The sequence below is a fragment of the Williamsia sp. z34 genome, from assembly GCF_059553395.1.
Window position 1 is genome coordinate 1 of the sequence record NZ_JCANWW010000011.1, and the last position, 182500, is coordinate 182500.

Below are 182500 nucleotides of genomic sequence, written 5' to 3' on the forward strand. Positions count from 1 at the left end.
CCCTCCGTGTCAGCCTCAAGGTGAGTCACCGCACCGAGAGGAAGCCCGATGCTCGCCTTCACCACCGATGAGAAACGAGAGTTCGTCCTCGATTACCTCCAACAGCGCCACGGCAGCAAGACCGCCTGGCTGCAGGACAAACCGTTCAGCCTCCGACAGTTAGCACGCTGGCGCAGCGCCTATCTCCACGGCGACCTTGACCGCGACCTCGTACCTCGCAAGACTCGAGGAATGACCAGCCACCCTGCTCGACTTGAGGATCTGGAAAAACTCCTGACCCAACAACAACGCGAACACGACGCGCAACTGGCCGAACTCCACGAGGAAAACTCCTCCTTACGAGCGGCCAACGACGCGTTGGGAAAAGCTATCGGGCTCATGCACAAGTGGAGCGAGCACACGCCCGACGACACCCCCACTCCACCCGAGCCACCCAGTTCCTGACCTCCGAAAACATGCTGGTCACCCTACTTGCACAGCTACCCGGGATGAGCCAACGCAAAGCCCTTGCCGTACTGAATATTTCACGGTCAACCTGGCAATACCGCCAACGCCCCCGAAACCGGGTGAGCAACCCGATCTCACACCCCCAACGCCACCAACCACACGCACTGAATCTGACCGAGATCACCACGATCGAGGAGCACGTACTACGGGCCTGGACGCGCGGCGACTCCGTCGACCAGGCCTACGCCACCGCCTGGGACCAGGGCATAACAGTCGGCTCACGCCGCACCTGGTGGCGCTACGCCGCAGCCTTGGAACAATCACAGCGACCAGTCAAAACCCACCGCACCAAAACCGGGCCCCGCGAAAAACCCGTACTGCTGGCCACCGGACCGAACCAAATCTGGTCCTGGGATATCACCGACTTCAAAGCCCCTTACCGCGGACAAGCATTCAAGGTGTACTCAATCATCGACATCTTCTCCCGCAAGATCATCGCCAACCGCGTCGAAAACCGTGAACTCGACTACATGGCAGTGGAAATGTTCGAAACCGCATTCACCACAGAAGGAACCAAACCCCAATGGGTACACGCAGATTCAGGATCAGCGATGCGCTCCGATGCCATGAAAACCATGCTCGGCAACAACAAGATCAACGAATCGCACTCACGTCCCAGCGTCTCTAACGACAACCCGTACTCCGAGTCAGAGTTCCGAACCCTCAAACACCGCAAACATTTCCCCGGCATCTTCGAAACCCTCAACGACGCCCGCAACTACGTCACCACCTACACCGACTGGTACAACAACCACCACCGCCACAGCGGCATCAGCCTCTACACACCCAACGACGTCCACGACGGATCCTGGCGAGAAACCCACCGCCGCCGGCAACAAGCACTCGACGCCTACTACACCGAACACCCAGACCGATTCCGCCAACCACCAACCGCCCCACCCGCCCCGAACTGGTCAGGAATCAACTCCACCGGACCCCAACCCGCCACAAAATGACTCCACACAGGTTGACATCTACCGGCCTCATGCAATTTCGGCACGTTCGGCGGTGATTAGGGCACGCTCGGCGGTGATTTCGGCACGCTCGGCGGTTACCAGACCCCGGGGGGACGGAATTGCACACTCACGCGAGGGCCGACGCCGGTGGTCTTCGGTACGGCGTGCTGCCAGGTGCGCTGGCAGCTGCCGCCCATCACCAGCAGGTCGCCGTGGCCGAGTGTGAACTTCAGGGACGCGCCGCCGCCGACGGGCCGCAACAACAGCGCGCGGGGGGAGCCCAGCGAGAGGATCGCGACCATGGTGTCCTCTGACTTGCCTCGGCCGATGGTGTCACCGTGCCAGGCGACGCTGTCGTTGCCGCTGCGGTACAGACACAGGCCGGCCGAGGCGAATCCCTCCGGCAACTCTGCGCGGTAATGGTCGGTGAGGGTGTCGCGGCACGTGCCGAGCATCGGGTGTGGTCCGTTTCCGGCGTCGGGGTACTGGCAGACCAGGCGGGGGACATCGAGGACGCGGTCATACATCTGCCGCCGTTCGGCGCGCCACCGCACGTCGGTGTGCAGGCAATCGAAGAGGTCGTCGGCGCCGCTGACCCAGGCCGGACGCAGATCGACCCAGGCGCCGTCCGCGAGTTCTCGCCGGATCACGTTTCCGGATAGCGGGTTCAGGGTGGGGGTGGAGGTGTCGCTCAGGTCCTCGAACAGCGACACCTGTCGTCCGGGGCTCATGGGTCGACTCTACCGCGATTAGAACATATGTACGACAAAATTCCGTATCCGGTATGCTGGAACGCAGTTTATTTACGAACCCATTACCATCTGCGTCTGTCAGGCGCGGTGGAATCGACCCGCATAACCGCAGAAAGAGCCATGGCCAGCGCACCGCGCACAGATAGACCCCTCGCCATTGACCGTACGGCCGAAGCGGGGTCGACTCCGCGTTGACGCTCGTGTCCATCGCTCTCGGCATCCTCGTTGTACTTCTCATCTCCGCGCTCACCGGCTATTTCGTTGCCCAAGAGTTCGCATACATGTCCGTGGACCGCTCGCGACTCAAGGCGCGTGCGGAGGCCGGCGACAGCGGCGCGGCCCGCGCGCTCGCCGTCACGCGGCGCACATCGTTCATGCTCTCCGGAGCACAGCTCGGCATCACCGTCACCGGCCTGCTCGTCGGTTACGTCGCCGAACCCCTCATCGGCGAGGGCGTCGGTGAACTGCTCGGTGGCGTGGGCATCCCGACCGCTGTCGGTATCGCGATCGGTGCGATCATCGCCGTCGCCTTCTCGACGCTGGTGCAGATGCTGTTCGGTGAACTGTTCCCGAAGAACCTCGCCATTGCCCGCCCGGAACCGGTCGCACGGTGGCTGGCCATATCGACCACGTGGTACCTCCGCTTGTTCGGTTGGCTGATCTGGCTGTTCGACCAATCGTCGAACCTGCTTCTGCGCGCTTTGCGGATCGAGCCGGTGCACGACGTCGAACACTCGGCGACCGCACGCGACCTCGAACACATCGTCGCGAACTCCCGCGATGCCGGCGAATTGCCTGCCGAGTTGTCGACGTTGCTCGACCGGATTCTCGACTTCCCGACGCGGACAGCCGAACACGCGATGATCCCGCGGTCCCGGGTCGGCACGGTGCACGCAGACCTGCCCGTGTCCGACGTGGTGGAACTGATGGGTACCGGCCATACCCGGTACCCGGTGATCGGTGAGACCTCGGACGACCTGTTGGGTGTGATCCACCTGCACGATCTGCTCGAGGACTCGACAACCGGCACCGCCCTGACGCGTTCACGCCCGGCCGTGGTCGTGCCGACCACGCTGCCGTTACCGCAGGTCCTGGCCCACCTGACCGAAGAATCCGATGCGATGGCACTGGTCGTCGACGAATACGGTGGATTCTCCGGGGTCATCACCGTCGAGGACATCGCCGAAGAACTGGTCGGTGAGATCGCCGACGAGCACGACCCCGAGGGTGGGGCGATCGTGGCGGGCAATGCCCAGGACGGTTGGACGATGCCCGGTGACCTGCACGTGGACGAGGTGGAGCGGATCGTCGGGTACAGCCTGCCCGAAGGTGATTTCGAGACACTGGCAGGCGCGGTTGTCGCGCAATATGCCGGACTTCCCGAGGTCGGTGAACGGATCGAGATCGAGCTGCAGCCCGACCCGGCCGACCTGGTCAATGACGAGGATGCGCCGGTACGCAAACTGATCGCCGAAGTGACATCGATCGAATCGCATGTGCCCGCAACACTCTTCGTGACGTTGACGGTGACGAAGGGAGTCGACGATGAGTAACCCCTGGGTCATCGTGGCCATCACGGTGGCGCTGATCGCCGCGTCGGCATTTTTTGTCGCGGTGGAGTTCGCGCTGATCGCCGCCCGACGGCATCGGCTCGAGGACGCGGCACCGGACAGTCGGGCGGCGCGGGCAGCGTTGCGCAGCGCGTCCGAACTGTCGGTCCTGCTGGCCGGCTCACAGCTGGGCATCACCGTCTGCACCCTGGCGTTGGGTGCGGTGACCAAACCGGCTGTGCACCATTGGCTCACCCCGATGTTCGACAGCTGGGGCGCCCCGCTGTGGCTCGCCGATGTGCTGGGCTTCGTTCTCGCCCTGGTCATCGTGACCTTCCTGCATCTCGTGGTGGGGGAGATGGCCCCGAAATCGTGGGCGATCGCGCATCCCGAGAAGTCCGCGACCATGCTGGCGTTGCCGATGCGCGGATTCATGTGGCTCACGCGGCCGCTGCTGCTCACCCTCAACAGGATGGCGAACTGGCTGCTGGTCAAGGTCGGTGTGACGCCGGTGGATCAGGTTGACACCGGACAGGATTCGGACGCGCTGAGGCACCTGGTGGAGCATTCGGCGACTGTCGGCACGCTCGACGAGCGGTACCACGGCCAACTGGCGGTGGCACTGGAACTCGAGAATCTGACCGTCGGCGAGTTGGTGAACCGGGGCGTGGCACCGAGTTCCATCGACGTCGACGCCACCGCTGCCGACATCCGGGCGGCCGGATACACGTCCGGACACCTGCGGTTGCTGGTCAGCGGCAATGCCGGAATCGAAGGCGTGGTGCACGTTCGGGACAGCCTGACCGTGCCGCCGACCACCACGGCCGGCGAGTTGATGCGTCCGGTGCTGACGCTGGCCGCGGCAACGCCGGTCTACGAGGCGCTGCAGACCATGCGGGAAACCCGCGGGCATCTGGCCGTGGTGACCGACGGGGCGCAGGCCTGTGGCCTGTTGACCATGAACGATGTGGTCCAGAAACTGCTGCCGACGTCAGGTGTCACCGCCGGGGCCTGACCTACGGAGCCGTCACGAGCAGGGTGCGGCCGAGGCCGGCGCGAGATTCGATCGTCGTGTGGGCCGCCGCGGCATCGGCGAGCGGAAAGGTCTGTCCGACATAGACCTTCAGTTCACCGTCCGCGGCCATCCGCACCGCTCGGTGTGGCAACCCTTGCCAGTCGAGGGACGGATTCATGGTGAGTTGACGCAGCGGCGTCGCGGTCACATCGGTCGTGGTGTTCTGGACGTCTGCGAACGTTCCTGCCGCCGAACCGTATCCAAGAAACCGTCCGCCGGGCCGCAAGGTGGCTGCGGCGATGGCGCCGAGCGATCCGCCGACCCCGTCGAACACCACGTCGACGCCGTCTCCGCCGGTGACTTCGCGGACCTGCTCCGGCCAGCTGTCGGAGTCGTAACGTACCGCGGCTGTTGCGCCGAGGGCAGTGGACAATTGTGCTTTTGACGCACTGCTCACACCGGCGATCACCTCTGCACCCGCGTTCCTGGACAGCTGGGTCAACAGGGTTCCCAGTCCGCCGGCCGCGCCGGTGATCAGTACCCGATCGCCGGGAGTGACCCCGGCGGTGTCAAATGCCGCCAGGGCTGTGCGCCCGTCATGAACCAGGGCGGTGGCGTCCTCGATGGCGAGCTCGTCGGGGATCGGTACGACCAGATCGGCGCGGGCGAGCGTGAACTCGGCATAACCGCCGATCGGTAGACCACCGACAACTCCGCTCGCGGCGGTCTTGCTGATCACCCGTCGGCCGAGCAACGATCGGTCCCGGTCGTCTGCCACCTCGACGATGGTGCCGCCGACCCCGCCGCCTGGTGTGTAGGGGAGCGGCATCTTGAAGTGGTCGGTACTCCATCCGCTGCGAAGGCGGGCATCGAGGAACATCACATCCGCGGCAGCGACCTCGATCAGGACTTGCCCGGTTGTGGGGGAGGGGACCGGTGCGTGGCCGAGGTGAAGCACCTGTGGGTCACCGAACTCCCGAACTTCGATTGCGCGCATCGTCGTTCGGCCGGTCGTATCGGTTGGGTCCATGTATCGGACCGTAGAACTTCAAGCGCGCATGAAGTCAACCGCGTGGGGCGCCGCGGCCTGTGTGTCAGCCTTCAGGCCAGGGCGCGCAACCGCTCTGCAGCCTGCTCGATCACGTTGTCGCGCTTGGCAAAAGCAAACCTCACCAGGTGGCTCCACTGGTCCTGATGGTCGACGAAGGCGCTGACCGGTACCGCCGCGACGCCGATCCGTTCGGGTAGGTCGCGGCAGAAGGCGGCGCCGTCGTGATAGCCCAGCGGCCGGGGATCGGCACAGACGAAGTAGGTGCCCTCGCTGCGGTGCACCTCGAAACCGACATCGGTCAGTGCACCGGTGATGAGGTCGCGGCTGCGCTGCAGGCGGGCCGCGGACCGGCGAACCCACTCCATCTCGGTGTTCAGTGCGCAGGCCACGGCCGGCTGGAACGGTCCGCTGCCGACGTAACTCATGAACTGTTTGGCGGTGCGGGCGGCGGCGACGAGCTCGGCCGGACCACTGATCCAGCCGACCTTCCAACCGGTGCAGTTGAACGTCTTACCGGCCGAGCTGACCCGCAGCGTCCGCTCCCTCATCCCCGGCAGCGTGGCCAGCGGTGTGTGGGTCCGGTTGTCGAACACAAGGTGCTCGTAGACCTCGTCGGTCAGCGCCACGACGTCGTTGTCGATGCAGGCGTCGGCGATGGCCTGCAGGTCATCGTCGGAAAGGACCGTGCCGGTGGGGTTGTGCGGTGAGTTGATGATCACCAGCGCGGTGTCGGCGGTGATCGCGCGGTGCAGTGCGTCACGGTCGAGGGTGAAGCCGTCGCCGTCGGGAACCAGTGGGACGGTGACGCGGTTGGCCCCGGCCATCGCGGTGGCGGCGGCATAACAGTCGTAATACGGCTCGATCATCACCACGTCGGCACCTGGTTCGACCAGACCGACAACCGCACCGGTGATCGCCTCGGTGGCGCCGACCGTGATCAGGACCTCGCTGTCGGGATCGTAGTGCAGGCCATAGTGGTCGAGCTGGTGCCGGGCGACCGCCGCCCGCAGCGCCGGGATCCCGGCGCCGGGTGGGTATTGGTTGTGCCCGGTCGCGATCGCGTCCTGGGCGACCATGAGCATGGTTTCCGGGCCGTCGGTGTCCGGGAAACCCTGCCCGAGATTGATGGCATCGTGCTGGGCGGCCAACTGGGACATCTCGGCGAAGATGGTCGACGAGAAGGGTTGTAGCCGCTTGACGGTCCGCATCTGTGGTGGCCTCCTGGGACGAAAGTTGCTCGCGTTCTCCAACGCTACTCCGGGCGCACCGCCGGAGATCCGCTCCACCTCCGTCCCGCCCTCGTCAGCGGTTAGGCTCAGATCCTCAGCATTTTCGGTCATCGGAAGGTGTCGCGTGTCAGATCGAGGTCCCTATCCCGGCGCGCCGGGAGCCAGTGGTCCGGGTGGGAACGACCCCTACGGCGAGCAGAATCCCGATGGCCGGCAATACCCACCGCCGGCACCGGGCCATGGTCCCGCGCCCGGCCCGGCCTATCCGCCGCCCGCGTTCCCCGGTCAGCCGTACCCGCTGCCCGGTCCGGCCGATCCGCAGTTCGGTCAGCAGTATCCGCAGCAGCCCGGTGCCGGGCAGTACGGCGCGGTCCCGCAATACGGCGCGGTCCCGCAATACGGCGGGAGTCCGTACGGCAATCACCAGCCACCGCCGCCTCGTAAGAAGCGCACGGTGTGGGTGGTGCTCGCCGTGGTGGCCGCTGTTCTGGTCGCCGGGGCCATCGCGGTGGTGGCGCTGGCAGCTGTCCTCGCCGACGACATCGATGACGTCCGGGCCGGCGACTGTGTGACCGTGACCGGCGCCAACTCGGACGCCGACTTCGACATCATCGACTGCGGCACCACATCGCCGCTGAACTTCATCGTCGCCGAGAAGCTCGATTCGCGCACCGAATCATGTGGTGGAGAGCAGTATTCGGAACTGACGCAGACCGGTGAGGACGAAACGAAACTCTGCCTGGTGCCCAACTTTCAGGAAGGCAACTGCTACGAGGTCCCCGTCGCCTCACTGACCGGGATGAAAGAGGTGCCCTGTGAGGTCGGGAGCAGCCAGATCAACACGGTGGTCAAGGTGCTCGCCAGGGTCGACTCGACCACCGTCCCCGGGTGTGCCGGCGCGATAACGTTCGACCGGCCCAAGCCGCTCGGATTCTGCTTGGGCAGTCCTGCCGGGTGATCAGCCGATGGCCGGGCCGAGCAGGTCGTCGGCGTCGGTGATCCGGTAGGCGTAACCCTGCTCGGCGAGGAAGCGCTGCCGGTGGGCCGCATAATCGGCGTCGACGGTGTCGCGGGAGACCACGGAGTAGAAATGGGCCTGTCCGCCATCGGCTTTCGGCCGTAGCAGGCGACCGAGGCGCTGGGCCTCTTCCTGCCGGGACCCGAATGTTCCCGAGACCTGGACGGCGACGGAGGCCTCGGGCAGGTCGATGGAGAAGTTGGCCACCTTCGAGACAACCAGCGTCTGGATCTCACCGGTGCGGAACCTGGCGAACAGTTCCTCGCGCTCCTTGTTCTTGGTCGATCCCTTGATGACCGGGGCGTCGAGCGCCTCGCCGAGTTCGTCGAGCTGGTCGAGGTAGGCGCCGATGATCAGGGTCTGGGAGCCCTTGTGCTGCTCCAGAATCGACTTCACGACGTTGATCTTGGTGTGCGCGGTGGAGCAGAGCTTGTACTTCTCTTCGGGTTCGGCCACCGCGTACTCGAGGCGTTCGTTGTCGGTCAGGGTCACCCGCACCTCGATGCATTCGGCAGGTGCGATCCAGCCCTGTGCCTCGATGTCTTTCCACGGTGCGTCGTAGCGCTTGGGGCCGATCAGGCTGAACACATCGCCTTCGCGGCCGTCCTCGCGGACGAGCGTGGCGGTCAGGCCGAGCCGGCGGCGTGACTGCAGATCGGCGGTCATCCGGAACACCGGAGCGGGCAGCAGGTGGACCTCGTCATAGATGATCAGGCCCCAGTCCCGGGAATCGAAGAGATCGAGGTTGCGGTATTCGCCCTTCGATTTGCGGGTCATCACCTGATAGGTCGCGATGGTGACCGGCCGGATCTCTTTGCGTTCGCCGGAGTACTCGCCGATCTCTTCCTCGGTGAGCGAGGTCCGCGCGATCAGCTCGCGCTTCCACTGCCGTCCGGCGACGGTGTTGGTGACCATGATCAGTGTGGTCGCCTGAGCCTTGGCCATGGCGGCTGCGCCGACCATCGTCTTGCCGGCGCCACACGGCAGGACCACCACTCCGGAACCACCGGCCCAGAACGAATCGGCAGCCAACTGCTGGTAGTCGCGCAGCTCCCAGCCGCTCTCGTCGAGTGAAATGGCGTGGGCCTCGCCGTCGACGTATCCGGCGAGGTCTTCGGCCGGCCAGCCGACCTTGAGCAATACCTGCTTGAGCCGTCCGCGCTCGGACGGATGCACGATGACGGTGTCGTCGTCGACGCGTTCGCCGAGCATGGGAGCGATCTTCTTGTTGCGCATGATCTCGACGAGGACCGCGCGATCGAAGCTCACCAGGGTCAGTCCGTGGACCGGGCTCTTGACCAGTTGCAGCCGTCCGAAGCGCCCCATGGTGTCGACGACATCCATGAGCAGGGGCTGCGGCACGGCGTAGCGCGAGAAGCTGACCAGCGCATCCACCACCTGTTCGGCGTCGTGGCCGGCCGCCCGGGCGTTCCACAGCGCCAGCGGTGTCACCCGGTAGGTGTGCACGTGTTCGGGGGCGCGCTCGAGCTCTGCGAACGGCGCGATGGCGGCGCGCGCTTCGGCAGCTCGGGGATGGTCGACCTCGAGAAGCAGGGTCTTGTCGGATTGCACGATCAGGGGTCCGTCGGTCACAAGGATCCATTGTCCTGGGAAGTGCGTGTTTGTGCCACGTAGGGGTGACGTGGCTCTCTCTGCGGGGTCGGCGGTCAGTCGACCATTTCGACCGTGGTGATGCGGTGCAGGGAGAACCGGTGCTCCTCGTCGTTGCCGGGTTCGGTGGCGATCACCTGGCCGGCACCGATCAACCGGGGGACCACCACATGACGGCTGGCGAAGCCCTCCGCGTTGACGTAGCCGAGGCGGACGGTGCTCTTCGAGTTCAGTGCCTTCTGCAGCAGGGTGGCGGCCGGCAGGCCGCCGCCGGTCACCGACGAACCGCCCTTGCCCGGCCGGACCAGCGTTGCCGAGTTGGCCGCATCCTGCGAGCGCATGTGGGAGACCACGGCGCCGAGTCGATCCCGGCTGGGCAACGACAGCGACGGTTTGCGCGAACCCTGACGTTCGCGCGGCGTCGGAAGCCGAGCCCCCCGGAACCGCAGGTCCACGAGTTCACCCGTCGCGTCCTCACCGGCCGGGGCGAACCCCGCGGCCCGAAGTTGATCGAGCACGCCGATCAAAGGTTCGGACGTCACCGCGACGGTCGGGGCCAGCGCACGCAGCGAGAGCTCCTCGGCGACCGGCGAGCTGAGCACCGCGGCCAGTGTGGTCGGATCCTCACATCGGATGAACGTGCTGGCGACACCGACGCGCAGCTGTCCGTGTTTGCGTGCGACGTCATCGATCAGATAGGAGATCGACTGCGGCACCGGAGTTTTCGAATGGGAGGTGAAGAAGGTGATCAACTCGGTGCCGGTGCGCCCGGCGTCGAGTGCGCGGCGGACGGACGCTTCGGAGACCCGGTACACCGATGCGGCGCCGCCGGATTCGAGATCCGCGACGAGACTGAGGTCGGCGATGAGCTCGGGTGTCAGTGGTCCGGGTGCGGTGATCGTCTGATCCGCCTGGGCCAGGAAGAAGTCGATCGGCGCCGGAATGGACCGCGCCATCGCGGCGAGCGTCTGCGACTCGATGTCCTCGGCCGTGCCGGCAGCGACGATCTCCCGGCCCGCGGACGTCAGCGCGCCGTGGGCGACCAGACCCAAGGCCTGTGCCTCCGAGAGAGTCTCGGCGATCGTCGTCTGTGACAACCGACGTATCCAGCGAGGATGACGCCAGGTGATCTGTCGCGCGACCGATGTGGGATCGACCGCGGCACCCGGTTTCGCCTCGGCCAGCGCTTGGAGGATCAGCATCCGTTCGGCACGGGCGGCACCCTCCGCGATCGAGCCGACCAGCGCGCCGATGATCGTGCCCTCGGGCGTCCGGTCGCCAATCTGCCACGGGCGACGGTGTAGGTCGATCCACGCCGACGCAATCGAGAACCAGCGCCGTTCGGTGCTCTGGTGCATCCAGCTGTCGGCGGATGTCGTTGGTGCCCAAGACGGTTCCAGGCCGTCGGACATGTCGGGCTCTGGGAATCCGGAATCGATCAGTCGCAGCCCGGCCAGCACCTCGAGCACCAACCCCATGCGCTTTTCGTCCACGCCGACCACCTTGGTCAGGCGGCGGATCTCGCGGACGCCCATCCCGCCGGCCCGCAGGACCGTGGCGGGCTGTGCACCGAGAGCCTCCAGCACGTCCGTGCTGTGCCGCAAGAATTCCATGGCTTCACCCGCGGCGGCCGCGTCGACCTCGCCGAGACCGATCTTGCGTCCGCCGCCGCCGGTCAGTTCCGGTGGGCGCAGACTCTTGGGTTCGGCCGGATCCTCGCCGCGCAACAGCTGCCCGACCACCACCGGCAGTTCGACGGTCTGGTCGTCCACCACCACGAGCAGGTCCTGGTGGACCAGTTGTGGGACCGGCCGGTCGGAGTCGGGGCCGAGTGCGGCGTCCCGGGTGCGACCGAGGCCGGGGCCGGTGGACAGCGTGGTCAACAGTTCGCGTTCGCGCTCACCGACGGCATCGATCTTCTTCCGGATCTCCTCGAGGTCCAGCAGGTTGATCGGCGCGGTCGCCAGCGGCGAGCGCCAGGGCCACGCGGCCGGCATATGCGGTCCGGTCTGCAGGGCTTCGGGCGGACCCCAGATCAGCGCCAACGCGATGAGTGAATCGATGCGGGCGTTGATCGCGGCCGGATCCGCACGATCCGCGAGGGCTTCGACGATGGCGGTGGCGGCGACGGGTCCGCCGCCGGATTCCCGTCGCAATGTACTCAGGGTTTCGAGGACGGCCACTGCGAGCAGGTCCAGATCTTCGCCGGATCGATTGATCGAGGCCGCCGACAACGCGCGTTGGGCGAGGATCGCAACACCCGGCGGAGGTGGGCTTGCCAGGTCGGGCCGCGCCTGCAACAGATCAAGCAGTTGTTCGTCGCTGCGCGAGGCGAGGTCGTCGGCCAGGCTGATTGGCTGGTCGGGGCTCATCCAGTAGATGATATGCGCGCCGCTCATGGCACAATGACCGCCGTGGCTGAAAAGAAGAAGTATGTGGACAATGGTTGGCCCGAGGTCGCCGACGGCGAGCACGCTGTCAGCGAATTCACGTCGGATCGTTCCGGATCGCTGTCACCGTTCGGCGACATCACCTTTCCGCTGGATCCGAGCGATCTTCCATACCTCCATCCCCGCACCACGGTCAATCGCTGATCGGTGGATCCCTCATCGGATTCGGGGCGCCTGACTCATCTCGATGAGTCCGGGGCAGCGAAGATGGTCGATGTCGGAGGCAAGCCCGCCACCACCCGAAAGGCTGTGGCCACGGGCACTTTTGTGACCACCGCCGAAGTGATCGGGTTGCTGTCGTCGGGCGGGCTGCCCAAGGGCGATGCGTTGGCGACGGCCCGGATCGCCGGGATCATGGCGGCCAAGAAGACCCCGGAACTGATCCCGCTCTGTCACCAGGTCGCGCTCAGTTCCGTCGGCGTCGACTTCGAACTCGGCCAGAGCACCATCGGGGTGCGCGCCACAGCCGTCACCACCGATCGCACCGGCGTCGAGATGGAAGCGCTGACCGCTGTTGCCGTCACCGGCCTGACCCTGCACGACATGGTCAAAGGGGTCGACCCCCGCGCACAGATGACCGACATCGGTCTTGCCGAGAAGACCGGTGGCAAGAAAGGTCATTGGAAGCGCGACGATGACTGAGTCCGGTTCACCGGGAGATGATCACGCCACGCCGCGTACCGCGGCGATCGTGGTGGCCTCCACCCGGGCTGCGACCGGCGTGTACCCGGACCGTTGCGGGCCGATCATCGCCGCGTGGCTCGGCGAGCGCGGTTATGCGGTCGGACAGCCACAGGTCGTCCCGGATGGTGACCCGGTGGGCGACGCCCTGCGCGGCGCTGTTGCCGCCGGTGTCGCCCTCATCATCACCACCGGGGGAACCGGGCTCACCCCCACCGACCACACACCGGAACAGACCGCAGCCGTGATCGACCGCGCCATACCCGGTCTGGCCGACGCCATTCGGCGCAGCGGTCTGCCGAAGGTGCCCACCGCGGTCCTCTCGCGTGGCATCGTCGGTACTGCCGGGCGCACACTGATCGTCAACCTCCCGGGCTCGAGCGGAGGCGTGCGGGACGGACTCGAGGTTCTCGAGCCGGTTCTGCACCATGCGATCGACCAGATCAACGGAGGTGATCACTGATGGCAGCTGTGGTGGCGCTGGCCGCCGTGACCACCGAGCCGTTGTCGACCGCCGTGCACGAACAACTCGCCGGTGATGCCGCCGACGGCACAGCCGGGGCCATCGTGAGTTTTGTTGGTGCAGTGCGCAATCATGACGGCGGCCGGGACGTGACGGCGCTGAACTACAGTGCCCATCCGACCGCCGCCGACGTGGTGGCAAAGGTCGTCGCCGAGGTCGCCGCCGCCGCGGAAGGTGTCCGGGCCGTTGCGGTGTCGCATCGGGTCGGCAACCTCGCCATCGGCGACGCCGCACTGGTGGTCGCTGTGGCCGCCGATCATCGGCAGGCAGCGTTTGCCACGTGCGCGCTGCTGGTCGACGAGGTCAAAGCCCAGCTGCCGGTGTGGAAACACCAGATCTTCGCCGACGGCACCGACGAGTGGGTCGGTTCGGCCTGAGGGTCCTCGGGCTTTTCCGATACCCCGGAATATGACAATCGGCGCGACGGTGAGATATTCACCGCCGCGCCGATCATTTGTCTCTGTTGGCTACTTCGCGGCAGCTTCCACGATCTTCGGGGTCATCTGATCGACGGCCCATTCGAGGCTGTTCGCCGACGGGAACGCCAGGGCGGCCGGGACGGAGTCGGTCTTCGGGATCGTCACCACGGCACCACGTTTGACGGCGGGCAGGTTGTTCCACAGCTGCTGATCGCTGAGCAGGCTCATCTGGTCCGAGGTGTCCGGGAACACGATCAGCACATCGGAGTCGAGCTTCTCCAGGCTTTCGTAGCTGACCTGGGTCCGGCCGTTGGTGCACGGGACACTCTGCGCGTAGTCGGACAGCACCATGCCGAACTCCTTCATGACGCGGCCCAGGTTGTCGTCGGACGAGCACAGGATGTAGACGTCGGATGCGGACGGCGTGATGAGGACGTTGAACGTCTTGCCCTTGAGCTGTGGGTTGGCCGCTGCGGCGTCGGCGAGCGTCGAATCCGCCGAGGCGATGACCTCTTCACCTTTGGCCTCCAGGCCAAGGGCTTTCGCGACCTTACGGGTCGAGTCCTGCCAGGAATCGCCGTTCGCCTGGGTCGTGTACGACACGATCGGTGCGACGTCCACCAGGGCGGCATTCGTCTGATCGACCAGCCCGTAGAACGCGGTGCCCACCATGACGTCGGGTTCGAGGGCCAGAATCGCTTCGAGAGTGGACGACTGGGCGGTGCTCAGATCCAACTTGGGTGTCCCGGCCGGATACTTGCCCTGCGCCCAGGGGAACAGTCCGGTGCCGTTGGTCGTCGAGTCGGTCTGTGCACTGGTGGGTATGGCGATCGGGGTCACGCCGAGTGAGAGCACGATGTCTGCGTCGGTCGGACTCAGCGCCAGGACCCGCTCGGGCTTCGATTCGATGGTGACATCACCGAACGCACCGCCCACGGTGACCGGGAAGCCCGATGCGGACTCCGAGGAGGCTGCGGTTGCCGTGGCCTTCCTGGCATCGTTCGTCTGGTTGCCATCGCTGTCGGACCCGCAGGCCGCCAACAGCGGAAGGAGTATCGTACCCGCGGCGACAACGCCGATCAGGCGGCTACGCCACTGCGTGTTCTCAAACCGTCGCTCCGACGCCATTCTTGTTTTCCTGTCGCTCAACGTGTTTCCATGAATACCTTAAGGAAGGCTCACCTTACCACTGGCGAATTCGGTGGCGAATACGTCCGTAGCGGCCGCAACACCACCGCTCCGCAGAGTGCGATGACGAGCAGGATGCCGCTGTAGACGGTGACCGCGCTCGATGCCGCCATGAAGCCGCCGACGGCACCGGCCAGCAGGGCGCCGACCGACATGCCTGCGACTTCCTGTGCGGCCCACAGGCTGTTGACGCGGCCGAGCAGCCGGGCCGGGGTATTGGTCTGGATGAGGTTGTAACGCAGTACTTCCTGGATGGTTGTCACCGCGCCGACCGCGATCAGCAGAGGTGCGGCGATCAGGACGGTGGAGGCGGGGCCGACCGCGCCCTGGAGGACAAACCCGATGACCAGTGCAATCAGCAGCACCCAACCGGGCCTGCGCAGGTAGGACAGCCAACCGCTGGTGAACGACGCGATCACCGCGCCGATCGCACCGGCGGCGTAGAGCAGTCCGGTGGTCCGTGGATCCCCGGAGAATTGCTCGTCGACAAATGCCGGGATCAACGAGAGCAGTCCGCCGCCGAGCATCGCGATCACACCGACCGCGATGACACCGCCGACCAGGCGGTCACGGCGCAGGAACTGCACGGCGGATTCGCCGGCGGGGGCAGCTGTGCCCTCGACGGGTTCCGGCGGTTCGTGAGTCGGCGCCGGAAGGCGGGGGAGCCCGGACAAGATGATGATCGTGATCACCGTGCCGATGGTGGTGATCCAGTAGTTCCACGACACCGACCAGGTCGCCACGATGAGACCGGCCAACAGCGGGGACAGCACCGCGCCGAGCCGGACCGTCAGGGCGTTGAGGGCGCCGACTCCGATCATCTGGTCGGACGGGATCAGGCTGGGGATCACCGACAGCAATGCGGCAACGCTGATCGATCCGAATGCCCCGTTGAGCACCGCCAGCACCGCGATCGCGGTGACCGACGGCGACGGGAGGATCGCGTTGATGCCGAGCCCGACGAATGTCAGGCCCGCGATGGACCGGGAGAGCAGGATCAGGGTTCGGCGATCGAATCGGTCGGCGAGTACACCGCCCGCGAGCATGCCGCCGATCGTGGCGAGGCCGCTCAGCGCTGACACCAGGCCGACCACGAACGTCGATCCGCTGAGGTCGTATGTCTGGATCGGCACGGACACCGTCAGCATCCCGATCCCGAGCAAGGAGATCGTCCGTGCGATGAAGATCCGACGGAAGTTCACGCTCTCCCGCAGTGGTCGAAGATCGAGGAAGACCCGGCGTTTGCCGGTCGTTCGTTCCGCAGTCACAGATCAGTACCTCTCGGGTGGCACGCACCGAAAACGCCGAGTCGGTGGTCCAGTGGTCATCGATGAATCATGTTTGGCTACCCTAAGGCGATCAGATCGTATCGCAGTGGTCCGTGCCACAACCCAATCGAAGGGGCCGCGCAGTCGTGAGCACCGAACGACATGTCCATCCGCGGCGGACCTCGCTACCGATCGTGTTGCGACATCTGCACGTTGTCCGGGTGGCCGATGTGACCCCGCACATGCGGCGTGTGACCCTCGGCGGTGAACAGCTCGGTGCGTTCACCGCAGGCGGCTACGACCTCACGCCGTTCGCGACGCACAATCCGGACGACTACGTGAAGCTCTTCTTCTCGGACCCGGAGTCGAACGTGCTGACACTTCCCGAGCAGGACGACGGTCACCTCGACTGGCCGAAGCGTCCGGCGCCGACCTCGCGGTCGTACACGGTTCGCAGCTTCGACGCGGCCGCCGGCGAGCTGGACATCGACTTCGTGCTGCACGGTCACGGCGTTGCCGGTGAGTGGGCCCGCACGGTGCGTCCGGGCGACAGTATTCATCTCGCGGGACCGAAGGTGACCACCACACCGCCGGTGGGCGCGCCCTGGTGGATCTTGGCCGGCGACGAAACCGCGTTGCCGGCGATTGCGCACTATCTCGATGCCCCGCCGGCCGGTACACCGGTTCACGCGTTCGCCGTGGTCCCCGATGCTGCCGATGAGCAGTCCGACATCGACGGGATCACCTGGTTGAGACGCCGCGACGACGTCACCGACGGTCAACAGCTGGCCGCGGCCATCAACTCTCTGGTGCTTCCCGGCGGTGAGGGCTGGATGTGGATTGCCGGCGAGGCCGGGACCGTCCGCGAGCTCCGCGCAGTGGCGAAGTCGCTGGGTGTCGGCAAGACGATGCTCGACGCGAGCGGTTACTGGCGCCGGCCGGTCACCGGCGGAGTTCTCGAGCGGGTCCGCACGCTGCGAGCCCAGGCGACGGAAACCCTGGTGTCCCGACTGTAAGCAGGGGCGAACCAGATCCCGATTGACTGCATATGCCATGGTCAGGCTAACCTAAGATCCGGTTGTCCTCTCGGGAAAGAGAAGTAGCATCGTGCAGTTCCGTCAGCAGGTTCTGCGCACGTCCAGTGCTTCGGAGAACGTCCTCCTGGCGCAGGCGCTCGCTCCGGGGAATCCAACGTTTGTCGTTGGGCAGTTCTTGTGGATGAGCGGCCCGCTCGAGGTCGAGCGGTTGGTGCGCGCAACGGATTCCACATTTGCCGTCCTCGACGTGGCGACGGCCCGGTTCACGGTTGATGCCGATGGTGCGGTGATGACCCTCGGCCATCGGGCGCCCCCCACCGAGGTCGTGGATCTCACCGCGGAGCAGTCACCGGAATCGGCCGCACGGGACTGGGCGCGGCGTCGGCATTCGGTGGCCATCGATCCGGCGACGCAGCCCTGCGTGCGGGCGACCGTACTCATCCTGGGCACGCACACCCACGTTCTTCACCTGGCCGCCCATCACGCGGCGCTCGACGCCTTCGGTATCGCGCTCCTGATGCGTAGGGTCTCCGCAGCGTACGACGGCGCCGAACCGCTCGTGACCTCCATCGGCGACGTGGTCGATGACGACGCGCGGTATCGCGCGAGCGAGCAGTTCGACACCGATCGAGAGTTCTGGGCGCAGGAAGTGGCCGGGTCGGATCCGGCTCCCTCGCTTGCGCATCCGGATGCCGGTCCGGCCGCGATTGCGGCATCGGTGCGAACCGAGCGGGTCATGGTGGCGCCGCAGACGGTCGATGCAATGAACAGTTCGGGCTCGGGCGCTGGCACCTGGATCGACGCACTGGCGGCAGGTGCTGCCGGTTTCGTGGCCCGCGTGACGAATCGCGAGGACGTGATCCTGGGATTCCCGATGATGGCGCGGATGGGCACGCCCGCGACCCGGGTGCCGACGACGTCGGTGAATGTTGTTCCGCTGCGGATACATACCACTCGTGCAAGCACCGCCGGCGACGTCATGGAGTCGTTTGCGCAGACCAGGTCGCGGATCGGTGCACATGCCAGATACCGCGGAGAGGACATCGCGCGGACGGTGAGGTCGGGCGGATCCTCGCCGATCGTCGGGCCGTCCATCAACATCAAACCGTTCGGTGACCGGATCCGCTTTGCCGGACTGGACGCATCGGTGGAATCCCTTGCCCGCGGCCCGGTGACCGATCTGAGCATCACCGCGCAACGCATCGAACGGACCGGTGCGGTGGAGTTGTGTATCGACGCCGACACCGAGCGGTACACCGAATCCGAACTCGCGGCGGTGGGTGCGCGTCTGGTCGCGTTCATCGACCGATTCTTCGCGCCCGGACCGCAGGGCCGTCTCGGCCGGATCCCGGTCCCGACGCCGAGTGAGGTCGATGCGCTGCCCACCACCGGGCGCAAAGTCACGTTCGATCCGAATGACGCTGTACTGCAACTGATCCGACGCGCCGCGCAGCGCACGCCGGATGGCATCGCGATCATCTCGGGTGACGATGTGATGCGCTACGGCGAGCTGGTGCAGGCCACCGACCGCTTGGCCGATCGCCTGCGGGAGCAGGGCGTCGGTCCCGGTGACACGGTTGCCATCCTGTTGCCCCGGACGCCGACGCTTGTTGTCGCCCTGCTGGCGACATCGGCCGCGGGTGCGGCATACGTCCCGCTCGATCCGCGCTTCCCGGCCGACCGGGTGGAATACATGCTCGGGCACAGTGATCCGCGGACCATCCTCACCACGACGGACTGCGCGGAGGTCCTGTCCGGTCGGCAGCTTGCGCGCACGCTCATCCTCGATGCGACGCGCGGCGAGGTTCGCCCGGATCCGGCCGGGTCCGGGCGACGGTCGGGTACCCCCCGGACACCCGATTCGGTGGCCTACGTGATCTATACGTCGGGTTCCACCGGATTGCCCAAAGGGGTTGCCATCAGTGACCGGGCGATGGCAAACCTGGTCCGCGACATGAGTGATCGATTCGGATTCGGCCCGCATACCGTCATGCTGGCGGTCACCACGATCTCGTTCGACATCGCGGTGCTCGAATTGTTCTCACCCCTGATCTCGGGTGGTTCGGTGGTACTGGCGGGCAACGCCGAGATCCAGGATCCGCAGGCCCTCGCGGATCGGATCCGTTCGGGCGGTGTGAATGTCATGCAGGCGACGCCTGCGCTGTGGGCCGGGTTGCTCACGCTCGGTCCGGCTCTGAACCTGCATGGCGTCGATGTTCTGGTGGGCGGCGAACCGTTGCCCGAATCGGTTGCCGAAGAACTCGGTGCCGGCGCCAGAACGGTCTGGAACATGTACGGCCCCACGGAGACGACTGTGTGGTCGACGGTGGCCGCGGTGAGCTCCGGCGCCGACATCACCATCGGCAGGCCTATCGCCAATACCCGCTCCTACGTCCTGGACAGAGCGCTGCAACCGGTCCCGGTGGGCGCGATCGGGGAGCTCTATCTCGCCGGTGACGGTGTCGCAACGGGGTACTTCGGGCAGGTCGATCTGACGGCGGCCCGATTCGTTGCCGATCCGTATCAGCAGGGATGCCGGATGTACCGCACCGGTGATCTCGCACGATGGGGGGCCGATGGTCGGCTCGCCTGTCTCGGACGCACCGATGATCAGGTCAAGGTCCGTGGATTCCGGGTCGAGCTCGGTGATGTGGAAACCGCGGTTGCCGCGATGGCCGGTGTGGATCGATGTGTCGCCAGGGTGATTCCGGGCGCCACCGGCGGGCAGTTGGTGGCGTACATCCGCGTGGTTGACGGCGCGACGGTCGACCGGGCGAAGATACGCGATGACCTGCGACTGACACTGCCCGAATACATGATCCCGGCAGCGGTACTCGAAGTGACCGGGTTCCCGCAGACGCCCAACGGCAAGCTCGATCGTAAGGCGTTGCCTGCACCGGACTTCTCGTCGATGGTCACCGATTCCAGAGAACCCGAGAACGAAATCGAGTCAGCACTGTGTGCTGTCTTCGCACAGGTACTCGGTGTTGCGCAGGTGGGCGTCGAGGATGATTTCTTCGGCCTCGGTGGTGACAGCATCACCGCGGTCCGGGTGGTCGGCGCGGCTGCCCGGGTGGGATTGAAGCTGACGGCGGCACACGTGTTCGAATCGAGAACCGTTGCGGTACTGGCACCGCTGGCCACACCGGTGACGCCTCCGACGCCGGTATCGGCTCCTCCGCAGGCCCACCCGCGGCAGCGGGTGGCACCTGACACTGCAGTGTTCACCGGGCTCTCGCAAGAAGAGCTCGACGAGTTCGAAGGCGAAGGCAACCTACTGTGACGACCGGCTCGCGACCCGCTACATCGTCCACGCTCGAAAATGTGGTGCCGCTGACTCCGTTGCAGGAATCGTTGGTGTATCAATCCACCAACGCGATCGGGACCGACCCGTATTCGATGGTCCTGTCGGTGCCGTTGCAGGGCGTGGTCGAGGCGCAGCGGCTGCGGTCGGCGATCACGGCGGTGATCGATCGACATCCCGGTCTGCGCACCGGCTTTGCCCGCCGCAAGACCGGTGAGCCCGTGGGCCTGGTCCGGTCGTCCACCGGGTTCGCATGGCAGGAGTACGACGACTCCGGCCTGCCCGGCCCCGAGCAGATCGCACATCTCGCTTCGATCGTCGCCGCCGAACGTTCACATCGGTTCGACCTCACCACGCCACCACTGGTGCGTGCGACGCTGGTGCGCTCGGCCCCGCAACAGTGCACCCTGGTGCTGACCGTGCACCACCTGATCGTGGACGGGTGGTCGCTGTATCTGTTGCTCGCTGAGATATTGCGTTCTTACGCAGGAGATCTCACCGAGCCGCCCGCCGGCGCCAGGGCCTATTGGAGCTTTCTCGAGTGGCTCGCCGCCGACCGGCAGGCCGATGGTCGACGACTTGAACAGTTCTGGCTGCCCGAGTTGGCCGGTCTGGCCGGTGGCACCCTGCTGACGGGGTCGAGATCCCCTCGCAAGCGTTCGGAGCTGCCCACCGAGTTCGAGGTGTCGGTGGCTCCGGACGTGGTCTCCCGACTGCGGGAATCGCTCGGCCCGGCGGGCCTGACCCTCAACACCGCGTTGTCAGTCGTATGGGCGACGGTCCTCGGCAAGCATCTCGGACGCACGGATGTGGTGTTCGGCGCGACGGTCTCGGGACGTCCGCCGGAGATCTCCGGCATCGAGTCGGCCATCGGAACATTCGTCGACACCGTGCCCGTGCGGGTTCGGTTGTCACCGTCGGAGAGTCTGGTCGCCAACGCAATGGCGTTGCAGCGACGGCAGATCGCGCTGATGCCCGCGATGCACGTCGGTCTGGGTGTGCTGCAACGCGCCGCTGGGGTGGGGGACCTCTTCGACACCATGCTGGTGGTCGAGAACTTCATGATCGACTCTGCGGACATCGACACGGCGCAACGCAGTGCCGGCCTCGACATGGGGGAGCCGGTGATCGCGGACGCCACCGAGTTCCCGCTGTCCCTCACCGTGGTTCCGTCACCGTCGTCCGGGATCCGGATCCTCGTCAAATTCTCGCCGGACCGGGTCGGCGAGCAGGTGGTCCGGTCGTTGGTCGACCGGATGTGCCTGGGGCTGAGCCTGTTCGCGGACTCACCCGAGCGGTCCCTGGGGAGCATCGATCTCACGCCGCCGGCAGAGCGCGACCGACTCGGGGCATGGTCGGCCCTGACCCCGGCCGGCGCGGTGAGGTCGGTGCCGGAGCAGATCCGAACGCGCGCGGCGGCCGACCCGGACGCGACCGCGGTGGTGACCGGCTCGGCGAGGATCACCTATGCCGAGCTCCTGGCCCGCGTCGACGACTTCGCCGGCGAGTTCGCCACGCGCGGAATGGGCTGCGAGAGTGTCATTGCGATCGCGGTGCCGCGTGGCATCGACGCGGTGGCCTCGATGCTGGCCGCACTCGAGGTCGGTGCGGCATATCTGCCCATCGACCCGGAGTACCCGGCCGAGCGAATCTCCTACATGATCTCGGACGCGGTGCCCACCCTGATGGTCACCGACGACCCGCGGGTTGCGGCGGTGGCGCACTGTCCGGTGATGGATCCGGCGACCATCGAACCCGGCCGCAGGCGCACCACGCGGACGGCCGATCCGTACCTCCAGTCCGCCATCGCGTACGTCGTCTACACCTCCGGTTCGACCGGGACCCCCAAGGCGGTGCTGGGCACCGCAGGTGCGCTGGCCCACCGGATCGCGTGGGCGGCAAGGGAATGGTCGTTGCCGACCGCCGACGTCCGGCTTGCGAAGAGTTCGTTCGGCTTCATCGACGGTTCGACGGAACTACTCGGTGCACTGGCCGCCGGCGCCCAGGTGGTCATCGCCGATGCCGAACAGGCCAAGGATCCGCACGCGCTGGGACGGCTCGTCGCGGAACACGCGGTGAGCCAGTTGACCGCGATCCCGGGACTGGCCACGACCCTGGCGGACACCACTGCGGTGCCGTCGGTGCGCCGGTGGATCCTGAGCGGTGAACCTCTCACCGCCGAGGCGGTGGCCCGGATCAGCCGTGCCACACCCGCTGCGCAGGTGATCAACTCCTACGGCTCGTCCGAGGTCGCCGGTGACGTGACCACAGCGGTGGTCGCTCCGGGCGACCGGGTTCTGGTCGGCGATCCATTGCCCGGCAACGGGATCGCTCTGCTCGACCTCTTCTTGCAGCCGGTCGCACCGGGTGCCGTCGGCGACGTCTACGTACGTGGCGCCCAGTTGGCGCGCGGTTACCGCGGACGGCCGGGCGCCACCGCGCAGGCGTTTGTGGCGGACCCGGCCGGTCACGGGACCAGGCTCTACCGCACCGGTGATCTGGGCCGACTCGACGACAGCGGCCGATTGGAACTGCTCGGCCGCAGCGACAGTCAGGTGACGATCCGGGGACACCGGGTGGAACTGGCCGAGGTCGAGGCCGTCCTGGCGGCGCTCCCCGAGGTCCGGTCGGGTGCTGCCGCGGTCCGTGCAGATGTGCACGGTGACAACGTGCTCGTCGGTTACGTCGTACCCGAACATGCCGGTGTGACCGCGCAGACATTGCGCCAGGCGATGTCCCGGCAGTTGCCCGGACATCTGATCCCCACCGCGTGGACCCTGGTGGAGGACCTTCCCGTCCTCCCGAACGGCAAGCTCGATCGTGCGCGACTGCCGGCACCGGTGGTCGCCGGCGAGCGTGGTGGACGCAGTGAACCGCGCACCCCGGCGCAGGCACAGTTGTGCACGCTGTTCGCCGAGGTCCTGGGTGTCTCGCTGATCGGTCCCGAAGACAACTTCTTCGATCTCGGCGGGCATTCCCTGTCGGCCACGCGGTTGATCACCCGGGTGCGTGCGGCGCTCGGTGCCGGGCTCACCGTCGCGGACATCTTCGAGCGACCCACACCGGCAGAACTGGCCGAACTCATCGAGTCGGGTGCCGGTCCGGACACCGAACCCCTGGTGGCGCAGGCCCGAACCACGCCGCTGCCGTTGTCGTTTGCGCAGCAGCGTCTTCGGTTCCTGCACCGATTCGAAGAATCCCGTCCGGCCTATACCCTGCGGTTCGCCGTACGCCTGAGCGGTCACCTCGACCGGGACGCACTGCGGCGGGCGCTGGCCGCGGTGGTGGACCGGCATGAGGCACTGCGAACAATCTTCCCGGAAGACGTCGAGACCGGCCAGGCCGCGCAAGTGATCCTCCCGACAGGTACCGAGGTGGCCTGGAACGAGAGTTCTTGTCGCGACAGTGATCTCGCGGGCACGCTGCAGTACCTCGGTGAACAGACCTTTGATCTGACCACGGAACTGCCGATCCGCGCCGAGCTGATCGACGTCGGCCCGCAGTGCAGTGTGCTGGTGCTGCTGGTCCATCACATCGCCGCAGACGAGTGGTCGGCGACTGCATTGATGAGTGATCTGGCCCGGGCCTATCAGGGTGAATCACTGCCGGCGCTGCCGGTGCAGTACGCGGACTACGCGCTGTGGCAACGTCGCGTCCTCGGGGACCCGGACCAGCCGACCGCCCTCACCCGCAGGCAACTCGACCATTGGCGGGACCGCCTGGCCGGGATACCCGTTGAGCTGCCGTTGCCCTACGACCGGGCGCGTCCGGCGTATTCGAGCCACCGCGGCGACACGGTCGAGTTCAACATGGGCGCCGCGGAACTCGCTGCCCTGCGGCAAATTGCCCGGGCGACCGGATCATCGATGTTCATGGTGGTACACGCGGCGACGGCCATCGCGCTGTCGGCGTCGGGTGCCGGCACCGACATCGTGGTCGGAACGCCGGTCGCCGGCCGTACCGACAACGCTCTCGATGAACTGGTCGGGTTCTTCGTCAACACGCTGGTGCTGCGCACCGACCTCGGCGGCGATCCGACGCTGGCCGAGGTGATCTCGACCGTTCGCACGACCGATCTCGAAGCGTTTGTGCATCAGGATGTCCCGTTCGAGCGGATCGTCGACGATCTTGATCCGGAGCGGTCGCCGGCGCGTCAACCGCTGTTCCAGACCCTGGTGCAGTACCGCAATGCGATTGTCGCCCCCAACTTCCGCGGTGTGGTCGGTGAGCCGGTCTTCGCTGGTTCCCGGACCGCGAAGTTCGATCTGACCTGCGAATTCCGGGAAGCGGCGGAAGGCCGCGGATTGACCGGAACATTCGAGTACGCAACCGATCTCTACGATCGATCGACCGTGGCGGCGATGGCCGAACGAGTGCGGGCCGTGCTCACGGCCATGGCCGAAGATCTGACCACCCGGGTGTCCGCGTTGCGGTTGATCACCGCCACCGAAGAACAGTTGGTGCTCGCCGCCGCAGAGCCCGGGCCGCGCCCGGCGTCGACGCTGACGGATGTGTTCGCCCAGGCGGTGCGTCAACATCCGGGATCGGTTGCGGTGCAGGATGCGATCACGACCCTGACCTACGCCGAGCTGGAGCAACGATCACGAGCGCTGGCGTCGACACTGCGGGCCGCCGGAACCGGCCGGGGCGCCTTGGTGGCGCTGATGGTCCCGCGCACAACGGATCTGGTGGTGGCCGTACTCGCCACCCTGCGCGCGGGGGCCGCGTACGTCCCCATCGATCCCGAGTACCCGGCCGACCGGATCCGGATGATCATCGACGACTGTGCCCCGACCGTGGTCGTGGTCGGCGGTGGCGTCGTGCCACCGAGCGACCTGCCGCCGCAGGCGACCGTGGTGGACCTTCAGATCGCCTGGCAGGGAGTGGATCCTGATGTACCCCTGTCGCCGGTGGGGCTGACCGGGCAGGATCCGGCCTACGTGATCTACACGTCGGGCAGTACCGGCCGGCCCAAGGGCGTGAGCGTGTCCCACAGCAATGTGTGTGCCCTGCTCGGCGCCACCGTCGATCGGTTCGAGTTCGGGCCGGAGGACGTGTGGTCGCTCTTCCACTCGTACGCGTTCGACTTCTCGGTGTGGGAGCTGTGGGGGGCCCTTGCCCATGGGGGCCGGATCCAGGTGCTCGGTCGAGACGAGGCCCGATCACCGCGGGCACTCCTCGAGACGATCAACAGTGCCGGCGTGACCGTGCTGAACCAGACCCCGACCGCCTTCCGGCAGTTCGACGCGGTCGATGCCGAGTCCCCCGGTCTGGCCGATTCATTGCGGTACATCATCTTCGGCGGCGAAGCCCTCGAACTCCCGGCGCTGTCCGGGTGGTTCGCACGGCACCGCGAGACCACCGGTGAACGGCCGGCCGGCCCGGCGCTGATCAACATGTACGGCATTACCGAGACTACCGTCCACGCGAGTTGGCTCCGGATCACGGAGGGCGACACCCGGGTACCGTCGAGTCTGATCGGCGTCCCCCTGGCCGGATTCCGGGCGCGCGTGCTCGACCACCTGCTGCGCCCGGTCGGGGTGGGCGTGAGCGGTGAGCTGTATCTGTCGGGTCCACAGGTCACGGCTGGATATCTGCGGCGCGCCGGACTGAGCAGCGTCCGCTTCGTCGCCGACCCGTGGGGCGGCGAAGGGGAGCGGATGTACCGCTCGGGAGATGTGATCCGGTGGACCGCCCAGGGAAAGCTCGACTACGTGGGGCGCGCCGATCAGCAGGTCAAGATCCGCGGATTCCGCATCGAGCTCGGTGAGATCGGGGCAGCGATCCGCGATGTCGAAGGCATTCGCGATGCGGTCGTGATCGACCGTGAGGGCCCCTCGGGTGCAACCATTCTGGTGGGTTACGTCCTGGCTGCGAGCAATCCTGAATCGTCTGATCAGGAGTCTCCCGATCTGACTCTGCGTGACCGCGTCTCGAGTGAGCTCAGCGACCGGTTGCCCGACTACATGGTCCCGTCGGCGCTGGTGTTCATGGCGGACTTCCCCATGACGCCACACGGCAAGCTCGATCGCGGCGCGCTTCCCGACCCGGACTTCACCACGAGCGTCACCTCGCGGGAACCGGAGACGGACAACGAACGGATTTTGTGTGAGGTGTTTGCCGAAACGCTTGGCCTCGAACTGGTTTCGGTCGACGACGACTTCTTCGCGTTCGGCGGGGACAGCATCGTGTCGATCCAGTTGGTGAACCGGGCGCAACGCCGCGGTCTGACCCTGGCGACCCGGGACATCTTCACCCACCGAACCGTGGCGGCACTCGCGGCAGTGGCGACGACCGAGTCGCAGGACCACTCCGGCGCCGATGCCTCGGTTGGTCCGGTTGCCCTGCTGCCCATCATGTCCCGCCTGCGTGAGCTCGGTGGTTCGAGTATCCACATCAACCAGTCGATGGTGGTGCAGGTTCCGGCCTCCGCCGATGGTGAGGTCATCCGCGCGATCGTGTCGGCCCTGGTCGATCACCATGACGCGCTGCGTCTGCAGCTCACCGACATCGCCGGCATCCTCTGGTCGCTCGAGATCAGGCCACGGGGTGCGGTGGCCGGCGCCGACTGTGTCGAGGTGGTGCAGATGTCCGACGACGCCGACCTGGCCGATGTGGTGGCCCGCGCGTCCGCGGCCGCCCGCGATCGTCTCGATCCGATCGCCGGCCAGATGCTGGCCGCGGTCTACCTCGACCGACCCGGCGCGCCGGGCCGACTGATTCTCGTCATCCACCACCTGGCCGTCGACGGCGTGTCCCGCCGGATCATCCTGGAGGATCTGGAGCAGGCGTGGTCGGACGTGCAGGCCGGCCGGCCGATCGACCTGTTGCCTGCACGAACCGCATTGAGCGAGTTCGCGAACCGGGTATCGGCTGCGGCACTCGACTCCGGCCGCCAGCGTGAGCTCTCTCATTGGCAGAGCGTGCTGGCGCCCGGTGGCGAGCTGGTCTCCGGTTCGGTGGCCGGGACGGTGGGCGAGCAACACACGATCGAGATCGAACTCGATACCGAGACCAGCGGCGCGTTGCTCACCTCTGTGCCGGCGCGATCCGGATTCGAGGTGACCGCGATCCTGCTCGGTGCGGTCCGGGCGGTTCTCGGTGACGCCGGCCGCGACCTGATCGTCGACGTCGAACGTCACGGCCGCGAAGATCCGGATTCGGGCCCGTCGGTGGAGCTGACCCGAACACTCGGCTGGTTCACCGCGATGGCGCCGGTCCGGTTGCCCGCCTTCACCTCTGTTGACGACGCGGTGGAACAGACGGCGGCAGCGCTGGCCGCAGTACCGGGATCCGGTCTCGGATACGGAATGCTCCGATACCTCGATCCGCAGACCAGTGCGATTCTGTCCGAAATCGGCAGTGCACAGGTGCTGTTCAACTACCTGGGGCGCATCCCGGTCGGGAAAGGTGGCGATTGGCTGCCCTCGGTGGAGTCGCCGGCACTCGACACCCCGCCCGATGCAGATCTCGGTGTGCCGTACGCCTTGGAGATCGAGATCGTTTGCATCGATGGTCCTGATGGCCCGGTGCTCCGTGGCAGGTTCACATATCTGCCGGGAGTCCTGCACGGGGACGAAGTGATGAAGCTGGCGCAGCGATGGATGTCGGTCAGCGGGCAATTGGCGGATCCCGCCACGTATTCGGTGGAGGTAGCACGGTGACCGGCGTCAAAGAGTCTTACGACAACGTGGACGAGATCGCAGCGCAGGGTCCGGTGACGCTGCCGGCCACGGCCGCTCAGCGGGACGTCTTCCTCGGCGCGCAGACCGCGCCGAACGCGGCCATGTACAACATCGGGCTCTACGGCGAGGTCACCTCGGGTCCGCTCGACATCGGTCGCCTCACCACCGCGATCGGCAGTGTGGTCGCCAAAGCCCCCACGCTGCATGTGCGATTTGCGATGCGCTCCGATGGGGAACTCCGGCAAGTGGTGACACCGCCGGCGAACACCGTCCCCGACGTCGTCGATCTGCGCGCCGATGCAGATCCGCGCGGCGCCGCGATGACGTGGATGCGGGCCGAACTCGATCAGCCCTGCGACGTCACCGCCGATCGGTTGTTCGGGACCGCCGTCCTGCTGTTGTCGGACACCGTGACGATCTGGTTTCTGCGTGCACACCACATCGTCTGCGACGGCGTCGGATTGATGCAGCTCGCCCTGTCGGTGCGCCGCGCCTACCCGGCGCCCGACGAGTTCGACCCGGGTCCGCGGTGGTCGATCGAGGGTTACGTCAAGGCAGATCAGGACTATCGGGACTCGGACCTGTTCGCGGCAGATCGGGACTACTGGGTCGGCCAGATGGCCGATCTGCCGCCCGCGCCCCGTCTGCTGAAACGCGTTCTGCCACCGGCCCAAGGGATCGAGCACGTGGCGGTGGTCCTCGACACCGAACGCACAAAGGTCCTACAGGACCTGGGCAAGGCTCACGGACTGTCGTTGGCTCAGGTCCTGATCGGTGCGCTCGCCGCATTCACACATCGCCAGACCGGACTGTCCGACATCGTGTTCGCGCTCCCGACCACGGCGCGCGGGGTCAGTGAACTGCGAACCGTTCCGGGCATGGTCTCGAGCGTCTCGCCGTTGCGAGTGGCCGTCGACGGTCGCGATGGGCTCGTGGACATCGCCCGCAGAGTTGCCGATCGGCTCGCCGATATGTTGAAGCACAGCCGTTTTCGTGGTGAAGACCTCGGCCGCGAATTGCGGACCCTCGATCCGGGCTATCGCATGTTCGGCGCCGGTATCAACGTGATGTCGGCGTCGTCGAACGCCACCGTGGGTGGTCTGCCCGCCGAGTTCGTCCCGCTGGCAGCCGGTCCGGCAGGCGACGTCGAGTTCTTTGCCATGATCCAGCGCAGCACCGAACCGATCCGTATCGGGCTGCGGGGTGTTGCCGACGCCGAAGACGACGTGATCGAGGTCGCGCGCGAACTCGAAGCATTTTTCGACGAACTGTTCGTCGACCCGACCGCCAGGGTGCAGGCGCTGGGGTCGAACGCGGTATCGGCGACCGTCGGCGAACCGCAAGCGGTGCCGCTGCTCCCGTCGCTGCACCGGGCCCGGCAGCAACCGGAGACGGTCGCGGCAGTGCGGACCCGGATGGTTGGGTTGCCTACCGGATCCACCGCCGAGATGGTCCGCGACGCGGCGCATGCGCTGGTGAGCGCCCATCAGATCCTGCACAGCCGGCTGTCCGAACCCGCTGCCGGACTGTGGTCTCTGGAACCGGTCGATCCCGAACTCGCCGAATCGGTAGACGCGGTCGACGTCCGGGCCGGTCGGATCCTTGCCGCACAGTGGCGGCCAGATGAGTCGGCCGCCTGCCTGACGGTGGCCGCCCTGTTCGTCGATACCGAATCATTGGCCGTACTGGCGGCCGAACTGGAACAGGCGGTCCGCGACGCCCTGGCCGGGCGGACCATCCGAATCGACCCGCCGGCAACACCTATCGCAGCGCTGGCCCAGGAACTCACGGCCCGCTCGCGCTCGCCCCAACTGCTCGCCGAACTGCCCCGCTGGCTCGGGGTCCTGGCCACCGGTGGGCGGGTCACGGCCGTGGTCACCGGCGGGGCCGATCCCGGTCGGTCGGCGGACGCCGGATTCGACGCCGAATCACCGGTGTCCGCACCGGCGGAGCTGGCGGCGGAAGAACTCACCGCGGTGCTGTCCGCTGCGGCAGCGTTGACGATGTCGCGTTGGGATGCCGCCCGTGGCGTCGACCGGACCGAGATCGTCTTCGAGGTCGGCCAGGACATCGGCCACAGGACCCCGTTCGGTCTGGACCTGTCCGGGACCGTCGGACCGCGGCGGTCGGTGGCGCCCATCCGGCTGTCGACCGGATCCGGTACCGAACAGGATCCGGCGCAGCTCATCGAGACGGCTCGCGAATTCTGGTCCGACGCAGCCGATCTGCGGTTCGAGGTCCTCCGGTACCTGCAGCCACAGGCAGGCGCCGCGCTCGCGGCCCTACCACCGGTCGACCTGCGGGTCGAACGACTCGACGTCGATGAACCGATGCCGCCGGCGACCGCGATCCGGCTGACCCTGCGGCACGGCACCCACGGATGGTCGGCGCGCGTGCAGGCACGACACTCGGTCGCAGGTGAGTCCGAGCTGGAGCGGCTTGCGACGATCTGGTCGCAGACATTGACGGCTCTGTTGCCCGCAGCCGCCGCGCGGACGTCGCGCTACCTGGTGCGGGTGACCCCCGAGCAGGACGAAACCCTCATCGCCCTGGCCGGAGAACGCATCTCCGATGTGTGGCCACTGTCGCCGTTGCAGGAGGGCTTGTTCTATCAGGCCCAGGTGGACAGCGACAACGACATCTACACCGCCCAGTTCTGGCTGGACGTGGATCATCGGCTGGATGCGGACCGGTTGCGGGTGGCCGCCACCGAGCTGATGAACCGCAACCCCGCGATCCGTGCCGGATTCACCGTCGACGGGTTCGATGCACCGGTCCAGTTCGTGGTCGACGACCTCGAACCGACGCTGGCCGAAGTCGATCTGTCGGGCTACCCGGCTGCCGACCGGGACACGATGCTCGAAGCGGAACTGGCCCGGGACCGGCGTACCCCGTTCCGGCTCGATGCACCGCCACTGTGGCGGATGACGCTGATCCATCTCGACGCCGGACATGACCGGCTGGTGATCAATCGTCAGTTCATGCTGTGGGACGGATGGTCCGGTGGGCCGTTTGTGTCGCAGTTGCTGGCACTCTATGCGGCAGCGGATTTCGGCACGGTGGACGCTCCACGCTCCACGTTCGGAGACTACTTGGCGTGGCTGGGTGACCAGGATCAGCAGGCCGCCCACGATGCGTGGGCGCAGATCCTCTCCGGTGTCGACGAACCGTCGCTGCTCGTGCCGCGCGCGATCGGTACGGCAACAGTCGCGCCGACGCGCATCGAACGAACCCTCGGAGCCGAGCTGTCCGCGGAGTTGCGAGGGGCCTCGCGTGCTGCCGGGGTGACGCTCAACGCGGCGCTCAATTCGGCTCTGGCCCTGGTGCTCTCCCGTCATCTCGGACGCGCGGAGGTGATCTTCGGATCCACGGTCTCCGGACGCCCGACCGAGGTTCCGGGCGTCGATGAGGTGATCGGTCTGTTCCTCAACACCATTCCGGTCAGAGTGTGCCTGCGACCAGGGGAGACGCTGACCGAACTCGCGCGCCGGGTTCAGACCGACCGGATCGATTCGATGGCATACGACCATCTCGGACTGGCCGGAATCCACCGGGCCGCCGGGGTCTCGACGCTGTTCGATGTCCTGTACGTGCTGCAGAACTTCCGCACCGAGGCCGAAGAGGCCGAACAATCCCGGCGGCACGGACTACTCGGCGAGGGAAGCCTCGATCACACGCACTATCCGGTCACCGTCGTGGTGACACCGAGCGAGGACATCCGCTTCCGGATCGAATACCGGGCGGACCTGATCTCAGGCGACCTCGCCGCCACGATGGCCGACGAGTTCCGTGCTGTCCTGGCCACATTCGTCGACGCCCCGACCACTGTCGCCGCGGCGGCGCTGCCCAGCGCACCGGCGGTGGCCGCCGAGTCCGGTGACGACCTCCCCGACATCACGATCTCCGAGATGCTCGCCGAACGTGCCGCAGCGATCCCGACCGACACCGCGTTGGTGTTCGGTGACGAGCGGGTGACCTACGCGGAACTCGACGCCCGCATCAACCGGGTTGCCAGGTTGCTGCTGCGCCGGGGCGCGGGTCCGGAGACGATCGTCGCCATCGCGCTGCCCCGCAGCATCGACACGGTGGTCGCATTGTTCGCGGTACTGCGTTGCGGCGCAGCATATCTACCGTTGGAACTCGATCATCCGGACGACCGACTCACGACCATCCTGGACCAGGGCGATCCGATGGCGGTACTCACCGTGGCGGGCACGGCACCCAGACTCGGTGCGCGTCACAATCTGCTGGTCCTCGACGACGCCGAGATCAGTGAGCAGGTCGAGGCGCTGTCCGAATCAGCGTTGAGCGACGACGAACTCGGGATCTTCGCGCCCGGAACGCCCGGACGCCTTCGACATCCGGCCTACGTCATCTTCACCTCGGGCTCGACGGGTCTGCCCAAGGGCGTATCGACACCGTACCTGGGGTTGACGAACATGCAGCTCAACCACCGCGGTGCGATCTTCGACCCGACGGTGGCCGCCGTTGCCGAATCCGGCCGGAGCGCACGACTGCGCATCGCGCACACCGTGTCCTTCGCCTTCGACATGTCGTGGGAAGAGTTGCTGTGGCTTGTCGAAGGCCATGAGGTGCATGTCTGCGACGAAGAGCTCCGCCGTGATGCCGCCGGGTTGGTGGATTACTGCCGCCGGCATCTCATCGACGTTGTCAACGTCACCCCGACCTATGCCCATCATCTCTTCGAGGCCGGACTTCTCGCGGGACCGGAGGAGGTCACCTCGCCTCACCCCGGGCATCGTCCACCGCTGGTCCTGCTCGGCGGTGAAGCAGTTCCCGAGAACATTTGGCAGCAGCTGCGTGACACCCCGAATGTGCTGGGGTACAACCTGTACGGGCCAACCGAGTACACCATCAACACACTGGGCGCGGGCACCGACGAATGTGACAAGCCCACCGTCGGACATCCGATCAGCCGGACGCGGGCCCACCTTCTCGATCCCTGGCTCCGCCCGGTCCCACAAGGCGTGGTCGGGGAGTTGTACATCAGCGGTGCGGGTCTGGCACGCGGATACCTGAACCGGACCGCATTGACCGCGGAGCGCTTTGTCGCCGACCCGTTCGTGGCGGCCGGAGCGCGGATGTACCGCACCGGAGACCTGATGCGATGGCGGGCCGACGGGAACCTGGAGTTCCTGGGCCGTACCGATGATCAGGTGAAGATCCGCGGCTACCGGGTCGAGGTCGGCGAGATCGAAGCGGTCCTCGACTCCCACCACGACATCGTGCGGGCCGCCGTGATCGCGGCCCCTGATCCGTCACTGCCCGGCACCAAACGCCTCGTGGCGTACGTGGTGCCCGCGGCGACCTTCGACGGTGACCTGGCCGCGCTGCGCACCCACCTGGGTGGATTGCTGCCCGATTACATGGTCCCGGCGTTGTTCTCGGTGGTGGACAGCCTGCCGATGACGGTCAACGGCAAGCTGGACATCGCCGCGCTGCCCGAGCCGGAACTGGCGATCGGTGGCGTGCGACGTGCACCGCGAACCGATATCGAACGTGCATTGTGTGAGGCTTTCGCCTCGATCCTCGACGTCGACGAGGTCGGTGTCGACGACGACTTCTTCTCACTCGGTGGCCATTCGATGTCGGCGATGCAGTTGGTCGGCCGGGTGGAGGTCGATGGACGCAAACTTGCGATCCGTGACCTGTTCGAGGCGCGGACACCGGCGGCCCTGGCCACTCGCCTGCAGGGTGCAGACGGTCTGGCCGATCCGCAGACCTCATCGTTGATCGCCGTCGCGAACACGCCTCGGCCCGAACTGATTCCGCTGTCTGCCGCCCAAGAACGTCTGTGGCTCCTGAATTCACTCGACGGCGACGATCTCTCGTACCACTACGCGCACGTCGCGCGTATCGGCGGCGTTGTCGACGAGAATGCCCTGCGTGCAGCTCTTCTCGATGTGCTGGAACGCCATGAGGCCTTGCGCACGGTGGTGCGGGTCGTGCACGGACAACCGACTCAGTACGTCGGCACGGCCGCCGATGCGTTGGCATTCGATGTTCTCGAGATGCAAGGGGCCGATGATGCCGCGATCCGCAGCACCGTCGCAGAGCATCTGACCCGCCGTTTCGATCTGGAACGTGGACCGGTTCTGCGGACCCTGCTGGTCCGGGTGGGGGAGGCCGGCGAACACTCGGTGGTCGCGCTGGCCCTGCACCACATGGTCACCGACGAGTGGTCGGATCGCCCGCTGCTTACCGACCTGACGATCGCGTACCTGGCCCGGTTGTCCGGCACCGCACCGGAATTCGCCGACCTGCCGGTGCAGTACGCCGACTACACCCGCTGGCAACTCGAGCGGCTGGGATCGGTGTCGGATCCCGACTCCCGCGCGGCTCGTCAATTGGAGTACTGGAAGCAGGCCCTGGCCGGTCTGCCCGACGAGATCGAACTCCCACGCGATCGGCGTCGTCCGGCGGTGCCGACAGGTGCCGGCGACATGGTCACCGCAGAGGTCGGACGCGAGGTCCGGGACGCGCTGCTGGCGGTCGGACACCAGGTCAACGCCAGCATGTTCATGGTCACCCAGGCGGCGGTGGCCGCGCTGCTGAGTCGTCTCGGCGCCGGGACCGATCTGGCCTTCGGTTCGCCGATCTCCGGACGCAATGATCCGGCTCTGGCCGACCTGGTGGGGTTCTTCGTCTCGACACAGGTGCTGCGGATGGACGTCTCGGGCAACCCGACGTTCACCGACCTGCTGGAGCGGACACGAGAGGTCGATCTGGCCGCCTTCGAGAACCAGGATCTGCCGTTCCAGCAGATCGTCGAAGCGCTCGGGCCACCGCGCGTGGCCGGCCGCAACCCGCTCTTCCAAGTGATGGTCAGCTACCTGCAGATCGGTGGTGCCAATCCCGATTTCCTGGGTATGCCAACCGAATTCGAGAACCTGCAGGCACAGCATGCGAAGTTCGACCTCGCGTTCACGTTTGTCGACACAGACACCTCGATGACCATTGGTGTGGAGTACTCCACCGAGCAGTTCAACCGCTCCACCGTCGAAGGATTCGCCCGTCGTCTGACCGGCGTCCTGCGTGAGGTCGCCGCGCGTCCGAGCGCGCGGATCGGCGACCTCACGGTGATCGATGCCACGGACAACGAGGTCCTGGCCGTACTCCGCGGTGCTCGGGTTCCGGCATCGTCGACGTTGGCGGACCTGCTGGTCGCCCGTCCGGCGCGGCCGCAGCCGGCTCTGCTGACCCCGGGTGGCGGTTCGGTGTCGCACGGCGACTTCCGCAGTGCCGTCGCGCGTTTGGCCAGACATCTCATCGCCACGGGCGTCGGTCCGGAGTCGGTTGTCGCCGTGGCGGTTCCGCGCTCGGAAGAGCTGTTGCGGGCGATCCACGCCGTCGTCATGGCCGGCGCGGCCTACTTGCCGCTCGATGTGGACTATCCGGTGGATCGGCTGCAGTACATGGTCGATGCCGCGAACCCGGTGGTGGCGCTCACCGTTGCCGATTGGGCAGGCAATCTGCCCGCCGGCGTCCCGGCCATCGTTCTCGATGATCCGCTGGTGGCCGAAGTACTTTCCGAGCTGTCGGGTGAACCGTTGACCGACGCCGAGCGCACCGGGGCGTTGTTGCCAGAACACCCCGCCTACGTGCTGTTCACGTCGGGATCGACCGGTCGACCGAAGGGTGTTGTGGTCTCGCACCGGTCGATCGTCAACCGACTGGTGTGGATGCAGAGTGTCTACGGGGTCGGGGCCGGTGACCGGGTTCTGCACAAGACTCCGATCAGCTTCGATGTCTCGGTGTGGGAGCTGTTCTGGCCGTTGGCGTATGGTGCCACCCTGGTGATCGCCCAACCGGACGGACATCGCGATCCGGCGTATTTGGTCGAGTTGATCGACCGGCAACGGATCCGGTATGTACATTTCGTCCCGTCGATGCTCGAGGTCTTCCTGGCATCGCCGGCGTTGACGCAGGTTCCCGATCTGGCCGAACGCGGGCTCGAGGCGATCATCGCCAGTGGGGAGGCGCTGCGGGCGGACGTCGCGCAGACGCTTCGCAACCGACTGCCGGGTGTCCGGCTGGACAACCTCTACGGTCCCACCGAAGCGGCGGTGGACGTCAGCGCGGCGATCGGTGTGGGTGATGGAACATTCGAGGACCCGGACGCCGTGAGTGCGGCGTTGTCGCTGGGCGGACCGGTCTGGGGCACCGACCTGTTCGTGCTCGACGAGTTCCTCCAGCAGGTGCCCGTCGGTGTGATCGGTGAACTGTATCTCGGTGGCGTCCAGCTGGCCCGCGGCTACCACGCCGACCCGCGACGTACGGCGGAACGTTTTGTGGCACACCCGTTTGTCAGCGGTGAGCGCCTGTATCGGACCGGTGACCTGGTCTGTGTACGCCGTGACCGCGAGGGCCGGGTCGGACTCGATTATCGGGGCCGCTCCGACCAGCAGGTCAAACTGCGGGGCCTTCGTATCGAACTCGGTGAGATCGAGACGGCGATACTCGACGCCGGAGCAGTGGTGGCCGCTGCGGCCGCGGTGCATGCCGATGACCTGGTGGGTTATTACGTGCTCGACCAGGAGTCGACGGAACATCCGGACGCCGCGACGATCCGCAACATCATCGCATCCCGATTGCCCGGCTACATGGTGCCGACGCAACTGATCGAACTCGACACTCTTCCGTTGGGTCCGAGCGGCAAACTCGACCGGCGGTCACTGCCGGCCCCGACTCGCGCGGCCGGCAGCTCACGCGCTCCCGAGGGTGAGCTCGAGATGACGGTCGCCGAGGTCTTCGGTGACGTGCTGGGCCGCGACCCGGCGCAGGGACCAGTCGGGGCAGAAGACGACTTCTTCGCTCTGGGTGGGCACTCGCTGCTGGCGATCCGGGTGTCCAACGCACTGGGCGAGAAGTTGGGCGTCTCGGTCGGGATGCGAGATCTCTTCGAGAATCCCACGATCGCCCAACTGGCCGACCATCTGAGGAGCGGTCGGCCAGTACCGGCGCGCGCGCAACTGGTGGCCCGCGCCCGTCCCGATCGGCTCCCGTTGTCGCCGGGGCAGGCCCAGATGTGGACGATGTACGCCGTCGGCGGGGCCGATCCCACCTACAACGTGCCGGTGTTCTGGTCTCACCCCGATCCGATCGACGAAAGTGTGCTGGCGCAAGCTCTTGCCGATGTCGCTGTGCGGCACGAGGTTCTGCGCACCGTGTACCCGGAGGTGGACGGGCAGCCGGTCCAGGTCATCACCCCGGCCACCGCGGTGACGGTGCCGGTCGAGTCGGTTGCGGTCGGCGAGGCCGATGTGGTCGCAGCGGTGGTGTCGGCGGTGTCATACGCCTTCGAGCTCGATCGTGAGGTGCCGCTGCGGGCAACCGTGTTCAAGACCGGTGCCGGGGCGAATCTGGTGCTGTTGTTGCTGCACCACATCGCGACCGACGAGTGGTCGGCGGCGCCGCTGCAGCGGGACCTGACGCAGGCCTACCGGGCGCGCTGCGCCGGCGTGGCGCCGGACTGGACCCCGCTTCCGCTGCAGTACGCCGATTATGTGCTGTGGCAACGGGAGGTGCTGGGCGATCCGGGTGACGAACATTCCAGGAGCGCAGTTGCGTTGGAGTACTGGCGCAAGCGGCTGGCCGGGCTTCCGGAAGAGTTGGCGTTGCCCTACGACCATGCACGACCGGACCGGATGAGCAATCGCGGCGGTACGGTCGTCCGTCGGATCGATGCGCAGATCACCCGTGCGCTCCGAGAGCTCGGTGCGCAGACCGGCGCCAGCATGTTCATGATCATGCAGACCGCGGTCGTGGCGATGCTGCATCGCATGGGTGCCGGTACCGACATCGCGATCGGATCGCCGATCTCGGGGCGTAGCGACTCGCGCCTGGACGACATGGTCGGTTATTTCCTGAACACCGTTGTCCTGCGCGCGGATGTGTCCGGGCAACCGACGTTCACCGAGTTGCTCGAACGGGTGCGGGAAACCGATCTGGCGGCGTTCGATCACCACGATGTCCCGTTCGAGCAGGTTGTCGAGGCGGTCGCGCCGAATCGTTCTCCGGCCATCCATCCGCTGTTCCAGGTGATGATCGTCTATCTGACCGGCACGCTGCCGGATGCATCGTCACCGGATGCAGCGGCGCCGGAACAGCTTTCCGGCAACGGTACGGCGAAGTTCGAGCTCTCCTTCGATTTCACCGAGGATCAGGCGACCGGCGTCGTCGGCTGCGCGTTGCAGTACAGCAGTGACCTGTTCGAGCGGTCCACGGTCGAAGCGCTGGCCGATCGACTGATAGCGGTGTTGCGCACGGTTGCCGAGCGCACCGATGTTCCGCTGCGCGAGATCGATGTCCTCTCGGCCGCGGAATCGGCCAACGTGGCGGCCTGGTCGACGGGTGATCAAGTGGACCTGCCGCCGGGCACGATCAACGACCTGCTGGTCGACGCGGCGCACCGGCATCCCGCAGCCGAGGCAGTGGTGTTCGGCGACCAGAGTTTGAATTATGCGCAGTTCGACATGCAGGCGAACGCGTTGAGCCGGCTGCTCCTGCACCGGGGTGTGCGGCCGGGAGACCGGGTTGCGGTGGCGTTGCCACGCAGTCTGGATCTGCCCGCGGTACTGACCGCGATCATGCGGATCGGCGCCGCCTACGTGCCGATCGATTCGGACCATCCGGTCGACCGCGTCGACTACATCCGGGAAAACAGTGCGGTGGCACTGACAATCGCCGATTCGACGACGGTATCGGCACTTGGTGATGCCGCCGATGTGGTGTTACTCGACGACGCCGCACTGCGCGCCGAACTGGCAGAACTGCCGACGCAACCGGTCACCGATGGCGAACGGGGCCGGGCGATCCTGCTCGGCGACGCCGCCTACACGATCTACACCTCGGGCTCGACCGGACGCCCGAAAGGCGTGGTCATCGATCATCGGGGCCTGGTCAACTTCCTGATCTGGAAGCAACGGGCCACCGGAATCGACGCGAGCGACCGGATCCTGCAGAAGACCCCCTTCTCGTTCGACGCCTCGGTGTGGGAGTTCTTCGTCCCCCTGATGATCGGCGGCACGGTCGTGATGGCCGAGCCGGGTGGACATCGGGACCCGCAGTACCTTCTCGACGAGATCGAGCGGGCACAGTTGACAACGGTCGAGTTCGTGCCGTCGATGCTCAATGCCCTACTGCAGTACGACTTCCCGAAAGAGACCACCGCATCGGTGCGGCGGGTGTTCTGCGGTGGTGAGGCATTGTCTGCGGCAACCGCGGCGCAGGCACTGGCCCGGTTCGATGCAGATCTGTACAACCTGTACGGACCCACCGAGACCACCGTCGGTATCACCGGCGAACTGGTGACCGAGCAGGTCGTCGCCGGGGGACAGGCGTCGGGTGCGGGTCTGTCGATCGGGAGCCCGGCCTTCAACTCGACGGCGCGAGTGCTCGACGACTCGCTGCGGCCGGTGGCCGTGGGCGTGGTCGGAGAGCTGTACCTCGGTGGCCCTCAGGTGGCGCTGGGCTATCACGGTCAACCGGGCCTGACCGCACACCGCTTTGTGGCCGATCCCTTCGGCGCGGTCGGTGAACGGCTCTACCGCACAGGCGATCTCGTCCGGTGGACCGAGCCCGGTTCCATCCAGTACCTGGGCCGGATCGATGATCAGGTCAAGATTCGGGGATTCCGGGTCGAGACCGAAGAGATCCGGTTTGTGCTGGAATCGCACCCGGACGTGCGAACAGCGGCAGTTGTCGTGCGTAGACGTGGGTCCCTCGCTGAGCCCTACCTGGCCGCGTACGTCACCCGAACCGCTGCCGGGTCGGATGTGGTGGTCGACGACGGGCTCATCGCCCGGCTTCGGGGCTTCCTCGTGGAGCGCCTTCCCGACTACATGGTGCCTGTGGCGTTTGCCGAACTCGACGAATTGCCGGTGACCGTCAACGGCAAGTTCGATGCCAGTGGCCTGCCGGAACCGGTGCTGTTCGCGGCGGTCGATCATCGGGACCCGCAGACGGCCACCGAGATTCTTGTTGCCGAAGTGCTGCGAGAGGTCTTGGAGATCGATCGGGATGTGGCGGTTTCGTCGAACGACGATTTCTTCGGTCTCGGTGGCCACTCGTTGTCGGCGATAAGGTTTGCCAATGCCCTGCGCAGCAGGACCGGACTACCGGTGGCCCTGCGGACCATCTTCGACCGGCGGACCGTCACCGGGATCGCTGCGGCGATCGACGCGGGTGATGACAGTGGGCAATCCCATCCGATCGCGGTGGAACTCGCACCGTCGGCACGGGGCCGCTACGTCTTCTGCGTGCATGCCATCTCCGGGGTCGGGACCGTGTATTCGACTGTGGTGCCGCATCTGCCGGACGGCTACGGGCTGATCGCGCTGCAGGATCCGGCCCATGGTGGATCGTCAGAGGACTTCGAGACCTTCGACGAGCTGGTGACGACCTACACCGAGGTGATCCGCGAGCATCAGCCCGAGGGTCCCTATGAGCTGCTGGGCTTTTCGTACGGCGGACACATCGCCTTCGGGATCGCCCGGGAGTTGGAGACTGCCGGTGCCACCGTCAGCGGCCTGACCATCCTCGACACCCCACCGGTTACCGCTGACACGGTGAACATCGCCCCGGATCCCGATGAGCTCGAGCGCGAGGTGCTCCAGATCTTCGCGCACTATGCCGCACTGGCTGCCGCGGACGTCGATGCGGTATCCGGGCTGCCCTGGGATCAGGCCCGTGACCAGATCGCCTCCCGGAGTGCAGAATCGGGGGGACCGATGGCGGATTACAGTCTCGACGACGCCCGCGCGTTCATGGCTTCGTATGCGCGCTGCCTGCGGCTGATGAAGCAGTCGCCGACACATGGCGAGGTCGCGGTGCCGATCGATCTGGTGCTGGGTTATCTGCACTTCGAGACCCAGGATGCGACCCGCGAACTCTGGCAGGAGCATTGCCGCAGCGTTGTGCGGTCCTCGCGCGTACCGGCGATGCACGATGACATGCTGAACCCGGATGTGGTGGGGCAGTGGTATCCCGGCCTGGTCCGCTCCCCAAACAGTATGGATTAGGGCGCCTTTCGGCCCGCGGATGAGGATCTGCGGGCCGTCTGGCGGGCACCACGGGGCGGTTGGTGGCCGTTGCGGGGCGCAATTTCGTGTCCGGATCAGGAGACTAACATCGAAGAGTCGTTGGTGATGGGTGTTCTCGATGCCCACGAAGAGAGGTGAACCCACATGTCGGTGCCAGGTGTCGGCGGTAAGACGGTCCTGATCACCGGCGCGGCCGGTGGTATCGGAACCGCAACCGCCCGAGCGTTTGCCGAGGCCGGAGCCGATGTGGTTCTCACGGATATCGGTCCGGCACCGATCGAACCGCCGTGGGATGCGGCAATGCACTACGTCCAGGCCGATGTCACGGACCCGGATGCCGTTGCGGGCGTCTTCGACCATGCCCAGCGGCTTCATGGTCAGGTCGATGCGGTGGTCCACGCGGCCGGCGTGCTCACCACCGGTCCGGTGTCGGAATTGACTGATTCCGAATGGGATCGGGTCTTGACCGTCAACGCGACCGGCACGATGGTCGTGACCCGGGCCGCGTCCCGCGTTCTACGTGGCCCGGCCTCGATCACGGTGGTCTCCTCCAACGCCGGGGCAACGCCCCGTGCAGGTATGGCGGCCTACGCGGCTTCCAAGGCTGCGGCGACCGCATTCGTCCGGTCCCTCGGGCTGGAGTTGGCGCCGCTGGGCATTCGCTGCAACGTCATCTCGCCGGGCTCGACCGACACCGCGATGCTCCGGGGGATGTGGGATGCACCCGATGGCTCGGCGGCAACCATCGCAGGCTCGCCGGAGAGTTTCCGGTTGGGTATCCCGCTCGGCCGTCTTGCGGATCCGGTCGAGATCGCCGGGTGCGCAGTATTTCTCGCCTCCGACGCGGCCCGGCACATCACCCTGCACGACCTGCGGGTCGACGGTGGGGCCACCCTCGACCAGTGAGCTGCAGGGTGCGGGCTGGTGCATTCAAGTTAAGTGTGCCTACACTAAGTTATGGCCAGTGTTTCGTGACCACGTGTGGAAAGGTGGAGGACCGTCTGTGGCAATTCCGGCGATTGATCCGTATGAACTGCCGAGTGCATCGGTGATTCCGGAGAACAAGGCGCCCTGGGTGCTGGCGCCGGAGCGCGCGGCTCTCCTCATTCACGATATGCAGAACTACTTCATCGACGCCTTTGACGTCGATGCCGAACCGATGGCCACAGTCATGCCCAACATCGCGGCGATCAGGCAATGGTGTGCGCGGCTGCAGATCCCGGTGATCTTCACCATGCAACCGGGTGACCAGCACCCGTCCCGCCGGGGCCTGTTGGCCGATCTGTGGGGACCGGGGCTGACCGTCGGCCGCGACACCGAGGTGGTGTCCGAGCTGGCACCGCTGAGCAGCGACATCCAGGTGACGAAGTGGCGCTACTCCGCGTTTCAGCGCACGGACCTGCGTGAGCTGCTCTCGCATCACGGTCGAGACCAGTTGTTGGTCACCGGCGTCTACGCGCACATGGGGTGCATGCTGTCCGCCGCCGAGGCCTTCATGACCGACATCCAGCCGTTTTTCATCGCCGACGCCACCGCCGACTTCAGCCGGGATGAACACGAGATGGCGTTGTCCTATGCAGCAAAGCGCTGCGCCGTGGTCACCACCACCGACGATGTGATCGGCGTCCTGCGCCATGCCGCCGCAGCCTGAGTCCGGCGAGAGGGTCTCGGAGCCACTGGAGTTGGACGGAGTCGTCCCGTATCCGCCGCAGGTGGCACAGGACTACCGTGACCGCGGGTTCTGGACGGGCGAAACCCACTGGGACATGCTGGAATCCACGGTTGCTCGCAGTGCAGGCGTCGTTGCCGTGCGCGACGAACGCAGAGCCGTGACGTACGGCGAGTTGCGGGACAACGCACTCTCGCACGCCGACACCCTGTCTGCGATGGGGATCGGGCGCGGGGACCGGGTGGTTGTCCATTTCCCCAACGTCGTCGAGTTCGTCGAGATCACCTTTGCATTGTTTGCACTCGGCGCCGTGCCGATCTTTGCGCTTCCCGCACACCGCGGCAGCGAGATCCGGTACTTCATCGAATTCGCCGAGGCCGCAGCGTACGTGACGGTCGACAAGGCGGCCGGATTCGATTACGGACGCCTTGCCGGTGACTTGAAGAGCGAGTTCGGCGACCTGCAGACGGTGGTGCTGCCACTCGGTGCGAAGAATCCGGCAGTCGGTGACCGCGGTCCACACCGGTGCGCTGCGTTGCCCTCGGATCTGGCTTTTCTTCAATTGTCCGGCGGGACCACCGGGCGTCCGAAGCTGATCCCACGCACACACGACGATTACCTCTATTCGGTGCGCGAGAGCAACCGTATCTGTGGCGTCACCTCGGACACGGTGCTGCTGGTGGTGCTGCCGGTGTCGCACAACTTCACGATGAGTTCGCCGGGCATACTCGGTGCGTTCCATGCCGGGGCCACGGTGATCCTGGCCCCGAACCCCAGCCCGGACACCGCATTCGAGCTGATCGAGCGGCACCGGGTCACCATGGTCTCCCTGGTTCCGCCGGTGGCACTGGCCTGGATGAACTCGTCGCTGCGGGAAACCCGTGACCTGTCGAGTCTGCAGACGATCCAGGTCGGTGGGGCCAAGTTCAGCCAAAGCGCGGCCGAGCGAATCGAGACCGACCTCGGCGCCCGCCTGCAACAGGTGTTCGGAATGGCCGAGGGATTGGTCAACTACACGCGCCTCGATGACGACATCACCACCGTGACCACCACCCAGGGCCGTCCGATCTCGGAGGCCGACGAGGTCCGGGTTGTCGACGACAATGACCTCGACCTGCCGCGAGGGCAGGCCGGGCACCTGCTGACCCGGGGGCCATACACGATCCGCGGCTATTTCCGGGCAGCCGAACACAACGCAAGATCTTTTACCGCCGACGGCTTCTACCGCACCGGAGACATCGTCACCCAAGATGAGCGCGGCTATCTCACGGTCGTGGGCCGGGCGAAGGATCAGATCAATCGCGGGGGCGAGAAGATCGCACCCGAAGAGGTCGAGAACCATCTCCTGGCACACGAGTGGGTCCACGACGTCTCGGTTGTCGGCATCCCCGACGACCATCTCGGCGAGCGCAGCAAAGCGTACGTGGTGCTGCGTGCCGAATATGCCTCCACGCCACCGACTTCGCTCGCGTTCAGGAAGTTTCTGCGAGAGCGTGACCTGGCGGCCTACAAGATCCCCGACGTTGTCGAGTTCGTGACCGAGTTCCCGCGCACCTCGGTGGGCAAGATCTCGAAGAACGATCAACGGACACCGCGTCCGGAGTCGGTGCATTGAAACGCCGGGCACCGAGAAGTGCACTGACAGACATGGACAGGGGAGAGTGAAGTGAGCGGTTCCACCGTGCTGTCGAGGCAGCGCATCGTCTCGGATATCGCCGAACTGCTCGATGTGGCACCGGAAGAGCTGACCGAAGACACGAATCTGCTTGATGCCGGACTGGATTCGATCCGGTTGATGTCGCTGGTCGAGAAGTGGCGCACAGCAGGCTCTCCCGGTGCCGATTTCGTGAACCTGGCCTCCGACCCGGTGGTCGGTGTGTGGCTCGACGCCGTGTCCGTCGACGATGAACACGGGTCGGCCCCGAGCTGATGAGCTCGATCAATCAAAAGCAATGCGGTTGGGCGGGTGTGGTTGCAGATCAGCCGACCACGGGCCTGACCGCCGAGGAAGGAATGACAATGGCCATCGGCGATGGTTCTCCCGCGGACGTGGTGGGTGTGGGCTTCGGTCCGTCGAACCTCGCGTTGGCGATCGCGATCGAGGAGCACAACCGATCGGTTGACCCGGATCGCCGGATCGTGGCGCGGTTTGTGGAGAAGCAATCACGCTTCGGCTGGCACCGGGGAATGTTGTTGCCCGGCACGACGATGCAGATCTCATTCCTCAAAGACCTGGTCACGCAGCGTGATCCCTGCAGTGAGTACTCGTTTCTCAACTACCTGACGCAGCAGGGCCGGTTGTCGCACTTCATCAATCATCAGAGCTTCTTCCCGACCCGGGTCGAGTTCAGCGACTATCTGACCTGGGCGGCCGACAAGGTCGACGCCGATGTGGCCTACGGTGCGCAGGTCAGTGGTGTGGATTGGGACGGCGAGTTCTTCGAGGTCAAGGTCGCCGGTCGGCCTTCGGTCCGGGGCCGCAATCTTGTTGTCGCAGCGGGTCTGACGGCGAGCCTGCCCGCCGGCATCCAGCCGAGCCCGCGGGTTTTCCACAATCATCGGCTCCTCGATCATCTGGCGGTGTTGCCCGAACAGCAACACCACCGGTTTGTCGTGGTCGGAGCCGGGCAGAGTGCAGCGGAGGTCACCGCGTACCTCCACGACACATATCCGGGGTCCGAGGTTCACGCGGTCTTCGGGAAGTACGGGTACACCCCGGCCGACGACAGCCCATACGCCAACCGGATCTTCGATCCCGAAGCGGTGGTGGACTTCCATCAGGCCTCGCCCGACCTACGTCAGCAGTTGCTCGACTACCACCGCGGCACCAACTATTCGGCGGTCGATCTGCCGTTGATCGAGGAACTGTACCGGCGCGAATACCAGGAGCGGGTCAGCGGCAATCGTCGTCTATTCGTCCGGGGTGCCTCCGAGATCAGCAAGGTCCTCGACTCCGGCTCCGGGGTGGCGGTGCGGATCTGTCATCGGCCGAGTCAGGCGATCGAGGAGATCGATTGCGACGCAATCATCTTCTCGACCGGCTTCCGTCCGACGGGACTTGTCGAGTTGCTGGGCCCGCTGGGCGAGGAATGCGAGTCCGACGACCTTGGCCGGCCGGTGGTGGCCCGGGACTACCGGGTGGTGACCAGCGATCGGGTCGGCGGTGCGATCTATCTGCAGGGCAATACCGAGCACACGCATGGACTGACGTCGTCGTTGTTGTCGAACCTCGCGGTGCGGTCCGGTGAACTCGTCACGTCGCTGGCCGGGGCCGGGGTCCCGAGCCTGATCTAGTTCCCGAGCCGCCGGGTCCGCTCGGACCGGCCGAGGAATGCGCATGGAACAGTCATGACTAAGGTGAGCGTAACCAATTGTGACGTAGGTAATCCATGTGCGGAGAGGGTCGTGAGGGCGGCGGCGAAATGAAGGCAGAACACAACATCGGCCGGTTACCCCGGTGAATCCCCGTTCGGGTGCAATGTCGCGGTCTGACCTACCCAAAAGCAGCGAAGCCGCCGGCGGGTCGGGTGTGGAGAAGAAGCGGCCAGACGGACTGGCCGCGACCAACACGCGTCGGATGCTTGGCTGGTTTGCCGCCGTCACCGTGCTGGCCCTGGTGTGTCTGCTCAGCATCGCGATCGGTTCCCGGGACATCCCCCTGGGAACCGTTTGGCAAGCGCTGTTCTCGCCGGAGAACTCCAACGAGCACATCGTGATCCGTGAACTGCGCATCCCGCGAACGATCCTCGGACTGGTCGTCGGGATGGCGCTCGGGGTCTCGGGTGCACTCATCCAGGCGACCACCCGGAACCCGCTGGCCGACACCGGCATCCTCGGTATCAACGCAGGTGCCGCGTTTTCGGTGGCACTGGCGGTCAGCGTTTTCGGTCTGAGCAGCCTCATGTCGAACGTGTGGTTCGCCTTCATCGGCGTGATCGTCGTGATGGTGGTCGTCTACGTCGTGGGATCTTCCGGGCGCGGGGGTGCCACACCGATTCGGCTGACGCTGGCCGGCGTCGCGGTCGGAGCTGTGTTCCAGGGCATCACCACCGGGATGATCCTGCTCGATCCCGCTGCCTTCGACCAGATGCGCAACTGGATCGCCGGATCCATCTCCGGGCGCGGCCTCGATGTCACCTATTCGATTCTCCCGTTTGTCGCGATCGGGCTGATCATGTCCATGAGCGTGGCCCGATCGCTGAACGCGGTGGCACTCGGCGACGATCTCGCCCGGTCCCTGGGCGCCAACATCGTGCGGACGCGGGTCATCGGTTTCGCTGCGGTGACCCTGCTGTGTGGTGCTGCGACCGCGGCGGCCGGACCGATCGGATTCGTCGGGCTGATGGTGCCTCACGTGGCACGCTGGATCGTCGGACCCGATCAACGCTGGATACTTGCGTACACCCTGGTCGGCGGCCCGATTTTGATCCTGCTGTCCGACGTCATCGGACGTCTGGTGATCCGGCCGGGGGAGATGCCGGTCGGTATCGTCACCGCATTCGTCGGCGCTCCGGTGCTGATCTTCCTGGTGCGACGCACGAAGGTGAGCGGGCTGTGAGCATCGATGTCCGCAAAACACCGACCGCGAGGGTGAGCACCTCGAAGATCGACTTCGGCCGGCGCCTCGTGATTCTGCGGGTCCCCGGCACCGGTCTGTCCGGGAGGGTCGACATACGTGCCGTCGCGGTGGTTGCGGTCCTGACCGCTCTGGCACTGGTGGCGGCCGTGATCGCGCTCGGTACCGGCGACTATCCGGTCGCGCCGGGCCGTGTTCTCAACGCCATCTTCTCGGACGGCACCAGGCTCGAAGAGTTGGTGGTGATGAAGTGGCGGATGCCCCGGGTCCTGCTGGCCCTGGTTCTCGGTGCGGCGCTGGGCATCAGCGGCGCGATCTTCCAATCGATCACCCACAACCCGCTCGGCAGCCCAGACATCATCGGATTCAACACCGGCGCCTACAGCGGCGCCCTGGTGGTCCTGCTCCTGGTCGGTGGCATGGGCTACTACGGCACCGCGGCCGGCGCCCTCGTGGGCGGTGTGGTCACCGCGCTGCTCGTGTATGTCCTTGCCTTCAAACGCGGGGTCCAGGGGTTCCGGCTGATCATCGTCGGAATCGCGATCAGCGCGATCCTGCAATCGGTGAACACCTGGCTGATCCTCAAGGCGGATCTGGAGGAAGCGATGTCGGCCGCGACGTGGGGTGCCGGGTCGCTCAACGGGCTCGGCTGGAATCAGGCCGCACCGGTGTTCGTCATCCTCGGGGTTCTGATCCTGCCGACCGTCTGGGCGGCGTATCGGATGCCGGTCCTGGGCATGGGCGACGATGCCGCCAAGGCCTTGGGGATCCGGACCGAACGGACGAGACTGGGCCTGATCGTGCTGGGGGTTTCGCTGACCGCGGTGGCGACCGCCGCCGCGGGTCCGATCGCCTTTGTCTCCCTGGCGGCGCCGCAACTGGCCCGTCGCCTCACCCGTACCGCCGGAGTGGCGCTGGTGCCGGCGGCCGCGATGGGCGCGCTGCTGCTGATCGTCAGCGACCTGATCGCGCAGCGGGCCTTCGCGCCGAACCAACTTCCGGTGGGAGTTGTCACCGTGTCGGTGGGCGGGCTCTATCTGGTGTGGTTGCTCGCCAGGGAAGCCCGACGACAATGACCCCCTCGATGAGGAGTGAGATGGACAAGGTTGACATGGTGCAGGCCGATGGCGAGGCGGCGGTGGCGACATCCAACCGGCTACAGGCCCGCGACATCACCATCGGCTACGACAAGCGGGTCATCAGTGAATCGCTGAGCGTCCAGATCCCGGACGGCGCGTTCACCGTGATCGTCGGGCCGAATGCCTGTGGCAAATCGACGTTGCTGCGGGCCCTGTCCCGCCTGCTGACGCCGACCAGCGGGTCGGTGTTGTTGGACGGCAAGGCGATCAACTCGTATCCGGCCAAAGAAGTGGCCCGCAAGCTCGGACTACTGCCGCAGGCGTCCATCGCCCCCGATGGCATCCGGGTCGCCGACCTGGTGGCCCGTGGCCGGTATCCGCACCAGAAGCTGATCCGGCAGTGGTCGAACGACGACGAAACCGCCGTTGTCGATGCGATGGAGGCCACCGGCGTCACCGACCTGTCCGGACGCCTGGTCGACGAACTCTCCGGCGGGCAGCGACAGCGGGTCTGGGTCGCGATGGTGCTCGCCCAGCAAACACCGCTGATGCTGCTCGATGAACCGACGACGTTCCTCGACATCGCCTATCAGATCGACCTTCTCGAACTGTGCAGCGACCTCAACCGCAATCAGGGACACACCCTCGTCGCGGTCTTGCACGACCTGAACCATGCCTGCCGGTACGCCGATCACATCATCGTGATGAAGGACGGCCGGATCGTCGCCGAAGGGCGGCCAACCGAGATCGTCACCGCGGAACTCGTCCATGACGTGTTCGGGCTGCCCTGCCGGATCATCGATGACCCCGAGTCACATACGCCGCTGATCATTCCGCTGGTCAGGCGCTGACTGCCGCTGTATCCCGATCCGGCCACGATCTCGAAGGCGGTGTTCGGATGAACACGGTGTTCCCCGCACCCACCGTCGGCGGAGGCTACGGGGAGGTGGGGGTGATGTCGGCGGTGAGTGAGATCTCGACCGGCGCCCCGCCGGGCAGGGCGTAGACGCCGACGGCACTGCGGGCGGGTAATCCGCTCGGACCAAACCGCTCGACCAAGACCTCGGTGGCGCCGTCGGCGACCCGGGACAGGTCGGTGAAATCAGGTGCGCAAGCGATGTAGACGACCATTTCCACGCACCGGAAGTCAGCGGTGTCTCCGATCTCGGAGGACACTGCAGCCAGCGCATTGTCGACCGCGATCGCGGCGGCCTCGCGGGCGGCGGTCAATCCGACGTCCGCGCCCACCCGGCCGGTGACCACCAGGATGCCGTCTCGACGCGGCGTCATGCCTGCGGTCCGGATCGTGTTGCCGGAGCGGGTCGCCGCCACGTACAGCCCCTGGGGGCGGGGAGCGTCAGCCGACACCGAGCGCCACCCCCTCTTGCCGCGGATCGCTACCGCCGCTGAGGATCCCACGCGGATCGAGTGAGATGATCTGGGCACTTCCGTCGGCTCCCATCGGCGGCAGCACCGTCACCCGATGCCCGGCTCGGGAGAGTTGTTCCCGGACACCGGCCTCGATGGACCCCTCGACCCGAAGTTCCGGCGGCGCGCCGATGACGTCGGCGTCGGAACCCGGATAGACGGTGAACCGCGGGGCCTCGACGGATTCCTGCGGATCGAGTCCGTGGTCGAGCAGGTGGGACAGCAACTGCATGTTCCACTGCACCTGTCCGTCGCCGCCGGGGGTGTTGCCGACATGCAGGAGTTCACCGGATGCGCCGGTGACCACCCAGGCGTTGAGGGTGTGCAGTGGTTTGCGCCGGGGCGCCACCTCGTTCGGGTGCCCGTCGATCAGGTAGGCGCCGCGGCCGAGCCGATTGTTGAGCACGATGCCGGTGCCGGGCACGGTCATCTTCGCGCCGAAGGTGAAGGCGAGCGAGTGGATGAAGCTCACCGCCCGGCCGTCGGAGTCGACCGTCACGAAGGACGTGGTGTCACCGTCGCCGACGGCGAACTGCTGCGCGGGCGCCGCCATCCGAGACCGTCCGGCAGAGATATTGTCCGGGTGCAGGATTCGCGTCACCGCGTCGTTGTCCGATGCGCTCCAACGGAACCGGTCCTCGAACGCGATCCGCGCCGCGTTCGCGAACTGATCGATTGCGGCCGCGCTGAGCAGCGGCGAGGAACCGATGTCGCAGCACAATGCTGCCTGCTGCAGGACCATCCACCCGGGTGTGGGAAGTGGCGTCTGGTGGATCGTCGCCCCGGAGTATTCGCCGGAGATGGCCGCTTCCGGATGTACGTCCCAACCCTGCGCCCACTCGTCGCCGGAAAACGGCGCGCCACTTCGCTGCAGAGCACTGACACACCGCTGAGCCAGGTTGCCCCGATAAAACGCTTCCGGGTCGGCGGCAAGCTCCCGGATGGTCTGGGCGAGATCGGGCTGAGGTAGTCGTGTACCCACCAGTGGTACCTGCCCGGCGTCGAGGAACCGGCTGCCCAGGTCCCGGTCGCGCCCGATTGCGCCCAGTGCGGTGTGGACGTCGTTGCGGGTCTTGGCCGAACAGGGGAGTCCGCCGGCGGCCAGGACTGCCGCGGGTTCCCACAGTTCGGCGAGACTGCGGGTGGCGCCGTGTCGGTGCAGGGCGGTCAGCGCCGCGGGTGCGCCCGGCACGGAGACGGCGAGGGCTCCGTCGAGGGGGATGGCGCTCAGACCCCGTTCGCGATAGAACTCCGGGGTACCCCCGTCCGGACCGAAACCGCTTCCACCGATCGTCCACACCCGGCCGTCGGGTTCTCGGACGACGGCGAATGCATCACCGCCGATGCCACATTGGCCGGGGAGCGTCAACCAGGTGACCGCGGCCATCGCGAGCGCGGCATCGATCGCATTGCCACCGTCGGCGAGGACTGCGGCGCCGGCCTGGCTGGCCAGGGGATGACTCGACGAGACCATGGCGCCGGTCGCGAGGGTGGGAGGCCGGAGCGACCTGGTGGTCATGACTTGCGGAGCTTGCGCCGGCGGGGCCCCTCCGGGGGCTCGGTCGGATCGATACCGACGAAGATCTCCCCGTCACGTTCCTCGACGGGATAGGTCTTGATCGGCTCGGTCGCCGGTGGGCAGAGGGGTTCACCGGTCTCGAGGTCGAATGCGCTTCCGTGGCAGGAGCAACCGATGCCGTCCTGGACGAGCTTTCCCGACGACAGCAGGCAGTCGAGGTGTGAACAGTAATTGGATGTGGCGTAGGCCTTGCCGTCCAGTCGCGACACGGCCACCTCGTACTCGTCGGCGTAGAACCGGCGCACGATGCCCTCGGGCACCTGCCCCGAGCGGGCGACTCTCTTGAACTCCAAGGTTTCCTCCAGTAGGTGAGACCGCGAGGGGTCAGGGGGTGGGGTTGAGATAAACGGTCTTTTCCGACTGGTAGAACTGCATGAGCGTGGGCCCGGCCTGTTCCTTGAACGTCTGGGTGCTCGAGTTCTTGTACCCACCGAAGGGTGCGTTCATCGCCATGCCGGTTGTCGGCTGGTTGATCTTGACCAGACCGGTGCGTGAGCGGTTGGCGAAACTGTTGGCGTGGGCCAGGTTCTGCGTGACGATCGATGCGCTCAGACCGAAGTCCGTGTTGTTGGCCAGCGTGATGGCCTCCTCGAACGAGCTCACCCGGTGGAAGGCCAGCAGCGGACCGAAGACTTCCTCGGACGCGATGCGCATGTCCGGGGTGGCTGTGAAAACAGCTGGGCGGACGAAGAATCCGCGGCGCAGATGGTCGTCGGTACAGCGGGTGCCACCGGATACGAGCCGGGCACCCTCGTCCGTGCCGATTTGGACGTAGTGCAGGAACTTGGTCAGCTGTGCCTCGCTGGCGAGAGGTCCCATGGCGACACCGGGTGCGGTGCCGGCACCGACGACGAGGTTCTCGGTCAATCCGACGACCCGCTCCAGGAGAGCGTCGTGGATGGTGGTGTCGGCGATCACCCGACTGGTGCCGGTGCAGGCCTGGCCCGACAGGCCGAAAGCGCCTTTGACGATGAGGGCCGCGGCCTTGTCCAGGTCCGCATCGGCCAGCACCACCACCGGGTTCTTGCCGCCCATCTCGAGTTGCACCCGCCGGGCGGGCCCGACCTCACGGTGGATCGCCCGGCCCACGTCGGTGGACCCGGTGAAGGTCACCGCATCTACCCGTTCGTCGGCAACGACTGCGGCGCCTGCCTTTCCGTCACCCTGGATGAGGGCGATCGCCTGCGGCGGCAGGCCCGCGTCGAGCAGGGCCTCGACCAGGCGCTGTCCCATCAGCGGAGTCAGTTCAGAGGGCTTGAACAAGACCGCGTTTCCTGCGGCCAGGGCGGGCCCGATCTTGCGGGAGGGGATGTTGAGCGGAAAGTTCCAGGGTGTGATGGCGCCGATGACCCCGAACGGTTCCCGGACCGTGTAGACCAGACCATCACCCGGGGACGGGTAGGTGGTGCCGGTCGCACGTGTCGCCTCACCGGCGTAGAAACGGAAGTTCATCGGTGTGCGGCTCACCTCCATCCGGGCTTCCGCGGCGGTCTTGCCCTCCTCCCGGATCAATTCGGCGACCAGTGAGTCGGCGCGCTGCTCCAACAGCACCGCGGCGGCCTCCAGGATCGCCGCCCGGCGTTCAGGAGGGCTCTGCGACCACTCGGCGAAACCGGCGACCAGGCCGTCGACGGCGCCGGCCACATCATCGGCGTCGGAATAGGGGAACGATCCGATCACATCGTCCGGATCCGCCGGATTGTGGCGTTCGAATCGGGTTCCGGATGCTGACGGAATCCATTGCCCCGCCACGAAATTCATACCCTCGATACTCATGCTCAACTGACCACCTGTTCGCCGATTTCCCAAAGGTCCGCGTCCTCGTCGGCAAGGACCCGACGATCGACGCGCTGTCCGATCAATTCCCGTGCGGCCATGATGTCCTCGCCACGATCGATCGCGAAAGCCGCCCGCAGGATGCCCTCCTGAAGATAGAAGGCTGCGAACTCTCCGCCGTCACGATCCCCGCGGAAGACGAGATCGGTGGCGCCGCGGGTGTTTCCGGCCAACTGGATGTTCATCCCGTACTGATCGGACCAGAACCAGTGCGGATCGTCGGCTGCCGTATCCCGGCCCACGATCGCGTTGGCCACGACGCCGGCCTGCCGGTTCGCGTTGTCGAAATGCTCGACGCGGACCGGGCCCGTCTCGGACATGCGGCAGGCGACGTCGCCGGCGGCGTAGATGTTGGGGATACCGGTCCGACCGGATTCGTCCACGACGATGCCGCCGGTCGTGAGCAGTCCGCTCGCGGCCGCGGCCTCGACGTTCGGTTCGATTCCGATCCCGACCACGACGGCGTCCGCTTCGACGATACGACCATCGGACAGGATGATCCGGACGCCGGCATCGGAGGTCGTCACCTCGCGTACCAGCGCCGCGGTGTGGATCTCGACGCCGCGTTCGCGGTGCAGGCCGGTGCAGTATTCGGCGATCTCCGAGCCCAGGGCGCCGGCCAGGGGTGTGGTTCCACGTTCGAGCACCGTGACCGAGACGCCGAGACCGATTGCGGTCGAGGCGATCTCGAGGCCGATGAAACCGCCGCCGATGATGGCGAGGCGGCTGCCCGGAGTCAATCGCTGCGCCAACGCCATCGAATCATCGAGCGTCCGGAGGTGGTGGACGAGGTCGGGTCGGGTGCCGGTGGTCTCGAGGGTGCGGGGACGTCCACCGGTCGCGAACACCACGGCATCGACGTCCAGGAGTTCTCCGGTATCGAGTTCGATGCTGCGATCGGAAGGATTCACCCGCCGTACTGTTGTCCCGGTCCTCAGTTCGATCATGTTCTCCGAGAGCCACTTCGGGGTCAGCAGCGCAAGTGAATCGGCTGACTCACGGCCCGAGAGGAATTCCTTGGACAGTGGCGGGCGTTGGTAGGGCGCATGCTGTTCGGCGCCGAGCAGGACGATGCGTCCGTCGAATCCGCGCCGGCGCAACGTCCGGGCGACGACGGCGGCGACTTGACCTGCGCCCACGGTCGCAACGGTGGTCGTCATGATGGCTCATCCTCACGGGAGTCGTTGTGGCCGCGTCGGATGCGCGGCATCGGATCGAGATAGACGGTGTCGTTGTGGACCGCGACACCGTAGGTGGGCTGGCAGAGGTCCTGGTCTTCCTCATAGCCGGATTCCAGGTCGAAACGCCATTGATGTCCGGGACAGATCACTCTCCCGTGGAGCAGCGTGCCCTTGATCAGCGAGCGGTCCTGGTGGACGCAGAGGTCGGCAAAGGCGTAGATCTTCTCGCCCGTACTGAAGAGGGCGATGCCGACACCGTCGACCTCGACGAGCAGTTTTCGGCGTCGTGTGACTTCCTTCGTGGTCGCCACCGCCACCCAGTGCTGGGGCGGCGCAGTGGACGGGGATGCGTCGTCGAGCATGGGGGGTCTTCCGTTCTCCCGAAGAGGGTCGAGTCCGTGGTGGTGATCCGGCCCGCGGATCGTCACGCGGGCCGGTCCACAGTTCAGGCGGCAGATCAGGCCGAGGTGAGCTCCAGGTCCGGCGCGACATAGGTGTCGTACAGGCCCTTGGTGTAGGAGAAGCGCATCTCCGCGCCCCACCGCACCAGCTGCAGGCAGCGCTGCTGCAACTGCGGGGTGTCCGCGCAGTCGAGGACGATCTGGTAACCGCGTTCGCCGTGCACCACGTCCGAGGTGATGTGGAGGTCGAAGAACTCGATCTCGTCCTCGGTGAAGCCGTACACCTCACGCAGCGGGATGATCTGCTTCTTGTAGATGCTGGGCACCTGCGACTCCAGTCCGACCACCAGTGCGGCCGTCGCGACGACGAAGTTCTCGCGGGAGGACACCGCGTAGCACCACGACTGCAGGCCACGGGTGATGGCACTCATGTTGCTGGGATCCTCGATGCGTTCTTTGGTGGTGCCACAGGCTTCACCGAACTTGATGAGGAGGTCCGTGTGCCGGATGTCGGCCAGTTCTTCCTCGTACATGTTCTGCAGGGTGAAGTCTTTGGCATCGGTGTAGTGATCGGGGGTGTTGGCGTAGATGTTCGCGAGGTAGTCGGAGAAGGGGCCGACGTAGTGGTAGTGGTTCTCGGCCCACCGGGCGAAGTGGTGCTTTTCGAGCTTGCCCTCCGCCCAGGCCTTGCTGAAGGAGGCGTTCTTGGCCTCACGGCCCTTGATCGCACCTTCCAGCGCGGTGCGGAACTCGTCGCGTCCGAGCAATTCGGTCATGGTATTTCCTCTCGAGGATGTTCGATTCGTGTGCGGGCGCAATCGCGGGCAGCTCCATTGCGGCCGTTGATGAAGCGAAAACCGGTGTTTTGCACCTGGATTCGGTGCTGTTGACGCTATCGGCGACGATCGCGCCCGGCCAGGTTCACAGTGGCCGGATCCGGCCGGTGATCACGGTCGATGTGCACAGTCAGTGCGCGGCGACCGAGGTCAGCGACGTGAACTCGGCCAGCATCGCGGCGCCGACGGCCTTGTCCTGTTCACCGTTGCCGCCACTGATCCCGACGGCGCCGACGATCTGACCGTCATAGATCAGGGGAAAGCCGCCGACGAAGATGGCGAACTTCCCGGGCAGCATGTGGCTGATGCCGAAGGCCTCGTTGCCGGGAAGTGCCGGGCCGTTCGGCGGCTCGTTGAACAGATGGGTCGCCCGTTCGTGACCGGCCGCGGTGAATGCCTTGGCGATGGCGATGTCCACGCCGGTCAGTCGGGCACCGGGAAGGCGGTGCAGGGCAATGACATTTGCGCTCTCGTCGCATACACACAGTGTCTGCTTGACGCCGATCTCGTCGGCCTTCGCGCGGCCGGCGATGAGAAGCGGCAGCGCGTCGTCGAGGGTGATCCGGTGTATTTGATGCATGGGGTCGCTCTCTTCGAGGGGTCCACCGAACATGACGGTGGATATCGGGTGCCGGTGTCCGATCGTGGCGGTCGCCAGCGGGACATCTCATTTCTAACAGCGCCCGAGCGTGAACGACGTGGTGAAAGTGGCTTAGGATCAATGCAATATGTGGGCATTGTGCACATCGCTTGAGTGCGAGTGACCCCGATAATGGGTGGATGCAGTGTGTCCGGCAACCGTCGGCATCACATCCCCTGTGGAAGAAGGCAAACCGTCATGGAACCCAGCCCTCGACTCACCGGCCGCGGCCTCCTGGATGAAACGCTCATGGCCGGTGCAACGGTGGTTTCCGGAACAGGTTGCTTGGATCGTCCGCTGACGTGGGCACTGCCGTTCAGCGAGGTCATGGGACGCTACGACAACCTCGACGCGGTTGCGGTGTATGCCCGCCCGGAAGCGATCGCGGGCAATCCACAGGCATTGACCGCGCTGGCCGCGCGCGGTGCTGCGGCCTTGATCATCGACGGCTCGATCCCGGCGGCGGTCGCCGCCATGGACCTGCCGGAGGACATGGCTGTGGTCGAACTGTCGTTCCCGATCGGTTTTGCCGACCTGAATCGTCTTCTGGCAGAACGGTCCCTGAATCAAGAAGTGCACGTCATGCGGTACTCGTCCCACGTGCACAGCACGCTCGCCGGGCTGCTGCACCGAGGTGCCGGGATGGCGATCCTGATCCGAGAGGTCTCGGCGCTCGCCCAGTGTCCGGCGCTCGCGCTCGATGCCCGCGGCACCGTTGTCGCCCAACACGGTATGGCCGGGGAAGAAACCGCCTCAGTGTATGAACGACTGCGAAATAGTTTGGTGGACAGACAGGGTCGTACTTCTGGCCGGTCCGCACACGGCGCCACCACCTGCGTCGTCGAACTCGACGACGAGGAGTCCAGGTATACCTGTACCGCGAGTTCCATCATGCTCGGCAAATGGTTCGAGGGCTGGGTTGTCGTGCTGGCCGGTGGACCGTCGTCCCCTGGCCCGCACGATCTTGCTCAGCATGCGGTGGTCACAGCACAGGCGACCGCGATAGTCGGGTCAGAGATGTTGCGGCAACGCAGCGTCGATGAAGCCGAGGAACGTGCACGTGGCGATTTCGTACAGGCACTTGTACACGGCAGTTTTGCAAGCGAACACGACCTGCAGACACGTGCGGACTACCACGATGTCGACCTCACATCGACGTTCGGTGTCTTCGTGGTGCCGGTGCCCGCGCCGAAGATGAACTCGTCCGATTCCGACCGGAGCGGGAGTCTGGTGAAGATCGCGCGTCACGTCGCGGGAGTGCTCCCGGATCCGGCGGTCCGCTCGTACGTCACGGTGATCGGTGATGTGCTGGTGGTGGTTCGGACATTGAAGTCCCGCGACGACCGGGAGATCGAAGTCGAGATGGCCGACTACGCGGAGGCAATGGCTTTCGATGCTCAACGTCGCGGCGGACGCACCACCCGGGTGGCACACGGCGCGTCGGCCCTGGGTGTCGATCAGATCCGGGAGAGCTATCGGCAGGCACGGGTCGCGCTGGGGATCGGTCAGCGATTGCAGATGACCGGGTCGATCGCGTATCGCGACCTGCGTGGTTTCGGGGTCCTCGAACTGGTCTCCGGCACCGATCGTGGCCGACAACTCGTCCGAGATGTGTTGGGGCCGTTGCGTCCGGGCTCGGACCTCTACGACACTCTCGTCGCTTATCTCCGCGTCGGGGGTAACGTGAACGCTGCCGCGCGGGACCTGAATGTCCACCGGAACACGATGCTGTCCAAGCTGGACCGGATCACCAAGGCCCTGCGAATCGATGTCCGGGTGCCGGAGAACCAGTTCACGGTCTGGTTGGCCATCCGGCTGGAGTTGCTCGAACAAATCCACCACGCGGTGGACGGCGAGATCAATTACCGCTGAACTTCTTGGGCGGTTCGACCCTGACGCCTTCCGGATCGTGTCCGAGGAAGGTGGCACCGAGACCGGTCGCTGCCACGATCGCACACACCCCGAAGAGTGCCGGATACGACCAGCTGTCGATCGCGATGGCGACCCACGCGGCGCCGAGTGCCGAGCCACCGAACCGGATGAGGTTGAACAGGCCCAGTCCGGTGCCCTGCGCGCCGGCGGGGGATCGCGTCGACCCTGCGGCAGCCGGTGTCTGGACCATCGCGATCCCGATACCTGTGGTGACCAGTGCCCCGACCATGGTCCACCGGTTGCCGTCAGATACCGAGACCACCAACACCATCGCGACCTGGGCGAGAATCAGCACACACAAGCCGGCCCTCATCATCCGGCGGGCGCCGAGTGAGTCGGACGTGCGCCCGACCACCGGCCCGAGCAGGGCCATTGCCGTCGGCAGGGCGAACAGGATCAGGCCGGCGGCGGCCGTGGACTCACCGTGGTCGTTGAGATAGAGCGGCACGGCCAGCAGAGCTGAACCCAGACAGAACATTTGGGCGCACGCTGCGACGGCGCTACGGACAAACCGGGATTCGGCGGCCAACCGGACGTCCACGAAGGGTGCCGCGGTCCGGCGCGCGTGCCAGATGAACCAACCCAGCAGGGCGCCGGCCACACCGATCAGTCCGAGTACGACGGCCACGTGTACACGTGGCTGTGGCACCAGGGTCAGACCCAGAACCAAGACTCCGGCCCCCAGCGTCAACGCGACGGCACCGGTCACATCCAGGCGCATGACACGTCCCGGATAGGCGGGAATCCAACGCATCGTGCCTGCAAATCCGATGAGCGCCACCGGGATCAGCGGGACGAAAACCCAACGCCAGCCCCATGTCCCGGCGATCAGGCCGCCCATCGACGGGCCGACAGCCTGTCCGATCCCGTTCACGCTCGCCCAGGCGCCGACTGCCCTGGCCCGCCGCTGCGGGCCGAACAACCAGGCGATCAAGCCCATTACGGCGGGCGCGAACGCGGCGGCTGCGACACCACCGAGTGACCGCCACGCGATCAGCGCGGCCAGGCTCGGCGCGGTGGCAGCACCGGCGGAGCAGACTGCAGTGGCCAGCAGCGCGCCGCAGTACACCCGGCGCCTGCCGAAACGGTCTCCGACGTACCCGGCGAGCGGCATCGTCGCGGCAAAGGTGAGCAAGAAGCCCACGGCGACGAGAACCCCGTCTTCGAGAGGTGCATGGAAGTCGGAAAGTATCTCGGCGAGTGGAACATTGACGATGTTGTTGCTGACCGTACCGACCAGTGTCCCGGCAAGCAGTGCCGAGAGCGCCAACGGGGTACCGGCGTCGTCGGCGTTTCCCGTCTTGGCCGGGTCGGCAGTGGTGGTCATCGGTTCCTCGTCCCCGTTCCCGGGCCGGGATGACCGGCTCCGCCTCCCACCATCTCACCGCGTCCGGCGGTGAGCACCACCGCGAAAGCTCGATTGTGCACAGGGTTTCCGGTGAACCCTATGCATACTGCACCGCTCGACGGTCTTCTCGGACGGCGAGATGACCGATGATCGCGGCGGCGAACATCAGGGCCGCGGCCAGTGCCATCGGGACCGCCACGTGGAGGTGGAGCAGCAGTGCCCCGGCCACGGCACCGAGGAAGATCGTGAGGATGGCGGCGAGCCGCCGGTTCGCGAGACTGTGCTTGCTGCCCGGCATGAACGACTCACCGGCGAGCTGGGTGAGGGTGGAGGTCACGACCACCGTCGTCATGTCGGTCACCGCGAGTTTCCGGGCGACGGCCGCCTGGGTGCCCATCACCGCAGCCGTGGTTGCGGCGACGGCAATCTGGACGGGTTCGGCGTGTGGATCGAGCAGGACCAGAGCCAGCGCGCAACCGGCGAGCGCGCCACCGCCGGCGACCAGCAGGCCGGTGGTGCGACGCAGGTGCCAGGTCTTCTCGTGACCCCGCAGGAGTAGGCCGGCCACATAGGCACCCATCATGAACGCGCACACCGCGAACAACGGTCCCAGGATCGGTAGTCCGTCGGCTCCGGCCAATCCCATACCGAGGATGACGATGTTGCCGGTCATGTTGCCGGTGAACACCCGATCCAGGGCGAGATAGCCGACCGCGTCGACGATGCCGGTGACGAATGTCAGGACGATGACGGGCAGGAAGGCTGGTTCGAGCTGGAAGCGCAGCGGCATGGTGGTGGGCTCCTCGGTGAGCGTGGACGGGGGACGATCGGACCGGGCGACGCCGAATGCCCGCCGCGGATACTCCCCGCGGCGGGGCACTCGAGACGGGATCTGTGTCAGAGGAACAGGATCGCGAACAGCGTGCAGAGGACGAGACCGCTGACGACGGGCAAGAAGCACTTCCGGGCCAGGTCGAGTACCGGAACCCGGGCGAATCCGGCCACGGCGACGAGCGATGACCAGGCGACGAGCGTGCCACCGCCCGACCAGATATTGCCCATCTGACCGATCGCCGCAAGGGTCGAGGGATCCATGTCGACGGCCGGACCCAGAGCCCCCGAGAGTGAACCGGTCAGCGGCAGGCCACTGAAACCGGAGCCCTCCAGACCCGCGATCATGCCGATGAACAGGATGCCGAACGCCGTCACGAACGAGTTCTGAGGGAGGTGCGACTGCGCGGAGTTCACCAGATCGAACAGGATTGCCGGACCTGCCTCGTCGTCGGAGTAGCCCAGAATCGCGCCGGAGAAGTCGGCGTTTCCGATGAAGAAGAAGCCGGCGATGGGGAGCACGATGCCCATCGCCTTGAAGGCGAAGACAAGCCCGTCGATGAGGTGCTCGGACGTGGTCTCGAGAAAGTTGCCCTTGTCGGTGACCGCGGCGGCCGCAAAGAGCACCAGAGCGGCGATACCTCCGACGATGGCGGCCGCATCGCCACCTTTCAACTCTGGGAAGACACCCACCTTCCCCAAGATGAGGTAGACCACGAAGGCGAGATAGACCAGCGGCACCAGCATCGCGAAGGTGCGAGCCATCGCCGACTTCGCCGGCGGTTGATCGCCCGGTACCGCCACCCGTTCGATAACGGTTGTGGCCGAGGATGATTCGGTCACGGTGGACACTTTCACCGGGCCGCCGGGCCGCGGTCCGGGGAGACCGCCGTCGACGGAGTCGGAATCCGGTCCGCCGACACCACCGTCGTCGCCCAGCTCATCACGCAGGTCGTCGGCACCGCGGTCGGCCTCTGCCTCCCATTCGACGAGCAGGTCCGGTGACGGAGCGCGCCAGTGTTTGCGCTGCATGACGAACGTGATGATGAGGGCGGTCAGGCCGACGATGAGCGATAGGACCATCGCCTTGTCGGCCACCAGGTCGGCGTCCACGCCGGCGCTCGATGCCGAGATGCCGGGAGCGACTTTGATGATGTAGTCCGACGACAGCGCCATTCCCTGACCGCAGATGGCGATCACCATACCGACCGACAGCGGAGACAGGCCGGCACGGATGGCCACGGGGATGAGCACTGCGCCCACGAGCGGAACCGCAGGTGTGGGCCAGAAGAACAGCGAGATCACGTAGGTGACGATCGCCAGAACGATGAAACTGCTTGTGCCGGTCCGCATCACGCGCCTGAACGGGGCGACCATCAGGCGGTCGGCACCCATGTGACGAAGTGCGCCCAACATTGCCGTGACCATGGCGATGATGAGGAAGATGTTGAAAAGCTCTTTGGCGGCAACAAGACTGGCATTGAAGATCGATGCGAGACCGGTGATGATGCTGCCGGAGAAGACGAAGGCGGTCAGGAATGTCGCTATCACAGCAGGTACGACGATGTTCTTGCGCATTGCCATCGTGATGAGGATGACGATGATCCCGACGAAATACACCCAGTGGGCGGCAGTGAGATGAGCGTTCAATGTGGTTCCTCCGGAAAACGCACCTGGACCGAAATGTGCGGGGCTGTGAGAATTGAGTTTTCCGCCAGAACCGATGACCGGCAACGCGAACGTTGCACAGTCGTACCCGTCATATATGTGCAATCTCCACGCATTGTTGCCGGTGCGTTACTTCCATGTCTGTCCGGTAACGCCGGGCCATCTGCCGCTGTCTGCTCCAGAATTTGGAAAAGGACCCCACACGGACGTTGCGTCGCGTGTGGGGTCCTTCGTCTGGGGCTTCCCGAAGGTGGATCAGGAAGCGGGCAGGTAGCCCTTGTACTCGTTGAACAGTGCGACCTGATCAGCGGTGAGGTCACCCTGCGCGTTGGCCTGGTCGAGCAGCTGGTGCAGCGCGGGATCGTTGATCGTGGCCTTGAGCTGAGCGACGATGTCGTCGGTCGCCTGCGCCAGGTTCGGGAGCTCGGGCACGGCCGGGATCTCCAGGCTCGGAGCCGCGGTCGGGGCGTCGCGCTGGGTGGCGCCGCTCAGACCGGTGCCGCAGGTGGGCCATGCGCCCTTGCCCTGAGAGGCGAGGACACGCTCGGCGACAGCGATCTGCTGTTCCTTGGTGGCCTGGTCTGCCGACGGGGCGAACTCGCCGCCGCCGTGGCCGGTCCAGGTGCTCGGGGAGAACTGCAGGCCGCCCTGGTAACCGTTTCCGGTGTTGATGGCCCAGTTGCCGCCCGACTCGCACTGTGCGACGCGGTCCCACTCGGCGTCGGTGGCTGCTCCGGCGTTGCCGCCGCCTGCGAAGGCGAGGCTGGCGCCGCCGCCGATGACGGCAGAGGTGAGAGCGATCTTGGCAACGGTGCGACCGGTGTTGGTCGGCTGACGATGACGTCCGGACATAAGTTTTACTTCCTCTCTCCACGCGCCTACGAAGTCAGCTGTCGGGTTCGAGCGAGAGGTTGCTCGGTTCCGCTATGCGGAACTGCACCCCAAGGATTTCGTTGGTCGGCAGGCGTTGACCGCCTTGGACCGCGGAAATCCGGTGATCTCCAGGAGATGTTTGGGTCCCCCGCCCCCGTCCCTGAATTGCGTTTGGTGTGTCTCGGACCGCGGGACGAGGTTGGGCGCGGCGATCCGAGAGTATTCAGTTGCGATCGGGTCGATCTGGTCGATCAGTTCGACCGACTCAGACGGTACGTGTTAATTCGCGCTTACACACGCCTACTCGAGGGGGCATAACTGTGTGTCCAGAAGGGGCTTTTGAGCCTGATTTGGCATATTTGCTGCTCACCGATATGACTGTCGTCCCGTGTCCGATCCGTGATCGAACCGTGATGTGAGTAACGTCACAGTTTGAACCAAGGGGATGAAGCGCACAAGTGGGTCAAACGACCCGGTTACGTGCGGGGGTTCGCTGACTCAACCGCCCGCGAACGGCGGGAGAACATCGACGGTGTCTCCCCCGGAGAGGGTTCGCGACCGGTCGCGGACCGCTACCGACTCATGCAGATATGAGCATCTTTGCAACACTTCGGCCAATCGCGGATTCGATTGCCCCAATTCGGATTCCAGATCGGCAAGAGTTGCTTTGTCGGTGAGATGTATCACCAGTTGCTCGACCCCCGCGGCGGCCTGCGCAGCCGCGAAAAACCTGACGCAGATCTCCATGTCAGCCCCCGATCGCCGACATGGGTCGAGAGGGCTGGAGGAAGCCCGGATCGTTGACCCCGTGACCGGGCAACTTGCCCCAGGTCGCTTCGCGCCAACGCAGCGCGATGTCCTGATCTGAATTTTCGGTTGACTTCAGCAAATCACGAATATCGGTCTCCGACGTGGCGAACAGACAGTTGCGGAGTTGACCGTCGGCGGTCAGGCGGGTTCGGTCGCAGTCGCCGCAGAAGGGCCGTGTCACCGAGGCGATGATGCCCACCCGGGCCGGCTTGCCGTCCGGTGTGTGATGCCCCTCGACGAGCCACCGCTGCGCCGGTGCGGCGCCCCGGGGTGCGGTATCGGGCCGTAGATCGAATTCGGCCTGCAGCGTGTCGAGGATCTGGTCTGCGGTGACCATCGTCGTCCGTGACCAGTGGTGCTCGGCGTCCAGCGGCATCTGTTCGATGATGCGTAATTCGTATCCCTCGGCCAGGCAGAACCTCAGGAGTTCAGGGGCATCGGCCAATCCGGTTTCGGGATCGAGGACCGCGTTGACCTTGACCGGCCGTAGACCGGCTGCCTGTGCTGCGGCCAGCCCGGCGATGACGTCGGGGAGTCGGTCGCGGCGGGTGATCGAGGCGAAGCGGGCCGCGTCGACGGTGTCGAGGGAGACGTTGACCCGATCGAGTCCGGCCGCGGCCAGCGCCTCGGCGCTGCGGGCCAGGCTCAGGCCGTTGGTGGTCAGGGCGATCTCGGGGCGCGGTTCGAGAGCGGCCACGGCACTGATGATCTCGGTCAGATCCTTGCGCAGTAGTGGTTCGCCGCCGGTGAATCGGACCGCGCGGATACCCAGGTCGCGAACCGCGACACCGACGAGCCGGACGATTTCGTCGGCGGTGAGGACGTCGGCCTTGTCGAGCCAGTCCAGACCCTCCGCCGGCATGCAGTACGTGCACCGGAGGTTGCAGCGGTCGGTCACCGAGACGCGCAGGTCGCGCACCGCCCGTCCGAAGGTGTCGATCATCGGACCGGTGGTGGGCATGACGGCGTCGGTTGTCGGTCGCGCGACGGGACCGGTTGGCATACCGAGTGCGATGACTGTCACAGGGTCCAGCCTACGGTTTACTGCCGGAACGCGGTGGCCGCAATGGGCTCACGGCACCGGGGCGGGCGGGAAACGGCTCAGGCGCGGCGTTCCAGGGCGCGGAAGGTGCTGGCGTGGAACACCAGCGGTTCCTGCTCGGTGTCGGCACGCAATGCCAGCACCTTGAGGAGTACCAGGCTGTGATCACCTGCCGGGATTTCGTTGTAGATCTCACACGCCAGTTGCGCGACGGCGCCCCCGATGAACAGTGCGCCGTCGGCGGTGGTCTCGAGTGCGAGTCCGTCGAACCGCTTTGCGGCAGGGCCTGCCAACTGCTTGCACTCGGCGTCCTGGTCGTGTGCGAACACCGACACGCCGAGCACCGCCGCCGAATGCAACTTGGGCCAGGTCGTCGACTCGTTCTGCACACACAGCGATACCAGCGGGGGATCGAGTGACACGGTGGCGAAAGAACTCGCCGCGATACCGATCGGGTCACCATCGCCCTGATGGCATACGGCGACGACGCCGGTCGGAAAACAACTGTAGGCACGCCGCAGGGCCGAACCATCGCTGGTGGGCGTCAGGGCTCCGTCAATGTGAAGGCTCATCTCGCGGATCACTCTAGTGGCGGGCTGTTGTCGCCGTCGGAGCGGTCGGCCTGTTGTTTCGCCCGGCGCCCTGATCGCAGGGCAAAAATCAGTCCGAGCAGAAACCCCAGGGGTGCACACATGATGAGCAGATAGACGAACAGGGGAGCGGTTTCACCGGTGATCGGCTCGGCGAGAAACAGTGCGATGAGCGCAATGAGCCCAACCGCGAACAACCCCACCGCAACCCGTAGCAATCCGGCGCCTTCGGCTTTGCGCATGAGGTCAACGGTAGTGCAGTGCCAGGCGGCCACCAGAGGGCGGCGCTCCCTCCTGCGGGGCGAGCCGAAGGCGAAGGCCTGATCCGGCCGCATGACGGGAGAAAACCATGGTGTTCGGAGCATGGCCGAGGGGCTAGACTGATCAAACGCGTCTGGCTGGACCGCAATTGTCACAGCGGGCGCTTTCGTTTTGGGTCACGCGAACAGATGAGGGTGTGCACAGTGCCTACCGGCAAGGTGAAGTGGTACGACGCGGAGAAGGGCTTCGGCTTTCTCTCGCAAGACGATGGCGAAGACGTCTATGTACGTTCGTCAGCGCTCCCCGCTGGAACCGAGGCTCTCAAGCCCGGCCAGAAGGTCGAGTTCGGCATGGCCGCAGGTCGTCGTGGCCCGCAGGCGCTCACGGTCAAGATCCTCGACCCGGCGCCGAGCGTTGCCAAGAACACCCGGGAAGCCCGTAAGGAGCAGCCCAAGCGGCACACTACCGACGAGCTGCACGGCATGGTCGCCGATCTGATCACTTTGCTCGAGGGCAAGGTGCAGCCGGATCTGCGTAAGGGTCGCTACCCCGATCGCAAGACATCGCAACGTATTTCAGAGGTTGTCCGGGCCGTGGCCCGCGAACTCGAATCCTGATCCCCCCGACGCCGTCGACTACCCGGAAGCGGGGATGTCGACGCTGTCGGGAAGGGTGTCGATGGCCCAGATTCCGCGTTGGATGAAGACGCCGGGCTGGGTCTCCACCTGCGAGGGCTGGGTGATCTGGACGACGGCCAAGATCTTGTCCTTCGTCGAAGGCAACGTGATGGTGCGTTTGGAGTCGCTCAGGTAGATGGTCTCGGTGCCGTTGTCGAAGCCTTCGGCGGTCAGGTGCTGCACCACCAGGATCCACGGGCCCACCGCCAGTTCATGCGAGAGCGACACCATCAGGGTGTCGCCGACGGCGACGGGAACCCGCGTGGGTGGATTCGTCGCCGAGCCGTCGCACTTCGACAGGTCGATGCTGCAGTAGGCCAGCGGTTCGACGCGGACCAGCTTGCTGCCCGAGGCGACCTGGACGTACGGCACGTCGTCGCTCTTGTGGCCCGCGGTCAGTGCGGCCACCGAGCCGCCGACGATGGCAGCGAACAGGACGGCAACAATCGCCGCAATGATGGCGAACTTCTTTTCGCCGGTCGTCAAACTCATACTTCGCGAGCACCCTTTTTCCGTGATGTGTTCTTGTTCCACGACTCCCGCACGGTGGGATCGACGTGGATTGCGCCGGTCGGCATGGTCATGTCTGGCCGCTTGCCACCGAAACCGGGTACCAGGGTCGATCCCCGGTTGGTGACGAACGTCTGGGCGAATCCGAGGGCCAGCAGGCCGGTGACCACACCGAAACCGATGGTCAGGTTGGTCGGCAGCAGGACGCCGAGGGAGGCGCCGAAGACCCATCCCATCTGCAGCACGGTCTCGGAACGGCCGAATGCCGACGCCCGGGATTCGTCGGGGAGATCGGTCTGGATGGACGAGTCGAGGCAGACCTTGCCGATCGCGCTGGTCCCCGACGCGATCAGTGCGGCGATGGCGATGAAGATCAGGTTGCTGAAGACCGCGGCGAGCAGCGCGACGACCGCGCAGGTACCGGTCACGATCACCACGATGCGCTGAGGGTTCGGGAGTTCGAGGCGGGTGCCGGTGGCATTGCCGATGAAGTTGCCGATGCCGGCCGCCGCGCCCACCGCACCGAGCATCGCGACCTGGGCCCAGCCGCTGCCGCCGCCCTGCTGAGACTTCGCATAGAAGGCGACGAACAGCGTCAGGAAGCCGGTGAGGATGCGGATCGTCCCGTTGCCCCACAACCCCACCAGGACGTTGCGGCCCACCGGTTGTCGCATCGTGGCCGTGAGCGCCTTGACGGTCGACTTCTTTGTTTCGTCGGGTGGCGGTATCCGGGGTCGGGCCGGCTCCCCGTGATAGGTCAGCGTCGTGGGCACTTCGCCCTCGGTGACCTCGACCCACGCCGGGATCCGCATACAGAGCACCGCTCCGACCACGGTGATGATCGCCAGCCACACCATCGCGCCCGGGATGTGCAGCGGCAGAACCTTGCCGAGCGCCGTCTCGAAGAAGGCGGCGACACCACCGCCGACGATGGTGCCCCCGACGAGGCCGAACGTGGTCAGCCGTGAATTCACCCGGGGCAGGTCGATGGTCGGCGGGAGGACACGTGGCGTCACCGCGGATTTGAGAACGCCAAAGGATTTGGACAACACCAACATTCCGAGTGCGCAGGGGTAGAGGACCCACGGGTCGTATGTCAGCTGGTTCGTGGTCGTGTCCCACCCGGAGTTGGCCATCACCAGCAGCGCCAGGACGGTCCGGCCGAGAAACGTTCCGGCCATGGCGATCCGGCGGCCGCGCTGCAGTTTGTCCAGCAACGGTCCGATCAGCGGAGCGATGATGGCGAACGGTGCGATGGTCAGCGCGAGATAGAGCCCGACCTTGCCCTTGGACTCGGCACTGGCCGCGGCGAAGAACAGGGTGTTGGCCAGTGCGATCGTCATCGCGGCGTCGACGGCGAAGTTGACCACGGTTGGATACGTCAGTGCGGTCAGTCCGGATCGGTCGGCGCCGTCTGCCGTTGCGGCCTGGTGGATTTTTCCCAGGCCCTTGGACGTCAGTTCGCGACCGCGCATGGCCGCCACCCGGGTGACGGTGAGCTTGCGCGGCATGGCGCGGGCGTTGTCGTCGCTGTGGTAGTCGGTCTCGTCGAGCGGAGGCAGGTGCCGGTTCTGTGACGTCTGCTGCCGGGTGTCGTGCCGACCGGGCGCATCCGGCGGTGGGTACGCACCGGATGGACCCTGTTGCGGCGGCGGCTGGTTCCGGGGCGCCCGGGTGGTCGGCTGCTGGTTCGGCGGCGGCGGTTGGTGCGGGGGCGGTGGTTGCCGCATCCCGGGGCCGCGCGGCGGGGGACCGGACTGCGACGGCCGGGCCGGGCCGCCGTCGGCCGGATAATTGGCTGATCCCGGATGCGCGGAGGGCGACTGGCGCGGCGTCCGGCGGGGATCGTGTCCCGGTGCGCCACCATGGCCCCGCGCGTCTCCGCCCTTGTCCGAGGGGGTCGCACGAGGATCAGGTGGTGGATTTCCTCGGTTCACTTTGCTGATTCTTCCCTATCCCGTGACCGCCGACCAACCCTCGGGCGCTCCGGGCGGGTTGCGATACGGCACACTAGAGGGGTGAACGCGGTTACTGAACAGCCAGAAACAGCGACCGATGGTGCGCAGCCCGAACAGCAGCGGGTTTCGGCGCTCCTGACCTCGGCCGTCGACCAGGCGCGGGCCGCCATCGACGCCGACGAACGGGAAATCGGAGATCACCTCGATGCGGTGACCGAGGCCCCGTACACGGTCACCCACTATTTCGCGGCGAATGTGCCCGGATATCGCGGGTGGCAGTGGTGTGTGGTGTTGGCCGGTTGCCCCGACAGTGACGACGTCACGATCAACGAGGTGGCCCTGCTGCCCGGGTCTTCGGCACTGACCGCCCCGGTCTGGGTGCCGTGGGATCAGCGGATCCGCCCCGGCGATCTGCACCCCGGCGATCTGCTCGCCCCTCCCGCCGACGATCCGCGTCTGGTGCCCGGTTATGTCGACAACGGTGATTTTGATCTCGTCGACGAAGAAGCGGCCGTCGGCGAGGCGATCGGGCTCGGCCGTAAGCAGTTGCTGAGCTACGAGGGCCGTATCGAGGCGGCGCAGCGCTGGGTCGACGGCGACCACGGTCCGGCCGCCGAGATGGCCCGCAACGCGCGGCACAGCTGCGGTACGTGCGCCTTCTATCTACCGGTCGTGGGTTCGTTGCGCGTGGCGTTCGGCGTCTGCGCCAACGAGTTCTCTGCCGACGGACATGTGGTTCACGCCGAATACGGTTGCGGGGCCCATTCGGACGTCAAGGCACCGGAAGGCGCCGGCAGCCCGGCTTACGACGCCTACGACGACGGCGCGGTCGAAATCCACGCGAACTCCTGAGCTGCGCGTGATGGCGCACTCCGGCAGGTGCCGGTGATGACCGGTCCGGATCCGTTTGATGTCGATCGGTTGCGGGAAGCGATCCTGCAGTCCTGGACGACATCGCCCACGCGTCTGCGGGAGGACACCGCAGCCGAATCCGATCTCGTCGGGGTCGGCTATCGCGATCGCCTGCTCACCGAGCTCGTCGCCAACGCCGCTGACGCCGCCACCGAAGCCGGTGTCGCGGGTGCGGTGGCCGTGTGGATCGACGGCGCCGACCTTCATGTTGCGAACACCGGGGCCCCGCTGGACCGGTCGGGGGTGCAGGCGCTGACCGCCTTGCGCTCCTCGAACAAGTCCGGCGAGGGTCTGGTCGGACGTTTCGGTGTCGGGTTCAGCGCGGTGGCCGCGGTGACCGATCACGTCCAGATTCGTTCCCGGACCGGATCCATCGAGTTCTCGGCGGCGCGCACCAGGGCCGAGCTCGCCGGGACCGACCTGGCCGGGCAACCGGTTCCCACGCTCCGCCTGGCCTGGCCGATCGACGCGCAGCCGGCATCCGGATTCGACACCGAGGTGGTGCTCGAACTCGACGGTGAGGTCGACGTCGCGGGCATGCTCTCCGATTTTTGCGGCGAGAGTGTCGAACTGCTGCTGGAACTACCTGCCATCGCAACGATCTCGGTCGGCGAACGGACCTTCACGCGGACCCGCGACGGCGACGTCATCACCATCGGTGCCGAGCAGTGGCGCGAATATGTGGCGCCACATGCCCGATGGCTACTCCCGTTGCGGGGCGATCACGTGGTTCCGGTGACGTCCGGGGTGCTGCGGGCGCCGACCCGGACCGATGTCGAACTGACGGTGCCCGCCATCTGTATCGGCGATGTCCGGTTGACGGCGGACCGCCGCGGACTGCACCCGGATGCCGATATCGCAGCGCTCGCAGCCGGTTACGCCGACTTCGCGGCCACGTTGCCCGCGGTGGACCGGTTGGTGCCGGTGCCGCAGCCGGGATTCGCGGCCGGTCATGAGGACGAGCGCCTGCGGACCGCACTGATCGATGAACTGCGTGAGCACCGATGGCTGCCCGGCGCCGGCGGGGATGATCTGATTCCCTCTCGCGCCGAGGTGCTGGTCGACCTGACACCGGGACTCGCCGCGCTGATCGGGGAGATCGTCGCGACACTGGTACATCCGGATCTGTCCGAGCGGTCTGCGTTGAGCCGGTTGCGCTCGGTGGGGGTCACCGAGATCGGACTGGCCGATGTCGCGGCACGACTGACCGGGCTGGAGCGTGAACCACGGTGGTGGGGAGAGCTTTACGCCGAACTCTCGGTGCTCGCACAGGGACAGGTGGACGAACTCGGGGCGCTGCCGGTACCACTGGTTGATGGCCGGACGATGCCCGGCGCCCGTGGCACGGTGTTGCCGCCGCATGCATCCGCCGATGCCGGCGACACGCAGATCGCTGCACCGTCATGGCTGCCGACCGTGCACCCCGCTGCGGTGCACGACCTCCTCGAACGCCTCGGTGCCCGGCGGATCTCGGTGGGAGAGATGCTGGCCGACCCGGCGTTGGTGGCCGAGATCGAATCCGATCCGGGCAGTGAGCAACTCGTCCGCAGTGTGCTGGGCCTTCTTCGCAGCTCCCCGGATTCGCCGGTCCCGAGTCGCCTGGGCTCGCTGGAGCTGCCGACCGTCGATGACGAACCCCGCGCCGCGGACGAACTCCTGCTACCGGACAGTCCGCTCGCCGCTGTGCTGGTTGATGATTCACCGTTCGGTGTGGTCGATCCCGAATGGGTGGAGCAGTATGGGCCGGCGGCGCTGCGGGCGCTTGGCGTCGGCTGGGATTTCACCGTGGCCCGCGAAGAATATCCGACCGGCCCCGACCACGATCTGCCCGACGAAGCGCAGTGGTGGGACACCCTGACCGATGCACCGCAAACGCTGAGCGCGGTCCGCGATCTCGACCTGGTCGACCCGGACAAGTGGCCGCAGGCGCTCACCTTGCTGGCCGAATCACCCGACGCCGCCGCCTTGCTCACCGACCGCCGCGGTTATACGGCCTGGTGGCTCCGGCACTACGCCGTGATCGACGGGATGCGGTTGGGTCAATGGCGGGCGCCGAGTGACCGGTCCGCCCGGGGTCTGCTCGATCCGCTCGAACACCCCCAGGCCGACAACCTGGCCGCCGCGCTCGGCAGTGTCGATGTGGAAGACACCCAACAGGCTCGGATGATGCTGCGGCACTTGGCCGATGCGAATCGCTCCGTCATGCCCTCGGTGGCCGCAGCCGTGCACACGGAACTGGCACGGGCGCTGCGCGAGGGCCGCATCCGCCTCGACGATCTCGAACCACCCGCCGGATTCCGCACGCTGGCCGGGTCGGTGGCGCGCGATGCCGTGGTACTGGATGCGCCGTGGATGGTGGCCGCGCTGGATCCGGCCGGGACCGTGTCGGTGATGCCGGGGGAGTTCGGGCTGGCCACCAATCTTGCTGATCTGCTTGATCTCCCGACCGCGACAGAGGAATTCGTCGGCGGTCCCGTCGAGGCCGGTCTGGAATCGACCTGGGACGCCCAGCCCTGGGCCCTGCAGACCGCCCTGTCCCAGAACCGAGAGTTGCCGGTCGGACCGATCAGGGTGCACGCCGGACTCACGGTGGCGTTGCGACGAGGGGACGGTAGTGCCGAGTATCGGGTGCCGTGGTGGCGTGACGAGAGTGGATTGATCCATGTTGATGAACAGTCCCGGGTCATTCCCGGCTGACGTGGCGGACATCGGCGATCCGCCGGCGGATCGGACGACGTCGTTCGGTCCGGATGAGCAGGTCCTCGACTGGATGGTCGATCACCGCACAGAGACCTGGACAACGGTGATGAAGGCGATCACCACGTTGGGCAACACCTTGACGCTGTTCCTGGTCGCGCTCGCTGTCACCGCCTTCTTCGCTCTGCGCGGTCAGTGGCGACTCGCACTCTTCGTCGGCCTCGGCTCGGCCGTGGGCTCACTGACGATGGTCGCTCTGAAGGAACTGTTCTCCCGTGATCGTCCGCCGATGCCCGAACGGCTGGTGGAGCTGTCGACCCATTCGTTCCCGTCAGGTCACGCGATGAGCTCGACGGTGGTGTACGGATTGACAGCGGTTGCCATCTATCGGTCGAGTCCGTGGGTTCGGGGGCACCTGTGGGTCCTGCTGGTCGCTCCGCTGCTCGCGCTGAGCATCGGCGTCACCCGCGTGTACCTCGGAGCGCACTGGATGACCGATGTCGTCGCAGGATGGATACTGGGTGCGCTCTTCGTGGCTGCTGCGACGTGGATGACCTTCAGGACAGGCCCTGCTGAGCGGCCGGACTCCCTCGACGAACAGCGAGCTTCTGCAGATACACGACGAAGCAGCCGAACAGACCCACCCCCAGGCCCACCAGGCAGATCGTGAGGGTCGTGTCGGTGCCGAGGTCCCAGATCGCCACCACGAGGGTGGCGATCAACCACGCGGCCATCCCCACGGCGATCACCGGTCCGGGTGCGGTCCACCGGGTGGGTAGTTCGGGAATCTCTGCGGGCATGGTGTCAGGTTAATCCGCTTTCGGCCCCACACGAATTCGCGGTGCTCACCCGAGGGCGAAGTGCAGTTTCTGCAATTTTTTACGCCAGTCGCTCAATTGTGAGGTGAACAAATGAATCTTGGCAGTTCAGCGCGCATTTCGGTCATGCTCACCTATCCTCGAACCGTGGAGCAGAATGACGAGAAGTTGCCAAATGATCTGGCGATAGCTGTAGTGCGGCTGACCAGGCATTTACGTGGGCGCCGGGCTTCGTCCGTGGTGTCGCTCACGCAGCTGTCGGCTCTGTCCACACTCAAACGCGAGGGTTCTATGACCCCTGGTGCCATCGCCGCACGTGAAAGAGTCCAGCCGCCGTCGATGACCCGGGTGATCGCCTCGCTGGCCGACCTGGGAATGGTCAAGCGCGAACCCCATCCGACCGACGGCCGACAGGTGATCGTGACCCTGACCTCGGCCGGGGACGCACTGGTGGTCGACGAGGCGAACGCGCGCGAGGAATGGCTGCGGGCTCAGCTCAAACGGCTCGACGACCAGCAACTGGCCACGTTGCGCGGTGCCGTCGGCATCATCGAGTCGCTCGTCACCGAAAGCGACTGAGCGCCGGCCACCGGCGGTGACCGGCATCCGCCGTCAGAAGGACGTACCGGCGACCGGCTTGCGGTCTGTGCTGAACGCTTGGTCGACCGCGTGCAGGGTGGCGCCGTCGATGGTCCACAGCCTTTCCGCTGCCGCGAAGTCGACAGCTCGGTACGCGCCGAGATAAAGACTGCCGAGTACCGAGATATCCATCCGGACAGTGGGTTCGGCGTCGGTGGTGCCGATGGTGGCCCGATTGTCGGTGATCGACACCTTCCAGCGTCCGCCGGAGTCCCGGAACGAGTCGCTGACCTCCAGCACGAAGTCGGTGTCGTGGCCGTACTCGCGTAGCGAAAGGGCTTGTGCGACATCGAGAATGCGGAGCCACATGCTGTCGCGGATGCCGGTGACCTTCGGTGCCCGCAGATCGGTGAGCTTGAGGGGGAGCGGATCGTCCACCGGAGTCGTCGCGGTGATCGCCGGTACCAGATCGAGACCCGACAACACCCGCCACAACTCCGTGTGGGCCTCGTCGGTGACGGCGAAGAGTTCGGAAACCTCTGCGATGGAAACGGTCTCGGATTCGTGGTGGATCCGGTAGCTCGCGTAGCCGTCGGGGTGCACCAGGTAGTGAAGTCCGCTGCGCCCGTTGCGGAGGATGGGGCGGTCGGCGAAGATCATGTTCCACCACACCGGTGTTCGGACAATGGCGCCGGGCCTGGTCGACACCCAGCGGTCGTGGATTTCGGGAACCGACTCGCGGACCTGTTCGGCGTCGGCGAACCGGACCCGGGAATCGGCCGGAGCCGCTGCCCGCAGCGAGGCCTTCTTCAGGTCCAGACGCAGGGTATGGTCGAAAGCCGCAGGCCCGTAACCGAATCGCTCATAAATCGTGCCCTCGGAGGCCGTCAGGATCGAGAAGACCGACTGCTCGCGTTCCCACTGCTCGAACATCTCGGTGATCATCAGCCGGAGGATCCCGCGGCGACGGTGCGTCGCGGCCACCGACACCCAGGACAGTCCGGGCAGGTCGACCTGGAGTCCACCGGGGATCGACATCTTCATCCGGAAGAACATCGCCACACCCACGAGAACGGGACGATCCGGATCGGAGGTGTCGTGGACCACGATGGCGTCGCCGTCGGTGACCTTGGATCGGATGTCGGCCAGGGCTTCATCGTCGAGCGGCTCGACAAATGCGAACGCCCGCGCATCGGCGATGGCAATATCGGGCCAGTCGGAGTCGATTGCACGACGAAGCGTCAAATTACCGTTACTCACCCTTCCAACTTGTCACATCACCGGTCGGGCAGACTAGCCGGATGGCCGGATCGCATACTCAAACAGGTGGCATCATGTCGGATCTCACAGTCGATGTGATCGACATCGACGATCCCGCGGACCCCAGGGTCGATCACTTTCGCGATCTCAACTCCGCGGATCGGCGCCCTGACCTGCCCGTTCTGCCCGGTGGTCTGCCCGGCAGGGGCCTGGTCATCGCCGAGGGTGTGCTGGTTGTGCAGCGGATGGCCGCCTCCAGGTTCGCTCCGCACGCGTTTCTGGGCGTCGACAAGCGTCTTCGAGAACTGACCCCCACTCTCTCCGTCGACGCGATGGCCGGGGTGCCCTTCTATCGGGCCAGTGCTGCCGTGATGGCGGAGATCGTCGGATTTCATCTCAATCGTGGTGTCCTTGCCGTCGCCCGCCGTACCGAGCCACTGACGCTCGCCGATGTGCTCGCGGGCGCCCGGACGGTGGCGGTCCTCGAGGGCGTCAACGACCACGAGAACATCGGCAGCATCTTCCGGAACGCCGCGGGACTCGGTGTGGATGCGGTGATCTTCGGTGGGGCCTGTTCCGATCCGCTCTACCGGAGGTCGGTCCGGGTATCGATGGGACACGTACTACTCGTTCCCTTTGCCCATGTCGAGAGTTGGCCGTCGGATTTGGAAGTGCTCCGCGACAACAACTTTCGGATCATTTCACTCACACCCGAGCGCACTGCCGTCCCGCTGTCGCAAGCCGTGGACGCCGAGCGGGTGGCATTCATGGTCGGGGCCGAGGGGCCGGGTCTGTCGGAGACTGCGATGCGTTCGGGTGATGTGCGGGCGCGTATCCCGATGGCCCGGGGGACAGACTCGCTCAACGTGGCGACGGCCGCGGCGCTGGCCTTCTACGAACGCGCTCGCTGACCATCTGGCGCGGTGTCCAGGGTGGGTCGGGCGGGGTTAGGACTTGGGGCCGAACCCGAACCAGCGGGCGACCCGTCCCGGCTTGTGCTCGCCCGACTGTCGGCGCTCATCGCCGGCCGGTCCGTGGTCGGGCGGGTGGATGTGGTCGGTGGCCCCGTTGCCCTCGGACAATCCCAGATCGACATCGGCCTCTGACGGGACATATCCCTTGGGCCGGATCGCGAAACCCGAGACCACGATTTTCGAGGGATCGTAATCCTCGGCACCCAGTGGGGTGGTGAACCGGAATCCGAGCCATTCACGAATCGCCTGTTCGGCGAATTCCTGGGGGTGGAACGGCAAAGCCTGTGGATCTGGTGGGGCGCCATCGGCATACTTCAGAGGGTGCTCGCCGGCCCAGAACGGACCCTCGAAAATGAAGGGCAGCCCGATGTTTTCGTAGATGGTGACCGGGTTCGCCGAGAACGAGCGGCGCAGCGTCCCGTTCTCCCAGCGGGCGAACGCTCCCAGCGAGGATTCCGGTTCGGTGTGCAGGACGACCACTTCATCCGACGGGACCGCGGTGATCCAGGCCTCGGGCAGTGTGGACGGGGTGGTCGTGGACAGCACCGGGCTCGTGACGACGATCAGTGAGCCATAGACGCCGACGAAGAGCTGATCGTCGGCGGGGGTGGCGGCTGAGGCGAGGTCTGTCTCACCGATGGGCAGGGCGGTGAGGTCGGGGCACAACGCGCCGGCGAGGCTTGCCGCAGCGGCGGGATCGTGCCGCAGGCCCTGCCTGATCTCGGCTGGCGGATCGCTTGAGTTGATGAACCAGAGCATCGACGCCTTCGCTGCCAACTCAAGTCCTTTCGTCGGTGCCGACCTGTCTCACGTACGGAACATTAAACGCTGTTCACGGGTTACCGCTGCTGCGGACCCCGAGAAGTACATCCTCCCAGGCGGGTAGCGATGGCTTGCGATTCCCGCGTCCACGCTTGCGGTTCGGCTCCGACTTGTCCTGCTTCTCAGTGTTTTTGGGTTCGGCCTCGGGGGCCGCATCCTCCTGCGCCGCAGACGTCTGCGGTTCCACCGCCGTCGCGGTCTGCTCGTCCACCGCCGTCGCGGTCTGCTCGTCCGACGCCGGGTCGTCGGCGATCACCTCGGGCAGGTCGTCGACCTCGTCGACCTCGTCGACCGGATCGATGTGGGCGGCGGTCGGCCGGGGACGAGATTCGGGGACTGCGGGACGAGGTGCCCGCCGGGCGGTTTGTTCTCCGGTGACGGAGTCGGCGTCCACGGTGACCTCGGACCCGTCGGGTTTCGCGGACATGCGCGCCGAACGCGAAATCGGTGACACCCGAGCGGCTTTCGGCGGCGTGTAATCGAAGGCGAGTTCGGGATCTACGGAATCGGTGTCGTCGACGGCAGGCGGAAGTGGTGTCACGCTGCGCAACGGCCGGCTCAGGTCCGGATCGATCAACTCGTCGGCGACCTCGTCGATCGCCTCGACGGTGCCCGAGTTCGAACCGGGCAGATAACGCCAATGCGCCCGATTGACCGAACGGCCGACGTGCCAGCTGACCTGGACGACCCAGCGGTTGTCCTCGCCCTTCCAGGCGTCCCACTCGGTGTTCTCGGGATTGTGCCCACGCGCGCCCAGCGCCGCGGCGACCACCTCGCCCAATGTGGACAGCGCCGGCCCGTCGTAACGCAGGGGATGGGCAGCCGCGGCGAGTTCGGCGGCCCGGGAGCGCTCGAGCAACACCGGATGGGCAAAACGTTCGACCCGACTCATCGGCACCCCGGCGGCCACGGCCACCTGGGCGACCGTGGCACCCGCGCGGATCCTGGCCTGGATCTCGCGGGGCCGCAGCGAGCTGTCCATCTCGATCTCGATCTGGCCCAGCCGGGTCAGATCACCACGAGCTGCCGCACGCAGGGTGTCATCAGCAGGGATACGGAACTTCTCGCCCGACTCGGTGTCCTGACAGATCACCTTCTGGCCGTCCGGCTCAAGGCCGATGACTCGAAGCTCACGCATCTGCTTCTCCTTCACGTCTGGGAGCCGGCCGGGGCATCTGTGTCGGTGTGCATTGGCGTCAGCGTAATGCAGTCAGGCCCCGAACAGTGGGCATGACACGCATAAAAAACCCAGCTCAGCAGGGGTGGGCTGGGGCGCAGTGGCCGCTACAGTGCCCCGACGACGTAGTCGATGCACTGGGTCAGGCGGCTCACATCGTCGGGTTCGACGGCCGGGAACATGCCGATCCGAAGCTGGTTACGACCGAGCTTGCGGTAGGGCTCGGTGTCGACCACTCCGTTGGCGCGCAACACCTTAGCGACCGCTGCGGCGTCGACGTCATCGTTGAAATCGATGGTTCCGACGACCTGGCTGCGGTGCGCGGCGTCCTTCACGAACGGGGTGGCGAACTCGCTGGCCAGTGCCCAGTCGTACAGCCGTGAGCTGCTGTCCGCGGTCCGGGCGGTGCACCAGTCGAGGCCACCGTTCGAGTTCATCCACTCGATCTGATTGGCCAGCAGCAGCAGTGACGCGATGGCCGGGGTGTTGTAGGTCTGGTTCTTGCTGCTGTTCTCGACGGCGGTCGGCAGCGACAGGAAGTCCGGGCACCAGCGGTCGGACGCACCGATGGTGGCCACGCGCTCGAGTGCGGCCGGGCTCATCAGGGCGATCCACAGTCCGCCGTCGGAGGCGAAGGACTTCTGCGGTGCGAAGTAGTACACGTCGGTGTCGGCGACGTTGACGGGCAGACCGCCGGCTCCGGAGGTGGCGTCGATGGCGATCAGGGCGTCACCGGCCAGCAGCGGGCGGGTGACGGGCAGTGCCACGCCGGTCGAGGTCTCGTTGTGGGCCCAGCCGACCAAATCGACGCCTTCGTACTTGTCGGCGCTGATGGTGCTGATGGTCGGTGCGGTACCCGGCTCGGTCGAGACGACCATCGGGTCGTCGAGGAATGGTGCATTCTTCGCGACGGTGGCGAACTTGTTCGAGAACTCGCCGTAGGTCAGGTTGAGCGAACGCTTCGAGATCAGGCCGAAGGCGGCGGCGTCCCAGAAGGCGGTGGTGCCGCCGTTGGACAGCACGACCTCATAGCCGTCGGGCAGCGAGAACAGGTCGGACAGTCCGCTGCGGATCGCGCCGACGACGTTCTTGACCGGGGCCTGACGATGGCTGGTACCGAACACCGATGCACCGGTGTCGACCAGCGACTGCAACTGCTCGGGGCGAACCTTGGACGGGCCACAACCAAACCGGCCGTCGCTGGGCAGAAGGTTGGCCGGAATGGAGATCGTTTCGCTCATGCGATCAGTCTAGAGTCCGCCTCCAGCGGGGCTGATGGTGGGTTTTGGCGAGCGCGACCTGCGGGTTCAGGCGGTCAGGGCCGCCTGACCGGGATCACTTCGGCGCGATGGCGTCCCAGCCGTCGACATCCTCGGGGCGTCGCGGTGCCGCGCCGACGTAGAGCGCGGCCGGACGGACCAGCTTGCCCAGCCGCTTCTGCTCCATGATGTGCGCGCACCAGCCCGCGGTCCGCCCGCAGGTGAACATTGCCGGCATCATGTGCGTCGGTACCTCTGCGAAGTCGAGGATGACCGCGGCCCAGAATTCGACGTTGGTCTCGATCGCCCGGTCGGGGCGGCGTTCGCGGAGTTCGGTCAGTGCGGCCTGCTCCAGGGCTGCGGCCACCTCGTATCGCGGGGCGTTGAGTTCTTTTGCGGTGCGGCGCAGCACCCGGGCCCGGGGATCTTCGGCGCGGTATACCCGGTGACCGAATCCCATCAGTTTTTCTTTGCGGTCGAGGATGCCCTTGACCAGGGCGCGGGCATCGCCGGTGCGGTCGACTTCCTCGATCATCGGCAGGACGCGGGCCGGGGCGCCGCCGTGGAGCGGTCCCGACATCGCACCGATGGCGCCGGAGAGGGCGGCCGCGACGTCGGCGCCGGTGGAGGCGATGACGCGCGCGGTGAAGGTGGAGGCGTTCATGCCGTGTTCGGCGGCACTGACCCAGTAGGCATCGATCGCGCGGATGTGCGCGGGATCGGGGTCGCCCTTCCAGCGGGTCATGAATCGGGCTGTGACGGTGTCACATTCGTCGATGACCTTCTGCGGGACGGCCGGCTGGTGGATGCCGCGGGCCGACTGCGCGACGTACGACAGGGCCATCACCGAGGCGCGTGCGAGGTTGTCGCGGGCGGTCTGGTCATCGATGTCGAGGAGGGGCTGATAACCCCAGATCGGTGCGAGCATCGCCAGGCCGGCCTGCACGTCGACCCGGACATCGCCGGTGTGGATGGGCAGTGGGAACGGCTCGGCAGGCGGCAGTCCGTCGCCGAAACGTCCGTCGACGAGCAGTGCCCAGACGTCGGAGAACGTGACGTTGTTCTCTACGAGGTCTTCGATGTCGACGCCGCGGTACCGGAGGTTGCCGCCGTTCTTGTCGGGTTCTGCGATTTCGGTGGTGAATGCGGTGACACCCTCCAGGCCTTCGACGAATCCTTCGGGTATTTCAACGTTGACTGCCATCGCGAGCTCCCTTGCCATTGCCCTGTGTGCGTACCGATTAGGACTGTAGTGCCCGAGGCATTCCGGACGACCCGGGAGTAGCGTTATCGGCCGTGGAACGCAAACCGATCGACCTGGCCAACATGCGGATGGCCTATGCGGCCTCCGGAGGTGTCGGGCGGTCCGGATCCGGGGATGATGCAGCCGGTGCCGACGGGGTCAAGGACAACCTCGATCCGCTCTGGCTGGCCGGTGACCCGCCGTGGCTGGAGCTGTTCGGGAAATGGCTGCGCGAGGCCGTCGATGCAAGGATCCCGGAGCCGAACGCGATGGTGCTCGGGACGGTCGACGGCGCCGGTCGCCCGTCGACCCGCACGGTGCTCTGCAAGGGGGTCGACGCCGCCGGGGTCACCTTCTTCACCAGCTATGAGTCCGACAAGGGCAGGCATCTCGGCGCGGTGCCGTACGGGTCCGTGACGTTCCCCTGGATCGCGATGGAGCGTCAGGTCCACTTCCGGGGACCGGTGACGAAGGTGCCTGCCGAACACACCGCGGACTACTGGTCCAAGCGGCCGCGCGGTTCGCAGCTGTCCGCCTTCGCGTCGGAGCAGTCGGCGCCGATCGAGTCGCGGGACGCGCTGGAGGACAAGGCCGCTGCCATCGAGGCGCGATTCGGCGGTGAGCAACCGGTTCCGGTGCCCCCGCACTGGGGTGGCTACGTCATCGCCCCGGTCGAGGTCGAGTTCTGGCAAGGCCGCGCGAACCGGTTGCACAACCGGGTGCGCGCATCGCTGGTCGACGGCAGATGGAGCGTCGCGAGGTTGCAGCCGTAGATGTTTGACCACATTCCGGTTTCGAAAAGGTGACCCGCCGGTTCCTGGCCGACACCACCCCGCTCGTACATCCCCACTTCCGTCGTCTGTGGTGGGCGAACATCGTCACCGTCATCGGTGCGCAACTGACGGTGGTGGCGGTTCCGGCCCAGATCTACCAGCTCACCGGCAACTCGGCGTACGTCGGGTTGACCGGCCTGTTCGGGTTGGTGCCGCTGGTGATCTTCGGCTTGTGGGGCGGCGCTCTGGCCGACGCCATGGACCGTCGAATCCTGTTGATCATCACCACCTGTGGGTTGATCGGTACCAGCGCGTTCTTCTATGTCCAGTCGGCCATGGGTTTTGGCAACGTGTGGGTCATCCTCACCTTGTTCGCGTTGCAGCAGGCCTTCTTTGCCGTCAATCAGCCGACCCGGACAGCGATTCTCCCGAAGCTGGTGTCGAACGCCGAACTGCCGGCAGCGGCGTCGTTGAACATGACGGTGATGCAGGGCGGCGCGATCGCCGGGCCACTGGTCGGTGGCGCGCTGATACCGGTGCTCGGATATTCACTGCTGTACCTCGTCGACACCGTCTTCCTGTTCGCAACATTGTGGGCCGTCATCAAATTGCCGTCGCTGCGGCCGGGTGGAGATGATCGGAAACCGAGATCGGCCGGCGTGAAGTCGATCATCGAGGGATTTGTGTTCCTGCGCGGCCAGCCGGTGCTGATGGCCTCATTTGTGATCGACCTGATCGCGATGATCTTCGGCATGCCCCGGGCGCTGTTCCCCCAGATGGCACACGAGAGTTTCGGTGGGCCGGAAAGCGGCGGCGTCGCATTCGCCCTGTTGTTCTCGGCGATCGCGCTCGGCGCGCTGGTCGGCGGCATCTTCTCCGGATGGGTGTCGCGGGTTCGTCGGCAGGGGCTTGCCGTCATCGTCTGCGTGATCATCTGGGGTGTCGCGATCATCGGGGTCGGGGTCTGTGTCGGGTTCGCCGATCACACCGCGCTGCCGATGCTGCCGATCGTGGTCGGGTTGCTCATGATCGGCGGTGCCGCCGACATGGCGTCGTCGGCGTTCCGGCAGTCGATCCTGCTGACTGCCGCCAGCGATGAGATGCGCGGCCGGTTGCAGGGGGTGTTCACCGTGGTCGTCGCCGGTGGTCCCCGCGTCGCCGATGTCCTACATGGTGCCGCCGCGGTCTCGGTGGGAACTGCTGCGGCCACTGCCGGAGGTGGCGTCCTCGTGGTGCTCGGAACAGGGTTCGCCGCGTTGGCGGTTCCGGCCTTTGTTCGCTACCGCATCACCAAGTAGCGGCGATCCCCGGGAACCCGGACGGCGTTCGGTGCGTCCAACATCAGAACGTCGCCGGTCCGGGGTCGAGTTGGGGGAGGGCACTGATGTTTGTTGATCCGGAAGTTCTTCGATTGTTCGCGGCCGAGGTCGAGACGGCGGCGGGCACAGTCGCCACCGCTGACGTCGGGGGCAAGATCGAGGTCGGCTGTGATGTCCTGGCCGGATCCGCCACCCAGTTCACCGCCCAGGCAATCGGCACGTTTGTCGCCGGTTTGGTGGCCGGCTACAGCGCCCAGATCGCGGCGATGGGGACGTCGGTGGGTGGTGTGGCCGGTGACTTCACCGCCGAAGATGAAGCGGTCGCACAGTCATTCGATCAGGTCTGGCGGGCCCGGTAATGCTGCCGAACCGGACCCGGCTCCAGGGCTGGCGACCGGGTGGTCTTCTGGAATCGATCCCGCCGATCCAGGCGAGCGGGCAAGCCATCGAAGACTCCGTGGCAGCGATTTCGGGTCAGTGTCAGACGTTGCCCGGGCTGAAGGTGTGGAGCGGGCAGTCCCATGATGCGGCCCTCGAGATGTTCGAGCGCGCCAAACGCCCTGCCGCGCTGATCTCCGATGCCGCCGATGACGTGGCCGATGCGTTGAGGACCGCGTTTTATGACATTTCGACCGCACGGACCGCGCTGCTGAACGAGGTGACAGACGTGGAGACCGATGACCTGGTCGTCAATGATTCGTGGGTGGTGCTGCTCAAACCTGTTGCCATGTCCCGTGATCGGGCCGAGGAACTGATGAAGCGTCAAACCGATGCCCAGACCGAGGTCAATCGACTACTGGTCGCGGTCGACGATGCGGACGACGCCAGTGCCCGAGGTTTGGTCGAGGCGGCGTCATTGCACGGGTTTGTCATGCCGCAAGCGCCCGGAGGTCTACCCGCGGTGATGGTCCCGGGTTTCACGTCACCGGCCGACGAGGTTCCGGATCCGCGCAGCCCACTGAACCTGTTGGCGCAGCAGCATGTACAGCGGGCCGACGCTGCGGTGACGGTTGCCGAGACGCTCACCACCGAAACGGACCGCGAGAAGGTGACGACGGTGATCATGCAGGACGGCAGCAAGCAGGTCGTCACCGAATGGAACAAGCCACCAAGGACTCGCGAGGACTTGGTGGATCTGCCGGTGGCAGAGCAGATGGGCGACTACTTCCTGGGATACGACGGCGTCACCGGCACGTCGGTGGCAACCTACGACCCCGACGGGAACCTGATCCTGCGGGTTTCAGAAACGGTCAGTGACCGCACCGGCGGCAAGGTGACCAACATCAGGACCTCGAACGGCAGCGGTGTTGTCGGGTACCAGGACAAAGACGGCAACAACAAGACCGGCTGGCAATACAACCCCGACGGGAGTCGGACGGAGGAAGTGCCACCTGACGCGCCGTTCTTCACGCACCCGTTGGTCACGACCACCGGTGGGTTGATCTCCGGCGTGCAGAACGTCGCCGATAGTCCTGGCGGCATTCCCGGTGTCGGCAAAGAGACCTCTTCGAAGATCGCCGCAGGTGTCAAATGGGGCGGGCCGGCGTTGTCGGTCGCGACCGGGATCTACGACATGGCGACTGCGGACGGACAATTCGCCACGTGCCGGGCACTCTATTCGAGCACCTTCGGCACCGTGGGTGGCGCTGTGGGAGGCGCCGGTGGCGGTGCCTTGGGTGGCTTGGTTTCCGGCCCGGCGGCGGTGGTGGCCGGACCGGTGGCTGCTGGTGGGGGTTCGATGCTTGGGACGTGGGTGTTCGGCAAACTCGGTGATGAGGTCGGCCAGATCATGTGTGCCCGATGAACGCTGCATTTCGGGGTGGCAACTTTCCCAGACCCACTGTCTGGCAAGCTCCTTCGAAATATCTCGCCGCGTTGCGGTACGTCGTTTTCGGATCGTTCGGCGTGGTGATGTTGGTTGCCGGTGTCGTTGACTGCGTGCACGGCGATCTTTTGCGAGCTCTCTTCCTGGGTGCAATCGGAGCCTGGTTTGTGACGATGGTTCTCGGGGTTGTCCTGGCCCGAACCGTTTATGACAGTGACGATCTGCGGTACGCCGTCCTGGACAGGCGCGCTCACGCCCTGCGGGTGAATTACGCCGCCGGGGTCGAGGTGATGGTGGCCGCCACCCTCGTGGCAGGGGTCCTGGGCGGGACTCTCTTCTCGATCGGAGTCTGGTCGGATTGGTTCGAATTGCCGTTGAGTTCGAGGGAAGTACGGCACCTGGGCATACCCTTCGTGGCCTTTACGGTGGTGTCGCTGGTTCAACTGGCGCTGGGGGTCTACCGGGGGCGAATGGGTGGCCTCGAGTTGTCACCCACGGGCGTGCGGCAACTCACTTCTTTCGGACACGCTGACCATACGTGGGAGTCGATCGCGGCCATCACCGCCACCGATCCCACTTCTCGAAAACGAGGCAATGCCGGCACGATGTTCCTTCGGCCGCACAACAGTGGCGAGCGCCCCGCCAGACTCGATACCGGCGGTTTGTCGATCGGCAGCGGTGCCACCTATTGGCTGGTGAGGTTCTACTTTGAACATCCTGAGCTCCGGGAAGAACTGGCCGACGGCCGCGCTGAGGCCCGGCTCCGCGCCGGAGTCGCCCCCACCCCCCGATGATGTGCCCTTTTGGCGGTGCTCACCTGGGGTTTTGTTCGCCAGAACAGCACATCATCGGGTGCGGGCGGAGTCTTTGAGGAGCCCGGCGGTATAGCCGACAACTTGGGGGTCGGACATGGCCTTCCAGCTCGGTGCCAGCAATTTCATGTACCGCTCGACGTACAGGAGTTGCTTGCCGACGAGGACCAGTTCGCGAGGCAATCGGGCGTCGTAGGTCTTGGCGAGATTGGCGAGCTGACGGCCCAGGTCGGCGTAGGACATGTCACCGAGGTTGGTGCCACCGATGGGCGCTGCCACGCGGCGCAGATCTTTCGCGGTCTCTCGCACCGAACCCGGTTTGCCGAAGGTTCCCAGCGCGGCCAGGGCCTGTCCGGCCGCCTCATAATTGCTGCGCATCAGGTTGCCGAGAAGTTCCCGCACGATCAGCCGGGACCGGTCATCGAACCGTCCGACGATGCCCCAGTCCAGGAAGACAATTCGACCTTGGTGATCCACCAGTACGTTCCCGGCGTGCAGGTCGCCGTGGAAGATGCCGTCGGTGAACGCAGATTCGAGTAGGGAGAGCAACAACGTCTTGACGATCTCGGTGCCGTCATGGCCGGCTGCACGGATCGCCTTGGCGTTGTCGATACGGATGGCGTCGACGTATTCGAGCGTTATCACCCGTTCGGTGGTGTGCTCCCAGAAGACCTTTGGCACCCTGACCTGATCGGCGAAACGTGACCCGGAGATGGCGTCGGTCCATTCCTCCATCGCGGCGGCCTCGGTCCGGAAATCGAGTTCGGAGTTGAGGTTCGCGGTGAAGTCCTCGATCACGGCCTTGGCGCTGAGCATCCGGCCGTACGGCGAGAGCTCCACCATCGCCGCGGCACGTTGCAGGATCTGCAGATCGGCCGCCAGCCGCGCCTTGATCCCGGGCCGTTGGATCTTGACCACCACGTGCTCGCCGGTGGCCAGAACCGCGTTGTGTACCTGTGAGATCGACGCCGAGGCGATCGGTTCGGGATCGAACCGGGCGAACACCTCGTCCGGATCCCGACCGAGCTGGTCGGTGAGCAGTCGGCGGACCTGGCCCGGGTCTGCCGGTGGAACCCGATCGAGCAATGTCCGGAACTCATCGGACAACACCCGGGGGAACACCCCGGGGCTCGAGGCGATCAGCTGCCCGAGCTTGACATAGGTGGGCCCGAGCGCGGCGAAAGTGTTGCGCGTCTCACCGGCTCCGACGGTGGCCAGATCTTCGGACCCAACGGCTCGAGCGGCGAACCGGGCGCCGCCGCAGACCGCTTGCCAGGCGGTCGCCCCGATTCGCGCCGCCTCACTGGTCAGTGGCACCTTCTGCAGCGTCAGGGGCGCTTGCGCTGTGGTGACTGTCATATGTCCTCCGCAGGTGAGGAGGGGTGCGTGGCTCTCTGCGCCCTCCCCAGACTTCAGGTGGTCAGGTTGCTTCGGGGCCATGGTAGGGCATTTCTCCCCTAGCAGTGGGGGCGCCGTCATGCGACGCTACAGAGGTGACCACGTTCGGTGGCCGGGCGGATGATCGCTCCGGCGGCGAGATCGAAGCGGTTGGCACGATGCCGACCGGTCGGGTGGTAGGTGAGGAGATTAGTCGATGATATTGGGTGGTCCGGTCCAAGAGATGGCCGTCGACGAGTGCTGGGAGAAGTTGGCACAGATCGAATTGGGACGGGTTGTCGTCTCTGTCGATGACGAGATCGACATCTTTCCCGTCAACTACGTTGCGAGCGAAGGTCGGATCTTCTTTCGCACCGCACCGGGAAGCAAACTCCTGAAATTGACCATCAATTCGTCGGTGCTGTTCGAGGTCGACGCGTCCTCGCCCGCCGACGGCTGGGCGTGGAGTGTGATCATCCGGGGAACCGCCCGGAACCTGGTGGCCACGAGTGAAATCCTTGCAGCCGACAAGCTGGCGCTGACGCCGTGGATCGCGACCTTGAAGTACGAGTATGTCGAGATCACTCCCGATCAGATCACTGGTCGCAGCTTCGTTCTGGGCCCGGAGCCCGAGCGGTACTGATTCCCGACCTGGTTGGCATCAACGGCTTTGATGCCAACCGGTTTCAATGCGCGACCGGGCATTCTCCGGTTTCGTCGGATTGCCAGGGGAGTTGCGCCCGCCGGGCGGCGGTCACCGGGCAGTAGTGCATCGGCTTGTCCCGGACGGCCTCGGGTGGAAGGTTCCGTGCCGGTGTTTCGAGTTGTGGGGCGTCGACCGCAACCCTGCCCGACAACCGATCCCACGCATCTCGACAACGTGGATGCCGACGATAGCGCGCCGGCAGGACGTGCATGAATGCGTTGACCCCCTTGCCGAAGAGCCGAAATCGCTTCTCGTCCTTTTCCGACCAGGTGAAGCCCATCATCTCGCGCACCGCCGGGTGGTAGAGACCGGTGGTCAGCCAGATGAAGAACTTCTCCGTCGGCCGGACCATCAGCTTCCAGATCGGCAGTGGCATCGCGGACAGCCATGGTGGCGGTGGGAGCTGTGAGATGTCGAGTACGGGTGCGCACCGCCGGATGGTCCTCGAGGACGTGACGGCACATGTGATCCCAGTACTCACCGAACTCCTCGTAGGTGTCGGGGCAGGGTCGGGTGCCCACCCCGTACATCGCGTACCAGGTGCGCGACTCTTCGAACAACTGTCGTTTCTCGGCCTCGGTGATCGGCGGGCCGAACACCTCCGCGCAGCGGATGTTGCCGTACCAGAACGTGGCATGCGCCCAGTAGAAGACGTCGGGGTCAAGGGCGTGATACCGGCTGCCGTCGGGCATCGTGCCCTTGATCTCGCGGTGGTAGTCGCGGACCTCGCGACCGGTCTCGGTGGTGCCGTCGAACACGACTCCGATGATCGGATACAGCGATCGGTTCAGGCGCTGCCAGCGCTCACCGAAGAAGTCGGAGTGCTCCCACACCGCGGCACCGAGTTTCGGGTGCATGTTCTGCATCGACCCGGACCACAGGCCGATGAGCATGCCGTGCCACCCACCGAAGAATTTCCAGGTCACGGAGTCGGGACCCAGCCCAGACACATCGGGTGTGGCGGCGATGGGCTTCTCGGCAACCTGCTCGGACTCGTGCACGTCGGTCATTGACGGCCTTTCATCGACGGCTGACGGACTTGCTTCAGCGCTTGAGACGAAAGTCTAGAACCGTCTCATTGGGGTGTCAACGTGCCCCATCGACGCGCCGGCCAGGATCCCCGGGCCGGCAAACGCAACTGTCCCCGCGCCGGATACCCGGTGCGGGGACAGCTTTTCGCCAGTGCTGGAGTGTCAGCCGGCGGCGACGGGTGCGACGGCGAGATCCTGAACGTTGTCGGCGATGACGACCTGGTTCTTGAGGACCCCGAATTGCAGGTAGTTGTCGGCGACCGTCTGCAACTTCGCGATCTGCTCGGCATCGAGTGCGGCGGCCACGCGCTGTGATCGCTTCGCGACCAGGGCGGCGATGTTCTCCGGACGTTTGGTCAGCTTGCTGTAGATCTGCACGTACTCGTCCTCGTTGTCGTTCGCCCACTGCAAAGCGGTGTTGAAGCGACCGATGAAGTCGGTCATCGCGGCCTTGGTGGCGGGGTCGGCGAGCGACTCGTTGTTCGCGCTGAGAAGGCCGAGTTTGGACGAGATCCCTTCGGCGTCACGGATGACCCGGGCATTGTCGTCGATCTCGACCGCAGCGGTGTACGGATCCCAGGTGGCCCAGGCATCGATGGAGCCGGACTTGAGTGCGGCCGCCGCGTTGACCGGTTCGAGGAAGCTGACCGTCACATCGTCGGCGGTCAGTCCCTCTTCTTTGAGAGCGGACAGGAGTTCGTAGTGCCCGATGCTGCCCTGGGTGGTCGGCGAAACGGTCTTGCCCTTCAGGTCGGCAACCGACTTGATGGTCGAATCCTCGGGGACGATGATCGCCAGTCCGTTGGCGCCGGCGTTCTCCATGACCGAGACCAGCGAGATATCGGCGCCGGCTGCGAGCGCGTTGATCAGGGGAGCGTCGCCGGTGTAACCGATGTCGATCGCACCGGCCTTCTCGGCTTCGAGTAGTGGTGCGGCGGCGGGGAATTGCGCCCATTCCACCTGGTATTCGGCCCCGTCGAGGGCCCCGGAGGCCTCGACGATGGCCTGTTGGATCCCGGCCTGGTCGCCGACCTTGAGCGTGACCGCGGAGAGGTTGACGCTGCCATCGGAATTGGTGGTCGACTCGTCATCCGAGCAGGCCACCATCGACAGGGTCAGCCCGGCGGCGATGGTTGTGGCGGTTACGGACAGGCGCAGTCTTTTGCTGATGTTCTTCATGGTGTGGCGATTGCCTTCACTTCTCGTCTTCGAGTGGGTACAAGCCGGGCAGGTTGACGACGATCGCCTCTTGAGTGCTCCTGGCGATCACCACCACCGCGGGATTCTTCGGGTCCGGATTCTCTTCGCGATGGGGGACGAAGGGCGGAACAAAGATGTAATCGCCTGCGGCGGTTGCGATCCGGACCTCTTCGACACCATCGTGGAAGACGAACTCGGGGTTGCCGCTGCGAATGAAGATGGCGGTCTCGGATTCACCGTGGTGATGGTTGTCCGACGCCGTGTCGGGGGCGACGTGGGTTTCGCCCATCCAGATCTTCTCCGAGCCGACCGTGGTGCCACTGATCGCGGCAAAACGTTGCATGCCTTCGGTTTGCGTCGTGTTGTCGTTGACGTCCGAGGCCTTCACATGGTGCAGGCGGGCGCGCAACGACTGCTTCCCGTAGTCACTGCTCGTGGTGTGGAGATCCGGATGAAAACCGTCGTGCGTACTCATGAGTGAATTGCTTCCTTTGGTGCTTGTACTCCGGGCAGTTGGCCCAGGTTCCACTGTTGGAGAAGGTCGGTGACGTGGGCTTCGAGGGTCGACCAGAGTGCCTGGCCGGTGTCGGCGACGCTTTGGGTCACCACCGCCCCCTCGATTGCCCGAACCACCTCGGCGACCGAGATCTCGGACGCCGGCCGTGCCAGCTGATAGCCGCCGTCACAGCCGCGCTGGCTGGTCACGATCCCGGCCCGACGCAACTGGCCCATGATGTTCACCAAGGAGTTCAGCGGCAGATCCCAGGTACGGGCGAGGGTTTCACATTTGACCGGCCCGCCGTCGTCGGAGGCCAGTGTGGCGAGGGCTTTGAGGGTGTAGTTCAGGCGGGCCGAGATATGCACCGGCGCAGTCCGTCTCGACCTCAGCGGCGCCTCCGCGGTCACGGTCGCCGTGGCGGTGGTCCGGATGCCCTTGCAGACGTCTTCGAGGAACAACATGATCGTGGCGGCCACACTGCGATGCATCTTGTCGTTGAGGATGTCGTGCCGACCGTCTTCGAACACCGAGATGCGGTAGGTATCCGATTGGGATGCAAGAGAGGCAGCCCGAACGACATCTGCGACGAGGTCGTTTTCGCCGTGGACGAACAGTACCGGTACCGATGGCCCGCTGCTGTTGTAGGCGGCGGGGGCAGCGCTGAGCCGGCCCCAACCGAAGGTCTCGTCCGCATCGAGCCGGGCCCGGTGCACGGGGCAGGCCGATCGCAGATCGAGTTCTTCGGAGTGCTCAGAAAGCGTTGGCACGGACTGGGCTTCGGGGCTCGCGCCACTGATCACGATTGCGTCCGCGCCCAGTTCGTCGGCAAGATTCCAGGCGAGGGCGGCGCCGTTGTCATGACCGACGAGGATTCGTCCCCCTTCGGTGTACGGGGCGAACAGTGCCGCCACATCCAGTGAGTCGGTCACGGGCGGAACCACCACCCGGTATCCGTCGAAAGCGATACGCGTGCTGAAGCGTTCGTACACGCCGGGATGTTCACCCCGGCCGTGCAGCACCACGACGGTGCCGCGGACCGCGGCGGTGGGCTCATAGACGAGGGGGTCGTTGTTGCTCAATGTGCTCCTGCCAATGCGGATTCCTTGCGCGCGGCGACGCCGCGGCGTACCAGTGGGATCAGTTCCTTGCCCCACTCGATCACGTCGTCATAGGGGTCGTAGCCGCGGATCAGCAGTGCGTTCACACCGATGTCCACGTAGTCGAGCAGTGCGGCCGCCACCGTTTCGGGCGTTCCCACCAGTGCGGTGGAGTTGCCCTTCGCGCCGGAGGCCGCCGCGGTCGCCGTCCACAGGGCGCGATCGTGGCGTTCGCCGGCGGCGGCGGCCTGCAAGAGGCGCTGCGAGCCGACGTTGGTGGTGGGGTTCTTGTCGTAGCGGGCGCCGGTGAAGGAGTGGCCGTTCGTGGATTTGATGGTCTCGAGGATGCGGTGCGCGCGTTCCCAGGCCTCTTCCTCGGTGCGTCCGATGATAGGCCGGAATGAGACGCTGAACCCGATGTCGTCGGTGCGGCCTGCTGCTGCCGCGGCTTCCCGGACCGAGTCGATCTGCTCCTTGGTCTGCGCCAGCGGCTCGCCCCACAGCGCGAACACATCGGCGTGGGTTCCGCCGACCCGGTAGGCATCGGCCGACGATCCGCCGAAGTAGATCGGGATCCGGGGTTGCTGGACGGGGAAGACTTCCGAACGAACATCGTTGACCTGGTAATGATCTCCGCTGTAGTCGAACGACTCGGTACTCGTCCAGACCAGTTTGAGCAGCTCGATGAATTCGGCGCTGCGGGCGTAACGCTGCGTCTTGGAGAGGAAGTCACCATCGCGCTGCTGGTCGGCGTCACTGCCGCCCGAGATGATGTGCACGGACGTGCGGCCGCCACTGAACTGGTCGAGGGTGGCCAGGGCCCGGGCCGCGACCGTGGGTGCGACGAAGCCGGGACGATGTGCGATCAGGAACTTGAGCCGCTCGGTGTGTGCGGCAGCGTATGCGGCCACCTGTAGGCCGTCGGGAGTGCTCGAACTGTGCCCGATGAGCACCCGATCGAATCCGGCCTCCTCGTGGACCTTTGCGAACCGCGCGACGAAGTCCGGATCGACCACACCTGTTGTCGGCGCGTGGATCTCGGAGACGTGTTGGGTTCCGATCATGCCGATGATCTCGACGTCGGCGTCGTTGCTCACGAGTTGGCTCCCTGTTTATTGGTGTCGGGTGTGTTGGCGCGGAGTGGGTTGGTACCGGGGTCATCTGTGCCGAATAGGGTTGTGTGAACGCCCAGCCAGCCGAGGAGCTGGATGCGAAGCGCGGCGAGGTCGGGTGCGGCGATGTCGCGGGGGCGTGCGGTGTCGAGGGTCAGGTCGTGGGCGATCTGACCGTCTTTCATCACCAGTACCCGATCGGCCAGGATCAGGGCCTCTTCGACATCGTGGGTGACCAGCAGGATCGCGCAATCGTGTTTGCGCCACAGCTGTTCGACGAGATCCTGCATCTTCAGCCGGGTCAGCGCGTCGAGCGCCGAGAAGGGTTCGTCGAGCAGCAGCAGATCAGGCGAGCGGACCAGGGCCCGGGCCAGTGAGGCACGCTGTGCTTCGCCACCGGAGAGAACCTTCGGCCACACCGTTGCCCGGTGACTCAGTCCGACCTCGTCGAGTGCGGCGAGTGCGGTCGCCTTGTTCGCGCCTTTGAGACCGAGAATGATGTTGCGCCAGACCTTCTTCCACGGCATCAACCGTGGAGCCTGGAACGCAACTGCCCGCGCCTGCGCCACGGTCACATCGCCGGAGATATCGGCGTCGAGTCCGGCGAGAATACGCAGCAGTGTGCTCTTTCCGCAGCCGCTGGCACCGAGGAGCGCAACGAACTGACCGGGCTCGATGTCGAGATCGAGGTTGTCGATGACGTCCTTGTCACCGAATGTTCGGGTCAACCCACGGACCGTGACCGGTAGGTCGTCGGTCCGGTCCGGGGTCACGCTCCGCTGAACGCCGGTCGCCATGACAGGAGGGTCCTTTCGAGGAATCGAACGATGAAGTCGGCCACCAGGCCCAAGAGTGCGTAGAGCACCAGACAGACGATGATGGCATCGGTGCGGAAGAACTCACGGGCCGTGTTCATCTCGTAGCCGATGCCCGCGGTGGCGTTGATGGTCTCGCCGAACACCAGCGCCAACCAGGCTGATCCGAGCGAGTAGCGAAGGCCGGTCAGTGCATTGGGCAGGGCCGCGGGCAACACGACATTGCGCACCTGACCGAACCAGCTCAGGCCGAGGGTTCGGGCGGCCTCGATGAGGTTGGAGTCGACACCGCGGATACCGGCATAGATGTTCAGGTACAGCGGGAAGGTCACTGCGAGTGCGATGAGCAGGATCTTGGGCTCTTCGCCGATGCCGAACCAGACGATCAGCAGGGGGATGAGTCCGATGACCGGAACGGTCCGGAGCATCTGGATGGGCGCATCGATGATGTCTTCGCCGAGGCGGAACAGGCCGGCGACGGTGGCCAGCACGGTGGCGACGGCCAAACCGATGGCGAGGCCGAACAGGACGCGTTGCAGTGATGTGGTCACCGCGTCCTGCAGGCTTCCGTCCTCCCACATGTCACGCGCGGTCTGGAACACCTGCCACGGGGTGGCCAGTGTGTCCTCGTCCAGAACGCCGGCGTCGCCGAGGATCTGCCACAACACCACGATGGCGACGGGGCTCAGCGTCTTGATCGCCCAGCGCGGAACCTTGCGCCTGCGCTTCGATCCACCTTCGGGTGTAAGGCGCGTTGTTGCGACCTTCCGGGTCGGTGAGACGGGTGGTGCATCTACGGTCATGATGTCTCCGTCCGCGCTGTCGTGGTGCAAGGCATGGGGGAACCGTAATCCTGACCTTCAAGGTTGGGAAAGAGAAAGATTCACCGTGAACGAAAGGCCCGCGCCGGACTTTGAGCCCGGTCGTGACGTGTGTTATCCGGTTGCGGGGCCGCCCGCGACAGGGCAGAGCGGAGGATGAAATCCGATGCCGTGGCGGCTAATCCGTGACGAACCGGATCTGCCTGCCCGGCACCAGCTGGGCCGCGACGCCGATCGACTCCGCCAGCAGAACCGCGACCACCGGATACCTGCCGGTCGTCGGGTGGTCGGCCAGGAAGATGACCGGTCGGCCGCTCGGAGGTATCTGCACCGACCCGAGCGCCACCGGTTCCGGTCGCAGTTCACCGGCGTCTGTGCGTCGTCGGAGCTCCTGATCGCCCTCGAGGCGGACGCCGATCCGATCGGAGGCCGGGTTGACCGTCCAGATGCCGGCATAGAGCGCGGCGGGGTCGTCCACATGGGTCAGCCGCGGTCCGGCGGATGCGTACAGCGGCACCGGCCGGTGTGGATCGAGGACATCCCACGGAGCTTCGGTCGCTGACGGCCAGGGTCCTGCCAGGTCTCCGACGGAGAGCTCATCGCCGGCGCGCAGCGGAGCCGGCCCCAGGCCCGACAGCAGATCGGTCGACCTCGACCCCAGCACCGGTTCGATGTCGATGCCACCACGGACCGCCACATACGTCCGTAGGCCACTGTGAGGTGGTGGTACGAACAGTTCGGCGTCGGCGGGAAGAACAGTCGCGTTGTGGTGTCCACGGTCGACGCCGTCGATCCGGGCGTCGGCGGGTGCCCCGGTCAGCGCGATCAGAAGTTGGCGGCGGCTCCGGATCCGCAATCCACCCAGCGTCACCTCGAGGCCGGCGGCGCGTTCGGTGTTGCCCACCAAGCGATTTGCCAACCGCAGTGCGCGTCGGTCGGCAGCACCGGATAGTGGGACGCCGACGTCCCCGTAACCTGGTCGGCCCAGGTCCTGGACCGTGGTCAGTGGTCCCGGCGCGATCACCACGAGGTCGGTCATGAGCCCACGTCCATGTCGGGCAGCTGGACCACCGCGCCCGGGCGCAACAGTGCCGGACGTTCCGGCGGTGGACAACGCGTACCGTCGGGTTGCTTCGTCCAGGTCGATGCCGTTGTAGTGCAACGGGATAGAAATCGGTTCGAGATCCTCCGAGGAATCGGTGGCTCCGTCGGTGAAGTCGATCTGACGCAGCACCCGCCGGACCGACAGCTCGTCCAGGCCTGCTCCGGGCTCGGCCTGCACCAGAACGGTCTCGGCTGCCGGTATGACGTCGAGTACGCCGGGCAACAGCCCTGAGGACATAGCGGCTTTCAGGACCGAATGCGCCTTGAGTGTCGCGATCGACGGGTACGGCTCACCGCTGAAGTCGAGCAACATGGCATCGCGCCCGGCGGGTAGTTCACGCATCCCGGGCCTTTCTGCCGATCCGTCGTTGTCATATCGAGTAAATCAGCAGAGCGATCAGTGGGACGAGTAGGAACACCAGAATGCCGCAGCCGATTTGTGTGATGACTGGTCTTTTCGAGTTCAATCCGATCATCGCTACGAACAGGCCACACCAGATAAACGGTGACACGAAGTATCCGGCGAAACAGATGGTGAGTCCCAGCATCAGGCCGAACGCGGTCCAGGGGCCGAAGAAGTGTCGCAGACTCATCCGGCGCCCACGATCAGATCAATGGCGGGAACTGTTGAGAGAAGGACACCTGCAACTGCAATCCCGTGCACTACGGCAAGTCCCGGCGTGATGCGGCGCCGACGGATAAGCAGTAGTGCCGTACTGTCCGCCACAATGAACAGGATGAATGCGATGAGCGGGTTTGGCAGCGACTCGAAATCTGTACGGTTGCGTGACCACTTTTCCCACGACCCCATCACCGTCCCTGTCACAACAATCGTCAGGGAGGTTGACAGGAACCAAAACTGGCCATCTCGTTCAGCGATGGTCCGCTCGCGCTTGATCACCGTTCCCTGACCACGACAGTTGTAGGTGGATCAGATGCCGCCCCGGACGGGGTGCCGTCAACGCGGGGGTGGGGGGTCACGGCGCGACTACCCGGTCCGGCTTTGTCTTCGAATAGGTCATCGAAACCGTCGGGCTTCTCGCCGACCAAGTGGTAGCTGCCGAGTTCGAGCATTGGCCCGCGCGGTCCGGTGTTGTCCGCTTGATCGAGCAGCAGTGTACGGGTTGGCTCGCCTGATCGTTCCGAATACGCTTCCGCTGACGGATAGTCGCCGATATGGCCGTACAACTCAGGTCCTGCGGAGCTGGGAGTCAGTATCACTGAACCGCGAACGACACGGTCAACTATTCCTGACCCAGGCGGCGCAAATGCATTCGTTGCTGAGTATTTCACCATGACCGTCCCGTCGGGCAATTGCCATGTCGTTGCACTCGGTGTATCTACTTTTACTTGCCCATCGGTTTGGACTGACGGGTTTTGACGTGTGATGACTACTCCGTTCTCGTAGTCGACGTACACGGTCGCGCGAGTATCTTCTGGCCCGAAGTTTTGGTCGAACCGTCGATTGTCTCCAAGATCGTCAGATGGGAAGTTGAAGACTGTTTCGCTGGGGATGAACAGTCCGAGGCGAACAATTCCCTGACCTGGTACAGGCTCTATTCTAGAGACCACTATCTCCGCCGGGACGGCCTTGTACTTTGGATCGTACGATGTTCTGTTCAACATTGAAGCTGTTTTCCAGTCCGCTTCAGATACTGGGTCCCTGTTGAACGTCCGTCGAAATGCATCTCGGGCCGTTTGGCTGCGATTCATCTCGGAAGTGTTGATTTGGCCGGTGGCACCGAGGATTGCTGCAGCCAGATCTGCGTCTGCGTCAGCAGCTGCGGTCAGAATCGAATCGATTTCAGCCTGGAGTTCGACGATCTTCTGCGCCTTTACATCTGCGAAGTGTTCGATCATTCGGACCGTCCATCCCGTCATGGACGGGCGTTTGTTGACGTCTTCTGTCACCTTTCCGTCTGTAGAAATCAGCAGAGTGTTTGTGCTTGCCGTCTTCCGTGCGTCTTCGAGTCGGCGTTTGACGGCCTCTACTTCTGACTGGGCGCTGTCTACTGCCCGGCGGATGTGGGTCGACTGGACCATCAGGTCGCCGACATCGATGCGCACCTTGCCGATTGCGCTGCTCGCTGCGGTCGCTGACTCGCCACCCCAGCCCTCGAGTTTGGACAACTCGTGCAGCTTGTCGTCGAGCCTGATGCACTCGTTGTTTATTCGCTGACAGCGATCAAACACCTCGTCCAGTGTCTGCGGGTTCCATCGGTCGACCTCGGTCAGAGTGATTGTCACGGTTGATGCTTCGGGCCGAGACCATCAGCATTCTGTTCATCCACCGAACTGAACACCGCTCGGGCCTGCTCAACCGAAGCGCCAAGATCCAAGAGGGTTTGAGTGATCGATGCCATAGCTGACTCCCAGTTGGTACTCAGCGTTCTGATCGCGCTGTTGGAGCCGCTGGGCCATGCATCGGCCAACGTGCCGATCTCGGTTCGGTGTCGCTGAAATTCGAGACCACCGAACTCACCTTCGTTGCGAAGTCCAACGGAATGACGAGACATGGCGTGTTCGTCTGCTTCGAGTTCGTGATTGTTACCCACCGTTGCCCCCCAGTGTTCAATGGATTCGCGAGACGTTACCAGGCAGCATGGCCGAGTATCTGGCGGACGATTTGGTGACACGGCAAAGAAACACGACGGTGATGGCAGACTTCTGATCGTGGGTGGATACAGCATCGAGTCGGGCGGGTACAGCGCCGAGATCGCCACGGCGGGCGCCGGACTGCGGGCCGTGCGGTGGGGCGATCGGCTCCTGACCGAGACGTGGGAGATCGAACCGGGGGTCAAACCGCCGATGTCCGCTGGTCTGGTCCTGTCGCCGTGGCCCAATCGGACCGGCGACGGCACGTACACGTTCGACGGGGTCACCTACCATCTGCCGATCACGGAAGCGGACCGCAACAACGCAAACCACGGTTTCGTCCGCATGGTCGACTGGAACATCCTTGATCAGACCGCGTCGTCGGTGAAGCTGGGTGTTGCGGTGGGACAACATCCGGGATGGCCGTTCGATCTCCATCTGACCGTCGAATACGTGGTCGGCGCCGACGGATTGGTCGTCACGCACACCGCCACCAACAGCGGGACGCAATCGGCTCCATATGCGTTGGGACAGCACACCTTTGTCCGAGTGGGCGATGACCCCGCCGATGACTGTTCACTGCAACTGGCCGCGCAGCAATACCAGCCGCTCGACCCCACGCGACAACTACCGAGCGGAGATCCGGTCGATGTCGCCGGTACCGACCACGACTACCGGACCCCGAGATCGCTGGCCGGACGGCTGCTGGATACCCCGTTCACCGCAATGGTCGCCGACGACGGCATCATCACCCACCGGCTGATCGGTCCGACCGGCACCACCGAGCTGTGGACGGACCTCAATTTCGGATGGGTCCAGGCGTTCACCGCCGATCCCAGAAACGATCAGGCCTATCCCGGACGCGGGCGCGCCGTCGCGATCGAACCGATGACGGCCCCGCCCAATGCGCTGGCCTCGGGTACGGACCTGATCGTGCTGGAGCCCGGGCAGCTGTGGTTCGGCAGTTGGGGACTGAGGAATCAAGGAGTGGAGCAGGCGTGAGAGAGATCGTCGTATGCGGTGAGGGACTGGTCGATCTCGTCCCGGCGGGAAGCGGTTCGCTCGATCCACTGGTCCCGGCGCTCGGCGGCGGTCCGTTCAACGTGGCCATCACCCTCGGGCGTCTGGGGTCGGCGGTGTCGCTGTGTTCCCGGCTGTCCACCGATGGGTACGGGCAGGCCCTGACGGAGGCCTTGCGCGCCGCCGGGGTGAGTCTGTCACTGCTGCAACGGGGGCCCGAACCGACAACGTTGGCGCTGGCGAGCATCGGCGCCGACGGGTCGGCGCAGTATTCCTTTTACCTCGAGGGCACCGCCGATCGGCTGGTGAGCGATCCGGGACCACTACCCGGAACCGTCGGCGCCCTGGCCTTCGGGACCCTGTCGATGGTGCTCGAGCCGGGTGCGAGCGTGTACGAAGACCTGCTGCGTCGCAGCCATGCAGAAGGCCGACTGACGCTTCTCGACCCCAACATCCGGACCGGCGTCATCGGCGACCCGGACGGGTATCGGCGCCGATTCTCCGGCTGGCTGCCGCACCTCGACATCGTGAAGGTCTCCGACGACGATGCGGCCTGGTTGGCGCAGGGGCCGGCCGGGTCCGGACCGGCCCAGTGGCTGCAGGCCGGAGTGGGCGCGGTGCTGATCACCCGGGGACCCGATGGTCTGACCGCCATGACAGCCGATTTCACCGTAGAGGTCGAGGCCCCGCCGGTCACCGTCGTCGACACGATCGGAGCGGGCGACACGATTTGCGGTGCGGTGCTCCACCGTCTGGGGGTGCGGCGCATGCTCGACCCGGTGGTGATGCGTACGATGAGCCGTAATGACTGGTCAGAGGCGCTGGAGTTTGCCGCGAAGGCTGCCTCGGTGACCATCTCACGGTCTGGGGCGGACCCTCCATGGGCGGGCGAGCTGTAAACCGACTAAGTTATTAACGGGTTGCGCGGCCGGTCCGACCGGTTCGACGACTCTGGATTCAAAACATCTGTATCCGGTCCACAAGACCGGTCAGCCCGTCGAAAAGGGGAAGACCCAGTGTCCGCCGAAACAGTGTCCGCCAATGGAGCCGCAGCGGAGGCAAACGCCACGTTCAGCTATCCGGGCGGCGAGATCAAGCTTCCTATCGTCAAGGCCACCGAAGGCAGTGACGGGGTCGGGTTGGGCAAGTTCCTCTCCGACACCGGGCTGACCACCTTCGACGGCGGGTTTGTCAACACAGCTTCGACAAAATCCGCGATCACCTACATCGATGGCGACGCCGGAATCCTGCGTTACCGCGGATATCCGATCGAGCAGCTCGCAAAGGGTTCGAGCTTCCTGGAGGTCAGCTACCTGCTGATCAACGGTGAGCTCCCGACGCCGACCGAGCTCGAGGGCTTCACCAACAAGATCAGCCGGCACACGCTGCTGCACGAAGACCTCAAGCGCTTCTTCGACGGTTTCCCGCGCAACGCGCACCCGATGCCCGTCCTGTCGAGCGCCGTCAACGCGCTGAGCGCCTACTACCAGGATTCGCTGGATCCCAAGGATCCCGAGCAGGTCGAACTCTCGACCGTTCGGCTGCTGGCGAAGCTGCCGACCATCGCGGCCTACGCCTACAAGAAGTCGGTCGGCCAGCCGTTCCTGTACCCGGACAACTCGCTGAGCCTGGTCGAGAACTTCCTGCGGATGACCTTCGGCCTGCCTGCCGAGCCCTACGTGGTCAACCCGGACATCGTCAAGGCCCTCGACATGCTGTTCATCCTGCATGCCGATCACGAGCAGAACTGCTCGACCTCGACCGTGCGTCTGGTCGGTTCCTCGCAGGCCAACCTGTTCACGTCGATCTCCGGCGGCATCAACGCGCTGTGGGGCCCGCTCCACGGTGGCGCCAACCAGGCTGTCCTGGAGATGCTGGACGAGATCAAGGCGTCCGGTGGCGACACCAAGGCCTTCATGAACAAGGTCAAGAACAAAGAAGACGGCGTCAAGCTCATGGGCTTCGGGCACCGCGTCTACAAGAACTACGACCCGCGTGCGGCGATCGTCAAGGAGACCGCGGATCAGATCCTCGAACTCCTCGGCGTCAACGACGACCTGCTGGACATCGCGAAGGGTCTCGAAGAGGTCGCCCTCTCGGACGACTACTTCATCTCCCGCAAGCTGTACCCGAACGTGGACTTCTACACGGGCTTGATTTACCGTGCGATGGGGTTCCCGACCCGGATGTTCACCGTTTTGTTCGCTTTGGGCCGCTTGCCCGGATGGATCGCACACTGGCGTGAGATGAACGCCGACCCGACCGGAAAGATCGGCCGCCCGCGGCAGATCTACACCGGATACACCGAACGTGACTACCTGCGGATGGATCAGCGCTGACCTATGAGTAAACCTGAGATTGAAATGCCGGAAGGCCCCGCACCCACTGAACTGGTGACCACCGACCTGGTGATCGGAGAGGGCCCCGAGGCCGTCGCCGGTGGCGTCGTCGACGTGCACTATGTCGGTGTCGAGTACGAGACCGGCGAAGAGTTCGACTCATCCTGGAACCGCGGTCAGTCCGCGAACTTCCCGCTCGACCGGTTGATCCCGGGCTGGCAAGAGGGCATCCCGGGCATGAAGGTCGGCGGACGCCGTCAGCTCATCGTCCCGCCGTTGCTGGCGTACGGCCCCGAGGGCGCCGGACACCGGTTGTCGGGCAAGACCTTGATTTTCGTGATCGACTTGCTGGGTGTTGGCTAAACCCTTACCCACCTGTTCTTCTGAAAACCCTGCACGGTCCACGTGCAGGGTTTTCTGTTGTTGTCTGCAGCAGCTACCGCTGGGGCCCCGGCCGGGAACGCGGGCACCGGTTCCCGCCGGAGACGGGTTGGCACCATGATCTGGCAGCCGTTCATCTATGAGATCAACACGTGGCCGTGGCTGCAGGGTCTGGGCACCGACCTGGCCGGTGTACCCGACGATGCCTGGGACGCGATCGCAGATCTTGGCTTCGATGCGGTATGGCTGATGGGGGTGTGGCAGCGGAGCCCGGCCGGGCGAACCATCGCGCTGGCCGATGGGCCGCTGGTGCGTTCCTTCGAGCAGGTCCTCCCGGGTTTCACCGACGATGACGTCGTCGGATCGGCATACTGCATCCGCGATTATCGAGTTGATGATCGGCTGGGTGGGCCGGCGGGTCTGGCGGTCGCCCGTCGCGCGTTGGCGCAGCGGGGTCTGTCCCTGATCCTGGATTTCGTCCCGAATCATGTCGCCACCGATCATCCGTGGGTCCGCAGCGATCCCGACTACTTCATCAGTGGTACCGAGGAGGAACTGCGCGATGATCCCGAGTCGTTTGTGAAGGTCGGTGGAACGGTTTTTGCCAACGGCCGGGACCCATACTTTCCGGCCTGGCGTGATGTGTTGCAGCTCAACACCTTTTCTCCGGAGCTGCGCACTCAGAGCATCTCCACCCTGATGTCGATCGCCGGGCAGTGCGATGGGGTCCGCTGCGATATGGCGATGCTGCCACTTCACGATGTGGTGACCCGGACCTGGGGTGTGCGTGCGGGACAGCCACCTGCCGACGAATACTGGACGACGCTCATCGCCGCGGTACGCCGGGTGCATCCGGACTTCACCTTCATCGCGGAGGCCTACTGGGACCTTGAATCACGCCTCCGGGAGCAGGGGTTCGACTACTGCTACGACAAGCGTCTCTACGACGCGTTCGCCGGTCGTGAAGGCGCCGACGTTGTCCGGCAGAATTTGCTCTCCGATCCGGACCACCAGCGTGGATTGCTCAGATTCCTCGAGAACCATGACGAACCACGGGCAGCGGCAACCTTCGGTGTGAACGACGAAAAGGCCGCGGCAGTGGCAACTTTCACTGCACTCGGAGCCAAGCTGATCTATGACGGACAACTCTCCGGTGCGGCCACACGGCTGCCGGTGCAACTCGGTCGAGGTCCGGTCGAGGAGCCCGATGAGGAACTGACTGCGTTCTATCACGCCCTGCTGCGGACGCTCCGAGATCCCGTGTGGCGCACCGGTGACCTGACACCGTGTGCCGTCACCGGCTGGGAGGGCAATGATTCCTTCGGGGATCTGCTGGCGTGGACCCGCAGCGGTGAGAGTCGCTGGCTGGTGGTGGTCAACATCGGCGACCGGCCCTGCGTCGGGAAGGTGGTGACCAACTGGGATGATCTGCACGGCAGCGTGTTCCGGTTGGTGGACACCACGCGGGATACCGAGTATCTGCGCAGTGGTGATGACCTGTGTGATGGGCTGTTTGTCGAGCTCGGTCCGTGGCTGTGGCATCTCTTCCGGATCGAACCCGCCGACTGAACAACCACCCGCCGGCCACCCCGTCGAGCGTGCCGATATCGCCGTCGAGCGTGCCCATAGTGCATGGCCGGGAGCCCCGGTCGCAGCATTGTGCCGTCGCAGTGGGCACTATGGGGTGATGAGCGAGCAACCGATTGTGCTGTGGCTGCGTCGGGACCTGCGGTTGAGTGACCTACCACCGCTGTTGGCCGCGCAAGGGCGCGACGTGGTTGCCTGTTTTGTACTCGACCCGACGCTCGAGTCGTCCTCTGGTGATCGCCGCCTGTCGTTTCTCTACGATTCGCTCCGTGACATCGACGACCAGTTGGACGGTTCGCTGCTGCTCGTCCGTGGTGACCCGGAGAAGCTGATCCCCACGATAGCCCGGTCGGTCGACGCGCAGGCCGTGCATGTCAGTGCCGACTACGCGCCGTACGGCATCCGGCGGGACGCGAAGGTCCGGAAAGCGCTGGGCGACATACCCTTGCGTCCAGAGGGGTCGCCGTACGCGGTCGCTCCGGGACGAGTCTTGAAGGATGACGGCGAACCCTACCGGGTGTTCACGCCCTATTTTCGACGCTGGCGCGAGCACGGCTGGCGCGCGCCCGCCGATACCGGCGTGGGTATGGCAACGTGGATCAACCCGGACGACGTGTCCGGAGTTCGCCGCATCACGATACCGAATGCCAAGGTCGAGTTGGACTTTCCCGCCGGTGAACGCGCCGCATACGAGCGCTTTGCGGAGTTCCTGGCCGACGACGTCGACAACTACAGCACGCACCGCGACCGCCCCGACCTGGCATCGACCAGCCGGATGTCGGCGTACCTGAAGTTCGGCAACATCCATCCACGCGCGCTGCTCGCCGATCTCGAGGCAGGCGATGGCGACGGCCGTGCGGCATACATCCGCGAACTGGCCTTTCGCGACTTCTACGCCGACGTCCTGCATCAGCGTCCCGACAGCAGCTGGTGGAATCTGAACAAGAAGTTCGATGCGATGGAGCATGATTCGGGCCCCGATGCCGATGCGGACTTCGCCGCCTGGCGTGAGGGCAAAACCGGATTCCCGATCGTCGATGCCGGAATGCGGCAGCTGCTGGGGAGTGGATTCATGCACAACCGGGTCCGGATGATCGTCGGATCGTTCCTGGTCAAGGATCTCCACCTGCCCTGGCAACGCGGTGCGGCGTGGTTCCTCGACCAGCTCGTCGACGGCGATATGGCCAGCAACCAGCATGGTTGGCAATGGGTCGCGGGATGCGGCACCGACGCTGCCCCGTACTTCCGCGTGTTCAACCCGACCACCCAGGGCAAGAAATTCGACCCGTCAGGGGATTACGTGCGACGCTGGGTCCCGGAACTCCGGAGGATCAGTGGGGCTGCAGTGCACGAGCCCGGCGCACTACGGCCCGACGACTATCCCGAGCCGATCGTCGACCACAAGATCCAACGCCAAGTGGCCCTCGACCGCTACAAGAACCTCCCCTGACCGTCGAGCGTGCCCAACCGACCGTCGAGCGTGCCCAACCGACCGTCGAGCGTGCCCAAACCGATTGTCTTCGTGCAGCTTTGGCACGTTCGGCGGCGATAAGGGCACGCTCGGCGGTGATTTCGGCACGGTCGGCGGAGCGGGCTAGCGGGCTTTCCACTCCGGCGGACGTCGGCTGAAGAAGGCTTCGACGCCTTCACGCATGTCGTCGGACGCGATGATGGTTTCTTTGGCTCGCTCGGTGGCCTGCCATCCCGCGACATCGGCCTCCGCGGTCTGTTCGGCCAGTGCCGCCAGCGTCGCCCGCACCGCGACCGGCCCGGACGCATTGATGTCGTCGGCCAGCGTCAGCGCATCGGTCAGCGCCTGTCCGGGCTCACTGACGACGTTGACCAGACCCAGGTCGAAGGCTCGTTGCGCAGTCAATCCGGTGCCGGTGATCAGCAACTGTTTGGCGATGTTCAGCGGAAGCGAGCGGGTGACCCGGAACAGGGCGCCCGATGTCGCCACCAGGCCACGGCGGCTTTCCGGGAGGGCCATCGTCGCGGTCGTCGCGGCGACGATCAGATCGCACGCCAGCGCGATCTCCAATCCGCCACCCAGGCAGGGACCCTCGACGGCCGCGATCAGGGGTTTGACCCGCTTGCGCCTGATCACGCCGTATTCACCGCCGCGGTCGGTGTGGGCGCCGACTCCCTCGCGTAGGTCGGTGCCCGCACAGAACACCTTGGGGGTGCCGGTGATGATCCCGGTCCACAATTCGTCGTCATCGTCGAGACGGTCCAGAGCGGCACTGATCCCGAACGCCATCTCGACATTGATCGCGTTGCGTTTCTCTTCGCGCTCGAGGCGGACGATCAGCGTTCGCCCCTGGACTTCTTCACGAATAGGCATCCACAGAACGTATCAATCCGGGCCTACACCGGACACGAGATCGCCGGCGCACCCGAAAGTCTCGGTGCGCCGGCGATGTCGTGGAGCGTTGTCGTCAGATGGGCAGCTTCAGTCCGGGGTTCTCCGCGTAGACCTCGGTGATCAGGGACATGTCGAACAGTTGGTCGGCGCTGATCTCGTAGCCGGCCTTGGACAGGGCCTCGAGGTTGAGGTCGATCATCGTCGGTGACATGGTCAGCAGACCATTGGCCTTGGTCTCGTCGGAGACGATCAGCAGGTTCTGTGCCTCGGCTTCCAGCGTCTGCTCACCGACCTCGAGTCCGAGGTCCTTGCCGTACTTGGTCACCGCCAGCTCGGCGGATTTTGCCGGGTCGGCAACTGCGTCGTACCAGCCCTGGATATCTGCCTTGAGGAAGGCCTTGAGCTTGTCGCGTTCGTTGTCGATTGTTTCCTGGCGCACCACAAGCGTTTCGGCGACGAGCGGCAGATTGAAATCGGCGAATAGGAAGTTGGAGTTCGGGAATCCACTCGCGGCCAGGGTGATCGGTTCGTTGGTCACATATGACACCCAGCCGTCCACCTCGCCGGTGGTCAGTGGTGTGGGGTCGTACTGGACGGTGATCTTCTGGACGTCGGAGTCGGTCATCCCGTTGGCGGTCAGCAGAGCCTTGAAGACATTCTCGTTGGACGCCTGCACTCCGATCTTCTTGCCCTTCATATCTTCTGGCGACAGAATGGGCGACTTCTCGCTGGAGACGATGCAGAAGGGGTTTTTCTGGAAGGTCGCGGCGATGGTCTTGAGCGCGGCGCCCTGCAGGATGACCGGTGCGGTCAACTGCGGTGCGGACATACCGATCCACACCTTGTTGGCCGTCAGGCCCGTCTCGACGCCGGTGCCCGGACCACCACCGGTGATGAGTTCGGGTGTTCCGAGTCCGGCCGCCTCGTAGTAGCCGTTCTCGATCGCGAAGTACTCACCGGCGAACTCGATGTTCTTCTGCCAGGACAGCTGGACCTTCGGGTTGGTGGTGCTGCCTCCCTTGCTGTCGCTGCCACCGGAGCTGCAGGCGGCCAGCAGGCCGGCACTGCCCACAGCGCCGCCGGCGATCATGGAGTACCGAAGAAACGATCGGCGGTCGAACGTGTAGGCCATGTGTTGACTCCTTGGTTGTGATTGCTCGACGCTGACGTTAGGGCGGTTCGGTTTCCGGCGTATTTCCGGCGCGAATTGGATTGTTACAAAAGACCTTTGCCGCGAACTGAGCTCAGGTTGTCTTGGTGCCCATCTGGGCGAGGACGAGCTTTTCGGCGACGCCGACCAGCGCATACAACACAATCGATGCGACCGTGATGACCAGTACCGATGCCCACAACTCGTTGTAGGCCGCCGCGGGTAGTGCCTGTTGTAGCGTCGCGCCGAGGCCCTTGTTGGTGCCGAGCCATTCGGCGACGGTCGCGCCGATCATGGCGCCCGGCACCGAGACCTTCGCGGCGGCGAACAGTGCCGGTACCGCCGAGGGCAGCGATGCCATCCGCATGGCGGTCAAACGTGTTCCGCCATAGGCGATGATGACGTCGTTGATCTGCCGTGGGGCGTTGGCCAGGCCGGTCATGATCATCACCAATGCCGGGAAGAACACCACGATGCCGCCCATCACCGCGACGACTGCCACGCCGCGGCCGACCACCAGCGTGATCAGCGGGGTCATCGCCACCAGGGGCACCGACCGCAACAGCATTGCGATGGGCATGAAGGTCTGGGCCACCGGACGGAACATCACGAACAGGGCCGCGGCGACGATGGCCGCGCTCATACCGCAGACGAAGCCGATTCCGGCGTCCTTCAACGTGATCTGGAGGTTGTCCATGATCTCGGCCCGGTCGGTCGCCGAGGTCGGTTCGGTGAACAGATAGTGGAAGACGTCGACCGGGGTCTTGCCGATGATGGGCCCGATGTCGGGGAAGGCCAGCAGGAACAGCCACCAGATCACCAGGATCAGGATGAACGAGATGACCAGGGAGCCGACGAACTTGGCGATCTCCCAGGTGATCGCCTTGGCGTTGCCCGAGTTCGCCCGGTCCGCAGCATCGGCGGGGACCGGTGCCGACGGGGGAGCGGTGGTGGTGGCGGTCATTTGGTCCCTGCCATTCCGGTGCTGTAGCGGGTGACGTAGACGGAGATGACGGCGACGATCCCATAGCCGATGCCGGCCACTGCGCCGGTGAGCAGGGCGATCGCCCACACGGCCGGGATGTCACCGGCCTGTTGGGAGATGATCAGCGCTGGGCCGGCGCCCTTTTCGGGCATTGCCAGGAACTCCCCGAGTACCGCACCGAGGACGGCGGCGGGGGCCGCGATCTTCAATGCGGCGAAGGTCGAGGGAAGCGCGGAGACGATCCGGACCCGGACCAGCTGGGCGATTGTGCCCCCGCCGTACACCTTCACCAGGTCGAGGCTGGCCTGATGCGGTGATCGAAGTCCGGACAGTGTGCCGATCATGGTCGTGAAGAAGACCGAGATGGCGGCCAGGAAGACGATCATCGTCTGGACCTCGGCAAACGCGACCTGGACGATGGGTGCCACCGCGATGATCGGTGTGCAGTAGCTGATGATGGCCAATTGGGTTGCGACGCCTTCGATCAGCGGGATGATCACGACCAGCAGGGCCAGTCCGATCGCCAGCACATTGCCCCACATGAAGCCGCGCAGGGACAGTTCGACGGTCGGGCCGAAGTTGTTGACGTAGTAGTCCAGGCCCTTGTCGTTGATGGTCTCGATCACGGCCCACGGTGTGGGGATGGTGCCCTTGAACCACTCGAAGTGCCCGGCCATCGACCAGAGGAGCAGTACCGCGACGATGCCGATCACCCCGGCACCCCACCGTTTTCCGGCGAGCTGCGCACGGTCGGCGAACTGGGTCCCAGCCGGACGTCGCTGCGCGGTCAGGGTGCTCACGCCACCCCCGCCGATCCCTTGCTGCCGAACAGGAGACCACTGAGGTGGTCGTGCAGGGCATGGAACTCGGGTGTGCGCATCATGTCCGGCACCCGCGGGCGGGGCAGGTCGATGGTGACGGTCTCGAGGATGGTGCCCGGCCGCGGACTCATCACGGCCACGACGTCGGACAGGAACACCGCTTCGCCGATGCCGTGGGTGACCATCAGCGTGGTTGCCGGTTTCTCCGTCCAGATGCGAAGGAGTTCGATGTTGAGCCGCTGCCGGGTCATGTCGTCGAGCGCGCCGAACGGTTCGTCGAGAAGCAGTGCGGTCGGTTTGACGACCAGGGCGCGCGCGATCGACACCCGCTGACGCATACCGCCGGACAGCGTCGCCGGTTTTGCCTTCTCGAAGCCCTTGAGTCCGACCAGTTCGATCAGGTCACTGATGGCCTCCTTGTCGACCGGCATCCCGGCGACCTGCAGGGGAAGCTTGATGTTCGCTTCCACGCTGCGCCACGGCAGGAGCGCGGAGTCCTGAAAGGCGATACCGAGTTCGTGCTGGGATTGGAGCTCTTTGGGGGACAGGCCGTTCATCAGCGCGGTGCCGGCGGTGGCATCTTCGAGTCCGGCGAGGATCCGCAGCACCGTTGACTTTCCACACCCGGACGGACCCAGCAAGGACAGGAACGCACCCTCGGAGGTCTGCAGGTCCACATCGTGCAGCGCGGTCACCGATGATCCGCCACGTAGGCCGCTGGACTTGAACTCTTTGGTCAGCCCGGATATGTCGATTCCGGTCCCCAAAGGGCGGCTTTTTGTGGCGGCGACGGACGGTTGTACGTCCGTCTGTGTTGCTCCCGTGGAGTCGGCAGGGCTCATATTCGGGGACGTTAGGCCGCTCTGGTTTCTTCTGGATTACGTCGGCGTTACTGCGCACGTACCTACAGCAGCCGCCGCACGACGGCAATGTCATCATCGACAGACCGGGGTTACTCGGGGTGAGGACCATCGCGGCGAGTTCGGGGTCGTCAGGGGAGAGGACTGTGCGAAGTGTTTGACGGACTACAGGCAAGTGCGGACCTGGCGTCAGTGCCGACCGCGCCGGGCCCCGGCAGGCCGCATGCGATGCCGCGATGACGGCCCCGAAGGCAGACCCCCGCGTGGTGATCATCGGTGCCGGGGTCGCCGGCATCGCGACCGCCTACACCCTGCAGAAGGCCGGGTTCTGCAATTTCACGATTCTGGAGAAGGGCACTGACGTCGGTGGTGTCTGGCATTGGAATCGCTACCCGGGGCTGACCTGCGACGTGCCGTCGCAGATCTACCAGTTCTCGTTCGCTCCCAATCCGGACTGGTCGCAGATATGGGCCGATGGGGACGAGATCCAGCGCTATCACCGCGACGTCGTCGACCGTTTCGGGCTGGACGAGTACCTGCGCTTGAATACCGAGGTGGTCGAGGCCCGCTACGACGCGTCCGGCGGCCGGTGGCATGTCACGACCGACGATGGTGCGACTGAGGTCGCCGACTTCGTCATCTGTGCCACCGGGGTCCTGCATCATCCTGCGATTCCGGATATTCCCGGACTGCAGTCCTTTTCGGGTACCACCGTGCACACTGCCCGCTGGGATGACGACCTCGTCACCGCAGGCAGGTCGATTGCGGTGATCGGCACCGGATCCACCGGTGTGCAGGTCGTGTCCGCCCTGCAGCCTTCTGCCGCCCGGCTGATCCACTTCGTCCGCTCACCCCAGTGGATCATGTGGGCGCCGATGCGATTACCGCAGCCGGCGGTGTTGGCGACAGTCTTGGCGAAATACCCCGGATTCCACGATTCCGTGCATCGTCAGTTGCTCTGGGCTTCAGGGATTCTGGCCGATGTCGTCACCAAACCGTCGTGGCGACGGCGATTGGTACAAGTTTATGCTCGGTGGTCGCTGCGAGCGCAGGTACGCAACCGTTCGTTACGCGAGGACCTGACCCCGGATCATCAGCCACTCTGCAAACGGCAGGTCCTGTCGGGCAGCTACTACAAGGCGATCACTGCCGCCAACACGGAATTGGCCTCCGACGCCATCGCAGAGATCACCCCGGACGGAATCCTCATGGAATCCGGGACACACCACGATGTGGACGTGATCGTTCTCGCCACGGGATTCAAGGCACACAACTATATGCGGCCCATGCGCATCGAGGGTCGCGATGGCATCACCTTGGACGAAGCGTGGGCCGACGGCCCGCGCGCGTACCGGATGACCGCCATACCGGGGTTCCCCAACCTGTTCACCGTGCTCGGCCCCAACTCACCAACGGGCTCGATATCCCTGCAGTACACGGCCGAACTCACCGCTCGTTACATCACTCGATGGCTGGAGCGGTTCAGGGACAACGAAATCACGGCGGTGGAGGTCACCGAGTCGGCCACCGATCGGTTCAACCGGGAAGTCGCGGACGCGATGGGCCCCACGGTCTGGAACACCGGATGCAATTCCTGGTATTTCACGGACAACGGGGCCATCGATCTGTGGCCCTTCGACCGCGCCACGTTGACCCGGATGCTCACCGCTCCGGACGAGGGCGACTACTTCCTCCGCCGGCCCTCGAAAGTGGTGGATTCTGGCGATCTTTCGCCCGGGTGAGGCACACCAGAACTCCACCGCTTTCGGGTCGGGATCAGCCTTTGATGGCTTCGATCCACTTCACGCGCGCCCCGGTGCGCAAGACGTTGCGCTGATAGATGCGCGCCGCGAACCAGGCGGCCACCGCGCAGGCGATGATCATCAACACCACGGTGCCGATGATCTGGAACATCGACGCATCGCCGGTGGCAATGCGGATCGGCATGATGGACGCCGAGAACGGCGGAATCCAGGCCAGGACCTGCATGAGTGTGCTGTCGAGGGCACTGATGCCGAAGGCCGCCGCATAAACGACGGCCATCGCGAGAATCGTCAACGGTGCCGAACTCGATCCGAGTTCTTCCTGCCGCGAGACCACCGCGCCGGTGGCGGCGTAGAGCGTGGCGAAGAACAGGAACCCGAGGACGAACCAGACCAGCACCGCAACGAACATGGACCCGGCAGCTGCCGGAACGTCGAGCAACCCCGTTGCCAGCGCGGTGATCAACGCGCTTCCGCCGAGCACGATCACCTGGGCGAACGCCATGGCACCGATGCCGATGATCTTGCCCCACAACAGGTGCAGCGGCTTGATCGTGGCCAGGAGAATCTCGACGACCCGTGAGGTCTTTTCCTCGACGACACCGCCGGCGACCATCCCGCCGCCTTGCAGGACCGCGAACATCAGCAGCGACATACCGGTCAGCGCGACCGCGATGCGTTGTCCTTCATCCGGTTTGGCGGGTTTGGTCTCGGTGACGGTGAGAGATGAGTCGGCGCTGATCTGCGAGAGGTCGACATTCTCCTCTGCCAGGGCCTTGGTCAGCCCGTCCTGGCTGACGGCAGTTCGTAAGACGCCTTCGAGTGTGCCGTCGAGATCATCTTTGGTGATGGCCTCGTAGTTGTTCCCCGATCCGGGGACCAGGGCGACCTCGACGTCACCGTCCTCGGCCTGCTGCCGGGCTTCGTCGACGTTGCCGATCGGAATGATCTCGATCTTCTCGCCGGAGGCGTCCCCGATCGCAACGATGGTCTGCGAGATCTGCGGGTCGTCCCCGACCAGACCCACTTTCGTGGCCTTTGAGTCGCCGGTGAAGATCGAGAGCACGATGATGCCGGCCACGATCACCACGAGCAGCAGCACATTGGTGACGACAAACGATTTGGTCGCGGCGCGCGTGGTGATCTCGCGACCGGCGACCAGTCGGATCGCCCGCCCGGCACCGAGCCGATGTGCGTCCGAGGCTGCCGAATTGTTTTCTTTTGCAGAGTCTTTTGTCATCACGCCTTTACCACCTCGCGGAACAGTTCGGTCAGGTCGGGTTTGGAGACGGCGAAGTGTGTCACCGGGCCAGTGCTCAACGCGGTGGTGAGCACTGCCTGCTCGTCGCCCTCGGGCGTCATCGTGACAGTTGTCGTGCTGCCGTTGTGGTTGCTGCTCTGCACGCCGGGGATCTGATCGGCCCACCCCGGTGGTGCCTGCGGCGCCACGACGTCGAGCCGGATGTCGCCGGCCGAACGCAGGTCATCGACGGTGCCGAGGGCTCGCATCGTGCCCTTGCTGATGATGCCCACGCGGTCACAGAGTCGTTGGACGAGCTCGAGTTGGTGACTGGAGAAGATGACCGGAACGCCCTGTGCGGCTTTTTCTTCGAGCACCTCGCTCATCACATCGACCGCAACCGGGTCCAGCCCTGAGAAGGGCTCGTCGAGGACGAGCACATCTGGATCGTGGACCAGTGCTGCAGCCAACTGGACGCGCTGCTGGTTGCCCAGACTCAGGTTGTTGACGTCATCGTTGATGCGCTCGGCGATTCCCAGACGCTCGACCCAACGTTCCACCTGGCGGTCGGCCTCACGGCGGGACAGCCCGTGCAGCTGGGCGAAGAACGAAAGCTGCTTGCCGACCTTCATCTTCGGGTAGAGCCCTCGCTCTTCGGGCATGTATCCGATGCGGCGCCGGGTGTCGAGGTCGATGGGGGAGTCGCCCAGCAGGACGCGCCCCGAGTCGGCGGACAGGACGCCGAGGATGATGCGCATCGTGGTCGACTTACCGGCACCGTTGGATCCGACAAACCCGAAGATCTCACCGGGGGCCACCGTGAAGCTCATGTTGTCCAGGGCGGTGAGCGATCCGTATCGTTTGGTCAATCCATCGACGATCAACGGGTCTGTCATGTATCCAATCCTTCTGTTGTGGCGACGTTCCGGGCCTCGGGCAGGTGTGCATGCATATCGTCCGGAAGATCGTAGACGGCGTAGTCCTCCGGGTCGGGATCGTTGAGCCACCACGCGAGCAGACAGGTGGGAAGGCAGGTCCCGGCCACCAGTAGGACGATCAGCAGGGTGCCCGCGCCGTAGACCACCTGGCCACTGACACTGTCGCCGACGGAGACCACGATAAGCACCAGGTAGGGGATGAACATGGTCACCCAGAGTGCGGTGTAAGCGAGTGAGCGCGCCGCGTTGCGGGTGGCCAACTGGATTTCGTCGAGCGATCCTGCGGGTGCATCGCTGACGTTCAAGGTGATCGCCCGCAAGATGTACAGGACCGGCAGGAAGACAAGGCAGATCAGCACGATGTACGGCAGCCCGAACCAACTGGTGAAAAAGGCGGCAATGCTGCACGCGAGGACCAGTATCCAGGTGATGATCAGCGCGATGACAAATCGTCTGGCGGAGCGGCGATTACGCCAGCGGGGAAAGCGGGTGCCCCAGCGGCGCAGGAACTTCTCATGACTCCTGGCCTGCCACGACTCGTAACCACGCCACCAGCCGGGCTTCGCCGATTCCGGGATCGGGGAGTTCGGATGGTTCATCGTGCCCCTCCATTGTCGTTGCGGTACAACTGTTCTGACATCGCGCTGAACTCGTGTCGGCTGAACACCGCCTCCACCGGAAGGTGGAAGACATCGCAGATGCGAAATGCCAGATCGAGGCTGGGGTAGTTGTCACCACGTTCGAGCGATCCGATGGATTGAACGTTGACACCCACCAGTTCAGCGAGCTGTGCCCGAGACATCCGCCGCTCGGCGCGTAGCACGCCGATGCGGTTGTATATCGGCAGATGTCCTGCCTTCTTGACCGGGCTCACACGTCATAGTGTTGTGAAAACACAACAATCTGTCAATTTGGGGGATGTTTTGTTGCCAGAATCAACCGAGAAGTTCTTTTACGACCCGGGCTGCCTCGCGTCCGGCCCGGTTGGCGCCGATGGTCGATGCCGAAGGGCCGTAGCCGAGTAGTTGCAGGTGCGGCAAGGCTGCAACCACGGTTGCCAGACGTCCCGTCATGACGATTCCACCCCCGGGCGCCCGTAGTCGCAGTGGCGCCAGATGGTCGAGTGCACTGCGGAATCCGGTACACCAGAGGATGACGTCGACATCCAGATGCTGCCGTGCCTCGCCCTCGATCTCGCAGTCCCAACAGACTCCGTCGGGCGTGATACGCGTGAACATCGGCCGCCAGTCCAGGATGCCGTCGGCCTGTGCGGCCCGGATCGAGTCGGTGACCGGAAGCCCGGTCACCGACACCACGGAACCCGGTGGCAACCCGGCCCGTACCCGCTTCTCGACCCGGGCCACCGCCTCGCGGCCACGGTCCGGGGAGAACGGTTCGTCGCTGAACCGGGGTTCGGTGCGGCTGCACCAGAATGTCTGGACCCCCTCGGCGTTACGGGCGATCTCGATGAGGAGCTGAACTGCGGAGATGCCGGCTCCCACCACCAGTACCCGCTTGCCTGCGAAGTCGGTGGGGCGTTGGTAGTCGTGGGTGTGCAGTTGGGTGCCGGTGAACGTTTCGATGCCGGGGACATACGGGACGAAGGGCCGGTCCCAGGTGCCGGTCGCATTGATGATGGTGCGCGCGATGATGTCGTGTCCGTCGGCGGTGGACACTCGGAACCGGTCATCCTGGCGCGAGACCGATCGGACGTCGACCGGCCGGTGGATGTCCAGTCCGAACTTCTCCTCGTACTGGCCGAAGTAGTCCCGGACCGCGGTGGAGGCGGGCCACTGATCGCACTCCATGCCCAATGCCTCCGACAGGCCCAGCCCCGGTAGGTCGTGGACACCATTCGTTCCGGCCAAAGTCAGTGTCGGCCAGCGGAATTGCCAAGCCCCACCGGGGCCGGGGGAGTGATCGACCATCAGTGTCCGGGGCAGCAGCCCGAACTTGCCGAGGTAGTGGCCGGCGGACAGTCCGGCCTGCCCGCCGCCGATGACCAGGACGTCGGTCTCGGTGGAATCGCCGAAGGGGTTAGCGGTCACCATCGAACAGTAGCGGTACGCTGACCTGATGATTGGGACCAGCCGAGACGGCGACGTGCTGACCATCGAACTGCAGCGTGAGCAGCAACGGAATGCGTTGAACCACGAAATGGTCGAGGCGTTGGCGCAAGCATTGACCGACGCCGCCGATTCAGGTGCGCGGGCTGTGATCCTGACCGGTGCGGGCAGTGTTTTCTGCGCCGGCGCCGATCTCTCCGGTCCGGTCTACGAGCAGTCGTTCCTCGACAAGCTGTTGGCGACGTTGCGGCTGATCGAGGACATTCCGATGCCGGTGATCGCCGCCCTCAACGGCCCGGCACTCGGGGCCGGACTGCAGTTGGCGCTCGCCGCGGATCTGCGGGTGATGGCACCGTCGTCGTCCTGTGCCGTTCCGGCTGCGAAAATCGGTGTGACGGTGGATGAATGGACGATCAAGCGCCTGGTCTCGCTGGTCGGTGCCGGGGATGCCGCGGGGATTCTGCTCGGTTGTGAATCGATGAGTGCCGAACGGGCCCACGTGGTCGGATTCGCCAACCGCATCGGTGATCTCGGGGAGGCGCAGCGGTGGGCTGCGATGATCGCAACGCTTGCGCCCCTGACGCTTCGGCATTACAAGCTGGTCCTGGGCGACGACGGTGCGCGCGATGAACCCCCGGCCGAGCACGTCGCGGCGATGGTGCTGGCGTGGCAGAGCAACGACATGGCCGAAGGCCGCGCGGCGCGGGCCGAAAGACGCCCGCCCATCTTCACAGGTAGCTGAAGAGCTGCATCGGTTCGGCCGGGCCGGCATGTTCATGGTCGGACATTTCCCCCACATCACGGTCTTGGAAGAGATCAGCCGCGACTGTTCGCAGGCCGGCGGCGGCGACTGATTTCCGGTGTCGTCGCCCCCGATGGAATGCCGACGGGGTGGGTCTTGTTGGACCACCAAGTGCCCATCAGAGTGCGAGTCGACGACGACGAAGGGATTCACATGTCAAAGATCGCCATCATCGGAGGTCATGGAAAGATCGCGCGGAAGCTGGCGAAACTCCTGACCGGCGAAGGCCATGAGGTCAGTGCGTTGATCCGCAACCCCGACCAGTCCGATGACATCCGGGCAACCGGTGCACAACCGGTCATTGCCGATATCGAAAACCTGACGACGGATGAGATCGGCGAGGTCATCAAGGGTAACGACGCCGTCGTGTTCTCCGCCGGTGCCGGTGGCGGAAGTCCCGAGCGCACGTACGCGGTCGATCGCGATGCTGCGATACGCAGTATCGACGCCGCCCTGAAGGTGGATGTGCCGCGATTCGTGATGGTCTCGTACTTCGGTGCGGGCCCCGATCATGGTGTACCGGAAGATAATCCATTCTTCGCATACGCGGAGTCGAAGGCGCAGGCCGATGAGTACCTGCGCAAGACCACACTGCTGTGGACGATTGTCGGCCCGAGCACGCTGACCGACGAGCCCGGCACCGGGCGTATCGCGACGAAGGAACGTGGCGCCGAGCGTGACGATGTCAGCCGCGACGATGTCGCCGCGGTCATCGCTGCAGTTCTCGAGACGCCGTCGAGTGTCGGTACGACGATCGAGTTCGTCAACGGCGAGACTCCGATCGCCGACGCGGTCAAGGGCGTCTGACCGGCACGAACCAAGACTGAACGGCCGAGATTCGGGGGTTGTGGTTTCCGCCAACCCCCGAATCTGCCGTACCGGGATTTTTCGGGCCTGGCTACTGCACGTCGTCCATGCTCTTGCCGACATCTGCCAATGTCATCGGCTGCGGGTATTCACCGGTGAACTTGTAGACCGGCATGTCGCAGCGGTAGGAACCCTGATCCGGTCCGAAATCGGGCGCGATCCAACCGTCGGGCTCGGCTTCGGCGACGTTGAAGCAGGGCGACGGAGGAACCGGCTCGGCGAGGTTGCGCGCGGTGTGCAGCCCGCCTCCGGTCCATGCGGTTTCTGCCTTGGCGGTGTTGTAGATGCAGGTGCGGGTCAGATCATCGCCACAGCTCGCCGCGGCCTTGGCGAACAGCAACCACGATGACATCGCGCGGATGGACGGCAACGTCAGGTTCGCGTCCGGCGCGTACTGTTCGTACAGCGCCAGCAGATCCTGCATCGCCGGTTCGTCGCTGTTGAGCGGCAGATTGCCACCGAGATCGAGGTAGTTGTTCTGGAAATCGATCGACGTCCCGGCGAGTTCGATGAATTCCGGCCCGTAGGCGTTGTTGTTGGTGTCGATCCAGTCCAGTTTGTAATCCATTCCGGTCAAGACGGTTTCGAGCTTGGCCAGCTGCCGGAAGTCACCGTAGAACATCAGGCCCTTGACGCCCTTGCTCTTGATCGCCTGTGCATACGGGGTCCAATCGGACACGCCCATCGCCGGGTACAGGTCGTTGTAGACGAATGTTGCACCGGCGGCCTCCATGGCCTCGACGGCCTGGGCCCCGAGGACCTTCGTGACAGGGGAGTCACCGTTGACGAAGCCGATCGCGCCTTTCGATTCCGGATAGGCGTCGTTGATCAGCCAGCTCCGGAATCCGTAATACGGGTCATATCCCGGGGTGAGACTGGGATCGGCACTGATCTCGAGGTCGGAACCGGCCGAGGTGAGCTGCGCAACCTGCGCCGGGAAGCTCGGCAGCAGACAGTTCAGACGTTCCTTGACACCGAGGCCGTCCAGGCCGCTACCGCCACCGACCAGTACGAAGTCCTCGCTGCAGGCGGTCACCATCTGCTGGCGGGCCTCCATGAACTTGGCGTCTCGGGTGTTGGCGACGATCTTGCGACCGTTGATACCGCCCTGGTCGTTACACCAGGATGTGAAGACCTTCGCCGCGTTCACGAATTCGGGGTTCTGGGTGAATCCCAGGTCGGTGAAGACCCCCACCTGGATCTCGGTGTCGGTGACGCCCTGGGTGGGTGAGCCTGCGGCCGAACCGGATTGGCACACGTCCGTCAGGTCGCCGAAACCGGACGAGACGGTATCGCCGGACGCGCCCGCGGTTCCGCCGCCGCCACCATCGCCGTCTCCGCCATCATCTCCGCTGCGATCACTGCATCCGGCGACCAGCAGCACGGTCGCCATCGCTACGACAAGTATGCGATGTGTTCTCAACTGACATCCTCCTCCAACGGACCCCCGATCCGATCTCCTGATGGCTCGGGTGTCAGGGTGTGGCCAGGTCCAGATGACCCGTACTGCCCGAGCCGCGTTCTTCCGGCGCCGATGGTTCCTACCCCCGACTTCGGGATGGACGTGCCGCCGGCTGCGGAAGGACCGACCGGGTAGGGCTGTTCTCCTACGCGGGAGTTGGGCTCTTGCAGATCTGCGGAGCATATATGGGACGCCCTCCCGTCGATGCGGGATTCGAAGATTGATCGAATTATTGTTGGGGCACTGGGTAATCCGTGCTGCTGTGTCCGATTTTCCGATTCGGTTGGACGGCGTCGGCAGGTGTGGTCGCGAGCCGCGACCGGGGATTTGGAAAAAACTCCACGATTCTGCTCACATCATCTACTTATGCGTGTAAGTTCAGCCTCGCAGGCAGTTGGCGAGAGTGTCACGCCCCCGCTGAACCCGCCGGCATGAGTGCCTTCAGGGTGCGAAAGGGGTGGTTGATGCCTCTGGTGGTCATCGTCGACCGCTGGGCGAAATCGACTGGGCCGCAAGGTTGATGAGGCGGTCTGCTGTCCGGGCGGTATTTGTGTGACGCCCGCACCTTCTCCGGGGGTGCCGGACGGGGTTTGGGGGGTTCACGGTGTTCGGTGTCCGCGTTCCGGTGGTGCACGGATGCCGTTGCGACCTCGCGTACGTCAAAACAGCCGGCGGGCAATGTCATCGAACCCGAGTGACGTTGCGGCCGAATCGGATTCTTCGCACAATGAGGTGAGCGGATGCAGTCGCCAATGGTGTCGATCAGGTGGGGAATGGGTTGTCGTTTGGCCGCTTTCGCCGATCGTGCGGAATCCTGATGGCCGGGTGGCAGCCCAGTGGCCCCGGCCGGATCGGGGGGTATCGCGGGCCCAGACTCTCCGGTCCGTTCGAATCGGTCGGTGGCCTGTTCATGATGTCGGCAGATGCGGTGAAGTTCCTGTTCCGCAGACCCTTTCAGGGTAAGGAGATGCTCGAACAGTCCTGGTTCGTGGCGCGAATATCGCTGGTTCCCACATTGCTTGTCGCGATTCCGTTCACGGTTCTGGTCAGCTTCACCCTCAACATTCTGCTGCGTGAACTCGGCGCCGCCGATCTGAGCGGTGCCGGCGCGGCCTTCGGTGCGATCACGCAGGTCGGCCCGATGGTCACCGTCCTGATCGTGGCGGGCGCCGGGGCCACCGCCATGTGCGCGGACCTCGGATCGCGGACCATCCGTGAAGAGATCGACGCCATGGAAGTCCTCGGGATCAATCCGGTACAGCGACTGGTGACGCCGCGGATGGTTGCCTCGGGGCTGGTTGCATTGTTGCTCAACAGCCTTGTCTGCATCATCGGCGTGGTTGGGGGCTACGTCTTTTCGGTGTTCGTCCAGAACGTCAATCCCGGTGCCTTCGCATCCGGGATCACGTTGCTGACCGGGATCAACGAGGTCGTCATCTCGTCGATCAAAGCGCTGCTGTTCGGGCTCATCGCAGGTCTGGTGGCGTGCTACCGCGGGCTGACCGTCTCCGGCGGGGCGAAGGCGGTGGGCAATGCGGTCAACGAGACGGTCGTGTATGCGTTCATGGCGTTGTTCGTGGTCAACGTCGTGGTCACCGCGGTCGGCGTCCAGCTGACCGCCGGATGAGGGGGATGTCATGACACCGAGCACGATGTACGGCCGGACGGTGCGGGAACTGAACCGGCCGGTGAAGACGCTCGGGGGAATCGGAGATCACACGATCTTCTATGCGAAGGCACTGGTCGGTTCTCCGCGCGCGGCGTGGCAATACAAACGAGAGACGCTCCGATTGGTCGCCGAGACCAGCATGGGGGCAGGCAACCTCGCGGTGATCGGCGGGACCGTCGTGATCGTCGGGTTCCTGACACTGGCCACCGGCAGCACACTGGCCGTCCAGGGCTATAGCTCGCTGGGTGACATCGGGATCGAGGCGCTGACCGGCTTCCTGTCGGCATTCATCAACGTGCGCATCGCTGCGCCGGTGGTGGTCGGAATCGGGCTCGCCGCCACCTTCGGTGCCGGTGCCACAGCACAATTGGGTGCAATGCGGATCAACGAGGAGATCGACGCCCTGGAGTCCATGGGCATCGACCCGATGAAGTATGTGGTCGGCACCCGGATCATCGCCGGGATGATCGTGCTGGCACCGCTCTACGCGATCGCGCTGACGGCGTCGTTTGTCGCGTGCTGGTTCACCACGGTGGTGATCCTCGGACAATCGTCGGGGCTGTACCAGCACTATTTCTCGACGTTTCTGAACCCGATCGATCTGCTGTGGTCGTTCCTGCAGGCATTCCTGATGGCCTTGATGATCCTCTTGATCCACACGTACTTCGGGTTCTTTGCCAGTGGCGGCCCGGCCGGGGTCGGCGTGGCGGTCGGCAATGCGGTACGGATGTCGTTGATCGCGGTTGTCTCGGTCACCCTGCTCGTCTCGTTGGCCGTCTACGGCTCCAACGGCAACTTCAACCTGTCCGGTTAGGCGAACCGGATGTCGTCAAACGTGCTTCGTCCCTTGGTCGGTCTGGGTTCGGTACTGCTGGTGGTCGTGGTCCTGGTGGTGGCCGTGACGATGTTCCGCGGCGGCTTCACCGAGACCGTTCGCGTCACGGTTCTCTCACCCCGTGCCGGTCTGGTCATGTATCCGGACGCCAAGGTGCAGATGCGCGGTGTCACGGTCGGCCACGTCAGTTCGATCGACACACTGCCCGACGGCCAGGCGTCCATCGAACTCGAGATGAACCCCTCCCAGCTGCCGGACATCCCGGACAACGTTACGGTCGAGATCGCATCATCGACAGTGTTCGGGGCGAAGTTCGTCGAGCTCCTGCCCCCGCAGAACCCTTCGGCGACACCGATGTACGCCGGTCAGGTCCTCGATTCCCGCAGGGTCACAGTAGAACTCAACACCGTCTTCGAACAACTGACGTCCGTGCTGTCCCAGATCGAGCCCGACAAGCTGAACGAAACCCTGGGTGCGATCTCCACGGCGCTGAGTGGACGCGGCGATCAGGTCGGCCAGATGCTGGTGGACTTCGACCGATTCCTCGCTGCCGTCGAACCGGCACTGCCGGCGCTCGAGCGTGACCTCGAGATGGCCCCGGAGGTTCTGCGGACCTACGCCGACTCCGCTCCGGCGTTGGTCACCACCGTCGACAACGCGACCGGTCTGAGTCGGTCGATCGTCGATGAGCAGCAGAACCTGGATGCTTTCCTGGCCAGTGTGATCGGGCTGGCGGACGTGGGGGACCGGGTATTGCGCACCACCGGTCCGTTGCTCGATTCGACGCTGGCGGTCCTCGTCCCGACCCTGGCGCTGACCGACGAATACAACGAGTCCCTGACGTGTTCGCTCGACGGGATGGCGTACCTCGCCGATTCGCAGCCCGTCGATGTACCCGGGCTCGGCCTGTCCGCGAACTTCCTGTGGGGCACCGAGCCGTACAAGTACCCGAACAATCTGCCCAAAATCGCGGCGTCGGGCGGACCACAGTGCCAGGTGCTGCCGGTCGGCTATCAGGAGAAGCCCCCGTTCGTGGTCGCCGACGTCGGCGCGAATCCCTTTGCGGCCGACCGTCGTGGCCTCGAGGTCAACGTCGAGAGCCTGCAGCGCGCATTGTTCGGTCCGATCATGGACGGCCGGACGAGATGAGTGTGCTCCGGAACCCGCAAGCGGTGAAGTTCGGGATCTTCGCAATTGTCATGATCGTGTTGTCGGCATTTCTCGTGGTGGTGTTCGGCGATTTCCGGACCGGTTCGGTCAACAGCTATTCGGCACGCTTCGAGAATGCTTCGGAGCTCGGGCCCGGCGACACCGTCCGGGTCGCCGGGGTCCGGGTGGGAACGGTGGAATCGGTATCCCTGCAGGATGACCACCACGTGAAGGTCACCTTCAATGCCGACCGGAACGTGCATCTGACCGCCGGCACACACGCCAGGGTCAAGTACCTCAACCTCGTCGGGGACCGCTACCTCGATCTTTCCGACGAAGCCGGGTCGACCCGAATGCTGGCGCCTGGTGGTCAGATTCCCGAGGAACAGACGGCGCCGGCACTCGATCTCGATGTTCTGCTCGGCGGCTTGAAGCCGGTCATCGATGGTCTGCGTCCCCAGGAGGTCAACAGTCTGACGTCGTCGCTGCTCGAGATCATGCAGGGCCAGGAGGGGACGGTCGGATCACTGTTCGCCAAGACGTCCTCGTTTGTCTCGACACTGGCGGACGACGGGGTGGTGATCGAGGATCTGATCGACAACCTCAACACGGTGATGGGTACGTTGGCCCGCAGCGGCCCCGAGTTCTCGGCCGCGGTCGAGCGCCTGGACACGCTGGTGGCAGAGTTGGCGCAGCAACGGGATCCGATCGGTTCCGCCATCACGGCACTCGAGACCGGCACCGCAGCGGTGTCCGACCTGCTCACGCAGGCGCGCCGCCCGTTGGCCACCTCGGTCGACGAACTCGCCAGGCTTGCGCCACTGATCGACGACGACAAAGGCCGTCTCGACACGGCACTGCAGAAGGCACCGGAGAACTTTCGGAAGCTGGTGCGGACCGGGACATACGGCAACTTCATCCAGTACTTCATCTGTGCGATCACGGTGCGCGTGACCGATTCGTCGGGCGAGGTCGTGGTGCTGCCGTGGATCGAGCAGACATCCGGGAGGTGCTCGCCCTGACATGCTGAAATATCGCGGTGGTCGTCTTGCCCGACACGGTTTCATCGGCGTGGTCCTGATCTGCCTGTTCGTGGCCGTGGGCCTGCAGGGGCAGAAATACATCACCTGGTTCACCTCCTTGCCGTACCAGGCACTGTTCGAAGAGGCCGGTGGTCTGCGGTCGGGGGCCGACGTGGTGCTCTCGGGCGTGAAAGTCGGTACGGTCTCCGAGGTCTCACTGGACAACGGTGACGTCCGGGTCGAGTTCTGGGTGGACGACGGTGTCCGTCTCGGGACCCAGAGCACCGCGCAGATCAAGACGGGGTCGTTGCTGGGCCGGCGGATGCTGACCCTGGACAGCGCCGGTGACGGAGTCCTGCAGCCCTCGGATGTCATCCCACGGTCCCGGACGTCGTCGCCGTATTCGCTGAACGATGCGCTGGGGGATCTGACAACCAACGTCACCTCGATCGACACCGATGCCTTGAACCAATCCCTGGACACGTTGTCGTCGACCATCGATCAGGTTGCGCCGCACCTGGGTCCGACGTTCGAGGGATTGAGCGACCTGTCGCGATCGATCAACAGCCGCAATGATTCGTTGCGTGACCTGCTGAGCAGTACCGGGGAGGTCACCACGATCCTGGCCGAGCGCAGCGACGAACTCAACTCGCTGATCCTCAATGCCGATGCGCTGCTGGGAGTTCTGGTGGACCGGCGCCAGGAGATCGTGGACCTGCTGGCCAACACCTCTGCGGTGGCACAACAATTGTCCGGATTGGTTGCCGACAACGAGGCACAGTTGGCGCCGACCCTGGACCGATTGAACTCCGTCGCAGCGTTGCTCGAGAAGAATCGGGACAACATCGGGCAGGCGTTGCCGGGTCTGGCGAAGGTGTCGCTGACCCAGGGCGAAGCGGTCTCCAGCGGTCCCTTCTACAACGCCTTCGTCGCGAACCTCATCGACGGCCACATGATTCAGCCGTTCATCAACAAGGCGTTCGGAATCGAACCGGGTGTTCCCTTCCCGATCCCGGGTGGACAGATCCCCGTCGGTGGCTCGGCTCGGACTCCGGTGGAGCCGGGCCGATGACCCGTACCCGAATCGCCCGGGCAGTGGTCGCCGTGGTGCTGTTGGCGGTGGTGCTCGCGGGCAGCGTGTTCGTCTACCAGAAGACGTTCGGGCCGAGATCGATCAGCGCGATCTTCACCACCGCAACCGGCATCTATGAGGGTGATGAGGTGCAGGTCGCCGGGGTCAAGGTCGGTTCGGTCACCGGTCTGACACCGCAGGGGACGTCGGTGCGGCTGGACATGAAAGTCGATCGCGGCGTGAAGATCCCGGCCGACGCGCAGGCGATCATCATCGCCCAGAATCTGGTGGCCGACCGGGTTGTCGCGCTCACCCCGGCCTATCGGACCGAGGGGCCGGTCATGCCCGACGATGGCGTCATCCCACTGCAACGGACGGGTGTGCCGATCGAGTGGGACGAGATCAAGACCCAATTGACGCGACTGGCAACAGATCTGGGGCCCGCCGGCGACGTCTCCGGCAGTACGGTCGGCCGGTTCATCGACAGCACCGCCGACGCGATGGACGGCAACGGTGACAAACTCCGACAGACCGTGGATCAACTGTCGGGAGTGGGACGGATCCTGGCCGATGGGAGCGGCGACATCGTCGACATCATCGGCAACCTGCAGACATTTGTGACCACGCTGAGTGACAGCGACGAGCAGATCGTGCGGTTCGAGAACCGTCTGGCGACGCTGTCGAGTGTGCTCGACGAGAGCCGGAGCGATCTCGATGCGGCACTGACCGATCTCTCGGTTGCGGTGGTCGAAGTCCAGCGGTTCGTGGCATCGAACAGCAGCAAGGCGACCGAACAGGTGCAGCGGCTGGTGAACGTGACGCAGAACCTGGTTGATCATCGGGCGGACATCGAGCAGTTGTTGCACGTGTTCCCGACGAGCATGGCCAACTTCTACAACATCTACAACCCCGACACCGGCACGGAGGCAGGGGTGTTCACGTTGAACAATTTCTCCAATCCCATCCAGTTCATCTGCTCGGGTGTCGCGGCGGTGGAGAACCTGACCTCCGAGGAGGGCGCGGAGAAATGCCGTGAGTACCTGGGACCGGTCCTGCCGCTCCTGGCATTCAATTACCTGCCGTTCCCGCTCAATCCCGTGCTCGGACCAACAGCGGATCCGAAGAACATCACCTACACCGAACCGGACCTGGTCCCGGCAAAGACAACACCCAAGAAGCCGGCGGCAGCGACCAATCCACTCGATGCCCTGCTCCTGCCGATCGAAAGACGACCGTCATGACACCCGGACGCCGTAGACGCCGAGGCGCACACCTGCTGATGATCGTCGTGTGTGTGGCGTTGACGGTTGCCGGTTGCAGTTGGCAGGGCGTCAACTCATTGCCGTTGCCCGGCACCGAGGGCCGTGGTTCCGACTCCCAGCTCTTCCACGTCCGGATGGCCGATGTCAGTACGCTGGTGTCGAACTCGCCCGTGATGATCGACGACGTGGTGGTCGGCAGCATCGGGAACATGACCGTCGCCGGTTGGCATGCGGACGTGGAGGTCTGGGTCGAGAAGGGCGTCGTGGTCCCGGGGAACGCACAGGCGCACATCGGTCAGACGAGCCTGCTCGGCTCCAATCACCTTGAACTGAACCCGCCGGTGGGGGTGCCGCCGGCCGGACAGCTGGCCGTGGGCGCCACGATTCCCCTCGACGAGACGGCCACGTATCCGACCACAGAGCAGACGCTCGCGTCGGTCTCCACCATCGTCAACGGCGGTGGTCTCGGGGAGATCGACAACATCATCTCCTCGCTCAACACCGCGTTGAGCGGCCGGGAGGACGCCGTGCGCGACCTGGTCACCCGGCTCGAGGTGTTCGTCGGCGCGCTCGATCAACAGCGCGAGAACATCGTGGCAACGATCACCAACGCCAATCGTCTCGCCGAAACATTTGCCACCCAACGGGATGTCCTCGCCGACGCCTTGCAGGAGATCCCGCCGGCGCTGGAGGTCCTGGTGTCGCAGCGGCCGCAGATCACCACCGCACTCGAGAAACTTCGGGTGTTCAGCGACACCACCACCGGTGTGGTCACGGCGGTGCAGGACGATCTGGTGACAGATCTGGAGAACCTGGCCCCGACCCTGCGGTCCCTGGCCGATGTGGGTCCACAACTGGACGAGGCCATCGCTTACGCAACCGTGTACCCGTACGGACAGAAGACGATCGATCGCGCCGTCCGCGGCGACTACATCAACCTCCACGCCACGGTCGACCTCACGGTCGAACGGTTGCAACGCGAACTCCTCCTGGGTACCCCGCTGGGAGATCCGAACGCGGTTGTCCAGGCCGCGGTCGGTGACCCGGGATATGGCCGCCATGTTCGTGATCCGCTGAGCGCGCCGATCACCGGAGGCGGATCATGATCCTCTCCGGTTTCGTCCGTTTCCAGCTGGTCGCGTTCGCGCTCATGTCCACGGTCGCGATGGTGGTGATGCTGTTCTCGTACATGCAGATTCAGACGCAGCTCGGGGTGGGCCGGATGGTCGTGACCGTGGACCTGCCGGCGGCGGGCGGACTGTACCGATTCGGGAATGTCACCTACCGGGGCGCCGAGGTCGGCAGGGTGGTGTCGGTGGGGTTGACCGACAACGGTGTCCGGGCTTCGCTGTCGATCGACAGCGATGTCCGGATCCCCGCGGATCTGCAGGCACAGGTCCGCAGCATGTCGGCCATCGGCGAACAGTATGTGGACCTGCGGCCCAACACCGATTCGGGGCCGTATCTGCATGACGGATCGGTGATCACCGCCGACAGGACCGAGGTCCCGCAACCCGTCGGACCGATGCTCGACGAGCTCAGCGACCTCATCGGGAGCATCCCGAAGGACAAACTGAACAGCCTCACCGACGAGCTGTACCGGGGGCTCGGGGGACAGCGTTACGAGTTGCAATCGCTCATCGACACATCCTCTGAGCTGGCCGGCGACTTGGGTGAATTGGGGGATACGACAAGGACTCTGATCGAGGATGCGGAACCGTTGCTCTCCTCGCAGGTGCGGTCGGCGGACGCGATCGAGATCTGGAGTCGTTCCCTGGCCGGTGTCACCGATCAGCTGCGGATCAACGATCCGCAGATCCGCGCGATTCTGGCGTCCGGACCGGGCTTCTCGGGCGAGGTGACCGGCCTGCTCGAATCGGTCGAGTTCACGTTGCCGATCTTGTTGGCGAACCTGACCTCGGTGGGTCAGCTCGCGGTCACCTACAACGCGGCTCTGGAGCAATTGCTGGTGCTCCTGCCGCCGTCCATCTCGATGATCCAGGCGGTACAACCCAAGAACAACGCGTCCGGACTCGGTCTGGGTGACTTCCGGATCAGCGGCATCTCCGATCCACCGGCCTGCACGGTCGGCTTCTTACCGCCGGATCAGTGGCGTCCACCGTCGGACACGACCACCATCGACACACCCGAGGGTCTGTACTGCAAGTTGCCGCAGGATTCCGACATCGCCGTGCGGGGTGCCCGGAACATCCCCTGTCTCGGCAAACCTGGTAAGCGCGCGGCAACAGCCGAATTGTGCAACAGCGACGAGGAATTCGTGCCGGTGGCTCCCACCCAGCCGCTGCTGGGCAACTATCCGCCAGATCCGAACCTGCAGGCGCAGGGGATCACGCCCGCTGCGGCGGGCGTGCAGTACTCGCCGACCACGGGCACCTATGTCGGGCCGGATGGGGTGCTGTATCAGCAGACCGACCTTGCGGACTCAGCGCCGCGACCGACCTGGCAGGGCCTGCTACCGCAGGGCTGAGTCAACGGGGACGGAAGTGATCAGACCGGATCGAAAGCCGAGATCTTCCAGGTGCCATCGACTTTGGTCAGCGCGACCCGGACGCTGCTGGCGGTCAATGCCGGATCGGGTTTGTCGGTGCTGGTGGTGGTCTGATTGATGAACACCAGGACCGTTGCCGAGTCTTTGTCGATGTCCGACACGGCGGACCGGACGACATCGGCCTGGGTGTCCACCGAGTTCTCCTGGGCTGCCGGTGCGACGACCTTGTCGGTGAACTCGGTGTAGTAGGTCAAGAACTCGCCGGTGAGATGGGTTTTGGCGGTGGCGAGATCATCGCTGAGTGTGTCGGGTGAGTACGACAGCAGTGCCACGGTGCCGGAACCGGCTGCCGCGATCGCGGATTCCTTTGCGCCTGAATCGGAGTGCTTGTCCGGGGCGTACAGGAAGAAGTATGCGGCAGCGGCGGTGATCAACGATGCGACCACCAGCAGGACAAGTGCCACGGTACTGAGTCCGGGCCTCGATCCGATACCCGGTAACGAGCGAAACCGTGACGGCAAGTGGCGCGCCGACTGTTGGTTCTCCGGGTCGGCGACGTCCGGACCGGGGTGCTCTTTGGTCAGGGTCACCGTTTTGCTTGATTCGTTCATGGGACGAACTCGACTTTCGACATCTTCAGTTCCCCGTCGGCTCTGGTCACGGTGACACTGAGCCGCCAGGCCCGGGATTCTTCCTTGGCGCCGGCGGCATTGGTGACCTCGGAGGTCGCTGCCACCAGCACCACCGCCGAATCGTCTGTCATCGACTCGACGGCCGAAGCGTTGACCTGCCCCTTGGTGGTGACCTGCGACTGCTGGACCACGCTGGTGAAATCATCGGCGCGCGTCTGGAATTCGGTGAAGAAGGCGCCGGTCGAGTTGTCCAGCACTCGTTGGACATCGGCCTGTGCCTGATTGAAGTCCAGCGAGGTGAGCGTGACCACGCCTTGCCGCGCCGCTGCGTCGAACTCGGCTTCGAGATCCTGTGTGTCGGCCACCTCTCGGTGTTGCCAGACGAAATACCCACTGACGCTCAGCGCTGCGACGATCACCACGACCGCAAGCACCATTGCGGTGAGCCTCTTGCCCGGCCGACGGAGTCGGAGCCGCGACCGTAACGTGCGGGATGGCTTCTGCGCGGCATCGGCATCATCGTCCGGCTCGACATCAGGCGGATCAGCTGTGGCCGTGCCGGTTGCATCGGCGGCATCGTCCGTCGCGGCCGGTGTTTCGATCGGGGCCGGCTCGGGCTCGGGCTTGGGCTCGGGTTCCGACTCGGACTCGCGTCGTAGTCGGGCGGCTCGGGCGCGGGCACGTGCCGCGACCGCGCTGGCCTCGGCGGCTTCGGCGAGTGCTTCGGCTTCCAGAACTGCCAGATCGGTGGTATCGGCTTTGCTCATCGTGCCCTCCCGGCGGGCCTCGGCTCTTCGGTGGTGAACGGGTTGATCGGGCTCGGGCGGATGGTCATGCGGCCGGTTGCCCGGCACTGCTGTGGAACACCTCGGTGTAATCGACCATGTCACCGGGTAGGGCCGCCGCGGTCAGCGCGTGCGACTTGAAGGCCTGCGCGGCGAAGCTCAATCGGTGGACAACGGTGTCGGAGCCGGAGGCGGAATCGAGCGGCCACCGATCGCCCCAGAAAGACACCTCTACGTTGCCACCCGCGAGCGCCTTCACCACGCCTCCGTGAATCCGGTCATCGCTCGTGAACAGATCGGCGGCTATGGCAAGAGCCTGCGGACGGCGGCCCAGACCGCCGGTGGCAAGGGCTTTTTCGAGGTCGGCGACATCTGCACCGAGGATCTGCACCGGCCGGGTGTCGCATCGGTCGGTGAGTATCACGGTGACGTCCCAGCCGGCCATCACCCGGTCGTATACGAGTCCTCCGGCGTGCTGGACCACGTCGGTGATGCTGCGGGCCACGACATTGAGCTGGTATCTCATCGGATTGACTCCTCGGTGCCGGACGTGGGCTGCAGAATGGGCACGACGGTGTCGACCGCCAGGGAAATCTGTTCTCGGACATCCGAATCCGGGGTTGCCGCCCAGTGTCCGAAACCGCATGTCAACGCGCCGATGAGTGCGGCTGCGCGGGTCTCCCACACGATCGGCTCCGCGTTCTCGGCGTCGACCCCGGCGGCGGTACGCAGGATGTCGGCCAGTGGCGGCATCATCCGCTGGGTGGTCACGTGGAGAAAACGGGACATCTCGCGTTCGGTGGTCGCCATGTGCAAGAGCTCACGGTTCTCCTCGTTCGCATCGACGGTCGCTCCGCAGGCGGCGTCGAGGATCGCCTCCCGCAGCGGCATTCGTTCCAGATTGGCGACGAAGTACGTCATCAGGTCCTCGGAGCGAAGCGCGACGGTCTCGGCGAAGAGTTGGCTCTTGCTCCCGTAGTGCCGGTACAGACTGCGTGGAGAGACGCCGGCGAGGGCGGCAATCGCGCCCATGGTTGTTGCCTCGTATCCGTGGATTCGGAATGCGGCCAGTGCGGCGTCAACGATTGCGCGCCGGGTCTTTTCGGCACGTTCCTCGGTGGATCGGGGCTGGTACCGGGGCAGTTCCGCACTGCCGGGTGTGGCGGAGATCACATGGCATAGTGTGCCACTGGCAGACTGTGCCACACAAGGGGCAATTCACTTCGCGGTTCTGCCGGACCCGGTTGCTCGTGCCTCTGTCATCTCGATGATCGCGTGTGCGGGGCAGTCCATGAGAGCGCGCATGACCTGATCGCGGTCGGCAGGCGGGACCTCACCGTTTCCGACGAGGGATGCGTAGCCCCAGTCGTCGAGCGAAAAGTATTCGGGCGCATGCCTTGCGCAGGTGCCGAATCCGTCGCAGAGCGTGCGGTCCAGGCGAATCCTCACAGTCCTTCTCCGTTCTCTGCTGCGAATGGCCGCCGGGCCCGATAGGGCGAGGCGTCGCAGGTGGCGCACCGTCCGGATCGGTGACGGTCCACTCCGTCCGGAAAGAAGGCCAGCAGGGTGCCTGCGACGTTGGTGGCGGCGTCCAGCGTCGCGCAGGCACCGCGTCCGCGGAGAACCACCGACCACCGCTGCAGGCGGGCGAGATCGTCCTTGCCCGCCACACCATCGCGGAGGGCATCGAGGACAGCCGACATCGCCGCGGTGCCGTTGAAACACGACCCGCACTGTCCGGCGTTCTCCCGATCGAAGTAGCTCATCACCGACGCTGCGACCGCGACCGGACATTCGTCGGTGAGCAGCGAGACGGCGCCGCAACCGAGTCCGCCGCCGAGTGCACGGACGCTGTCGTGATCGAGGTTGCCGCCCAGGACGTCTCGATTCAGGAGCCCACCGAAATAACCACCCATGAGCACGCCGCGAACCCGGTCCGGTGCCACGCCGTGCAGCGCCAGCAGGTCGGTGACCGGCAGTCCGTGCGGGATCTCGTACAGGACGGCCGGTGTGCCGGCGCCGGTGACCGTGGCCAGAAACGTGCCGGGCGAGGTGGTGGTCCCGATGGTCCGGAACGCCGCGCCCCCAGAACGCTCGATATACGTGATGTGTGCCAGTGTCTCGACATTGCTGACGAGCGTCGGCATCTGACCGACGCCCTGTTCGAACGGACGGGGCGGCTTGTCGCTCGGCTTGGCCGGTCCGCCGTTGATGGCGCGAATCGCAGCGGTCTCTTCGCCGGCCACGTATCCGGGCTCGACGGTGAACACGGAGAGTTCGAGGTCTCCGAGCAGGCCGGCGGCGTCGATCAGCGCGCGGTCCATGGTGGCGGCCGCGTCGCGGTCGGAAACGTAGACGTGGCCCCGATGCGCGCCGACGATGCTGGCCACCAACCGGAGTCCGTCGAGGATCAGGTGGGGGCGGTGTCGCATCAACCAGCGGTCTTTGACCGAAGCGGGCTCGCCCTCTTCACCATTGGCGACGACGATGGCCTCGCCTGCGCGTCGACCGTGATCGCGGACCGACCGCAGTTTGATGCCCATCGGAAATCCGGCACCGCCGCGACCGCGCAGCCCCGACTCGTCCACCTCGCGCAGCAGGGTGTCCGGGCTGTCGAGCGGCCGGTACCCACCGCCACGGCGGTAGTCGGTCAGATCCTCGATCTCGGTGGATCCACGACCGGCGTGCAGGAGGCGCGGCGCGAGCCCGGGTGCGACCACCGTCTCGATCTGTGTCGGGCGGCCGGTCGGCACATCGGTGGGGGTGGTGCTCATGTCCCTCGATTCTCTTGGCCGCGTTGGGGTATCCGTCGACCGTCACCACAATCCGCGGCTAGGCTCACCCGCATGAGAACGGCAGTGCTACGGATCAACGTCGATCCCGACGGTGTGCTCACCGGGCGGCAGCTATCCGATGGCATGGCGCAACTCCGTTCCGGTGCGGCACATCTGGGTGCCGAGCTGATCGACATCGATCTCGTGTCGGCCGCGGCCGGCCGTCGCGAGATCGAGCTCCTGATGTCCGGGGACGACCCCGACGTTCTGCATCGGCAAGGACTCGAGTTGTGCGAGCGCGTGTTCCGGGTGGCTCCGCGTGCCGGGGTGGTGACCTTCATCAGCCGGGGAACCGACGACGATGCCCACGGCGTGCTCGCCGGCTTCGGGCTGACCGCCGACATCGAGAGAACACCCGGACCTGATGGTTGGGATGTGGTGGTCGTCCACATCCCGGAGAGTGATCTCGACCGGATTCCGGAGAGCCGCATACATACCGCGCTCGAGGCCTCCCTCAACTGCGAGGTCCACATCCGGCCGGTGTGAGCGCACCGCTCCGCGGCTCATGAGTCGGCCAGGAACTTCAGGATCGCCGGAGCGGCCTGGACCCAGGTGTCGAACATGTTGAAGCCGTTGGATCTACCCGACGCGCGGTCTTCCATCGCACGTTCCCAGGCATCTTCGGGCCACGGTGGACCGATCAGGACGGAACCTCTGATCAGGCAGCTGACCTCCAGCGAGGTGCGTTTGGGATGGTCGAGGTCGTTCTCCCCGCCCCGGATGATGAGGGTGGGAACGGTGATGCGGTCGAACAACTCGTCTTCGACTCCGGGGATCGTCTGGCCCGGCTTCGAGACGTAGCTGCCGAGCCACCGCAGCGAGAGTTTCACGAACTCGTCCGGGTCGAGGTCGAGCAATCGCTGCTTGTTGGCCGGATTCTCCTCGATCCGGTCACGCCATTCGCGGAGCCGAAGCAAACCTTCGGCGCCGAGTCCGCGGACTGCCTGCAGGCTCGGAAGTACATAGTGCGCACCGAGATTGAACGTTCCGTAGATACCACCGACGATGTTCCACAGGGCCAGTTTGCTCACCAGTTCCGGGTAGAGAATGGTCAGCACCATCGAGTCCCGGGCGCCGCCGGATCCGCCGGCGAGTATGCACGGCCGGCGACCGAGCCCGTTCAGTAGTTTCGCGAGTGTCTCGGCGCGCATGTGGGATTCGGACCGGCCATAGAACTGGACGTCGGAGGCTCCGCAGTTCGGGCGATCCCACAGCAGGACGGAGTAGCCACCGTCGACGAGTGCCTGAGCCAGCGGGCGCAGGCCCGGGATGTCTTTGCCGAACCTGCCACCCGGGGTCAGGACGATGAGTTCGTCCGAGGTACCGAGGATTTCGTAGACGACGTTGCCGCCGTTGATTTCCATGACGGATGGACTGGACAACGTTTCTCCCGTGCTCATGCGGTGACGAGCACGTCGTCGCCGACGACCCGCACCGGGTAGGTCCGGATGCTCCACTCGGGCTTCACCGCGGTTGTCCCGGTGGACAATTCGAAGCCCCACTGATGCCAGGGGCAGTAGATGAACTCCAGGTCGCGGACCATCACCGCATCGCCAGGCACACTGTCGTCGACGATGGTGCGCCCGCGGGCCCGGCCGGAACACAGCGGACCGCCTTCGTGGGGGCAGTAGTTGGCGATGGCGTAGAAGGTGCCGCCGACGTTGTAGACACCGACACCGTGACGCCCGATCGGGACAACCTTCGATGAACCCGGCGGGATCTCGGCCACCGTGGCGACCACGTGCTCACGTCCCTGCGCGAGTCGGGGCGGTGTGGGATCGGCCGGTGTTGTCTCCTCGGACATCTCAGAACACCCTGACCTGATGGTCGAGGGCCGGGACGAACTCCGGGAGGTGGTAGGTCTCGATGCCGTTGCGGAACATGACCGCCTCGCGGGCATGCCGGGGGAGGTGCTTGACCAGCCAGCGGGGGTCGTCGAACGTCCAGTGCGGATAGTCCGAGGAGAACAGCAGGATCTTGTCGGCCTCCATCCACTCGAAGGCGCGGGTCAGTTCGGTCTTGTCCTCCGGGTAGTCCAGCGGCTGGGTGGTGAACTTGATGTGTTCCTTCACGTACTCGGACGGCTTGCGGGTGATCGACATGAACGACTTGCGGGCCTGGAAGATTGCATCCATCCGCCACATCAGCGGCAGGATCCATGTGAACGCGTGCTCGACGAACACCACTCGCAGCGCCGGGAACCGATCGAAGACCCCGTCGAAGATCAGGCTCATGATCTGGTTCGCGGCCAGGAGGGAGTAGGTGACCATGAAATCGTGGTTGTAACTCGGGAACCCCACCGGCGGCATGGGCATCGTCTCGAACGCGCCGCGGCCCAGATGGCAGCTGACCGGGAGGTCGTATTTGACCGCGGTCGCCCACACCGGGTCGTTGGCGGGATTACCCCAAGCCGGGCGTGGTTCGGCCTTGATGAGGATCTGGGCCATGTACTCGTGCCCGGCCCACTTCTCGATTTCCCGGACGGCGGCCGCGGGATCGTCGATGCCGGCGCAGATCGAACCCCGCCAGCGCTGGTGCCAGTTGTTGTGGGAGTCGAGCCAGTGGGCGTCCAACCAGCTGTTGACGCCGGTCGCCAGCGCCGCGGTGGTTTCGGGGAGCCGCGTGGCCTTGACGGACGGTTCCAGGATCGCGATGTCCGAACCCGCATCGATGATCAGCTGACGAAAGGCCAACTCGGGGTCGCTGCCGGGAAACTCCCCGTCCGCCGGGAACGAGTCGACCCGCATCGCGTAGGAGTGCGCGTAGTCGGGCGCGTCGTAGATGATCGTGTCCCCGACCCGGTGGCTCAGGAAGTACTCGCTGCGGTACGGCTCCGGGATGTGGTCGATCAGCTCGCCGCGCCGCGGAACGGGGTGGACGTCGGAGTCGACAACCCGGACCGGGGTCATCTCGGTATCGGGTGTGGGCTCCCGGATCTCGCTGGTGGTCATGGCTTCTCCTTCACGCGGTCCCTGGTGCGGTCAGTGCGGCCGAGACGTCGATGCCGTAGAGCGAGGCGGCGTTTTGCCAGCAGAGCTTCTCGCGTTGTTCGACACTCAACGAGTCAGGCAATGCCTCCAATGAGTTGCAGTGCCAATGGGGATAGCTCGACCCGAACATCACCATGTCGTCTTTTCCGGTGTAGCCGAACCACTCTCCGGCGAAGTCGGTGTTGCCGGGACCATCGATGCTGCTCTGTACGAAGTGGACGTGCCCGGGTAGGTAATCGCTGGGCATGCGTGGAGCCCACGGCGTCTGCTCGAGATGCGGGCGGCCGAACGTGTCCATCCGCCAGATGAAGGGGGTGAGCAGGTCGGCGCCGCCGTCGGCCCAGACGAACTTCAATCCCGGAATCCGTTCGAAAACGCCCTCCGCGATCATGTTCATCAGGTGATAGATGTAGTTCAGGTCCATGAAACCCAGGTACTGCTCGTACGTCCGGGCATGACCCGATGGGGTCGGGGGAAACGCGATGCTCTCGCCGGTCTCGATATGAACTGCCACCGGCAGGTCGGCGTCCGCCGCGGCCTCCCAGATCGGCCAGAACTGCGGTTTGCCGTACAGCTCGCGCGACTGCAGCGGGACACCGAGCTGGACCACCCTCGGATGATCTTTCCAGCGGTCGATTTCGCGGAGCGCCCCGGTGACATCCTCGGGATTGACCCGGATCGTTCCCCGGAAGTGATCCCCGAACTCTGCCGACTCCAGCCAGCGCGACACCATCATCTGGTTGTGGGCGGACAGCACCGCACTGGTCAGGTGCCGGTCCGGAAGGATGCCGCGGGTCATCGGGTGCAGGACGGCGACATCGACACCGCGGTCGACGAACAGGTGCTCTGCGACCAGCGCCGGGTCTGAGCCCGGGTACCCGCGGCCCGGACCACGGGTGCCGGGCGCATACTCACCGCCGGGCGCACCGTACCAATCCATCTCGGCGTCGGGGATGCCGCGGCTCTTGAAAGGCTCTCGCAGGAAACTGCGCATGTCTTTGTTCGAGGTGAAGAAGATGTGCACGCTGGCGTCGATGACTGGCGTGGTGGTGCCGTCCGGGTTGACCCTCATCGTTGGCTCTTCTCCCGGGCCGTGGTGACCGGTGCGGCGAGTTCTTGTTCAGCACACAGTATTTGGAGTTTGGCGAGGGTCTCATCCAGGCCCGGGCCGAGTTTGGGACCCGGCGTGAACGTCGCAGGTAGGTGGCGCATGCCCTGGATGACACCGATGGTGTCGTAGTGGACGGCCGCACCGGGATCACACGTGTAGTCGGGCATGCGATCGAGTACCGCGAGGAGCATCGACTTGAAAACCGTTCGTGCGACGTTGGATCCGATGCAGCGGTGGATCCCGAGGCCGAAGCTGTAGTGCCGGTTGGCGCCACGGTCGAGTTGGATGGTGTTCGGTTCGGGGAAGACATCGGGATCCCGGTTGGCCATCGCCCACGAAAGCCACAGCCGCTCGCCCTCTTTGAGATCAGCACCGGCGAAGGTGCAGTCACTCGAGATGGTTCGTCCGTCGCCGGGCGCCGGGGTGAAGTAACGCAGGAACTCCTCGGTGGCCGGATTCAGGAGGTCCTCGCGATCATCGCTGAGACGGGTCCGCTCGGCCGGATTCTCCGAGAGCCACTCGAGGGCATGTGCGGTCAGGGCTGTGGTGGTGTCGAACCCACCGCCGATGATCAACCCGAGCATTCCGAGCACTTCGAGCTCCGGTGCCGGCTCCCCGTCGATCCGCATGTCGACCAGCGCCTGGATCAGGCCGGGGCGTGGGTTCTCCCGGATCTCGGCCACGTTGGCCATCAGGTCCAGGCTCATCTCCTGATACAACTCGAAGACTCGTACCGCCTCGGGGGAGTTGACCGGGGTGTATACCGAGGCGTGCACCGGTTCGCAGTAGAGGGACCACTTGTCCAGTGGCACACCGAGCATGGCCAGGGTCAGGACGGCAGGCACCACATTGGCCAGGTCGTCCACGAAATCTATTGTCCCGCTTTCGATTTTTTCGTCGATGCTGGCGTCGACCACTTCTTTGATGAACGGTTCCCATCGCTTCACCGCCGCGGGCGAGAGATACGGGTTGAGGATCTGGCGGTAGTGGTGGTGCTCGGGCTCGTCCATCTCGAGCATGCCGCCCCGGGCGATCATCTCGTGCTCGGGTGTGGGAATGCTGATCCCCTTGTACCCCTTGCGAATTCCGTTGAGGTCGTTGTCGTTCGACACGAACGGGGAGCGCGCGAGCTCGAAGACCTCGTTGTTACCTGCGGCCACCCAATGCCCGTTGTAGGTTTCGGTCCAGGCGAGCGGGCACTTCTGATGCATCTCGGAGGTGATCGACTCGAACTGGAGCCGGTACTCGGGGGTGTGGCGATCGAAGTGCAAGCCGTTCCGCGTTGTCGGGCCTCCGGTGGGTTGCTCTGTCGATTGTTCGGCGCTCACGGTGAGATGTCCTTCCTTACGTCACAGTGTCGAATGTGACCGGGCGGGGTGCGATGATGCCAGGGTGTTCGAGGAGTCCGTCGCGGTCGACGTCTTCCCTTCAATCCCGTCCCCTTCGCCGATCAGATCTATTCGTAAAACACCGATCTGTTCGTTTCGGTAACTTTTATCGAAGGGCCTCGGGCCGAAGCCGCCCCGGTATCAGGAATGCTATTTCATTCCGTAAGAACGATCTTGTGGTTTGCGAGAATGCTACTCTACGGTCGATTCTGCAACAAGGCTTTTGGTCATCCGTGACCGGCTGGGCAGGGGGTGGGTGAGCCCCGCCGGAAAGCGCTGATTTCAGCCGATATTGGGACATTCGTACTGAATTCATCCGTCCGTGGTCGGTCGTCTCGGGCCCACCCGGCGAAAGTCTCGACACAAGGAGTGGAGCGTCGATGATGCGGGAGATCCCAGGCGATGTGCGCGCTCGCTACGTGGCCGAAGGGTGGTGGAACGGACAGACCATCGGGCAGATGCTGGACTCGGGCTTGGCCCACACCAAGGACCTGTCGTTCACCGTGCATTCCGACGCCCGACCGTGGTCGGGGACCTTTGCCGACGTCGAATCGATCGCCCGCCGGCTCGCCGGCGGTCTCCGCTCGCGCGGCGTCGGACCGGGTGACGTGGTGGCGTTTCAACTGCCGAACTGGATGGAGGCCGCCGCCACCTTCTGGGCATCGAGCCTGCTCGGCGCGGTCGTCGTGCCGATCGTCCACATCTACGGACGCCGCGAGGTCGAGTACATCCTGGCGGTCGCGCAGCCGGCGGTCTTCATCACCGCAGAGCGATTCGGCCGGCTGGTCCATGAGCCGGACGTTGCGGCCGGCGTACCCATCGTGGGTCTGGTCGGCCGCGACTTCGACGATCTGTTGGCCGACGAGCCGATGGCCGGTGCGGTTCCGGTCGATCCGGACGGCCCGGCGCTCATCGCATTCACCTCGGGGACGACCAGCGCGCCCAAAGGGGTGATCCACAGTCATCAGACACTCGGCTGCGAGACCCGTCAGTTGGTGGCCCAGAACACCCAGGACACCGGCGCTGCGCTGACGGCAACCCCGGTGGGCCACTTCATCGGGATGGTCGGTGCGCTCCTCATCCCGGTGCTCAATCGTCGGCCGGTGAACCTCATGGATGTCTGGGACCCGGGCCGGGCGCTGGCGTTGATGCAGCGCGACGGCTTGTCGGTGGGCGGCGGGCCACCGTACTTCGTGACCAGCCTGCTCGATCACCCCGACTTCACCGCTGAACATCTCGCCCACGTTCGGTATGTCGGTCTCGGTGGGGCCGCGGTGTCCCCGGCGCTCATGCAACGCCTCACCGGCCTCGGAATAGTCGCGTTCCGCGCGTACGGGAGCACCGAACATCCGTCGATCACCGGCTCCCCGTTCGACGCCCCGCAGCGACACCGGCTGATGACCGACGGCCGTCCCATGCCCGGCGTGGAGGTCCGGGTGGACCGCGACGGGGAGATCCTCAGCCGCGGTCCGGACCTGTTCGCGGGGTACACCGACGACACGCTGACCGCGTCGGCATTCGACGGTGACGGGTGGTACCGGACGGGCGACATCGGGGTGATCGACGACGACGGGTGCCTGACGATCACCGACCGAAAAGCGGACATCATCATTCGGGGTGGGGAGAACATCAGTGCCCTCGAACTCGAAGAAGTGCTCCTGCGGATGCCTGCGGTGGCCGAGGCCGCAGTGATTGCCGTCCCTGATCGGCGGCTCGGTGAGCACGCTGCCGCCGTTATCCGGGTCCGCGACGGATACGAACTCCCGGACATGGAAAATATCCGTTCGCATTTCGCCGAATGTGGGGTTGGCCGCCATAAATGGCCCGAACAAATAGCCGAATTGGCCGACTTTCCCAGGACCCCGAGTGGAAAAGTACAAAAGCATCTGATTCGTCGCCGGAATCTATTTCACACGCAGCAAACGCAGTGATCATGACGACGGCATCGGCGCCATTGTCGCCGACCATCTGAGAGGACATCTCGTGCCAGACATTCCCGATCGTCCGGTCGGCGAGCGCACCGCCGGAACGGAACCAGTGTCATATGACCGCGAGGTCGACGTCCTCGTCCTGGGGACGGGCGCCGCCGGGATGACGGCGGCGTTGTCCGCCGCGCACGCCGGTGCCTCGGTGGCCATCTACGACAAGGCGGCAACCGTCGGCGGCACGAGTGCGGTCTCGGGTGGGATCGCCTGGATCCCGGCGCATCACCGCAGTCCCGATGGCGAACTGACCATCGCCGACGCCCTGAGCTATCTGCGGGCGCAGTCGCTGGACTCGATGGATGACGACCTCGTCGAGGACTTCGTCCGCACCGGGGAGACGATGGTCGACTTCGTCGAGGCGCACAGCGCGCTCCGGTTCGAGATCGCCGACGGGTTCCCGGACTACAAACCGGAACTGCCCGGTGGCCGGCCGTCGGGTGGGCGTTCGCTGAGCCCGATCCCCTTCGATCTCAATCGACTGGGGGAGTGGAAGAATCGGATCACCACCTTTCCCGCCGATTGGAGCAACGTCGGATTTGATGCCGAGACCAGGGCCAGACTCAATGCATCGGTGGATGTTTCGGATTCGTCGAACATCTGCGTCGCCGGGGCCGCCCTGATCGGTGGGTTGCTCCGAGGATTACTCGATGTCGGGGTCGTCCCCGAGACCGGTGCCCGCGCACGTCGGCTCATCACCGAATCCGGGCGGGTGGCCGGCGCCCAGATGGTGCAGGGCGACAAGGAGTTTGCGGTCCGGGCCCGCCGCGGAGTGATCTTGGCGACCGGAGGTTTCGAATGGGATCCCGGGCTGGTCAAGGCGTACCTTCGAGGTCCGATGCACGGTCCGGTATCACCCCCGAACGGCACCGGCGACGGGTTGCGGATGGCGATGGCGCTCGGCGCCGACCTCGGGAACATGAGTGAGGCCTGGTGGGTCCCGATCGTCCGGATCCCGGGTGATCTGATCGAGGGCAGACCACGAAGCCGAAGCGTTCGGCTCGAGCGGACCCGCCCGCGCAGCATCATGGTCAACCGTGCCGGTGAGCGTTTTGTCAACGAGGCGTCCGAATACAATTCGATGGCCGGAGCGTTCCATTATCTGGACCCCAAAGGTGGTTACGTCAACGATCCCGGGTGGATCGTGTTCGACGCGTTGCATTTCAAGCGATTCGGTTTCTTGGGGGTTGATCCGAAAGATGCGGTTCCGGAATGGTTTTCGGAATCGGAGGATTTACGTGAACTCGCAACGAAGGTGGGAATCGATTCTGCCGGGTTGGAGAAAACGGTGGCGGAGTGGAATCGGAATGTCGCCACCGAGACCGATCCCGACTTCGGCCGGGGCTCGAGTGCCTACGACGGATGGTGGGGCGACGAGAATGCGCCGACCGTCGCCGGGCGCACCCTCGGCCCACTCGACACCGGACCCTTCTATGCCGTCCCGGTGACAGTGGGCGCGATGGGTACCAAGGGTGGGCCGCGGACCGATCGTGATGCGCGGGTCCTGCATGTCGACGGCGGGGTGATCGACGGGCTCCATGCGGTCGGCAACGCCATGGCGGGGGTGACCGGACGCGCGTACGGCGGTGCCGGTGGAACTATCGGACCCGGCATGGTCTGGGGGCTTCGTGCAGGTCACCGCGCTGCAACCGGGGCATCGCTATAGGCGGACGCTGCCGGATTCGCCCGGTTTCGGCAGAGCCGTGCGCGGCGCGGCCGCCCGGGTGTTGATAATCTCGCACTCAGTAGGCACCCCCTGCCGGCGCACCCGCGTCCGGTGGGCCATGGTGGCGAACGTGAGTGTGGGGCCGGAGGTGGCAGTGGGCGTCAAGGGGCCGTCGAGGCCGACAAAAGCCGATGTCGCCCGCCTGGCCAAGGTTTCTCCGGCAACCGTCAGCTACGTCCTGAACAACGTTGCCGGTCAAAAGATCTCTGCCCAGACCCAGGCGATCGTCCGCGACGCCGCCGAGACGCTCGGTTACCGGCCCAACCTGGCCGCCCGCAATCTTGCCGTGGGCGGCAGTGGCGTGGTGCTGTACGTGCTGCCGCGCATGGCGCTCAGTGAGCTGCCGATCGAGGTCGGCAGCCGGCTGACCACCGCGTTGGCCAAGCACGGTGTGGTGGTCTCGCTGCAGTTCGAGACCAGGGACCCGGCGAGCATGAGCGGCGCGATCGCGAATCTGAACCCGATTGCGGTGACCAGCATCTTTCCGCTGTCCGGCGAAGCCCTTGCGGTGGTCGAAGCCGCCGGCATCCGGCATATCGACGTGGTCAGTACCCACCTGGAGGGATTCGATTCGCTGAACCTTTCCGTGGGCGAATTGGTGGTCGACCACCTCATCTCCAAGGGGCACAGCAACCTGGCATTTGCCGGGATCGATGTGCCCAAGCAATTGGCACTGAACGGATTTCGTCGCGACGGTGTTCGTGCGGCCGCCCGGGAGCGAGGGCTTCCCGAGGTCACGACCGGGTCGTTCGAGCCCAGTGGCTCGAACGCGGCGGCAATTGTCACCGAGTGGGCCGACCGCGGCGTGACCGCCATCTACGGCGCGAGCGACGAGGCGGCGTTTGTGGTGCTCCACGGGTTGCGTGAGGCGGGTTTGCGGTGCCCGCAGGACATCGCCGTCATCGGTGGCGAGGCCAGCACCCTGGGGCCGGTGAGCAACCCGCCGCTGACCACCGTGAAGATCCATGCCGGTGCGATCGTCGACGCGGCCGTGGCTGCGATGATGCGCGAGCTCGGATATCGACCCGATGAAGATCCCAGCAGCGCGAACGTCTTTGAGCTGATCCAGCGCCAATCCACCTGATCTGTCCTGGTCAGACGCCTTCGAAATCGACTGATGAACCAACTCCGCAAATTCGGTGACGCCGATCACTTACGCGTGTAAGCTCGCCAACAGTTCCACAGCTCGAGTCAGTGCAAAGCTCTGATCAGTCCACAACCGGCCTGACAACAAGTTGAAATGCTCCCGGCGCAGGTGAGCCCGCAATTCGGGTTGGCTGCCCCCGGGATGGAACGTGCGAAGAACATCAGCCACTTTCGGATCTCCGGGTGGTCTGTGAAGCGTGCCGAGCCTGCGTGTACGGCACAGAGGGAGGGGCAATCCGGTGACAGTGAGCGCAAATAGTGATGTGCATTTCGACCCCTATGACGTGGAACTGAATGCTGATCCGTATCCGATGTTCCGGCGGCTCCGGGAAGAGGCCCCGCTCTACTACAACAGCGAACACGACTTCTACCTGCTCAGTCGCTACGCCGATGTCCACGGCGCGCTGACAGACCCTATGACCTTCAGTTCTGCGCGTGGTGCGATTCTCGAGCTGATCAGGGCGAACATCGACATCCCGCCCGGTGTGCTGATCTTCGAGGATCCGCCGGTTCACACCATTCACCGAAAGCTCCTGGCTCGAATGTTCACGCCCCGCAAGGTGTTAGAACTGGAACCGAAGATTCGCGAGTTCTGCGCTCGCAGTCTTGACCCATTGATCGGTGCCGGAGAGTTCGACTTCGTCGCCGATCTCGGCGCGCAGATGCCGATGCGGGTGATCGGGATGCTGATCGGAATCCCGGAGGCAGATCAGGTGGCCATCCGGGAACACGCCAATGCCCAGTTGCGTACCGAGGCAGGCAAACCGATGAAGGCCGCCGAGGAAGGGATGGACACCGGTGAGATATTCGCCGACTACATCGACTGGCGCGCCAAACATCCTTCCGATGACATCGTGACCGAATTGCTCAACGCCGAGTTCGAAGATGAGACCGGGACGACCCGCAAACTCACCCGCGAAGAGTTGCTGACCTATGTCAATGTGGTTGCCGGTGCGGGCAACGAGACGACCACCCGGCTGATCGGATGGGCAGGCAAGGTTCTTGCCGAGCATCCGGATCAGCGGCGCCAGCTCGTCGACGATAATGCCCTGATACCCAAGGCGATTGAAGAGCTGCTGCGGTTCGAGCTGCCAGGGCCGCATGCGTCGAGGTATGTGACCCGCGACGTCGAATACTACGGTCAGACCGTACCGGCGGGCAGCGTGATGATGTTGCTGCTGGCCTCCGCCTGCCGCGACGATCGCCAGTTCCCGCCGAACGGTGATGTTTTCGACATCAATCGCGAAGCCCGCCCGCACCTTGCCTTCGGTAGCGGGACACATTTCTGCCTCGGCTCGTCGCTGGCCCGTCTGGAAGGACGGATTGCGCTCGAAGAGATTCTGAAGCGATTCCCGGAATGGGACGTGGACCTCACCCGCGCGACTTTGTCCCCGACCTCGACGGTCCGGGGTTGGGACGCGATGCCCGCCATCATCCGCTGAGAGTGCAGATACCCAGTGCCAGAACACGAAAGCATCTGGAGTGACCTTCAGGGTTTTGCCTTTGAGCAGGGCTATCTGACGGTCGGCGGCGTCCGGACCCGCTACCTCCACGCCGGCGACGACACCAAGCCGGTGCTGGTCCTGCTCCACGGGTCAGGGGGTCACGCCGAAGCGTATGTGCGCAACTTGAAGGCACACTCCGAGCACTTCTCGGCCTGGGCGATCGATATGTTGGGCCACGGTTACACCGGCAAACCGGGCCATGCGCTGGAAATCCCGCACTACGTCGATCACTACCTCGGGTTTCTCGATGCCATCGGTGCCGAGCGGGCCAATCTGAGTGGTGAGTCGCTGGGTGGTTGGGTGGCGTCGCGGGTTGCCGCCGATCACCCGGAGCGCGTCGGGCGGCTGGTACTGAACACGGCAGGTGGATCGCAGGCTGATCCGGTGGTGATGAAACGGATCATCGATCTGTCGATGGCCGCCGCGCGCAATCCCTCCTGGGAGACCGTGCAGGCCCGGATCAAGTGGCTGATGGCGGACAAGTCGAAGGACTACGACGACATTGTCGCCAGCAGGCAGCGGATCTATCGACAACCGGGATTCGTCGATGCGATGAGCGACATCATGGCGTTGCAGGACCGGGACATCCGGGCCCGAAATGTGTTGGGCCCGGAGGATTACGGACGTATCACCGCGCCGACCCTGGTGCTGTGGACCAGTGACGATCCGACCGCGAACGTCGACGAGGGGCGACGGATCGCGGCCATGATCCCCGGTTCGCGCTTCGAGGTGATGCACGGGTGCGGGCATTGGCCGCAGTACGAGGACGCCAAGACGTTCAACGCGCTGCATCTCGAGTTCCTGTTGGGAGGGTGAGCCGTGTCCTCTGCACTCGACGGTGGGGCCACCGACCGTGATCAGGTCGGTCGCGCACCGCAGACCTCGCAGGTTGATGTCGTGATCGTCGGGGCCGGCCCGGTCGGACTCACCCTCGCCAACATCCTGGGCCTGCAGAATGTTCGGACGCTGGTGGTCGATGAGCGCAACACGCTGATCGACTATCCACGGGGAGTGGGCCTGGACGACGAATCCCTGCGCACCTTCCAGTCGATCGGCCTCGTCGACCGAGTCCTCCCGCACACCAGCCCGAATCAGATACTGCGCTTTGTCGACGCCAAACGCCGGCTGCTGGCCGAGATCGCGCCCACCGACACCTCATTCGGTTGGCCCCGGCGCAACGCGTTCGTCCAGCCGCTCGTCGACGCGGAGCTCCTGGCCGGGCTGGGGCGTTTCGATCATGTTCAGGTGGCCTGGAACTCCCCGATGGTGGCGGCCGACGACACCGGCGAGGGGGTGGTGGTGGAACTCGCCGGTACCGGCGGACGCCGGACCGTGACCGCGCGCTATGTGGTCGGATGCGATGGCGGACGCAGTGCGACAAGGCATCTGATGGGGGTGTCGTTCGAGGGGACGACATCACCGACACGATGGCTGGTCGTGGATCTGGCGACCGACCCGCTCGGACACCCGAACATCGAGGTGGCCGCGGACCCGGCGCGACCCAACGTGTCGGTGTCGATCGCCCATGGCATCCGCCGGTTCGAGTTCATGATTCACTCCGGCGAGAGTGACGAGGAGGCGCAGCGACCCGAGTTCCTCGCGAAACTGCTCGCGCCCCTGGTGCCGTACCCGGACGACCTCGACGTGATCCGGCGTCGGGTGTACACCCACCACTCCCGCATCGCCGGTGCCTTCCGCAAAGGTCGGATACTGCTGGCCGGTGACGCCGCGCACCTGATGCCGGTGTGGCAGGGACAGGGTTACAACAGCGGGATCCGGGACGCGGCCAACCTGGGGTGGAAGCTGGCCGCCGTGGTGACCGGTCGTGCCGATGACGTTCTCCTGGACACCTACGACAGCGAACGTCGCAGTCACGCCCGGGCGATGATCGATCTGTCGACGATGGTGGGCAAGGTCATCTCGCCGACGAACAGGCGGATTGCCGCCGCCCGAGATCTGCTGATCCGCAGCGCATCCGTGCTCCCCGCCCTGAAGAACTACGTGCTGACCATGCGATTCAAGCCGATGCCCCGGTATGAGCACGGTGCGGTGGTCCATGCCGATCCCCGTCCGGCCCGGTCGGCGGTGGGCACCCTGTTCATCCAGCCGAGCGTGGACACGCGGGATCGCAAAGGTGTTCTGCTCGACGACGTCCTGGGCACCTGGTTCGCAGTGCTGTGCTGGAACAACCATCCACGCACGGTGCTGGGGGAGCAGCAGTTCTCGGCGTGGAAAGCCCAGGGCGCCAGATTCATCACGGCCCGGCCGGGATGTCAGCTCGAATGGACCGGCCACGACGATCCCGATGTCATCGTCATCGGTGACAGCAGCGGCCACGTGAAGCGCTGGTTCGACGCACAGACCGACTCCGTCCTGTTCCTGCGACCGGACCGGTGTATTGCCGCAGCCTGTGTCGCACAACGTGCCCCGGAGACAAGTGCGGCACTGCTCGAAGTACTCGGCTCAGGGCAGGTCAGATCGGGGCGAGCCGGATCAGGGGAAGGGGAAACCGATGCCACTGGCGCTCTGCTGCGTGTCACACAGCCCCCTGCTTGAACTCCCGGGCACACCGCCCGAACTCGTCGACGACGTGGGGGCCGCGCTCGAAGAGGCCGCCGACTTCGTCCGGAGTTGGGACCCTGAACTGGTGGTGATCTTTTCACCGGATCACTACAACGGATTCTTCTACCGGGTGATGCCGCCGTTCTGCATCGGCAACGCCGCCCGGGGTGTCGGTGATTACGGGACGCAGGCCGTCCCGCTGGATGTGCCGCGCGAGCTCGCCGATGCGTGCGCGCGGTCGGTGCTCGAGGCCGGGGTCGATGTCGCGGTCTCCGAATCGATGGACGTCGACCATGGCACCGTGCAGCCCCTGCAACGCCTGCTCGGTGATTCGCGGGCCCGGCCGGTGATCCCGATCTTCGTCAATTCCGTTGCGGCGCCGCTCGGTCCGTTGCGGCGGGTACGCGCGTTCGGGCAGGCGGTGGGTCAGTACCTGGGAGGTCTGGATCAGCGGGTGCTCGTCATCGGTTCCGGTGGCCTGTCACATGATCCGCCGGTACCGACACTGGCCACCGCGACGGGCGGCGCCCGGGAGCGAATGGTGCACGGCGGCGACCAGACCCCGCAGCAGCGTTCGGCCCGGCAGAGCGCGGTCATCGAGGCGGCGCGGGATTTCGCCGCCGGCCGTGGCCCACTTCGTCCGTTGAACCCGGATTGGGACCGTGAGTTCCTGGAGCTCGTCGACACCGGCCGGCTCGACGAGATCGACGGTTGGTCCAACACACAGATCACCACCGATGCCGGCAATTCGGCACACGAGATCCGCACCTGGGTGGCGGCCTTCGCTGCGATGGCCGCTCAAGGGCCCTACGAGACGCCGGTGCGTTACTACCGCGCCGCGCCCGAGTTGATTGCGGGCTTTGCGATCCGGGCTGCCCAAAGCAGCGCCGAAGCCCGCCCATGACACACGAACCCGACAACCGCCAGAGGAGGACGCAGTGACGGATTCTGAGACAGCGGCGATCACCCCCGCCGGCGATTACGACAAAACTGTCGACGTACTGGTGGTCGGATCGGGCGGTGGCGGGATGACCGCGGCACTGGCAGCCGCTGACGCCGGGCTGGACACCCTGGTGGTGGAGAAGGGCGCACAATTCGGTGGATCCACGGCGTTGTCCGGTGGTGGCATCTGGGTTCCGGGCGCGCCCGCCCAGCGCCGCGCGGGGTATTCCCCGGAACCGGCGGGTGTGCAGGAGTACCTGCGCGCAATCACCGAGGGCTTGGTCAGTGACGAACGCATCGCGCAGTACGTCCAGACCGCCCCCGAGATGATGGATTTTCTGGAGAGGTCCAGCCCGTGGCTGGAGTTCGTCTGGAAACCGGGCTACGCCGACTATTACCCGGAACTGCCAGGGGGGTCCGAACGTGGCAGCACCATCAACGTTCCACCCATCGACCTGCGGGAACTCGGCGACGAAGAGCAGAACCTGTTGACGCCCCTGGCACTGGCTCCCAAGGGAGTGTGGCTCGGACCGAAGGACCTGCGCGCGTTCTATCGGATCCGGCAGTCCTGGACGGGCAAGGCAGTGCTCTTCAAACTGCTGTGGCGCATGTTCCGGGCCCATGTGTTCGGTGACCGGATCGCCGCGATCGGCCAATCGTTGGCGGCCCGGCTGCGGCTGGCCATGAAAGAGCAGGGCATACCGCTGTGGCTGGACTCGCCGATGATCGAGCTGATCGAAGGGCCTGATCGATCGGTGCTCGGTGCGGTGGTCGGGCATGAGGGTGCCACGCTGCGGATCCGGGCCCGACGGGCCGTGATTCTCGCGACCGGCGGATTCGATCACGACATGGACTGGCGGCGCGAACACCAACCGGTCTTGGCGGAGGATTGGAGCTTCGGAAATCCGCTGGCCACCGGTGACGGGATCCGGGCGGCCGAGAAAGTCGGGGCCGCAACCGAACTGCTCGACGAGGCCTGGTGGTTTCCGGCCATCCAATGGCCTGACGGTCGAATGCAGTTCATGCTCAACGAGCGCATGATGCCCTCGCAGTTCGTGGTCAACGGTGCCGGACGCCGCTTCTGCAACGAGGCGGCACCGTATATGGACTTCAGCCACGCGATGATCGCCGGCGAGAAGACCGGGGTGACCCACATTCCCTGCTGGCTCATCACCGACTCGCGGTCGTGGGCGAGGTATGTCGTGGCAGGACACCTGCCGCTACCCAAGATTCCGTTCGCGCCGGTACCCACCGGGCGCAAGATGCCGAAGGAGTGGTTGCAGTCCGGAGTTGTCCAAGAAGGGTTCAACTTGGCAGAACTCGCCACCAAGATCGAGGTACCGGTCGACGAACTCACCAGAACCGCAGAGCGTTTCAACGACCTCGCCCGCCGAGGCCATGACGACGACTTCAATCGCGGTGACAGCAGCTACGACAACTACTACGGCGACCCGACCTTGCCCAACCCCAATCTGTACCCGTTGACGAAACCGCCGTACTACGCCTTCCGGATGGTCCTGGGTGATCTCGGAACCTCCGGTGGACTCCGGACCGACGAGTACGCCCGCGTCCTGCGCGACGACAACTCACACGTCGACGGGCTGTACGCGGTGGGTAACACCTCCGGGGCGGTGATGGGCCGGAGCTACGCCGGGGCCGGGGCCACCATCGGCCCGGCGATGACGTTCGGATACGTCGCCGCGCGTCACATCGCACAGAATCCCGGTCCCGCCGAAGTCGCAGCACCGCAGGAGGATTCCGCTTCACCCTCGCAACCGTTTCATTCCCATCGGAGGTAACCAATGAAGATTTCCTTGTTCTATGAGTTCGCCCTGCCACGCCCGTGGACGCAGGACGACGAATACAAGATGTTCCAGGAGGGCCTGGCCGAGGTGGAGGCCGCCGACAAGGCGGGATTCTCGACGGTGTGGCTCACCGAACACCATTTCCTCGAAGAGTATTGCCACTCAACGGCACCCGAGATGTTCCTGGCCGCCGCCAGCCAGCGAACCAAGGACATCCGCCTCGGCTTCGGCGTGATGCACCTGCCGCCGGGGATCAATCACCCGGCCCGGGTCGCCGAGCGCGTAGCGACGCTCGACCTCATCTCCGGCGGCCGGGTGGAGTTCGGAACCGGTGAATCGTCGTCCGTGGCCGAGCTCGCCGGGTTCAACATCGATCCGGCGGACAAGCGTGGACAGTGGGAGGAAGCCCTCGAGGTGACCATCCGCTGCATGACCGAGGAGCCGTTCACCGGGTTCAAGGGCGAGCACATCGAGATGCCGGCCCGCAACGTGATCCCGAAGCCGTTCCAGAAGTCGCATCCGCCGGTATGGGTGGCCTGCACCCGTCCATCGTCGGTGCAGATGGCAGCGCAAAAGGCCATCGGTGCACTGAGTTTCGCCTACACCGGGCCCGGACCGCTCGGCGACCGCGTTGCCTCGTACTACCAGGAGTTCGAAGAGCGCGGTGTGCCGTCGACGCCGGAGATCAATCCGAACATCCTCGCGATCGGTGGCGACTTGTCGATGATGGTCGCGCCGACCGAGAAACAGGCACTCGACCGGCTCGGAGTCGGCGGCGGCTTCTTCTCGTTCGGGATCATGCACTACTACATGACCGGACAGCACATACCCGGCCGCACGGGCGTGTGGGAGCGGTACCTCGAAGAGGTGGCCAACGACGAGACCCTCGCCTACGGCCCGGGTCGCGGCGCCATCGGTTCGCCGGAGATGGTTCGCGAGTTCCTGCGTGGCTACGAGGAGAGTGGGGTCGACGAGATCATCCTGCTGCTCAATCCACGCTGTCACGAGGCGACGATGGAATCGATCGAGCTGATGGGCAAAGAGGTCCTGCCGGAGTTCATCGAACGGGACGAAAAGGCCGTCAAGGCAAAGGCTCAGCGACTCGCCCCGGTCATCGAGAAGGTGCAGGCGCGTCGCCCGGAATCGCGCGCGCCGGAGTTCGACCCGAACTACTCATTCGGCGGCCTACCGACCGGTCGTGGCGGAAGCTTCACCGCGAGTGAGATTCCCGAGGCGATGGCAGAGATCAACGAGGGCCGGGTCCAGGCGGCACAAGCCGCGAAGGAGGCGGCGGCACAGTGATCGCCACGGCGCAGGTATTCCGGTCATGGGCCATCTAGACCAGCTGTTGCGCTACGACGGCCGTCGTGTCGTGGTCACCGGATGCTCGTCGGGCATCGGTGAGCAGGTCGCGCGGCAGAGTGCCGAGCTGGGTGCCGACGTCATCGGTCTCGACATATCTGCGCCGGGTCAGGATTCCCCGATCAGCGAGTTCCATCAGGTGGACCTCGCTGATCGGGGGTCGATCGACCGCGCCATCGCCGCGATCGGCGGCGGCGCGGTCGATGCGCTGTTCAACGTTGCTGGCGTGTCCTCCGGGATCGGGAACTCGCTGCTGGTGGTGACGATCAACTTTCTCGGCATGCGACATCTGACCGAATCATTGGTCTCCCGGATGCCAGGCGGATCGTCGATCACCTGCGTCTCGTCGATGGCCGCGTCCGGGTATCGCGACAATCGGGCCACCGTCGCGGACCTGCTCGGCACCGGATCGATGGCCGAGGGAGTGCAGTGGTGTCGGGAACATCCGGCAGCCCACGCCAACGGTGGCTACACATTGTCCAAAGAGGCGATCATCCACTATTGCATACGGAACTCTGAACACCTTGGTGCGCAGGGGATCCGGATCAATTGCACGGCCCCGGGCGTGACCGAGACGCCCATCCTCGATCAGCTGCGCACCGCGTACGGTCCGGAGTATCTTGACGACATACCGAAACCGTTGGGCCGGGTGTCGACCTCGCCGGAACAGGCTGCGGTTCTGGTCTTTCTGGGTAGCAACGCCGCCAGTTACGTGTCCGGCCAGGTGGTTTGGGTCGACGGCGGAATCGTGAACAGCAACGAGCTGCGTGAGCCCGTGTCAACCCTCGGGGTCACCGACCATCAAGCACCTACACATGACGCAAGGAATTGACATGAGCGACCACAGTGGAGTCAGTACCGTCGAACCGATCACGATGTCCACCATGAAGGACTTTCGCCGTGTTGCCGACGAGGTCCGGAACTGGGGCCGTTGGGGCAGTGCCGACGAACTCGGCACCCTCAACTTCATCACGGCCGACAAAGTGGCCGAAGGGGCATCTCTGGCCAAGGCGGGCAAAGTGTTTCCGCTGGGCGTCGACTTCGGATCGTCCGGACCCCAGGGTGCCTTCAAGTTTCGGCAGAACCCCGTCCACGTGATGACGGTGGACGGCGGCGACGCCGAAACCCTGGTCAAGCACTGCACGGATTGGGATATCAACTCGGTGGGCCAGGAACTGAGCGGGTTCTTTGCCGGTGAGGACAATCCGTTCCGGTTCAACGACGACATGATCATCATGCCGCTGCAGGCCGCGACGCAGTGGGACGCCCTCTCACACGTGTACTACGAGGAGAAGTTGTACAACGACTTCCCCGCGGATTCGGTGACGAGCATGGGCGCGAAGCACTGTGGGATAGACAAGGTGGACAGCAAAGGGATCACCTCGCGTGGCGTGCTCCTCGACGTGGTCCGCCACCGTGGGGCCGACCTGTACCTCGAACACGGTCGGACGATCACCCCGGCCGAACTCGACGACGTCGCCCGGGCACAGGGCGTCACCATCCGACGCGGAGACATCGTCCTGGTCCGAACGGGTTGGTGGGCCAGGTTCCTGACCACCGGCGCCGGATCCGAACCCGGAGCCGGACTCGATTGGACCTGCGCATCGTGGTTGCACGATCATGAGGTCGCCGCGGTCGCGTCGGACAACCTGATGGTCGAGGATCCGGTGTCGGCGGTCGAGGGCACGTTCCTGCCGATGCACATGCTCTGTCTGCGCGACATGGGGTTGATGCTCGGCGAGTACTGGGATCTGACTGCCCTGGCCGCCGATTGCGCGGCCGACGGAATCTACGAGTTCCAGCTGGTGGCACCGCCTTTGCGAGTCACCGGTGCCGTGGGGTCGCCGGTCAATCCGATAGCGATCAAGTAGCCGGCGATGACGCACAGTACGACGGCGACAAACCGAGCCACGGCGACGGACGCGCCCACGGCGGCGGTAGATGCCGGGCCCCTGGTGGTGGGACTCGGCGGCACGCTGCGCACCAACTCGTCCACCGAGCGGGTGTTGCGGTACTGCCTGGACTCGATCGAGCGGCAGGGCGGACACCCCGAGATCTACAGCGGCGCCGACCTCGACATGCCGATGTACTCGCCGCACGAACTCGAACGCACACCACAGGCGCGCAAACTGGTCGATTCCCTGCGCGGTGCCGATGCGGTGATCGTCTCGTCCCCGGGCTATCACGGCGGGGTCTCGGGGCTGATCAAGAATGCGATCGACTACATCGAGGACCTGCGCGACGAACCGCGGACATACCTGGACAACACGCCATGGGGTTGTATCTCCTGTGCTTACGGCTGGCAGGCAGCGGTGGGAACGCTCGGGCAACTCCGGTCCATCGGACATGCGCTGCGGGCGTGGCCCACACCGCTGGGTGTGGCCATCAACTCGGCCGACCAGATCTGGGATGACGCAGGCCAATTGACGGACCAGGCGGTTCGGGGACAGCTGGACATGCTGGCCGCGCAGGTGCTGGCCTTCGCGAGAGCCGGTGGGCGGCAGTCATGACGAACTCCGGCAGCCGGACCTCGCCCGCCCACATCGTGCGCAGATATGTGGTGGTGGACGGGCACTCGACCAGCTACCTCGAGGGCGGGGTAGGTGACACCGTGGTGCTCCTGCACGGTGGAGAGTTCGGTGCCGGTGCGGAATTGGGCTTCGAGCGCATCCTCGGTCCGCTCGCCGAGCGGTTTCACGTTCTGGCACCCGACCTGCTGGGCTTCGGGGAATCGGCAAAAGTGGTCGACTTCAACGACGGCCGAGGTCTGCGCATACGACATGTCGCCGCACTGTGTCGGGTGCTGGGTGTGGACTCGGCACACTTTGTCGGGAACTCCATGGGAGCGGTCATGCTCTTGGCCGATCTGACGTCGGACCGCCCGGTGTTGCCGGTGCGGACTCTGGTGGCCATCTGCGGCGGCGGCGAGATCCAGCCGGGCCCACACATGCAGGCGCTGTATGACTATGACGTGACGATGCCCGCCATGCGCCGGATCGTCGAGGCCCTTTTCCACGATGCCTCGTACCCCGCGGACGGGGACTTCGTCCGTCGACGGTACGAGTCGTCGACCGCGCCGGGTGCCTGGGAAGCGGTGGCCGCCGCCCGGTTCCGGCGACCGGACACGGCTGCGCAGGCCGCCGCCGGTACCGGTTCGGGCGGGTTGGTGAATGACCGGCCCTACGAACGGATCGGCGTACCCACGCTGGTTGTCGAGGGTGAGTGCGACAAACTCTTGCCCCCTGGCTGGGCAAAGGAACTGGCCGACCGGGTGCGGGTGGGGACCTCGGCGGTGATTCCGCAGGCCGGTCATTGTCCGCAGATAGAACAGCCGGCCGCGGTGAGCCGGCTTCTCATCGAATTCTTCGAGAAACAGTGCGCGGAACCGCGCGCGACCGAACAACGGAAGTGATGGCGATGGGCGAACTGTCAGGCAAGGTCGCAGTGGTCACGGGCGGGTCCGCGGGGATCGGGGCTGCGACCGTCGAGCGGTTCCTGGCCGAAGGGGCGCGGGTGGTGATCGCCGACACCGATCTCGTCGGAGGCGAAACCCTCGCCGCCGCATACGGACCGGAGGCAATGTTCCAGCCGACCGATGTCTCCGACCCGCGGCAGGTGGAACAGCTCGTCGCGGTGGCGGTCGATACCTTCGGTGCACTGGACATCATGGTCAACAACGCCGGGGTCCCCGGGGTCATGCACAAGAGCTTTCTCCAGGATGACCTGGCCGACTTCCATCACGTGATGGGGGTCAACCTCCTCGGGGTGATGCTCGGTACGCGAAATGCCGCCCGCCACATGGCGACTGCCGATGGCGGCTCGATCATCAACGTGTCCTCGGTCGGCGGCGTACTGGCCGGTGGTGGTGTGATGACGTACCGGGCATCCAAGGCCGCGGCGATCCACTTCACGAAATCGGCGGCCATCGAGCTGGCCGAATACGACATTCGCGTCAATTGCATTGCACCGGGCAACATACCCACCTCATTGCTCGCCACTTCCGCGGCAAAGATGTCGCCGGAGGCCGGGGAGCGGTTCACCAGGGGCGTGCGCGAGGCCATGAAGGCCGACCGGCCGCTGGGGCGCGACGGCACGCCCGGCGACGTGGCAGAAGTGGCCCTGTACTTCGGTAGCGACCGGTCGTCGTATGTGACGGGAACGGTACTGCCGGTCGACGGTGGCACGGTGGCCGGCAAACCACTGAAGAAGCGGAACTTCTCGGACAAGCCGGCCACCGCTGCCCACAGCAACGGAGAAAGAAGGCCCGTATGAAAGTGACAGTCGAACAATCCAAGTGCATCGCTGCCGGGCAGTGTGTCTTCGAGGCGGCAGATGTTTTCGATCAACGGGATGACGACGGGATCGTCGAACTGCTCAACGATCATCCACCCGCCGAACTGCATGGTCACGTCAGGGAAGCAGCGGCGGTGTGTCCTGCGATGGCCATCCACGTGGAGGAATGAGCGTACCCGTCTCGCCGTGCACACCGCCCTCGATCTTCCGATGACCCCCTAAGGAGTGACCGTGTCTGATTCGCTGCCCAGCACCACAATTGATGGAGCCGGTGATGTCCCGGACTACCCGATGGAGCGGTCGGCGCAGTGTCCGTTCGCGCCTCCGCCGGAGGTTCGGGCCCTCACCGAGACCGCCCCGCTGAGCCGCGTCCGGATCTGGGACGGAAGCACCCCATGGCTGGTCACGGGGTACCCCGAGCTGAAGGCGCTGATGGGTGATCCGCGGGTCAGCGTCGACGACAGGCGCCCGGGCTTCCCGCACTGGAACGAGGGCATGCTCTCGACGGTTGATGTGCGCCCGAGGTCGGTGTTCACCTCCGATGGTGAGGAACACACCAAGTTTCGTCGTATGTTGACCCGTCCCTTCACCTTCAAGCGCGTCGACGCGATGCGCCCGGCCATCCAGCGGATCACCGATGAACACATCGATGCGATCCTGGCCGGCCCGCAACCCGCTGATCTGGTCGAAGGCCTCGCGCTGCCGGTGCCGTCGCTGGTGATCTCCGAGATGCTGGGTGTGCCCTACGCGGATCACGAGTTCTTCCAGGCACACGCGACGACGGGGGTCAGCCGGTTCGCCTCTGCCGAGCAGGCGGCCGAGGGCCGGACCGGATTGGCCAGATACCTGATCAAGCTGGTCAAGAAGAAGATGGACGAGCCTGCCGAGGACATCGTGACCGAGCTGGCCGAGCGGGTTCGCGCCGAGGAGCTCACCATGCGGGAGGCCGCACAGCTCGGCACCGGACTGCTCATCGCCGGCCACGAGACCAGTGCCAACATGATCTCGCTCGGCACACTGGCGCTGCTGCAGAACCCGCAGCAGCTGGCGCTGCTGCGCGATTCCGATGACCCGAAGGTGCTGGCCAACGCGGTCGAAGAACTGATGCGTTACCTGAGCATCATTCAGAACGGGCAACGGCGGGTTGCGGTGGAGGACATCGAGATCGGCGGCAAGACGATCAAGGCGGGGGAGGGCATCATCATCGACCTGGCCCCGGCCAACTGGGACGCCAGGGAGTTCCCCGAGCCCGACAAGCTCGATATCCTGCGGCCCGCCCGCCAGCAGGTCGGCTTCGGTTTCGGTGTTCACCAGTGCGTGGGTCAGCAGCTCGCGCGGGTGGAGTTGCAGATCGTCTTCCAGACGCTGCTCCGCCGCATCCCGAGCCTCGCGCTGGCGATCCCGTTCGAAGAAGTCGAGTTCAAGCACGACCGACTGGCCTACGGCGTCTATCAGCTGCCGGTCACCTGGTAACGCAAACGAGCCGGAAATACGAAGACGAGCCACAAATTTGTGGCTCGTCTTCGTATTCCCGGCTCGTTTGTCTGGGGATCACCGGTCGGGTGCGGTGCCGATGATGCCGTCGGACTGCAGCGCTGCGATCTCCTCGTCCGTGAGTCCGAGTTCGCGCAGGATCTGCCGATTGTGCTGGCCGAGAAGCGGTGCCGGCGTCTGATGGAAGTGGTCGATGCTGTCGGTGAAGCGGATCGGTGTGGTGCTGTGGGCCGCGGGCCCGTTGACCGGATGATCCACCTGCTCGAAGAACCGGCGGTACGCGAGCTGCGGAATCTCGGTGATCCGATGCGGCTGCATCACTTTCGCGGCGGGCACCCCGGCGTCACAGAGCAATTCGACGGCGGTGTCGCTGCTCATCGCCCGGAAGACGGCGCCGAGCTCGCCGTCGATGAGGTCGTGGTGTTCGCGACGACCGGCGGCGTCATCGAGCCGGGGATCCGTTGCCCACGCCGGTGCGCCGAGCGCCTTCTGCAGTGCGGTCCACTGGGTGTCGGTGGCCACGGCCACCGCGATCCAGCAGTCGTCGCGACCGAACTCGTCCACGTCGGCGGTCAGGTAGAGGTTTTGCGGCGCGGCCACGGGTCCACGGTTTCCGTCCCGCTGCAGGATGTTCCCGTAGGCCGAGTATTCGGTGACCTGTTCGGCGGCGATGGCCAGTGCCGCATCGACCATCGCGACCTCGACCTGCACACCCTCGCCGGTGCGCTTGCGGTGTTCCAGGGCCAGTAGCAGCGCGGACAGCGCATGGACCCCGGCGTTCGGGTCGCCCAGGCAGTACGGCTCGAGTGGATTGGCGTCGGGATACCCGGTCAGCCAGGTCAACCCGGACGCATCCTCGATGACGTAGGCGAACGCGGGGTTCTCCCGCCACGGCCCGTCGAGTCCGAAGCCGGGCATCCGGACCACGATGGCGTCCGGGCGCAGAGCGTGGACGCCGGCGAAGTCGAGACCGATCTGATCGAGTACCCGTGGTGTGTAGTTCTCGACGATGATGTCGGACGTCGCCACGAGTTCCCGGAGCAAGTGCTGCCCACGGTCGGTCGAGAAGTCCAGGGTCACACTCTTCTTGTTGGTGTTCAGGCCCGAGAAGATGGGAGAGCGTTCCCACCACTGGTCCTCGGTGACGGGCACACCGGCGATGAGCCGGGTCCCGTCCGGCCGACGCGTGGATTCCAGGTGGATCACCTCGGCGCCTAGCATCGCGAGAAAGTGCGTGCAGGATGGACCGGCCCAGTACGCGGTCATGTCCAGCACGCGCAGCCCGGCAAAGGGAAGCTGTTCGCCGGCCGAGGGATTCGTGGGCTGGGTACGCCGGCGCGGAGGCTGGGCGCGGTGGTGTTCGGTGTGCTCGCCTAGGGCCGGTGCCGGTGCCGGAGGGCGAAGCTGCGCCGGTTGCATCCGGAACGGTGACGCGGGCTGGTCGAATCCATCCCGTGGATTGGTCGTGAACGTCCGGCGTTCCCGGAAATGGTCCTGCTCGGTGGCATTTTCACCGTGGACGACCGGGGCATTGGGGATGCGTAGCGCACTGGCGAACTCGCGGATGCCGGTGACGTCCTGCTCGGACAGCCAGGCGTAGATCTCGGGCGCGTGCTGCTGCGCCCGCTCGGTGAGGGTCAGTGTCGATTCCTCGTCCATCCACTCCGGATGCCCGACCATGACCGCGAGGTCGAACCACTGCTGCATGGTGCCGCAGCCCAGGGCCACCAGACCATCGGCCGCGGTGGCCACCCCGGGCACGCCGGCGGCACGTTTGGTGCGGAACGGTCGCTGCAGAACGTCGAAGAAGCTCACGGAATAGTAGGTGAGACAGAGGATCTCGGTTTCCAGCATCGAGACGTCCAGCAGGTCGCCGATTCCGCTCTGGCCGGTAACGATACTCGATGTGAGTGTTCCTGCGCAGGCATAGGCGCCGGTGAGCCATTCGCCCACCTGGCCGCCCACGTGGACCGGTGCGCGGCCCGGGGACCCTCGTCCGAGGCCGACGATACCGCCCGAGGCAGCCTGCACGGTGAACTCGGTGGCCGGTCGATCGCTCCACGGCCCGTGTAGGCCGAAGGGTGTGATGGCGGTGACGGTCAACTGCGGGTGCCTGCGATGGATTTCGTCGGCGGTCAGCGACGGGCGCTCGGTGATCCGCGAGTTGTGCGACCAGACAACGGCATCGGCTCCCGCGAGCAACTTTTCCAGGAGTTCGACATCGCCGGGGTCGTCTGGGTCGACGACGACGCTGTCCTTGGAGCAGGCCAGGTAACCGAACAGGGCGCCATCGGAACCCGGCGCGATCGGTGCGCCCGAGGCCGTCCACCTGCGCAGCGGATCACCCTCGGGGGGTTCGACTTTGATGATCCGGGCGCCGCCGTCGGCCAGGAGCTTGGTGCAGTACGCCCCCGCGATACCCGCCGACAGGTCGACCACCACGTATCCGTCGAGTGGGTATCGGGAACCGGAAGTGTGCATCTGGATTATTTCTTCTTCTTGCGGCCGGACTTGCTCAACCTGAACTCCGGTGGGTATTGGTCGTCGTTGCCTTTGACGGTGTTGTTGAGTCCGCGCCCGAACGTGTCCTCGTCCTCGAGCATCACCTCGTCGCCGTCGGCCGCGATGTTGCTGCCCATCGACTCGAAGAACGCCGACATCAGGCTGCCCATGTATTCGCCCTGTTGCTGTTTCATGATCTCGAAAAACGTCTTCTGCATGAAGACGGTGTCGGTCGGGCGGGTGCGTGCGCAGGCCAAGGCGTACTTTGCGACCTCCGCCTCGAGATCTGCGCGGGGCACCACACTGTTGATGAAACCGCAGGCGTCCATCTCGGCGGCGGTGAAAGCCCGTCCGGTGAACACCATCTCCTGAAACTTCCGCAGACCCATGGCCTGTGCCCAGGTCCACATCCGGGGTCCCCAGCCGTGATAGCGGAACGACGGGTGCCCGAACAGGGTGTCGTCGGCCGAGATCAGCAGGTCGGCGTCCGCGGCCTGATAGAAGTGCCAGCCGTAGCAGTAGCCCTTGGTTTCCACGATGCTGATCTTCTTGAACTCCTGCAGGCTGCGACAACCGGCCTGTGGATTGGCATACCACTGGCTGACGGAGGCGCCGAACCGAAATGACCCTCGCGGCGGCGCGGTGACGTCGTCTTCATCGAGTTTGAACTCGCGGAGCCGGGCCTCGGGCGACTCCGCGTTCTGGTTGGCCATGAACTCGGGAAGATCTGCGCCGGAGCCGAAGTCGTCGCCGACACCCCGCACCACGAGCACCTTGACGTCGTCGTCGATGCTGCATCGGTGGATCAGGTCGCCGTAGCGCAGACGGGCCGCGGCGGTCGGGGCGTTGAGCTGGTCGGGCCGGTTGAAGGTGATCGTGGCGATCTTGGTCTTTCGGTCCTTCTCGAAGAGGATGATCTCCTCCGGCTTGGGAACTGAATCCGACATGTTGCGCTCTCTCCCTCTGGGTTTCGGCTCCACTGGGGTTACCCGGTCCACCAGGGAGCTGTGGTGAGAACCTCGGGCCTGCGGTCGGTGACCAGGACGGCATCGCGGCCGAAGACCGCGCCGATGCCCTCGGTCCAGACGTAACTCGTGACGGCCAGCACCATGCCCGGCTCGAGTATCTCCGACGCGTTGGTCTCCGGTAGGTGCGGTGAGACGACCGGCGGGTCGAAGCCCAGGCCCAGCCCGTGGGCAACCGGGGTCGGGGGCAGTGGCTCACCGGCCGCCTCGTACGCAGACAAGAGTGCGCCGGCCGATGCTCCGGCCTGGCAGGCGTCAAAGAGGCGCTCCCGCAGTGCTTGTGAGCGGCGGTACAGGTCTCGGACCCCATCGGTCGCGTCGCCGACCGGCCAGGTGCGGCCGACCTCCCCGGTATATCCCTTATCGAGAACTCCGGCGGCGAAGGCCACCAGGTCACCGGTGTGTACGTCACCCGAACCCTTGGCGCGCCGTCCGTGGTGGCCGGGTGAGGTCACCCACGCGCCGTCCTGGGTGGCCGGGGTACTGACACCACCGGCGGCCATCGCCTCCAGGAGGACGCCGGTCAGCCGCTGTTCGCTGACCCCGGGGCGCAGTTCGGACACCGCCGCCGCCAATCCCACCTCGGCGACCTGAAGAGCCTCGCGGATCGACGTGATCTCGTCCTCGGTTTTGACCCGGCGGGCGGTGCGAAGCGCGACCTCCGCATCCACCAGCTCGGCGTTGGGGAACGCGTGGGGCAGAAGTTCGGCGAATCCGGGTGAGAGGGCGTCGATCCCGACTCGCCTGGCGGTCGCGGCGCCGTCGATGTCCTTGAGCACCGCGATGATGTTCATCGGGTTCCACGCGATGCCGTACAGATGGTCGTGAGGGATGTCGTCCGGGATTCCCTCATCCCAGGTGCTCAGCAGGTGGACCTCGCCGGTGTGCCGGGACAGGACACAATTCGGTGCGAACGGCCGCGTGCCGGCCACCCACAATTGGGTGGCGCCGGTGACATAGCGGACGTTGGCCTGCCGACCCAGGACGAGGATGTCGAGGTCGTGGGCCTGCATCTGGGCCAGTGCGCGGGCTCGTCGTCCGGTGCGGAGAGCGCGGTCATCGGCCAGGATCTCAGTCGCCATAAGGCGTGTACGGGTAGTCGGTGAGCGGCGCGAAGCCCTCTTCGGTGATGACCACGATCTCCTCACTGCGGTAGCCGCCGGTGCCGTCTTCCCAGACGACCGGCTCCAGTACCAGCACCATCCCGGGTTTCAGGATGAAGTTCTTGTCGTAGGTGGGACCCAGATCGGTACCGATCATGGGCATTTCGGCTGCGGAGGTACCGATGCCGTGGCCCAGGTAGAAGTGCGGGAGCCAGGGTTTGGTCCCGCCGTTCACCTCGATGGCGGCGGCGGCGAGATCTGAGAGCGCGACGCCGGGCCGCAGGGTCTCGAACACCGCGGTGATCAGGTCTTTCCAACGTCGGAACTGTGCCTGCTGACGCGGGGTGGGGTCTTGCCCGACGATCCAGGTGCGACCGAAATCGGAACAATAGCCCGAATATGTGATGCTCACGTCGACCCAGAGGACGTCGCCGGCAGCAAGTTGACGTTCGGTGGTCAACAGCGGAAGGGCCAGGTCGCCGTGGGTGGTCCAGACACCCGATTCCTTGCTCGACGGCATCACCTGCCAGATGGCATCGAGCATGTTGGCTGTCGCCCCGCGTTCGAACGCCCGCCGGACGAAACCGGCGGACAAGTCGATCTGCCGCATGCCCGGTGCCAGGGCCGCCTGCACCTCGACCATCGCTTCTTCCGTTATGCGACAGGCATTTCGGATGCAGGACAGCTCATCCGGGGTCTTGATGAGCTTGGCGGCGCCGATGACGAGCGCGGCGTCGCGTGGTGGACCGGACGGGAACAAGCGCTTGGCTGCTCGCAGCATCGCCCCGGTGCTCTCGTCGACGGCGTAGACGGCGTCGGCCGGCACCAGGTCTGCCAGTGCCCGGGCAAAGGTCTCGACACCCTCGTCGAACTCCAGGTAGACCGGCGGCAGCACATGGTCGTCGGGCAGTACCCAATCTTCCGGTGCGCCATCGCGGATCGGCAAGAAGAGGTAGGGCCACTCGTCGTCGGGCAGGATGACCGCCACCGGTCGTTCGACGTGGGAGAGCCCGGCATCACCCAGCGGCCAGCTCACCCCGGTGGCGTAGGCAACCGCGTTGTTGCCCAGGAGGATCAATGCACCGATGCCGCGCTCGACCATCTCCGCGCGGATCCGGGCACCGACCTCGCGCCGCATTCGGGCGAGGTCGGGTTTGTCCGGGACGCTCAAAGTGTTTCTGTTGCCGGTCAAGACAGATGAGGTCAAGATGCCGGTTCGCTTTCTTGCGGCAGGCCCAGGAAGTTCGCGACGTTGGAGCTGACGGCCTTGACCGCATCGTCGGGGCCGAGCGCCTCGACGACCGCCGCGATCGACTTCTCCGAATAGCCGAAGCTGCTCTCGTTGTGCGGGTAGTCGGATGACCACATGACGTGATCGATCCCGATTTGGTCGATCAGTTCCAGACCCAGTGGGTCGACGATGAACGACGCACTCATATGGTTGTCCCAGTAGTGCCGAACATCGTGTTCCACCGGACGATTGAGCATGTGGCGGAATGATGCGAGCATGTGCTCGGCGTCCTGGATGGCTGATGGAACCCAATTGATACCGCCCTCGAACCAGCCGATCTTGAGGCCCGGATGACGATCGATGATGCCGCTGAAGATGTACTTGGCAAACATCTCGCGGAACGGTGCGACGTTGTGCATCATGCCCACGGCGACACTGTTGATCTCGCACGGGCTCGACAACGGGGCCTCACCGATGTGGTGGGCGAGCGGTACGCCCGACTCCTCGATGGCATCCCACACCGGGATCATCGACGTGCTGCCGTAGTCGATGGGTGTGCCCTCGAGGTCTTTGCCTGCCGACAGTGGCATCAGGAATGTCTTGAGGCCCAGCGACTTCAGCTCATCCAGTGTGCGCCGGGTGCCCGCGGCATCCCACCAGTTGATCAGACCCACACCGTAGAACCGGCCGCTTGATCGCTCCTGGAGGTCGGCGATGTATTCGTTGTAGATCCGGAACGCGCGCTCACGGATGTCGCGGTCCGGGTAATGCAGCAGTGCCAGAAGCGCATTGGGGAAGGCGAGCTCTTTGGAGACGCCATCGGCGGCGAGCTCGTCGAGCCTGGCCTCGATGTTGGCGCTGCCGGATCCGACCAGCGGGTCATACTGCATCAGGACGTGGCTGAAGTCGCCGGGCAGGAACGACTTTCCCTTGCGGCCCAGCTGAAAAGCCCCTTCCTCGTACCACACTCGAGGAGCCTTATCCTGAAGTTCGGCCGGGAAACGTTCGTAGAAGATGTCGTCGGCGAGTGAGATGTGGTTGTCCGCCGAGAACACCTCGGTGCCGCTGGGGAGTCCGAGGTCGCCGACGGCGTGTCCGCGACGATCTTTCGGAGGAGCGAATCCTTCCGGCGGATACAACGACGCGCTGGTGGTATGAAGCGACATTACTTCTCCATTTGTTCGACTGGTTGGCTGAGTTCACGTGACGCCGATGAAGACGTCGGATGCAGCAGTTCGCGATGACGCGCGGTCGGGGAAGTGGGCAACCTCGTGATCGACTCCGGGGTGCGAGACGATTCCATCGCCGGCTGTTGCGACGGAATTCGAAATGGTCCACACCGAGCGGGAGCGCACGGGCCACAAAAGAAGGTGATTTCCATATTTCGGACTGGAAGAAACAACAATCCCCTGTAGCGGAAGTCACGTTATCACGCACTACCGGTGTAAGCCAGACTGTTTTTTCGCTCTCCGAACGTCTCCGGACCGGGCCGTCGGTAGCGGCTCGGGTGCATCTGCCGAAAGGCCACACACGAGTTACTTATGCGTGTAAGTTGGCCCTCGAGCGAGCTTGGGTGTCGTGATGGCTGCACGTCGAAGTACCAGCCCGGCAAGCTTGGGAAGTGGAGTCCGGCGTCGTTCGGCGGTATGGCTATCACTGCCGGTAGGGCCGAGAAAGTGCTCTGCAGGCGGCGGGAGTCGGTACGCGGTGGCGCCGGGGTCGAGCGGGTCGGATGTCACCGGAAACGGCGGCCGGCCCGGGGAGCGGGAGCGTGGGCTGCCTGATTTGGTGTCCGTACGCAGAGCCATGTCGATCGAGGGTGGGAGCCGGCCGCGACGGTAGTCGAATAAATGGCGATCTTTTCGCGAATTGAATCGCAAATGCGACCTGATGTGCGTGGCACATCGGTGCTATTCAGTATTTCTTTGTTGCTGCATGCAATTGAGGTCGATTACTTCTTGAATTGACCGCAAAAGCAGGTGAACGTCCCTAGCGGAGCCGGTTCAGCCGGGAAGTGTGGCAGTCAACGATGCCCAGTCGAAGACGCCGTGATCGCTGCCGAGTCCGGTGGCCACCACCCCGGCGACTGCGCAGCCCAACTGCGCCGACCGCAGCAGTCCGAAATCGGCCAATCGGCCGACGATGAAGCCGGCCGAGAATGCGTCCCCGCATCCGCTGGTGTCGACGACCTCGACCTCGGTGGCCGCTGCGTGTTCGGCGGCCGTCGCCGTGACGACCCACGCTCCGTCGGCACCTGCCGTGACCGCCACGCATCCGACACCGCGGCCGATGAGGGTGCGGCACCCATCGATCAGGTCGGTGGCCCCGGTGAATCCGAGCACCTGCTCGTCATTGGGCAGTAAGTAATCCAGGTGCGGCAGTACCGGATCGATCCAGGCCAGGACGCCGGGGTCGCCCGGTGCGAGGATGTCGGCGGAGATCGTCACCCCCGCAGCATGTATCGCTTCGAGGACCGGCGCCAGTTCGGTCGGATTCAGCAGTTCCGGTGCGCCGATGTGCACGTGGTCGGCGGTGGTGAACAGATCGAGTGGAACCCGATCGAGCGGATAGGTGAGATTGGCGCCGGGCATGTGGATCGCCGGCCGGTCACCGTTGCTGCGGATGGGTAACACGCTCATCGATGTCGATTGATCCTGCACGCGCACAAGATGTTCGGTGACCACGCCGTGTCGTTGCAGGAGGGTGGTCAGCAGATTGCCGGAGTCGTCGGTTCCGATGGCGCCGACGGTCGACACCGCCGCCCCCAGCTTGGCGAGCGCAACCGCCGTGCCCCCGGCCGGGCCCGCCGGAACCAACCGGATCTGCGGAACCAGCACCGCGCCCTGGCCTTCCGGGATCTCGTCGACCGGATGTGCCACCACGTCGAGGACATGGGCTCCGAACGTCACAATCTGCATCGTCATCTCCTGCTGATCGGCGAATAGCCACGCTGCGCCGCAGCCACCGCGACCGCAACGAGTTGCTCCTGATTCAAGACGGCACCATCTCCGACCGCTGCGGTCCGCAGGTAGATCTCCGCCAGCCATTCGACGAGTTCGATGCGCTGGCAGGCCGATCCGATCGTGTCCCCGTACGCGACGGATCCGTGGTTGCGCATCAGGGCGGCGGTGCGTTCGACGAGGGCCTTCGCCACGGCGTCCGTCAACTCCTGGGTGCCGAAGATCTCGTGCGGCGCCACCCGCACACCGCCACCGACCAGCGCCGCGGTGTAGTGCACTGCCGGGAGCTCATCGACGAGGTTGGCCACCGCGATCGAGGCGACCGGGTGTGCATGGACCACGGCCCTCGCGCTCGTCGACCGGTAGATCTGCAGGTGCAGGAGCAGTTCGGACGTCGGTACGTAGGCGGTATCCACGAGCACCATGCCGTCGAGATCGGTGACGACCGCCTGATCCGGGGTCAGGAACTCGAGGTCCGCACCGCTGGGCGTCACGAGAATCCGGTCCTCGAGTCGGATCGACAAGTTGCCCCCGGTGCCGATCACGAGGCGACGGTGGGCCAGTCGATGGGCGGCGCTCACCAGCGCGGCTCGCTGATCCTCGAAGTCCATGGGGACGAGGCTATCGGCCGGTGGCGGCGATCGGAGGGAGATCACCGCCACCGGAAGATGACTTGGTCGAGCCGGCCCGGGGGAGCAGCGGGTCCCTCGGTCCACGTGAAACCACTGGGCTGCCGAACTTCTGCCGATACAGTGCGAAAGCTGGAGGGAATCACCGGAGAAGAGGAAGCTTTCGTGCCACGTCTCGAGAACAAAGTCGCATTCATCACCGGGGTTGCCCGTGGTCAGGGACGCGCGCATGCGGTCCGTCTGGCAACAGAGGGTGCCGACATCGTCGGGATCGACCTGGCCGGTCCGTTGCCGGGCGTGCCCTACGACTCCGCGACGCCGGAAGACCTCGCCGAGACGGTGGCCCTGGTGGAGGCACAGGGCCGCAAGGCACTGCTGCGCCAGGGTGATGTCCGGGACCTCGACGCGCTCAAGGAACTGGCCGCGGACGCGGTGGACGAGTTCGGCGGTATCGACGTGGTGGTCGCCAACGCGGGGATCTGCATTCCGGCGACCTGGGACGAGTCGACGCCGGAGATGTTCCGCGACCACATGGACATCAACGTCACGGGGTGTGGAACACCGTGATGGCAACCGCGCCGCATCTGATCACCCGTGGCGGTGGATCGGTGATCCTGATCAGTTCGCTGGCCGGCAAGAAACTGCAGCCGTTCATGGTCCACTACACCACCAGCAAACACGCTGTCACCGGTATGACCAGGGCTTTCGCCGCAGAACTCGGTGTGCACAACATCCGGGTCAACAGTGTTCACCCCGGTGCGGTGATCACCGAGATGGGCTCGGGGGACATGGTCAAACGGATCGAAGAGACCATGGCCAGCAATCCGCGGTTCGCGACAGCGGGCACGTCCTTCCTCAATCAGTTCGCCGCCATGCCCGACGAGGTTGCCGGTGCCGTGGCGTTCCTGGCCTCGGATGATTCGTCGTTCATGACCGCCGAACACGTATCGGTCGACGGCGGGGCTCAATACTTCTGAGCGCACACCGCCTACCGTTGAGGTCGTGAGCGAGAGCACGGGTACACCGGATCGGATGACGGCTGTCGGACTGCTGGCGAAGCTGGTGGATGAGGGCAGTTGGCGGCCCTGGGACGTCGAGTTGACCACATTGCCGGACGATCCGGCGTACGCCGCCGATATCGCCCGTGCCCGCGATAAGACCGGCCTGGACGAATCGGTCCTGTGCGGTGAGGCCACGCTGTCCGGCGAGCGCATCGCGGTGGTGGTGAGCGAGTTCGGATTCCTGGGTGGGTCGATCGGCCGGGAAGCCGGACGACGGGTGGTCGCGGCGATCCGCCGCGCCACCTCCGAACGACTTGCCGTACTGGCACTTCCGGCGTCCGGTGGGACGAGGATGCAGGAGGGGACACCGGCGTTTCTGCAGATGGTCAACATCACCGCCGCCGTGGTCGACCACAAGGCGGCAAGCCTGCCGTACCTGGTCTATTTGCGGCACCCGACCACCGGTGGGGTGTTCGCGTCCTGGGGTTCATTGGGGCATGTGACGCTGGCCGAGCCCGGCGCGTTGGTCGGATTCCTGGGTCCCCGCGTCTACGAAGGTCTGTACGGTCACGAGTTCCCGGCCGGGGTGCAGGTGTCGGAGAATCTGCGGTCGCATGGGTTGATCGATCTGGTTGTCGACGTCGATGGGCTGGGTGCGACGGTGTCCCGGATTGTCGGCCTGCTGGAGCGCCGGGAATCCGAGAGCGACATGCGGCCGACGCCGAACGAGGGTTCGCAGGTGTCGGCGCCGGTTGCGTGGGATGTGGTCACGGCATCACGGGCCGTCGACCGGCCTGGGGTCGGCGACCTGCTGAAGCGCTCGACTGCCGAGTCGATCGAGTTGGCCGGTGGTGGGGAAGTCGACTCTCGAAGTGGAATCATCTTGGCGTTGGCAAGCTTTGGCGGCCAGACGGCGGTGGTGGTGGGTCAGGACCGCAACCGGCAGGTGCCCGGCGCGCTGATTGGTCCTGCGGACCTGCGGCTTGCGCGTCGAGGGATGCGGTTGGCGCAGGGCTTGGGACTTCCGCTGGTGACGGTGATCGATACGCCGGGCGCCGACCTGTCCGCCGACGCCGAAGAGGGTGGTTTGGCGGGCGAGATCGCGCACTGCATTGCGGAGTTGAGCGCGCTGACCGTACCGACGATTTCGGTGCTGTTGGGGCAGGGGGCCGGCGGAGCAGCGCTGGCGTTGTTCCCGGCCGACCGGGTGATCGCGATGGAGAACTCCTGGCTCTCGCCGCTGCCGCCCGAGGGTGCGAGCCTGATCGTGTACCGCGACACCGATCACGCACCGGATCTGGCTGCGCAGCAGGGTATTCGGGCCATCGACCTGCATTCCTCGGGCATCGTCGACGTGGTGCTCGGTGAATCGACGACGGACGCCGTCGACTTTCTGCCCGACCTCGGAGCCCACCTCACGTACGAGCTCGCGACACTGAAGACGCTCGACATCGATGAACGCCGCCGGCGCCGCGAGGACCGCCGACGCCGAATCGGTGACGCGGTCAGCTGAGACGAATCGTGATCCCAATCCGGTTTGTTTACGCAGGTCAGGAGTTTCGCGGCGGCAATTCGTCTACCGTTGGAGGATGGTTAGAGTTCAACGGACGTTCACGGTCGAAGCGCCGGCGGACAAGGTTCGCGCCTACCTGCGCGACTTTGCCAATGCGGAGCACTGGGACCCTGGAACGCAGAGATGCACGCAGGTCGGATCCGGGCCGGTGGTCCTGGGTACCGAGTGGGACAACACCTCGAAAATCGCGGGGATCAGGACCCATCTGAAATACAAACTCACCCGGGACGATCCCGATCGGGTCACCCTCGAAGGCAGTAACAAGACCGCCACCAGCATCGACGATATTTCGATCTATCCGCAGGGGCCGGCGAAGACTTCGGTTGCGTACCACTCGCACGTCGTCTTCAACGGTGTCGCAAAGTTGTCGGACCCGGTGTTCGGGCTGGTCTTCAAACGCCTGGCGGACCAGACGCAGAAGCAGATGACCGAGTCGCTCGGCGCGCTCTAGGTGGTCAGGCGTCGCACTGACTCCGGGATCTGCCCTCCGGTCTCGCTGGCGGGTGCGTCGTAGACGGTTCGCATGGGTACGTGTCCGGTCCAATCATCCGAGGTCGCGGTACCGGGACCACCGGCGCGTGCTTTGGTGATCCACTGTCCGTCGATGATCGGGACCGACAACACGATCGTCGCGGCGATCTCTTTGGCGGTGTGCGGACGGACCTCGGTGCTGCGGCCCGGCAGGATGCTGTCGCTGAGCACGTTCAGTGCTTCGCGCGGATCCAGGCCGGAGTTCTCGATGGTGCCGCGCACCACTGCCGACCGGTAGTTCATGGAATGGTCGAAGAGGGTGTCGGCAACAACCAGTCCGTCGACGATGAACGCCGAGATCGCCACCGGTGCCCCTGCTGCGATGTGGCGCAACGCCCCCGCGCCGGTGGACCCGTGCATCAGAATTGTGTCGCCGTGCCGGGCGATCAGCATCGGCACCGACCACGGCAACCCGTCGACCACGGTGGACACGGTCGCCACGTGCGCCTCGTCGAGGATCTCGTCGAGTAGCGCGCGGTCGCCCCGGCGTTCCTTCTTACGATTCAGCGTGTCCACGATCTCTCCTTGCCCCGGCGTTGTCTGTGCACAAAGTTCCATCGAAGCGCTGGCAAGGTCAAGCTGAATACCGAACCGCATGAGTAGGGTCGATTCGGGGTGAAAGGTAGGCGGTATGACACTCATCAGTGTTTCGGACCTGGCCGGCGAAGTGGCATCCGGGCGCGACGACCTGCGGATCCTCGACGTGCGGTGGTCGCTGCCTGCACCCGACGGACGAGAAGCTTTTGCGGCAGGTCATATTCCGTCGGCGGTCTACGTCGATCTGGAGACCGAACTGAGCGACCACTCGATTGAGGGTCGGGGTCGTCACCCGCTGCCGTCGGGTGAGGTGCTGCAGACGGCCTTACGCCGTTGGGGTGTCCACAGCGGCGACTCCATCGTGGTCTACGACGACTGGAATCGCGCCGGTTCCGCGCGGGCCTGGTGGGTGCTGCGCGCGGCGGGCATCTCCGGTGTCCGGATACTCGACGGCGGCTTCGGCGCGTGGGTGAAGGCCGGCGAGCCCGTTGCCGCCGGAGAAGCCACCACGGTGGCCGGTGATGTGGTGGTGTCCCAACCCGACCTCTACGCCGGGGCAGTACCTGCTCTGACCGCCGAGCAGGTCGCCGATTTCGCCGGCCTCCTCGTGGACGCCCGTGCGCCCGAACGTTTCCGGGGTGAGGTCGAACCGGTTGATCCGGTGGCCGGGCACATTCCGGGTGCGGTGAACGCGCCGAGTACAGCCACCCTGGATGACAACGGTTTCTTCCGGACGCCGAACCAGTTGCGGGAGTACTTCGCCGGTGTCGGAGCGGACGGATCTGAGCCGGTGGGTGTGTATTGCGGGTCGGGTGTCACCGCGGCGGTCGATCTCGTGGCGCTGCAACTGGCGGGCATCGATGCGACGTTGTTCCCGGGTTCGTGGTCGCAGTGGAGCTCGGACGCCGACAACCCGGTGGCGACCGGTCCGGCGTGACAGGGAGCCAAGATAGTTCGGGGCCGGCGTTCAGAATGCCGTCAGACCCCGGCGGCCGGCTCGGTCTTGAGCGCTTCGAACCGGGCTTCGACGGAGGCCGAGATGTAGACCCGATCAGGCTCGAGTTCGATGACCTGACGGTCTTCGAACTCGCCGGGAGGCGCAGCGGAGACGGCCATCGCGCGCGGTATCCCGCCGTCGGACGCGAAGTGCGAACCGCCGGTGTCCAGGCCGAGCATCCCGGGATCTGCGATCGCCACGGCATTGAAGTCGCTGTAGCCCAGACCTTGCGTGTACCCCTGGGCCTTGGCGAGGGCGTTGCGGACGGCCAGGTCGCGAACTTGCGCGGTCCGTTTCGCCTGGGCTTTCCGGCTGAGCCACCAGTGGATCCGACCCACCGATACCGCCTCGATCTCCGAGACCTGATCGATGAAGGCGCCCAGTGCGCTGAAGTCCTTGAAGGTCACCTTGATTGACGCCGTCGAGCTGTACACCCACGGAAGCTTCTTGGCTTCGCGGTGGTATGGCCGGTACCGGTCGTGGCGCAGCTGATCGAGCGACCATCGCTTCAGTGGTGATTCGGGTTGCTCGTGCAGCGCCTTCACCAGATCGGTGACGGTGGCGACCGCGGCTGTCACCGGTTCGGACGCCTTGTCGCGGGTGCTGCCATCGGCGTGCACCGAGACATGCAGGGTGCAGCGGTTCGGGGCGAACTGCCGGTCAGCGTGACCGGAAACGGTGATGGTGACAGGGCGAGGAATCATTGCTGCAGTGTGCCCGGGTGGTCTGACATTCGCCGGACCGATCCGGCGAGCGCATCGGCGAAGACCTGCTGCGGCGATATGACAAAGTGGTCGGGTGATGCTCTTTCCGTCGTTGACCCAGGCCTCCCTCATCAACCGGGCGGACGACCCCGCCTTCGTCACGGTCGGCGACACCGCCCTGTCCCGAAGTGATCTCATCGGTGCGGCCACCTCGGTGGCCGAGCGGATCCGCGGGGCCCGGTGCATCGCGGTGCTGGCCCAGCCCACTGCGCAGACCGTGGTCGCGGTGGTCGGTGCCCTGATCGCGGGCGTGGCCGTGGTTCCGGTGCCACCGGATGCCGGGGCGACCGAACGGCAGCACATGCTGACCGACTCCGGCGCGCAGGCGTGGCTCGGCGCAGCGCCCGAGGACACCGGCGGTCTGCAGGTCCTCCCGGTCCGGATGTACGCGCGGTCGTGGCACAGCCATCCCGAACCTCATCCCGACTCGACCGCGTTTGTCTTGTACACCTCCGGCACCACCGGACTGCCCAAGGGCGTTCCGATGACCCGCCGCGCGATCGCCGCCGGCCTCGATGCCTTGGCGGACGCGTGGGCGTGGACCTCGAATGACGTTTTGGTTCACGGCCTTCCGCTCTTCCACGTCCACGGCTTGATCCTCGGTATCCTCGGTCCGCTGCGGGTGGGCGGCGCTGTGATCCACACGGTCAAACCGACGCCCGAGAACTACGCTGCGGCAGCGGGCACGTTGTACTTCGGTGTCCCGACCGTCTGGACCAGGATCGCTGCCGACGAAGAGTCCGCCCGTGCACTGTCGTCGGCTCGTTTGCTGGTGTCGGGCAGTGCGCCCTTGCCGGCGCCGGTGTTCGAGAAGATCAAAGAGCTGACCGGTCACGAGATCGTCGAGCGCTACGGGATGACCGAAACGCTGATCACCATCAGCACCCGCTTCGACGGTGAACGTCGTCCGGGCTGGGTCGGTCACCCGATCGCCGGTGTGGAAACCCGGTTGCGCGACGACCAGGGCGCCGACGTCCCTCACGACGGAGAAACCATCGGCGACTTGCAGATTCGTGGTCCGATGGTGTCGCGGGGATACCTCAATCGGCCCGACGCCACCACTGATTCGTGGCTCGACGACGGCTGGTTCGCGACCGGTGACGTCGCCGTCATCGACCCGGGTGGCATGCATCGGATCGTCGGACGAGCATCGATCGACCTCATCAAATCCGGTGGCTACCGCATCGGTGCCGGCGAGATCGAGACCGTGTTACTCGGGCATCCGAGCGTCAGTGAGGTCGCCGTGATCGGCGTGCCCGACGACGATCTGGGGCAACGCATCGTTGCTGTCGTGGTCGGGGAAGGTGTCAACGAGACCGAGCTCATCGACCTTGTCGCCGCTGAGCTCTCGAACCATAAGCGGCCCAGGGAAATTCGCGTAGTTGACGAACTACCCCGCAATGCCATGGGTAAGGTGCAGAAGAAGCTGTTGCTCTAGGCGGCTATGAGGAGGTTCGGACATGCATGCATTCCGCTCGGCGGTCGAAGAACATCGGATCGACGACATCGCCGCGATGCTCGACGAACACGTGGTGTTTCACAGTCCGGTCGCCTTCAACGCCTACAAGGGGCGTGATGTCGTTGATGGGATCCTGCGCGCAGCCTTCGAGACGTTCGAGGACTTCACCTATCTGCGCGAACTGAATTCACCACTCGACGGATACACCGGCCTGATCTTCAAGGCCAAGGTCGACGGCCTCGCCATCGAGGGATGTGACTTCATCCACGAAACCCCCGACAACCTGATCGACGAAATCACCGTCATGCTGCGGCCGATGAAAGCCACACAGCTGTTCTCTGAGAAGATGGGCGCCAAGCTGTCGGCTCGGTGATCGTCGCTACGCGTTGTCAACAGGAGACCGGGTAGTCCACAGCCGCTGCATGATTGCGGCGGATCAGCCGGGACCGATCGCTGGCCGTCAATAACCTCGACCTCGTTCATCGAAACCGATGGGGGGGACTCTGATGGCACCGGTACTCAAGGCAGATCGTGATGCGCTCGCCATCCTCGCGGCAGATCTACGGGCCGCGGCGCATGGAATCCGGGCGATAGACATGCACGTGGCATTTTCGGATCTGCTCCGGGGTTTCGCGGGATCCGACGTCGCAGCTGCTTGTGCAACAGCGGAAGAACAGATCGAATCCGGCTTGACGACGGTCGCAACTCGCGTTGATGCGTTGGCGCAGAGGAACGCAGATGCCGGCTCGGCATACGGCATGACCGACGATCAGTACGCCGACTCGATCAGCGGCCTGCTGAAGCTGTGACCGATGAGCAACCCGACTGTGACACAGGTGCGTACGTGGTTGACCCACGCGCAAGCGCTCTCCGACACCGCCGTCGAGATCGATTCTGCGGTGGACACATTCGATGCGCGGATGAATGACATCTCACGCGCTGTCACCACCACTATGCAGGGCTGGCAGGGCGATGCGGCCGAAGCATCGCAGGCACGTACCGACGCCGAAACTCAGGCGAGTAGCCGTTTGGCGATCACCGTGCTCGACATCGCCGACGACATCAATCGCCTCGGGCCCGACATCGTCCACTCCTGTCGGGTGGCCCGCGACCGGGCCAACTCCATCGCCTGGCTCGGCTACCTCGTGGCCGACGACGGGACTGTCACGGCGCCGGTCGGCTCTCGACCCGGCTATCCGACCGACATCTCGGCCGGTCTCCCGATTGAAGCGGCACAAGCCTTGGCCGGCCGGAAAGCTGCCGGCCACCAGGCCTGGTTGGCAGAGGCATTGGCAGCTGCCGGTCAGGCCGATTCGGTCCTGGCCGCCCAGATCACCAAGACTCTCGGGGGGCTGGTGCTCAATGCCGAGCGAGCCACCGCGCCCGTCCCGCTTCGGCAGGTGGTGCAGGAACTGGTGGATGGCAGACGCAAGCTGCCCAGCGACCCGTACTTGCTCAAGACACTCTGGGACGGTCTGACCTCGGCGGAAAAGGCAGCGTTGTGGAACAGCAATCGCGAGATCGGGAACATGGACGGGGTACCGGTCGCCGACCGCGATCACTTCAACCGCCGGTATTTGATCGAGTTGGAGAACGCCGCGCGCGAAATGATCGCCGATGCCGACTCGGAGCGGTCGATTCAAGCGCAGGCCGAGCGGGACCTCGCTGCGCTGAGTGGGGTGCAGAACACGCTCGGCAAGGAGAGTGGCGGGAAGAAGCGCTATCTGATGCAACTCGACACCAGGGGACGAGGAGCGGTCGCGGTCAACAATCCCGATACCGCTGACCACGTCGTCACCTACGTGCCGGGGACGGGCTCGAGGCTCAGCAAGATCGGCGGGGGAGTCGATCGCGCGGAGCGGATGGTCCGCGCCGCCAGTCCGCCCGGAACGACAGATACCGCGGCCATTGCCTGGTTCGGTTATGACGCACCCCAGGACATCGGTGCGGCCGGCTCCGGTGCGCCGGCCGCGCGGGGGGCCCAACCACTCGTTGAGCTGCAGGTAGGTCTGCGGGCGACTCACGAAGGGGCGAGTGCCTCGCACAACACCATCGTCAGTCATTCCTACGGGACGGTTGTCGTTGCCGAGGCGGCCAGTGGGGATCGAGAACTCAACGTCGATGACGTGGTGTTTGTTGCCAGTCCCGGGTTGGGCGGACCCGATGACGTGAACGACCTGCACCTGACCGGACCTGATGATCGGCCGAACTCGGACCGGGTCTGGGCGACAGTGGCGAGGAACGACTGGATCGACATGGTCGAAGGAGTCCACGGCGCCGACCCACACGACCGCGGGTTCGGTGCCCAGGTCTTCACATCCGACAACGGTTCCTGGATCAGCACCGCCGCACACAGCAAGTACTGGGACGAGGGGTCAGAATCACTGCGCAATATCGCCCGGATCGTGACGGGGAAGTACGGGGAGGTGCAGTAGGAAGGGTCATCGCCGGCCGGGGGCGTCGGCTCAGACCTGCGGCTGGGACATGGGCCATCCGGGTGACGGCGCAAATGGATCGCCGGACGCCTCCTGCCCAATGCAAGGTCTCAACGCTTCGGGATCAGTCGACTGAAGATCTGCAATGTATTCAAGCGCACGCCAATCTCCGAAGACTGATTCAGAGGGCGCGCGTTGACCGCCGCGTTGGCTCGCCGGTGGCGATTGACCCTGCCGTTGATAGGTGATGGAGAACGCCGCAGCGATACCGTATTTTGTGAACTCATTCGGATTCGGGACCGGGGTGTTGGGGTGCGCACTGGGTGAATACTTGCAGCCGGTGACTCGCGCTCGGTCACCATCCAGTTCGACGAACCCGGTGATGCGGAAGTAGTCGACCCCGTACCCATCTCGCGGCGTTCGCAGGTACCTGTCGGCAGGAAGTGCAGGCTGCATCGCCTCCACAAATCCAGGGTAGGCATGTTCTGCTCCGCCACCGAAAAACGCAACTGTCGTCGACTCCACAAAGGCGCGGACGAACGTCGCATCGGGGGTGTTGAGGTCAAGCACATCGGGCGGTAACCAGCGAGAGAAGATGTGGACCTCGCGAGGGAGTTGATATCCGACTGACTTTTGTGGTGCGGGTGATGGCTCCTGCGTGGGAGTGGTTGTCGTACTGCAATTTGTCGTCAGTGCCACGATCGCAGCGGCGGTGATGAGCGCAAATCCACTACGGATTCGGGACGCCTTGAGGGTGCGGTGGTTTTGAGGGATCGGCAGGTCGCGGGATCTGATCGTGCGTGATGTTTTTGTCATGGGCCCACTTTGGGTTGCGCGGCACTCCTTGCGAAGTGTCGTCTGCACCCTCACCGCACTGCTCAATTCACACCTGGGGCTGGGAGTCGGGCCATCCGGGTGAGGATGCAAACGGGTTGCCTTCATCCTTGCTTCCGATGCAAGGGCTTATCGATTCCGGTTTTGTGTTGTGAAAGTCGCCTACATACTCGAGGGCGTGCCAGTCTCCGAAAACTGACTCAGACGGAGCCCGTTGGTTTCCACGCTGTTCGATGGGAGGCGACTGGCCCTGGCGTTGGTAGGTGAGAGAGAACGCGGTAGCTATACCGTGGTTTTTCGGCCTATTCGGTTCTGCGATTGGTGTGTTGGGGTGACCGTTGGGGGCTGCTTCACAACCGATGACTTGCACTCGGTTGCCGTCGAGGTTGACAAGATCGACGACGCGGAAATAGCTCACCCCGTATCCATCGCGTGGCGTGCGCAGGTACCGATCCGGTGGGAGTGCAGGTTGCATGGCCTGTACGAATCCGGGGTAAGCGTGCTCGGCTCCACCGCCGAAGAATGCAACGGATGTGGACTCGATGAACGCACGAACAAACGTTGCGTCTGCCGAATCGAGGTCCAGGACGTCGGTCGGCATCCACCGGTCGAAGTATTTCACTTCGGCAGGGAGTTGATAGCCGACTGTTTCCTGAACTGGTGCAGATGACTTTGGTGCAGCAGTGTCTGTTGGCGATGTGCAACCAGCACCGACAGCGACAATGAAAGAGATAGTAATGAGGATGGTGCTACGGCTCCTGGACGCTCTGAGGGTGTGGCGGTTTCGACGGATCCGCAGGCCGTGGAATCTGATCGTGCGTGATGTTTTCGTCATGGAGCCCGCTCTGATAGTGCGTTTCAAAGGTGAGGCCAAGCTTGGCGGCTGCGATGTTGAACGGCCCAGGGTTGTCCGCAATTGCATTCCAATCGAGCCTACCGTCAGGTAAGAAGTAGCTATGCGCCTGGCCGGTCACGCTGTCCGGGTATGTGAAGTCTTCCCTCACTTCTTCGTTCGCCGCAGCGTAACCCTCGATGCGGCTGTACTCGCGAATGGTGCTGTCGGTCAGCGCGGTGTTGTCGATCTCCGTCAATGCGGCCGTCCATTGCGAGTCATCAAGGATTGCTGGGTCATTCGGAATGTCAAACATCTCGTACTTGATGGTTGGACTCACAATTCCGGCAACTTCACCGACTCCGGTTGGGAGGGGAATTGAATTGAAGATGCCCATCGCCGTGTCGTAGTCTCGCTGATCAAGGTTGTATTGAACGATGTTGTCCCACTGTTCGTTCTGTCTCAGGACCGAAAGCTGATCGCGGAGGCCTTGGGTCAGGGCCTGGTCGAGTTGGCCGGCATCGTTCCCCAGCGTGACGTCGTCGGGGTTCTGCCCGTATTCATACGCCAAATGGTTTTGCCACTGCGCACCAGCGGTGTGAATGACATTGGCGGCAACGGGGTCTGAGTCGATCACCTTGAACAACTTCGATAGGTCTGTGGTCTCGGGTATCGCGCCGGCATGATGGTTGATGAGCGCGCCATCGGACGCGTCGACAAAGTTGGCGAGATATGGAGACATCGACACGGCAAGGGCTTGGGTAAGGTTCGGATTGACTTCGCCGAGCGATGTATACGTTCCGGGAATGTCGCTGTCGGGCATCCGCCCGCTCAGAAGAGTTTCGTTATCGATCAACAGGTTTGCGAGGGTGGTGGCCGAGCGGCCTGCGAGCTCGCCCTCATAGCCGGTCGCGTCAGCATTCTCGCCGATCCAGTCGATGACGTTGACTGCACCGAGTTGGTCCTCATCCCACGGGTGGGTCACCAGGTCGAGGAAGTGGCTGTTGGCGTCGTAGTGGTTGCCGGGCGTGATGGTGACATCCATGTTCTCGCCACTCAAGAAGTCAGAAACAGCCTGGTGATCGCCTGAGGCATTGTTGAGCATCGCATCGACAGTGCTGTTGATGTCCTCGATGTCGAGACGGGAATCGTATGCGCCCCAATAGCGGTCGCTGTCGTCGCCTTCCGTTGCTCCGGCGATTTCGGAAGCCTGTTTCAGCAGTCCGCGGTCTACGTCGGATCCCAATCGCAGGCTTTGGTCCCCGTTGCTCAGTAGGTTGTTTAGTGATTTGAATTGGTCGAGCTTTGGGATGTCCGTGTAGTACGGGTCTGTATAGCCGTTGGTGACGTTGACGTCGCGGACGATCGGGCTCTCGACCAGCAGGTCGCGGATTTCCTTCGGAAGCTTGTCCATCCCGCCCCTGGAGCCCGCGGTGGTGGTCGTGTGCGGATTGCCGACCATTCTGATCGCGTCGCCGATTTCACCTCGAACCACATCCCGTTGATCGGGTGGCAGGCTGGAAAGTGCGGCGTCGATTTCGCTGGTCGACTTGTCGTCAAGCTCGCGCATCATCTCCATGAGGTAGTCGTACTGACCCTGCGACATCGTGGCCGGTTTGCCTTCGGCGAGCGCATGCTGCTGCTCTGGGGATAGTCCACCAGCTGCCTGTAACTGCTCCAGTTCGCCTGGCGTCAACGACATTCCGGCTTCGATCTTCTTTGCGAGCGTCGCACCGTCACCGCCACTGAGACCAGCGACTACCGGTGCCAACTGGCCGATTTCCTCGAGAGCGGAGGTGATCTGCTGCGATGCAGCGGCGTCGATTTCTTCGAAGGAGACTGCCTGAGACTTGAACGACACTGTTGCGTTCTTTGCCTCGCTGGCGCGATGCGCCTGGATGGCTTTCCTGATATTGACGACGTCCTCACTGACGTCTGGGTCGTCAAGTTCATAGTCCCGGGTGTCAGTGACTGTCCAGTCCTCGGACACAGCGAACTCGCGCTGCTCCATGTCTTGGATCGCTGGTCGGACGGCGTCGATGATCGCCTGCAGGCCGGTACTCCCGGTTGCGGCAGCTTCTCGCAACGAGTCCAGGGCAGTCGCTACGCGCAACTGTTGAGTCTTTTCGCTGGTTCCACGATCGACCGCGGCTTCGCGGGAACCGCCAGACCAATCAAGGTTGACGATCGTGCTTTCGACCGTGCGTGCGCCGTGCTCAATCGAGTTGGCGAGACCATCCAGGCCCGCGGCTTGGGCACCGAGGCTGGTGGCGTCGATCCTGATGATCAGAGATTTGGTGGGGTAGACCACGATGACTCAGCTTGCCTGTGGCTGATTCAGATCGCCGATGGAGGTGAGCAGTGCGGCGGCGAGTTCATCGGTCGAAACAATCAGGGCGGCTGCACCGCTGAGACTCTCTGCGATCACCTCGTAGCGCCCGGAAACCGTCGTCATGGCTTGCTGCACAGTCGCTTGAGCACCTTGCAGTGCAGATCCTGTGGAGGTCTCAGCCAGTGCTGTTGCCGCAGAGTCGAGGTCAGGCGCAATCCAAAACGCTGCGTATTCTGCCTGGACTCCGATTGCGGCGGCCGCACTTTTCAATTCCGCAGCGTCGACGTGCATCGATCCCCCCGTTCGAGTACCCGAACAAGCCCCCGCTCGTTCTGCCGAGATGCTAACAGGGACGCCGGACAATGGGGATGCCTGTGATTCGTTGCTGGACGAATGGATTTGGCGGCGAGTGCGGCTCGGTTCGCTCGCAGACCGCGGGATCAGGGCTAGTATCAAACGGTCGAATGTAAGTTGGCTTGTAGGCAGGATGAATCATGTTGTCGGAGTCAACTTCTGGATGGTCTGTGGTCGATGTTGAGACATCGGGGTTGAGTCCGAACCACCACCGGGTTCTGAGCGTCGCGGTGGTCAATCTTGATTCTTCGGGCCGCGTGGAGGACGAATTCACGACTCTCTTCAATCCCGGATGCGATCCGGGGCCGGTCCATATTCACGGTTTGACACTGGACCGGTTGGCCGGCGCTCCGACATTCGATCAGATCGCGCCACAGCTCACCGCGATGCTTCACGGCCGGACGATGGTCGCGCACAACGCTTCGTTTGATCACGGATTTCTGGCCTCTGAACTGAACCGCGCGAGGGTCGAGCACTCCGTGAACCGTCGGTTGTGCACGATGGCGCTGAGTCGCCGGCTCCAGCTCGAGGTGCCGAACCACAAGCTCTCGACGCTCGCTCAGCATTGGAAGATCCAGCAACGACATGCGCACGATGCGCTCGACGACGCACGGGTCACGTCCCAGGTCTTTGCGCACAGCGCCGCGTTGGCGCGCACGTTGGGAATGCCGCTGCCGGTGGTCAACTGCTCCGTTTCGAACCGTGGCTACCCGGTCGCCGTGACTCGTATCCCTTGCCTGTGGAAGAACCCGGGACGTATGGGTGAACAAGGCGTCCTGGTCCAGGGCATGAAGGTGGCGGTCACCGGGGATACCCAGATTCCCCGACTCGAACTGGCGGATCGGATGACTGCCGCCGGTCTGGATGTCATGAACTCGGTCAGCGGCCAGACCAGTGTTGTGGTGTGCAATCAGCCGCACATCGGAACCGGCAAGCTGCAGCGAGCCCGGGAGAAGGGGATCCGGGTCATCTCGGAAGACCAGCTGCTGTCGTTGCTGGTTGCGGTGCAGGCCGGAGCTCTCAAGTCGGCAACCTACGAGCTCGACGAACCCGTGCCCCGAAGGACCCGACCACCTGAACCCGTGGCGCGCGGACTGTGGAGAGGACGTCGGGTGCTGGTTCTCGGCGACAACCATGCCGAAGCAGTAGTAGTCCGTTCCCGCTTGATCGAGCTCGGTGCGAAACCATCCGTCAACCTCAGTGCCGGCGTGACGCATGTGGTGCTGTTGGGCGGCGGGACCTCCGACAAACGGCTGCCCCGGATCCGGGAACGTGCTCTTCCGCTACTGACCGCCGACGACGTACTGGGCAACTCGGTCTATACGGATTCGGTGATCGTGGGCAGCGAGCAGTCGGTGTCATCGGCGGACTCGGCGACGGTACTGAGCCGCGGTGCCGTCATGGACCTGCCCTCATCTGTGGGGACGTACCTGGTGAACATCGCGTGGAGCGCCGAAACCTTGCGCGGGTTCGAGGTCGACGTTGTGGCGTTCGAGCTAGGTCGCGATGGTCAGGTGACCTCTGACGAAGACTTCGTGTTCTTCAATCAGCCGGTCAGTGGAAGCGCGGGAGTCATGCTCCCCATTGATGGTGACTGCGAGCAGGGATTGCGTATCGACCTGACCTGCCTGGATGACGCAACCGAACGGATAGCGATCGCCGCAGCCATCGACGGCGACGCTACGTTCAGTCAGGTCGGGGCAGTATCGGTTGAGGTTGCGGGTGAGCACCATGCAGTTGCCTCTGCCGTGTTGGACGCCGCCACCAGTGAACGCACGATGCTCATCGCCGAGCTCTACCGGCGCAACGATCAGTGGCGGCTTCGCGCCATCGGCCAGGGCTACGACTATGGACTCGGCGAGCTGGCTCGTGGTTATGGCGTCGACGTGGACGATTAGCCCGGTTGCTTCGGAGGTAAACAACCAACAAATTTCTGAATGGGCTCTTGACCAGGCGATTTGACGTGGTGCAGTGTGTTCCCGTAACTTTCTTCAAGTCAGCGAGTGAGGCGCCGGAGAGCGAGAAGCCGGGAGCCGAGAACACCGACAGGGAAGTCTTTTCCTGAAGGAACAACGCAGACCGCCCATAGTGTGAATGTGCTCCGCCTTTCGGTGGAGGGTTCAAACGCGGGTGGTGACGGACTGCGAGAGCAGCGAGTTGCAGACCGGATGTGAGTCCGGTAAGCTTGAAAAGTTGCCTCCGAGACGGAGACAGCGAGGAAGTTACAATATAATATCCCGCCGGGACGACGCACTTGTTGAAGGTGTGTGCAGATCGGATGTGGGTGTGTTCTTTGAGAACTCGATAGTGTGTCGATGGATTGTTAGTGCCAATTTAGGTGCTGTATGTCTGTCACGGTGACGAAATCCCAGTCTGGGGTTTGGTCGGGTTGGCGGATGTGTGGTGCCGGCATTAGTTAGATAATTTTTTGATCCCATCGCAGGTTTTGAGTCCTGTGGTGGTGTCAGTTTTTGTTTGGTTGGGATTATGAAATCTCTTCAGGACATATTTTTTTGAAACTCGCTCTTCGGAGCGGTTTTGGAAGGTTTTCATGGAGAGTTTGATCCTGGCTCAGGACGAACGCTGGCGGCGTGCTTAACACATGCAAGTCGAACGATGAAGCCAGCTTGCTGGTGGATTAGTGGCGAACGGGTGAGTAACACGTGGGTGATCTGCCCCAAACTTTGGGATAAGCCTGGGAAACTGGGTCTAATACCGAATATGACCACCAGATGCATGTCTGGTGGTGGAAAGCTCCGGCGGTTTGGGATGGGCCCGCGGCCTATCAGCTTGTTGGTGGGGTAATGGCCTACCAAGGCG

The 182500-nt window shown here is 65.0% G+C and carries 151 protein-coding genes, 1 rRNA gene, 3 pseudogenes and 1 riboswitch (1 of these 156 cut by a window edge); of the genes and pseudogenes, 78 read left to right on the forward strand and 77 right to left on the reverse strand.

The window, feature by feature from the left end; translation table 11 throughout:
• The first annotated feature begins 48 nt into the window (after positions 1 to 48).
• Positions 49 to 444 carry a hypothetical protein gene (locus AC51GT_RS22145; RefSeq protein WP_496324071.1) on the forward strand — a complete coding sequence of 132 codons (396 nt, stop codon included), beginning with the start codon at positions 49 to 51 and terminating at the stop codon, positions 442 to 444.
• Between the two features lie 44 nt (positions 445 to 488).
• The gene (locus AC51GT_RS22150) at positions 489 to 1463 is read left to right on the forward strand and encodes a transposase (protein ID WP_496329362.1); all 975 of its coding nucleotides are present in this window, start codon (positions 489 to 491) and stop codon (positions 1461 to 1463) included.
• 95 nt (positions 1464 to 1558) lie between these two features.
• On the opposite strand, the gene AC51GT_RS22155 is transcribed toward AC51GT_RS22150, so the two are convergent.
• Complete coding sequence (locus AC51GT_RS22155) at positions 1559 to 2194, reverse strand: alpha-ketoglutarate-dependent dioxygenase AlkB (RefSeq protein ID WP_496324694.1); 636 nt, start codon at positions 2192 to 2194, stop codon at positions 1559 to 1561.
• Between the two features lie 212 nt (positions 2195 to 2406).
• Between AC51GT_RS22155 and AC51GT_RS22160 the strand changes: the two genes are divergently transcribed.
• Together AC51GT_RS22160 and AC51GT_RS22165 are read left to right on the forward strand one after the other, a co-directional pair.
• Positions 2407 to 3768 carry a hemolysin family protein gene (locus AC51GT_RS22160; RefSeq protein WP_496324693.1) on the forward strand — a complete coding sequence of 454 codons (1362 nt, stop codon included), beginning with the start codon at positions 2407 to 2409 and terminating at the stop codon, positions 3766 to 3768.
• Positions 3761 to 4780 carry a hemolysin family protein gene (locus AC51GT_RS22165; RefSeq protein WP_496324692.1) on the forward strand — a complete coding sequence of 340 codons (1020 nt, stop codon included), beginning with the start codon at positions 3761 to 3763 and terminating at the stop codon, positions 4778 to 4780. Before AC51GT_RS22160 ends, AC51GT_RS22165 begins: the two co-directional genes overlap by 8 nt.
• Before the next feature lies 1 nt (position 4781).
• Here AC51GT_RS22165 and AC51GT_RS22170 read toward each other — a convergent pair whose 3' ends face one another.
• Both AC51GT_RS22170 and AC51GT_RS22175 read right to left on the reverse strand, forming a co-directional pair.
• The gene (locus AC51GT_RS22170; RefSeq protein ID WP_496330182.1) at positions 4782 to 5810 is read right to left on the reverse strand and encodes a zinc-binding dehydrogenase; all 1029 of its coding nucleotides are present in this window, start codon (positions 5808 to 5810) and stop codon (positions 4782 to 4784) included.
• 71 nt (positions 5811 to 5881) lie between these two features.
• Positions 5882 to 7039 (reverse strand): pyridoxal phosphate-dependent aminotransferase, encoded by a 1158-nt coding sequence (locus AC51GT_RS22175; protein ID WP_496330183.1) that lies wholly within the window; start codon positions 7037 to 7039, stop codon positions 5882 to 5884.
• 145 nt (positions 7040 to 7184) lie between these two features.
• Here AC51GT_RS22175 and AC51GT_RS22180 point away from each other — a divergent pair, with 145 nt between their 5' ends.
• On the forward strand, positions 7185 to 8018 hold the full coding sequence (locus tag AC51GT_RS22180; RefSeq protein WP_496330184.1) for an LppU/SCO3897 family protein: 834 nt from the start codon (positions 7185 to 7187) through the stop codon (positions 8016 to 8018).
• Here AC51GT_RS22180 and AC51GT_RS22185 read toward each other — a convergent pair whose 3' ends face one another.
• Together AC51GT_RS22185 and AC51GT_RS22190 are read right to left on the reverse strand one after the other, a co-directional pair.
• The gene (locus tag AC51GT_RS22185; protein WP_496330185.1) at positions 8019 to 9671 is read right to left on the reverse strand and encodes a DNA repair helicase XPB; all 1653 of its coding nucleotides are present in this window, start codon (positions 9669 to 9671) and stop codon (positions 8019 to 8021) included.
• 74 nt (positions 9672 to 9745) lie between these two features.
• Entirely contained in the window at positions 9746 to 12088 is a 2343-nt protein-coding gene (locus AC51GT_RS22190; protein ID WP_496330186.1) for a helicase-associated domain-containing protein, read from the reverse strand.
• A 6-nt stretch (positions 12089 to 12094) separates the two neighbouring features.
• Here AC51GT_RS22190 and AC51GT_RS22195 point away from each other — a divergent pair, with 6 nt between their 5' ends.
• The 4 genes from AC51GT_RS22195 to AC51GT_RS22210 are packed head-to-tail and all read left to right on the forward strand — an operon-like array spanning position 12095 to position 13720.
• Positions 12095 to 12283: a hypothetical protein gene (locus AC51GT_RS22195; RefSeq protein WP_496325049.1), complete on the forward strand. Its 189-nt coding sequence runs from the start codon at positions 12095 to 12097 to the stop codon at positions 12281 to 12283.
• A 3-nt stretch (positions 12284 to 12286) separates the two neighbouring features.
• Positions 12287 to 12781 (forward strand): cyclic pyranopterin monophosphate synthase MoaC, encoded by a 495-nt coding sequence (moaC, locus tag AC51GT_RS22200; protein WP_496324687.1) that lies wholly within the window; start codon positions 12287 to 12289, stop codon positions 12779 to 12781.
• The gene (locus AC51GT_RS22205; protein ID WP_496330187.1) at positions 12774 to 13283 is read left to right on the forward strand and encodes a MogA/MoaB family molybdenum cofactor biosynthesis protein; all 510 of its coding nucleotides are present in this window, start codon (positions 12774 to 12776) and stop codon (positions 13281 to 13283) included. Before moaC ends, AC51GT_RS22205 begins: the two co-directional genes overlap by 8 nt.
• Entirely contained in the window at positions 13283 to 13720 is a 438-nt protein-coding gene (locus AC51GT_RS22210) for a molybdenum cofactor biosynthesis protein MoaE (protein WP_496324685.1), read from the forward strand. The genes AC51GT_RS22205 and AC51GT_RS22210 overlap by 1 nt, the downstream gene beginning before the upstream one ends.
• Positions 13721 to 13810: 90 nt before the next feature.
• Here the strand turns inward: AC51GT_RS22210 and AC51GT_RS22215 are convergent, their stop codons facing one another.
• A complete protein-coding gene (locus AC51GT_RS22215) occupies positions 13811 to 14890 on the reverse strand; it encodes an iron-siderophore ABC transporter substrate-binding protein (RefSeq protein WP_496330188.1) in 1080 nt (359 codons plus the stop codon).
• Positions 14891 to 14940: 50 nt separating this feature from the next.
• Positions 14941 to 16218 (reverse strand): enterobactin transporter EntS, encoded by a 1278-nt coding sequence (gene entS / locus AC51GT_RS22220; protein ID WP_496330189.1) that lies wholly within the window; start codon positions 16216 to 16218, stop codon positions 14941 to 14943.
• A 146-nt stretch (positions 16219 to 16364) separates the two neighbouring features.
• Between entS and AC51GT_RS22225 the strand changes: the two genes are divergently transcribed.
• The 12 genes from AC51GT_RS22225 to AC51GT_RS22280 all read left to right on the forward strand — a co-directional run bounded on the left by AC51GT_RS22225 (position 16365) and on the right by AC51GT_RS22280 (position 49483).
• Positions 16365 to 17234: a siderophore-interacting protein gene (locus AC51GT_RS22225; RefSeq protein WP_496330190.1), complete on the forward strand. Its 870-nt coding sequence runs from the start codon at positions 16365 to 16367 to the stop codon at positions 17232 to 17234.
• A gap of 91 nt (positions 17235 to 17325) precedes the next feature.
• Positions 17326 to 20538 carry an amino acid adenylation domain-containing protein gene (locus tag AC51GT_RS22230; protein ID WP_496330191.1) on the forward strand — a complete coding sequence of 1071 codons (3213 nt, stop codon included), beginning with the start codon at positions 17326 to 17328 and terminating at the stop codon, positions 20536 to 20538.
• A 41-nt stretch (positions 20539 to 20579) separates the two neighbouring features.
• A complete protein-coding gene (locus tag AC51GT_RS22235) occupies positions 20580 to 28223 on the forward strand; it encodes an amino acid adenylation domain-containing protein (protein WP_496330192.1) in 7644 nt (2547 codons plus the stop codon).
• A complete protein-coding gene (locus AC51GT_RS22240) occupies positions 28220 to 41287 on the forward strand; it encodes an amino acid adenylation domain-containing protein (protein WP_496330193.1) in 13068 nt (4355 codons plus the stop codon). The genes AC51GT_RS22235 and AC51GT_RS22240 overlap by 4 nt, the downstream gene beginning before the upstream one ends.
• 165 nt (positions 41288 to 41452) lie before the next feature.
• Positions 41453 to 42214: an SDR family oxidoreductase gene (locus AC51GT_RS22245; protein WP_496324678.1), complete on the forward strand. Its 762-nt coding sequence runs from the start codon at positions 41453 to 41455 to the stop codon at positions 42212 to 42214.
• A 97-nt stretch (positions 42215 to 42311) separates the two neighbouring features.
• Complete coding sequence (locus AC51GT_RS22250; protein ID WP_496324677.1) at positions 42312 to 42959, forward strand: isochorismatase family protein; 648 nt, start codon at positions 42312 to 42314, stop codon at positions 42957 to 42959.
• Complete coding sequence (locus AC51GT_RS22255; protein ID WP_496330194.1) at positions 42943 to 44592, forward strand: (2,3-dihydroxybenzoyl)adenylate synthase; 1650 nt, start codon at positions 42943 to 42945, stop codon at positions 44590 to 44592. Before AC51GT_RS22250 ends, AC51GT_RS22255 begins: the two co-directional genes overlap by 17 nt.
• Positions 44593 to 44643: 51 nt before the next feature.
• Positions 44644 to 44907: a phosphopantetheine-binding protein gene (locus tag AC51GT_RS22260; protein WP_496324675.1), complete on the forward strand. Its 264-nt coding sequence runs from the start codon at positions 44644 to 44646 to the stop codon at positions 44905 to 44907.
• Positions 44908 to 44996: 89 nt separating this feature from the next.
• Positions 44997 to 46271, forward strand: a complete 1275-nt coding sequence (locus AC51GT_RS22265; RefSeq protein WP_496324674.1) for a lysine N(6)-hydroxylase/L-ornithine N(5)-oxygenase family protein — start codon at positions 44997 to 44999, stop codon at positions 46269 to 46271.
• Between the two features lie 184 nt (positions 46272 to 46455).
• Positions 46456 to 47535, forward strand: a complete 1080-nt coding sequence (locus AC51GT_RS22270; RefSeq protein ID WP_496324673.1) for a FecCD family ABC transporter permease — start codon at positions 46456 to 46458, stop codon at positions 47533 to 47535.
• Entirely contained in the window at positions 47532 to 48629 is a 1098-nt protein-coding gene (locus AC51GT_RS22275) for a FecCD family ABC transporter permease (RefSeq protein WP_496324672.1), read from the forward strand. The genes AC51GT_RS22270 and AC51GT_RS22275 overlap by 4 nt, the downstream gene beginning before the upstream one ends.
• Before the next feature lie 20 nt (positions 48630 to 48649).
• Positions 48650 to 49483 (forward strand): ABC transporter ATP-binding protein, encoded by an 834-nt coding sequence (locus tag AC51GT_RS22280; protein WP_496324671.1) that lies wholly within the window; start codon positions 48650 to 48652, stop codon positions 49481 to 49483.
• 85 nt (positions 49484 to 49568) lie between these two features.
• On the opposite strand, the gene AC51GT_RS22285 is transcribed toward AC51GT_RS22280, so the two are convergent.
• The 8 genes from AC51GT_RS22285 to AC51GT_RS22320 all read right to left on the reverse strand — a co-directional run bounded on the left by AC51GT_RS22285 (position 49569) and on the right by AC51GT_RS22320 (position 56473).
• Positions 49569 to 50000: a RidA family protein gene (locus AC51GT_RS22285; protein WP_496324670.1), complete on the reverse strand. Its 432-nt coding sequence runs from the start codon at positions 49998 to 50000 to the stop codon at positions 49569 to 49571.
• Positions 49990 to 51579 carry a gamma-glutamyltransferase family protein gene (locus tag AC51GT_RS22290; protein ID WP_496330195.1) on the reverse strand — a complete coding sequence of 530 codons (1590 nt, stop codon included), beginning with the start codon at positions 51577 to 51579 and terminating at the stop codon, positions 49990 to 49992. Before AC51GT_RS22290 ends, AC51GT_RS22285 begins: the two co-directional genes overlap by 11 nt.
• Positions 51576 to 51932, reverse strand: a complete 357-nt coding sequence (locus AC51GT_RS22295) for a Rieske (2Fe-2S) protein (protein WP_496324668.1) — start codon at positions 51930 to 51932, stop codon at positions 51576 to 51578. Before AC51GT_RS22295 ends, AC51GT_RS22290 begins: the two co-directional genes overlap by 4 nt.
• A 31-nt stretch (positions 51933 to 51963) precedes the next feature.
• Positions 51964 to 53415 carry an aldehyde dehydrogenase family protein gene (locus AC51GT_RS22300; protein ID WP_496330196.1) on the reverse strand — a complete coding sequence of 484 codons (1452 nt, stop codon included), beginning with the start codon at positions 53413 to 53415 and terminating at the stop codon, positions 51964 to 51966.
• Positions 53416 to 53417: 2 nt separating this feature from the next.
• Positions 53418 to 54638: an NAD(P)/FAD-dependent oxidoreductase gene (locus AC51GT_RS22305; protein ID WP_496330270.1), complete on the reverse strand. Its 1221-nt coding sequence runs from the start codon at positions 54636 to 54638 to the stop codon at positions 53418 to 53420.
• The gene (locus tag AC51GT_RS22310) at positions 54632 to 55018 is read right to left on the reverse strand and encodes a Rieske (2Fe-2S) protein (protein WP_496324666.1); all 387 of its coding nucleotides are present in this window, start codon (positions 55016 to 55018) and stop codon (positions 54632 to 54634) included. The genes AC51GT_RS22305 and AC51GT_RS22310 overlap by 7 nt, the downstream gene beginning before the upstream one ends.
• Before the next feature lie 95 nt (positions 55019 to 55113).
• Positions 55114 to 55833 carry an iron-containing redox enzyme family protein gene (locus tag AC51GT_RS22315; protein WP_496324665.1) on the reverse strand — a complete coding sequence of 240 codons (720 nt, stop codon included), beginning with the start codon at positions 55831 to 55833 and terminating at the stop codon, positions 55114 to 55116.
• A 190-nt stretch (positions 55834 to 56023) separates the two neighbouring features.
• Entirely contained in the window at positions 56024 to 56473 is a 450-nt protein-coding gene (locus AC51GT_RS22320) for a GlcG/HbpS family heme-binding protein (protein WP_496330197.1), read from the reverse strand.
• A gap of 258 nt (positions 56474 to 56731) precedes the next feature.
• Between AC51GT_RS22320 and AC51GT_RS22325 the strand changes: the two genes are divergently transcribed.
• Entirely contained in the window at positions 56732 to 58405 is a 1674-nt protein-coding gene (locus AC51GT_RS22325; protein ID WP_496330198.1) for a PucR family transcriptional regulator, read from the forward strand.
• On the opposite strand, the gene AC51GT_RS22330 is transcribed toward AC51GT_RS22325, so the two are convergent.
• The 8 genes from AC51GT_RS22330 to AC51GT_RS22365 form a co-directional block, all read right to left on the reverse strand.
• The gene (locus AC51GT_RS22330) at positions 58392 to 59792 is read right to left on the reverse strand and encodes an MFS transporter (protein WP_496330199.1); all 1401 of its coding nucleotides are present in this window, start codon (positions 59790 to 59792) and stop codon (positions 58392 to 58394) included. The two genes, AC51GT_RS22325 and AC51GT_RS22330, sit on opposite strands and share 14 nt — an antisense overlap.
• Before the next feature lie 118 nt (positions 59793 to 59910).
• Positions 59911 to 60693 (reverse strand): YoaK family protein, encoded by a 783-nt coding sequence (locus tag AC51GT_RS22335; protein ID WP_496330200.1) that lies wholly within the window; start codon positions 60691 to 60693, stop codon positions 59911 to 59913.
• Positions 60694 to 60710: 17 nt separating this feature from the next.
• On the reverse strand, positions 60711 to 62294 hold the full coding sequence (locus AC51GT_RS22340; RefSeq protein ID WP_496324660.1) for a TRAP transporter large permease: 1584 nt from the start codon (positions 62292 to 62294) through the stop codon (positions 60711 to 60713).
• 273 nt (positions 62295 to 62567) lie between these two features.
• Positions 62568 to 63164, reverse strand: a complete 597-nt coding sequence (locus AC51GT_RS22345) for a transglycosylase family protein (protein WP_496324659.1) — start codon at positions 63162 to 63164, stop codon at positions 62568 to 62570.
• A gap of 7 nt (positions 63165 to 63171) precedes the next feature.
• Positions 63172 to 63372, reverse strand: a riboswitch (cyclic di-AMP (ydaO/yuaA leader).
• A 311-nt stretch (positions 63373 to 63683) separates the two neighbouring features.
• Positions 63684 to 63932, reverse strand: coding sequence for a MoaD/ThiS family protein (locus AC51GT_RS22350; protein WP_496324658.1), 249 nt, complete (start codon positions 63930 to 63932; stop codon positions 63684 to 63686).
• A 1-nt stretch (position 63933) separates the two neighbouring features.
• Positions 63934 to 65019: a GTP 3',8-cyclase MoaA gene (gene moaA, locus AC51GT_RS22355; protein WP_496330201.1), complete on the reverse strand. Its 1086-nt coding sequence runs from the start codon at positions 65017 to 65019 to the stop codon at positions 63934 to 63936.
• 77 nt (positions 65020 to 65096) lie between these two features.
• A complete protein-coding gene (locus AC51GT_RS22360; protein ID WP_496324656.1) occupies positions 65097 to 65609 on the reverse strand; it encodes a flavin reductase family protein in 513 nt (170 codons plus the stop codon).
• Between the two features lie 8 nt (positions 65610 to 65617).
• Positions 65618 to 65869: a hypothetical protein gene (locus tag AC51GT_RS22365; RefSeq protein WP_496330202.1), complete on the reverse strand. Its 252-nt coding sequence runs from the start codon at positions 65867 to 65869 to the stop codon at positions 65618 to 65620.
• A 222-nt stretch (positions 65870 to 66091) separates the two neighbouring features.
• Between AC51GT_RS22365 and AC51GT_RS22370 the strand changes: the two genes are divergently transcribed.
• Positions 66092 to 66505 (forward strand): cold-shock protein, encoded by a 414-nt coding sequence (locus AC51GT_RS22370; RefSeq protein ID WP_496324654.1) that lies wholly within the window; start codon positions 66092 to 66094, stop codon positions 66503 to 66505.
• 18 nt (positions 66506 to 66523) lie between these two features.
• Here AC51GT_RS22370 and AC51GT_RS22375 read toward each other — a convergent pair whose 3' ends face one another.
• Both AC51GT_RS22375 and AC51GT_RS22380 read right to left on the reverse strand, forming a co-directional pair.
• Entirely contained in the window at positions 66524 to 67057 is a 534-nt protein-coding gene (locus AC51GT_RS22375; RefSeq protein ID WP_496330203.1) for a DUF2771 family protein, read from the reverse strand.
• Positions 67054 to 68805, reverse strand: a complete 1752-nt coding sequence (locus tag AC51GT_RS22380; protein ID WP_496330271.1) for an MFS transporter — start codon at positions 68803 to 68805, stop codon at positions 67054 to 67056. Before AC51GT_RS22380 ends, AC51GT_RS22375 begins: the two co-directional genes overlap by 4 nt.
• 288 nt (positions 68806 to 69093) lie before the next feature.
• Here AC51GT_RS22380 and AC51GT_RS22385 point away from each other — a divergent pair, with 288 nt between their 5' ends.
• Genes AC51GT_RS22385 through AC51GT_RS22395 form a run of 3 tightly spaced genes read left to right on the forward strand, consistent with a single transcriptional unit; the run spans position 69094 to position 73312 of the window.
• Entirely contained in the window at positions 69094 to 69885 is a 792-nt protein-coding gene (locus AC51GT_RS22385) for a DUF3027 domain-containing protein (protein ID WP_496330204.1), read from the forward strand.
• Positions 69886 to 69921: 36 nt separating this feature from the next.
• Entirely contained in the window at positions 69922 to 72642 is a 2721-nt protein-coding gene (locus tag AC51GT_RS22390) for a sacsin N-terminal ATP-binding-like domain-containing protein (protein ID WP_496330205.1), read from the forward strand.
• Entirely contained in the window at positions 72608 to 73312 is a 705-nt protein-coding gene (locus AC51GT_RS22395) for a phosphatase PAP2 family protein (RefSeq protein ID WP_496330206.1), read from the forward strand. The genes AC51GT_RS22390 and AC51GT_RS22395 overlap by 35 nt, the downstream gene beginning before the upstream one ends.
• Here AC51GT_RS22395 and AC51GT_RS22400 read toward each other — a convergent pair.
• A pseudogene (locus AC51GT_RS22400) lies at positions 73266 to 73376 on the reverse strand (DUF2530 domain-containing protein); the annotation flags it as partial. The gene AC51GT_RS22395 and the pseudogene AC51GT_RS22400 overlap by 47 nt on opposite strands.
• A 210-nt stretch (positions 73377 to 73586) precedes the next feature.
• On the opposite strand from AC51GT_RS22400, the gene AC51GT_RS22405 reads away from it, so the two are divergent.
• Complete coding sequence (locus AC51GT_RS22405; protein WP_496325047.1) at positions 73587 to 74039, forward strand: Rv0880 family HTH-type transcriptional regulator; 453 nt, start codon at positions 73587 to 73589, stop codon at positions 74037 to 74039.
• Between the two features lie 33 nt (positions 74040 to 74072).
• On the opposite strand, the gene AC51GT_RS22410 is transcribed toward AC51GT_RS22405, so the two are convergent.
• On the reverse strand, positions 74073 to 75299 hold the full coding sequence (locus AC51GT_RS22410) for a GNAT family N-acetyltransferase (RefSeq protein ID WP_496324647.1): 1227 nt from the start codon (positions 75297 to 75299) through the stop codon (positions 74073 to 74075).
• A gap of 74 nt (positions 75300 to 75373) precedes the next feature.
• Here AC51GT_RS22410 and AC51GT_RS22415 point away from each other — a divergent pair, with 74 nt between their 5' ends.
• On the forward strand, positions 75374 to 76210 hold the full coding sequence (locus tag AC51GT_RS22415; RefSeq protein ID WP_496330207.1) for a TrmH family RNA methyltransferase: 837 nt from the start codon (positions 75374 to 75376) through the stop codon (positions 76208 to 76210).
• A gap of 36 nt (positions 76211 to 76246) precedes the next feature.
• Here AC51GT_RS22415 and AC51GT_RS22420 read toward each other — a convergent pair whose 3' ends face one another.
• The 4 genes from AC51GT_RS22420 to AC51GT_RS22435 form a co-directional block, all read right to left on the reverse strand.
• Positions 76247 to 77050 (reverse strand): DUF6928 family protein, encoded by an 804-nt coding sequence (locus tag AC51GT_RS22420; RefSeq protein ID WP_496324645.1) that lies wholly within the window; start codon positions 77048 to 77050, stop codon positions 76247 to 76249.
• 55 nt (positions 77051 to 77105) lie between these two features.
• Entirely contained in the window at positions 77106 to 78233 is a 1128-nt protein-coding gene (gene sepH, locus AC51GT_RS22425; protein ID WP_496330208.1) for a septation protein SepH, read from the reverse strand.
• A 146-nt stretch (positions 78234 to 78379) separates the two neighbouring features.
• Positions 78380 to 79513: a phosphoserine transaminase gene (serC, locus tag AC51GT_RS22430; RefSeq protein WP_496324643.1), complete on the reverse strand. Its 1134-nt coding sequence runs from the start codon at positions 79511 to 79513 to the stop codon at positions 78380 to 78382.
• 94 nt (positions 79514 to 79607) lie between these two features.
• Complete coding sequence (locus AC51GT_RS22435; protein ID WP_496324642.1) at positions 79608 to 80735, reverse strand: citrate synthase 2; 1128 nt, start codon at positions 80733 to 80735, stop codon at positions 79608 to 79610.
• A 92-nt stretch (positions 80736 to 80827) separates the two neighbouring features.
• On the opposite strand from AC51GT_RS22435, the gene pdxH reads away from it, so the two are divergent.
• The 5 genes from pdxH to AC51GT_RS22460 all read left to right on the forward strand — a co-directional run bounded on the left by pdxH (position 80828) and on the right by AC51GT_RS22460 (position 85485).
• Positions 80828 to 81547 (forward strand): pyridoxamine 5'-phosphate oxidase, encoded by a 720-nt coding sequence (pdxH, locus tag AC51GT_RS22440; protein ID WP_496330209.1) that lies wholly within the window; start codon positions 80828 to 80830, stop codon positions 81545 to 81547.
• Between the two features lie 29 nt (positions 81548 to 81576).
• Positions 81577 to 82845, forward strand: a complete 1269-nt coding sequence (locus AC51GT_RS22445; protein WP_496330210.1) for an MFS transporter — start codon at positions 81577 to 81579, stop codon at positions 82843 to 82845.
• 86 nt (positions 82846 to 82931) lie between these two features.
• Positions 82932 to 83225, forward strand: coding sequence for a hypothetical protein (locus AC51GT_RS22450; RefSeq protein ID WP_496330211.1), 294 nt, complete (start codon positions 82932 to 82934; stop codon positions 83223 to 83225).
• Positions 83225 to 84670: a hypothetical protein gene (locus tag AC51GT_RS22455; protein ID WP_496330212.1), complete on the forward strand. Its 1446-nt coding sequence runs from the start codon at positions 83225 to 83227 to the stop codon at positions 84668 to 84670. The genes AC51GT_RS22450 and AC51GT_RS22455 overlap by 1 nt, the downstream gene beginning before the upstream one ends.
• Positions 84667 to 85485, forward strand: coding sequence for a hypothetical protein (locus AC51GT_RS22460; RefSeq protein WP_496330213.1), 819 nt, complete (start codon positions 84667 to 84669; stop codon positions 85483 to 85485). Before AC51GT_RS22455 ends, AC51GT_RS22460 begins: the two co-directional genes overlap by 4 nt.
• A gap of 51 nt (positions 85486 to 85536) precedes the next feature.
• On the opposite strand, the gene AC51GT_RS22465 is transcribed toward AC51GT_RS22460, so the two are convergent.
• Complete coding sequence (locus tag AC51GT_RS22465) at positions 85537 to 86862, reverse strand: ABC1 kinase family protein (protein WP_496330214.1); 1326 nt, start codon at positions 86860 to 86862, stop codon at positions 85537 to 85539.
• A gap of 235 nt (positions 86863 to 87097) precedes the next feature.
• Here AC51GT_RS22465 and AC51GT_RS22470 point away from each other — a divergent pair, with 235 nt between their 5' ends.
• Positions 87098 to 87523, forward strand: coding sequence for a pyridoxamine 5'-phosphate oxidase family protein (locus AC51GT_RS22470; protein ID WP_496327285.1), 426 nt, complete (start codon positions 87098 to 87100; stop codon positions 87521 to 87523).
• A 43-nt stretch (positions 87524 to 87566) separates the two neighbouring features.
• Here AC51GT_RS22470 and AC51GT_RS22475 read toward each other — a convergent pair.
• The 11 genes and pseudogenes from AC51GT_RS22475 to AC51GT_RS22525 form a co-directional block, all read right to left on the reverse strand.
• Positions 87567 to 88479 (reverse strand): annotated as a pseudogene (locus AC51GT_RS22475) (oxygenase MpaB family protein).
• 300 nt (positions 88480 to 88779) lie between these two features.
• Positions 88780 to 89796 (reverse strand): ABC transporter substrate-binding protein, encoded by a 1017-nt coding sequence (locus AC51GT_RS22480; RefSeq protein ID WP_496330215.1) that lies wholly within the window; start codon positions 89794 to 89796, stop codon positions 88780 to 88782.
• 16 nt (positions 89797 to 89812) lie between these two features.
• Positions 89813 to 90292 carry a cupin domain-containing protein gene (locus AC51GT_RS22485; RefSeq protein ID WP_496330216.1) on the reverse strand — a complete coding sequence of 160 codons (480 nt, stop codon included), beginning with the start codon at positions 90290 to 90292 and terminating at the stop codon, positions 89813 to 89815.
• Positions 90289 to 91395, reverse strand: a complete 1107-nt coding sequence (locus AC51GT_RS22490) for an Rrf2 family transcriptional regulator (RefSeq protein ID WP_496330217.1) — start codon at positions 91393 to 91395, stop codon at positions 90289 to 90291. Before AC51GT_RS22490 ends, AC51GT_RS22485 begins: the two co-directional genes overlap by 4 nt.
• Complete coding sequence (locus AC51GT_RS22495) at positions 91392 to 92510, reverse strand: LLM class flavin-dependent oxidoreductase (RefSeq protein ID WP_496330218.1); 1119 nt, start codon at positions 92508 to 92510, stop codon at positions 91392 to 91394. Before AC51GT_RS22495 ends, AC51GT_RS22490 begins: the two co-directional genes overlap by 4 nt.
• Positions 92507 to 93322: an ABC transporter ATP-binding protein gene (locus tag AC51GT_RS22500; protein ID WP_496330219.1), complete on the reverse strand. Its 816-nt coding sequence runs from the start codon at positions 93320 to 93322 to the stop codon at positions 92507 to 92509. Before AC51GT_RS22500 ends, AC51GT_RS22495 begins: the two co-directional genes overlap by 4 nt.
• On the reverse strand, positions 93295 to 94143 hold the full coding sequence (locus AC51GT_RS22505; protein WP_496330220.1) for an ABC transporter permease: 849 nt from the start codon (positions 94141 to 94143) through the stop codon (positions 93295 to 93297). The genes AC51GT_RS22500 and AC51GT_RS22505 overlap by 28 nt, the downstream gene beginning before the upstream one ends.
• Positions 94144 to 94339: 196 nt before the next feature.
• Entirely contained in the window at positions 94340 to 95608 is a 1269-nt protein-coding gene (locus AC51GT_RS22510) for a 5-oxoprolinase/urea amidolyase family protein (protein ID WP_496330221.1), read from the reverse strand.
• Between the two features lie 246 nt (positions 95609 to 95854).
• Positions 95855 to 96166 carry a hypothetical protein gene (locus tag AC51GT_RS22515; RefSeq protein ID WP_496327294.1) on the reverse strand — a complete coding sequence of 104 codons (312 nt, stop codon included), beginning with the start codon at positions 96164 to 96166 and terminating at the stop codon, positions 95855 to 95857.
• Positions 96163 to 97512, reverse strand: coding sequence for an Rv0964c family protein (locus AC51GT_RS22520; RefSeq protein WP_496327295.1), 1350 nt, complete (start codon positions 97510 to 97512; stop codon positions 96163 to 96165). The genes AC51GT_RS22515 and AC51GT_RS22520 overlap by 4 nt, the downstream gene beginning before the upstream one ends.
• The gene (locus AC51GT_RS22525) at positions 97509 to 97820 is read right to left on the reverse strand and encodes a WXG100 family type VII secretion target (RefSeq protein ID WP_496327296.1); all 312 of its coding nucleotides are present in this window, start codon (positions 97818 to 97820) and stop codon (positions 97509 to 97511) included. Before AC51GT_RS22525 ends, AC51GT_RS22520 begins: the two co-directional genes overlap by 4 nt.
• Positions 97821 to 97938: 118 nt before the next feature.
• Here AC51GT_RS22525 and AC51GT_RS22530 point away from each other — a divergent pair, with 118 nt between their 5' ends.
• The 6 genes from AC51GT_RS22530 (at position 97939) to AC51GT_RS22555 (ending at position 104637) form a co-directional block, all read left to right on the forward strand.
• Positions 97939 to 98862 carry an aldose 1-epimerase family protein gene (locus AC51GT_RS22530; RefSeq protein WP_496327297.1) on the forward strand — a complete coding sequence of 308 codons (924 nt, stop codon included), beginning with the start codon at positions 97939 to 97941 and terminating at the stop codon, positions 98860 to 98862.
• Positions 98859 to 99779 (forward strand): carbohydrate kinase family protein, encoded by a 921-nt coding sequence (locus AC51GT_RS22535; protein ID WP_496327298.1) that lies wholly within the window; start codon positions 98859 to 98861, stop codon positions 99777 to 99779. Before AC51GT_RS22530 ends, AC51GT_RS22535 begins: the two co-directional genes overlap by 4 nt.
• 117 nt (positions 99780 to 99896) lie before the next feature.
• A complete protein-coding gene (locus AC51GT_RS22540) occupies positions 99897 to 101219 on the forward strand; it encodes a citrate synthase (protein WP_496327299.1) in 1323 nt (440 codons plus the stop codon).
• A 3-nt stretch (positions 101220 to 101222) separates the two neighbouring features.
• Positions 101223 to 101582: an FKBP-type peptidyl-prolyl cis-trans isomerase gene (locus tag AC51GT_RS22545; protein WP_496327300.1), complete on the forward strand. Its 360-nt coding sequence runs from the start codon at positions 101223 to 101225 to the stop codon at positions 101580 to 101582.
• A 135-nt stretch (positions 101583 to 101717) separates the two neighbouring features.
• A complete protein-coding gene (locus AC51GT_RS22550; protein ID WP_496330222.1) occupies positions 101718 to 103169 on the forward strand; it encodes an alpha-amylase family glycosyl hydrolase in 1452 nt (483 codons plus the stop codon).
• A 118-nt stretch (positions 103170 to 103287) separates the two neighbouring features.
• Positions 103288 to 104637, forward strand: coding sequence for a cryptochrome/photolyase family protein (locus AC51GT_RS22555; protein WP_496330223.1), 1350 nt, complete (start codon positions 103288 to 103290; stop codon positions 104635 to 104637).
• 144 nt (positions 104638 to 104781) lie between these two features.
• Here AC51GT_RS22555 and AC51GT_RS22560 read toward each other — a convergent pair whose 3' ends face one another.
• From AC51GT_RS22560 to AC51GT_RS22580, 5 genes are all read right to left on the reverse strand, one after another.
• Positions 104782 to 105531 (reverse strand): enoyl-CoA hydratase-related protein, encoded by a 750-nt coding sequence (locus AC51GT_RS22560; RefSeq protein WP_496330224.1) that lies wholly within the window; start codon positions 105529 to 105531, stop codon positions 104782 to 104784.
• Positions 105532 to 105625: 94 nt separating this feature from the next.
• Positions 105626 to 106684, reverse strand: coding sequence for an ABC transporter substrate-binding protein (locus AC51GT_RS22565; RefSeq protein ID WP_496327304.1), 1059 nt, complete (start codon positions 106682 to 106684; stop codon positions 105626 to 105628).
• Positions 106685 to 106796: 112 nt separating this feature from the next.
• Entirely contained in the window at positions 106797 to 107666 is an 870-nt protein-coding gene (locus tag AC51GT_RS22570; protein WP_496327305.1) for an ABC transporter permease, read from the reverse strand.
• Positions 107663 to 108364, reverse strand: a complete 702-nt coding sequence (locus AC51GT_RS22575; RefSeq protein WP_496327364.1) for an ABC transporter permease — start codon at positions 108362 to 108364, stop codon at positions 107663 to 107665. Before AC51GT_RS22575 ends, AC51GT_RS22570 begins: the two co-directional genes overlap by 4 nt.
• Positions 108365 to 108483: 119 nt before the next feature.
• Positions 108484 to 109350, reverse strand: a complete 867-nt coding sequence (locus tag AC51GT_RS22580) for an ABC transporter ATP-binding protein (protein ID WP_496330225.1) — start codon at positions 109348 to 109350, stop codon at positions 108484 to 108486.
• 254 nt (positions 109351 to 109604) lie between these two features.
• Between AC51GT_RS22580 and AC51GT_RS22585 the strand changes: the two genes are divergently transcribed.
• Entirely contained in the window at positions 109605 to 111110 is a 1506-nt protein-coding gene (locus AC51GT_RS22585) for a flavin-containing monooxygenase (protein ID WP_496330226.1), read from the forward strand.
• Between the two features lie 34 nt (positions 111111 to 111144).
• Here AC51GT_RS22585 and AC51GT_RS22590 read toward each other — a convergent pair whose 3' ends face one another.
• The 5 genes from AC51GT_RS22590 to AC51GT_RS22610 form a co-directional block, all read right to left on the reverse strand.
• Positions 111145 to 112371, reverse strand: a complete 1227-nt coding sequence (locus AC51GT_RS22590; RefSeq protein ID WP_496330227.1) for an ABC transporter permease — start codon at positions 112369 to 112371, stop codon at positions 111145 to 111147.
• Entirely contained in the window at positions 112371 to 113267 is an 897-nt protein-coding gene (locus AC51GT_RS22595) for an ABC transporter ATP-binding protein (protein ID WP_496327309.1), read from the reverse strand. The genes AC51GT_RS22590 and AC51GT_RS22595 overlap by 1 nt, the downstream gene beginning before the upstream one ends.
• Entirely contained in the window at positions 113264 to 113908 is a 645-nt protein-coding gene (locus tag AC51GT_RS22600) for a hypothetical protein (RefSeq protein WP_496330228.1), read from the reverse strand. The genes AC51GT_RS22595 and AC51GT_RS22600 overlap by 4 nt, the downstream gene beginning before the upstream one ends.
• The gene (locus AC51GT_RS22605; protein ID WP_482140074.1) at positions 113905 to 114183 is read right to left on the reverse strand and encodes a helix-turn-helix transcriptional regulator; all 279 of its coding nucleotides are present in this window, start codon (positions 114181 to 114183) and stop codon (positions 113905 to 113907) included. The genes AC51GT_RS22600 and AC51GT_RS22605 overlap by 4 nt, the downstream gene beginning before the upstream one ends.
• A gap of 61 nt (positions 114184 to 114244) precedes the next feature.
• Positions 114245 to 115360, reverse strand: a complete 1116-nt coding sequence (locus AC51GT_RS22610) for an NAD(P)-binding domain-containing protein (protein ID WP_496327311.1) — start codon at positions 115358 to 115360, stop codon at positions 114245 to 114247.
• A gap of 25 nt (positions 115361 to 115385) precedes the next feature.
• On the opposite strand from AC51GT_RS22610, the gene AC51GT_RS22615 reads away from it, so the two are divergent.
• Positions 115386 to 116117: an enoyl-CoA hydratase gene (locus tag AC51GT_RS22615; RefSeq protein WP_496330229.1), complete on the forward strand. Its 732-nt coding sequence runs from the start codon at positions 115386 to 115388 to the stop codon at positions 116115 to 116117.
• Positions 116118 to 116330: 213 nt separating this feature from the next.
• Positions 116331 to 116984 carry an SDR family oxidoreductase gene (locus tag AC51GT_RS22620; RefSeq protein WP_496327313.1) on the forward strand — a complete coding sequence of 218 codons (654 nt, stop codon included), beginning with the start codon at positions 116331 to 116333 and terminating at the stop codon, positions 116982 to 116984.
• A gap of 91 nt (positions 116985 to 117075) precedes the next feature.
• Here the strand turns inward: AC51GT_RS22620 and AC51GT_RS22625 are convergent, their stop codons facing one another.
• Positions 117076 to 118437, reverse strand: coding sequence for an ABC transporter substrate-binding protein (locus AC51GT_RS22625; RefSeq protein WP_496327365.1), 1362 nt, complete (start codon positions 118435 to 118437; stop codon positions 117076 to 117078).
• Positions 118438 to 119323: 886 nt separating this feature from the next.
• Between AC51GT_RS22625 and AC51GT_RS22630 the strand changes: the two genes are divergently transcribed.
• The 8 genes from AC51GT_RS22630 to AC51GT_RS22665 are packed head-to-tail and all read left to right on the forward strand — an operon-like array spanning position 119324 to position 128003.
• Complete coding sequence (locus AC51GT_RS22630) at positions 119324 to 120133, forward strand: MlaE family ABC transporter permease (protein ID WP_496327314.1); 810 nt, start codon at positions 119324 to 119326, stop codon at positions 120131 to 120133.
• A gap of 10 nt (positions 120134 to 120143) precedes the next feature.
• On the forward strand, positions 120144 to 120989 hold the full coding sequence (locus AC51GT_RS22635) for an MlaE family ABC transporter permease (protein WP_496327315.1): 846 nt from the start codon (positions 120144 to 120146) through the stop codon (positions 120987 to 120989).
• Positions 120990 to 120998: 9 nt separating this feature from the next.
• Positions 120999 to 122159, forward strand: a complete 1161-nt coding sequence (locus AC51GT_RS22640; protein ID WP_496330230.1) for an MCE family protein — start codon at positions 120999 to 121001, stop codon at positions 122157 to 122159.
• A complete protein-coding gene (locus AC51GT_RS22645; protein ID WP_496327317.1) occupies positions 122156 to 123181 on the forward strand; it encodes an MCE family protein in 1026 nt (341 codons plus the stop codon). Before AC51GT_RS22640 ends, AC51GT_RS22645 begins: the two co-directional genes overlap by 4 nt.
• A gap of 1 nt (position 123182) precedes the next feature.
• Complete coding sequence (locus AC51GT_RS22650; protein ID WP_496327318.1) at positions 123183 to 124253, forward strand: MCE family protein; 1071 nt, start codon at positions 123183 to 123185, stop codon at positions 124251 to 124253.
• Positions 124250 to 125494, forward strand: coding sequence for an MCE family protein (locus AC51GT_RS22655; protein WP_496330231.1), 1245 nt, complete (start codon positions 124250 to 124252; stop codon positions 125492 to 125494). The genes AC51GT_RS22650 and AC51GT_RS22655 overlap by 4 nt, the downstream gene beginning before the upstream one ends.
• Entirely contained in the window at positions 125491 to 126621 is a 1131-nt protein-coding gene (locus tag AC51GT_RS22660; protein WP_496330232.1) for an MCE family protein, read from the forward strand. Before AC51GT_RS22655 ends, AC51GT_RS22660 begins: the two co-directional genes overlap by 4 nt.
• Positions 126618 to 128003 (forward strand): MCE family protein, encoded by a 1386-nt coding sequence (locus tag AC51GT_RS22665; protein ID WP_496330233.1) that lies wholly within the window; start codon positions 126618 to 126620, stop codon positions 128001 to 128003. Before AC51GT_RS22660 ends, AC51GT_RS22665 begins: the two co-directional genes overlap by 4 nt.
• Before the next feature lie 20 nt (positions 128004 to 128023).
• Here the strand turns inward: AC51GT_RS22665 and AC51GT_RS22670 are convergent, their stop codons facing one another.
• The 6 genes from AC51GT_RS22670 to AC51GT_RS22695 all read right to left on the reverse strand — a co-directional run bounded on the left by AC51GT_RS22670 (position 128024) and on the right by AC51GT_RS22695 (position 132215).
• A complete protein-coding gene (locus tag AC51GT_RS22670; RefSeq protein ID WP_496330234.1) occupies positions 128024 to 128635 on the reverse strand; it encodes an Rv1363c family protein in 612 nt (203 codons plus the stop codon).
• Positions 128632 to 129423 (reverse strand): Rv1363c family protein, encoded by a 792-nt coding sequence (locus AC51GT_RS22675; protein ID WP_496330235.1) that lies wholly within the window; start codon positions 129421 to 129423, stop codon positions 128632 to 128634. The genes AC51GT_RS22670 and AC51GT_RS22675 overlap by 4 nt, the downstream gene beginning before the upstream one ends.
• A gap of 64 nt (positions 129424 to 129487) precedes the next feature.
• The gene (locus AC51GT_RS22680) at positions 129488 to 129967 is read right to left on the reverse strand and encodes a hypothetical protein (RefSeq protein ID WP_496330236.1); all 480 of its coding nucleotides are present in this window, start codon (positions 129965 to 129967) and stop codon (positions 129488 to 129490) included.
• Positions 129964 to 130614, reverse strand: coding sequence for a TetR/AcrR family transcriptional regulator (locus tag AC51GT_RS22685; protein ID WP_496330237.1), 651 nt, complete (start codon positions 130612 to 130614; stop codon positions 129964 to 129966). The genes AC51GT_RS22680 and AC51GT_RS22685 overlap by 4 nt, the downstream gene beginning before the upstream one ends.
• Before the next feature lie 45 nt (positions 130615 to 130659).
• Entirely contained in the window at positions 130660 to 130890 is a 231-nt protein-coding gene (locus tag AC51GT_RS22690; protein WP_496330238.1) for a ferredoxin, read from the reverse strand.
• Positions 130887 to 132215 (reverse strand): NADH-ubiquinone oxidoreductase-F iron-sulfur binding region domain-containing protein, encoded by a 1329-nt coding sequence (locus AC51GT_RS22695; RefSeq protein WP_496330239.1) that lies wholly within the window; start codon positions 132213 to 132215, stop codon positions 130887 to 130889. Before AC51GT_RS22695 ends, AC51GT_RS22690 begins: the two co-directional genes overlap by 4 nt.
• A 72-nt stretch (positions 132216 to 132287) precedes the next feature.
• Between AC51GT_RS22695 and AC51GT_RS22700 the strand changes: the two genes are divergently transcribed.
• Complete coding sequence (locus AC51GT_RS22700) at positions 132288 to 132761, forward strand: hypothetical protein (RefSeq protein WP_496330240.1); 474 nt, start codon at positions 132288 to 132290, stop codon at positions 132759 to 132761.
• Positions 132762 to 132778: 17 nt separating this feature from the next.
• On the opposite strand, the gene AC51GT_RS22705 is transcribed toward AC51GT_RS22700, so the two are convergent.
• Genes AC51GT_RS22705 through AC51GT_RS22725 form a run of 5 tightly spaced genes read right to left on the reverse strand, consistent with a single transcriptional unit; the run spans position 132779 to position 137704 of the window.
• Positions 132779 to 133675: an alpha/beta fold hydrolase gene (locus AC51GT_RS22705; protein ID WP_496330241.1), complete on the reverse strand. Its 897-nt coding sequence runs from the start codon at positions 133673 to 133675 to the stop codon at positions 132779 to 132781.
• Positions 133672 to 134079: a Rieske (2Fe-2S) protein gene (locus AC51GT_RS22710; RefSeq protein ID WP_496330242.1), complete on the reverse strand. Its 408-nt coding sequence runs from the start codon at positions 134077 to 134079 to the stop codon at positions 133672 to 133674. Before AC51GT_RS22710 ends, AC51GT_RS22705 begins: the two co-directional genes overlap by 4 nt.
• A 1-nt stretch (position 134080) precedes the next feature.
• Entirely contained in the window at positions 134081 to 135226 is a 1146-nt protein-coding gene (locus AC51GT_RS22715; RefSeq protein WP_496330243.1) for an amidohydrolase family protein, read from the reverse strand.
• A gap of 10 nt (positions 135227 to 135236) precedes the next feature.
• Positions 135237 to 136337, reverse strand: coding sequence for an amidohydrolase family protein (locus tag AC51GT_RS22720; RefSeq protein ID WP_496330244.1), 1101 nt, complete (start codon positions 136335 to 136337; stop codon positions 135237 to 135239).
• A complete protein-coding gene (locus tag AC51GT_RS22725; RefSeq protein WP_496330245.1) occupies positions 136334 to 137704 on the reverse strand; it encodes a cytochrome P450 in 1371 nt (456 codons plus the stop codon). Before AC51GT_RS22725 ends, AC51GT_RS22720 begins: the two co-directional genes overlap by 4 nt.
• 443 nt (positions 137705 to 138147) lie before the next feature.
• On the opposite strand from AC51GT_RS22725, the gene AC51GT_RS22730 reads away from it, so the two are divergent.
• The 16 genes from AC51GT_RS22730 (at position 138148) to AC51GT_RS22805 (ending at position 156560) form a co-directional block, all read left to right on the forward strand.
• A complete protein-coding gene (locus AC51GT_RS22730; RefSeq protein ID WP_496330272.1) occupies positions 138148 to 139695 on the forward strand; it encodes an AMP-binding protein in 1548 nt (515 codons plus the stop codon).
• 106 nt (positions 139696 to 139801) lie between these two features.
• Positions 139802 to 141412 (forward strand): FAD-dependent oxidoreductase, encoded by a 1611-nt coding sequence (locus tag AC51GT_RS22735; protein ID WP_496330273.1) that lies wholly within the window; start codon positions 139802 to 139804, stop codon positions 141410 to 141412.
• Positions 141413 to 141566: 154 nt separating this feature from the next.
• Complete coding sequence (locus AC51GT_RS22740) at positions 141567 to 142556, forward strand: LacI family DNA-binding transcriptional regulator (protein WP_496330274.1); 990 nt, start codon at positions 141567 to 141569, stop codon at positions 142554 to 142556.
• A 301-nt stretch (positions 142557 to 142857) separates the two neighbouring features.
• On the forward strand, positions 142858 to 144060 hold the full coding sequence (locus AC51GT_RS22745) for a cytochrome P450 (RefSeq protein WP_496330246.1): 1203 nt from the start codon (positions 142858 to 142860) through the stop codon (positions 144058 to 144060).
• 15 nt (positions 144061 to 144075) lie between these two features.
• Complete coding sequence (locus tag AC51GT_RS22750) at positions 144076 to 144939, forward strand: alpha/beta fold hydrolase (protein ID WP_496330247.1); 864 nt, start codon at positions 144076 to 144078, stop codon at positions 144937 to 144939.
• A 3-nt stretch (positions 144940 to 144942) separates the two neighbouring features.
• A complete protein-coding gene (locus tag AC51GT_RS22755; RefSeq protein WP_496330248.1) occupies positions 144943 to 146679 on the forward strand; it encodes a bifunctional 3-(3-hydroxy-phenyl)propionate/3-hydroxycinnamic acid hydroxylase in 1737 nt (578 codons plus the stop codon).
• Positions 146636 to 147589 carry a 3-carboxyethylcatechol 2,3-dioxygenase gene (locus tag AC51GT_RS22760; protein WP_496330249.1) on the forward strand — a complete coding sequence of 318 codons (954 nt, stop codon included), beginning with the start codon at positions 146636 to 146638 and terminating at the stop codon, positions 147587 to 147589. Before AC51GT_RS22755 ends, AC51GT_RS22760 begins: the two co-directional genes overlap by 44 nt.
• 34 nt (positions 147590 to 147623) lie before the next feature.
• Positions 147624 to 149426 (forward strand): FAD-binding protein, encoded by a 1803-nt coding sequence (locus AC51GT_RS22765; RefSeq protein ID WP_496330250.1) that lies wholly within the window; start codon positions 147624 to 147626, stop codon positions 149424 to 149426.
• 3 nt (positions 149427 to 149429) lie between these two features.
• Entirely contained in the window at positions 149430 to 150734 is a 1305-nt protein-coding gene (locus tag AC51GT_RS22770; protein WP_496330251.1) for an LLM class flavin-dependent oxidoreductase, read from the forward strand.
• A gap of 25 nt (positions 150735 to 150759) precedes the next feature.
• Complete coding sequence (locus tag AC51GT_RS22775; RefSeq protein ID WP_496330252.1) at positions 150760 to 151626, forward strand: coniferyl-alcohol dehydrogenase; 867 nt, start codon at positions 150760 to 150762, stop codon at positions 151624 to 151626.
• A gap of 43 nt (positions 151627 to 151669) precedes the next feature.
• Positions 151670 to 152665, forward strand: coding sequence for a cyclase family protein (locus AC51GT_RS22780; RefSeq protein ID WP_496330275.1), 996 nt, complete (start codon positions 151670 to 151672; stop codon positions 152663 to 152665).
• 6 nt (positions 152666 to 152671) lie between these two features.
• Positions 152672 to 153304 (forward strand): NADPH-dependent FMN reductase, encoded by a 633-nt coding sequence (locus tag AC51GT_RS22785; protein WP_496330253.1) that lies wholly within the window; start codon positions 152672 to 152674, stop codon positions 153302 to 153304.
• Positions 153301 to 154206 carry an alpha/beta fold hydrolase gene (locus tag AC51GT_RS22790; RefSeq protein ID WP_496330254.1) on the forward strand — a complete coding sequence of 302 codons (906 nt, stop codon included), beginning with the start codon at positions 153301 to 153303 and terminating at the stop codon, positions 154204 to 154206. Before AC51GT_RS22785 ends, AC51GT_RS22790 begins: the two co-directional genes overlap by 4 nt.
• Positions 154206 to 155066 carry an SDR family NAD(P)-dependent oxidoreductase gene (locus AC51GT_RS22795; RefSeq protein WP_496330255.1) on the forward strand — a complete coding sequence of 287 codons (861 nt, stop codon included), beginning with the start codon at positions 154206 to 154208 and terminating at the stop codon, positions 155064 to 155066. The genes AC51GT_RS22790 and AC51GT_RS22795 overlap by 1 nt, the downstream gene beginning before the upstream one ends.
• On the forward strand, positions 155063 to 155257 hold the full coding sequence (locus AC51GT_RS22800) for a ferredoxin (protein WP_496327345.1): 195 nt from the start codon (positions 155063 to 155065) through the stop codon (positions 155255 to 155257). Before AC51GT_RS22795 ends, AC51GT_RS22800 begins: the two co-directional genes overlap by 4 nt.
• A gap of 61 nt (positions 155258 to 155318) precedes the next feature.
• Positions 155319 to 156560 (forward strand): cytochrome P450, encoded by a 1242-nt coding sequence (locus tag AC51GT_RS22805; protein WP_496330256.1) that lies wholly within the window; start codon positions 155319 to 155321, stop codon positions 156558 to 156560.
• A 78-nt stretch (positions 156561 to 156638) separates the two neighbouring features.
• Here the strand turns inward: AC51GT_RS22805 and AC51GT_RS22810 are convergent, their stop codons facing one another.
• The 7 genes from AC51GT_RS22810 to AC51GT_RS22840 form a co-directional block, all read right to left on the reverse strand.
• Positions 156639 to 159062, reverse strand: a complete 2424-nt coding sequence (locus AC51GT_RS22810; RefSeq protein ID WP_496330257.1) for a CaiB/BaiF CoA transferase family protein — start codon at positions 159060 to 159062, stop codon at positions 156639 to 156641.
• A gap of 5 nt (positions 159063 to 159067) precedes the next feature.
• Positions 159068 to 160030 (reverse strand): enoyl-CoA hydratase/isomerase family protein, encoded by a 963-nt coding sequence (locus AC51GT_RS22815; RefSeq protein WP_496330258.1) that lies wholly within the window; start codon positions 160028 to 160030, stop codon positions 159068 to 159070.
• 38 nt (positions 160031 to 160068) lie between these two features.
• Entirely contained in the window at positions 160069 to 161190 is a 1122-nt protein-coding gene (locus AC51GT_RS22820) for a M24 family metallopeptidase (protein ID WP_496330259.1), read from the reverse strand.
• A complete protein-coding gene (locus AC51GT_RS22825) occupies positions 161180 to 162349 on the reverse strand; it encodes a M24 family metallopeptidase (protein ID WP_496330276.1) in 1170 nt (389 codons plus the stop codon). The genes AC51GT_RS22820 and AC51GT_RS22825 overlap by 11 nt, the downstream gene beginning before the upstream one ends.
• Positions 162350 to 162414: 65 nt before the next feature.
• Positions 162415 to 163608 carry an amidohydrolase family protein gene (locus tag AC51GT_RS22830; protein WP_496330260.1) on the reverse strand — a complete coding sequence of 398 codons (1194 nt, stop codon included), beginning with the start codon at positions 163606 to 163608 and terminating at the stop codon, positions 162415 to 162417.
• Positions 163609 to 164445: 837 nt separating this feature from the next.
• Positions 164446 to 165360, reverse strand: coding sequence for a carbohydrate kinase family protein (locus AC51GT_RS22835; protein WP_496330261.1), 915 nt, complete (start codon positions 165358 to 165360; stop codon positions 164446 to 164448).
• Between the two features lie 2 nt (positions 165361 to 165362).
• Positions 165363 to 166013: a class II aldolase/adducin family protein gene (locus AC51GT_RS22840; protein WP_496330262.1), complete on the reverse strand. Its 651-nt coding sequence runs from the start codon at positions 166011 to 166013 to the stop codon at positions 165363 to 165365.
• Between the two features lie 183 nt (positions 166014 to 166196).
• On the opposite strand from AC51GT_RS22840, the pseudogene AC51GT_RS22845 reads away from it, so the two are divergent.
• From AC51GT_RS22845 to AC51GT_RS22855, 3 genes and pseudogenes are all read left to right on the forward strand, one after another.
• Positions 166197 to 167008 (forward strand): annotated as a pseudogene (locus tag AC51GT_RS22845) (mycofactocin-coupled SDR family oxidoreductase).
• Positions 167009 to 167063: 55 nt separating this feature from the next.
• Positions 167064 to 168545 carry a carboxyl transferase domain-containing protein gene (locus tag AC51GT_RS22850; RefSeq protein ID WP_496330277.1) on the forward strand — a complete coding sequence of 494 codons (1482 nt, stop codon included), beginning with the start codon at positions 167064 to 167066 and terminating at the stop codon, positions 168543 to 168545.
• A gap of 76 nt (positions 168546 to 168621) precedes the next feature.
• Complete coding sequence (locus tag AC51GT_RS22855; RefSeq protein ID WP_496327354.1) at positions 168622 to 169056, forward strand: SRPBCC family protein; 435 nt, start codon at positions 168622 to 168624, stop codon at positions 169054 to 169056.
• On the opposite strand, the gene AC51GT_RS22860 is transcribed toward AC51GT_RS22855, so the two are convergent.
• Positions 169053 to 169694 (reverse strand): pyridoxamine 5'-phosphate oxidase family protein, encoded by a 642-nt coding sequence (locus AC51GT_RS22860; protein WP_496330263.1) that lies wholly within the window; start codon positions 169692 to 169694, stop codon positions 169053 to 169055. The two genes, AC51GT_RS22855 and AC51GT_RS22860, sit on opposite strands and share 4 nt — an antisense overlap.
• Positions 169695 to 169767: 73 nt before the next feature.
• Here AC51GT_RS22860 and AC51GT_RS22865 point away from each other — a divergent pair, with 73 nt between their 5' ends.
• Positions 169768 to 170610 carry a sulfurtransferase gene (locus AC51GT_RS22865; RefSeq protein ID WP_496330264.1) on the forward strand — a complete coding sequence of 281 codons (843 nt, stop codon included), beginning with the start codon at positions 169768 to 169770 and terminating at the stop codon, positions 170608 to 170610.
• Positions 170611 to 170651: 41 nt separating this feature from the next.
• Here AC51GT_RS22865 and AC51GT_RS22870 read toward each other — a convergent pair whose 3' ends face one another.
• The gene (locus AC51GT_RS22870; RefSeq protein ID WP_496327357.1) at positions 170652 to 171374 is read right to left on the reverse strand and encodes an SIMPL domain-containing protein; all 723 of its coding nucleotides are present in this window, start codon (positions 171372 to 171374) and stop codon (positions 170652 to 170654) included.
• Between the two features lie 97 nt (positions 171375 to 171471).
• Between AC51GT_RS22870 and AC51GT_RS22875 the strand changes: the two genes are divergently transcribed.
• The 4 genes from AC51GT_RS22875 to AC51GT_RS22890 all read left to right on the forward strand — a co-directional run bounded on the left by AC51GT_RS22875 (position 171472) and on the right by AC51GT_RS22890 (position 175328).
• On the forward strand, positions 171472 to 172872 hold the full coding sequence (locus tag AC51GT_RS22875; protein WP_496330278.1) for an acyl-CoA synthetase: 1401 nt from the start codon (positions 171472 to 171474) through the stop codon (positions 172870 to 172872).
• 22 nt (positions 172873 to 172894) lie between these two features.
• Positions 172895 to 173266: a nuclear transport factor 2 family protein gene (locus AC51GT_RS22880; protein ID WP_496327358.1), complete on the forward strand. Its 372-nt coding sequence runs from the start codon at positions 172895 to 172897 to the stop codon at positions 173264 to 173266.
• A gap of 133 nt (positions 173267 to 173399) precedes the next feature.
• Positions 173400 to 173702, forward strand: a complete 303-nt coding sequence (locus tag AC51GT_RS22885) for a hypothetical protein (protein ID WP_496330265.1) — start codon at positions 173400 to 173402, stop codon at positions 173700 to 173702.
• Positions 173703 to 173705: 3 nt separating this feature from the next.
• Positions 173706 to 175328 carry an alpha/beta hydrolase gene (locus AC51GT_RS22890; protein ID WP_496330266.1) on the forward strand — a complete coding sequence of 541 codons (1623 nt, stop codon included), beginning with the start codon at positions 173706 to 173708 and terminating at the stop codon, positions 175326 to 175328.
• Positions 175329 to 175358: 30 nt separating this feature from the next.
• Here AC51GT_RS22890 and AC51GT_RS22895 read toward each other — a convergent pair whose 3' ends face one another.
• The 3 genes from AC51GT_RS22895 to AC51GT_RS22905 all read right to left on the reverse strand — a co-directional run bounded on the left by AC51GT_RS22895 (position 175359) and on the right by AC51GT_RS22905 (position 179617).
• Positions 175359 to 176210 (reverse strand): hypothetical protein, encoded by an 852-nt coding sequence (locus AC51GT_RS22895; RefSeq protein ID WP_496330267.1) that lies wholly within the window; start codon positions 176208 to 176210, stop codon positions 175359 to 175361.
• A 701-nt stretch (positions 176211 to 176911) separates the two neighbouring features.
• On the reverse strand, positions 176912 to 179305 hold the full coding sequence (locus AC51GT_RS22900) for a TPR repeat domain-containing protein (RefSeq protein WP_496330268.1): 2394 nt from the start codon (positions 179303 to 179305) through the stop codon (positions 176912 to 176914).
• Positions 179306 to 179311: 6 nt separating this feature from the next.
• Complete coding sequence (locus AC51GT_RS22905) at positions 179312 to 179617, reverse strand: hypothetical protein (RefSeq protein WP_496327362.1); 306 nt, start codon at positions 179615 to 179617, stop codon at positions 179312 to 179314.
• 233 nt (positions 179618 to 179850) lie between these two features.
• Between AC51GT_RS22905 and AC51GT_RS22910 the strand changes: the two genes are divergently transcribed.
• Entirely contained in the window at positions 179851 to 181578 is a 1728-nt protein-coding gene (locus AC51GT_RS22910) for a TerD family protein (protein ID WP_496330269.1), read from the forward strand.
• Between the two features lie 650 nt (positions 181579 to 182228).
• Positions 182229 to 182500, forward strand: a 16S ribosomal RNA gene (locus AC51GT_RS22915) (it continues 1249 nt past the right edge of the window).

Bases quoted from the DNA above. Each gene is read 5' to 3' on its own strand.
- AC51GT_RS22795 (WP_496330255.1), top strand. From the start codon at position 154,206: ATGGCGATGGGCGAACTGTCAGGCAAGGTCGCAGTGGTCACGGGCGGG.
- AC51GT_RS22245 (WP_496324678.1), top strand. From the start codon at position 41,453: ATGTCGGTGCCAGGTGTCGGCGGTAAGACGGTCCTGATCACCGGCGCG.
- AC51GT_RS22840 (WP_496330262.1), bottom strand. From the start codon at position 166,013: ATGGACTTCGAGGATCAGCGAGCCGCGCTGGTGAGCGCCGCCCATCGA.
- AC51GT_RS22405 (WP_496325047.1), top strand. From the start codon at position 73,587: ATGCTCACCTATCCTCGAACCGTGGAGCAGAATGACGAGAAGTTGCCA.
- AC51GT_RS22360 (WP_496324656.1), bottom strand. From the start codon at position 65,609: ATGAGCCTTCACATTGACGGAGCCCTGACGCCCACCAGCGATGGTTCG.
- AC51GT_RS22860 (WP_496330263.1), bottom strand. From the start codon at position 169,694: ATGGAACTTTGTGCACAGACAACGCCGGGGCAAGGAGAGATCGTGGAC.
- AC51GT_RS22610 (WP_496327311.1), bottom strand. From the start codon at position 115,360: ATGGTGACCGCTAACCCCTTCGGCGATTCCACCGAGACCGACGTCCTG.
- AC51GT_RS22630 (WP_496327314.1), top strand. From the start codon at position 119,324: ATGGCCGGGTGGCAGCCCAGTGGCCCCGGCCGGATCGGGGGGTATCGC.
- AC51GT_RS22280 (WP_496324671.1), top strand. From the start codon at position 48,650: ATGGACAAGGTTGACATGGTGCAGGCCGATGGCGAGGCGGCGGTGGCG.
- AC51GT_RS22775 (WP_496330252.1), top strand. From the start codon at position 150,760: ATGGGCCATCTAGACCAGCTGTTGCGCTACGACGGCCGTCGTGTCGTG.
- AC51GT_RS22155 (WP_496324694.1), bottom strand. From the start codon at position 2,194: ATGAGCCCCGGACGACAGGTGTCGCTGTTCGAGGACCTGAGCGACACC.
- AC51GT_RS22150 (WP_496329362.1), top strand. From the start codon at position 489: ATGAGCCAACGCAAAGCCCTTGCCGTACTGAATATTTCACGGTCAACC.
- AC51GT_RS22655 (WP_496330231.1), top strand. From the start codon at position 124,250: ATGACCCGTACCCGAATCGCCCGGGCAGTGGTCGCCGTGGTGCTGTTG.
- AC51GT_RS22265 (WP_496324674.1), top strand. From the start codon at position 44,997: ATGGCCATCGGCGATGGTTCTCCCGCGGACGTGGTGGGTGTGGGCTTC.
- AC51GT_RS22880 (WP_496327358.1), top strand. From the start codon at position 172,895: ATGCATGCATTCCGCTCGGCGGTCGAAGAACATCGGATCGACGACATC.
- AC51GT_RS22665 (WP_496330233.1), top strand. From the start codon at position 126,618: ATGATCCTCTCCGGTTTCGTCCGTTTCCAGCTGGTCGCGTTCGCGCTC.
- AC51GT_RS22850 (WP_496330277.1), top strand. From the start codon at position 167,064: ATGACGGCTGTCGGACTGCTGGCGAAGCTGGTGGATGAGGGCAGTTGG.
- AC51GT_RS22470 (WP_496327285.1), top strand. From the start codon at position 87,098: ATGATATTGGGTGGTCCGGTCCAAGAGATGGCCGTCGACGAGTGCTGG.
- AC51GT_RS22565 (WP_496327304.1), bottom strand. From the start codon at position 106,684: ATGGCCTACACGTTCGACCGCCGATCGTTTCTTCGGTACTCCATGATC.
- AC51GT_RS22705 (WP_496330241.1), bottom strand. From the start codon at position 133,675: ATGAGCACGGGAGAAACGTTGTCCAGTCCATCCGTCATGGAAATCAAC.
- AC51GT_RS22580 (WP_496330225.1), bottom strand. From the start codon at position 109,350: ATGAGCCCTGCCGACTCCACGGGAGCAACACAGACGGACGTACAACCG.
- AC51GT_RS22715 (WP_496330243.1), bottom strand. From the start codon at position 135,226: ATGACCACCAGCGAGATCCGGGAGCCCACACCCGATACCGAGATGACC.
- AC51GT_RS22680 (WP_496330236.1), bottom strand. From the start codon at position 129,967: ATGAGATACCAGCTCAATGTCGTGGCCCGCAGCATCACCGACGTGGTC.
- AC51GT_RS22380 (WP_496330271.1), bottom strand. From the start codon at position 68,805: ATGCGGCAACCACCGCCCCCGCACCAACCGCCGCCGCCGAACCAGCAG.
- AC51GT_RS22660 (WP_496330232.1), top strand. From the start codon at position 125,491: ATGACACCCGGACGCCGTAGACGCCGAGGCGCACACCTGCTGATGATC.
- AC51GT_RS22625 (WP_496327365.1), bottom strand. From the start codon at position 118,437: ATGGCGACCGTGCTGCTGGTCGCCGGATGCAGTGATCGCAGCGGAGAT.
- AC51GT_RS22375 (WP_496330203.1), bottom strand. From the start codon at position 67,057: ATGAGTTTGACGACCGGCGAAAAGAAGTTCGCCATCATTGCGGCGATT.
- AC51GT_RS22510 (WP_496330221.1), bottom strand. From the start codon at position 95,608: ATGCGTGAACTACCCGCCGGGCGCGATGCCATGTTGCTCGACTTCAGC.
- AC51GT_RS22590 (WP_496330227.1), bottom strand. From the start codon at position 112,371: ATGACAAAAGACTCTGCAAAAGAAAACAATTCGGCAGCCTCGGACGCA.
- AC51GT_RS22270 (WP_496324673.1), top strand. From the start codon at position 46,456: ATGTCGCGGTCTGACCTACCCAAAAGCAGCGAAGCCGCCGGCGGGTCG.
- AC51GT_RS22170 (WP_496330182.1), bottom strand. From the start codon at position 5,810: ATGGACCCAACCGATACGACCGGCCGAACGACGATGCGCGCAATCGAA.
- AC51GT_RS22325 (WP_496330198.1), top strand. From the start codon at position 56,732: ATGGAACCCAGCCCTCGACTCACCGGCCGCGGCCTCCTGGATGAAACG.
- AC51GT_RS22695 (WP_496330239.1), bottom strand. From the start codon at position 132,215: ATGAGCACCACCCCCACCGATGTGCCGACCGGCCGCCCGACACAGATC.
- AC51GT_RS22800 (WP_496327345.1), top strand. From the start codon at position 155,063: ATGAAAGTGACAGTCGAACAATCCAAGTGCATCGCTGCCGGGCAGTGT.
- AC51GT_RS22545 (WP_496327300.1), top strand. From the start codon at position 101,223: ATGAGTAAACCTGAGATTGAAATGCCGGAAGGCCCCGCACCCACTGAA.
- AC51GT_RS22505 (WP_496330220.1), bottom strand. From the start codon at position 94,143: ATGACCGTAGATGCACCACCCGTCTCACCGACCCGGAAGGTCGCAACA.
- AC51GT_RS22300 (WP_496330196.1), bottom strand. From the start codon at position 53,415: ATGAGTATCGAGGGTATGAATTTCGTGGCGGGGCAATGGATTCCGTCA.
- AC51GT_RS22365 (WP_496330202.1), bottom strand. From the start codon at position 65,869: ATGCGCAAAGCCGAAGGCGCCGGATTGCTACGGGTTGCGGTGGGGTTG.
- AC51GT_RS22560 (WP_496330224.1), bottom strand. From the start codon at position 105,531: ATGCCTATTCGTGAAGAAGTCCAGGGGCGAACGCTGATCGTCCGCCTC.
- sepH (WP_496330208.1), bottom strand. From the start codon at position 78,233: ATGCGTGAGCTTCGAGTCATCGGCCTTGAGCCGGACGGCCAGAAGGTG.
- AC51GT_RS22785 (WP_496330253.1), top strand. From the start codon at position 152,672: ATGACGCACAGTACGACGGCGACAAACCGAGCCACGGCGACGGACGCG.
- AC51GT_RS22465 (WP_496330214.1), bottom strand. From the start codon at position 86,862: ATGACAGTCACCACAGCGCAAGCGCCCCTGACGCTGCAGAAGGTGCCA.
- AC51GT_RS22790 (WP_496330254.1), top strand. From the start codon at position 153,301: ATGACGAACTCCGGCAGCCGGACCTCGCCCGCCCACATCGTGCGCAGA.
- AC51GT_RS22210 (WP_496324685.1), top strand. From the start codon at position 13,283: ATGGCAGCTGTGGTGGCGCTGGCCGCCGTGACCACCGAGCCGTTGTCG.
- AC51GT_RS22720 (WP_496330244.1), bottom strand. From the start codon at position 136,337: ATGAGGGTCAACCCGGACGGCACCACCACGCCAGTCATCGACGCCAGC.
- AC51GT_RS22875 (WP_496330278.1), top strand. From the start codon at position 171,472: ATGCTCTTTCCGTCGTTGACCCAGGCCTCCCTCATCAACCGGGCGGAC.
- AC51GT_RS22310 (WP_496324666.1), bottom strand. From the start codon at position 55,018: ATGCTCGACGACGCATCCCCGTCCACTGCGCCGCCCCAGCACTGGGTG.
- AC51GT_RS22710 (WP_496330242.1), bottom strand. From the start codon at position 134,079: ATGTCCGAGGAGACAACACCGGCCGATCCCACACCGCCCCGACTCGCG.
- AC51GT_RS22315 (WP_496324665.1), bottom strand. From the start codon at position 55,833: ATGACCGAATTGCTCGGACGCGACGAGTTCCGCACCGCGCTGGAAGGT.
- AC51GT_RS22460 (WP_496330213.1), top strand. From the start codon at position 84,667: ATGAACGCTGCATTTCGGGGTGGCAACTTTCCCAGACCCACTGTCTGG.
- AC51GT_RS22815 (WP_496330258.1), bottom strand. From the start codon at position 160,030: ATGTCGGATTCAGTTCCCAAGCCGGAGGAGATCATCCTCTTCGAGAAG.
- AC51GT_RS22670 (WP_496330234.1), bottom strand. From the start codon at position 128,635: ATGAACGAATCAAGCAAAACGGTGACCCTGACCAAAGAGCACCCCGGT.
- AC51GT_RS22645 (WP_496327317.1), top strand. From the start codon at position 122,156: ATGAGTGTGCTCCGGAACCCGCAAGCGGTGAAGTTCGGGATCTTCGCA.
- AC51GT_RS22165 (WP_496324692.1), top strand. From the start codon at position 3,761: ATGAGTAACCCCTGGGTCATCGTGGCCATCACGGTGGCGCTGATCGCC.
- AC51GT_RS22435 (WP_496324642.1), bottom strand. From the start codon at position 80,735: ATGGCAGTCAACGTTGAAATACCCGAAGGATTCGTCGAAGGCCTGGAG.
- AC51GT_RS22595 (WP_496327309.1), bottom strand. From the start codon at position 113,267: ATGACAGACCCGTTGATCGTCGATGGATTGACCAAACGATACGGATCG.
- AC51GT_RS22485 (WP_496330216.1), bottom strand. From the start codon at position 90,292: ATGAGTACGCACGACGGTTTTCATCCGGATCTCCACACCACGAGCAGT.
- AC51GT_RS22635 (WP_496327315.1), top strand. From the start codon at position 120,144: ATGACACCGAGCACGATGTACGGCCGGACGGTGCGGGAACTGAACCGG.
- AC51GT_RS22770 (WP_496330251.1), top strand. From the start codon at position 149,430: ATGAAGATTTCCTTGTTCTATGAGTTCGCCCTGCCACGCCCGTGGACG.
- AC51GT_RS22330 (WP_496330199.1), bottom strand. From the start codon at position 59,792: ATGACCACCACTGCCGACCCGGCCAAGACGGGAAACGCCGACGACGCC.
- AC51GT_RS22820 (WP_496330259.1), bottom strand. From the start codon at position 161,190: ATGGCGACTGAGATCCTGGCCGATGACCGCGCTCTCCGCACCGGACGA.
- AC51GT_RS22675 (WP_496330235.1), bottom strand. From the start codon at position 129,423: ATGAGCAAAGCCGATACCACCGATCTGGCAGTTCTGGAAGCCGAAGCA.
- AC51GT_RS22620 (WP_496327313.1), top strand. From the start codon at position 116,331: ATGTCAAAGATCGCCATCATCGGAGGTCATGGAAAGATCGCGCGGAAG.
- AC51GT_RS22195 (WP_496325049.1), top strand. From the start codon at position 12,095: ATGACCGCCGTGGCTGAAAAGAAGAAGTATGTGGACAATGGTTGGCCC.
- AC51GT_RS22585 (WP_496330226.1), top strand. From the start codon at position 109,605: ATGACGGCCCCGAAGGCAGACCCCCGCGTGGTGATCATCGGTGCCGGG.
- AC51GT_RS22650 (WP_496327318.1), top strand. From the start codon at position 123,183: ATGCTGAAATATCGCGGTGGTCGTCTTGCCCGACACGGTTTCATCGGC.
- AC51GT_RS22320 (WP_496330197.1), bottom strand. From the start codon at position 56,473: ATGCATCAAATACACCGGATCACCCTCGACGACGCGCTGCCGCTTCTC.
- AC51GT_RS22730 (WP_496330272.1), top strand. From the start codon at position 138,148: ATGCGGGAGATCCCAGGCGATGTGCGCGCTCGCTACGTGGCCGAAGGG.
- AC51GT_RS22215 (WP_496330188.1), bottom strand. From the start codon at position 14,890: ATGGCGTCGGAGCGACGGTTTGAGAACACGCAGTGGCGTAGCCGCCTG.
- AC51GT_RS22345 (WP_496324659.1), bottom strand. From the start codon at position 63,164: ATGTCCGGACGTCATCGTCAGCCGACCAACACCGGTCGCACCGTTGCC.
- AC51GT_RS22600 (WP_496330228.1), bottom strand. From the start codon at position 113,908: ATGAACCATCCGAACTCCCCGATCCCGGAATCGGCGAAGCCCGGCTGG.
- AC51GT_RS22455 (WP_496330212.1), top strand. From the start codon at position 83,225: ATGCTGCCGAACCGGACCCGGCTCCAGGGCTGGCGACCGGGTGGTCTT.
- AC51GT_RS22550 (WP_496330222.1), top strand. From the start codon at position 101,718: ATGATCTGGCAGCCGTTCATCTATGAGATCAACACGTGGCCGTGGCTG.
- AC51GT_RS22205 (WP_496330187.1), top strand. From the start codon at position 12,774: ATGACTGAGTCCGGTTCACCGGGAGATGATCACGCCACGCCGCGTACC.
- AC51GT_RS22830 (WP_496330260.1), bottom strand. From the start codon at position 163,608: ATGTCGCTTCATACCACCAGCGCGTCGTTGTATCCGCCGGAAGGATTC.
- AC51GT_RS22825 (WP_496330276.1), bottom strand. From the start codon at position 162,349: ATGCGGCGCGAGGTCGGTGCCCGGATCCGCGCGGAGATGGTCGAGCGC.
- AC51GT_RS22865 (WP_496330264.1), top strand. From the start codon at position 169,768: ATGACACTCATCAGTGTTTCGGACCTGGCCGGCGAAGTGGCATCCGGG.
- AC51GT_RS22890 (WP_496330266.1), top strand. From the start codon at position 173,706: ATGAGCAACCCGACTGTGACACAGGTGCGTACGTGGTTGACCCACGCG.
- AC51GT_RS22350 (WP_496324658.1), bottom strand. From the start codon at position 63,932: ATGGAGATCTGCGTCAGGTTTTTCGCGGCTGCGCAGGCCGCCGCGGGG.
- AC51GT_RS22415 (WP_496330207.1), top strand. From the start codon at position 75,374: ATGTCGGATCTCACAGTCGATGTGATCGACATCGACGATCCCGCGGAC.
- AC51GT_RS22835 (WP_496330261.1), bottom strand. From the start codon at position 165,360: ATGCAGATTGTGACGTTCGGAGCCCATGTCCTCGACGTGGTGGCACAT.
- AC51GT_RS22500 (WP_496330219.1), bottom strand. From the start codon at position 93,322: ATGGCGACCGGCGTTCAGCGGAGCGTGACCCCGGACCGGACCGACGAC.
- AC51GT_RS22855 (WP_496327354.1), top strand. From the start codon at position 168,622: ATGGTTAGAGTTCAACGGACGTTCACGGTCGAAGCGCCGGCGGACAAG.
- AC51GT_RS22780 (WP_496330275.1), top strand. From the start codon at position 151,670: ATGTCCACCATGAAGGACTTTCGCCGTGTTGCCGACGAGGTCCGGAAC.
- AC51GT_RS22885 (WP_496330265.1), top strand. From the start codon at position 173,400: ATGGCACCGGTACTCAAGGCAGATCGTGATGCGCTCGCCATCCTCGCG.
- AC51GT_RS22555 (WP_496330223.1), top strand. From the start codon at position 103,288: ATGAGCGAGCAACCGATTGTGCTGTGGCTGCGTCGGGACCTGCGGTTG.
- AC51GT_RS22395 (WP_496330206.1), top strand. From the start codon at position 72,608: ATGTTGATGAACAGTCCCGGGTCATTCCCGGCTGACGTGGCGGACATC.
- serC (WP_496324643.1), bottom strand. From the start codon at position 79,513: ATGAGCGAAACGATCTCCATTCCGGCCAACCTTCTGCCCAGCGACGGC.
- AC51GT_RS22870 (WP_496327357.1), bottom strand. From the start codon at position 171,374: ATGATTCCTCGCCCTGTCACCATCACCGTTTCCGGTCACGCTGACCGG.
- AC51GT_RS22255 (WP_496330194.1), top strand. From the start codon at position 42,943: ATGCCGCCGCAGCCTGAGTCCGGCGAGAGGGTCTCGGAGCCACTGGAG.
- AC51GT_RS22190 (WP_496330186.1), bottom strand. From the start codon at position 12,088: ATGAGCGGCGCGCATATCATCTACTGGATGAGCCCCGACCAGCCAATC.
- AC51GT_RS22615 (WP_496330229.1), top strand. From the start codon at position 115,386: ATGATTGGGACCAGCCGAGACGGCGACGTGCTGACCATCGAACTGCAG.
- AC51GT_RS22480 (WP_496330215.1), bottom strand. From the start codon at position 89,796: ATGAAGAACATCAGCAAAAGACTGCGCCTGTCCGTAACCGCCACAACC.
- AC51GT_RS22290 (WP_496330195.1), bottom strand. From the start codon at position 51,579: ATGACCACCAGGTCGCTCCGGCCTCCCACCCTCGCGACCGGCGCCATG.
- AC51GT_RS22700 (WP_496330240.1), top strand. From the start codon at position 132,288: ATGAGAACGGCAGTGCTACGGATCAACGTCGATCCCGACGGTGTGCTC.
- AC51GT_RS22390 (WP_496330205.1), top strand. From the start codon at position 69,922: ATGACCGGTCCGGATCCGTTTGATGTCGATCGGTTGCGGGAAGCGATC.
- AC51GT_RS22570 (WP_496327305.1), bottom strand. From the start codon at position 107,666: ATGACCGCCACCACCACCGCTCCCCCGTCGGCACCGGTCCCCGCCGAT.
- AC51GT_RS22640 (WP_496330230.1), top strand. From the start codon at position 120,999: ATGTCGTCAAACGTGCTTCGTCCCTTGGTCGGTCTGGGTTCGGTACTG.
- AC51GT_RS22450 (WP_496330211.1), top strand. From the start codon at position 82,932: ATGTTTGTTGATCCGGAAGTTCTTCGATTGTTCGCGGCCGAGGTCGAG.
- AC51GT_RS22175 (WP_496330183.1), bottom strand. From the start codon at position 7,039: ATGCGGACCGTCAAGCGGCTACAACCCTTCTCGTCGACCATCTTCGCC.
- AC51GT_RS22145 (WP_496324071.1), top strand. From the start codon at position 49: ATGCTCGCCTTCACCACCGATGAGAAACGAGAGTTCGTCCTCGATTAC.
- AC51GT_RS22810 (WP_496330257.1), bottom strand. From the start codon at position 159,062: ATGCACACTTCCGGTTCCCGATACCCACTCGACGGATACGTGGTGGTC.
- AC51GT_RS22905 (WP_496327362.1), bottom strand. From the start codon at position 179,617: ATGCACGTCGACGCTGCGGAATTGAAAAGTGCGGCCGCCGCAATCGGA.
- AC51GT_RS22760 (WP_496330249.1), top strand. From the start codon at position 146,636: ATGCCACTGGCGCTCTGCTGCGTGTCACACAGCCCCCTGCTTGAACTC.
- AC51GT_RS22575 (WP_496327364.1), bottom strand. From the start codon at position 108,364: ATGGCCGGGCACTTCGAGTGGTTCAAGGGCACCATCCCCACACCGTGG.